196 protein-coding genes, 6 tRNA genes and 5 pseudogenes (2 of these 207 cut by a window edge) are annotated in these 224,433 nt (G+C 64.1%); 110 read left to right on the plus strand and 97 right to left on the minus strand.

Going from position 1 to position 224,433, the window contains the following annotated elements:
* Positions 1-676, minus strand: partial view of a D-alanyl-D-alanine carboxypeptidase/D-alanyl-D-alanine-endopeptidase gene (gene dacB / locus ACIP21_RS02015; RefSeq protein WP_400683352.1) — the start only. It extends 791 nt beyond the left edge of the window; 676 of the gene's 1,467 nt are visible here — the first part of the coding sequence; its start codon is at positions 674-676; its stop codon lies beyond the left edge, outside the window.
* Positions 677-863: 187 nt separating this feature from the next.
* Here dacB and ACIP21_RS02020 point away from each other — a divergent pair, with 187 nt between their 5' ends.
* Positions 864-1,208, plus strand: a complete 345-nt coding sequence (locus ACIP21_RS02020) for a YggL family protein (RefSeq protein ID WP_046856427.1) — start codon at positions 864-866, stop codon at positions 1,206-1,208.
* A gap of 33 nt (positions 1,209-1,241) precedes the next feature.
* On the opposite strand, the gene ACIP21_RS02025 is transcribed toward ACIP21_RS02020, so the two are convergent.
* The 6 genes from ACIP21_RS02025 to ACIP21_RS02050 all read right to left on the minus strand — a co-directional run bounded on the left by ACIP21_RS02025 (position 1,242) and on the right by ACIP21_RS02050 (position 8,194).
* Positions 1,242-4,844, minus strand: a complete 3,603-nt coding sequence (locus ACIP21_RS02025; protein ID WP_400683356.1) for an ATP-binding protein — start codon at positions 4,842-4,844, stop codon at positions 1,242-1,244.
* Positions 4,845-4,853: 9 nt separating this feature from the next.
* Positions 4,854-5,474, minus strand: a complete 621-nt coding sequence (locus ACIP21_RS02030; protein WP_400683357.1) for a response regulator — start codon at positions 5,472-5,474, stop codon at positions 4,854-4,856.
* A gap of 282 nt (positions 5,475-5,756) precedes the next feature.
* Positions 5,757-7,088 (minus strand): deoxyguanosinetriphosphate triphosphohydrolase, encoded by a 1,332-nt coding sequence (locus tag ACIP21_RS02035; RefSeq protein ID WP_400683360.1) that lies wholly within the window; start codon positions 7,086-7,088, stop codon positions 5,757-5,759.
* An 81-nt stretch (positions 7,089-7,169) separates the two neighbouring features.
* A complete protein-coding gene (locus tag ACIP21_RS02040) occupies positions 7,170-7,499 on the minus strand; it encodes a hypothetical protein (RefSeq protein WP_400683362.1) in 330 nt (109 codons plus the stop codon).
* A complete protein-coding gene (locus ACIP21_RS02045) occupies positions 7,496-7,870 on the minus strand; it encodes a phage holin family protein (RefSeq protein ID WP_400683365.1) in 375 nt (124 codons plus the stop codon). The genes ACIP21_RS02040 and ACIP21_RS02045 overlap by 4 nt, the downstream gene beginning before the upstream one ends.
* Positions 7,871-7,879: 9 nt before the next feature.
* On the minus strand, positions 7,880-8,194 hold the full coding sequence (locus tag ACIP21_RS02050; RefSeq protein WP_400683367.1) for a YqjD family protein: 315 nt from the start codon (positions 8,192-8,194) through the stop codon (positions 7,880-7,882).
* Positions 8,195-8,507: 313 nt separating this feature from the next.
* On the opposite strand from ACIP21_RS02050, the gene ACIP21_RS02055 reads away from it, so the two are divergent.
* The 4 genes from ACIP21_RS02055 to ACIP21_RS02070 all read left to right on the plus strand — a co-directional run bounded on the left by ACIP21_RS02055 (position 8,508) and on the right by ACIP21_RS02070 (position 11,345).
* On the plus strand, positions 8,508-9,716 hold the full coding sequence (locus ACIP21_RS02055) for an ammonium transporter (RefSeq protein WP_400683369.1): 1,209 nt from the start codon (positions 8,508-8,510) through the stop codon (positions 9,714-9,716).
* 74 nt (positions 9,717-9,790) lie between these two features.
* Positions 9,791-10,030, plus strand: a complete 240-nt coding sequence (locus tag ACIP21_RS02060; protein WP_400683372.1) for a glutaredoxin family protein — start codon at positions 9,791-9,793, stop codon at positions 10,028-10,030.
* A gap of 70 nt (positions 10,031-10,100) precedes the next feature.
* Positions 10,101-10,409, plus strand: a complete 309-nt coding sequence (locus ACIP21_RS02065; protein WP_400683375.1) for a transcriptional regulator — start codon at positions 10,101-10,103, stop codon at positions 10,407-10,409.
* Positions 10,410-10,460: 51 nt separating this feature from the next.
* Entirely contained in the window at positions 10,461-11,345 is an 885-nt protein-coding gene (locus tag ACIP21_RS02070; RefSeq protein WP_400683378.1) for a pseudouridine synthase, read from the plus strand.
* A gap of 146 nt (positions 11,346-11,491) precedes the next feature.
* On the opposite strand, the gene ACIP21_RS02075 is transcribed toward ACIP21_RS02070, so the two are convergent.
* The 3 genes from ACIP21_RS02075 to acnA all read right to left on the minus strand — a co-directional run bounded on the left by ACIP21_RS02075 (position 11,492) and on the right by acnA (position 16,741).
* Positions 11,492-13,057 (minus strand): methyl-accepting chemotaxis protein, encoded by a 1,566-nt coding sequence (locus ACIP21_RS02075; RefSeq protein WP_400683381.1) that lies wholly within the window; start codon positions 13,055-13,057, stop codon positions 11,492-11,494.
* A 98-nt stretch (positions 13,058-13,155) separates the two neighbouring features.
* A complete protein-coding gene (locus ACIP21_RS02080; protein WP_400683384.1) occupies positions 13,156-13,932 on the minus strand; it encodes a lysostaphin resistance A-like protein in 777 nt (258 codons plus the stop codon).
* 67 nt (positions 13,933-13,999) lie between these two features.
* On the minus strand, positions 14,000-16,741 hold the full coding sequence (acnA, locus tag ACIP21_RS02085; protein ID WP_400683387.1) for an aconitate hydratase AcnA: 2,742 nt from the start codon (positions 16,739-16,741) through the stop codon (positions 14,000-14,002).
* Between the two features lie 221 nt (positions 16,742-16,962).
* Here acnA and rlmM point away from each other — a divergent pair, with 221 nt between their 5' ends.
* The 3 genes from rlmM (at position 16,963) to pdxB (ending at position 19,549) form a co-directional block, all read left to right on the plus strand.
* Positions 16,963-18,027: a 23S rRNA (cytidine(2498)-2'-O)-methyltransferase RlmM gene (gene rlmM, locus ACIP21_RS02090; RefSeq protein WP_400683389.1), complete on the plus strand. Its 1,065-nt coding sequence runs from the start codon at positions 16,963-16,965 to the stop codon at positions 18,025-18,027.
* A 76-nt stretch (positions 18,028-18,103) separates the two neighbouring features.
* Positions 18,104-18,346: a sulfurtransferase TusA gene (gene tusA / locus ACIP21_RS02095; RefSeq protein ID WP_198748295.1), complete on the plus strand. Its 243-nt coding sequence runs from the start codon at positions 18,104-18,106 to the stop codon at positions 18,344-18,346.
* Between the two features lie 60 nt (positions 18,347-18,406).
* Complete coding sequence (gene pdxB / locus ACIP21_RS02100; RefSeq protein WP_400683393.1) at positions 18,407-19,549, plus strand: 4-phosphoerythronate dehydrogenase PdxB; 1,143 nt, start codon at positions 18,407-18,409, stop codon at positions 19,547-19,549.
* A gap of 170 nt (positions 19,550-19,719) precedes the next feature.
* Here the strand turns inward: pdxB and ACIP21_RS02105 are convergent, their stop codons facing one another.
* The gene (locus ACIP21_RS02105; protein ID WP_400683395.1) at positions 19,720-19,893 is read right to left on the minus strand and encodes a PA1571 family protein; all 174 of its coding nucleotides are present in this window, start codon (positions 19,891-19,893) and stop codon (positions 19,720-19,722) included.
* A gap of 157 nt (positions 19,894-20,050) precedes the next feature.
* Between ACIP21_RS02105 and ACIP21_RS02110 the strand changes: the two genes are divergently transcribed.
* The 3 genes and pseudogenes from ACIP21_RS02110 (at position 20,051) to ACIP21_RS02120 (ending at position 23,621) form a co-directional block, all read left to right on the plus strand.
* A complete protein-coding gene (locus tag ACIP21_RS02110) occupies positions 20,051-21,814 on the plus strand; it encodes an ABC transporter transmembrane domain-containing protein (RefSeq protein ID WP_400683398.1) in 1,764 nt (587 codons plus the stop codon).
* 763 nt (positions 21,815-22,577) lie between these two features.
* Positions 22,578-22,688, plus strand: a pseudogene (locus tag ACIP21_RS02115) (hypothetical protein); the annotation flags it as partial.
* Positions 22,689-22,916: 228 nt separating this feature from the next.
* The gene (locus tag ACIP21_RS02120) at positions 22,917-23,621 is read left to right on the plus strand and encodes a methyl-accepting chemotaxis protein (RefSeq protein WP_400684281.1); all 705 of its coding nucleotides are present in this window, start codon (positions 22,917-22,919) and stop codon (positions 23,619-23,621) included.
* A 56-nt stretch (positions 23,622-23,677) separates the two neighbouring features.
* Here ACIP21_RS02120 and ACIP21_RS02125 read toward each other — a convergent pair.
* A tRNA-Pro gene (locus tag ACIP21_RS02125) sits at positions 23,678-23,754 on the minus strand.
* A 79-nt stretch (positions 23,755-23,833) separates the two neighbouring features.
* Complete coding sequence (locus ACIP21_RS02130) at positions 23,834-24,055, minus strand: YgdI/YgdR family lipoprotein (protein WP_110631211.1); 222 nt, start codon at positions 24,053-24,055, stop codon at positions 23,834-23,836.
* Between the two features lie 188 nt (positions 24,056-24,243).
* On the opposite strand from ACIP21_RS02130, the gene moaB reads away from it, so the two are divergent.
* Together moaB and glp are read left to right on the plus strand one after the other, a co-directional pair.
* The gene (moaB, locus tag ACIP21_RS02135; protein WP_400683404.1) at positions 24,244-24,783 is read left to right on the plus strand and encodes a molybdenum cofactor biosynthesis protein B; all 540 of its coding nucleotides are present in this window, start codon (positions 24,244-24,246) and stop codon (positions 24,781-24,783) included.
* Positions 24,784-24,805: 22 nt separating this feature from the next.
* The gene (glp, locus tag ACIP21_RS02140) at positions 24,806-25,993 is read left to right on the plus strand and encodes a gephyrin-like molybdotransferase Glp (protein ID WP_400684284.1); all 1,188 of its coding nucleotides are present in this window, start codon (positions 24,806-24,808) and stop codon (positions 25,991-25,993) included.
* Here the strand turns inward: glp and ACIP21_RS02145 are convergent.
* Complete coding sequence (locus ACIP21_RS02145) at positions 25,982-27,229, minus strand: glycosyltransferase family 4 protein (protein WP_400683406.1); 1,248 nt, start codon at positions 27,227-27,229, stop codon at positions 25,982-25,984. The genes glp and ACIP21_RS02145 overlap by 12 nt on opposite strands.
* Positions 27,230-27,449: 220 nt before the next feature.
* Between ACIP21_RS02145 and yegS the strand changes: the two genes are divergently transcribed.
* Positions 27,450-28,337, plus strand: coding sequence for a lipid kinase YegS (gene yegS, locus ACIP21_RS02150; protein ID WP_400683409.1), 888 nt, complete (start codon positions 27,450-27,452; stop codon positions 28,335-28,337).
* Here yegS and ACIP21_RS02155 read toward each other — a convergent pair.
* The 3 genes from ACIP21_RS02155 to ACIP21_RS02165 form a co-directional block, all read right to left on the minus strand.
* Positions 28,321-28,980, minus strand: coding sequence for a response regulator (locus ACIP21_RS02155; protein ID WP_400683411.1), 660 nt, complete (start codon positions 28,978-28,980; stop codon positions 28,321-28,323). The genes yegS and ACIP21_RS02155 overlap by 17 nt on opposite strands.
* Positions 28,970-29,866, minus strand: coding sequence for a sensor histidine kinase (locus tag ACIP21_RS02160; RefSeq protein ID WP_400684286.1), 897 nt, complete (start codon positions 29,864-29,866; stop codon positions 28,970-28,972). The genes ACIP21_RS02155 and ACIP21_RS02160 overlap by 11 nt, the downstream gene beginning before the upstream one ends.
* Positions 29,867-30,233: 367 nt before the next feature.
* Positions 30,234-30,743 (minus strand): histidine kinase, encoded by a 510-nt coding sequence (locus ACIP21_RS02165; protein ID WP_400683414.1) that lies wholly within the window; start codon positions 30,741-30,743, stop codon positions 30,234-30,236.
* 350 nt (positions 30,744-31,093) lie between these two features.
* On the opposite strand from ACIP21_RS02165, the gene ACIP21_RS02170 reads away from it, so the two are divergent.
* Positions 31,094-32,029, plus strand: a complete 936-nt coding sequence (locus tag ACIP21_RS02170; protein WP_400683417.1) for a chemotaxis protein CheV — start codon at positions 31,094-31,096, stop codon at positions 32,027-32,029.
* Positions 32,030-32,085: 56 nt separating this feature from the next.
* Positions 32,086-32,889 carry an MOSC domain-containing protein gene (locus tag ACIP21_RS02175; protein WP_400683420.1) on the plus strand — a complete coding sequence of 268 codons (804 nt, stop codon included), beginning with the start codon at positions 32,086-32,088 and terminating at the stop codon, positions 32,887-32,889.
* Positions 32,890-32,972: 83 nt separating this feature from the next.
* Here ACIP21_RS02175 and ACIP21_RS02180 read toward each other — a convergent pair whose 3' ends face one another.
* A complete protein-coding gene (locus ACIP21_RS02180) occupies positions 32,973-34,901 on the minus strand; it encodes a transglycosylase SLT domain-containing protein (protein ID WP_400683423.1) in 1,929 nt (642 codons plus the stop codon).
* 222 nt (positions 34,902-35,123) lie between these two features.
* Here ACIP21_RS02180 and ACIP21_RS02185 point away from each other — a divergent pair, with 222 nt between their 5' ends.
* On the plus strand, positions 35,124-37,052 hold the full coding sequence (locus tag ACIP21_RS02185; protein ID WP_400683425.1) for an ATP-binding cassette domain-containing protein: 1,929 nt from the start codon (positions 35,124-35,126) through the stop codon (positions 37,050-37,052).
* Positions 37,053-37,153: 101 nt separating this feature from the next.
* Here ACIP21_RS02185 and ACIP21_RS02190 read toward each other — a convergent pair whose 3' ends face one another.
* Positions 37,154-37,594, minus strand: a complete 441-nt coding sequence (locus ACIP21_RS02190; RefSeq protein ID WP_400683427.1) for a universal stress protein — start codon at positions 37,592-37,594, stop codon at positions 37,154-37,156.
* Between the two features lie 110 nt (positions 37,595-37,704).
* On the opposite strand from ACIP21_RS02190, the gene ACIP21_RS02195 reads away from it, so the two are divergent.
* Positions 37,705-38,142: a hypothetical protein gene (locus ACIP21_RS02195; protein ID WP_400683430.1), complete on the plus strand. Its 438-nt coding sequence runs from the start codon at positions 37,705-37,707 to the stop codon at positions 38,140-38,142.
* Here the strand turns inward: ACIP21_RS02195 and ACIP21_RS02200 are convergent.
* Positions 38,118-38,597 (minus strand): hypothetical protein, encoded by a 480-nt coding sequence (locus ACIP21_RS02200; RefSeq protein ID WP_400683433.1) that lies wholly within the window; start codon positions 38,595-38,597, stop codon positions 38,118-38,120. The genes ACIP21_RS02195 and ACIP21_RS02200 overlap by 25 nt on opposite strands.
* A 17-nt stretch (positions 38,598-38,614) precedes the next feature.
* On the opposite strand from ACIP21_RS02200, the gene fadB reads away from it, so the two are divergent.
* From fadB to ACIP21_RS02230, 6 genes are all read left to right on the plus strand, one after another.
* Positions 38,615-40,762 (plus strand): fatty acid oxidation complex subunit alpha FadB, encoded by a 2,148-nt coding sequence (fadB, locus tag ACIP21_RS02205; RefSeq protein ID WP_400683436.1) that lies wholly within the window; start codon positions 38,615-38,617, stop codon positions 40,760-40,762.
* A gap of 31 nt (positions 40,763-40,793) precedes the next feature.
* Positions 40,794-41,969 carry an acetyl-CoA C-acyltransferase FadA gene (gene fadA, locus ACIP21_RS02210; protein ID WP_400683438.1) on the plus strand — a complete coding sequence of 392 codons (1,176 nt, stop codon included), beginning with the start codon at positions 40,794-40,796 and terminating at the stop codon, positions 41,967-41,969.
* 79 nt (positions 41,970-42,048) lie between these two features.
* Positions 42,049-42,300, plus strand: coding sequence for a DUF1653 domain-containing protein (locus ACIP21_RS02215; protein ID WP_400683440.1), 252 nt, complete (start codon positions 42,049-42,051; stop codon positions 42,298-42,300).
* Between the two features lie 100 nt (positions 42,301-42,400).
* Entirely contained in the window at positions 42,401-45,013 is a 2,613-nt protein-coding gene (gene topA / locus ACIP21_RS02220; protein WP_400683442.1) for a type I DNA topoisomerase, read from the plus strand.
* Between the two features lie 170 nt (positions 45,014-45,183).
* Complete coding sequence (locus ACIP21_RS02225; RefSeq protein WP_400683445.1) at positions 45,184-45,699, plus strand: DUF6586 family protein; 516 nt, start codon at positions 45,184-45,186, stop codon at positions 45,697-45,699.
* A gap of 50 nt (positions 45,700-45,749) precedes the next feature.
* The gene (locus ACIP21_RS02230) at positions 45,750-45,983 is read left to right on the plus strand and encodes a hypothetical protein (RefSeq protein ID WP_004376430.1); all 234 of its coding nucleotides are present in this window, start codon (positions 45,750-45,752) and stop codon (positions 45,981-45,983) included.
* Positions 45,984-46,035: 52 nt separating this feature from the next.
* Here ACIP21_RS02230 and sulA read toward each other — a convergent pair whose 3' ends face one another.
* Complete coding sequence (gene sulA / locus ACIP21_RS02235) at positions 46,036-46,515, minus strand: SOS-induced cell division inhibitor SulA (protein WP_400683447.1); 480 nt, start codon at positions 46,513-46,515, stop codon at positions 46,036-46,038.
* 13 nt (positions 46,516-46,528) lie between these two features.
* Positions 46,529-47,140 (minus strand): transcriptional repressor LexA, encoded by a 612-nt coding sequence (lexA, locus tag ACIP21_RS02240; protein ID WP_400683450.1) that lies wholly within the window; start codon positions 47,138-47,140, stop codon positions 46,529-46,531.
* A 258-nt stretch (positions 47,141-47,398) separates the two neighbouring features.
* On the opposite strand from lexA, the gene ACIP21_RS02245 reads away from it, so the two are divergent.
* Both ACIP21_RS02245 and nagZ read left to right on the plus strand, forming a co-directional pair.
* Positions 47,399-48,103, plus strand: coding sequence for a TetR/AcrR family transcriptional regulator (locus ACIP21_RS02245; RefSeq protein ID WP_400683452.1), 705 nt, complete (start codon positions 47,399-47,401; stop codon positions 48,101-48,103).
* Between the two features lie 173 nt (positions 48,104-48,276).
* On the plus strand, positions 48,277-49,275 hold the full coding sequence (gene nagZ, locus ACIP21_RS02250) for a beta-N-acetylhexosaminidase (RefSeq protein WP_400684288.1): 999 nt from the start codon (positions 48,277-48,279) through the stop codon (positions 49,273-49,275).
* A gap of 109 nt (positions 49,276-49,384) precedes the next feature.
* On the opposite strand, the gene ACIP21_RS02255 is transcribed toward nagZ, so the two are convergent.
* Genes ACIP21_RS02255 through mfd form a run of 3 tightly spaced genes read right to left on the minus strand, consistent with a single transcriptional unit; the run spans position 49,385 to position 56,729 of the window.
* Positions 49,385-52,693 carry an SNF2-related protein gene (locus tag ACIP21_RS02255; RefSeq protein ID WP_400683455.1) on the minus strand — a complete coding sequence of 1,103 codons (3,309 nt, stop codon included), beginning with the start codon at positions 52,691-52,693 and terminating at the stop codon, positions 49,385-49,387.
* A 4-nt stretch (positions 52,694-52,697) separates the two neighbouring features.
* The gene (locus ACIP21_RS02260) at positions 52,698-53,270 is read right to left on the minus strand and encodes a CsiV family protein (RefSeq protein ID WP_400683458.1); all 573 of its coding nucleotides are present in this window, start codon (positions 53,268-53,270) and stop codon (positions 52,698-52,700) included.
* Between the two features lie 9 nt (positions 53,271-53,279).
* Positions 53,280-56,729: a transcription-repair coupling factor gene (gene mfd, locus ACIP21_RS02265; protein WP_400683460.1), complete on the minus strand. Its 3,450-nt coding sequence runs from the start codon at positions 56,727-56,729 to the stop codon at positions 53,280-53,282.
* Between the two features lie 168 nt (positions 56,730-56,897).
* On the opposite strand from mfd, the gene ACIP21_RS02270 reads away from it, so the two are divergent.
* The 3 genes from ACIP21_RS02270 to sthA all read left to right on the plus strand — a co-directional run bounded on the left by ACIP21_RS02270 (position 56,898) and on the right by sthA (position 61,170).
* Positions 56,898-58,361 (plus strand): glyceraldehyde-3-phosphate dehydrogenase, encoded by a 1,464-nt coding sequence (locus ACIP21_RS02270; RefSeq protein ID WP_400683462.1) that lies wholly within the window; start codon positions 56,898-56,900, stop codon positions 58,359-58,361.
* A 238-nt stretch (positions 58,362-58,599) separates the two neighbouring features.
* Complete coding sequence (locus ACIP21_RS02275) at positions 58,600-59,571, plus strand: FAD:protein FMN transferase (RefSeq protein ID WP_400683464.1); 972 nt, start codon at positions 58,600-58,602, stop codon at positions 59,569-59,571.
* A gap of 204 nt (positions 59,572-59,775) precedes the next feature.
* Positions 59,776-61,170 (plus strand): Si-specific NAD(P)(+) transhydrogenase, encoded by a 1,395-nt coding sequence (gene sthA, locus ACIP21_RS02280; protein WP_167069180.1) that lies wholly within the window; start codon positions 59,776-59,778, stop codon positions 61,168-61,170.
* Between the two features lie 48 nt (positions 61,171-61,218).
* Here the strand turns inward: sthA and ACIP21_RS02285 are convergent, their stop codons facing one another.
* Both ACIP21_RS02285 and ACIP21_RS02290 read right to left on the minus strand, forming a co-directional pair.
* Entirely contained in the window at positions 61,219-61,935 is a 717-nt protein-coding gene (locus ACIP21_RS02285; RefSeq protein WP_400683467.1) for a glycerophosphodiester phosphodiesterase, read from the minus strand.
* Positions 61,936-61,964: 29 nt separating this feature from the next.
* Entirely contained in the window at positions 61,965-62,549 is a 585-nt protein-coding gene (locus ACIP21_RS02290) for a PilZ domain-containing protein (RefSeq protein WP_400683469.1), read from the minus strand.
* 93 nt (positions 62,550-62,642) lie between these two features.
* On the opposite strand from ACIP21_RS02290, the gene ACIP21_RS02295 reads away from it, so the two are divergent.
* The 3 genes from ACIP21_RS02295 to ACIP21_RS02305 are packed head-to-tail and all read left to right on the plus strand — an operon-like array spanning position 62,643 to position 65,885.
* A complete protein-coding gene (locus ACIP21_RS02295; protein ID WP_400683472.1) occupies positions 62,643-63,893 on the plus strand; it encodes a lipoprotein-releasing ABC transporter permease subunit in 1,251 nt (416 codons plus the stop codon).
* Positions 63,894-63,900: 7 nt separating this feature from the next.
* A complete protein-coding gene (gene lolD / locus ACIP21_RS02300) occupies positions 63,901-64,584 on the plus strand; it encodes a lipoprotein-releasing ABC transporter ATP-binding protein LolD (RefSeq protein ID WP_400683475.1) in 684 nt (227 codons plus the stop codon).
* 59 nt (positions 64,585-64,643) lie between these two features.
* Complete coding sequence (locus ACIP21_RS02305) at positions 64,644-65,885, plus strand: lipoprotein-releasing ABC transporter permease subunit (protein ID WP_400683476.1); 1,242 nt, start codon at positions 64,644-64,646, stop codon at positions 65,883-65,885.
* Positions 65,886-65,944: 59 nt separating this feature from the next.
* Here ACIP21_RS02305 and ACIP21_RS02310 read toward each other — a convergent pair whose 3' ends face one another.
* Both ACIP21_RS02310 and cinR read right to left on the minus strand, forming a co-directional pair.
* The gene (locus ACIP21_RS02310) at positions 65,945-67,288 is read right to left on the minus strand and encodes a heavy metal sensor histidine kinase (RefSeq protein WP_400683479.1); all 1,344 of its coding nucleotides are present in this window, start codon (positions 67,286-67,288) and stop codon (positions 65,945-65,947) included.
* A complete protein-coding gene (gene cinR, locus ACIP21_RS02315; RefSeq protein WP_400683482.1) occupies positions 67,288-67,968 on the minus strand; it encodes a two-component system response regulator CinR in 681 nt (226 codons plus the stop codon). Before cinR ends, ACIP21_RS02310 begins: the two co-directional genes overlap by 1 nt.
* A gap of 247 nt (positions 67,969-68,215) precedes the next feature.
* Here cinR and ACIP21_RS02320 point away from each other — a divergent pair, with 247 nt between their 5' ends.
* Both ACIP21_RS02320 and queF read left to right on the plus strand, forming a co-directional pair.
* Positions 68,216-68,743, plus strand: a complete 528-nt coding sequence (locus ACIP21_RS02320; protein WP_400683485.1) for a plastocyanin/azurin family copper-binding protein — start codon at positions 68,216-68,218, stop codon at positions 68,741-68,743.
* A gap of 68 nt (positions 68,744-68,811) precedes the next feature.
* Positions 68,812-69,642 (plus strand): NADPH-dependent 7-cyano-7-deazaguanine reductase QueF, encoded by an 831-nt coding sequence (queF, locus tag ACIP21_RS02325; RefSeq protein ID WP_400683488.1) that lies wholly within the window; start codon positions 68,812-68,814, stop codon positions 69,640-69,642.
* 103 nt (positions 69,643-69,745) lie between these two features.
* On the opposite strand, the gene ACIP21_RS02330 is transcribed toward queF, so the two are convergent.
* Together ACIP21_RS02330 and ACIP21_RS02335 are read right to left on the minus strand one after the other, a co-directional pair.
* A complete protein-coding gene (locus ACIP21_RS02330) occupies positions 69,746-70,009 on the minus strand; it encodes a DUF4404 family protein (protein WP_103449838.1) in 264 nt (87 codons plus the stop codon).
* A 123-nt stretch (positions 70,010-70,132) separates the two neighbouring features.
* Entirely contained in the window at positions 70,133-70,696 is a 564-nt protein-coding gene (locus ACIP21_RS02335) for a phosphonoacetaldehyde phosphonohydrolase-related protein (RefSeq protein WP_400683490.1), read from the minus strand.
* 188 nt (positions 70,697-70,884) lie between these two features.
* On the opposite strand from ACIP21_RS02335, the gene ACIP21_RS02340 reads away from it, so the two are divergent.
* From ACIP21_RS02340 to rssC, 3 genes are all read left to right on the plus strand, one after another.
* A complete protein-coding gene (locus tag ACIP21_RS02340) occupies positions 70,885-71,592 on the plus strand; it encodes a VacJ family lipoprotein (RefSeq protein WP_400683493.1) in 708 nt (235 codons plus the stop codon).
* Positions 71,593-71,952: 360 nt separating this feature from the next.
* On the plus strand, positions 71,953-73,137 hold the full coding sequence (gene rssB / locus ACIP21_RS02345) for a two-component system response regulator RssB (RefSeq protein WP_400684290.1): 1,185 nt from the start codon (positions 71,953-71,955) through the stop codon (positions 73,135-73,137).
* Positions 73,134-73,616, plus strand: coding sequence for an anti-sigma factor antagonist RssC (gene rssC, locus ACIP21_RS02350; RefSeq protein WP_008099230.1), 483 nt, complete (start codon positions 73,134-73,136; stop codon positions 73,614-73,616). The genes rssB and rssC overlap by 4 nt, the downstream gene beginning before the upstream one ends.
* A 122-nt stretch (positions 73,617-73,738) precedes the next feature.
* Here rssC and ACIP21_RS02355 read toward each other — a convergent pair whose 3' ends face one another.
* From ACIP21_RS02355 to dusA, 3 genes are all read right to left on the minus strand, one after another.
* Entirely contained in the window at positions 73,739-75,583 is a 1,845-nt protein-coding gene (locus ACIP21_RS02355) for an alkaline phosphatase D family protein (protein WP_400683496.1), read from the minus strand.
* Between the two features lie 208 nt (positions 75,584-75,791).
* Positions 75,792-76,718 carry a transaldolase gene (tal, locus tag ACIP21_RS02360; RefSeq protein ID WP_400683499.1) on the minus strand — a complete coding sequence of 309 codons (927 nt, stop codon included), beginning with the start codon at positions 76,716-76,718 and terminating at the stop codon, positions 75,792-75,794.
* 334 nt (positions 76,719-77,052) lie between these two features.
* Positions 77,053-78,072 carry a tRNA dihydrouridine(20/20a) synthase DusA gene (gene dusA, locus ACIP21_RS02365; RefSeq protein ID WP_400683502.1) on the minus strand — a complete coding sequence of 340 codons (1,020 nt, stop codon included), beginning with the start codon at positions 78,070-78,072 and terminating at the stop codon, positions 77,053-77,055.
* Positions 78,073-78,163: 91 nt separating this feature from the next.
* Here dusA and ACIP21_RS02370 point away from each other — a divergent pair.
* From ACIP21_RS02370 to umuC, 9 genes and pseudogenes are all read left to right on the plus strand, one after another.
* A pseudogene (locus ACIP21_RS02370) lies at positions 78,164-78,541 on the plus strand (site-specific integrase); the annotation flags it as partial.
* A gap of 480 nt (positions 78,542-79,021) precedes the next feature.
* A pseudogene (locus ACIP21_RS02375) lies at positions 79,022-79,309 on the plus strand (phage holin family protein).
* A 201-nt stretch (positions 79,310-79,510) separates the two neighbouring features.
* Entirely contained in the window at positions 79,511-79,744 is a 234-nt protein-coding gene (locus tag ACIP21_RS02380; protein ID WP_400683505.1) for a hypothetical protein, read from the plus strand.
* Between the two features lie 77 nt (positions 79,745-79,821).
* Positions 79,822-80,659: pseudogene (locus ACIP21_RS02385) on the plus strand (phage late control D family protein); the annotation flags it as partial.
* Between the two features lie 22 nt (positions 80,660-80,681).
* A complete protein-coding gene (locus ACIP21_RS02390) occupies positions 80,682-81,233 on the plus strand; it encodes a glycoside hydrolase family 19 protein (protein ID WP_400683508.1) in 552 nt (183 codons plus the stop codon).
* Entirely contained in the window at positions 81,230-81,790 is a 561-nt protein-coding gene (locus ACIP21_RS02395; protein ID WP_400683509.1) for a lysis protein, read from the plus strand. The genes ACIP21_RS02390 and ACIP21_RS02395 overlap by 4 nt, the downstream gene beginning before the upstream one ends.
* 152 nt (positions 81,791-81,942) lie before the next feature.
* Complete coding sequence (locus ACIP21_RS02400; protein ID WP_400683512.1) at positions 81,943-82,725, plus strand: DNA adenine methylase; 783 nt, start codon at positions 81,943-81,945, stop codon at positions 82,723-82,725.
* Between the two features lie 805 nt (positions 82,726-83,530).
* Positions 83,531-83,959, plus strand: a complete 429-nt coding sequence (locus ACIP21_RS02405; RefSeq protein WP_400683515.1) for a LexA family protein — start codon at positions 83,531-83,533, stop codon at positions 83,957-83,959.
* Positions 83,949-85,226 carry a translesion error-prone DNA polymerase V subunit UmuC gene (gene umuC, locus ACIP21_RS02410; protein WP_400683517.1) on the plus strand — a complete coding sequence of 426 codons (1,278 nt, stop codon included), beginning with the start codon at positions 83,949-83,951 and terminating at the stop codon, positions 85,224-85,226. Before ACIP21_RS02405 ends, umuC begins: the two co-directional genes overlap by 11 nt.
* Positions 85,227-85,361: 135 nt before the next feature.
* Here the strand turns inward: umuC and ACIP21_RS02415 are convergent, their stop codons facing one another.
* Positions 85,362-86,654 (minus strand): hypothetical protein, encoded by a 1,293-nt coding sequence (locus ACIP21_RS02415; protein ID WP_400683520.1) that lies wholly within the window; start codon positions 86,652-86,654, stop codon positions 85,362-85,364.
* 375 nt (positions 86,655-87,029) lie between these two features.
* Positions 87,030-87,893, minus strand: a complete 864-nt coding sequence (locus tag ACIP21_RS02420; RefSeq protein WP_400683523.1) for a hypothetical protein — start codon at positions 87,891-87,893, stop codon at positions 87,030-87,032.
* 513 nt (positions 87,894-88,406) lie between these two features.
* On the opposite strand from ACIP21_RS02420, the gene ACIP21_RS02425 reads away from it, so the two are divergent.
* Positions 88,407-89,066 carry a hypothetical protein gene (locus tag ACIP21_RS02425; RefSeq protein WP_400683526.1) on the plus strand — a complete coding sequence of 220 codons (660 nt, stop codon included), beginning with the start codon at positions 88,407-88,409 and terminating at the stop codon, positions 89,064-89,066.
* Positions 89,067-89,145: 79 nt separating this feature from the next.
* Here ACIP21_RS02425 and ACIP21_RS02430 read toward each other — a convergent pair whose 3' ends face one another.
* Positions 89,146-89,748 (minus strand): phosphatase PAP2 family protein, encoded by a 603-nt coding sequence (locus ACIP21_RS02430; RefSeq protein WP_400683528.1) that lies wholly within the window; start codon positions 89,746-89,748, stop codon positions 89,146-89,148.
* A gap of 149 nt (positions 89,749-89,897) precedes the next feature.
* Positions 89,898-91,655, minus strand: coding sequence for a phosphoethanolamine transferase CptA (locus tag ACIP21_RS02435; RefSeq protein WP_400683531.1), 1,758 nt, complete (start codon positions 91,653-91,655; stop codon positions 89,898-89,900).
* Positions 91,656-92,130: 475 nt separating this feature from the next.
* On the opposite strand from ACIP21_RS02435, the gene sfnG reads away from it, so the two are divergent.
* The 10 genes from sfnG to ACIP21_RS02485 all read left to right on the plus strand — a co-directional run bounded on the left by sfnG (position 92,131) and on the right by ACIP21_RS02485 (position 103,785).
* Entirely contained in the window at positions 92,131-93,225 is a 1,095-nt protein-coding gene (gene sfnG / locus ACIP21_RS02440) for a dimethylsulfone monooxygenase SfnG (RefSeq protein ID WP_400683534.1), read from the plus strand.
* Between the two features lie 176 nt (positions 93,226-93,401).
* On the plus strand, positions 93,402-94,001 hold the full coding sequence (locus ACIP21_RS02445; RefSeq protein WP_400683536.1) for a DUF2491 family protein: 600 nt from the start codon (positions 93,402-93,404) through the stop codon (positions 93,999-94,001).
* Positions 94,002-94,013: 12 nt separating this feature from the next.
* On the plus strand, positions 94,014-94,439 hold the full coding sequence (locus ACIP21_RS02450) for a DUF350 domain-containing protein (RefSeq protein WP_400683539.1): 426 nt from the start codon (positions 94,014-94,016) through the stop codon (positions 94,437-94,439).
* A 16-nt stretch (positions 94,440-94,455) separates the two neighbouring features.
* Positions 94,456-95,172 carry a DUF1190 domain-containing protein gene (locus ACIP21_RS02455; protein ID WP_400683542.1) on the plus strand — a complete coding sequence of 239 codons (717 nt, stop codon included), beginning with the start codon at positions 94,456-94,458 and terminating at the stop codon, positions 95,170-95,172.
* Between the two features lie 2 nt (positions 95,173-95,174).
* A complete protein-coding gene (locus ACIP21_RS02460) occupies positions 95,175-96,332 on the plus strand; it encodes a glutathionylspermidine synthase family protein (RefSeq protein WP_400683544.1) in 1,158 nt (385 codons plus the stop codon).
* 344 nt (positions 96,333-96,676) lie between these two features.
* Positions 96,677-97,159 carry a formate dehydrogenase subunit gamma gene (locus ACIP21_RS02465; RefSeq protein WP_400683547.1) on the plus strand — a complete coding sequence of 161 codons (483 nt, stop codon included), beginning with the start codon at positions 96,677-96,679 and terminating at the stop codon, positions 97,157-97,159.
* Entirely contained in the window at positions 97,153-98,712 is a 1,560-nt protein-coding gene (locus ACIP21_RS02470; RefSeq protein WP_400683550.1) for a formate dehydrogenase beta subunit, read from the plus strand. The genes ACIP21_RS02465 and ACIP21_RS02470 overlap by 7 nt, the downstream gene beginning before the upstream one ends.
* Positions 98,709-101,579 carry a formate dehydrogenase subunit alpha gene (gene fdhF / locus ACIP21_RS02475; protein WP_400683553.1) on the plus strand — a complete coding sequence of 957 codons (2,871 nt, stop codon included), beginning with the start codon at positions 98,709-98,711 and terminating at the stop codon, positions 101,577-101,579. The genes ACIP21_RS02470 and fdhF overlap by 4 nt, the downstream gene beginning before the upstream one ends.
* A complete protein-coding gene (locus tag ACIP21_RS02480; protein WP_400683556.1) occupies positions 101,576-101,779 on the plus strand; it encodes a formate dehydrogenase subunit delta in 204 nt (67 codons plus the stop codon). The genes fdhF and ACIP21_RS02480 overlap by 4 nt, the downstream gene beginning before the upstream one ends.
* 200 nt (positions 101,780-101,979) lie before the next feature.
* Entirely contained in the window at positions 101,980-103,785 is a 1,806-nt protein-coding gene (locus ACIP21_RS02485) for an ABC transporter ATP-binding protein/permease (RefSeq protein WP_400683559.1), read from the plus strand.
* A gap of 116 nt (positions 103,786-103,901) precedes the next feature.
* Here ACIP21_RS02485 and ACIP21_RS02490 read toward each other — a convergent pair whose 3' ends face one another.
* The 6 genes from ACIP21_RS02490 to ACIP21_RS02515 all read right to left on the minus strand — a co-directional run bounded on the left by ACIP21_RS02490 (position 103,902) and on the right by ACIP21_RS02515 (position 108,899).
* A complete protein-coding gene (locus ACIP21_RS02490) occupies positions 103,902-104,165 on the minus strand; it encodes a hypothetical protein (protein ID WP_400683562.1) in 264 nt (87 codons plus the stop codon).
* Complete coding sequence (locus ACIP21_RS02495) at positions 104,129-104,320, minus strand: hypothetical protein (RefSeq protein WP_400683565.1); 192 nt, start codon at positions 104,318-104,320, stop codon at positions 104,129-104,131. The genes ACIP21_RS02490 and ACIP21_RS02495 overlap by 37 nt, the downstream gene beginning before the upstream one ends.
* A gap of 306 nt (positions 104,321-104,626) precedes the next feature.
* A complete protein-coding gene (locus tag ACIP21_RS02500) occupies positions 104,627-105,955 on the minus strand; it encodes an MFS transporter (RefSeq protein WP_400683568.1) in 1,329 nt (442 codons plus the stop codon).
* Complete coding sequence (locus ACIP21_RS02505; protein ID WP_400683571.1) at positions 105,952-106,845, minus strand: glycine betaine ABC transporter substrate-binding protein; 894 nt, start codon at positions 106,843-106,845, stop codon at positions 105,952-105,954. The genes ACIP21_RS02500 and ACIP21_RS02505 overlap by 4 nt, the downstream gene beginning before the upstream one ends.
* A gap of 100 nt (positions 106,846-106,945) precedes the next feature.
* A complete protein-coding gene (locus tag ACIP21_RS02510; RefSeq protein ID WP_400683574.1) occupies positions 106,946-107,215 on the minus strand; it encodes a cupin domain-containing protein in 270 nt (89 codons plus the stop codon).
* Positions 107,216-107,234: 19 nt separating this feature from the next.
* Entirely contained in the window at positions 107,235-108,899 is a 1,665-nt protein-coding gene (locus ACIP21_RS02515; protein WP_400683577.1) for a choline dehydrogenase, read from the minus strand.
* A gap of 224 nt (positions 108,900-109,123) precedes the next feature.
* On the opposite strand from ACIP21_RS02515, the gene ACIP21_RS02520 reads away from it, so the two are divergent.
* Positions 109,124-109,981, plus strand: coding sequence for a LysR substrate-binding domain-containing protein (locus ACIP21_RS02520; RefSeq protein ID WP_400683579.1), 858 nt, complete (start codon positions 109,124-109,126; stop codon positions 109,979-109,981).
* A 49-nt stretch (positions 109,982-110,030) separates the two neighbouring features.
* Here ACIP21_RS02520 and ACIP21_RS02525 read toward each other — a convergent pair whose 3' ends face one another.
* Both ACIP21_RS02525 and ACIP21_RS02530 read right to left on the minus strand, forming a co-directional pair.
* Positions 110,031-111,314, minus strand: coding sequence for an arsenic transporter (locus ACIP21_RS02525; protein ID WP_400683581.1), 1,284 nt, complete (start codon positions 111,312-111,314; stop codon positions 110,031-110,033).
* 86 nt (positions 111,315-111,400) lie between these two features.
* Positions 111,401-111,988 (minus strand): biliverdin-producing heme oxygenase, encoded by a 588-nt coding sequence (locus ACIP21_RS02530; RefSeq protein ID WP_400683584.1) that lies wholly within the window; start codon positions 111,986-111,988, stop codon positions 111,401-111,403.
* Between the two features lie 140 nt (positions 111,989-112,128).
* Here ACIP21_RS02530 and ACIP21_RS02535 point away from each other — a divergent pair, with 140 nt between their 5' ends.
* Positions 112,129-112,668, plus strand: a complete 540-nt coding sequence (locus tag ACIP21_RS02535) for a histidine phosphatase family protein (RefSeq protein ID WP_400683586.1) — start codon at positions 112,129-112,131, stop codon at positions 112,666-112,668.
* An 18-nt stretch (positions 112,669-112,686) separates the two neighbouring features.
* Here the strand turns inward: ACIP21_RS02535 and ACIP21_RS02540 are convergent, their stop codons facing one another.
* The 4 genes and pseudogenes from ACIP21_RS02540 to ACIP21_RS02555 form a co-directional block, all read right to left on the minus strand.
* Positions 112,687-113,472, minus strand: a complete 786-nt coding sequence (locus ACIP21_RS02540) for a sulfite exporter TauE/SafE family protein (protein WP_400683588.1) — start codon at positions 113,470-113,472, stop codon at positions 112,687-112,689.
* 244 nt (positions 113,473-113,716) lie between these two features.
* Entirely contained in the window at positions 113,717-114,457 is a 741-nt protein-coding gene (locus ACIP21_RS02545) for a methyl-accepting chemotaxis protein (protein ID WP_371856883.1), read from the minus strand.
* A gap of 117 nt (positions 114,458-114,574) precedes the next feature.
* Positions 114,575-115,603: pseudogene (gene mcpA, locus ACIP21_RS02550) on the minus strand (methyl-accepting chemotaxis protein McpA); the annotation flags it as partial.
* Positions 115,604-115,744: 141 nt separating this feature from the next.
* The gene (locus ACIP21_RS02555; protein WP_400683591.1) at positions 115,745-116,623 is read right to left on the minus strand and encodes a LysR family transcriptional regulator; all 879 of its coding nucleotides are present in this window, start codon (positions 116,621-116,623) and stop codon (positions 115,745-115,747) included.
* 103 nt (positions 116,624-116,726) lie between these two features.
* Here ACIP21_RS02555 and ACIP21_RS02560 point away from each other — a divergent pair, with 103 nt between their 5' ends.
* A complete protein-coding gene (locus tag ACIP21_RS02560; protein WP_400683593.1) occupies positions 116,727-117,155 on the plus strand; it encodes a PACE efflux transporter in 429 nt (142 codons plus the stop codon).
* A 115-nt stretch (positions 117,156-117,270) separates the two neighbouring features.
* Here ACIP21_RS02560 and ACIP21_RS02565 read toward each other — a convergent pair whose 3' ends face one another.
* The 5 genes from ACIP21_RS02565 to folD all read right to left on the minus strand — a co-directional run bounded on the left by ACIP21_RS02565 (position 117,271) and on the right by folD (position 122,365).
* The gene (locus ACIP21_RS02565) at positions 117,271-118,314 is read right to left on the minus strand and encodes a hypothetical protein (protein ID WP_400683595.1); all 1,044 of its coding nucleotides are present in this window, start codon (positions 118,312-118,314) and stop codon (positions 117,271-117,273) included.
* Positions 118,315-118,392: 78 nt separating this feature from the next.
* Positions 118,393-119,073, minus strand: a complete 681-nt coding sequence (locus ACIP21_RS02570; RefSeq protein ID WP_400683597.1) for a GntR family transcriptional regulator — start codon at positions 119,071-119,073, stop codon at positions 118,393-118,395.
* Between the two features lie 16 nt (positions 119,074-119,089).
* The gene (locus ACIP21_RS02575) at positions 119,090-119,794 is read right to left on the minus strand and encodes a FadR/GntR family transcriptional regulator (protein WP_400683599.1); all 705 of its coding nucleotides are present in this window, start codon (positions 119,792-119,794) and stop codon (positions 119,090-119,092) included.
* A 45-nt stretch (positions 119,795-119,839) separates the two neighbouring features.
* Positions 119,840-121,150 (minus strand): C4-dicarboxylate transporter DctA, encoded by a 1,311-nt coding sequence (locus ACIP21_RS02580; protein ID WP_400683601.1) that lies wholly within the window; start codon positions 121,148-121,150, stop codon positions 119,840-119,842.
* Positions 121,151-121,510: 360 nt separating this feature from the next.
* Positions 121,511-122,365 (minus strand): bifunctional methylenetetrahydrofolate dehydrogenase/methenyltetrahydrofolate cyclohydrolase FolD, encoded by an 855-nt coding sequence (gene folD / locus ACIP21_RS02585; RefSeq protein ID WP_400683604.1) that lies wholly within the window; start codon positions 122,363-122,365, stop codon positions 121,511-121,513.
* A gap of 271 nt (positions 122,366-122,636) precedes the next feature.
* Here folD and ACIP21_RS02590 point away from each other — a divergent pair.
* The 4 genes from ACIP21_RS02590 (at position 122,637) to ACIP21_RS02605 (ending at position 123,086) form a co-directional block, all read left to right on the plus strand.
* Positions 122,637-122,713 (plus strand) — tRNA-Arg (locus ACIP21_RS02590).
* 42 nt (positions 122,714-122,755) lie between these two features.
* Positions 122,756-122,831 (plus strand) — tRNA-His (locus ACIP21_RS02595).
* Positions 122,832-122,887: 56 nt separating this feature from the next.
* Positions 122,888-122,972 (plus strand) — tRNA-Leu (locus tag ACIP21_RS02600).
* 38 nt (positions 122,973-123,010) lie between these two features.
* Positions 123,011-123,086, plus strand: a tRNA-His gene (locus tag ACIP21_RS02605).
* 91 nt (positions 123,087-123,177) lie between these two features.
* Here ACIP21_RS02605 and ACIP21_RS02610 read toward each other — a convergent pair.
* Positions 123,178-123,477, minus strand: a complete 300-nt coding sequence (locus tag ACIP21_RS02610) for an XRE family transcriptional regulator (protein ID WP_400683606.1) — start codon at positions 123,475-123,477, stop codon at positions 123,178-123,180.
* Positions 123,474-123,827 (minus strand): type II toxin-antitoxin system RelE/ParE family toxin, encoded by a 354-nt coding sequence (locus ACIP21_RS02615; protein ID WP_400683608.1) that lies wholly within the window; start codon positions 123,825-123,827, stop codon positions 123,474-123,476. Before ACIP21_RS02615 ends, ACIP21_RS02610 begins: the two co-directional genes overlap by 4 nt.
* A gap of 200 nt (positions 123,828-124,027) precedes the next feature.
* Here ACIP21_RS02615 and ACIP21_RS02620 point away from each other — a divergent pair, with 200 nt between their 5' ends.
* The 7 genes from ACIP21_RS02620 to ACIP21_RS02650 all read left to right on the plus strand — a co-directional run bounded on the left by ACIP21_RS02620 (position 124,028) and on the right by ACIP21_RS02650 (position 133,057).
* On the plus strand, positions 124,028-124,327 hold the full coding sequence (locus ACIP21_RS02620) for a DUF6388 family protein (RefSeq protein WP_400683609.1): 300 nt from the start codon (positions 124,028-124,030) through the stop codon (positions 124,325-124,327).
* Between the two features lie 252 nt (positions 124,328-124,579).
* Complete coding sequence (gene tig, locus ACIP21_RS02625) at positions 124,580-125,893, plus strand: trigger factor (RefSeq protein ID WP_400683611.1); 1,314 nt, start codon at positions 124,580-124,582, stop codon at positions 125,891-125,893.
* 91 nt (positions 125,894-125,984) lie between these two features.
* A complete protein-coding gene (gene clpP / locus ACIP21_RS02630) occupies positions 125,985-126,626 on the plus strand; it encodes an ATP-dependent Clp endopeptidase proteolytic subunit ClpP (protein WP_012271562.1) in 642 nt (213 codons plus the stop codon).
* 108 nt (positions 126,627-126,734) lie between these two features.
* Positions 126,735-128,018: an ATP-dependent Clp protease ATP-binding subunit ClpX gene (clpX, locus tag ACIP21_RS02635; RefSeq protein ID WP_110744985.1), complete on the plus strand. Its 1,284-nt coding sequence runs from the start codon at positions 126,735-126,737 to the stop codon at positions 128,016-128,018.
* A 164-nt stretch (positions 128,019-128,182) separates the two neighbouring features.
* Entirely contained in the window at positions 128,183-130,579 is a 2,397-nt protein-coding gene (gene lon, locus ACIP21_RS02640; protein ID WP_400683613.1) for an endopeptidase La, read from the plus strand.
* Positions 130,580-130,731: 152 nt separating this feature from the next.
* The gene (locus ACIP21_RS02645; RefSeq protein WP_400683615.1) at positions 130,732-131,004 is read left to right on the plus strand and encodes an HU family DNA-binding protein; all 273 of its coding nucleotides are present in this window, start codon (positions 130,732-130,734) and stop codon (positions 131,002-131,004) included.
* Positions 131,005-131,185: 181 nt separating this feature from the next.
* Positions 131,186-133,057 (plus strand): SurA N-terminal domain-containing protein, encoded by a 1,872-nt coding sequence (locus ACIP21_RS02650; protein ID WP_400683617.1) that lies wholly within the window; start codon positions 131,186-131,188, stop codon positions 133,055-133,057.
* A gap of 499 nt (positions 133,058-133,556) precedes the next feature.
* Here the strand turns inward: ACIP21_RS02650 and ACIP21_RS02655 are convergent, their stop codons facing one another.
* Positions 133,557-134,597, minus strand: coding sequence for a patatin-like phospholipase family protein (locus tag ACIP21_RS02655; RefSeq protein WP_400683619.1), 1,041 nt, complete (start codon positions 134,595-134,597; stop codon positions 133,557-133,559).
* Positions 134,598-134,772: 175 nt separating this feature from the next.
* On the opposite strand from ACIP21_RS02655, the gene ACIP21_RS02660 reads away from it, so the two are divergent.
* The 3 genes from ACIP21_RS02660 to ACIP21_RS02670 all read left to right on the plus strand — a co-directional run bounded on the left by ACIP21_RS02660 (position 134,773) and on the right by ACIP21_RS02670 (position 136,720).
* The gene (locus ACIP21_RS02660) at positions 134,773-135,051 is read left to right on the plus strand and encodes a hypothetical protein (protein WP_400683621.1); all 279 of its coding nucleotides are present in this window, start codon (positions 134,773-134,775) and stop codon (positions 135,049-135,051) included.
* Positions 135,052-135,065: 14 nt separating this feature from the next.
* Entirely contained in the window at positions 135,066-135,845 is a 780-nt protein-coding gene (locus ACIP21_RS02665; RefSeq protein WP_400683623.1) for a CHAD domain-containing protein, read from the plus strand.
* A 77-nt stretch (positions 135,846-135,922) separates the two neighbouring features.
* On the plus strand, positions 135,923-136,720 hold the full coding sequence (locus tag ACIP21_RS02670) for an acyl-CoA thioesterase (protein WP_400683625.1): 798 nt from the start codon (positions 135,923-135,925) through the stop codon (positions 136,718-136,720).
* A 23-nt stretch (positions 136,721-136,743) separates the two neighbouring features.
* Here ACIP21_RS02670 and ACIP21_RS02675 read toward each other — a convergent pair whose 3' ends face one another.
* The 3 genes from ACIP21_RS02675 to ACIP21_RS02685 form a co-directional block, all read right to left on the minus strand.
* Positions 136,744-137,112 (minus strand): Mpo1-like protein, encoded by a 369-nt coding sequence (locus tag ACIP21_RS02675; RefSeq protein WP_400683628.1) that lies wholly within the window; start codon positions 137,110-137,112, stop codon positions 136,744-136,746.
* A 99-nt stretch (positions 137,113-137,211) separates the two neighbouring features.
* Complete coding sequence (locus ACIP21_RS02680; RefSeq protein ID WP_400683631.1) at positions 137,212-138,690, minus strand: methyl-accepting chemotaxis protein; 1,479 nt, start codon at positions 138,688-138,690, stop codon at positions 137,212-137,214.
* Between the two features lie 88 nt (positions 138,691-138,778).
* Complete coding sequence (locus tag ACIP21_RS02685; protein ID WP_400683633.1) at positions 138,779-139,576, minus strand: TatD family hydrolase; 798 nt, start codon at positions 139,574-139,576, stop codon at positions 138,779-138,781.
* A 157-nt stretch (positions 139,577-139,733) separates the two neighbouring features.
* Between ACIP21_RS02685 and ACIP21_RS02690 the strand changes: the two genes are divergently transcribed.
* From ACIP21_RS02690 to greB, 3 genes are all read left to right on the plus strand, one after another.
* A complete protein-coding gene (locus ACIP21_RS02690) occupies positions 139,734-141,140 on the plus strand; it encodes a transglycosylase SLT domain-containing protein (RefSeq protein ID WP_400683635.1) in 1,407 nt (468 codons plus the stop codon).
* A 199-nt stretch (positions 141,141-141,339) separates the two neighbouring features.
* Positions 141,340-141,648: a hypothetical protein gene (locus tag ACIP21_RS02695; protein ID WP_400683638.1), complete on the plus strand. Its 309-nt coding sequence runs from the start codon at positions 141,340-141,342 to the stop codon at positions 141,646-141,648.
* A gap of 11 nt (positions 141,649-141,659) precedes the next feature.
* The gene (gene greB, locus ACIP21_RS02700) at positions 141,660-142,133 is read left to right on the plus strand and encodes a transcription elongation factor GreB (RefSeq protein ID WP_400683640.1); all 474 of its coding nucleotides are present in this window, start codon (positions 141,660-141,662) and stop codon (positions 142,131-142,133) included.
* A gap of 127 nt (positions 142,134-142,260) precedes the next feature.
* On the opposite strand, the gene ACIP21_RS02705 is transcribed toward greB, so the two are convergent.
* Both ACIP21_RS02705 and ACIP21_RS02710 read right to left on the minus strand, forming a co-directional pair.
* Complete coding sequence (locus ACIP21_RS02705) at positions 142,261-144,771, minus strand: ABC transporter permease (protein WP_400683643.1); 2,511 nt, start codon at positions 144,769-144,771, stop codon at positions 142,261-142,263.
* Positions 144,771-145,454 carry an ABC transporter ATP-binding protein gene (locus tag ACIP21_RS02710; protein ID WP_400683645.1) on the minus strand — a complete coding sequence of 228 codons (684 nt, stop codon included), beginning with the start codon at positions 145,452-145,454 and terminating at the stop codon, positions 144,771-144,773. The genes ACIP21_RS02705 and ACIP21_RS02710 overlap by 1 nt, the downstream gene beginning before the upstream one ends.
* Positions 145,455-145,464: 10 nt before the next feature.
* On the opposite strand from ACIP21_RS02710, the gene ACIP21_RS02715 reads away from it, so the two are divergent.
* The 3 genes from ACIP21_RS02715 to ACIP21_RS02725 all read left to right on the plus strand — a co-directional run bounded on the left by ACIP21_RS02715 (position 145,465) and on the right by ACIP21_RS02725 (position 147,520).
* Positions 145,465-146,070 (plus strand): arylesterase, encoded by a 606-nt coding sequence (locus ACIP21_RS02715; RefSeq protein WP_400683648.1) that lies wholly within the window; start codon positions 145,465-145,467, stop codon positions 146,068-146,070.
* A 58-nt stretch (positions 146,071-146,128) separates the two neighbouring features.
* Positions 146,129-146,410 carry a hypothetical protein gene (locus ACIP21_RS02720; RefSeq protein WP_400683650.1) on the plus strand — a complete coding sequence of 94 codons (282 nt, stop codon included), beginning with the start codon at positions 146,129-146,131 and terminating at the stop codon, positions 146,408-146,410.
* 132 nt (positions 146,411-146,542) lie between these two features.
* The gene (locus ACIP21_RS02725; RefSeq protein WP_400683653.1) at positions 146,543-147,520 is read left to right on the plus strand and encodes a L,D-transpeptidase family protein; all 978 of its coding nucleotides are present in this window, start codon (positions 146,543-146,545) and stop codon (positions 147,518-147,520) included.
* A 136-nt stretch (positions 147,521-147,656) separates the two neighbouring features.
* Here the strand turns inward: ACIP21_RS02725 and oprI are convergent, their stop codons facing one another.
* Complete coding sequence (oprI, locus tag ACIP21_RS02730; RefSeq protein ID WP_003259780.1) at positions 147,657-147,908, minus strand: outer membrane lipoprotei OprI; 252 nt, start codon at positions 147,906-147,908, stop codon at positions 147,657-147,659.
* A 509-nt stretch (positions 147,909-148,417) separates the two neighbouring features.
* Between oprI and ACIP21_RS02735 the strand changes: the two genes are divergently transcribed.
* Positions 148,418-148,699, plus strand: coding sequence for a GNAT family N-acetyltransferase (locus tag ACIP21_RS02735; protein ID WP_084854752.1), 282 nt, complete (start codon positions 148,418-148,420; stop codon positions 148,697-148,699).
* A 68-nt stretch (positions 148,700-148,767) separates the two neighbouring features.
* Here ACIP21_RS02735 and ACIP21_RS02740 read toward each other — a convergent pair whose 3' ends face one another.
* Positions 148,768-149,844 (minus strand): 3-deoxy-7-phosphoheptulonate synthase, encoded by a 1,077-nt coding sequence (locus tag ACIP21_RS02740; protein WP_400683656.1) that lies wholly within the window; start codon positions 149,842-149,844, stop codon positions 148,768-148,770.
* 235 nt (positions 149,845-150,079) lie between these two features.
* Between ACIP21_RS02740 and ACIP21_RS02745 the strand changes: the two genes are divergently transcribed.
* From ACIP21_RS02745 to cysB, 3 genes are all read left to right on the plus strand, one after another.
* The gene (locus tag ACIP21_RS02745) at positions 150,080-151,027 is read left to right on the plus strand and encodes a putative 2-dehydropantoate 2-reductase (protein ID WP_400683658.1); all 948 of its coding nucleotides are present in this window, start codon (positions 150,080-150,082) and stop codon (positions 151,025-151,027) included.
* Positions 151,028-151,131: 104 nt separating this feature from the next.
* Complete coding sequence (locus tag ACIP21_RS02750) at positions 151,132-151,629, plus strand: universal stress protein (protein WP_400683660.1); 498 nt, start codon at positions 151,132-151,134, stop codon at positions 151,627-151,629.
* A gap of 129 nt (positions 151,630-151,758) precedes the next feature.
* Entirely contained in the window at positions 151,759-152,733 is a 975-nt protein-coding gene (gene cysB, locus ACIP21_RS02755; protein ID WP_400683662.1) for an HTH-type transcriptional regulator CysB, read from the plus strand.
* 67 nt (positions 152,734-152,800) lie between these two features.
* Here the strand turns inward: cysB and ACIP21_RS02760 are convergent, their stop codons facing one another.
* The 5 genes from ACIP21_RS02760 to ACIP21_RS02780 form a co-directional block, all read right to left on the minus strand.
* Positions 152,801-153,535: a phosphoadenylyl-sulfate reductase gene (locus ACIP21_RS02760; RefSeq protein ID WP_400683664.1), complete on the minus strand. Its 735-nt coding sequence runs from the start codon at positions 153,533-153,535 to the stop codon at positions 152,801-152,803.
* 194 nt (positions 153,536-153,729) lie between these two features.
* The gene (gene pabB / locus ACIP21_RS02765) at positions 153,730-155,073 is read right to left on the minus strand and encodes an aminodeoxychorismate synthase component I (RefSeq protein ID WP_400683667.1); all 1,344 of its coding nucleotides are present in this window, start codon (positions 155,071-155,073) and stop codon (positions 153,730-153,732) included.
* Between the two features lie 236 nt (positions 155,074-155,309).
* Positions 155,310-156,290 (minus strand): alpha-L-glutamate ligase-like protein, encoded by a 981-nt coding sequence (locus ACIP21_RS02770; protein ID WP_400683669.1) that lies wholly within the window; start codon positions 156,288-156,290, stop codon positions 155,310-155,312.
* Positions 156,290-157,825, minus strand: coding sequence for an inactive transglutaminase family protein (locus ACIP21_RS02775; RefSeq protein ID WP_400683671.1), 1,536 nt, complete (start codon positions 157,823-157,825; stop codon positions 156,290-156,292). Before ACIP21_RS02775 ends, ACIP21_RS02770 begins: the two co-directional genes overlap by 1 nt.
* 5 nt (positions 157,826-157,830) lie before the next feature.
* Positions 157,831-158,367: an ATP-dependent zinc protease gene (locus tag ACIP21_RS02780; RefSeq protein WP_054901718.1), complete on the minus strand. Its 537-nt coding sequence runs from the start codon at positions 158,365-158,367 to the stop codon at positions 157,831-157,833.
* Between the two features lie 293 nt (positions 158,368-158,660).
* On the opposite strand from ACIP21_RS02780, the gene ACIP21_RS02785 reads away from it, so the two are divergent.
* The 6 genes from ACIP21_RS02785 to prpD all read left to right on the plus strand — a co-directional run bounded on the left by ACIP21_RS02785 (position 158,661) and on the right by prpD (position 167,052).
* The gene (locus ACIP21_RS02785) at positions 158,661-159,377 is read left to right on the plus strand and encodes a GntR family transcriptional regulator (protein ID WP_400683673.1); all 717 of its coding nucleotides are present in this window, start codon (positions 158,661-158,663) and stop codon (positions 159,375-159,377) included.
* Positions 159,374-160,264, plus strand: a complete 891-nt coding sequence (prpB, locus tag ACIP21_RS02790; protein ID WP_400683676.1) for a methylisocitrate lyase — start codon at positions 159,374-159,376, stop codon at positions 160,262-160,264. Before ACIP21_RS02785 ends, prpB begins: the two co-directional genes overlap by 4 nt.
* A 104-nt stretch (positions 160,265-160,368) precedes the next feature.
* Positions 160,369-161,496 (plus strand): 2-methylcitrate synthase, encoded by a 1,128-nt coding sequence (prpC, locus tag ACIP21_RS02795; protein WP_400683678.1) that lies wholly within the window; start codon positions 160,369-160,371, stop codon positions 161,494-161,496.
* Positions 161,497-161,619: 123 nt separating this feature from the next.
* Positions 161,620-164,208, plus strand: coding sequence for a Fe/S-dependent 2-methylisocitrate dehydratase AcnD (gene acnD, locus ACIP21_RS02800; RefSeq protein ID WP_400683680.1), 2,589 nt, complete (start codon positions 161,620-161,622; stop codon positions 164,206-164,208).
* A gap of 13 nt (positions 164,209-164,221) precedes the next feature.
* The gene (gene prpF / locus ACIP21_RS02805) at positions 164,222-165,412 is read left to right on the plus strand and encodes a 2-methylaconitate cis-trans isomerase PrpF (protein WP_400683682.1); all 1,191 of its coding nucleotides are present in this window, start codon (positions 164,222-164,224) and stop codon (positions 165,410-165,412) included.
* Positions 165,413-165,567: 155 nt separating this feature from the next.
* Positions 165,568-167,052: a 2-methylcitrate dehydratase gene (gene prpD, locus ACIP21_RS02810; RefSeq protein ID WP_400683684.1), complete on the plus strand. Its 1,485-nt coding sequence runs from the start codon at positions 165,568-165,570 to the stop codon at positions 167,050-167,052.
* 174 nt (positions 167,053-167,226) lie between these two features.
* Here the strand turns inward: prpD and acnB are convergent, their stop codons facing one another.
* Positions 167,227-169,836 carry a bifunctional aconitate hydratase 2/2-methylisocitrate dehydratase gene (gene acnB, locus ACIP21_RS02815; RefSeq protein ID WP_400684292.1) on the minus strand — a complete coding sequence of 870 codons (2,610 nt, stop codon included), beginning with the start codon at positions 169,834-169,836 and terminating at the stop codon, positions 167,227-167,229.
* Positions 169,837-170,242: 406 nt separating this feature from the next.
* On the opposite strand from acnB, the gene ACIP21_RS02820 reads away from it, so the two are divergent.
* Positions 170,243-170,725, plus strand: coding sequence for a DUF1289 domain-containing protein (locus ACIP21_RS02820; protein ID WP_400683686.1), 483 nt, complete (start codon positions 170,243-170,245; stop codon positions 170,723-170,725).
* A 10-nt stretch (positions 170,726-170,735) separates the two neighbouring features.
* On the opposite strand, the gene queD is transcribed toward ACIP21_RS02820, so the two are convergent.
* Both queD and ACIP21_RS02830 read right to left on the minus strand, forming a co-directional pair.
* Positions 170,736-171,092: a 6-carboxytetrahydropterin synthase QueD gene (gene queD, locus ACIP21_RS02825; RefSeq protein WP_043202104.1), complete on the minus strand. Its 357-nt coding sequence runs from the start codon at positions 171,090-171,092 to the stop codon at positions 170,736-170,738.
* Between the two features lie 51 nt (positions 171,093-171,143).
* The gene (locus tag ACIP21_RS02830; RefSeq protein ID WP_400683689.1) at positions 171,144-172,223 is read right to left on the minus strand and encodes a patatin-like phospholipase family protein; all 1,080 of its coding nucleotides are present in this window, start codon (positions 172,221-172,223) and stop codon (positions 171,144-171,146) included.
* A gap of 153 nt (positions 172,224-172,376) precedes the next feature.
* On the opposite strand from ACIP21_RS02830, the gene ACIP21_RS02835 reads away from it, so the two are divergent.
* The 5 genes from ACIP21_RS02835 (at position 172,377) to ACIP21_RS02855 (ending at position 176,537) form a co-directional block, all read left to right on the plus strand.
* Positions 172,377-172,685, plus strand: a complete 309-nt coding sequence (locus ACIP21_RS02835) for a PepSY domain-containing protein (protein ID WP_400683692.1) — start codon at positions 172,377-172,379, stop codon at positions 172,683-172,685.
* A complete protein-coding gene (locus ACIP21_RS02840; RefSeq protein ID WP_400683695.1) occupies positions 172,685-172,999 on the plus strand; it encodes a PepSY domain-containing protein in 315 nt (104 codons plus the stop codon). The genes ACIP21_RS02835 and ACIP21_RS02840 overlap by 1 nt, the downstream gene beginning before the upstream one ends.
* 1 nt (position 173,000) lies before the next feature.
* Entirely contained in the window at positions 173,001-173,669 is a 669-nt protein-coding gene (locus ACIP21_RS02845; RefSeq protein WP_400683697.1) for a response regulator transcription factor, read from the plus strand.
* Complete coding sequence (locus ACIP21_RS02850; protein WP_400683700.1) at positions 173,666-174,985, plus strand: sensor histidine kinase; 1,320 nt, start codon at positions 173,666-173,668, stop codon at positions 174,983-174,985. The genes ACIP21_RS02845 and ACIP21_RS02850 overlap by 4 nt, the downstream gene beginning before the upstream one ends.
* 403 nt (positions 174,986-175,388) lie before the next feature.
* Positions 175,389-176,537, plus strand: a complete 1,149-nt coding sequence (locus ACIP21_RS02855; protein ID WP_400683702.1) for an HPP family protein — start codon at positions 175,389-175,391, stop codon at positions 176,535-176,537.
* On the opposite strand, the gene ACIP21_RS02860 is transcribed toward ACIP21_RS02855, so the two are convergent.
* Positions 176,511-177,377, minus strand: coding sequence for a LysR family transcriptional regulator (locus ACIP21_RS02860; protein WP_400683705.1), 867 nt, complete (start codon positions 177,375-177,377; stop codon positions 176,511-176,513). The two genes, ACIP21_RS02855 and ACIP21_RS02860, sit on opposite strands and share 27 nt — an antisense overlap.
* A 180-nt stretch (positions 177,378-177,557) precedes the next feature.
* Here ACIP21_RS02860 and ACIP21_RS02865 point away from each other — a divergent pair, with 180 nt between their 5' ends.
* Complete coding sequence (locus tag ACIP21_RS02865) at positions 177,558-179,447, plus strand: propionyl-CoA synthetase (RefSeq protein WP_400683707.1); 1,890 nt, start codon at positions 177,558-177,560, stop codon at positions 179,445-179,447.
* Between the two features lie 26 nt (positions 179,448-179,473).
* On the opposite strand, the gene zapE is transcribed toward ACIP21_RS02865, so the two are convergent.
* Positions 179,474-180,559: a cell division protein ZapE gene (gene zapE, locus ACIP21_RS02870; RefSeq protein ID WP_400683710.1), complete on the minus strand. Its 1,086-nt coding sequence runs from the start codon at positions 180,557-180,559 to the stop codon at positions 179,474-179,476.
* Positions 180,560-180,664: 105 nt separating this feature from the next.
* Entirely contained in the window at positions 180,665-180,907 is a 243-nt protein-coding gene (locus ACIP21_RS02875; protein ID WP_400683712.1) for a hypothetical protein, read from the minus strand.
* A gap of 270 nt (positions 180,908-181,177) precedes the next feature.
* Between ACIP21_RS02875 and ACIP21_RS02880 the strand changes: the two genes are divergently transcribed.
* A tRNA-Gln gene (locus tag ACIP21_RS02880) sits at positions 181,178-181,252 on the plus strand.
* A gap of 145 nt (positions 181,253-181,397) precedes the next feature.
* Here the strand turns inward: ACIP21_RS02880 and ACIP21_RS02885 are convergent.
* The 3 genes from ACIP21_RS02885 to ACIP21_RS02895 are packed head-to-tail and all read right to left on the minus strand — an operon-like array spanning position 181,398 to position 186,567.
* Entirely contained in the window at positions 181,398-183,785 is a 2,388-nt protein-coding gene (locus ACIP21_RS02885; protein WP_400683714.1) for a response regulator, read from the minus strand.
* Between the two features lie 13 nt (positions 183,786-183,798).
* The gene (locus ACIP21_RS02890; RefSeq protein WP_400683717.1) at positions 183,799-184,260 is read right to left on the minus strand and encodes a response regulator; all 462 of its coding nucleotides are present in this window, start codon (positions 184,258-184,260) and stop codon (positions 183,799-183,801) included.
* A 15-nt stretch (positions 184,261-184,275) separates the two neighbouring features.
* Positions 184,276-186,567 carry an ATP-binding protein gene (locus ACIP21_RS02895; RefSeq protein WP_400683720.1) on the minus strand — a complete coding sequence of 764 codons (2,292 nt, stop codon included), beginning with the start codon at positions 186,565-186,567 and terminating at the stop codon, positions 184,276-184,278.
* 214 nt (positions 186,568-186,781) lie between these two features.
* On the opposite strand from ACIP21_RS02895, the gene ACIP21_RS02900 reads away from it, so the two are divergent.
* From ACIP21_RS02900 to ACIP21_RS02930, 7 genes are read left to right on the plus strand one after another with little or no spacing between them, the layout of a single operon-like run.
* Positions 186,782-187,309: a spore coat U domain-containing protein gene (locus tag ACIP21_RS02900; RefSeq protein ID WP_400683723.1), complete on the plus strand. Its 528-nt coding sequence runs from the start codon at positions 186,782-186,784 to the stop codon at positions 187,307-187,309.
* 30 nt (positions 187,310-187,339) lie between these two features.
* Positions 187,340-187,873, plus strand: a complete 534-nt coding sequence (locus ACIP21_RS02905; RefSeq protein ID WP_400683726.1) for a spore coat U domain-containing protein — start codon at positions 187,340-187,342, stop codon at positions 187,871-187,873.
* Positions 187,874-187,892: 19 nt separating this feature from the next.
* The gene (locus ACIP21_RS02910; RefSeq protein WP_400683729.1) at positions 187,893-188,426 is read left to right on the plus strand and encodes a spore coat U domain-containing protein; all 534 of its coding nucleotides are present in this window, start codon (positions 187,893-187,895) and stop codon (positions 188,424-188,426) included.
* A 3-nt stretch (positions 188,427-188,429) separates the two neighbouring features.
* The gene (locus ACIP21_RS02915) at positions 188,430-188,945 is read left to right on the plus strand and encodes a spore coat U domain-containing protein (protein WP_400683732.1); all 516 of its coding nucleotides are present in this window, start codon (positions 188,430-188,432) and stop codon (positions 188,943-188,945) included.
* Positions 188,946-188,985: 40 nt separating this feature from the next.
* Positions 188,986-189,762, plus strand: coding sequence for a molecular chaperone (locus ACIP21_RS02920; protein ID WP_400683735.1), 777 nt, complete (start codon positions 188,986-188,988; stop codon positions 189,760-189,762).
* Between the two features lie 12 nt (positions 189,763-189,774).
* Complete coding sequence (locus tag ACIP21_RS02925; RefSeq protein ID WP_400683738.1) at positions 189,775-192,168, plus strand: fimbria/pilus outer membrane usher protein; 2,394 nt, start codon at positions 189,775-189,777, stop codon at positions 192,166-192,168.
* Positions 192,165-193,130 (plus strand): spore coat protein U domain-containing protein, encoded by a 966-nt coding sequence (locus ACIP21_RS02930; protein WP_400683741.1) that lies wholly within the window; start codon positions 192,165-192,167, stop codon positions 193,128-193,130. Before ACIP21_RS02925 ends, ACIP21_RS02930 begins: the two co-directional genes overlap by 4 nt.
* Positions 193,131-193,249: 119 nt before the next feature.
* Here ACIP21_RS02930 and ACIP21_RS02935 read toward each other — a convergent pair whose 3' ends face one another.
* The 10 genes from ACIP21_RS02935 to icmH form a co-directional block, all read right to left on the minus strand.
* Positions 193,250-194,398 (minus strand): M14-type cytosolic carboxypeptidase, encoded by a 1,149-nt coding sequence (locus tag ACIP21_RS02935; RefSeq protein ID WP_400683744.1) that lies wholly within the window; start codon positions 194,396-194,398, stop codon positions 193,250-193,252.
* A gap of 68 nt (positions 194,399-194,466) precedes the next feature.
* Complete coding sequence (locus tag ACIP21_RS02940) at positions 194,467-194,724, minus strand: PAAR domain-containing protein (RefSeq protein ID WP_400683747.1); 258 nt, start codon at positions 194,722-194,724, stop codon at positions 194,467-194,469.
* Positions 194,721-195,545, minus strand: a complete 825-nt coding sequence (locus ACIP21_RS02945; protein ID WP_400683750.1) for a DUF6708 domain-containing protein — start codon at positions 195,543-195,545, stop codon at positions 194,721-194,723. The genes ACIP21_RS02940 and ACIP21_RS02945 overlap by 4 nt, the downstream gene beginning before the upstream one ends.
* 110 nt (positions 195,546-195,655) lie before the next feature.
* Positions 195,656-196,423 carry a DUF6708 domain-containing protein gene (locus ACIP21_RS02950; RefSeq protein ID WP_400683753.1) on the minus strand — a complete coding sequence of 256 codons (768 nt, stop codon included), beginning with the start codon at positions 196,421-196,423 and terminating at the stop codon, positions 195,656-195,658.
* A gap of 110 nt (positions 196,424-196,533) precedes the next feature.
* Entirely contained in the window at positions 196,534-197,289 is a 756-nt protein-coding gene (locus tag ACIP21_RS02955; protein WP_400683756.1) for a DUF6708 domain-containing protein, read from the minus strand.
* A 111-nt stretch (positions 197,290-197,400) separates the two neighbouring features.
* Positions 197,401-198,153: a DUF6708 domain-containing protein gene (locus ACIP21_RS02960; RefSeq protein WP_400683758.1), complete on the minus strand. Its 753-nt coding sequence runs from the start codon at positions 198,151-198,153 to the stop codon at positions 197,401-197,403.
* Between the two features lie 2 nt (positions 198,154-198,155).
* Positions 198,156-201,314, minus strand: a complete 3,159-nt coding sequence (locus ACIP21_RS02965; protein ID WP_400683761.1) for a T6SS effector BTH_I2691 family protein — start codon at positions 201,312-201,314, stop codon at positions 198,156-198,158.
* Entirely contained in the window at positions 201,311-202,249 is a 939-nt protein-coding gene (locus ACIP21_RS02970) for a hypothetical protein (RefSeq protein ID WP_400683764.1), read from the minus strand. The genes ACIP21_RS02965 and ACIP21_RS02970 overlap by 4 nt, the downstream gene beginning before the upstream one ends.
* Positions 202,250-202,254: 5 nt before the next feature.
* Entirely contained in the window at positions 202,255-204,363 is a 2,109-nt protein-coding gene (locus ACIP21_RS02975; protein WP_400683766.1) for a type VI secretion system Vgr family protein, read from the minus strand.
* Positions 204,364-204,415: 52 nt separating this feature from the next.
* Positions 204,416-205,231, minus strand: a complete 816-nt coding sequence (icmH, locus tag ACIP21_RS02980) for a type IVB secretion system protein IcmH/DotU (RefSeq protein WP_400683768.1) — start codon at positions 205,229-205,231, stop codon at positions 204,416-204,418.
* Positions 205,232-205,593: 362 nt separating this feature from the next.
* Here icmH and tssM point away from each other — a divergent pair, with 362 nt between their 5' ends.
* Positions 205,594-209,199, plus strand: coding sequence for a type VI secretion system membrane subunit TssM (gene tssM, locus ACIP21_RS02985; RefSeq protein WP_400683771.1), 3,606 nt, complete (start codon positions 205,594-205,596; stop codon positions 209,197-209,199).
* Here the strand turns inward: tssM and ACIP21_RS02990 are convergent.
* Complete coding sequence (locus ACIP21_RS02990; RefSeq protein WP_400683774.1) at positions 209,187-209,702, minus strand: DUF4880 domain-containing protein; 516 nt, start codon at positions 209,700-209,702, stop codon at positions 209,187-209,189. The genes tssM and ACIP21_RS02990 overlap by 13 nt on opposite strands.
* A 448-nt stretch (positions 209,703-210,150) precedes the next feature.
* Positions 210,151-210,462, minus strand: coding sequence for a DUF6124 family protein (locus tag ACIP21_RS02995; RefSeq protein ID WP_400683777.1), 312 nt, complete (start codon positions 210,460-210,462; stop codon positions 210,151-210,153).
* A gap of 89 nt (positions 210,463-210,551) precedes the next feature.
* On the opposite strand from ACIP21_RS02995, the gene ACIP21_RS03000 reads away from it, so the two are divergent.
* Positions 210,552-211,253 (plus strand): LexA family protein, encoded by a 702-nt coding sequence (locus ACIP21_RS03000; protein WP_400683780.1) that lies wholly within the window; start codon positions 210,552-210,554, stop codon positions 211,251-211,253.
* Between the two features lie 31 nt (positions 211,254-211,284).
* On the opposite strand, the gene ACIP21_RS03005 is transcribed toward ACIP21_RS03000, so the two are convergent.
* From ACIP21_RS03005 to ACIP21_RS03020, 4 genes are read right to left on the minus strand one after another with little or no spacing between them, the layout of a single operon-like run.
* Positions 211,285-213,237, minus strand: coding sequence for an acetyl/propionyl/methylcrotonyl-CoA carboxylase subunit alpha (locus tag ACIP21_RS03005; RefSeq protein WP_400683783.1), 1,953 nt, complete (start codon positions 213,235-213,237; stop codon positions 211,285-211,287).
* On the minus strand, positions 213,234-214,049 hold the full coding sequence (locus tag ACIP21_RS03010; RefSeq protein ID WP_400683785.1) for a gamma-carboxygeranoyl-CoA hydratase: 816 nt from the start codon (positions 214,047-214,049) through the stop codon (positions 213,234-213,236). Before ACIP21_RS03010 ends, ACIP21_RS03005 begins: the two co-directional genes overlap by 4 nt.
* Before the next feature lie 3 nt (positions 214,050-214,052).
* A complete protein-coding gene (locus ACIP21_RS03015; RefSeq protein ID WP_400683788.1) occupies positions 214,053-215,660 on the minus strand; it encodes a carboxyl transferase domain-containing protein in 1,608 nt (535 codons plus the stop codon).
* A gap of 19 nt (positions 215,661-215,679) precedes the next feature.
* Positions 215,680-216,843: an isovaleryl-CoA dehydrogenase gene (locus tag ACIP21_RS03020; RefSeq protein WP_400683790.1), complete on the minus strand. Its 1,164-nt coding sequence runs from the start codon at positions 216,841-216,843 to the stop codon at positions 215,680-215,682.
* A 219-nt stretch (positions 216,844-217,062) separates the two neighbouring features.
* On the opposite strand from ACIP21_RS03020, the gene ACIP21_RS03025 reads away from it, so the two are divergent.
* Positions 217,063-218,745, plus strand: a complete 1,683-nt coding sequence (locus ACIP21_RS03025; RefSeq protein WP_400683793.1) for an AMP-binding protein — start codon at positions 217,063-217,065, stop codon at positions 218,743-218,745.
* Between the two features lie 48 nt (positions 218,746-218,793).
* Here ACIP21_RS03025 and ACIP21_RS03030 read toward each other — a convergent pair whose 3' ends face one another.
* Both ACIP21_RS03030 and ACIP21_RS03035 read right to left on the minus strand, forming a co-directional pair.
* The gene (locus ACIP21_RS03030; protein ID WP_400683795.1) at positions 218,794-219,021 is read right to left on the minus strand and encodes a hypothetical protein; all 228 of its coding nucleotides are present in this window, start codon (positions 219,019-219,021) and stop codon (positions 218,794-218,796) included.
* A 114-nt stretch (positions 219,022-219,135) separates the two neighbouring features.
* On the minus strand, positions 219,136-219,297 hold the full coding sequence (locus ACIP21_RS03035; protein WP_400683798.1) for a hypothetical protein: 162 nt from the start codon (positions 219,295-219,297) through the stop codon (positions 219,136-219,138).
* 141 nt (positions 219,298-219,438) lie between these two features.
* Between ACIP21_RS03035 and ACIP21_RS03040 the strand changes: the two genes are divergently transcribed.
* Together ACIP21_RS03040 and treS are read left to right on the plus strand one after the other, a co-directional pair.
* The gene (locus ACIP21_RS03040) at positions 219,439-221,457 is read left to right on the plus strand and encodes an alpha-1,4-glucan--maltose-1-phosphate maltosyltransferase (RefSeq protein WP_400683800.1); all 2,019 of its coding nucleotides are present in this window, start codon (positions 219,439-219,441) and stop codon (positions 221,455-221,457) included.
* Between the two features lie 169 nt (positions 221,458-221,626).
* On the plus strand, positions 221,627-224,433 hold the 5' portion of the coding sequence (treS, locus tag ACIP21_RS03045) for a maltose alpha-D-glucosyltransferase (RefSeq protein ID WP_400683802.1). It continues 511 nt past the right edge of the window; 2,807 of the gene's 3,318 nt are visible here — the first part of the coding sequence; the start codon lies at positions 221,627-221,629; its stop codon lies off the right edge, out of view.

The following is a 224,433-nucleotide window of genomic DNA, read 5'->3' on the forward strand; positions in this document are numbered from 1 at the left end:
CGCCACTGCACTGCTTGCTGGCCACGGCCTTGACCTGGTTGTCGATGTGGATGCTGGCGATCGGCGGCTCGACCGCCACGCTGACCTTGCCGCCGTCGTTGCGGGCGACGAAGCGCAGGGCCTTGAGGTTGATCATCAGCGAGTCGGGCTTGACCAGGAACGGCTTGTTGACGTCGCCGCCATCGTCGTCGAACTGCGGCAGGTTGGGCTGCACGAAGTGGCTGCGGTCCAGCACCAGGTCACCGGTGACGGTGCGCACGCCGTTGGCGCGCAGGTCACGCATCAGCAGCCAGAGCTTTTCCATGTTCAGCTTGGGGTCGCCGCCGCCCTTGAGGTACAGGTTGCCGTTGAGCACGCCGTTGCTCAGGGTGCCGTCGGTGTAGAACTCGGTCTTCCACTGGAAGGTCGGGCCGAGCAGCTCGAGGGCGGCATAGGTGGTCACCAGCTTCATGGTCGAGGCCGGGTTCACCGACACGTCGGCGTTGAACACGGTGGGGGTGCCTGGGCCGTTGAGCGGCAGCATCACCAGCGACAGCGCGCTGTCCTGCAGCTTGTTGGCCTTGAGCGCCTGCTGCACTTTTGCGGGCAGGGTGGTGTTGACGGCGGCGGCCTGGCTGGGCAGTGCGAACGGCAACAGCAGGCCGGCGAGAACGAGGGGACGGAGCGCTTTGATCATCTGAAGTAAATACCCTGCGGACGAGGGAGAAAGATATCGGGGCTATAAGAAATGGTGGCCCCACGACGAAATATAGCGGGCATTATGCCCCAAGCGCAGCGCCGATGCGCCACGTTCGACGGAAAAGCGCCTTTGTAGCGTGGAAACTGGTAAAGTGCCGCGCGTTATTACTCAAGAGGATTGTTTCATGGCTACCAACCGTTCCCGTCGTCTGCGCAAGAAGCTGTGCGTCGATGAATTCCAGGAGCTGGGTTTCGAACTGAACCTGGGTTTCAAGGAAGACCTGTCCGACGAAGCCATCGATGCCTTCCTCGACGCCTTCCTGGCAGACGCCATGGATGCCAACGGCCTGGACTACGTCGGCGGTGACGACTTCGGCCTGGTCTGCTCGGTCAAGCGTGGCTCGGTCAGCGAAGAGCAGCGCGCTGCTGTCGAAGCCTGGCTCAAGGGCCGCAGCGAACTGACCAGCATCGAAGTCAGCCCGCTGCTGGACGCCTGGTATCCGGAAAAGCCGATCAACCCGGCTTCCTGATCCGCGCCTGAGGCCGCCCGCCCGGGCATCGCTTCAGCCAGCCCTGGCCCGATACCGGGCCAGGGCTTTCTCCACGCGGCGCATATGCCGCGCCAATGCCTGCCGCTGCTGTTTCTGGCGTGCCACAGGCAACTCTTCTTCCAGCAGGGCCTCGCAGGCCATGATCACGTTCCGCGCTTGCAGCATGCGCGCCGCGCTGAGGATCTTGTGCGCCTGTTCGCCAAGGGCCGAGGGGTCGCTGGCCGGGTCGATGGCCATGAGGGCTGCCAGGTCATCGTGCAGGCTGCGGTGCAGGGCCTCGACAAAACGGGCGCGCCCGCTGCTGCTGTCACCGACGATGCTGGCCAGGTTGCTCAGATCGAACAGCGTGCGCTCCGGCGGCTGTGGGCGCGGCACGATGCTCGCCAGCCGCGCGCCGAGGCTGCGCAGGCTGATGGGTTTGAGCAGGCAGTCGTCCATGCCGGCCGCCAGGCAGCGCTGCCTGACCTCTGGCTGGGCATTGGCGGTGTAGCCGAAGATCACGCAGGGGGCGCGCCTGTGCTGGTGTTCTTCGGCGCGAATGGCCGCTGCCACCTGATAGCCACTCAGGTGCGGCATGTTGCAGTCGAGGATCAGCAGGTCGCACCAGCGTTCGCGCCATTTGCCCAGGCCCTCGTGGCCATTGCCGGCGCTGCGCGGCGTGAGCCCCAGGTACTCCAGTTGTTGCGTCAGCAGCAGCAGGTTGGCCGGGTGGTCGTCGACCACCAGCACGTTCAGCAATGGGTCGGGTGTTTCGATGAGTTCGGTTTGCGGTGCCGAGGGCAGCTGTGCCTCGATGCGTTGCAGCGGTACGTGCAGGTGCACCTGGGTACCGACGTCCGGCAGGCTGGTGATGCTCAGCTCACCGCCCATCATTTCGCACAGGTTGCGGCAGATCGCCAGGCCCAGGCCGGTCCCGGCACGGGCTTCCTGGCTGTGCGGGTTGGCCTGGACGAACGGGCTGAACAGGCGCTGCAGGTCGTCGTCGTGGATACCGATGCCGCTGTCCCGAACTTCGAGCTCCAGGCGCGGCGGCATGGACGGGCCGTTCTCGCGCAGGCTCAGGCTGATACCCACATGGCCCTGTTCGGTGAACTTGATCGCATTGCTGATCAGGTTGGACAGGATCTGCTTGAAGCGCAGCGGGTCGAGCAGGGCATGGCAGCGGGCGGCTGGGCTGATGTCGAGCTCCAGGGCCAGGCCCTTCTGTCGGGCCTGGCCTTCGAACACCCGCACCACCGATTCGACCAGGGCTGCCGGGTCGACGGGCTCGGGGATCAGGGACAGGTGGCCGGACTCGATGCGCACGATGTCCAGGATGTCACCGATCAGGCCCAGCAAGTCGTTGGCCGAATGGTGGGCCACCTCCAGCGCCGTGCTGTCCACCAGCCCCTGGCGGGCGCGCTTGACGGCCAGTTCGAGCATGCCGATCACGGCATTCATGGGCGTGCGGATCTCGTGGCTGATGGTGGCCAGGAAGGTGCTTTTGGCACGGTTGGCCTCGTCGGCCAGGCGCTTCGACTCGCGCAGCTCCTGGACCAGCTTGCGGCGCTCGCTGATGTCGATCCAGCCACCGATGATGCCTTGCACTTCGCCCAGGGAATCGCGGTAGGGCAGGATCCAGTGGTAGATGGTGATGTCCCGCGCCCTGACGCGCAGGGGGCGATCGAGGATCAACGGGACGCCAGCAGCCATGACCTGCAAGTAGTCGGCCTGGATCTGCCGGGTGTGTTGCGCATCGGCGAACAGGCTGTCCTCCAGGCGTTTGCCGATGACCTCTTCGCGGCGGGCATCGACGGCCTCCAGGTAGCTGGCATTGCAGCTTTGCAGGTGGCCTTCGCGGTCGCGCACATACATGGGGTGGGGCGTGCCGTTGAGCAGGGCGCCCATGAACTCCAACTGGTCGCCAAGCGCCCGCTCGGCCCGCTGGCGCTGCTTGATCTGGCGGCGCAGGCGCGCATTCCAGGCCAGCGCCAGCAACAGCAGCAGGCCGGTAGCCAGCAGCACTTGCAGGATCAGGCGCCGCACCCCATGCCAGACGCTGTCGTCATGCTCGCCATAACCGCGCCAACGGTTGTTGATCACCCCCAGTTCTTCCGGCGAGATGCTCATCAGGGCTTTGTCGAGGATCGAGGCCAGCGCCGTGGCTTCGGCGTTGGTGGCCATGGCAAAGGTGCTGGGCTCGGTGCCGACTGCGCTGCGGATGATCAGCTCGGGGTTGCCCGCCACGGCGTGGTTGGCATCGAGCAGGGTGGTGATCACGGCGTCGACGGCGCCGCTGCTCAACAAGGCCATGGAATAGTAGGGGCTTTCGGTTTCGATCCAGCCCGTCTGCCGGTAGCGGCGGCTGAGCCATTCGGCCATGGTGCTGTAGCGGGTGATGGCGACACGGCGGCCGTGCAGTTGTTCGAGGGAGGTGTAGTGAGGGGGGCTGGCGCGGGTTACCAGCACATGGGCGCTGTCCAGGTAGGGGCGGCTCAGGCGCACGTGCTGTTCACGCATGCCGTCGACGGCGACGGCGGCCAGTACGTTGACCCGGCCGTCTTCGAGCCGGGCCAGCATGTCGGCGATGCCGTTGGCCCGCTGCACTTCGAAGCGCAGGCCGGTACGCAGGCGAATCAGGTCCAGCAGGTCGGCCGTTATTCCGCGGAACTGGCCGCTGCCGTCGAAGTACGACAAGGGGGCCGCGGTTTCGTCGACGGCTACCTGCATGATCGGGTGTGCTTGCAACCATTGCTCTTCGCTGGGCGTCAGCTGCAGCTTGCGCTCGTTGAGCAGCAGGTCGCCGCCGGCACTCCAGCGCTTGAAGATCGCCGTGCGCACCGTGGCGGGCAGGCGCAGGAGAATCTGGTCCACCAGCGCTTTGAGGTGGATGTCCTCGGCCCGCATGGCGAAGCCGAAGCCGACGTTTTCATGCTGGCCGAAGCTGGCCATGCGCAGCCGCGGCAAGTGGCCACGGTTGAGTTGGTAGTGGGTCGAGAGGGTATCGCCGATGAACACGTCGGCCTGGCCAAACGCCACGGCGTTGAGTGCCTCGGTGGAGGAGGCGAAGGCCAGCAGTTCGGCCTTGGGGTAGGCCGAGCGCATTTCCTGTCGCGGCAGATAATGGTAGAGCATGCCCAGGCGCATGCCTTCCAGGCCGCGGTTGAGCGCGCGTTTTTCGTTCTCGCGGGTGACCAGCACAGGTTGGTCGATGGCGTAGGGGCGCGAGAGTACCAGGCCATCGCTGGCTGCCTCGTAGCCATTGGCACTGCCGAGCAGGTCGATTTCGCCACGTTTGAGAGCCTGTACCGCGGCGTCGCGGTCAGGGTAGCGCAGCACCTTTACCGGCAGCTGCAAGGCCTTGCCGAGCAGGTTCGCGTACTCGGCCGTGAGGCCCTGGTAGTCGCGCCCGCCGCTGGTGATGTCGAAGGGCGGGTAGTCCGGGGCCGAAGTCCCCAGGCGCAAGGCTTCGCGGCCGGCCAGCCAGTCGCGCTGCCGGGGGCTGAGGAGGGGTTGCTCCGTGGTCGGGGAGGAGCGGGCGAGCAGGGTGTAGGAGGTGACGCCGGGCTGCGCGGCCCAGGCTCCGGGGCTGACCAGCATCAGGCTGAGGAGCAGGAGGGCTAGCAGGCTTGCCATCATCGCCCCTCAGACCAATGCATTGCGTTTGGCAATCTCGATCAGGTCGACCAGGGTGTCGACCTGAAGTTTCTGCATCAGGCGCTTCTTGTAGGTGCTGACGGTCTTGTTGCTGAGAAACATGCCCTTGGCGATTTCCTTGTTGCTACGCCCCTGGGCGAACAGTTGCAGGACCATGAGTTCACGGTCATTGACCAGGCGGAACAACCTGAGGTCGGCGTCGGCGGTTTCGTGGTCGCCATGGATGGCCTGGCTGGGGAAATAGTTGTAGCCGGCCAGCACTGCCTTGATCGCGCTGAGCAGTTCGCCCAGGTCTTCGGCCTTGCACACATACCCTGCCGCCCCCGAATGCATGCAGCGCACGGCGAACAATGCCGGCGACTGCGCGGTCAGGATCAGCACCTTCAGCGGCAGGGCCATGGCTTGAAAGCGCGAAAGCACTTCAAGGCCATCGAGCTTGGGAATGCTGATGTCGAGAATGACCAGGTCGGGCTCGGTTTCACGAATCATCTGCATGGCGTCCACGCCGTTGTCCGATTCGCCGACAACCTTGTAATGCTGGTTTTCGAGAAGCATACGGACGGCCAGACGAATGACGGGATGGTCATCGACAATAAATACGGATTGCATATTCAACTTCCCTGCGACGGGTGACGGAGGCAGGCTGCACCTTAACTCAGTTATTTCTCGTCGGGGACGCGAGGAATGGCGATTAACCGTATATGGGAAACGACTTACAACGGAATGCAACGAGGACTACGAGGTGTAAGAATTTAATTCGTTTTAATGCCATTTATTTCGAACTAACCGGCAGGTTTTCGAGGCGTGTTTAATGGTCGAGTTAGTTATGTAGGAAATTTCCTTCAAGTTGTGGCGCCGCACTGTGCACTACCGGCGGCGTCACCCCCGGTGTCATGTCGGGCTGGAGCGCCCGGTCATTTCCCGGGCCATCTCGCTGGCGTAGCTGTCGGTCATGCCGGCGATGAAGTCGATCATGCGCAGGAAGGCCTGGTGCAGGGAGTCATGCGGGTGGGGCGCGTTGTTGCCGATCAGGTCGAGCACGCGGCGGCTCTTGAATGACGGCGTGCGTCCGCCATGCTGCTCGAGGGCGGCGCCGCAGAAGGTGTTGAGGAGGATTTCCAGGGTGGTGTAGGCGCCGATTTCGTGCAGTGTCTTGCGCTTGTCCTGGAAGATCTTCTTGCGCGCCATGTCCTTGGCCTGCAACACGCAGTGCTGGGCGGGGCCGTGCATGTGTTCGACCAGGTCGCCGCTCAACTGGCCGGCGAGCAGCGCCTGCTGCTGTTCGACGAAGGCGTGGGCGGCGGCGTTGGTCAGGTGTTCGATGGCCTTGCCGCGCAGGATCGCCAGCTTGCGCCGGCGCGAATCCCCAGGGCCGAGCTGGCGGTAGGTTTCCGGCAGGTCGTCGCCGACCAGGTCGAGCAGCAGCGCCTCGACCTCGGCGTAGTGCAGCAACTCCATCTCCAGGCCGTCTTCCAGGTCGATCAGCGCGTAGCAGATGTCGTCCGCCGCCTCCATCAGGTAGACCAGCGGGTGGCGTGCCCAGCGCTGGTCTTCGAGTTGCGGCAGGCCGAGCTTGCGGGCGATCTGCTCGAGCAGCGGCAGTTCGCTCTGGTAGCAACCGAACTTGTGCTTCTTGTAGCCCAGGGCATCGGCGTGGCGGGCGCTCCAGGGGTACTTGAGGTAAGTGCCGAGGGTGGCGTAGGTCAGCCGGGTACCGCCATCGAACTGGTGGTATTCGAGCTGGGTGAGTACCCGAAAGCCCTGGGCGTTGCCTTCGAAATTGAGGAAGTCGGCGCGTTCGTCGTCGCTCATGTCGTCCAGCCAGCCACGTCCGGCAGCCTGCTGGAACCAGTGGCGGATGGCGTCCTCGCCGGAGTGGCCGAACGGTGGGTTGCCGATATCGTGGGCCAGGCAGGCGGACTGCACGATCATCCCCAGGTCGCTCGGCTCGCACCAGTCGGGCAGACTGTGGCGCAGGGTTTCGCCGACGCGCATGCCGAGCGAGCGGCCGACGCAGCTGACTTCAAGGGAGTGGGTCAGGCGGGTGTGGATATGGTCGTTGCTGGAGACGGGGTGAACCTGGGTCTTGCGCCCCAGGCGGCGGAACGCGCCTGAGAAGATGATCCGGTCGTGGTCCTTGTGGAAGGGGCTGCGCCCCAGTTCATCGGCGCTGTAGAGGGCTTTGCCGAGGCGTTCGCGGGTGAGCAGGGTGTGCCAATCCAAGGCGCTGTCTCCTGTCGATCGAGGGGTATCGCTTCCGGTGTCCCGGCAGGTTGCACAAGCGGGGTTGCCGCTGCCAGCGCACTAGGGGCGCCGGCTGCCTTGCATGAACAGTTTTACCAGCGGCAGCAGGCTGCTGCCAAGGCGTACCAGGCGCGAAAGATTGCCACTGCGCACGCCCTTGCCGGTCAGGAAGCCCAGCGCCACCACCGCGCCGATGCCCCACAACGGCGCATGCTTGATGCCCAGCCCTTCATGCAGTGAGCCACCCATCCCGCGCAGGCGCTCCAGTGGCTGCAGCAGCTGCCCGGATTCGTGGCGGATCTGCTGGCGGTGCATCTCCATGCGCAGGCGCAACAGCGCCTTGCGCAGTTCACGCGGGTTTCGCGTGTTCGGCAGTTCAGGCAGGTTCATGGCAACAGGCGCTCCCGGTCCTTGGCAAGTTCTTCGAGGGTGGCGCCGAAGGGTGAGGACTCATCGAACACGGCGGCCTTCAGGCGCAACCCGCAAAACACTGCGGCGGCGCTGTAGAACACACAAAGCCCGATGATCCCGGCCAGGCGATAACTGTCCCACAGCAACACCAGCAGCAGGCCCGAGAGCGCGGTCAACAGCAGCAGTGCGAACACCAGTGCCAGGCCTGCGAACAACAGCAGGCGCAGGGTGCGCCCTTTCTGCTCCTGCAACTCGATGCCGAACAGTTCGATGTGGCTGTGCAGCAGCCCCAGCAGCGCCGCGCCCAGGCGCCTGCCGGAGGCGCTGGTGCCAATGGCGTCATTCTCCATGGGGGCTCCTCAGTGGCGGTTGGCCAGCAGGCCGATCAGCAGGCCGACGCCGGCGGCGATGCCGATGGCCTGCCAGGGGTTTTCCTGGACGTACTGCTCGGCGCTGCCCAGGGCCGCCTGGCCGCGCTGGCGCACCGAGTCCTGGGTCAGTTGCAGGGTTTCACGGGCCTGGGTCAGGCGGTCGTGGATCTGTTCGCGCAGCTCGTCGGCCTGGTCGCCCGCCAGGTTGGCGGTGTCGGCCAGCAGCTTCTCGGTGTCGCGAACCAAGGCCTGGAAGTCAGCCATCAATATGTCTTGTGCAGTCTTTGCCGATTTGCTGGCCATGGGGCTCTCCCTGTGCAGGTGTGTTGGTCTTTCGAGTTGGCGGCTACGTGGAAGGTTCAGTCTACGCTGGTATGCGCCTTGCTACGGTTTGTTGCCACAACGCGGGGCATAGCCCGGGACGCTGCGCCGATAAAGGGCGCCGAACCCGGCGGATACCGATAAACCTTAACCCAATCCACGACAAACCCAAGAAAAAACCACGCAGGCCTGGCCCCCTTCACCGCGACGGGGCAACGGGCTGGCACCGATTCGGTGCAGGGATGCAGGTTCTTGAACTGTCCTGGTGCCTTTTTCAGCAGGTCTGCCATCCCCTATGGAAAACACGCTCAGCGCGATGGACTCCCTTGTCCACGGTTCCAACACCCTGTTCATCCTCATGGGCGCCATTCTGGTGCTGGCCATGCACGCCGGCTTCGCTTTTCTCGAAGTCGGTACCGTGCGCCACAAGAACCAGGTCAATGCCTTGTCGAAGATCCTCAGCGATTTCGCCATCTCGGCCCTGGTGTACTTCTTCGTCGGCTACTGGATCGCCTATGGCGTGAACTTCCTGCACCCGGCGGCGCAGTTGGCGGCGGATCATGGCTATGCGCTGGTCAAGTGCTTCTTCCTGCTGACCTTCGCCGCGGCGATCCCGGCGATCATTTCCGGTGGCATCGCCGAGCGTGCCCGCTTCGTGCCGCAGTTGTGCGCGACGGCGTTGATCGTGGCGTTCATCTATCCGTTCTTCGAAGGCGTGGTGTGGAATGGCAACTTCGCGCTGCAGGCCTGGCTGCAGGCCCGTTTCGGCGCACCGTTCCATGACTTCGCCGGCTCCGTGGTGGTGCACGCCATGGGCGGCTGGCTGGCGCTGGCGGCGGTCCTGCTGCTGGGCGCGCGGCGCGGGCGCTACCGCGATGGCCGCCTGGTGGCCTTCGCGCCATCGAGCATTCCGTTCCTGGCGCTGGGTTCGTGGATCCTGATCATCGGCTGGTTCGGCTTCAACGTGATGAGCGCACAGACCCTGCAGGGCGTGAGCGGCCTGGTGGCGATCAACTCGCTGATGGCCATGGTCGGCGGCACCCTGGCCGCCTTGTGCGCCGGGCGCAACGACCCGGGCTTCCTGCACAACGGCCCATTGGCCGGGCTGGTGGCGATCTGCGCCGGCTCCGACCTGATGCACCCGATCGGTGCGCTGGCCACCGGGCTGGTGGCGGGCGTGCTGTTCGTCTGGAGCTTCACCGCCGCGCAGAACCGCTGGAAGATCGACGACGTGCTCGGCGTATGGCCGCTGCACGGCCTGTGCGGGGCGTGGGGCGGGATCGCCTGCGGTATCTTCGGCCAGGCCGCGTTGGGTGGCATGGGTGGCGTCAGCCTGGTCAGCCAGCTGCTCGGCACCCTGGGCGGCATCGTGGTGGCGCTGCTGGGGGGCTTTGCGGTGTACGGGCTGATCCGTCAGGTGCATGGCCTGCGCCTGAGCCACGAGCAGGAGTTCCAGGGCGCGGACCTTTCGCTGCACCGTATCGGTGCCACCAGCCAGGATTGAGCCATGCCAGGTGCGCGCAGGGCAGGGCGGGCCTAGAATAGGCTTCCATCCACCGCCAGATCGAGCCCTGCGCCATGCTGCCTGAATGCCAACTCTTCGGTACCATCGGGTGCCACTTGTGCGAAGTGGCCGAGTCGGTGCTGATGCCCTTCGCCGACCATGGCCTGCTGATCGAACTGATCGACATCGCCGAAGACGAGGCGCTGTTCGAGCGCTACGGGTTGATCATCCCGGTGCTGCGGCGCTGCGACACGTCGGCCGAGCTGCACTGGCCGTTCGACGCCGAGCAGGTGGTGGCCTTTCTCGGCCAGTGACGGCGTGCCGATTTGACGGCGGTGCCCGGGGCTTCGTATGCTGTATATAAATACAGTATCGAGGTAACCCATGCACAACGTCGAGCAACTCAAGTACAGCGTCAACCGCATGCCGGTCGAGCGGGTGTGCGACGCCGTGCTGGAACTGCGCCTCGAAGGCCTGGTGCTCGACGAGCGCACGCCGTTCGGCAAGGTCCATTTCAACACCTGTTTCGCCGAGATCGAGGCACTGTTCCAGCGCGCCGGTTACCACCGCGGCCTGGACGTGGTGGGTTACCAGGGCCTGGTCTATGCGCTGTACGACCCAGGCCGATGGGAGGCGGTGCACGTGCTGCGCTGGCTGAAGGAGCGCAGCGAGGGCACGGTCGAGGCTGGTTGAGCCTGCGGGCTTGGGGGATAATGCGCGGCCTTGACCGCACCGAGCCTCGCCATGACCACGCCATTCGACCCCGCCCGCCAGCAAGCCAGCACAGTCTGCCTGCCCCCCGGCAACTGGGCCACGGTGCTCGATTGTCTGTGCGACCACTTCAAGGCCATCGACCGGGAGCAGTGGCTCGACCGTTTTGCGCGTGGCCGGGTGCTGGGCGCCGATGGCCAGGCGATCGCCGCCGACCTGCCGTATCGCCGCGGCATGCGCCTGCACTATTTCCGTGAGGTGCCCAACGAGAAGCCGATCCCGGTGCAGGAAACCGTCCTGCATGTGGACGAGCACCTGGTGGTGGCCGACAAGCCGCATTTCCTCCCGGTGACGCCGACCGGCGAGTACGTCGAGCAGACCTTGCTGCGGCGCCTGATCCGGCGGCTGGACAACCCGCACCTGGTGCCGCTGCACCGCATCGACCGGCACACGGCCGGGCTGGTGCTGTTCTCGGCCAACCCGCAGACCCGCAGCGTCTACCAGCGCCTGTTCCCCGAGCGGCGCATCGACAAGCGCTACCAGGCGATCGCTGCGGCCATGCCGCAACACCAATACCCCCTTGTGCACAAAAGCCGGCTGGTGCATGGCGAACCGTTCTTCCGCATGCACGAGGTCGAGGGCGAGAGCAACAGTGAGACCCTGGCCGAGGTGTTGGAATGCAACGGTGAGCTGTGGCGCTATGGGCTGTCGCCGGTGACCGGCAAGACCCATCAGTTGCGGGTGCACATGGCGGCGCTGGGGGCGGGGATCTGCAACGACCCGTTCTATCCGCAGCTGCTGCAGGAAGAGGATGACTACCAGCGGCCGCTGAAGCTGCTGGCGCAGAGCTTGCGCTTCAGCGATCCGCTGACGGGGGAGGAGCGCTACTTCGAGAGTCGCCTGACCCTGGACTGGTAGGGTATTGCCACAGGTACAGCATCAGCTTTGCAGCCGCACCGTACCTGTGGGAGCGGGTTTACCCGCGAAGCGGTCAACGCGGTGGATGGCACGGGCTTCGCCCGTGTTCGCGGGTAAACCCGCTCCCACAGAGGTTGTGCCAGGCGTTAGCGGTTGAAGCGCTCAACCAGCGAGTACTGGGTGCCGGCCGTGGTGGTCAGCTCTTCACTGAGTTGGGCCGAATGCTGCGCCTGTTCGGCGGTCTGGTCGGCGAGGTCGGCGATGGTGCTGATGTTGCGGCTGATCTCGTCGGCCACGGCGGTCTGCTCTTCGGTGGCGGCGGCGATCTGCGTGGCCATGTCGGTGATGTTGGCCACCGCTTCGCTGATCCCGATCAGTGCCTGGTCGGCCTGCATCACCCGCTCGACACCTTCCTGGGCCTGGCGGTGGCCGGTCTCCATGGTCAGCACGGCATTGTTGGCGGTCTGCTGCAACTTGGCGATCAGGCCGTGGATCTGCCCGGTCGATTCGGCAGTGCGCTGGGCCAGCTGGCGGACTTCGTCGGCGACCACGGCAAAGCCGCGGCCCATCTCGCCGGCGCGGGCCGCTTCGATGGCGGCGTTGAGCGCCAGCAGGTTGGTCTGGTCGGCGATGCCCTTGATCACATCGACCACACCGCCGATCTCGTCGCTGTCCTTGGCCAGCTGGGTCACGGTGGCACCGGTTTCGCCCACGGCCGTCGACAGGCGCTCGATGGCGTCACGGGTTTCCCCGGCGATCTGCCGACCTTCGTGGGTCAGGCGGTTGGCTTCCTGGGTGGCATCGGCGGTGCGCTGCACGTGGTTGGCCACTTCCTGGGTGGTGGCGGCCATCTGGTTGACCGCGGCGGCCACCTGTTCGGTTTCCACCCGCTGGCGCTCCAGGCCCGACGAGCTCTTGTGCGCCAGGGCATCGGACTGGCGTGCCTGTTCGCTGAGGTGCTCGGCGCTGTCCTGCAGGCGGGTCAGGCAGGTCTTCATGCGCGCGTCCTGGCTGAGCATGGCCATCTCCAGGCGTGCCTGCACGCCGCGGCTGTCGGTGTACATCTGCGCGATCAGCGGGTCGGAAGTGGTCTGTTCGGCGAGGCGCAGCAGGCGCTTGAGGCCGCGTTGCTGCCAGGACAGGCCGAGCAGGCCGAGCGGTACCGAGAGGCCGGCGGCCAGGGCGAAGCCCCAGGAATGGCCAAGCCAGTTGCCGATCAGGAAGCCGACCTGGCTGACCAGGATGAACGGCAGCCAGTCCTGTACCACGGGCAGCCATCGGTCACGGCGCGGCACGGCGGTCTTTCCCTGGTTGAGGCGCTGGTACAGCGCTTCGGCGCGGCGGATCTGCTCGGCGCTGGGTTTGACCCGCACCGACTCGAAGCCGACCACCTGGTTGTTGTCGAAGACGGGCGTGACGTAGGCGTTGACCCAGTAGTGGTCGCCGGATTTGCAGCGGTTCTTGACGATGCCCATCCAGGGCTGGCCTTGCTTGAGGGTCTGCCACATGTGCGCGAACACCGCCGACGGCACATCGGGGTGGCGCACCAGGTTGTGCGGCGCGCCGGTCAGTTCTTCGCGGGTGAAGCCGCTGATGTCGATGAACGCGTCGTTGCAGTAGGTGATCACACCCTTGGCGTTGGTCGTGGAGATCAACCGCTGTTGAGCAGGGAAAGTCCGTTCTCTCTGGGTAATCGGTTGGTTGTTACGCATGGGTCGAGTAATCCGCAAGGCTTTCGACAGATATCGGCAAGCCACTGGTTTTATTGAACGAATATTTAATCAACTGATCAGGCAGCAATGCCTGTTGGCTAGCCAACAGCCAGCATCGGGTAACTGAACAGGACGAAGTGCGCCAGGTTGAGGCCGAAATGGCACAGCACTGCGGCCGCCAGTCCGCCCATTCGATAAGCCAGGCCATAGCCGATGCCCGCCAGCGTGGCCAGGCCCACCCATTGCCAGCCAGCGCCCAGGTGCGCCAGGCCGAACAGCACCGCGGCGACGATCAGCGCCAGGCCCTGGTGCCGCAGCAGGCGCTGCAGGCCGCCCTGCAAGTAGCCGCGGAACAGCAGTTCCTCGGCAAGGCAGACCAGCAGCAGGTTGTTCAGCAGCCACAGCCAGCCCTGGTCTGGCCATTTCGGTGCCCAGGCCAGCCAGTTCATGGCCCAGGCGCCGCCCAGGCAGGCGATCGAGGTCAATGGCAGGACCAGCAACACGCTGCCGGCCATGCCGCGGGCACGCAGGATCAGCAACCACGGGCAGGCCAGCAGCAGCCAGGCGCCGATCAGCGGCTTGTCGAGGTTGAGGTACAGGGTGAAAGGCAGGGCGCCTTCGCTGAACACCGCCTTGTCGATGACCTTGGCGTTGTTGAAACCGGGTAGCCAGTGCAGGGCCAGGGCGATCGCGAGCACGATGAACATGCCGTTGCCGAGCAACTGCTGCCAGCGTAACGGGCGTCGGGCGAGCCAGGCTGTGACGATCAGGGCCGTGAAGGTGGGCAGGCTGGCGAGGGTGAGGCTGCCGTAGCTCAGGGCCAGGGCATAGCCCATGGCGAGCAGGAGCAGGACCATCCAGTTGATACGGGGCATTGGCATTCCTTGTCACGGGGCGATCGTGTGTCGACCCACCCCGTGATGATGCCATTCCCCCGTCTGCTCAGGGCGTAATCAATTGCCGCAGGACATAGTGCAAAATCCCACCGGACTTGAAGTACTCCACTTCATTGAGCGTATCGATCCGGCACAACACCTCGATCTCCTGCTGCTGCCCGTCCTCGCGGGTGATGCGCAGAGGCAGGCTCATGCCCGGCGTCAGCGCCGCGCCGCCGAGTCCCAGCACGTCGATGCGCTCCTTGCCGGTCAGCCCGAGCTGCTTGCGGTCATGCCCGGCCTTGAACTGCAAGGGCAGCACGCCCATGCCCACCAGGTTGGAGCGGTGGATGCGCTCGAAGCTTTCCGCCAGCACCGCCTTGACCCCCAGCAGGTTGGTGCCCTTGGCCGCCCAGTCGCGGCTGGAGCCGGTGCCGTATTCCTGGCCGGCGATCACCACCAGCGGCGTGCCTTCGGCCTGGTAGCGCATGGCGGCGTCGTAGATCGACAGCTTCTCGCCGCTGGGCACGTGCAGGGTATTGCCGCCTTCCTCGCCGCCGAGCATTTCGTTGCGGATGCGGATGTTGGCGAAGGTGCCGCGCATCATCACTTCATGATTGCCGCGCCGCGAGCCATAGGAGTTGAAGTCCCGTGGCTCCACGCCCTTGTCGCGCAGGTAGCGCCCGGCGGGGCTGTCGGCCTTGATGTTGCCGGCCGGGGAGATGTGGTCGGTGGTCACCGAGTCGCCGAGCAGGGCGAGGATGCGCGCGCCGTGGATGTCTTCGATGTCCGGCAGCGGCCCGCCGATGTCGTCGAAGAACGGTGGGTGCTGGATGTAGGTGGAGGCATCCTGCCAGACATAAGTGGCTGCCTGGGGCACCTCGATGGCCTGCCACTGGGCATCGCCGGCGAAGACTTCGGCGTATTCCTTGTGGAACATCGCCGTGTCCACCTTGGCCACCGCCTCGGCGATTTCCTGCTGGCTCGGCCAGATATCGCGCAAGTACACCGGCTGGCCATCCGTGCCGATGCCCAGCGCATCACGGGTCAGGTCGACCCGCACGCTGCCGGCCAGGGCATAGGCCACCACCAGCGGCGGCGATGCCAGCCAGTTGGTCTTCACCAGCGGGTGCACGCGGCCTTCGAAGTTGCGGTTGCCCGACAGCACCGAGGCGACGGTGAGGTCGGCGCTGCCGATGGCGTGCTCGATGGCCTCGTCCAGCGGCCCGGAGTTGCCGATGCAGGTGGTGCAGCCATAACCGACCAGGTCGAAGCCGAGCTGGTCGAGGTAGGGCGTGAGGCCGGCGGCCTTGTAATAGTCGGTGACCACCTTGGACCCAGGCGCCAGCGAGCTCTTGACCCAGGGTTTGCGCTGCAGGCCTTTTTCCAGGGCCTTTTTCGCCACCAGGCCGGCAGCCATCATCACGCTGGGGTTGGAGGTGTTGGTGCACGAGGTGATCGCAGCGATCACCACCGCGCCGTCGCGCAGGGTGTGGGTCTGGCCGCCATGGCTGTAGTCGATTTCGCCGGCCTGGTCGGCATTGCCCACCGCCACGCCACCGCCGCCTTCGCTTTCCAGGCGGCCGACTTCCTTGGCCAGGGGTTTGGGCTGCAGTTCGATGAAATGGTCGAAGGCCTGGCTGACCTGGCCCAGGGCGACCCGGTCCTGGGGCCGCTTGGGCCCGGCCAGGCTGGCCTCGACCTCGTGCATGTCGAGGGCCAGGGTGTCGCTGAACAGCGGTTCCTGGCCTGGGTTGCGCCACAGGCCCTGGGCCTTGCAGTACTGCTCCACCAGCTCCACGGCCGCGCTCGGGCGCCCGGAGAGACGCAAGTAGTCGAGGGTCACCTGGTCGACCGGGAAGAAGCCGCAGGTGGCGCCATACTCCGGCGCCATGTTGGCCAGGGTGGCACGGTCGGCCAAGGGCAGGTCGGCCAGGCCGTCGCCGTAGAACTCGACGAACTTGCCGACCACGCCTTTCTTGCGCAGCATCTGCGTCACCGTCAGCACCAGGTCGGTGGCGGTGATGCCTTCGCGCAGCTTGCCGGTGAGCTTGAAACCGATCACTTCGGGGATCAGCATCGACACCGGCTGGCCGAGCATGGCCGCCTCCGCCTCGATGCCGCCGACGCCCCAGCCGAGCACGCCGAGGCCGTTGATCATGGTGGTGTGCGAATCAGTGCCGACCAGGGTGTCGGGGAAGGCGTAGGTGCGGCCGTCGACTTCGCCGGTCCACACGGTGCGGCCCAGGTATTCGAGGTTGACCTGGTGACAGATGCCGGTGCCCGGCGGTACCACGCGGAAGTTGTCGAAGGCGCTCTGGCCCCAGCGCAGGAAGGCGTAGCGTTCGCCGTTGCGCTGCATTTCGATGTCGACGTTCTGTTCGAAGGCCTGGGGCGTGGCGTAGCGGTCGACCATCACCGAGTGGTCGATCACCAGGTCCACCGGCGACAGCGGGTTGATCCGCTGTGGGTCGCGGCCGGCCTTGGCCACGGCGGCGCGCATGGCGGCCAGGTCGACCACCGCGGGCACCCCGGTGAAGTCCTGCATCAGTACCCGCGCCGGGCGGTACTGGATCTCGCGGTCGGAGCGGCGCTCCTGCAGCCAGGCGGCGAGGGCGCCCAGGTCGTCGCGGGTGACGGTCTTGCCATCCTCCCAGCGCAGCAGGTTTTCCAGCAGTACCTTGAGCGACATGGGCAGGCGTTGCAGGTCGCCGAGCTGGCCGGCGGCCTCCTGGAGGCTGTAGTAGTGGTAGGTGTGGTCAGCCACCTGGAGGGTCTTGAGGGTGTTCAGGCTATCGAGCGAGGGCATTGCCGACTCCTTGTGCAGCGGGGCCCGGCTTTTGCTGGGTGAGGCCGGTGCCCCCGCGCTGTTTCGGTCCGCACGGCACGGACCTGGCTGAATGGTCAGGTTAGCGCTGTTTGGCGCCCCTGGCTCTTTTCTGGACCGGCGGGGCATGTCGCAGGTTCCGAACTTCCTTTATCATCGCCGCCCTGCCGGCGCCTGTGGCGCCCGCCGTAGTGGAGTGAGAAATGAATACCCTGTTCATGCATTGCCGGCCCGGTTTCGAGGGCGAGGTCTGCGCCGAGATCAGCGAACACGCCGCCCTGCTGGGTGTGGCCGGCTATGCCAAGGGCAAGCCGCAGAGCGCTTGCGCCGAGTTCGTCTGCGCCGAAGCCGAAGGTGCCGAACGCCTGATGGCCCAGCTGCGCTTCGCGCAACTGATCTTCCCGCGCCAATGGGCGCGGGGCACCTACATCGAGCTGCCGGAAAGCGACCGCATCAGCGTGTTGCTCGAGCATCTGGCCGACCTGCCCGTCTTCGGCAGCCTGTGGCTGGAAGTGCTGGACAGCAACGACGGCAAGGAGCTGTCGACCTTCTGCCGCAAGTTCGAGGTGCCGTTGCGCAAGGCCCTGGAAAAGGCCGGTCGCCTGGTCGACAACGCCAGCCTGCCGCGCCTGCTGCTGACCTTCATCAGCGGCCGCCGGGTGTTCGTCGGGGTGGCCGAGGCGAACAACAGCGCGCTGTGGCCGATGGGCATCCCGCGCCTGAAGTTCCCGCGCGAGGCGCCGAGCCGTTCGACCCTCAAGCTCGAAGAGGCCTGGCACCAGTTCATCCCGCGCGAGCACTGGGAGCAGCGCCTGAACGACGACATGACCGGTGTCGACCTGGGCGCCTCGCCGGGTGGCTGGACCTACCAGCTGGTACGTCGCGGCATGCTGGTGACCGCCATCGACAACGGCCCGATGGCCGAAAGCCTGATGGATACCGGCCTGGTGCAGCACTTGATGGCCGATGGTTTCACCTGGCAGCCGAAGCAGCCGGTGGACTGGATGGTCTGCGACATCGTCGAGAAGCCGGCGCGTACCGCCTCGCTGATCGAGACCTGGCTGGGCGAAGGGCTGTGCCGCGAAGCGGTGGTCAACCTGAAGCTGCCGATGAAGCAGCGCTATGCCGAGGTGCGGCGCCTGCTCGAGCGCATGGAGGCGACGTTCAAGGCGCGCAAGGTCAAGGTGTCGATCGTCTGCAAGCAGCTGTATCACGACCGTGAGGAAGTGACCTGCCACCTGCGCCGGCTCGATCTGAAACCGCGTTGATTTCGGGGCCGCGCAGCGGTCCCCTTCATCCACACGAACGGATAAGCCACAATAACGATCATTTGCGGAGCCCCCCATGACTGATTTCACCCCCGACGCGATCCTCGATGCCACCGGCCTGAACTGCCCGGAGCCGGTGATGATGCTGCACCAGCACGTGCGCAACCTGGCTGCCGGCGGCCTGCTCAAGGTCATCGCCACCGATCCGTCGACCCGCCGCGACATCCCCAAGTTCTGCAACTTCCTCGGCCACGAGTTGCTGCAGCAGCAGGAAGACGCCGGCACCTACCTGTACTGGATCCGCAAGAAAGCCGACTGAACCGCGCTGGAACCGGCCTCGCGTAGCGCCTACACTGCGCTCCCCAGACAGGAGAGCGCCATGCTGATAGTTGCCGACGAGAATATCCCGCTGCTCGATGCCTTCTTCCAAGGCTTCGGCGAGATCCGCCGTTACCCCGGCCGCAGCCTCGACGCTGCCAGCGTCAAGGACGCCGATGTGCTGCTGGTGCGCTCGGTGACCCAGGTCGATCGGCAGTTGCTGGCCGGCAGCAAGGTGCGCTTCGTCGGCACTTGCACCATCGGCACCGACCACCTGGACCTCGACTATTTCGCCGAAGCGGGCATTCACTGGAGCAGTGCGCCGGGCTGCAACGCCCGTGGCGTGGTCGACTACGTGCTGGGCAGCCTGTTGACCCTGGCCGAACTGGACGGCGTGGCACTGGCGCAGCGCACCTATGGTGTGGTCGGCGCCGGTGAGGTCGGTGGGCGCCTGGTGCGGGTGCTGCATGGCCTGGGTTGGAAGGTCCTGGTCTGCGACCCGCTGCGCCAGGCCGCCGAGGCTGGCGACTACGTCAGCCTCGAAACCCTCCTCGAACAATGCGATGTGATCAGCCTGCACACCCCGCTGGAGCGCGGCGGCGAGCATCCGACCTGGCACCTGCTGGGCGAAGCGCAGCTGGCACGCCTGCGCCCCGGCGCCTGGCTGCTCAACGCCAGCCGCGGGCCGGTGGTGGACAACGCTGCGCTGCGCGAGCTGCTGCTGGACCGTGAAGACGTGCACGCGGTGCTCGATGTGTGGGAAGGCGAGCCGCAGGTCGACCTGCCACTGGCCGACCTGTGCACCCTGGCCACGCCGCACATTGCCGGCTACAGCCTGGACGGCCGCCAGCGCGGCACGGCGCAGGTCTACCAGGCCCTGTGTCGCTTCCTTGGCGAGGCCGAGCGGGTACAACTGGCCGAGCTGCTGCCGCAGCCGCCGTTGGCGCAGATCGAGCTCGATGCAGGTGCCGACCTCGCCTGGTCCCTCGCGGCGCTGTGCCGTGCCGTGTATGACCCGCGGCGTGACGATGCGGATTTTCGTCGTAGCCTCAGCGATGACGTGGCGCAGCAGCGGGCGGCGTTCGACCAGTTGCGCAAGCAGTATCCGCCGCGGCGCGAGGTCGAAGGGCTGGCGGTACGGATCCGCGGGGAGGCGCCGCAGCTGGCGCAGATGGTCAGCGCCTTGGGTGGCGTGCTGGTTTGATTGCCAGGTAAGCCTGTGCCTGCCTCTTCGCGGGTGAACCCGCTCCCACAGGTACTGCATCGTCTGCAAGGGCTGTGCGATTCCTGTGGGAGCGGGTTTACCCGCGAAGAGGCCGGCACAGGCTGAAAAGTAAAAACCCGGCACATGGCCGGGTTGTAAAAATCTGCATTTCAGCCTTTGTGCACTTTCTTGACCCGGCTTTTTTCCAGGTCTTCGCAGGCCTTCTGGATCATCTCTTCAGTGATCTCGACCTCGCGGCCCTGGGCGTCGATGACCGTGCCACACGCCTTGGGTTGCGGTTTGCTCTGCGGTTTCACGGTGTCACTACCCTGTTGCAAGCTCATCGATGGTCTCCTTCTCAGGTTCAACGTCATGGCATTCTCAGTCCACCAGAAACGCTGAAAAAGCTCCAGAGGCTTGTTAGAACGTTGGGCTATTAATCATTGCCCGTGACGAGGAGTGATAGGCTTCAGGCTACTTCGTGTCTTTCTGGTCCGCGCCATGCCTGATCCGGTCTCTTCCCGTCAACGCCGAGCCTTGCAGCTCGCCTGGCAGTTCATGCGCCCCTATCGCCAGCAGGCGCTGCTGGCCTTGCTGGCGCTGGTGGTCACCGCCGCCATCACCTTGTCCATGGGCCAGGGCATCCGCCTGTTGGTCGACCAGGGCTTCATGACCGGCTCGGCGCACCAGCTCAACCAGACCATCGGTCTGTTCCTGGTGCTGGTGCTGGCCCTGGCGGTCGGCACGTTCAGCCGCTTCTACCTGGTGTCCTGGATCGGTGAGCGCGTCGTGGCGGATATCCGCCGCGCGGTGTTCGACCACCTGATCGGGCTGCACCCGGGCTTTTTCGAGGACAACCGCAGCTCCGAGATCCAGTCGCGGCTGACCACCGACACCACCTTGCTGCAAACGGTGATCGGTTCGTCGCTGTCGCTGTTCCTGCGCAACGCCCTGATGGTGCTTGGCGGCGTGGTGCTGCTGTTCATCACCAACCCCAAGCTCACCAGTATCGTGGTGATCGCCCTGCCGCTGGTGCTGGCACCGATCCTGCTGTTCGGCCGGCGTGTGCGCAGCCTGTCGCGGCAGAGCCAGGACCGGGTGGCGGACGTCGGCAGCTACGTGGCCGAAACCCTGGGGCAGATCAAGACCGTGCAGGCCTACAACCACCAGGGGCGTGATCGCGAACTGTTCGCCGGCACGGTCGAGGCGGCATTTGCCGTGGCCCGCCAGCGCATTGCCCAGCGCGCCTGGCTGATCACCCTGGTGATCGTGCTGGTACTGGGCGCGGTCGGGGTGATGCTGTGGGTCGGCGGCATGGACGTGATCGATGGGCGTATCTCGGCAGGCGAACTGGCGGCGTTCGTGTTCTACAGCCTGATCGTCGGCAGCGCCTCCGGCACCCTCAGCGAGGTGATCGGCGAGCTGCAACGCGCTGCCGGCGCTGCCGAACGCATTGCCGAGCTGCTGGCGGCACAGAGCACCATCCTCGCCCCGGATGCGCCGCTGCCCCTGCGGCGCCAGCCGGGTGGCGGGCGCATCGAGCTGCAGCAGGTGGCCTTCGCCTATCCTTCGCGGCCCTCGGTCGCGGCCATCGATCAGCTCAGCCTGAACATCGAGCCGGGCCAGACCGTGGCGCTGGTCGGGCCGTCCGGCGCGGGCAAGTCGACCTTGTTCGACCTGCTGCTGCGCTTCTACGACCCGCAGCAGGGCCGCATCCTGCTCGATGGCCAAGCGATCAGCGCGCTGGATCCGGCCGACCTGCGCCGCCAGTTCGCCCTGGTGGCGCAGAACCCGTCGCTGTTCCGCGGCACGGTCGAGGCCAACATCCGCTATGGCCGCCCCGAGGCGACCCAGGCCGAAGTCGAGGCCGCGGCTCGCGGCGCCCACGCCGATGAGTTCATCCGGCAACTGCCCCAGGGCTACCAGACGCCTTTGGGGGAGGGTGGCGTCGGCCTCTCCGGCGGGCAGAAGCAACGCCTGGCGATTGCCCGCGCGTTGCTGGTGGATGCGCCGATTCTGCTGCTCGACGAGGCCACCAGCGCCCTCGACGCGCAGAGCGAGCACCTGATCCAGCAAGCGCTACCCGGGCTGATGGCCGGGCGTACCACGCTGGTCATCGCCCATCGCCTGGCCACGGTGCAGCACGCCGACCGCATCGCGGTCATCGACCAGGGGCGGCTGGTGGCGGTGGGGACGCATCGGCAACTGGTCGAGGAAAGTCCGTTGTATGCGCGCCTGGCGCAGCTGCAGTTCACCACGGGCTGAGGGTCGTGGAAATGTAATATTTCTGTAGCAATTGCCTGAGAGTATGGCGTTCAACTGTTGTGTAAGTGCTCGACCTGGCTGCTATCGATCGATGGCAGCTTTTTTTTGCCCAGCGTACGAGGACAAGGATGTCTGTCGCGGCGCTGCCAACCACGCGCCATTCCCTTTTATCCTTGTTCCGAGATCCGCGATGCTGCGTAAATCCCTCCGCACACAAATCCTCACCCTGCTTGGCGGCAGCTTGGCGGCGATGCTGCTGATCGCCCTGGTGTGCTTCCAGTTCCTGTCCTCCAGCGTGCGCGGCTACGCCGAGCTGGTCGATGGGACGCTACGGGCATCGCAGTTGATCGACGAGGCCAACCTGCAGTTCAAGATCCAGGTGCAGGAGTGGAAGAACGTGCTCCTGCGCGGCCGCCAGCCAGCCGAGCTGGACAAGTACTGGCAGCAGTTTCAGGCCCGTGAGCAGCAGGTGCAGCAGTTGCTCGGGCAACTGATCGACAGCAGCGACGCCACCCTCAAGGCACCGCTGCAGCAACTGCGTGACAGCCACCGGCAGCTTGGCCTGGCCTACGAGCAGGGGCGACAGGCGTTCCTCGCCGCAGGCGCTGATCCGGTGGCCGGTGACCAGGCCGTGAAAGGCGTGGACCGTGCCGCCAGCGAGCAGATGAGTGCGCTGGTCGAGCAGTTGCGCGCCGACTCCCGGGCCCGTGCCGCCGACATCAGCGCCAGTGCCGAGCGTACCGTGTGGCTGGGTGTACTGGTGATGCTGGGGTCGGCGGTGCTGGTCGGCCTGTTCAGTCTCTGGTTGGTCAACCGCAGCCTGATCGAGCCGATTCGCCAACTGATCGAATACGTCGCGCAGCTCAGCCATGGCCGCTTCGCCGCGCGCGTCGACAGCCGCCGCGAAGACGAGCTGGGGCGGCTTGCCCGGGCGGCCAATACCCTGCGTGACTTCCTTGCCGAAACCGTCGGCCGCCTCAAGGACAACGCCCAGGAACTCGATGGCGCCAGCGGCCAGTTGCGCAACATCGCCGGGGACATGGCCCGCGGCACCCAGGACCAGTTCCAGCGCACCGACCAGGTGGCCACGGCCATGCACGAGATGTCCGCCACCGCCCAGGAAGTCGCGCGGCATGCCGCCGAGGCGGCGCGGGCCGCAGACGATGCCGACCACAGCGCCCAGGCCGGTGAGCAGGTCATGCAGCAGACCATCGACATCATCGGCGTGGTCAACCGCGAGATCGCCGGCACCGCTGCCGTGATCCGTGACCTGGAAAGCGACAGCTCGCGCATCGGCAAGGTGCTGGAAGTGATCCGTGGCATTGCCGAGCAGACCAACCTGCTGGCGCTCAACGCCGCCATCGAGGCAGCCCGCGCCGGCGAGGCCGGGCGCGGTTTTGCCGTGGTCGCCGACGAGGTGCGCAGCCTGGCCCAGCGCACGGCGGCGTCGATCGCCGAGATCCATCAGATCATCGAGGCGGTGCAGTCGGGCGCGGTGGAGGCGGTCAAGGCCATCGAAAGTGGCCAGCAACGCAGCGAGGAAGGCGCCGAGCAGGTGCAGCAGGCCGGCCAGATGCTGCAGCGCATCACCACGGCGGTGGAGGCGATTCGCGACATGAATCGGCAGATCGCCACCGCGGCCGAGGAGCAGACCAGCGTGGCCGAGGACATCTCGCGCAACCTGATCGAGATCACCCGCATCGCCACGGCCAACCAGCAGGCGGTGCAGCAGACGGAGGAGGCGGGGCATCGCCTGCACGGGTTGTCGGGGCAGTTGGGTGAGGTCACTTCACGGCTGACCGCCTGACCGACGTTTGCAAGACGACAAAAAGCCCGCACAAGGCGGGCTTCTCGGGGAGGATCTGGTCGGAGAGACAGGATTCGAACCTGCGGCCTTCTCGTCCCGAACGAGACGCGCTACCTGGCTGCGCTACACTCCGATGAACAAAATCCTACTGCATCCATTTTTCGCGCGCAAGCCCTCGCAAAGGCGAGGGCCAAGGCTCGAAAAAGGCTCTGTTACAGCTCTTTGACGGTACGGATCTGGTCCTTGTTCAGGCGCGTGCGCTTGCCGTCGAGTTGTTCGAATTCGTAGAAGCCGGAGTCCTCGTCATAGGAGGGGGTATCCACAGCCTGGATCTCGCGGCCGTCGTTCAGGGTGATCACGGTCGGCGAGGCGCAGCCGGCGAGGGCGCCCAGGCCCAGAGCGAGCAGGAAGGCGGGAAGGGTCCGTTGAATCATCGTGTTTCTCCAGTGCGATGGTGCTAGATGACTTTTATGACGCAGCACGTTCGTGCAAAGTTCCTTTCGAATACCTTTGCAGTGCAGCATAGCGGCATTTACCGGATATTGACCTGGATCGGCCGGCGCTGGCGCAATGGCGGGCTGTGATATAAATGCCGCATCCCTTTTCCCTGCGACGGACACACATGAAAGCCAAGGCAGATACCCCCTTCGTGGCGCTGAACATTGCCGTGCTGACGGTCAGCGATACCCGCACCTTCGACACCGATACCTCCGGCCAGACCTTCGTCGACCGCCTCGGCGCCGCCGGCCATAACCTGGCTGCGCGGGTGCTGCTCAAGGATGACCTGTACAAGATTCGCGCCCAGGTCGCCACGTGGATCGCCGACGACAGCGTGCAGGTGGTGCTGATCACCGGTGGCACCGGCTTCACCGGCCGTGACAGCACCCCGGAAGCGGTCGCCTGCCTGCTGGACAAGCAGGTGGAAGGTTTCGGCGAGCTGTTCCGGCAGATCTCCGTGGCCGACATCGGCACCTCCACCGTGCAGTCGCGCGCCCTGGCGGGCCTGGCCAATGGCACCCTGGTGTGCTGCCTGCCGGGGTCGACCAATGCCGTGCGCACCGGTTGGGACGGCATCCTCGCCGAGCAACTGGACGCCCGCCACCGGCCGTGCAACTTCGTTGCGCACCTGAAGCAGGCGCCGGCCTGTGAAACCCGTGGCTGAGGCGCCGCAAGCCCGGCCGCTGATGCCGGTGGAAGAGGCCCTGGAGCGCCTGCTGGCGCTGGCCGAGGCCGCGCCGATCAAGGAAACCGAACGGGTTTCCCTGGCTGACGCCGAGGGCCGGGTGCTGGCCACCGACCTGGTCGCCAGCCTTGATTTGCCGCCCTGGCCGAACAGTGCCATGGATGGCTATGCCCTGCGTCTGGCCGACCTGCAGGCAGAGCCTTTGGCGGTAAGCCAGCGGATCTTCGCCGGCCATGCGCCGCAGCCTTTGCAGCCGGGCACCTGCGCGCGGATCTTCACCGGTGCCCCCATGCCGGCCGGTGCCGATTGTGTCGAAATGCAGGAAAATACCGAGGTGCTGGCCGATGGCCGGGTGCGCTTCCTCGAGCCGCTGCGGCTCGACCAGAATGTCCGCCCCCAAGGCCAGGAGACTCGCCAGGGCGAACAGGTGATGGTGGCGGGCACGCGGCTGGGGCCGATCGAACTGGGGTTGGCAGCCACCTTGGGCTACGGCGAGCTGACGGTGGTGCGGCGCGTGCGGGTGGCGGTGCTGTCTACCGGTGACGAACTGGTCGAGCCGGGCCTGCCACTGGGGCCGGGGCAGATCTACAACAGCAACCGGCGCCTGCTGGTCAGCTGGCTGCAACGCCTGGGCTGCGAAGTGCGCGACATGGGCATCCTTGCCGATGACCTGCAGCGCACCCGTGACTGCCTGGGAGGGCTGGGCGATGTCGACCTGATCCTGTCCACCGGCGGGGTGTCCGTGGGCGAGGCCGACTACCTCGGTGCAGCCCTGCGCGAAGCGGGCGAGCTGGCCTTGTGGAAGCTGGCGATCAAGCCGGGCAAGCCGCTGACCTTCGGCCATTATCGCGGCGTGCCGGTGATCGGGCTGCCCGGCAACCCGGCCTCGACCCTGGTTACCTTCGGCCTGCTCACACGCCCTTACCTGCTGCGCCGCCAGGGCGTGGGCGAGGTCACGCCGCTGCGCTTCGACGTGCCGGCCGGCTTCGACTGGCCCAAGGCCGGGACCCGCCGCGAATACCTGCGTGCGCGCATCGACAACGGTCAGGTGCGCATCTACAAGAACCAGAGCTCTGGTGTGCTGCGCAGCGCGGCCTGGGCCGAGGGGTTGGTGGAAGTGCGTGAAGGCAGCACACCGCAGGTCGGTGACAGCGTGCCGTTCATTCCGCTGAGCGAACTACTCGGCTGAGCGGCCAAGCCAGGTGCTGGCGGGGGGCCTGGCGCCGGCCGTGGCCGACTGGGTCAGGCGCATGTGCACGGTCTCCAGTTGCTGGGCGGCCACGCTCCAGTCGTGACGCTGGCGGGCGAACTGGCGGCCGGCGGCGCTCAGCTGGCACAGGCGCCAGGGCTGGTTGAGCAACTGGGTGACCAGCAGTGCCAGCTGGTCGCCGTCATCGCTGCCCAGGTACTGCTCGCCATTGTTCACCGCCAGGCCTGAAACACCCTTGCCGGTACTGATGACCGGCAAGCCGGCGGCCATGGCTTCGAGAATCTTCACCTTGGAGCCGCCGGCGTAGCGCAGCGGCGCGAAGAACAGCGCCGAACGCTGCTGCAGTTCGCGCAGGTCGGGGCGGTAGCCGACCCATTCGATACGCGGGTCGTTCCAGTGCAGCTTCCAGGTCGCTGGCAACGCATGCCCGGCGATCGCCAGGCGCACGGCCGGGTTGCTCATCCACACCTGGGGCATGATTTCTTCCAGCGCCCATTCCACGGCTTCCAGGTTGGCCGCGCACTCGAAGTTGCCGACGAACAGCAGGCGCTGGCTGTGCAGGGCGGGTTGCACCTGCTGGTAGTAGTCGCAATCCACGCCGTTGACCACCACGTTGACCGGGCGCCCGCTGACCTGGCTGATCAGTTCGGCATCGTGCGGGCTCACCGCCACCACTTCGTTGGGTTCGCGCAGCACGCGCTGCTCCCAGCGCCGGTAGCGCCAGCGATCGAAGGCGTTGAGCGGACGCAGCCACAGCGGCAGGCGGTCATGGCAGGCGGCGCCGGTGACCGACTCCAGGTTGTGCTCGCTGAGCATGTAGGGCAGGCCGCGCGCCTGCAGGGCCTTCTCGAAAGGCTGGAAGCTGTAGCTGTGTTCGATCTGGATGACGTCCCAGGGTTCGTCCAGCAACTGTTCGAAGCGGTGCCGCAGGGTGGGGGCCAGGCCATTGATGATGGCTCGCATGGGGTAGTCGATGATCGGCGAGGCGAGCAGGTTGAGCGGGTTGTTCAGGGCGCGCCGGGGCAGCACGATCAGGCGCTCGACCCAAGGCTCCAGGGCTTCGCGGATGGCATCGCTCAAGGGGATCTTCGACTGCACCAGCAAGGTGATCCGGTGGCCCTGCTGCGCCAGGGCGCGCAGCAGGTGGTATTGCCGGGTCTTGCAGCCGCTGGTGGTCGGCCAGGGCAGGTAGGGCAGTGTCCAGAGGATGCGCATGGGCCGGAAACCTCGCTGAAGGCCGCGGACGAAAAACGCGCCTGGGCAACCTTCAATCGATGGCTGCCGCCGCGGCGCGTCCGTAGTTATCAGTAAAGCGCACGATAGCGCATTCGCCCAGCTGTTCGCCGCCCTGCGATCTCTTTGATGAGTGACATGCAGCATTTTGCCAGCGGCCATGGTCGAGATCTGCACGGCCCATCATTCACGGAGAAGCGCGATGCAAGAGCGCAAGGCTATGTTGATCCTGCATGGCAAGCAGGCGATGAACGACGACGTGCGTCAGGCGGTGCTGGCCCAGCGCGAGCGGGGCTGGTGGCTCGATGTGCGGGTGACCTGGGAGGCCGGGGATGCCGGGCGCCTGGTCGACGAGGCACTGGCGGCGGGTTATACCCATGTGATCGCAGGTGGCGGCGACGGTACCTTGCGTGACGTGGCCGAGGCCATGGGCCAGGCCGCCACCGAGGCCAGCCTGGTGTTGCTGCCATTGGGGACGGCCAACGACTTTGCCAGGGCCGCAGGGGTTTCCCTGGTGCCGGCCGAGGCGCTGGCCTTGCTGGACCTGCCGGCCCGGCCGGTCGACCTCGGCCGGGTGGGTGACCAGCTGTTTCTGAACATGGCCACGGGCGGTTTCGGTAGCCAGGTGACCGCCAACACCTCCGAAGACCTGAAGAAAATGCTCGGCGCGGCGGCCTACCTGTTCACCGGGCTGTCGCGCTTCAGTGAGCTGCAAGCGGCTTCGGTTGCGCTCAAGGGGCCCGGTTTCGAGTGGCAGGGTGAGTTGCTGGCGCTGGGGATCGGCAACGGTCGCCAGGCGGGTGGCGGGCAGGTGCTGTGCCCTGAGGCACGGGTCGATGATGGTTTGCTCGACATCGCTATCCTGCCGGCACCGCAGGAAATGGTCGGGGCGCTGCGTGATTTGCTGGCGGGGGAGGGCTTGTTCGTGCGTGAACGCCTGCCGTGGGTCGAGATCCATTGCTCGCAGGGTCTGGACATCAACCTCGATGGCGAGCCACTGCAAGCCGACAGCCTGCGCTTCGAGGCGGTGCCGGCGGCGCTGCACCTGCACCTGCCGCCCAATTCACCGCTGCTCAGTCGTCCAGGCTGATGATCTTCTCGCGCACGGCGAACAGCACCAGGCCGGCCACGTCGTAGATCTGCAGGCGTTTCATGATCTGCGAGCGGTGGGTTTCGACGGTCTTGATCGACAGGCCCAGGCCGCTGGCCATTTCGCGGGTGGATTTACCCCGTACGATCAGGCGCAGGATCTCCAGTTGCCGCGCGGTGAGGTTGTGCGGGTCGGCCCCTGCTTGCTTGCCGCTCTGCGCGCGCATCAGCGCCTGGTTGATCACCGTGTGGGCGATGGCCGGGCTGAGGTAGCGTTCGCCATTGCACAGGGCGGCCAGGGCCTGCTCCAGCTCGGTGGCGGTGGCATCCTTGAGCAGGTAGCCATGTGCGCCACTTTCCAGCGCGCGCATGATCAGGTCCGGGTCGGTGTGCATGGACAGGATCAGGACCTTGCAGGCGTTGCCGCTGGCGCGCAGCCGGGTGAGGGCGTCGAGGCCGCTGGTCGAGCGCATGGAGATATCCAGCAGGACGATGTCGGGCGATGCCTTCTGCACCTGTTCGAGCAACTGGTCGCCATCGTCGGCTTCGCCGACCACGGTATAGCCGGGGATATCGGATACCAGGGCGCGGACCCCGGCGCGGATCAGCGAGTGGTCATCCACCAGCAGCAATCTACAGGTCATGGGCAACGGGCGTCCTGGCGCGTTCATGGGTGCGCGGTGGCCATGGGAACACGACTTCGATCAGTGTACCCAGGCCGAGCTGGCTGGTGATCTCGAGGCTGCCGTTGAGCGCGGTGGCACGTTCCTGCATGCCGGCCATGCCGCGTTGGCCGGCCTCGGCCGGGTTGGCGGCCGGAATGAAACCCACGCCGTCGTCCTTGATCGACAGGGTCAGGCCGTCGGGGCCGCGTTGCAGGCGGATGGTCAGGTTGTTCGCCTGGGCATGGCGCAGCATGTTGGTGACGGCTTCCTGGGTGATGCGGAAGGCAGCCATGGCCACTTCCTCGGTGATGCCGCCCAGGCGCTGCTGGCACTCCAGGCTCCAGTGCACCTCGCTGGTCGCCAGGGTGCGAACCAGGTGCGCGCGCAGGCTGGCTTCGAGGCCGAGGCTGGCCAGCTGGCGGGGGTTGAGGATGGCGGAGACGTCGCGCACCTTGCTCAAAGTGTCGTCCAGGGTGCCGCGCAGGGTGCTGCAGGGCGCCTGCAGGTCTTCCGGCAGGCGGCGCTGCAACCACTGCAGTTGCAGCTTGGCGGCCGTGAGCAGTTGGCCGATGTCGTCATGCAGTTCGCGCGACAGGTGCTGGCGCTCGCCTTCCTGGACCTTGAGCATGCGATCGGCAAGCTCTGCCGGGCGCAGGCTGATCGACCTGGCGCCGCGCCGCAGGTGCCAGCCGACGCCGAGGGTGGCCAGCAGTTGCAGGAGTACAAGGGCAGCGGGTAGGGGTTTCCCTGCCACAAACAGCAGCAGGTTGGCAATCAGGGAAACCACGCACAACGATGCGGTCGCCCAGCACAGCAAGGTGGCGCGGGAACGGCAGCGCAGAGGAATCTTCAAGCGTGGGAACATAGATTGGGAAGCCACTGAAGTCTTGCTGATGGAGACGGTGCACATGTTTTACCAAGGGCTTCGGTGTCGTGTTTTCAACAAGCGTCGAAGCGATTCTCATGCGGCCGGTCGGCATTTGTTTGCGCGCATGTTAACACTTCGGGCCGATTTGGTCGCGGCTGGGTAATGCTTTGAAACCTCAGGGTTTCCGGGGTTATGACGAAGGCGGGAAGCCGATCGTTAGTATCAAAGTGCTACCGATCAATCTGACTTTGCGACCCCTCGTTCGAACGCGGTCAATATCCGCTTTGCAAGCGGGCAACTGAACTTGTGAATACCCACAAGATCGGCCTGGAAATAGCCAGGCAAACAGGCGTTTAGTTGTCCGTTAGTGCGTCTGAGTTGGCTGGCTGGAAGATGCAGCGGCTTGGCTCCATGCAGGCGGATGGGCACATTCGCGGTCGGCCTCCTGGCAGGACGCACACGTTTGCGGCAGCGGTTGTTTCAGGGCGGCGGCCAGCTCCCTGAGCAGTGCGGCTTGTTCGCAGGTGTCGAGGGCGAGCTGGCCGGTGCGTACGTCTACCAGTTCCAGCTGCCAGGCGAGCAAGGTCAGGCAGGCATCCAGGACCGGCAGGGCTTGGTTGTTCAGGCAGCGGTCATGGCAGGCCGGTGCGAGCAGCTGCTGCAGACCGCTGGCGTAGTGGGCGACTTCGCGCAGGCCCAGTTGGCTCGCACGGCTGGCGAGGGTGTCGAGGCTGTGGCTGAGGCAGTGGCAGGCGTCGGGGTCGTTGGCGATCAGTTCCAGGTGCTGCAGGCATTCCTGGGACTGGGTCAGCAACACCTGCGCATCCAGCAGAAAATCCTGCAGGGCGCTGTTGATTGAGACTGTGCTGTCCATCATGACACTCCGGCGCGTAGGGCTGGAGCAGGGGATGGCCACGCCTTGTCGATCGCTAGCAAAAGCCTGACTCCATTCATGCAGTGAGAATGGCGTCACATTAATGGCTAAAGGATAGCGCGAACATCAGGTTGCACCCGATTGCCACTAGGGGTTTCCCTGATGGTGGCCTAGGGTGCGACAGGTTGCCCTGTGTGGGCTGCAGGAGGTGACACCCGCAGTAAAGCATGATGGTAATGTGATATCAATCGTCGGCAAGGCATTTTCGCGCAAGGGTCAAGCTGGGCGTGAAGGCGCCGATATAAGGTGAATCATTTCAACATTTTCGACTCAAGCCTGGGGGCTTTCCAATGGCTGGCATTCTCGACACGGTAGACCAACGCACGCAACTGGTGGGTGAGAACCGCCTGGAAATCCTCATGTTCCGCCTGGCCGGTCGCCAGCTGTTCGCGATCAACGTGTTCAAGGTGCAGGAGGTGCTGCAGCTGCCCAAGCTGACCCTGATGCCACAGCGCCATGCCTTTGTCTGTGGCGTGGTCAACCTGCGCGGGCAGACCTTGCCGGTGATCGACCTGTCCCAGGCGATCGGCATGCGCCCGCTGCAGCCGGGGCCGGACAGCACCATCATCGTCACCGAGTACAACCGTTCGGTGCAGGCGTTTCTGGTCGGTGGCGTCGACCGTATCGTCAACATGAACTGGGAAGCCATCATGCCGCCGCCTTCCAGCGCCGGCCGCCAGCATTACCTGACCGCCATCACCAAGGTCGAGGAACAGCTGGTGGAAGTGATCGACGTGGAGAAGGTGCTGGCCGAGATCGTGCCGTACAACGCCCGGGTATCCAACGAAAAGCTGGCTGACCCGGTATTGGCCCGCGCCCGCGGGCGCGAGGTGCTGCTGGTGGACGACTCCAGCGTGGCGCTGGCGCAGCTGCGCGATACCTTGTCGCAACTGGGGGTCAAGCTGCATGTGGCCAGCGATGGCCTGAAGGCGCTGCGCATGCTCAAGGGCTGGGCCGATGCGGGCGAGGATGTGTGCGAGAAGTTGCTGATGGTGTTCACCGATGCGGAAATGCCCGAAATGGACGGCTACCGGCTGACCACCGAAATCCGCAGCGATGCGCGCCTGCGCAAGCTCTACGTGGTGCTGCACACTTCGCTGTCGGGGAGCTTCAACGAGTCGATGGTGAAGAAGGTCGGTTGCGACAATTTCCTCTCCAAGTTCCAGCCTGATCGCTTGGTCGAGGTGGTCAAGCAGCGTCTGCTGCTGGATACCGCTGGCGCGTGATCTGCTTGCCTGCCAGGTATAAGCTTGGTTTTTGACCAGCAATGAGGCGGGCAGGGATGTTTCTCAGTGAGTTGTATCGGTACCCGGTGAAGTCGGGGCAGGCGCAAGGCCTGCAACGCTCGCCGGTGGGCCTGTTGGGGCTGCTGGGTGACCGGCGCTGGATGGTGGTGGAAGAAGACAATGGACGCTTTCTCACCCAGCGTGCCTGGCCCCAGCTTGGTCAGCTCAAGGCCAGCGAAAGCGAGGCGGGCGGGTTGCTGCTGGAACTGCCAGGGCAAGCGCCGCTGCAGGTGGCAGTGCCGGCGGCCGACGAGGCCTTGCGTGGTGTGACTATCTGGCGTGACACCCTGCGCGTTCCGGATGCCGGCGATGAGGCCGCGGCCTGGTTGTCCCAGTGGCTCGGCAAGGCGGTGCGCCTGGTGCATTGCCCGGAGCAACGGGCGCGTTATCTGCCCAATGGTTATGGCCTGAACACTGATCGGGCGGCGTTTCCCGATGGTTTTCCGTTGTTGCTGATTGGTCAGGGCTCGCTGGACGCGTTGAGCCGGCGGGTAGGGCGACCCATGGAGATGCTGCGTTTTCGGCCCAACCTGGTGGTGCAGGGTAGCGAGGCGTTTGCCGAGGATGGCTGGACGCGGATTCGCATTGGCCAGCTGACGTTGCGGGTGCTCAAGCCGAGCGTACGGTGCATTTTCACCACGCTCGATCCGGCCACTGGGGAGCGCAGCCCGGACCGGGAACCATTGACGACCTTGAAGACCTTCCGCGAGCGGGAGGGAGACATCCTGTTCGGGCAGAACCTGGCCGTGGATGGCAGTGGTTGGCTGGAGGTGGGGATGGACGTCGAAGTGCTCGAATAACCTGTGTCGGCCCTTTCGCGGGTAAACCCGCTCCCACAGCTATGCTTTGCTGTGGGAGCGGGGCTGTGCAGGCTTGGCCAAATTCACATGTCGTCGAAATACCGCTCATGCCAGTCCACCAGCGGCTGCGGCACATTGAGTTTCTGCCCGTAGATCACCGAATACGACAGCACGTTCTGCACATATTGGCGTGTCTCGTCGAACGGGATCGATTCCACCCACACGTCGAAACTCAGGTGCTTGGCCCCCTTGAGCCATTGCCTCACGCGCCCGGGGCCTGCGTTGTAGGCAGCCGAAGCCAGCACCCGGTTGCCGTTGAACTGTCCATGTACCTGGCTCAGGTAGGCTGCGCCGACCTGAATGTTCTTTTCCGGGTTGAACATCTGCTGTGGCGAGGCCAGCGGGATACTGAACTTGCGCGCGGTCTCCTTGGCGGTGGCCGGCATCACCTGCATCAGGCCGCTCGCGCCAACGCTTGAGCGGGCGTCTTCCATGAACGCGCTTTCCTGGCGAGTGATGGCGAACACCCAGCTCGAATGCAGCCCGCGCACCTTGGCTTCGCGCACCAGGGTATCGCGGTAGGCCATCGGGAAACGGATATCCAGGTCGTCCCAGTACTGGGCCTGGCTAATGGTGCGGATGGCCGGGAAGTACCAGCGCATGTCGTAGGCCAGGCGGGCCTGGGCAACCATTTCGTCGCGGGTGAAGTGGCGGCTGACGTGGTACCACTCGCGGCGGCCCTCGACGACCTGGCCGCGGGCGTGGAACTCCAGGGCTCGCTGGATGCCCGGGGTGCTGCGCACCTTGCTGACCAGTTGCGGGCTCAGCACCAGCGGCCGGTTGTTCAGCTGGTAGGGGGTCTTCGCCCGGTCGGCGGCGAGGAAACCGTAGAAATCGCGCTCGCGCGCCACATTCTTGTACAGCAGCGGGATCTGCGGGTTGTTCGGCTGGGCCAGTTCCAGGCTGCGTGCCTGCCAGTACTTCCAGCGGTTGCTGGTGGCTAGGTCCTGGGGCAGGCGCCGGGTCAGCTCATAGGCGTCTTCCCAGCGGCCCAGGCGCAGCAGCAGGCGCAGGCGCCATTCACTGACGGTGTTGTCGCGCAGTTCAGGGTCGTAGCGGGTCATCAGGTCGAGGGCGCGCGGGTCGTAGCGGCGCGCCAGGGTCAGGCCGATCTCGCGGGCGATGGCGACCTTCTCGTCACGGGAGAAATGCATGCGCTGGGCATAGTCGTCGAGCAACGCCATGGCCCGCTCGGGGTCCTGCCGTGCCAGGCGGCGCAGGCCCAGGCTGACCACGTCGGACATGGCTTCGTTGACCGGGGTGAAGCGCGAGGGCTGGTTGAGCAGTTCCGGTTTCTGCGCCACGTCGATCAGCAGCCGGCCCTGCGGGCCGAGGGTGGTCAGGCCCTGCACCAGGCTGTTGGCCAGGCTGTAGTTGCGCGCCTGGGCAGCCAGCTTGACACGGTTCCAGCGCTTGGCTTCGGTCAGCTGGCCTTCGGCGGCCCACATGCCGAACAGGGTGTCGCAGGCAGCTGGCTGGGTCTTGCCGACGTTCCACAGCTGCTCTGCGTTGGCGAAGCCTTCGGCACGCTTGCCGTGGCTCAGTTGGTACTGGCCGTTGAGGCAGTCCAGTTCGGTGAAGTTGAGTTTGCGGTCGTAGTACTTGGCAAAGGTGTCCCACTCGCCACGCTCGGCCAGCCAGCGCAGCCAGCGCAGTTTCATCCAGTTGGCCTGGGGCAGGTCGCCGTGCTTGGCCAGGAAGCCTTCGATTTCCGCGTTGCTGGCGGTCTTCAGGCGTGCGGTGAGCTCGTCGTAGGCCAGGTAGGGGGTCAGCGGGTAGTCGCTCAAGGCCTGGGCATAGCGCAGGTATGGGCCTTTGTCGCCCTTGGCCAGTGCGCGCTTGGCCTCGTCGTAGTACTGACGTTGCTGGGTGAGGTCGGTTGCCTGCGCCGCACCGACGGTGGCAGCGGTGAGCAGCAGGCAGGAAGCAATCTGTAACAGGCGGCTGCGCATGATACGTCCGGGCAGTAGAACCAGTGGGGAGTGACGGCGGAGCCAGCACTGTGGAAATCCTTTTGCGTTAGCTTAGCCGTTTGCCGCCAGCCGGTGAAAGCGTTGTGCTTGTATCGAAACGTTAAGTTCGACCGAATGTCACAAAGCCCCTGCGCGGTGGTCAACTTAATGCCGCGAGGGGCCAAGTCAGGTAGAATGCGCGCCCGCTTTCTGGAGACGAACATGACCCTGCTCAAATTCAGCGATGTGTCCCTCGCATTCGGCGCGATGCCGCTGCTGGACAAAGTGTCCTGGCAGATCGCCCGTGGCGAGCGGGTGTGCATCATCGGCCGCAACGGCACTGGCAAGTCGAGCATGCTGCGCCTGGTCAAGGGCGAGCAGAAGGGCGACGACGGCGATGTCTGGCGCGCCCCGGGCCTGAAGATCGGCGAGCTGCCGCAGGAACTGCCGGTGGCCGACGAGCGCACCGTGTTCGACGTGGTTGCCGCAGGCCTGGATGGCGTCGGCGAACTGCTGGCCGAGTTCCACCACCTGAGCCAGAACATCCAGGGTGATGACGACCTGGAAAAACTCATGCACGTCCAGCACGAGCTGGAAGTGCGTGATGGCTGGCGCCTGCAGCAGGTGGTGGAAAGCACCCTGAGCCGCCTGCAGCTGCCGGCCGACAAGACCCTGGCCGAGCTTTCCGGTGGCTGGCGCCGCCGCGTGCTGCTGGCCCAGGCGCTGGTGTCCGAGCCGGACCTGCTGCTGCTCGACGAACCGACCAACCACCTGGACATCGGTGCCATCGCCTGGCTCGAAGAGGCCCTGAACGGCTTCAATGGCGCGGTGCTGTTCATTACCCACGACCGCTCCTTCCTGCAGAACCTGGCCACCCGCATCCTCGAACTGGACCGCGGTGGGCTGATCGACTGGAACGGCGACTACGCCAGCTTCCTGGTGCACAAGGAGGCCGCACTGGCCGCCGAGGAAACCGCCAACGCGCTGTTCGACAAGCGCCTGGCCCAGGAAGAAGTGTGGATCCGCCAGGGCATCAAGGCCCGCCGTACCCGTAACGAAGGCCGTGTGCGAGCGCTCAAGGCCTTGCGTGTGGAGCGTGGCGAGCGCCGCGAGCGTCAGGGCAAGGCCAACATCCAGATCGAATCGGCGGAGAAGTCCGGCAAGCAGGTGATGGTGCTGGAGAACGTCAGCTTCGCCCACCCGGGTGGCCCGTTGCTGGTCAAGGACTTCTCGATGGTCCTGCAGCGCGAGGATCGCATCGGCCTGCTCGGCGCCAACGGTACCGGCAAGACCACATTGCTGAAGATGATGCTCGGCGACCTCGAGCCGACCGCCGGCAAGGTCGAGCGCGGCACCAAGCTGGAAGTGGCCTACTTCGACCAGATGCGTCACCAGCTGGAGCTGGAAAAGACCGTCATCGACAACCTCGCCGAAGGCCGTGACTTCATCGAGATCGATGGCCAGAACCGCCACGTGCTGAGCTACCTCGGCGACTTCCTGTTCAGCCCGCAACGTGCCCGCACGCCGGTCAAGGCGCTGTCCGGCGGCGAGCGTGCGCGCCTGCTGCTGGCCAAGCTGTTCAGCAAGCCGGCCAACCTGCTGGTGCTCGACGAGCCGACCAACGACCTCGACGTGGAAACCCTCGAGCTGCTCGAGGAGGTGCTGTGCAACTACAAGGGCACGGTGCTGATGGTCAGCCACGACCGGGCCTTCCTCGACAACGTGGTCACCAGCACCCTGGTCTTCGAAGGGCAGGGCAAGGTGCGCGAGTACGTCGGTGGTTACGAGGACTGGATCCGCCAGGGCGGTTCGCCGAAGCTGCTGGGCGTGGCCGAGAGCAAGGGCGGCAAGTCCGAACTCAACAGCGCGGTGGTCGAGAAGGTCGCGGAGCCAGCGGCACCTGCGCCTGTAGCCGCAGTGCCCGACGCGTCGAAGAAGAAGCTCAGCTACAAGCTTCAGCGTGAGCTGGAGATGCTGCCAGGGCAGATCGACGAGGTGGAGCAGCGCATGGCCGAGGCCCAGGAAGAAGTGAACGCTGCGGGCTTCTATCAGCGGCCTATCGCCGAGACCTCGGCGGTGCTGGCCAAGATCGAGAAGCTGCAGGGCGAACTGGATGCGCTGGTCGAGCGCTGGGCTGAGCTGGAAGGCTGATTGACCTGTCCCGGCCTCTTCGCGGGTACTGCGCAGCCCTCGGGCTTTGCGCGATCCCAGTGGGAGCGGGTTTACCCGCGAAGAGGCCGGTACTTTTTACATCACTCTTTCTTCAGCAATCGCACCGCCAGCACATCGCACGGCGCCCCGTGCAGCACATCATTTGCCGTGGAGCCCAGCAGCAACGCCAAACCATGCCGGCCATGGCTGCCGACCACGATCAGGTCGCACTTCTGGTCCTTGGCCAGCTGGTGGATTTCCTGGCGCGGCTGGCCGTAGGTCAGGTGCGAGTCGCCGCGGTTGATGTCGGGGTACTTGTTGAACAGGCGGTCCATGCGCTCCTTGGCCTGGTCGAACTGCTGCTGCTGCAGTTGCGACAGGTCCATCGGCACATCGCCGCCAAAGGCCATGGCCATCGGTTCGACGATGTGCACCAGCGAAACCTTGGCACCCGAGGGTTCGGCGAGCTTCATGGCACGCTTGATCACCGGGTCGCATTCTTCGGTAAGGTCGACGGCGACCAGAAGATGTTCGTAGGGCATGAGCTGTACTCCTGACAATCGCGATAGTAGAAGTATGGTCGCTTTCCGGCAGGTCATCCGTGAAACCTGAGTAACCCGCTCATTTGCAACGCTTTATGGAATCTACAGATATGACGGTATGGCTGGTGGTGTCAATCCTTGCGCTGGTACTCAGTCCGTTTGCCTGGTTGCGCCAGTCGCGCAAACAGAGTGAGCAGATGAGCCTGCGCCTGGAGGCGCGACGCATGGGGCTGGCCATGCAACTGGCGCCGCAGCAGTGGCCGCACTGGCTGGAGCAACAGCCGCCGAGCCCGTGCCCGCAGTACCACCGCGGGCGCCGTCGGGGCTGTGACGACAGCTGGTGCTACTGGCAGGTCAGCCCGGGCATCTGGTGGAACCAGTGGAAGGAAGTGTGCGAGGACCCGCGCCTGAACGAGGTGTTCGCACGCCTGCCGGCAACGGTCTACAAGGTCGAGGCCGACCCGCGCATGCTCGCCCTGTACTGGAGCGAGCGCGGCGAGAAATCTGTATTGCAGGATATTGCTCACGTCTTCGACACCCTCGCTTGACCGTCCACAACGACAAAGCGGCAACCCGGGAAAACCAGGTTGCCGCTTTGTCGTTTCTGCTGGGCAGAAAAAGGCCAGGCAGGCCGGGAAATACTTGAAGTCTGTCGCAGTGTAGCCATTCCCTCGGCGCGTGCATGAAAAGTTTGCAGCGCCGCCGTTTGATCTGTGGTCAATCGCTGACATGAATGATCGGCGATCACTGTCATCATGTTTTGCCTGTCGGCGATACAAAATGACCGGAAAGTCGCGTTTTCACCTCCCTCGGGAGCATTTGACAACGCCGATCTTTTCGGAGAATGTGTGCATACCCAAATCAAACGGGCGTATGAATTGAGCGTTTGTATGTCATCTCGCTCATACAGAATCCCGACTAGCGCGCTGACGGGTGTGCCTGGGGCAAGGGCGGCAAGGCCGGCTTGTTCACCAGCGATCGGCGTGTACAGTTCAGCTTCCATATCGTGGAGATCAGTTGATGATTTACGAAGGTAAAGCCATCACGGTTAAGGCTCTTGAAAGCGGCATCGTCGAACTGAAGTTCGACCTCAAGGGTGAGTCCGTCAACAAGTTCAATCGCCTGACCCTGGACGAGCTGCGCCAGGCCGTCGACGCCATCAAGGCCGACGCCTCGGTGAAAGGTGTGATCGTCAGCAGTGGCAAGGACGTGTTCATCGTCGGCGCCGACATCACCGAGTTCGTCGACAACTTCAAGCTGCCCGAAGCCGAACTGGTCGCCGGCAACCTGGAAGCCAACCGCATCTTCAATGCCTTCGAAGACCTTGAAGTGCCGACCGTCGCCGCCATCAACGGCATCGCCCTGGGTGGCGGCCTGGAAATGTGCCTGGCGGCCGATTACCGGGTGATGTCCAGCAGCGCCAAGATCGGCCTGCCGGAAGTCAAGCTGGGCATCTACCCAGGCTTCGGCGGCACCGTGCGCCTGCCGCGCCTGATCGGCTCGGACAATGCCATCGAGTGGATCGCCGCCGGCAAGGAAAACCGCGCCGAAGACGCCCTCAAGGTGGGTGCCGTGGATGCCGTGGTCGCCCCCGAGCTGCTGCAGGCCGGTGCCCTGGACCTGATCAAGCGCGCCATCAGCGGCGAGCTGGACTACAAGGCCAAGCGCCAGCCCAAGCTCGAGAAGCTCAAGCTCAACGCCATCGAGCAGATGATGGCCTTCGAGACCGCCAAGGGCTTCGTCGCCGGCCAGGCCGGCCCGAACTACCCGGCCCCGGTCGAAGCCATCAAGAGCATCCAGAAGGCCGCCAATTTCGGCCGCGACAAGGCCCTGGAAGTGGAAGCCGCCGGCTTCGCCAAGCTGGCCAAGACCTCGGTCGCCGAAAGCCTCATCGGCCTGTTCCTCAACGACCAGGAACTCAAGCGCAAGGCCAAGGCCCATGACGAAATCGCCCATGACGTGAAGCAGGCCGCCGTGCTCGGCGCCGGCATCATGGGCGGCGGCATCGCCTACCAGTCGGCGGTCAAGGGCACTCCGATCCTGATGAAGGACATTCGCGAGGAAGCCATCCAGCTGGGCCTGAACGAGGCCTCCAAGCTGCTCGGCAACCGCGTCGAGAAGGGCCGCCTGACCCCGGCCAAGATGGCCGAGGCACTCAACGCCATTCGCCCGACCCTGTCCTACGGCGACTTCGCCAACGTCGACATCGTCGTCGAGGCCGTGGTCGAGAACCCGAAGGTCAAGCAGGCCGTGCTGGCGGAAGTGGAAGGCCAGGTGAAGGACGACGCGATTCTCGCCTCCAACACCTCGACCATTTCCATCAACCTGCTGGCCAAGGCGCTCAAGCGCCCGGAAAACTTCGTCGGCATGCACTTCTTCAACCCGGTGCACATGATGCCGCTGGTGGAAGTGATCCGTGGCGAGAAGTCAAGTGAAGTGGCCGTGGCCACCACCGTGGCCTACGCCAAGAAGATGGGCAAGAACCCGATCGTGGTCAACGACTGCCCGGGCTTCCTGGTCAACCGCGTGCTGTTCCCGTATTTCGGCGGCTTCGCCAGGCTGGTCAGCGCCGGTGTCGACTTCGTGCGCATCGACAAGGTCATGGAAAAGTTCGGCTGGCCGATGGGCCCGGCCTACCTGATGGACGTGGTCGGTATCGACACCGGCCACCACGGCCGCGACGTGATGGCCGAAGGCTTCCCGGACCGCATGAAGGATGAGCGCCGCTCGGCCGTCGACGCCCTGTACGAGGCCAACCGCCTGGGTCAGAAGAACGGCAAGGGCTTCTACGCCTACGAGACCGACAAGCGCGGAAAGCCGAAGAAGGTCTTCGACGCCACCGTACTCGACGTGCTCAAGCCGATCGTCTTCGAACAGCGTGAAGTGAGCGACGAAGACATCATCAACTGGATGATGGTGCCGCTGTGCCTGGAGACCGTGCGCTGCCTGGAAGACGGTATCGTCGAAACCGCCGCCGAAGCCGACATGGGCCTGGTCTACGGCATCGGTTTCCCTCCGTTCCGTGGCGGTGCGCTGCGCTACATCGACTCGATCGGGGTGGCTGAATTCGTTGCCCTGGCCGACCAGTACGCCGACCTGGGCCCGCTGTACCACCCGACCGCGAAGCTGCGTGAAATGGCCAAGAACGGCCAGCGCTTCTTCAACTGAGTGGTCAACGAGCTAGAGCGAGAGATTTGATATGAGCCTGAATCCAAGAGACGTGGTGATCGTCGACTTCGGTCGCACCCCGATGGGCCGCTCCAAGGGTGGCATGCACCGCAACACCCGCGCCGAAGACATGTCCGCGCACCTGATCAGCAAGCTGCTGGAGCGCAACGACAAGGTCGACCCGAAAGAAGTCGAGGACGTGATCTGGGGCTGCGTCAACCAGACCCTCGAGCAGGGCTGGAACATCGCGCGCATGGCGTCGCTGATGACCCCGATCCCGCACACCTCCGCCGCGCAGACCGTCAGCCGCCTGTGCGGCTCGTCGATGAGCGCGCTGCACACCGCCGCCCAGGCGATCATGACCGGCAACGGCGACGTGTTCGTGGTCGGTGGCGTGGAGCACATGGGCCACGTCAGCATGATGCATGGCGTCGACCCCAACCCGCACCTGTCCTTGCACGCCGCCAAGGCATCCGGGATGATGGGCCTGACTGCCGAGATGCTGGGCAAGATGCACGGCATCACCCGTGAGCAGCAGGACCTGTTCGGCCTGCGTTCGCACCAGCTCGCCCACAAGGCGACGGTCGAAGGCAAGTTCAAGGACGAAATCATCCCGATGCAGGGCTATGACGAGAACGGCTTCCTGAAGGTCTTCGATTTCGACGAGACCATTCGCCCGGAAACCACCCTCGAAGGCCTGGCGTCGCTCAAGCCTGCGTTCAACCCCAAGGGCGGCACCGTGACTGCCGGTACCTCGTCGCAGATCACCGACGGCGCTTCGTGCATGATCGTCATGTCCGGCCAGCGCGCCATGGACCTGGGCATCCAGCCACTGGCGGTGATCCGCTCGATGGCGGTGGCCGGTGTCGACCCGGCGATCATGGGCTATGGCCCGGTGCCGTCGACGCAGAAAGCCCTCAAGCGCGCCGGCCTGAGCATGGCCGACATCGACTTCATCGAGCTCAACGAAGCCTTCGCCGCACAGGCCCTGCCGGTGCTGAAAGACTTGAAAGTGCTCGACAAGATGGATGAGAAGGTTAACCTGCACGGCGGCGCCATTGCTTTGGGCCACCCGTTCGGTTGCTCCGGTGCACGCATTTCCGGCACCCTGCTCAACGTCATGAAGCAGAACGGCGGTACCCTGGGTGTGGCGACCATGTGTGTCGGCCTCGGCCAAGGTATCACCACTGTCTTCGAACGCGTCTGATCGCGTTGCGGGACAGCAGCCGGGGCCTTGTGCCCCGGTTTTTGTTTTTTACAGAATTTGTTTCAAGAGGACAGGCAACATGCAGATACAGCCAGGCGTATACCGGCATTACAAAGGGCCTGAGTACCGTGTCTTCAGCGTTGCACGGCACTCCGAGAACGAAGAGTGGATGGTCTTCTACCAATGCCTGTATGGTGATTACAGCTTTTGGGTGAGGCCGCTTTCCATGTTCCAGGAGTCCGTCGAGGTTGACGGCGAGCAGGTGCCACGCTTTGCTTTGGTCAAGGCCGAAGAAGGCTTGCCCGAGCTGTCCGGCAAGTCGCCCGAGTGAACGACTGCGCTTGACCTCACTCTGTTGCCACTATATATAGCGGTGCCGCGTCCGGCACCTGACGCGTTTTTCATCTTCAGATTCAGGAATACTCCGATCCATGGGCAAATCGCTGGTCATTGTGGAATCCCCGGCCAAGGCCAAGACCATCAACAAGTACCTGGGCAACCAGTACGTGGTGAAGTCGAGTATCGGCCATATCCGAGACCTCCCCACCAGCGGTTCGGCCAGCGCGAGCAAAGAGCCGGCCGCCAAGCGGGGCAAGGCTGCCGCGGGTGAGGCTCCGGCCCTGTCGCCGAAAGAAAAGGCCAAGCGCCAGCTGGTGGCGCGCATGGGCGTCGACCCCGAGCACGGCTGGAAGGCCAAGTACGAGATCCTGCCCGGCAAGGAAAAGGTGATCGAAGAGCTGCGCCGCCTGGCCAAGGATGCCGACACCATCTATCTCGCAACCGACTTGGACCGCGAAGGGGAAGCCATTGCCTGGCACCTGCGCGAGGCCATCGGTGGCGACGACACCCGCTACAAGCGCGTGGTGTTCAACGAAATCACCAAGAAGGCGATCCAGGAGGCGTTCTCGCAGCCCGGCGAGCTGGACATCGACCGGGTCAACGCCCAGCAGGCGCGGCGCTTCCTCGATCGCGTGGTGGGCTACATGGTCTCGCCGCTGCTGTGGTCGAAGATCGCCCGTGGCCTGTCCGCCGGCCGGGTACAGTCGGTGGCGGTGAAGCTGGTGGTCGAGCGTGAGCGCGAGATCCGTGCCTTCGTCCCGGAAGAATACTGGGAAGTGCACGCCGACCTCGGCACTGCCAAGAACGCCAAGGTGCGCTTCGAAGTGGCGCGCGAGAAGGGCGAAGCCTTCAAGCCGCTGAACGAAGCCCACGCCATGGCCGCGCTGGAGAAGCTCAAGGCTTCCAGCTACAGCGTGGTCAAGCGCGAAGACCGGCCGACCAGCAGCAAGCCGTCGGCGCCGTTCATCACTTCCACCCTGCAGCAGGCCGCGAGCAACCGCCTGGGCTTCGGGGTGAAGAAGACCATGATGATGGCCCAGCGTCTGTACGAAGCCGGCTACATCACCTACATGCGTACCGACTCGACCAACCTGTCGGCCGATGCCCTGGACATGGCGCGCAGCTACATCGAGCGCGAGTTCGGCAAGCAGTACCTGCCGGAAAGCCCACTGGTGTACGGCAGCAAGGAAGGCGCCCAGGAGGCGCACGAAGCGATTCGCCCGTCCGACGTCAACACGCACCCGACCAAGCTCAGCGGCATGGAGCGTGATGCCGAGCGCCTGTACGAGCTGATCTGGCGCCAGTTCCTGGCTTGCCAGATGCCACCGGCGCAGTACCTGTCCACCAGCGTCACCGTGGCGGCAGGCGATTTCGAGCTGCGCGCCAAGGGCCGTATCCTCAAGTTCGACGGTTACACCCGCGTGCTGCCGCAACAGAGCAAGCCGGGCGAAGACGACGTGCTGCCGGACATGGCCCAGGGTGAAGCGTTGAAGCTGATCCAGATCGACCCGAGCCAGCACTTCACCAAGCCGCCGGCGCGCTTCACCGAAGCCAGCCTGGTCAAGGAAATGGAAAAACGCGGCATTGGCCGCCCGTCGACCTATGCGGCGATCATTTCCACCATCCAGGACCGCGGCTACGTGACCCTGCACAACCGTCGTTTCTACTCCGAGAAGATGGGCGATATCGTCACCGAGCGCCTGGCGGAGAGCTTCTCCAACCTGATGGACTACGGCTTCACCGCCGGCATGGAAGAGAACCTCGACGACGTCGCCCAGGGCGAGCGTGACTGGAAGAACGTGCTCGACGAGTTCTATGGCGACTTCAGCAAGAAGCTGCAGACCGCCGAGTCCGCCGAAGGCGGCATGCGCGCCAACCAGCCGACCATGACCAGCATTGCCTGCAAGGAATGTGGCCGGCCGATGATGATCCGCACCGCTTCCACCGGTGTGTTCCTGGGTTGCTCGGGCTACAGCCTGCCACCGAAAGAACGCTGCAAGGCCACGGTCAACCTGGTGCCGGGCGATGAAATCGCCGCGGACGACGAGGGCGAATCGGAATCCCGCGTGCTGCTGGGCAAGCACCGCTGCCCGATCTGCGCCACGGCGATGGATGCCTACCTGCTCGACGAGAAGCACAAGCTGCACATCTGCGGTAACAACCCGGATTGCGTGGGCTACGAGATCGAAGAGGGCAGCTACCGCATCAAGGGCTACGAAGGGCCGAGCCTGGAGTGCGACAAGTGCGGCAGCGAGATGCAGCTCAAGACCGGCCGCTTCGGCAAGTTCTTCGGTTGTACCAACCCGGCGTGCAAGAACACCCGCAAGCTGCTCAAGAGCGGCGAGGCGGCGCCACCGAAGATGGACAAGGTGGAGATGCCGGAGCTCAAGTGCGAGAAGGTCGACGACACCTACGTGCTGCGCGATGGCGCCTCGGGGTTGTTCCTGGCCGCCAGCCAGTTCCCAAAAAACCGCGAGACCCGGGCGCCGCTGGTGCTGGAGATCGTGCCGCACAAGCACGAGATCGATCCGAAGTACCACTTCCTCTGCGATGCGCCGCAAAAGGACCCGGATGGCCGTCCGGCGGTGATTCGCTATAGCCGCAAGACCAAGGAGCAGTACGTGCAGTCCGAGGTGGATGGCAAGCCGACGGGCTGGAAGGCGTTCTACGATGGTGGTGCGTGGAAGGTTGAAGACAAGCGCTGATTCGTCAGTGCAGTAATTGGGGCCGCTTTGCGCCCCTTCGCGGGTAAACCCGCTCCCACAGGAGATCGCATTGTTCTGTGGGAGCGGGTTTACCCGCGAAGGGGCGCAAAGCGGCCCCAATCATTTATGATGCAGCTATCAGCCTTGCAGCCCATGGGAGGTCATCCGAAATGGCCCAGGAACTCTACACCCGCACCAACCAGAAACTGTTCTTCGCCGGCCTGGCCCTCGAGTCCATGGCCAAGGCCGAACAAAGTCAGGCCATGAATGCCCAGGGCCTGGTCCAGGCCGAGCGCGAGTCGGCGCTGTTCCATCTGCATGGTGCGTTGCTGGGGCTGTGCCATGAGATCGGCGGCTTCTATCGTCTGCCGGCGGTGGCCACGGTCGAGCAGGCGCTCGCTGACGAGACCCTGAACACCATCGCCATCCCGGAAGTGGCCGAGATGCTCGAGCTGGTGCGTCAGCGTGAAACCTGGTTGGCACAATTGCTCAGCGCTTATGCCGATCTGTTCCGACCACCGGTCGTGAAAAAGGCGCCGAAAACCGATGTCACCCAGCCATTGATCCAGGCCGTCAATCTCGACCAACCCGAGCATCCAGCGCTGTCGCGAGAGGAGCTGGAAAGCTGGCGCAACAACCTCAAGGGCTTGGTGAGACGTTTCCGCGACGCGTTGAGTGAGTGCTGATAGCGGCGTTGGCTGGTACACTGACGGCCTTTCGTGGAGAACAGCCCTTTATGTCTACGTCGTTTCTGGAAATTGTCGAGTTGCCTGATGGCCGAATCGAGCTGCGTCGCGCCGAGGACGAAGGCTCCCTGGTAACCCTGGATTTCTCGGAAGACGCCAAGGCGTTCCTGCAGGGCCAACATGTCGAAGTCGCCAAGGCGATGTTGAGCGTAGGCGTGCAGATGGCAGGTCGCCTGATGGATGGCGAGCTGGAGCGCGACGAAGGGCCGCGCGTGCTGCACTGATCGTTCAGATCCAGGCGTTCAAATCTTCCGATTCACAGGCAAAGCCTGAACATCAGCCGAGGCGGATGTTCAGGCTTTGTGCGTTTCCGGCATCGGCGGCGCGTATCAGCTTCTGCCGTGCCGTGGCGTTGACGTTGCCCAGCCAGCTGACCACGGTGTGGCTGCGGCCCAGGCGCAGGGCCTCGCAGGCCAGTTGCAAGGGGCTCTGGTTGCCGCGCGGTTGCAGCAGCAGGATGCGTTCACGGTTGAGGCCGGCGTCGCGCAGCCAGGCCTGGGTCAGGCTGGCGGGTGGGGCGATCAGCGTCAGCCAGCGGGCTTCCTCTTCTTCGCTCAGGTCGCGCAATACCGGCGCCAGCAGGCTCTGACAGTGCTCCGGGGCGCCACGCAGGGACAGTTCACTGAACAGCTCTGGGTGGCTGTTGTGCTTGCGGGCCTGCTCGCTGGCCTTCAGGCCAGGCAGTACCGGTTGGGCCAGAAAGGCTTCGAAAAGGGGCAACTGGACCTGCTGCTGTGCTGTGATGAACTGTTGCATGACGCCTCCTGGATCAGCGGCGAATGACGCCGACACTCAAACCCTCGATCATCAGTTCCTGCTCTTTCAGGTCGACTTCGATGGGGGCGAACTCGGGGTTTTCAGCGATCAGCCAGACCTTGCTGCCTTCACGCTTGAAGCGCTTGACGGTCACTTCGTCGCCGATGCGCGCGACCACCACCTGGCCGTTGCGCGCCTCGCGGGTGGTGTGCACGGCCAGCAGGTCGCCGTCGAAGATGCCGATGTCCTTCATGCTCATCCCGTGTACGCGCAGCAGGTAATCGGCGCGAGGGTGGAAGAAGGCCGGGTTGATGTTGCAGGACTGCTCAATGTGCTGCTCGGCGAGAATCGGCGCACCGGCGGCGACCCGGCCGATGATCGGCAGGCTGTTTTCATCGGGCTTGGCGGTTTCGAAGCCGGGAATGCGGATGCCACGGGAAGCGCCCGGGGTCATTTCGATCGCGCCTTTGCGGGCGAGGGCCTTGAGGTGCTCCTCGGCCGCGTTGGGTGACTTGAAGCCCAGTTCCTGAGCGATTTCCGCGCGGGTCGGCGGGAAGCCGTTGTCTTCGAGGCAGCGTTTGATGAAGGCCAGGATCTCGGCTTGGCGTGGCGTCAGTTTCAACATGGCGGGCGCTCTGGCTTTTTATACAGTGACTGGAATTATATACAGTGGATGGCCCACTGCAAGCACTGATCGCCCGGAAAAACCGCCGCGGTTCCCGCCAATACGCTGGGCATGGCGAGTTTCGTGGCGTGCAGCGCACAGGCCCGAGCTGTGATTTAATGGCGACCAGCCAGTCATGAAGGGCCATCGAGCCTTGACATCGGCAGGGCTGAAACGTATGTTTCAAACACCTGTTTGCACCAGCCTGCCGGAGTCGTCATGGCCCAATCCGAAACCGTTGAACGCATTCTCGATGCCGCCGAGCAGCTGTTCGCGGAAAGGGGGTTCGCAGAAACCTCGCTGCGCCTGATCACCAGCAAGGCCGGGGTCAACCTGGCGGCGGTCAACTACCACTTCGGTTCGAAGAAGGCGCTGATCCAGGCAGTGTTCTCGCGTTTCCTCGGCCCGTTCTGCGCCAGCCTCGAGCGCGAGCTGGAGCGGCGCCAGGCCAAGCCTGAGCAGAAGCCCAGCCTCGAAGAACTGCTGGAGATGCTGGTCGAGCAGGCCCTGGCCGTGCAGCCGCGCAGCAACAACGACCTGTCGATCTTCATGCGCCTGCTGGGCCTGGCGTTCAGCCAGAGCCAGGGCCACTTGCGGCGTTACCTCGAAGACATGTACGGCAAGGTGTTCCGCCGCTACATGCTGCTGGTCCACGAAGCCGCCCCGCGTATTCCGCCGCTCGAGCTGTTCTGGCGGGTGCACTTCATGCTCGGCGCTGCGGCGTTCAGCATGTCCGGCATCAAGGCGCTGCGTGCCATCGCCGAAACCGACTTCGGCATCGATACCTCGATCGAGCAGGTCATGCGCCTGATGGTGCCGTTCCTGGCCGCGGGCATGCGCGCCGACAGCGGCGTCACCGATGGCGCCATGGCCAGCGCCCAGCTGCGCCCGCGCAGCAAGACCGCCAGCACCGCCAAGGCCTGAAGGCTGGGCGGGGCAGGGCGCTTCGGATAAGCTAGCGCCCATGCCTGACCTCGATTTCCCGCACATTCCCTTCGTGATCCGTGGCTCTGCGGCATTGCCGCGGGGCGCTTGTGCGTGCGCAATCGGGATGTACTCCCTGAATCTGCAATGAAGGATTGTCTATGAGTGCCAGCCTGCAAGGCTCCCTGATGGTGGATATCGCCGGTAAATGGCTGACCGCCGAGGATCGCCAGCTCCTGCGTCAGCCTGAAGTGGCCGGCCTGATCATTTTCGCCCGCAACATCGACAGCCCGCGCCAGGTGCGCGAGCTGTGCGCCTCGATCCGCGCCATCCGCCCTGACCTGATCCTCGCGGTCGACCAGGAAGGCGGGCGGGTGCAGCGCCTGCGGCAGGGCTTCGTGCGCCTGCCGGCGATGCGCGCGATCGCCGACAACGGCAACGCCGAGTACCTGGCCGAGCAGTGCGGCTGGCTGATGGCGACCGAAGTGCTGGCTGTCGGCCTGGACCTGAGCTTCGCCCCGGTGCTGGACCTGGATCACCAGCGCAGCGCGGTGGTCGGCAGCCGGGCCTTCGAGGGCAGCCCCGAGCGCGCCACGCAGTTGGCCGGTGCCTTCATCCGTGGCATGAACGCGGCCGGCATGGCAGCCTGCGGCAAGCATTTCCCGGGGCATGGCTGGGCCGAGGCGGATTCGCACGTGGCCATCCCCACCGACGAGCGTAGCCTCGAGCAGTTGCGCCAGGCCGACCTGGTGCCGTTCACCCGCCTCAGTGGCCAGTTGGCGGCGGTGATGCCGGCGCATGTCATCTATCCGCAAATCGACAACCAGCCTGCCGGCTTCTCGCGGCGCTGGCTGCAGGACATCCTGCGTGGCGAGCTGGGCTTTGACGGGGTGATCTTCAGTGACGACCTGTCGATGGCCGGCGCGCACGTGGTGGGGGATGCGGCGAACCGCATCGAAGCGGCGCTGAGTGCCGGTTGCGACATGGGCCTGGTGTGCAATGACCGGGCGGCGGCGGAGCTGGCGCTGAGTGCGGCGCAGCGTTTGAAGGTCACGCCGTCGCCGCGGATCGCGCGGATGCGCGGGCGTGGTTTTGCTCGCACCGATTACCGTCAGCAGCCGCGCTGGCTGGAGGCCCTGGGGGCGTTGAAGGACGCGCAGCTGGTCGATTGACCATGCCGGCCTCTTCGCGGGCAAGCCCGCTCCCACAGGAATGATTTTGGCCCTCGGGCCTGTGCAAATCCTGTGGGAGCGGGTTTACCCGCGAAAAGGCCGGTGCAGGCTAACGAGCGCGCTTGCCTGGCAACGGCGCAAACAGCGCCTCGATCTCCTCATCGCCCAATCGCCACTGCCCCGCCTGCCCGCCATCGAGCAGGCTCGCGGCCAACGCCGCCTTCTCCTGCTGCAGCCCCTGGATCTTCTCTTCCACCGTCCCGCGGGTAATCAGCTTGAACACGAACACCGGCTTGTCCTGGCCAATCCGGTAGGCACGGTCGGTCGCCTGGTTTTCGCTGGCCGGGTTCCACCAGGGGTCGAAGTGGATCACGGTATCGGCCGCAGTCAGGTTCAGCCCCACGCCGCCGGCCTTCAGGCTGATCAGGAACACCTCGCTGTCACCCTGCTGGAACTGTTGCACCGGCGTGCGCCGGTCGCGGGTGTCGCCGGTGAGCATGCTGTAGCGGACCTTGCGTTTTGCCAGCTCCTGCTCGATCAGTGCCAGCATCGAGGTGAACTGCGAGAACAGCAGCACCCGCCGGCCTTCGCTGAGCAGTTCTTCGAGCATCTCCAGCAATGCTCCGAGCTTGCCCTTGTCGGCCTGGTTGCCCTTGGTCTCGACGCCTTTGACCAGGCGCAGGTCGCAGCACACCTGACGCAGCTTGAGCAGCGCATCGAGGATCACGATCTGGCTGCGCGCCGCGCCGTTGCGGGCGATCTCGTCACGGACCTTCTTGTCCATGGCCACCCGCACCGCCTCGTAGGTGTCGCGCTGGGCGTCGCTGAGCTCGACCCAGTGCACCACCTCGGTCTTGGCCGGCAGCTCGGTGGCCACCTGCTCCTTGGTGCGGCGCAGCAGGAACGGGCGCACGCGGCTGGCCAGGTGGGCCAGGCGTTCGCTGTCGCCGTGGCGTTCGATGGGCGTGCGGTAGTCCTGGTTGAAGCGCTTGATGTCGCCGAGCCAGCCAGGCATCAGGAAGTGGAAGATCGACCACAGCTCGCCCAGGTTGTTTTCCATCGGCGTGCCGGTCAGGCACAGGCGCTGGCCGGCCTGCAGCTCGCAGACGGCGAGGGCGGCCTTGCTGGTGCTGCTCTTGATGTTCTGCGCTTCGTCCAGCACCAGCAGGTGCCAGGGCTGGGCACGCAGGTGGTCGAGATCGCGCGGAGCGAGGGCGTAGGTCGTGAGTACCAGGTCGTATTCGTGCAGCGTAGCGAAGTGCTTGCTGCGGCCTGGCCCGTGCAGGGCCAGCACCCGCAGGCCAGGAGCGAAGCGCTGGGCCTCGTCGAGCCAGTTGGGCACCAGGCTGGTCGGCATCACTGCCAGTGCAGGTGCGGTGAGGCGCCCGGATTGCTTTTCCAGCAGCAGGTGGGCCAGGGCCTGCAAGGTCTTGCCCAGGCCCATGTCGTCGCCGAGGATGCCGCCGGTGCCCATCTCGCGCAGCGCCTGCAGCCAGTTCAGGCCCTGTTGCTGGTAGGGACGCAGGGTGGCGTTGAGCCCGCTCGGCGGCTCGACCTGCAAATCGCGGGCGTCGCGCAGGCGGCGGCCGAGATCGCGCACGTGGGAGCCGCCTTCCCAGTGCAGCGGCAGGTGGGCGATATCGTTCAGGCGCGCGGCGTCGGCACGCTCCATGCGCAGGGCCGGGCCGCTGGCGTCCTCGTGCAGGTACAGCTCACCCAGGGTACCCATCACCGCCTTGATTCGCCCGTAGGGCAGGGCGACGCGCAATGCCGGGCTGTCCAGGCGGCCGCGGTTGAGGTCGATCAGCAGGTGCTCGTCGTCGCTGCGCCGCGCCAGTTCGCTGGGACGCAGCAGCTCGGGGTTGCTGCGCAGCAGTTGCAGCACGATCGGCAGCAGGCTGTGGCGCTGGCCGTCGACCACGATGCCCAGTTCCAGGTCGAACCACTCGTGGCCCGGGGCTTCGTCGATGGTCGCGTACCAGTCGTCCACCTCCTGCAGGTTGAAGGCGAAGTCGCGGTGGATGTCGATCTCCCAGCCGGCCTCGCGCAGGCGTGGCAGGCCGTCGCGGGCGAAGCGCAGCCAGGCTTCGTCGTCGGGTAGCTGGAGCATCTCGCCGGCGCTGTCGGGCAGGGCCTTGCTTTGCCGGGTGGCGGCCTTGAAGCCCAGGTCGCGCAGCACCTTGCGCAGCGCCTGCTCGGCCTGGGGCTGGCGGCGGATGCGCTGGCTGGTGGCGTTCACCAGGCGGGTCAGTGGCTTGTCGTCCGTACCACTGGCACGCAGGCCGTCGTAGTCGAACGCCAGCGCGGCGCGGTGCTGCATCTGCCGTTGCATGCGCCCGGTCTTGGGCATGTAGGCGCTGAATTCGAGGCTGCCGAGGGTCAGGTGCGGCCTGGGCTGTAGATCGTCGATGAGCTGCTCGTCCAGGGTTGTCGGCGTAGGAAGTTGGTGGTTCAAGGCGTTGAGCTTGTGGCTGAGGGGCACGACCAGGTGTTCCGGAACATCGGGGGCGATTGTCAGTTGCTGGGCAATATGTGGTTCGAGGGTATGCTCGACCTTGCCCACTTCGCCGGTGAGAAAATCGAAGTAGTACAGCGGTAACAGAGGAATGACGCAGCGCAGGCGTTCGTCGCCGTGATACCAGAGCCCGCGGTAGTGGCCATTGTCCTGCCGTACCCAGCGAAACTCGGCTTGGCGCGCGGCGCCTTCGCGCAGCAATGGCATGCCTTCGTCGTAATAGAGGCGGCCGGTATCCAGCACGCGCTGGAGCAGTTCGCCGCCTTCGCGGCCTTTGAGCTGGTAGCCGCGGTCCTGGCTGGCACCCTGGTTCAGCGCCGAAAGCAGGCGCAGGATGCGAATGTCCTCTTCCTTCACGAAGCGCGGCGGGTCGTAAAGGAACTCATACAGCGACTGCACGCGACTGTAGCGGTTGCCGTGCTCTTCGCGGGTGCCTTTGCGTACCAGCAAGGCGCAGCCGGGGTCTTCGCTCAGCCTGAGCTGGTAGCAGACCATGCGGCCGCGTTTGTCCTGCGCGTCGGCGGGCTCCTGCGCGGGCGGTTCCAGCCCCTTGAGCCAGCGCTGCAGGTCGGCGGTGAGCGGGTCGCCGTTGCTCGTCGTGGTGGCTTGCGACTCACTCAGGACGAACAGCACGGCTGCGCAGTGCTTGCAGTTCTGGCCCACCGGGCAGCTGCATTGGCCGCGCACGTGGCAGCGCCCCGCCATGCGGGTCAGGGTGATGCGCTGGCGGTAGGGGCTGTCTTCGCTGCCACGACAGATGGCTTCGATCAGCGCTCCCTGGCAGTGCTCGATCTCGACCCTGCCTTCCTTGGCGTACCGCTCACCCCGCTGCAGAACCGGGCCGGTGAACGACTGGGTCCAGTTCGGGTATTCGCGCAGCAGCTGGAGAGCGTCGCTGCTCATTGCATTACTGCTCCATCATCTCCGGGTCCATCACCGGCATCTTCGGCGTGCCCGGTGGCGTGACCTTCAGCAGCAAGGCCAGGTGCCCGCCATCGAGGAAGGTCAGCTGGCCGCCTTTCATGTTCTTGTTGCTCTGCTTGAACTGCTCGCTCTGCTGCACGCTGCCGTTGCCATCGAGCTGGTTGACCCAGAAGTTGGCCTCCACGCCGATGAAGCGCCCGGCGGTGATGCTCAGGTTGCCTTCGATGGGGAAGTGGCCGAACTGCTCGCTGCCGGCGCCCAGGGCGATTCGGCTGGCGTCGCTGCTGACCGGCTGTTGCCAGGCCTTGTGCAGCAGCACGGTATAGTTCGGCGTGGCTTCCAGGCGGGTGGCCTCGTCCTGCAGCGCCAGCGGCCGTTCGTCGTTCTTGCTCAGGCGCGGGGCGCCGGCGCTCCAGTCTTCGGGCGCGAACGGGCTGGTGAAGGCAGGCACGCTGTTCTGCCGCACCAGGATCATTTCCACCTGATACATCCCTTCGGCGAAGGCGGCTGGCGCGAACAACGCCAGCAGCAGGGTCAGGCAACGGATGGCACGCATGGATCTTCCTTAGGCAGGCTGTGGGGTCAGGCGCTCGAACAGCGCCTCCAGGGTGTTGAAGCGTTCTTCGGGGCGTTCCATCGGTACCAGGAAGCGGAACTGCGTGGCGCCTTCGAACTTGTAGCGTTTGGGCTGGCCCTGGATCAGCTTGATCAGGGTCAGCGGGTCGACCGGGGTCTCGGCCTCGAACTCCAGTTTGCCGCCGTTGGGGCCGGCGTCGACCTTCTTGATGCCGAGCTTTTCCGCCTGCAGCTTGAGCAGGGTCAGGCGCATCAGGTTCTTGCTCGGTTCGGGCAGCAGGCCGAAGCGGTCGATCATCTCCACCTGCAGGTCCTTGAGGCCTTCTTCGTCGGCCGCCGAGGCGATGCGCTTGTAGAGGATCAGGCGGGCGTGCACGTCGGGCAGGTAGTCCTCGGGGATCAGCGCCGGCAGGCGCAGGTTGATTTCCGGGCCGCCGCCCAGGGGTTGTTCGAGATTTGGCTGGGCGCCCTTGCGGATGGCCTTGACCGCGCGCTCGAGCATTTCCATGTACAGGGTGAAGCCCACCGCCTGGATCTGCCCGCTCTGGCCTTCGCCGAGCAGTTCGCCGGCGCCGCGGATCTCCAGGTCATTGGTGGCCAGCACGAAGCCGGCACCGAGGTCCTGGGTGTTGGCGATGGCTTCCAGGCGCTTTTCGGCGTCCGGGCTGATCTTCTGCCGCTGGGGCGTGAGCAGGTAGGCGTAGGCCTGGTGGTGGCTGCGGCCGACGCGCCCGCGCAGCTGGTGCAGCTGGGCCAGGCCGAACTTGTCGGCGCGCTCGATGACGATGGTGTTGGCGCTGGGCACGTCGATGCCGGTCTCGATGATGGTCGAGGCGATCAGCACGTTGAAGCGCTTGTGGTAGAAGTCGCTCATCACCTGTTCCAGCTCGCGCTCGCGCATCTGCCCGTGGCCGATGCCGATGCGTGCTTCGGGCACCAGTTCGGCCAGTTCGGCGGCGCACTTCTCGATGGTCTTCACATCGTTGTGCAGGTAGTACACCTGGCCGCCGCGCAGTAGTTCGCGCAGCAGCGCTTCCTTGACCGTGCTCTTGTTCTGCTCCATGACGAAGGTGCGCACCGACAGGCGGCGCGCCGGCGGGGTGGCGATGATCGACAGGTCGCGCATGCCCGCCACCGCCATGTTCAGCGTGCGCGGGATCGGCGTGGCGGTCAGGGTGAGGATGTCCACCTCGCTGCGCAGGGCCTTGAGCTGCTCCTTCTGGCGCACGCCGAAACGGTGTTCCTCGTCGATGATGGCCAGGCCCAGGTCCTTGAAGCGCACGTCATCCTGCAGCAGCTTGTGGGTGCCGATGAGGATGTCGATCTTGCCCTCGGCCAGGTCCGCGGCAGCGGCGGCGACTTCCTTGGCCGACTTGAAGCGGCTCATCACCTCGACCTTCACCGGCCATTCGGCGAAGCGGTCGCGGAAGCTGTTGTAGTGCTGCTGGGCGAGCAGGGTGGTCGGCACCAGCACCGCCACCTGGCGGCCGCTGTGCACGGCGATGAACGCGGCGCGCATGGCCACTTCGGTCTTGCCGAAGCCGACGTCGCCGCACACCAGGCGGTCCATCGGCTTGGGCGCCAGCATGTCGACCCGCACCGCTTCGATGGCGGCCTGCTGGTCGGGGGTTTCCTCGAATGGGAAGCCGGCGCTGAAGGTGGCGTAGTCGGCGGCCGGGTCGGCGAAGGCATAGCCTTTGCGCGCGGCGCGGCGGGCGTAGATGTCGAGCAGTTCGGCGGCGACGTCGCGGACCTGTTCGGCAGCCTTGCGCTTGGCCTTCTGCCAGGCCTCGGAGCCAAGCCGGTGCAGCGGCGCCAGGGCGTCATCGCTGCCGGTGTAGCGGGCGATCAGGTGCAGGTTGGCCACCGGCACGTAGAGCTTGGCGGCCTCGGCGTATTCCAGGGTGAGGAATTCGGCGGCCTGGCCGTCGATTTCCAGGGTCGCCAGGCCCAGGTAGCGGCCCACGCCATGGTCGATATGCACCACCGGCGCGCCTTCGCGCAGCTCGGTGAGGTTCTTGATCACCGCGTCGTTGGCGGCCTCGCCGCGTTTTTCGCGGCGCCGGCGCTGCATCACGCGCTGGCCGAACAGCGGGCTTTCGGCGATCAGGGCCAGGCCCGGGTCGTCCAGCAGCAGGCCTTCGTCGAGCGGTGCGATGGTGATCGCCAGGCGTTCGCGGCCGGTGATGAAGTCGGCCCAGCTGTCGACGGTCTGCGGGCGCAGCTTGAGGCGTTCGAGCAGTTCCAGCAGCACCTCGCGGCGGCCCGCCGACTCGGCGGTGAACAGCACGCGGCCGCTGAACTGGTCGAGGAACTCGGCCAGCGCCGCCAGCGGCTGGTTGGCCTTGGCCTCGATGGCCAGGTTGGGCAGGGCGCGGGCCGGGAAGCGCTCGCGGCCGGCTCCGGCTTCGATTTCGTCGGCGCTGACCACCACCCGCGGCCACTGCTTGAGCTGGGCGAAGCAGTCTTCCACCGGCAGGAACAGTTCGGCCGGCGGCAGCAGCGGGCGGCTCAGGTCGCCACGGCGCTCTTCATAGCGCCCACGCACGTCGTTCCAGAAGTGCTCGGCGGCCTGTTCCACGCCCGGCAGCGAGAACACCTGGGTGTCGGCCGGCAGGTAGTCGAACAGGCTTGCGGTGTCTTCGAAGAACAGCGGCAGGTAGTACTCGATGCCGGCGGGGATGATGCCGCTGGCCAGGTCCTGGAAGATCGCGCTGCGGCGGAAGTCGACGTCGAAGCGCTCGCGGAAGCGCGCCTTGAAGCGGGTGACTTCTTCCTTCTGCATCGGGAATTCGCGCGCCGGCAGCAGGCGGATCGAGTCGACCTTGTCGATCGAGCGCTGGGTCTCCGGGTCGAAGGTGCGCAGCGTTTCGATCTCGTCATCGAACAGGTCGATGCGATACGGCAGCTTGCTGCCCATCGGGAACAGGTCGATCAGCGCGCCGCGCACGGCGAACTCGCCATGCTCGTAGACCGTGTCGACGCAGCGGTAGCCGCTGGCTTCCAGGCGCGTGCGCATCTGCTCGACGTCGAGGGTCTGGCCGATGTCCAGCACCAGGCTGCTGCCCAGCAGGAAGCGGGTCGGCGCCAGGCGGTGCAGGGCGGTGGTGATCGGCACCACGAGGATGCCGTGGCTCAGCTCCGGCAGCCGGTACAGGCTGGCGATGCGCTGCGAGATGATGTCCTGGTGCGGCGAGAACAGGTCGTAGGGCAGGGTTTCCCAATCGGGGAACGGCAGCACCGGCAGTTCCGGGGCGAAGAAGCGAAGCTCCTGTTCCAGACGGTCGGCGGCCTGGCTGTCGGCGGTCAGCAGCAGGGTGAAGCGGCCGGCGCTGCTGGCAGCCTCGGCGATGGCCAGGCTGAGGGCGGCACCGGGCAGGTTGCCCCAGGTTTGTTTGCCGGCCGTGGCCGACATGTGCGGAAGGCGCAGAACTGACACGGGAGATTGCACTCCAAGCGTTGCGGCAAAGAGACCGATTGTACCGGTGAGCGTGCCTGCTGTCAGGCTTCACAGGCCATGAACAGCGGGCTTGGCCATCGGCGACAGGCGCTCATTGCCGGTTACGCGTTGGGGCGTCATAATGTAGCCCCTTTTTTCTGTCCCTACATGTGGAAGGTTCCCGTGACTCAGAAGCCCGACCAGTGTCTTGGTGAGTGGATCGATCGTGAAGCCCTGGCTGAAGCGATGATCCCGCTTATCGGTCAGCTCTACCGCAACAACAACGTGGTGAGCTCGATTTATGGCCGTAGCCTGATCAACCGTTCGGTTATCTCGATCCTCAAAGCCCATCGCTTTGCGCGTCACCGTCAAGCCGACGAGACCGAACTGTCCGTACACGAGACATTCCCCCTGCTCAAGGCGATGAGCGAGCTGAAACTGGGCGCCGCTTCGGTCGACCTGGGCAAGCTGGCCAACAAGTTCAAGCAAGAAGGCAACGGCCGCAACGCCGAGCAGTTCGTCCGTGAAGAACTGGCCGACGTGGTTGGCCAGCAGAACGTTTCGGCGCGCAAGGGCACCGACGTCGTCCTGTACGGCTTCGGCCGCATCGGCCGCCTGCTGGCGCGCATCCTGATCGAGAAGACCGGTGGTGGCGACGGCCTGCGCCTGCGCGCCATCGTCGTGCGCAAGGGCGCCGAGAACGACCTGGTCAAGCGTGCCAGCCTGCTGCGCCGTGACTCGGTGCACGGCCCGTTCGATGGCACCATCACCATCGACGAAGCCAACAACACCATCACCGCCAACGGCAACCTGATCCAGATCATCTATGCCAAGAGCCCGAGCGAAGTCGACTACACCCAGTACGGCATCGACAACGCGCTGATCGTCGACAACACCGGCGTATGGCGTGACGCCGACGGCCTGGGCCAGCACCTGGCCTGCCCGGGCGCTGCCCGCGTGATTCTCACCGCACCTGGCAAGGGCGCGCTGAAGAACATCGTGCACGGCATCAACCACGGTGACATCGCCGCCGATGACAAGATCATCTCGGCCGCTTCCTGCACCACCAACGCCATCGTGCCGGTGCTCAAGGCCATCAACGACCAGTACGGCATCGTCAACGGCCACGTCGAAACCGTTCACTCGTTCACCAACGACCAGAACCTGATCGACAACTTCCACAAGGGCAGCCGCCGTGGCCGTGCCGCGCCGCTGAACATGGTCATCACCGAAACCGGCGCCGCCACCGCTGCCGCCAAGGCACTGCCGGTGCTCAAGGGCAAGCTGACCGGCAACGCCATTCGCGTGCCGACGCCGAACGTTTCGATGGCCATCCTCAACCTGAACCTCGAGAAGCCGACCAGCCGCGACGAGATCAACGAGTACCTGCGCCAGACCGCCATGCACTCGGAACTGCACAAGCAGATCGACTACGTCAGCTCCCAGGAAGTGGTGTCCACCGACTTCGTCGGTTCCCGCCACGCCGGTGTGGTGGATGCCGAGGCGACCATCGCCAACGACAACCGCGTTGTCCTGTACGTCTGGTACGACAACGAGTTCGGTTACAGCTGCCAGGTGGTTCGCGTGATGGAAGAGATGTCGGGTGTGAACCCGCCAGCGTTTCCACGTTGATCCGCTTGTAAGCGCATGAAAAAACGGGAACCTTCGGGTTCCCGTTTTTTTGCCTGAAATTTGCTGTTGTCTGTACCGGCCTCTTCGCGGCGGTTCGACGCCTCGATAAACCCGCTCCCACAGGAATATCACTGCTTTCGAGGGTTGTGATATCCCTGTGGGAGCGGGTTTACCCGCGAAGAGGCCCGAACAGGCAATCGAGATCTCAATATTGCGCGCAATACTTTCACTCTTGCTGATGCTCCTCACCGCTTGCAACCAGGGCCCCACCCTGGAACGCCTGGGCGGCCCGACCATGGGCAGCAGCTACAGCATCCAGTACGTGCGCGAACCCGGTGGCCCGGCGCCGGCCCAGGTCCAGGCCGCAGTCGAGGCCATCCTCCACGACATCGACCAGCACTACTCGACCTACCGTGGCGACTCCACCGTCAGCCAGTTCAACCAGCTCGCCGCCAACCAGTGCATGGCCCTGCCCGCCGACATGCTCGAACTGGTCGCCCTCGGCCAGCATCTGGCCGAACTGAGCGGCGGCGCCTACGACCTTACCGTCGAGCCGCTGCTCGACCTCTGGGGTTTCGGCCCCCAGGCCCGCCAGGAGCACGTCCCAGACCCCCAGGCCCTCGCCCAGGCCCGTCAGCGCGTCGGCTATCGCCACCTGCGCATCGACGGCCAGGCACTGTGCAAGGACGCCCCGGTGCAACTGGACTTCAACAGCATCGCCGCCGGCCACGCCGTCGATCTCATCGCCGAGCGCCTGCGTGCCATGGGCGTGGCCAGTTTCATCGCCGAAGCCACCGGTGAACTCAAGGCCGTGGGCCGCAAGCCCGATGGCAGCCCCTGGCGCATCGCCCTGGAACTGCCCCGCGAAGACCGCCAGATCGCCCGGCAGATCTTTGCGCTCGACGGCCTGGGCGTTTCGACCTCGGGTGACTATCGTCACTATTTCGAGGAGAATGGCCGGCGCTATTCGCACACCTTCGATGCCCGCCTCGGGCGCCCGGTCGATCACGACCTGGCCGCCGTCACCGTGCTCGATGCCTCGGCCTTGCAGGCCGACGGCTATTCGACCCTGCTGCTGATCCTGGGGCCGGAGCGCGGCTGGGACTTCGCCGTCGCCCACGATCTGGCGGCGGTGTTGGTGACTCGGGCCGAGGGTGGCTTCGTCTCCCGAGCTACGCCCGCGTTCGAGCGGGCAGTGAAAGGCGATTGAAAGCGTTGGCAGGGATGATCGCCACCAGGGAGCCGGTGAACGACATGTAGTGCAGGCAAAATTGGCCTACGACGCGACCAAGGGTTAATGTGCGCGCCGTTCACGCTTGATTAGACTGCACCCGAATTTTCTCATGACGCCCCTGGCGGCATGATCGTGCCCCGCGGGTAACCGTAACCCCGGGCCAGTTCTGAAGGAGTACGCATGGCTGTCTACAACTACGACGTAGTGGTGCTGGGTTCCGGCCCGGCCGGTGAAGGCGCGGCAATGAACGCCGCCAAAGCGGGGCGCAAGGTGGCGATGGTCGACAGCCGTCGCCAGGTCGGGGGCAACTGCACCCACCTGGGCACCATCCCGTCCAAGGCACTGCGTCACTCGGTGCGGCAGATCATGCAGTTCAACACCAACCCGATGTTCCGCGCCATCGGCGAGCCGCGCTGGTTCTCCTTCCCCGACGTGCTCAAGAGCGCCGAGAAGGTGATCGCCAAGCAGGTCGCCTCGCGCACCGGCTACTACGCCCGTAACCGCGTCGATGTGTTCTTCGGCACCGGCAGCTTCGCCGACGAGCAGACCGTCGAAGTGGTCTGCCCCAACGGCGTGGTCGAGAAGCTCAACGCCAAGCACATCATCATCGCCACCGGCTCGCGCCCGTACCGCCCGGCCGACATCGACTTCCACCACCCGCGCGTCTACGACAGCGACACCATCCTCAGCCTCAGCCACACCCCACGCAAGCTGATCGTCTACGGCGCCGGGGTGATCGGTTGCGAGTACGCCTCGATCTTCAGCGGCCTGGGTGTGCTGGTGGAGCTGGTCGACAACCGTGGCCAGCTGCTGAGCTTCCTGGATTCGGAAATTTCCCAGGCGCTGAGCTACCACTTCAGCAACAACAACATCACCGTGCGCCACAACGAAGAGTACGAGCGCGTCGAAGGCCTGGACAACGGGGTGATCCTGCACCTGAAATCGGGCAAGAAGATCAAGGCCGACGCCTTGCTGTGGTGCAACGGCCGTACCGGCAACACCGACAAGCTGGGCCTGGAGAACATCGGCATCAAGGTCAACAGCCGTGGTCAGATCGAAGTCGACGAGGCCTACCGCACCAGCGTGCCGAACATCTACGGCGCCGGTGACGTGATCGGCTGGCCGAGCCTGGCCAGCGCCGCCCACGACCAGGGCCGTTCGGCCGCCGGCAGCATCGTCGACAACGGCAGCTGGCGCTTCGTCAACGACGTGCCGACCGGCATCTACACCATCCCGGAGATCAGCTCGATCGGCAAGAACGAGCAGGAGCTGACCCAGGCCAAGGTGCCGTACGAAGTGGGCAAGGCGTTCTTCAAGAGCATGGCGCGGGCGCAGATCGCCGGCGAGCCGCAGGGCATGCTGAAGATCCTGTTCCACCGCGAAACCCTGGAAATCCTCGGCGTGCACTGCTTCGGCTACCAGGCTTCGGAAATCGTCCACATCGGCCAGGCGGTCATGAACCAGCCGGGTGAGCAGAACAACCTGAAGTACTTCGTCAACACCACGTTCAACTACCCGACCATGGCCGAAGCCTATCGGGTAGCTGCCTACGACGGCCTGAACCGGCTTTTTTGAGCGGCTCCGGCCGGTGGCCTGAGCCGGTCGGGGAGACCGATTTCAGCCCTACCCGAGGGTGGTCTTGGCCAAACCGGGAAAGTCTGTAATCAGGCTGTCCACGCCAAAATCAGCGAGCCGGCGCATCAGTGCCGGTTCGTTGACCGTCCACACCGACACGTGCAACCCCTGGCCCTGGGCCTTGAGCAGGCGCTCCGGGGTGCACAGCGTCCAGTTCAACGCCAGCAACTCGCAGCCGTAGTTCTGCGCGACCTTCAGCGGGTCGAGCCAGGCGTACTCGGCGACCAGCCCGCGTTTCACGTCCGGTACCAGTTCCTGCGCCGCGCTCAGTACTTCGCGCGAGCTGGAGGTGATGGTGACCTTGTCCAGCAGGCCGTATTGCTGGGCCAGTTCGCGGATCGCCAGCACGGTGGTGGCGGCACGGGTGCGCGAGGCGCTCTTGACCTCCAGCTGCCAGTGCTCGAACGGGCACTTCTCGAACAACTCTTGCAGTTTCGGAATCGGGCAGGGCTGCACATGGCCCGGGCCACCCTTGCGCGCATCGATCCTGACCAGGTCGGCGGCCGGGTGTTCGACCACCTTGCCGCGCCGGCCAGTGGTGCGCTTGAGGGTCGGGTCGTGGATCACCATCAGCTCGTTGTCGGCCGACAGGTGCAGGTCCAGCTCGCAGCGGTTGACGCCGTGGGCCAGGCATTGCTGGAAGCTTTTCAGGGTGTTTTCGGGGGCTTCGCCCTTGGCGCCGCGGTGGCCGTAGATCAGGGTCACGTTCGTTCCTTCAAATCAGGGGGATGGGCTCAGGAGGCGGGGCCGTCTTGTTCCAGTTGCTGGCGCCGTTGCTGCTGCTGACGCTGCAGGATGTAGCGGGCCAGCAGTTGCCGTTGGGCATCGGTCATGTCGGTGAATTCCGTACCGACCTCGAAATCGCCGTCCGCGCGCGGGTCGCAGTGGGTGACCTGGCCACGCAGGAGCAGGCCGTGGGCGCGGGGCATCAGCACCATCTTCACCTTGACCCGGGTGCCGGGGGTGATCGGCTGGCTTTGCGCGAACTCGATGCCGCCTTCGGAAATGATCACCGGCTGCGGCTGGCCGACTTCGCCAAGCAGCGTGTGGGCAACTACCGAACTGAGCAAATCGAGGCGTTTGTTCTGGGCGCGCAGAAACGCGGCCAGGGTGCGGTCCTTGTCGCTCAGCTGGCGCAGCAGGTGCTGCGACTCGAAGTCGGACAGGTGCAGCTCGCTGAGCAGGTTGAACAGTGGTGAATCATCCTGCAACAGTTCTGCCTCAAGGGCTTCGGCCGCGGTGAGCGGGCTGATTTCCAGTGCGATCCGATCTTCGATGCGGTAGTATTCGCGGCGATCTTCTTCGTCTAATGTCGTCATGGCGAACCCATGGTTGCGGCGGTGGTCCGAGTGTAAAGCCGCCGTAGGCGCCTCGCCACAAGGACGTTCCCTTTCATCCGAACAAGCCCCGACATGTTCAGACCTCTTTTCGCATTCATCGGTACGCGTTACACCCGTGCCAAGCGCCGTAACCACTTCGTCTCGTTCATTTCCCTGACCTCGATGATCGGCCTCGCCCTGGGCGTGGTGGTGATGATCGTGGTGCTCTCGGTGATGAACGGTTTCGACCACGAGATGCGTACCCGCGTGCTCGGCATGATCCCGCATGCCACGCTGGAGAGCGGTCAGCCGATCAACGACTGGCCCGCCCTTGCCCAACAAGTAAAGCAGAATCCGCAGGTGCTGGCGGTGGCCCCGTACACGCAGATGCAGGGCCTGCTGACCCATGACGGCAAGGTGCAGAAGGTGTTGCTCAACGGCATCGACCCGGCGCGCGAGCGCGAGGTGTCGATCATCGACAACTTCATCCTGCAGGGCCGGCTCGACCAGCTGGCGCCGGGCGAGTGGGGCATCATGATCGGCGACAAGGCCGCAGCCAAGCTGGGCGTGGCGGTCGGCGACAAGCTGACCTTCGTCGCCCCCGAGGTCAGCGTGACCCCCGCCGGCATGTTCCCGCGCATGAAGCGCTTCACCGTGGTCGGCACCTTCCACGTCGGCGCCGGCGAGATCGACGGCTACCTCGGCCTGACCAACCTCACTGACCTGTCCCGCCTGCACCGCTGGAAGCCGGACCAGGTGCAGGGCCTGCGCCTGAAGTTCGACGACCTGTTCCAGGCCCCGCGCGTAGCCTGGAGCATCGCCCAGCAGCTGGGCGACCAGGAGTACTACAGCCGCGACTGGACCCGCACCCACGGCAACCTGTACCAGGCCATCCGCATGGAAAAGGCCATGATCGGCCTGCTGTTGCTGCTGATCGTCGCGGTGGCGGCGTTCAACATCATTTCCACCCTGGTGATGGTGGTCAACGACAAGCGCGGCGACATCGCCATCCTGCGCACACTGGGCGCCACGCCCGGGCAGGTCATGCTGATCTTCATGGTCCAGGGCACGGTGATCGGGGTGATCGGCACCCTGATCGGCGCCGTGGTCGGGATCGTCGCCGCGCTCAACGTCAGCGCGGTGATCGCCGGCATCGAGAAACTGATCGGGCACAAGTTCCTCAATGCCGACGTCTACTTCATCGATTACCTGCCGTCGCAGATCCAGGCCCAGGACGTTTACATGGTCTGCGGCGCGGCATTGGTCCTGAGTTTCTTCGCCACCCTGTACCCGGCCTGGCGCGCGGCGCGCACCCAGCCGGCAGAGGCGCTACGTTATGAGTGAGTCGCGCATGAGTGATAAAGCCGTTCTGAGTTGCCGCAACCTGGGCAAGTCCTACGACGAGGGCCCGGCGTCGGTGCAGGTGCTGGCCGGCCTCAATCTCGAGCTGCACGCCGGTGAGCGGGTGGCCATCGTCGGCAGCTCGGGTTCGGGCAAGAGTACCTTGCTCAACCTGCTCGGCGGCCTCGACCGGCCGAGCCAGGGCAGCGTGTGGCTGGCCGGCGAGGAGCTGTCGGCGCTCGGCGAGCGTGCCCGTGGCCTGCTGCGCAACCGTGAGCTGGGCTTCGTCTACCAGTTCCACCACCTGCTGCCCGAGTTCACTGCCATGGAGAACGTGTGCATGCCGTTGCTGATCGGCCGCACCGCCATCCCTGAAGCGCGCGAGCGGGCGCAAGCACTGCTCAAGCGCGTCGGCCTCGGTCACCGCCTGCACCACAAGCCGGCCGAGCTGTCCGGCGGTGAACGCCAGCGCGTGGCCATCGCCCGCGCGCTGGTCAACCGCCCGGGGCTGGTGATGCTCGACGAGCCGACCGGCAACCTCGACCACCACACCGGCCAGGGCATCCAGGAATTGATGCGGGAGCTGTCCAGTGCTTCGCGTACCGCGTTCCTGGTGGTCACCCACGACCTCAACCTGGCGCGCCAGATGGACCGCGTACTGAAGCTCGAAGACGGCCACCTGGTGGCGATCTGAGGCTTGCACGGGGTGGCGAGTGCCGCCCCGTTTCAATGTTTTCATTGGGTATTCCCTACATGTTCAGACCCTTGCCCATCTTCATCGGCGCGCGCTACACCCGGGCCAAGCGCCGCAACCACTTCATCTCGTTCATTTCGATGACCTCGATGATCGGCCTGTCGCTGGGCGTGCTGGCGATGATCGTGGTGCTGTCGGTGATGAACGGCTTCCAGCGCGAAATGAGCTCGCGCATCCTCGGCCTGGTGCCCCATGCCGCGATCCTCGGCGTGCAGCCGCTGGACGACTGGCACAAGGTGGCCGATGCCGCGTTGCAGAACCCGGCGGTGATGGCCGCGGCGCCGATCACCGAGATGGAAGGCATGCTCTCGTACAAGGGCGCCATGCAGCCGATCCAGGTCAGCGGCATCGACCCGGCCGAGGAAGGCAAGGTTTCGATCGTCGGCCAGCATATCGTCCAGGGCCGCCTGCAGGACCTGCAGCCGGGTGAGTACGGTGTGGTGATCGGCGAGATGACCGCGAGACGTTTCCGTCTCAACAGCGGCGACAAGCTGACCTTGATCGTTCCGGAAATCAGCAAGGAGCCGGGCGGCATCACCCCGCGTATGCAGCGCCTGACCGTGGTCGGCATCTTCAAGGTCGGCGCCGAACTGGATGGCTCCCAGGCCTACATGCATGTGGCCGATGCCGGCGAGATGCAGCACTGGGCCCAGGGCCAGGTGCAGGGCGTGCGCCTGAAGCTGCATGACCTGTATGCCGCACCGCAGGTGTCCAAGGCGATTGCCGCGGGCCTGGGCGATGCCTACCGCGCCGATGACTGGTCGCACACCCAGGGCAGCCTGTTCAGCGCGATGAAGATGGAAAAGACCATGATCGGCCTGTTGCTGCTGATGATCATCGCGGTGGCGGCGTTCAACATCATCGCCACCCTGGTGATGGTGGTGAACGACAAGGGGCCGGACATCGCCATCCTGCGTACCCTGGGCGCCACGCCGGCGCAGATCATGGGCACGTTCATGGTCCAGGGCAGCCTGATCGGCATCGTCGGCACCTTGATCGGCGGCGTATTCGGGGTGATTGCCGCGCTCAATGTCAGCCAGATCGTGGGTTGGCTGGAGCGGGTGAGCGGGCAGCATATCTTCACCTCCGACGTGTACTTCATCAGCAGCCTGCCGTCCGAGTTGCAGGGCGGGGATGTGCTGATGATCTGTGCGGCGGGGCTGGTGATGAGCTTCCTGGCGACCATCTATCCGGCGTATCGCGCTTCCCAGGTGCAGCCTGCCATTGGCCTGGCGGTCTGAGTAGCCTGTACGTGCCTCTTCGCGGGCTTGCCCGCGAAGGGCTGCGAAGCAGCCCCACTTCACCGAGTACCGGGCAACTCGATCACAAACCGGGTCCAGCCATCCTGGCACTGCGCCCGAATGCTCCCCCCATGGGCCTGCACGATCGATCGGGTAATCGCCAGCCCCAATCCAGCATGCTCACTGCTGCCTGACCGCCGCGCCGGGTCCACCCGATAGAAGCGATCGAACAGGCGCGGTAGCGCCGCCGCTTCGATCGCCGCCCCGGTATTGGCCACGCAGATCCTCGACCCCGGCTCCAGCGTCACCCGTATCTGCCCGCCCGCCGGGGTGAAGCGCAAGGCATTGTCGAGCAGGTTGGACAGTGCCCGCCGCAGCATCTGCCGGTCGCCTTGCAGCAACGCCTCGCCTTCGCGCACCAGCCGCACTTCGCCGTCCTCGGCCAACGGCGCGTAATACTCCAGCAACGCATCCACTTCGTCATGCAGGGCCAGCGTCGTCTGCCCCGGCACCAGCAAGCCATGGTCGGCCTTGGCCAGGTACAGCATGTCGTTGATCATCTGCGCCATCCCCTGCAACTCCTCGAGGTTGCCGTGCAGCGCCTCGCGGTATTCTTCCAGGCTGCGCGGCCGGGTGAGGGTGACCTGGGTATGGGTCAGCAGGTTGGACAGCGGCGTGCGCAGTTCATGGGCGATATCCGCGGAAAACGCCGACAGCCGCTGGAAAGCATCGTCCAGGCGCTGCAGCATGGCGTTCACCGTGTCGGCCAGCTCCGCCAGTTCGTCGGGCATCTGCTTCGCCGGCAGGCGGGTGGTCAGCGAGCGTGCCGACACACTGGCGGCGACCTTGCCCATCTGCCGCAGCGGGCGCAGGCCACGGCGTGCGGCCCAGGCGCCGAGCAGGGCGGTGGCCAGGGCGGACAGGCCGACGGTGAGCCAGATCAGGCGTTGCATGCCCTGCAGGAAATGCTGGTGGTGGGTGATGTCGAGGAACAGGGTCAGCCGTGCCGGGGTTTGCGCGTCCGGCTGCGCCGCCAGGCTGCGGTAATCGATGCCGTCTGCATGCAGGGTCGATAGCCCGGGCGTCGAGGGTGCAGGTGGCAGCCTGGCGCGGCTGGTGAACCAGGTACTGCCGTCCCGACCGTCGATGCGCAGCGCCAGGTCGGCCTGGTGGCGGAGCTCGTTGCGCAAGGCTGGCAGGCGGTTTTGCAGGCCCTCGGGGCTGTCCAGGCCGGCGAGCTGGCTGCGCAGCAGCGACAGGCGCGATTCCAGCAGTTGCTGGTCAAGTTCGATGAAGTGCTGCGCGCTGGCGTGGCTGAACAGCAGCCCGGCACCCAGCGAGACGGCGGCGGTGCAGGCGGCGAACAGCAGCGCCAGGCGTGTGCCGAGGGAAAGCCTGCGCATCAGTCGTGGCGCTCTTCGAGCACGTAGCCCATGCCGCGCACGGTGTGGATCAGCTTGTTGGTGTGCGGGTCGTCGAGCTTCAGGCGCAGGCGGCGAATGGCGACCTCGATCACGTTGGTGTCGCTGTCGAAGTTCATGTCCCACACCTGCGAGGCGATCAGCGACTTGGGCAGCACCTCGCCCTGGCGGCGCAGCAGCAGTTCCAGCAGGGCGAATTCCTTGGCGGTCAGGTCGATGCGTTGGCCGGCACGTTCGGCGCGGCGGCGGATCAGGTCCAGGCGCAGGTCGGCCAGGGTCAGGGTGGTGTCCTGGCTGGGGCTGGCGCCGCGCCGCAGCAGGCTGCGCACCCGGGCCAGCAGCTCGGAGAAGGCGAAGGGCTTGACCAGGTAGTCGTCGGCGCCCAGCTCCAGGCCATGGACCCGGTCTTCGACGGCGTCGCGGGCAGTGAGGAACAGCACCGGGGTATCCAGCCCGGCGCCGCGCACGGCCTGGAGGATCTGCCAGCCGTCACGGCCGGGCAGCATCACGTCGAGGATCAGCAGGTCATGGTCGCCGCTCAGGGCCAGGTGCAGGCCGGTGTCGCCATCGGCAGCCAGTTCGGTGGCGAAGCCGGCCTCGCTCAGGCCCTGGCTCAGGTACTGGCCGGTGCGGGCCTGGTCTTCGACGATCAGCAGTTTCATGCTCAGTCCACAGTCTGGCGGGTTACGCGGATCCCTGTGGGAGCGGGTTTACCCGCGAATGCGTCGGTGAATTCACTGCAGCATTCGCGGGTAAACCCGCTCCCACAGGGGGCGATGTGATGGCTGAAATGATACGTGACGATGTCCCGGTTCGCCCAAGCTGACAAAGTTGTAATCTTCCCGTCAGCCAGTCGCCAGCCACAGCGCAATAGAGTGGTCTCATCCCGCTGTAATCTTCGGAGTCACCATGAAACACCTGTTCATCGCCGCCGCCCTGGCCCTGGTCAGCCTGCCGACCCTGGCAGATGAGGCGAAAACCTTCGCTTTCGGCGAGCCGGCGCCGGCGGCCAAGGCCACCCGCACCGTCGAAGTGCTGCTCAAGGACATCGCCTTCGAACCCAGGAGCCTGCAAGTGAAGGCCGGCGAGACCGTGCGCTTCGTGCTGATCAACCAAGGCAAGCTGCCCCATGAGTTCAACCTGGGCGACAAGGCCATGCATGCCGAGCATCAGAAGGAAATGATCGCCATGCAGGGCAAGCTGTTCAACACCGCCATGCAGCACGAGGGCATGGACCACGCGCAGATGGGCCACACGCCCGCGCAACCCATGGAACATGGCGCCCACGGCCACGACGGCGGCAACACCGTGCTGGTGCAACCCGGTCAGCGCGCCGAGTTGACCTGGACCTTCCGCCAGTCGGCGCCGATCGAATTCGCCTGCAACGTACCGGGGCATTACCAGGCTGGCATGGTCGGGGTGCTGACCATCGAGTAGGCGGGCCTCCAAGGCGGGGTGCAAAACCGGTAGACTAAGGGCAATTTCGAACCCTCAGGTCAGTTTCCATGCATCCCGCCGCCGAACATTCCCCGCTGGGCAAGTCCAGCGAATACATCGCCACCTACACGCCCTCGCTGCTGTTCCCGATCCCGCGTACGGCCAAGTGGGCCGAGCTGGGCGTAACTGCCCAGACCCTGCCATGGCAGGGCGTGGATTACTGGAACTGCTTCGAGCTGTCGTGGCTGCTGCCTTCGGGCAAGCCAGTGGTGGCCATCGGCGAGTTCGCCATCCCGGCCGACTCGCCGAACATCATCGAGTCGAAGTCGTTCAAGCTCTACCTCAACTCCCTGAACCAAACCGTGTTCGCTTCGATCGCCGAGCTGCAGGCGTGCCTGGTCAAAGACCTGTCGGCCGCCGCCGGCAAGCCGGTGGGGGTGCAGGTGCGGACCCTGGCTGACGTGGAGGCCCAGGGTGTGGTGGCCTTGCCGGGGCAGTGCATCGATGCGCTGGATGTGGCGATCGACAACTACGAGCAACCACAACCGGAACTACTGAGCTGCAACCCGGAGCGTGTCGTCGAGGAAACCCTGCACAGCCACCTGCTCAAATCCAACTGCCCGGTGACCGGCCAGCCGGACTGGGGCAGCGTGGTGGTGGAGTACAAGGGCAGGGCGCTGGACCATGCCAGCCTGCTGACCTACCTGATCAGCTTCCGCCAGCATGCCGACTTCCACGAGCAGTGCGTGGAGCGGATCTACCTGGACCTGAAGAACCTGCTGCAGCCGGAGCACCTGACCGTGTACGCACGCTATGTGCGCCGGGGTGGGCTGGATATCAACCCGTACCGCAGCACCGGGGCGATCAGCCCGGTGAACCAGCGACTGGTTCGTCAGTGATGCTCGAATGAGGTACCTGTGGGAGCGGGTTTACCCGCGAATGCGTCGTCGGCATCACCATCGCATTCGCGGGTAAACCCGCTCCCACATGGGGCTTGTTAGTTCAGATCCCCATGCTGTGCAGCGAGTTGGCGATGCTGCGCAGGGTGGCGGTCAGGTCCGGGTGGTCGGCCTCGAAGCGTTCGATGGCCAGGTTCACCCCGTCGACCACGTTGTTGTCCGGCGTGGCTTCCTCGAGCTTCAACTGCGCTTCGATCTGCCTGGCCTCCTCATGGAGGGCGGCCAGTTCTTCATCGGTAAGCGGTACGTTGCGGTCCAGTTGCTCGCGCAGGCTGTTCAAGCGCTCTTGCAATTCGCGGGCAGGCATTGGCTGTTCTCCATCAATGGCTTGGCAAGGCATGGACCTCAGCGAAGCGGCAAAGGTTCTCGCCTGTCCCCAAGCGTAATCCACCCGCCGCTGCTTTGCATGATCCGCATCATTGATGCTGTGTCAGGGTTTTTCGCCTTTGCTGCGGCGCAGGGCGATGTCCGCCAGGCAGGTGTCCAGCTCTTCGAGATGGTCGATCACCGAATGCACGCCAAGGCGGAACAGCGCCAGCGTAGCCTTGCCGCGGGCCAGGTCCTGCTCCTGCTGGGTCATGGCCTGCCATTGCGCGGAGGCGAGGTCGCACGAGGGGCCGCAACCCGCCAGGCCCACGGTCCACAGGCCGGCATTGAGCCCCGATTGCAGGAGTTTCGGCTCGCCGCTGACCAGCACGCTGCCTTCGAGGCGTTCGCTGCCCAGGCTCATCAGGGCCTGCCAGCAGGCATTCGGCGCCGGCCAGCCTACGCCGTTGGCCGATTGGCCGGGCAGCCACTCGGGCAGCACGCTGGCCAGGCGCTTGCTGTGTAAGGTTTCCAGGTCGTCAAGCCAGATGCACGGAATCTGTGCCTGGCGCAGGCTGGCGAGGGTCTCGAGGGCCCCGGGCGCGGGCAGGGGGCTGCCGTTGGCCGATTGGACCAGGCAACCGCGCAGGCCGAACAGCACAGCGGTAATGTCGAGTGCAGCGAACATGGCGAGGTCCCCAAATAGTCCGCAGGCTATTGGAGAATTGTTACCGCCCGGTGACGCGCAACACTTGTTCACAAAATATTCAGCATGAATGTGTAAAGCTGTTTCTCAACGTGCAAGCCTCTATAATGCCGCCGTACAGCAGCGCATCCGTTGCGTCTGCGGCCAAGAAATTCGATGGAGATACATCTATGCGTAGGATCGGTGCCGGTGTGATCGAGCGAGTCACCCAGGCCTGTGTCTGCGCCAGCTTGCTGCTGGCGCCTGTGGCAGCCACCCATGCCGCCACTGAGGAAGATCCCTGGGAAGCGGTCAACCGCCCGATCTTCCGCTTCAACGACACGATCGACACCTATGGCCTCAAGCCATTGGCCAAGGGTTACCAGTGGATCACCCCGCAGTTCCTGCAGGACGGCGTGCATAACGTCTTCAGCAACCTGGGCGATGTCACCAACCTGGCCAACGACGTGCTGCAATTCAAGCCCCATGCGGCAGGCGTGGACACCGCGCGGCTGATCGTCAACACCGTGTTCGGTATTGGCGGCTTCTTCGACGTCGGCACCAAGATGGGCCTGCAGCGCAACGACGAAGACTTCGGCCAGACCCTAGGCCACTGGGGCGTGCCCAGCGGTCCCTACGTGGTCATCCCGCTGCTTGGCCCGAGCACCGTGCGTGATGGCCTGGCCAAATACCCGGATTCCTACACCGAACCCTACCGCTACATCGACCACGTGCCGACGCGTAACTCGATCTTCGCCCTGGACGTGATCGACACCCGTGCCAGCCTGCTGCCGGCCGAGAAACTGATCCAGGGTGACAAGTACATCTTCATCCGCAATGCCTACCTGCAGAACCGCGAATTCAAGGTCAAGGACGGCGAAGTCGAAGACGACTTCTGATCCCGGCAGGCATGGACAAGGCGACCCTGAGGTCGCCTTTTTTGCGTATGCAGCCGCGTTTGTCGCTGTGCCCGGCGGGTGGGCAGGGCATCCAGCGTCCTTCGAAAGTGGTTGTAGTGCCTGGCGTTTTTATAACGCTCGGTGATTTGCCCGCGAAAGAGCGGCGTACTCGACCGATGTATGCTTGAAACGCCCGGCGGATGGGAGTACCGTCTGCGCCTGATGAGGTGCCTCTGTCGGTTGCCTGGGCCGGGTTCTTGGCCTACAACTCAAGTAGAGCGTTACTACAAGTATTCCAGCAGTCGGATGTCAGCCTTGCAGACGCCCCTGCACCAACCCAAATCGGCGCCGTTCGCCCACATGCAGAAAATCAGTGCAACGCTGCTGATCATCGATGATGACGACGTGGTCCGTGCGAGCCTCGCCGCCTATCTGGAAGACAGTGGCTTCAGCGTCCTCCAGGCCGGTAACGGCCAGCAGGGGCTTCAGGTCTTCGAAGAACACCAGCCCGACCTCGTGATCTGCGATCTGCGCATGCCGCAGATGGGCGGCCTCGAACTGATCCGCCAGATCAGCGAGCGCGCGCCGCAGTTGCCGGTGATCGTGGTGTCGGGTGCCGGCGTGATGAGCGACGCGGTCGAGGCCTTGCGCCTGGGTGCCGCCGACTACCTGATCAAGCCGCTGGAAGACCTCGCCGTGCTCGAACACTCGGTGCGCCGGGCCCTCGACCGCTCGCGCCTGGTGCTGGAAAACCAGCGCTACCGCGACAAGCTCGAGGCAGCCAACCGCGAACTGGAAGCCAGCCTGCACCTGTTGCAGGAGGACCAGACCGCCGGTCGCCAGGTGCAGATGAACATGCTGCCGGAAAGCCCCTGGAAGGCCGGCGAATTCGCCTTCGAGCACCAGATCATCCCATCGCTGTACCTGTCGGGCGATTTCACCGACTACTTCCGCGTGGATGAGCGGCGCATTGCCTTCTACCTGGCCGATGTGTCCGGGCATGGCGCGTCGTCGGCGTTCGTCACCGTGCTGCTGAAGTTCATGACCACGCGGCTGATGTTCGAATTCAAGCGCAACAGTAAGCTGCGCGAGTTCAAGCCTTCGGAAGTGCTCAGCCACATCAACCGTGGGCTGATCAACTGCAAGCTGGGCAAGCACGTGACCATGGTCGGCGGGGTGATCGACGAAGAAACCGGCCTGCTGACCTACGCCGTGGGCGGCCATCTGCCGCTGCCGGTGCTGTACACCCCGGGCCAGGCCCGCTACCTGGAAGGCCGCGGCCTGCCGGTGGGGCTGTTCGATGAAGCCACCTACCAGGACCTGGTGATCGAGCTGCCGCCGCAATTCAGCCTGAGCCTGATGTCCGATGGCATTCTGGACCTTTTGCCGGGTGACACGCTCAAAGATAAAGAAGCTGCCTTGCCGGAAATCGTCAAGGCGGCAGGCGGTAGCCTGGATGGGCTGCGGCAACGATTCGGATTGGCTACGCTTGGGGAGATGCCGGATGATATCGCCCTATTGGTGTTGAGCAGGAACCTTCAATGAGTACCGGTAGAATCCAGTTCGCCGAGCAGAGCGGTACCTTCGTACTGAAATTCGTCGGTGAAGTGCGCCTGACCCTGTGTTCGGCATTGGATGCGACGATCGAGAAGATTTTCACCGCGCTGAACTTCTCGGCCATCGTCATCGACCTGACCGAAACCGAAAGCATCGACAGCACCACGCTGGGCCTGCTGGCCAAGCTGTCGATCCTGTCGCGGCAGAAGGTTGGCCTGTTGCCGACCGTGGTCACCACCAACCCGGACATTTCGCGGCTGTTGCAGTCCATGGGCTTCGACCAGGTGTTCAACATCGTCGACCGCCCGGTACCGTGCCCGGAATGCCTGACCGACCTGCCATCCCAGGACCAGAACGAAGATGTGGTGCGCTCCAAGGTGCTGGAGGCGCACAAGATCCTGATGGGGCTCAACGACTCCAACCGCGAAGCCTTCCATGACCTGGTGAGTGCGCTGGAGCGGACCTGATCTGTAGCCTGTTCCGGCCCTTTCGCGGGTAAACCCGCTCCCACAGGGCCTGTAGATGTCCCTGTAGGAGCGGGTTTACCCGCGAAAGGGCCAGCAAGGCCCACCACAAGCTCACCTGCAAATCACACCCGCTGTGCAAACTCGGTAGCCTCACTTCCGCCAGCGCTCAGTTGAAGCACCCGCGTCGGTCGCCCTTGCTCATCGAAGTACACCTGCCCCAGCCCCGCACCATTCCATAACCGCTCGCCGGCCTTGCTGCGGCTGGGCGTGCGTGGCACCACTTCCATCTGCCGCCGCTTGGTAAACCAGTTCAGCGGCGAGCGTGGCGAATAAAGCCAGCGGTTGAGCCGATCCAGCACATCCAGCAGGCGCCGGGGGAACTCGTTCTTGATCCCGCTGCTGGTCACCTGCCACAGGTGTGGACTGCGCTGGCGGTGGCGGATCAGCACCTCGTAGACGAACGAGTAATGCACATCGCCCGACAGGATCACGTAATGCCCGGGCGTGCGCGAATGACGGAAGATGTTCAGGATCACCTGCGCCGCGCCGCGGTGGGCCATCCAGTTCTCGGCGTCCACCAGCAGTGGGTAGCCGAGCCAGCTGAACACCTTCTGCACCGTCTCGATCAGCTTCACGCCAAAGATCGGCGCCGGTGACACGATCACCGCTGAAGGATGATCCAGCAGCGCCTGCTGCAGCTCGCACAACGCTTCCCAGTCGAGCAGGCCGGACGGCTTGCCCAGGTCGCTTTCGCTGCGCCAGCGGCGGGTGCGGGTGTCCAGCACCCGCAGCGGTGGCTCGCTGGGCAGGTCGAACTGCCAGCCCTGGAAGCGCAGCAGTTCGCCGATCAGCGCGTCCTGCTGCTGGGTCAGCGTCAGGCACTGTGCGACCAGCGTGTTGCAGCCATCCGGGTCGTTGCCCCAGGCCTGGCAAAGCAAGTAGCCGAGCAGGGCATTGCCGATGATCCGCCGCGAGAAGGGGTGGCCATAGGCGGTTTCTTCCCATTGCGCCGAAAGGTTCCAGTCGTCGGTGATATCGTGGTCGTCGAAGATCATCAGGCAGGGCAGGTGGGCCATCACCCGCGCCACGTCGCCCAGGTTCGCGGCGAAAGCCTCGATCAGCGGCAGTTCCTCGCAGTAGCGGGCCTGGTACTGCTCGCCAAGGCCCGCAGGCATGTCCAGGTTCACCAGGCGCCACGGCACGGGCGACCACGCCAGCAGGTACATGGCCACGACTTCGGCGAAGGTCACCAGGTGGTTGTCGGCGTTGCTGGAAGAGAAGATCGGTTTGCGCTTGCCGCCGAAGAAGCGTTCGCGCAGGGTTTCGTTGCCTTCCTGGGTAGGCAGCAGGTCGGCACGGCGGTAATAGCTGGCCGGGTGGCGGTAGAGCGCCTGGCTGTCGGCAACCACTGCGCCGTCCAGTGGCTCGTCGAACAGGCCCAGGCGTTCGATCAGCACGTGGATGGCGCGCAGCATGGGGCCGGCGACGTCGTCGGCATAGACCTGGTCGCCGGTCATCAGCAGCACGGCGGGGCGCTGCTCCGGGCGTTGGCAGGCCTGCAGCAGGCGGTCGGCGCAGAGCAGGCCGTCGGCGGCCGGGTGGTGCGGCTTGCGGCAGGAGCCGTGGAGCAGATGGTCGAGGCGCTCGCGCAACACGAAGCTTGGGCGTTGAGCGCCGGGGTAGAGCAGGTGTGGGGCCCAGTCGGCGATGCCCTGGCCGTCGACCAGCAGGTCGTAGGCGTGGGCGACGTTGTGCGGCAGGGGCTCGGCGAAGTGGATGTCCAGCAGGTGGATGAAGGCGTGCTGGCCGACCGGGATCACCTGGCAATCGGTTGTGGAGGTGCCTTCGAGGATGAACTCGGGTTGCAAAGGCTTGCTGCCGACCAGCCAGATGGCCACGCGCTGGGGTTCCAGGCGGCGCAGTACCGGGCCGGCAAGTACGAGGGGCAATGGGGGCGTGGAGGTCATCGACAGCTCGGGAGGCTATGCGGGCCTCTTCGCGGGTAAACCCGCTCCCACAGGTGCTCTGCTGTTTCCAGGCACTGTGGAGATCCCCTGTGGGAGCGGGCTCACCCGCGAAGAGGCCCGAGAATTCAGCACACGACAACGCATGCACAAAACAAAACGGGCGGAAAATGCTGAACATTTCCCGCCCGTCTGGCAAACCCGATATGTATCAGGCTTTTTCAGCCATCAGCTTCTCAAGCTTCTCCTGGTCCCGGGCAAACTGGCGAATGCCCTCGGCCAGCTTTTCGGTGCCCATGGCGTCTTCGTTCATCGCCCAGCGGAACTGGCTTTCGTTCAGCACCTGCTTGGCCTCGCCGGCATTGCCCGGCTTGAGGATGCGCGGCAGCTCGCCCTGGTCGCTGCCCAGCTTGTCCAGCAGGTCGGGGCTGATGGTCAGGCGGTCGCAGCCGGCCAGTTGCTCGATCTGGCCGATGTTGCGGAAGCTGGCGCCCATGACCACGGTGTCGTAGCCATTGGCCTTGTAGTAGTTGTAGATGCGCGTGACCGACTGCACGCCCGGGTCTTCGGCGCCGACATAATCCTGCCCGGTGCTCTTCTTGTACCAGTCGTAGATGCGGCCCACGAACGGCGAGATCAGGAACACCCCGGCATCGGCGCAGGCCTGGGCCTGGGCGAAGGAGAACAGCAGGGTCAGATTGGTCTGGATGCCTTCCTTTTCCAGCTTCTCGGCGGCGCGGATGCCTTCCCAGGTGGAGGCCAGCTTGATCAGTACGCGGTCCTTGGAAATGCCGGCGGCTTCGTACAGGCCGATCAGCTGGCGCGCCTTGTTCAACAGCGCCGGCTCATCGAACGACAGGCGCGCATCCACCTCGGTGGAGATGCGCCCCGGGATGACCTTGAGAATGCCCGCGCCCACGGCCACGGCGAACTTGTCGCAGGCCAGGTCGACATTGCCCTTGGCGTCGGCCTTCACCTGCTTGAGCAGCTCGGCGTAGCCCGGGATGGCGGCGGCCTTGAGCAGCAGCGACGGGTTGGTGGTGGCATCGACCGGCTTGAGGCGGGTGATGGCGTCCAGGTCCCCGGTGTCGGCGACCACGGTGGTGAAATGCTTGAGTTGTTCCAGCTTGGAGGTCATGGCGTGCTCTGTCCTGTGCATTTACTCGACATTACCCGAGGCCTGGCGGGCGCTCAAGAGGCCCGTGGGGCAGGGGGGAATTGCCGAAGGTGATGATTCGAGTCGGCAGCAGGCGCGAGGTTCCCTGGGTCCGTCTTGAGTGTTGTGGCGCCTGTGAGATCGAGCGATCTTGCTCAGTTTCCAAAAGCTGGCGCGATCCCTGTAGGAGCGGGTTCACCCGCGAACACGGGCAAAGCCCGTGCCAGCCACCGCGGTGCCTGCTTCGCGGGTAAACCCGCTCCCACAGGGATCTGCAGGGTATTCGAAATCTATGCCAATCTTGTGATCGCCGACCTCACCGCCCCTGCATGATCTCCGCCGCCTGATCGAACACCACCAACGGCTCCGCCGCCTTGTGAATATCCGCCGACAGCAGCTGCCGGAACCGCCGCGCCCCTGGGAACCCTTGCCCCAGCCCCAGAATATGCCGGGTGATGTGATGCATCGCCCCGCCACTTTCCATATGCGCGACGATATAAGGCCGCAACCGCTCCAGCGCTTCACTGCGGCTCACCACCGGCGCCTCGCTGCCAAACAACTGCTGATCCACCTCGGCCAACAGGTACGGGTTGTGATACGCCTCACGCCCCAACATCACCCCATCGAAGGTCTCAAGGTGCCCCTGGCATTCCGCCAAGGTCTTGATCCCGCCATTGAGCACGATCTCCAGGTCCGGGAAGTCCGCCTTCAGCTGCGCCGCCACGTCATAGCGCAGCGGTGGAACCTCACGGTTCTCCTTCGGCGACAGCCCTTCGAGAATCGCGATCCGCGCATGCACGGTAAAGCTCCGGCACCCGGCCTCACGCACCTGGCCGACGAAGTCGCACAGCTCGGCATAGCTGTCGCGGCCATTGATGCCAATGCGGTGCTTCACCGTCACCGGCGTCGACACCGCATCCTGCATGGCCTTCACGCAATCGGCCACCAGCGCCGGGTGGGCCATCAGGCAGGCGCCGATCATGTTGTTCTGCACCCGGTCGCTTGGGCAGCCGACGTTGAGATTGACCTCATCGTAGCCCGCTTCCTCGGCCAGTTTGGCGCAGGCGGCCAGGTCCGCCGGCACACTGCCGCCCAGCTGCAGGGCCAGGGGGTGTTCGGAGACATCGTGGCGCAGGAAACGGTGGGCGTCGTTGTGGAGCAGGGCGCCGGTGGTGACCATTTCGGTGTACAGCAGGGTGTGCTTGGAGAGCAGGCGCAGGAAGAACCGGCAATGGCGGTCAGTCCAGTCCATCATGGGGGCCACGCTGAAGCGGCGGGACGGCTCAGGGCGCGTGGTTTCTGGATTAGCGTCTGATTTTGCGGTGTATTCGTTCAACGTGTTTCGTACCGAATTTCGAGGGTTTTGGGGCGTTTTACTAAGCGCTTGGTGCAATGTACCAAGCGAATCAGGACGTGTACCCATTCTCATGGCAACGATCGGACCCCACAAGAAGGCCGACGGCACCATCAGCTACACAGGTCAGATCCGCATCTACCGCGATAAGGTGACAGTCTACCAAGAGAGCCAGACGTTCGCCCGCAAACAGGCCGCGGTGGCCTGGGCGAAGCGACGGGAACCCGAGTTGGCAGAACCTGGTGCAATCGAGCGGGCAAGGCGGGTAGGGCACACGGTCAAGCAGATGATCGACCGCTACCTGGTTGAGGCCGAGAAAGCCCGGCCGCTGGGTGAGACGAAGCGGCGCACGTTGAACGCCATCAAGAACAGCTACCTGGGCGAGAAGGTGGATTCCGACATCACCCAGCAGGTGCTGGTGGACTATGCCCTGTGGCGTATGGGCCCTGAAGTGCTGTGCAGCCGCCCCGATCTGTCGGTGTATCGAGAACCCGCCTTCTGGCGGGGTTTTTACGACGAGTTCATTCCGTCCTGTCAACATTCCGCCAGTGCAAGAAGAGGATTGGAAGAATCATGGCAAAAGAGATCAGGCCGAACATCAGGCCGTGTCCAACCACAATCGTTTCTAGGTTCACCGGCTGACCTGGTTGGACCATCTTGTACAGGTCACGAGCATACGCTTGTGTCAGAAACGCCAGCGAAACCAGCACCCAGCCGCGGAAGAGGATTCGCTGAAATCGTTTTACCTCTCGTTTGTCCAGTTTGATGTACCCCATCAACACGCCGAGTGCAGCCAGGATAAGTCCTACGAGCGAGATGATTTTCATATCCATTGCGTTACTCCGATTGGGAAAGCAACAGCTTATGGCTGCTATTGAATTGCCTCAACTCAAAACACCCTCTCCAAAATCACGCCCAAAGGTGAAACCGAATGCCCAGTGAACAGCACGCGCTTGCTGAAATGCCGATATGGATGGTGATAGTGCTGTCGTTAGTCGGGGAAGTTTCCGGTGAGGTGTGGCAAGCCGATAAAGCAGGCGCTCGCGGATGAGGGCTTGTGCGTCGGCTAGCTCTTCGTTCTGGTGCCTGCGTCACATGTGGGCTGTCGACCAACATGTTGCTCTACGCTCTCGGCGTTTCAATTTGGGCATCCGCTGCTGTCGGCTGTTTGACCGCTATGGCTGCTGCCGATGTTGCGATCAGTCTCTATGAGCGTTGAGCCGCCAAGCGGCTGGGCCTCGAACAGGTGCCGCCCCCAGGCCGGCGAGCCTGGGCAGTGACTCGCCCGGCGGGGCCGGGGATCCTGGGGATACGGGACCGGGATCCCGCGGTTCTTTGCTAGCGGGAGGTTCACCAGCTTAGTGAGCTGCTGTGAACTGGTTAGCCCCCTGAATTCATTGGGTGGACTGGACGTTTCGACATGACGCACCTGACGAAGTCGGAGTTCGCCGCCCGGCACGTATGGTCGAAATCCTACGTTTCCAAACTGGCCAGGCAGGAACGCCTTATGCTGACCGACGACGGCAAGGTCGACGTCGAAGCGACGGAGCTGCTGCTGGCCGACTCCGCCGATCCAAGCAAGGCAGAGGTCGCTGCCCGGCATGAGGAGAACCGCGTCAAGCGCGATGTCCGAGCCAGCTCCAGCCCGGCCTAGGCCCACCGGCGGTGCCTCAACCGGATCCGACTGCCGGTGGGGCTCACAACTTCCAGACAGCGAAGGTACACCGCGAGTATCACCTTGCCCAACTGGGGCGCTATACCGTGGACGAGATTGAGGTTTCTAGCCCGCCCCGGACGATTGTGATCCGTGGCAAGGCCAGTGACATACGCGGTAGCGGCCGAACAACGCGCAACGGTAGCTGGGAAGGGGTTTCGCTTTCGCAGATCAAGCCCCCAACGGCTGGTCGCCGGCCTGCTAGGTGCAAACCAAGGTGCGCGCGTCGACCAGCGCAACGAGTCGGACTTCAACTTCATTACCCGCCTGGCCAAGCAGTATGACTGCACCGCCAAGGTGGGTGACGGCAAGCTGCTGGTGCTGCCCCGCCAGGGTGGCCAGAGTACAAGCGGAAAGGCCTTCGGGGCGATCACACTGACCCCGGCAGACGTCAGCCGGTGGCAGTTTCGCCTCGGGGACCGCAACTCACAGAAGGCGGTAAAGACCCAGCACCAGGACAAGAAAACCGGCGATTTGAAGGTGGTGGAGTTGGGCAACGAAGACGCCCCAAGCAATCTGCCTGCGGTCCACACCGACCGGCACATCTACCCGAACAAGACTGCGGCAGAGCAGGCCGCCAAAGCCAAGCTGGCCGCGTTCAACCGTAGCACGGCCGGGGTTCGGTTGCAGATGGTCGGGCGCACCGATCTGTTCGCTGAGCGCCTGATCAATGCCCAGGGTTTCAAAGTCTGCCTGGATGGACAGTACCTGGTCGACAGCGTCGAGCAGACCTTCGACGCCTCCGGCTGGTCGACCGCAGTCGAGTGCAACGGCGGCAAGAAGGGTAAGGCGAAGGCCAAGGGCAAGAAGAAAGTCAATCAGCCACTGAAGGTGGTCGATGTTCAACCGGTCTGAAGGACCGCGTCAGGAGTCACACATGCCAATAAACGAAAAACAGCTGCTCCAGATCCTCCCCAACGCCGGCCGCAAAGCCGGCGTTTTTGTTCCTGGCCTCAACGCCACCATGGGCAAGTTCGCCGTGATCACCCGGCTGCGCATGGCGGCGTTCCTCGCCCAGGTGGGACACGAGTCGGGTCAGTTGCTGTACGTGCGTGAGCTGGGCAACGACAAGTACCTGTCGAGGTACGACACCGGCCGTCTCGCGCAGCGCCTGGGCAATACGCCTGAAGCCGATGGTGACGGCCAGCTCTACTGTGGTCGTGGGCTGATCCAGGTCACGGGCCGGTTCAACTACCAGGCCTGCAGCGAGGCCCTGTTCGGTGACAGCCGGCTGCTCAACACCCCAGAGCTGCTCGAGCAGCCGGTCTATGCCGCGATGTCGGCCGGCTGGTTCTGGCAGAAGGAGGGCCTGAACAGCCTGGCAGACAAGGGCGACATGCTGGCCATCACGAAGCGGATCAACGGTGGTACCAACGGCCTGGATGACCGCTTGGCCATCTACAAACGAGCCCTTGAGGTACTGCAGTGAGCGCGTGGGGCGGTCGCCTGATCGCCCTTACGGCCCTGGTGCTCGCGTGCTCCGTAGGCGCCGGGGCAGCCTGGGTGTGGCAGGCGAATGCCTATGGCGCGCAGCTCGCCAAGCAGGCTGACGACTTCGGCAAGCGGTTGGCGGAGAAGGACCGCGTGTACGCCCGTGAGCGTGAGGAGGCTGCTGCAGCTGCGCTTGACCAACTGGCAGAGCAGCAGGATGCGCGCCGCGCCCTGGAGGCTCGCCTGCAGGATCAGACCAAAACGCACTGGAAGGAATTGAACGATGCTCAACAAGCTCAGGCTCGCCTGCGCGATAGGCTTGCTACCGCTGATCTGCGGCTGTCAGTCCTTGTCGACGCCGGAACCCTTGCCGCCCAGGGTTGTGACGGTGGGGTGCGAGAAGCCACCGGCACCGGAGGCGTGGTACATGGACCCGTACGCGCCCAACTTGACCCAGCGCATGCTCAACGAATTGTCGCCATCACCGACGAAGGCGACCGGGGACTGATTGCGCTGCAGGCCTGCCAGGCCTACGTCCGCGAAATCACCCAGTAGAAAAGAGGCGAGCCGGGAGGATGCGTCAACATCCAGCCCGGCCCGCCGAACCCGCAGACCCTTCCTGCAAGTCCAGCCGTGGCCTCTGCCTTGTGCACAAAGCGCGGCGAGCCTAATACCTGTTTATCCATACAGTAAAGACTTGCATACTTATGACCTCTCCAATCATTCCCTGGATGGGTGGCAAACGCCGCCTGGCCGACCGCTTGATCCCCCTCTTTCCCCCTCATGAATGCTATGTCGAAGTCTTCGCAGGCGGTGCCGCGTTGTACTTCATGCGTCCCCAGCCCGCCCCCGTGGAGGTGCTGAACGATTTGAACGGTGACCTGGTCACCCTCTACCGCGTTGTGCAGAACCACCTGGAGGAGTTCAAATGGGCGCTCAGCTCCCGGCAGATCTTCGAGTGGCAGAAGATGACTCGGCCCGAGACCCTCACCGACATCCAGCGCGCCGCCCGGTTCTTCTACCTGCAGCAGCATGCCTTCGGCGGCAAGGTCACCGGGCAGACGTTCGGTACCGCCACCACCGGGCCGGCCATCAACCTGCTACGCATTGAGGAGAACCTCTCTGCTGCGTGGCAGCGCCTCGCCGGCACCTACGTCGAGAACCTCTCCTGGCTCGCCTGCGCGGAGCGCTACGATCGAGCGCACACCTTCTTCTACATGGACCCGCCTTACTGGCAGACCGCCGGCTATGGCGTGGACTTTCCCTTTGAGGAATATGAGCGCATGGCCAACTTCATGCGCCGCTGCAAGGGCAGGGTGATGGTCAGCATCAACGACCACCCGGAAATCCGGCGCGCCTTCGACGGCTTCCACTTCGAGTGCCTGGATATCCGCTACACCAACACGAACCAGCGCCAGAGCAAGGCGGAGGTGACCGGCGAGCTTGTCATCATGAACTGGCAGCCGTCAGAGCTGCAGCAGCTTTTCTAATTGCATGAATTGGAGCAAGCGCACAATTTCAATGAAAAGGGTGATGATCAGATTGATGGTGAGCACAACTTTCTCCAGGGTGAGTTTGCCCGCTCGGCTTGAATGCGAGTGCAGGGGGGAACAGATGGAGGAGATTTAAACGGCGAATTTTAATTTCGTCAATACTTGTTTGAAGTTGTGCGCGCGCTCTGAGGTGGACAGGCTAGGGCGCAACGCGTTGCGATGCTGAAGCGCCTGAGTGCGGTGCTTTTGCGTTAATTCGTTAATTCGTTAATGCGCAAACGCGCGAAAGCGTCTTTGCGCTTTTGAACCTGTGAACATGCGAGGTTAAGTGTGGCACTATTGAATTGTTGATGTGTTGAATTGTTGATGTGTTCGGTGATTGGTTTGTTTGTTTGTTTGTTTGTTTGTTTGTTTGTTCTTCCGATGAGTTTGTTCGTGGCGGCTTCGATGGGCACTACGATGAATCATTCGGTTTCGGTCTCAGTTAGGGATTCTGTTTTGAGAACTGTTTTGTCCATTCGGTGATGCGACCGTGGCGTTGATCCCATGTGCTTCGAGCCGCCGAAGCCTCGGCCGCTCGATACGGTTATGGAGGTGGATTGTCGTCAGCTAGCTAAGGGAAGAGGCAAGGTGAAGGAAGCCCACAGACTGATAGTCATGGATTGGCAGCCTGCTGGCTTGGGGTAGCTGTCGTGGGGTTGAGCGCTGAGGGCGCCCGTCAGTTACTTGGCAGGTGCTCATTGACGTAGGAAGAATCTCGCAGTTAACTGTACGCATATACAGTTAATTTGGATCGTTCCTCATGACCATCTCCTTCATCGGTACGCCGACGGGCGGACCCACGTTGCTGCCGGTGTACTCGTTCCAAGTGCCGGCCGGCTTTCCGTCGCCGGCTGCGGATCATTTGGAGCGACACATCTCCCTCGACGAGCTCTTTGACTTGAGGGCTCCCCATGTCTACCTGGTGAAGGTGGAGGGCGACAGCATGCAGGGCGCGGGCATCTACTCCGGCGATCTACTGATCGTCGACCGAAGCAACGAAGCTGTGCACGGCGATATCGTGATTGCTGCCATTAACGCGGAGCCCGTGTGCAAGCGCCTGTTCCGGCGTAACGGGGTGGTGATCCTGCAGTCGGAAAATCCCGCCTACCCGCCGCGACACGTTATGGAGGGCGACGACCTGATCATCTGGGGTGTAGTTCGCTACAGCGTGCGCGATCATGCCCAGTGACCAGGTATTCGCGCTGATCGACTGTAACTCTTTCTATGCGAGATGCGAGCGAGTGTTCCGGCCGGATCTGGCCAAGACCCCCATCGTGGTGCTGAGCAACAACGATGGCTGCGTGATTGCCCGGTCGTACGATGCAAAGCCGTTCGTGAAGATGGGGGAGCCATACTTCCAGGCCAAGGAGAAGCTGCGCCGGCATGGCATCGTGGCGTTCTCCTTGAATTACGCGCTGTATGGCGACATGAGTGAGCGGGTCATGTCGCTCATTGAGTCGATGGTGCCAGCGGCCGAGGTCTATTCGATCGATGAGTGCTTCGCTGATATCACCGGCATGACGGGCAGCCTCACCCAGTTCGGCCGGGATATACGCGCCAAGGTGCTGCGTTGTACAGGTATCCCAGTTGGTGTTGGGATTGCCCGCACCAAGACCCTGGCGAAGCTCGCCAATCACACCGCGAAGCGTTTGCAGGCGCAGACGGGCGGTGTCGTCGACATCACTGACGACTTCAAGCGCGACTGGGTGCTGCGCAACACCGAGGTGAAGGAAGTGTGGGGCATTGGCCGGCGGATGACGGTATACCTGGAGTCCATGGGGATCCACACGGCAATGGAGCTGGCCAAGGCAGATCCGAGGATGTTGCGCGACAAGTTCAGCGTGGTGGTGGAGAAGACCGCTCGTGAGCTCGCCGGCACGCCATGCCTCGAACTGGATGAGGCTGATCCACCGAAGCAGGAGATCTGCTGCAGCCGGATGTTCGGCAAGCGCCTGACGGAGCTGATACCGATCAAGCAGGCTGTGGCCACCTACGCGGGGCGGGCAGCCGAGAAGCTGCGCGTCCAGGGCTCGGTGTGCAAGCGCATGCGGGTATCGATTCGCACCGGCATGTTCAACCCCAACGAGCTGCACTTTGCGAAAGGTGTCCTGGTCGACCTGCCGTACCCCACCAATGACACCTTGCTGCTCACTAGGGCTGCCACTGAGGCCGTAGAGCGGGTCTACCAGGCCGGCTATCGGTACAGCAAAGCCGAGGTACTATTGCTCGATCTGCGGCAGCCCGGCGAGTTCACTGACGATTTGTTCGCGGTGACGCAACCTGTGGCCAGTGGACGGCTGATGTCAGCGCTTGATGAGATCAACGACCGGTATGGTAGAGGAACGGTGCGGGCCGGTAGCGTCCCCCGCATCCCCGATTGGGGGATGCGCCGGGAAATGATGAGTCAGTCCTATACCACGCGGGTCGACCAGCTGTGGACTGTATCCGCGACCTGAAGTGGCGCAGTCGTAGACCATACTAAGCCTACATTAACCTTTGAGGTGCGGTACCAGCATATACAAAACCGTTCATCCCAATGTATATGGAGTTTGGGCGAATTTCAGACGATACTCCGGAGGAGTATTGTAATTTTATGGTACACCAATATCGCTGAGGAGTTCGCTCAAATCCTGGTGCTGCAACCAGATAAGAAAGCCCTTATCGACAACGTGAAGATTTTTGCTGGATTGGTCGTAGTCGATAATAATTGGCATAATATTTTTCTTTACCTGAAGTGACGCACTTGATTGCAAAGCCTGTATGATATTGCCAGCGTTGAGGTCCGCTTTGCGAGGGTGTTTTTCCGAGAGGATTGTTTTAATGTCCCTGTAGCGCAAACCGCTTTCAAGTTTTTCTACAGGAGTAGACAGGATTGTATAGAGGAGCCATCTATACATTTGTAGGTCAGTGTCCTGGAAGCCATCCGCGAAATTGGTTAAGAAACTGTCGTAGCGCGCGGACTGTTGATCTACGATACTTTTAACTAAGGCGTCAACATCTAAACCGGCGCCTATTGCAGTAGGGGATTGCTGCGTCTCGTTAATATTTGCTGCAAGGCATGCTCTACGGCACCCCTCTTGAACCACGTAGACGCTTTCTCTCGCCAATCCGATGAGTTGACTTGAAAAGCTATCTTCAAAGGTGACTCCTAATAAAACTCCACCGTCTGTTATGACACTCTGCAGTTCAGCGTTGCTCCAGTGGTCTGCGTTGACTGAAATAACGCGACCGGTTAGGTCGCCATTGTAAACGATCAATCTATTGTCTTCGAGCCAGACACCAACAACGATGAATGTAATGGTTGAGAATTCGTGGAATGCTTTGAGCTCTATCGAGAAGTCTTTTTGTGTTTCGTAGGGAAGGTAGTGGAAATCTTCCAGGACAATTAATTTATCAAAATTGATTGATTTAAGTGCTGCAATAACGTCGTTTACATCGTCAATGTCAATTTCCAGTGGGGCAGTGATGATTTCCTCAGTAGTGCCGGTCTCACCTTCGGCTCCACCGCTTGCTTCAGCAGAGCCGCCAATTCCAAAAATCGCTCCTTTGACTCCGGTCTTGACACTTGCAATAACTTTGTGTTTGCCGGATGAGCTTCTTTTTGAAGACTGAGTTATTTCAAAGCCTGCTCGCTTTAAGATGTTTGCGTGCAGATCTGCCATGTCGCTCTTGTTGGAGCATTGTACTAAGATATAACTATCATCTGTAAGGCAGTGCTTTCTTACTGAGGTTTTCCCCTGTTTTGAGCTTCCGTAAATTACGATGTGATGCTTTGCGCGCAGCTCTTTTTGCAGTTTCTGATCAACCGCCTCCCGTTCAACATAGTTAAGCGGGAGGTTTCTAGTGATTCCAAATACTTCGTCAGTGGTGTATGAAATACTCACGGTACCATCCTTGTGTTGGGGTTGAGGGAAGCTATGTAGGTGTAATAATCACCATAATCAAGTGGGTTGGCAATGCCTGTGTCAGTGTGGGGCCACCTCATAGGGGCACCAGCAGAGCGTGGCCGCGTAACTCTTGGAGGAGTCCCTTAGGGGCGAAATTTTAAGTAAGCCTGTGGTTGTCTTAGGCTTGCTCAGACCAGCCAGCTTTGCCGAGGTAGCCGGTTTTTTTGCTTAATTAGCTTATTGGTCACTCCGGCAGGCATCCAGTTCGCAATGCCAGGTGAATTTTTTCTCAGAAGCAGAGCGTGTCAGCTATTTTAAATAGCACCTATGATCTTAGGGTGTGATCCTCGATCATAGGTGCTGACGATCCAATCAGAAAGGAATTCCAGTGATTCTACGAAATGAGGGGTCACTAAAGCTTATGGCTTCAATTGTGCCGTTATTTTCTACTAAAATCCCACTGCTCTCGATGTCATGCATACGTCCTATGCTATTGCCATTGATGAAAAGCTCGTCGCCCTTTGCAAAGTATTCATCATTAAATGAAAACCTTTTTCCCGGCGGAATCGCAGGAATGGCTCGCATCCTTGGTGTTTTAGAATTGGATTCTAGCCTTGATATGCGGCTCGATATATCACTAAGTGAGGATAGAATGAGGCTCGTGTCTTCTGATACCTCTATCTTATGAGGTAGCTGAGCAGGTTGCGTGCCTAGTAGCTGTATCATGGAGTTTATGTCGTTCGGTGCGGCAGCAGTTTCGGAGATCGCTAGGGCAATCTTTGAGATATCTTCCTGCACGTCGTCAATTCGCAGAGTGTGGCTGTACTCTGTTGTGCGGAGTCCTTGAATGTCGAAAATTCTTGCGGTAATTGAGTCTTTAATTAAGACTGTAGGCAAGTTGAAGGCTTGACGTACCCCTAGTTCATATAATACGTTCGGATTTCGCCCGCTTAAGTCGCATATGACTATGTCGCTTTCTATGATTTTTTTAAGGATGTCAATAATAATGTAGTTGCTTGCTGCGACAAAGTCTGCTCGCTGGGCGGTATACCCTGCGGCCGTGCACGCTGGCTTTATAAGATACTCGTAAACTCTTCTGAAATGCCCTGCGTCGTACCCATCCATGTCTGCTATAGGCATCATAACAAAGCAGGTTTTTTCGGGTTCCACACCCTCTCCTTTGGATTCGGATTTAATTAGGCTGGCTGCGTTTGAGTTTTTAGCTTTTGCGGTCATCCAGACCTTCCTGTGAGTCAATGAGAATTTGAGAAAAGAAATATTTAGGTGGCTGGATATATCCGCGTAACACTATCAGTTTCATAATCACATGACACATGCTTGCCATGTGATGGTCGACCGGGATCCAAATCCATCTCTATTGATATCAAATAGCCATAGCCCTTTGTCAACAGAAATCTTACTGAACTCAGTGGTGATTGGTACAAAATTGGTACTGATGAAGATTTAACTGTCTGAGAGCAAGGAAATCTGCGGCCTTCAGGAAATGTCAGCCCAATCCATCATCGGCGCGACGGAAAAACGCCGGGAGAGTGAGGCGGGCGTGGTGGAGGTTGGAGGCATCGGGGTACGGAATCGGTATGGCTGGGAGGTGGGATAGTTTATCAGGAATGTCCGTTCGGGCTCAGTGGCATCCGCTCGTGCAGTCTCATCAGGTATGGGATTGAGCAAGACAGCCATGACACGGGCTGATAGCATCTGGCTATCAGCCAGAGTAAGGAAGGGACCCTCATGCTCAAGAAAATTGCATCATCCATCCTCGTTGCCGGCGCCTTGCTTGCCTCCGCGCAAGGGGCTTTCGCCGAAGAAAAGCTGTTCAAGAACTACGTCTACCAGACCCCACTCGCAAAATTCACTGAAGCCGCCGGTTACTACGACTGCTCCGAAGACGTCGGTGGGACCGCGAGGTGTATCGACGATGTGGCTTTCCTGGAAGAGAAATTCACCGCCGCGCTGATCTTCTCCGGTGGCAAGCTGATGATGGTTTCACTGATCAGCCCGTTTGATCAGAACGCGTATGCCAAAGCTATCGCAGGGCTCTCCAACTCGTTCACGCTGGTTTCCATGAACGATGAAAAATCCATCCTGGATGTGTTTGATACTGCGAGAAAGTCGAGAAGCGAAGACGAGCTGACGGCGAAGATTTCCAATTTTGAGCAGGTCGGTCTGGCGTCTGGGAGCCTGACTTACACCTTCCTCGAAGGGCTGAGCGCTGAAGGGCAAACCAATGCTGTCAGTGCGTTGGCTGCTGCACCGGAGAATATCCGGTCCGCTGAGTTGGTGATGACTGGGCAAGGTGCGGATGCGGGGATGGTTATTCGGTTTACATTTCCTCGGTTAGAGGCGAACAAGATGGTGGCTGAGTCCAAGAAGCCTGTTGAGTCGTTTTGATGAGTTGATGGCTGCGTAGGTGTTCAGTCCCAGAGAGTCATGGCTTTCTGGGACTGAATACCGGGACGTCGTTATGAACTCAGCCTCGCACCCATCCTGCCCGAATGGGCGTCGCCATCAGCCTGCGGTAAAGCCGCTCCGTGGTGTTGGTGATACGCAGTCCGAATCGCCTCCAGATCGGCGAAAACCCAGAATAAACCAGGAACGAAACAACCACCGCCCCCACCATATCGAGCGGAAAGTGCACCCCCAGAAACACCCGTGCCCAGGCCACGCTCAACCCGGTCACCAAAATGACCACGCCCCACCCGGACAACCCATCCAGCAGCAAGGTCAAGCCCATGCACGCAAACACGGTCATATGATCGCTCGGGAACGAAGAATCCGGCGCATGCAGCATCCAGTTATGCCCCAACCCGATCATGAACGGCCGTGGATGCGGCCAGACCGCCCAGATGACCTGATTGACGACCAACGCAATCACGGTAATCAAGGTCGCCTTGAGCACCAGCCTGCGTTCCCCACGGTGCCCCCACAGCCAGAACCCCAGCATCAACGCGGGCAGCAGAAAAATCAGCCCCTTGGCAATCACGATGGCGAGCAGGACCAGCCAGTGCGGCGTATCAGCGCCGCCGTTGATCAGCAGGAAGAGGGAGCGGTTGAGTGTTTCGAGTTCGCCCATGGTGTATGTCCCCGCCGTGCGTTCAGACGCTGTTTCAATTTCAATTAAAGCCGCTTGTGCGTATTGCACCGCAGCCGACAAGCAAAAAAGCCGAGGGCGCGATCAGAGATATCGCCATCGGCCTTCAGACGTTCGTATCCGTCAGCAAGCTACTTACGGTCGTTGGCCGCCGTCTGCTGAGCCTGCTGCGCCCTGTCCTGCGGCAGCCGGTCGAACTCATGCAGCCCATCCTTGCGGTACGGGTCGCCGATCCAGCGTGGCGCTTGCGCGAATTGCGCGTTCACCAGGCTCTTGGCCGGCTCGTACTGGTCGTAGCTCAAGCCCGCCAGGTCCGACAGCGTGTGAATCAGGTGCGCGCTGCTGTAGGAGCGGTTGGCCATGCTCTGCAGGTCGCGCGGGTGCGCCGCTTGCCAGCTCGGGGAGGTCCACAGGAGGAACGGCACGGTGTACATCGGCCGGGTCGGAGCGCCCTCGTTGCGGCCCAGGCGGTCGTGGTTGCCGGAGGTGTACACGTCTTCGCCGTGGTCGGACAGGTACACCAGGAAGCCGTTCGGCGTGGTGGCCGCGTACTGCTTGATCAGGCTCGACACCACGAAGTCGTTGTAGCGCACGGCGTTGTCGTAGAAGTTGTAGGTTTCCACCTGGTCATCGCTCAGCGCGGCAGGTGCGCCGTTGCGGTCGGTGAAGTGCCGGTAGGCATCCGGATACCGGTAGCGGTAGTCCATGTGCGTGCCCAGCAGATGGACGATGATCAGCTTCTTCGGCGCCGGGTCTTTCAGGGCCTTCTCGAACGGCGGCAGCACCACTTCGTCGTACTGGCTGGCGTTCTGGTTGCGCTGGTTGTTCAGGTACACCTGCTCGTCGGTCTGCTGGGAGAAGGTGGTGAGCATGGTGTTGCGCTTGGTCATGGTCTGCTGGTTGGTGATCCAGAAGGTCTTGTAGCCCGCCTGTTTCATCAGGTTCATCAGCGACGGCTCGGTGAGGAAGCGGTCGGGGTGTTCTTCGTCGCCGAAGGTGAGGATCTGTTGCATCACCTCGATGGTGTAGGGGCGTGGGGTGACCACGTTGCGGAACACGGTCAGGCTGTTGTCGGCGGCGGCCAGGGCGTCGAGGTTCGGCGTGGTGTCGCGGTTGTAGCCGTACAGGTGCATGTGTTCGCGGGTGGTCGACTCACCCAGTACCAGCACCAGGGTGCGCGGGGCATCGCCGCTGCTGTCCTGGAGATTCTGCAGCGGCGGCAGGGCCGCGTTCTGCGCCAGCAGGTTCTGCATGTTGTTTAGCTGCTGGCGGTATTGGCGGTAGCCGACCACCAGTTGCCATGGCACGGCAGGTTCCATGCGTTGCTGCACTTTTTCGGCCGCATCGGCGAAGTTGCGCTCCTGGGTGACCATCTGCTTGTAGAACGGCAGCACCAGGTTGGCGGCCAGCAACAGCACGGCCAGCGGGATGCGGCTGCGCAGGCGCAGGGTGACCGGGCGGATGCGGGTCCACAGCAACACGGCGCCGGCGGTGTAGGCCAGCAGGCCGAGCATCAGGCCGATGCTGAAGTACTGGCTGAAGTATTCCCCGGCTTCGGCGGTGTTCGACTCGAACATCACGAAGATGACGCTTTGCGAGAACTCCTGGCGGTAGATGCCGAAGTAGCTCAGGCCTACCAGCGAGGCGCCCCACAGCACCAGGCCGATGACGGCGGCGGTGGCGCGGGTGAAGCGGGGTACCAGCAGGACTGGGACCAGCCACAGGGTGCTGAGGAAGAAGGCATCGCGGAAACCGGCGAAGCCGGTGGTGCCGCTGAACAGCAGAAGCGCCTGGGTGACGCCGGAGAAATACCAGAAGAACAGCAGGAGCCAGCCCAGGCCGGCCCAGTCCACGCGCTTGGGCGCGGATGGGGATGCGGTGTTTGCCACGTGTGCCTCGTTGAACCATGGCGGCAGCTTGAAAGGGGGGCTGCCGGAAAGGCTGTGACGCTAGAGGGCGAGTGGTGAAAATAGTGTTAACGAATTATGCATAAAGTCTTAACACATCATTTGTGTCGCCTGTGCCGACGCATTCGCGGGTAAACCCGCTCCCACAGGGATCGCACAAATCTCAAGCCCTGCACAGTACCTGTAGGAGCGGGTTCACCCGCGAAGAGGCCATCAGCCCTGGCAAAGGTAGGGGATTGAGTATGGAACATCGTGACGTGCCCTTGAAGGGCATCCTGGTGGTACGGAGCCAAGGCGCTGTTCGAGATCCAACAATACTTCAGCAGGTTGTTGAATGAAAAACAGCGCTTGGTCGCTGGCTTGCTCAGCATCTCATTGAATTGGAAATACTTTCTGCTCTGGCACGGTTGCTGCTCCGCTCCCTGGACCCTCTCTCGTCCTGCCAAGGAGCCCCTCCATGAGCCAGCAACCGATCAAATTCGCCTATTGGGTCCCCAACGTCAGCGGTGGCCTGGTGGTCAGCACCATCGAGCAGCGCACCAGCTGGGATATCAACTACAACCGCAAGCTGGCGCAAATCGCCGAACAGGCCGGCTTCGACTACGCCCTGTCGCAGATTCGCTTCACCGCCGGCTACGGCGCCGACAACCAGCATGAGTCGGTCACCATCAGCCACGCGCTGCTGGCGGCCACCGAGAAGCTCAAGGTCATCGCCGCGATTCTGCCCGGCCCGTGGAACCCGGCGCTGGCGGCCAAGCAGCTGGCGAGCATCGACCAGTTCACCAACGGGCGCGTCGCCATCAACGTGGTGTCGGGCTGGTTCAAGGGCGAGTTCCATGCCATCGGCGAGCCGTGGCTGGACCATGACGAGCGCTACCGCCGATCCGAGGAGTTCATCCGCGCGTTGAAGGGCATCTGGACCGAGGACAACTTCACCTTCAATGGCGACTTCTATCGCTTTCGCAACTACACCCTAAAGCCCAAGCCGCTGCAGCAACCGCATCCGGAAATCTTCCAGGGCGGCAGCTCGCGGGCCGCGCGGGACATGGCGGCGCGGGTGTCGGACTGGTATTTCACCAACGGCAACACGGTGGAGGGGATCAAGGCACAGGTCGACGATATCCGCGCCAAGGCCGCCGCCAACGGGCATGCGGTGAAGGTTGGGGTGAATGCCTTCATCATCGCCCGCGACACGGAGCAAGAGGCGCGGGCGGTGTTGCAGGAGATCATCGACAAGGCCAACCCAGAGGCGGTGAAGGCCTTTGGGCATGAGGTGAAGCATGCAGGGTCCGCCAGCCCGGAAGGCGAGGGCAACTGGGCCAAATCCAGCTTCGAGGACCTGGTGCAGTACAACGATGGCTTCAAGACCAACCTGATCGGCACGCCGCGGCAGATTGCCGAGCGCATCGTGGCGTTGAAGGCAGCGGGGGTGGATTTGATCCTGTCCGGGTTCCTGCATTTTCAGGAGGAGGTGGCTTACTTTGGTGAGCGGGTGTTGCCGTTGGTGAGGGAGTTGGAGGCAGGGACGGTGCAGGCTCAAGCTGTCGCCTGACTGACTGCATACTCTGTGGGTTCAGGTTTGCGCGGTCTGTGTAGGCGCGAGCGTTGGGGGTAGTAACAGGGTATTACCCGCGACAAGAATGCTCACACCGTCGCCATTGGCCGTGGCGGTGAAACCCGTTAAGGTGTCGCCCCAGCAAGGAAAGCCGCGACCCCAGGGAGTATTCGATGTCGCCTCTACACCGGGCCAGCCCGCCTTTCGGCCTGCGCAATGGCAGCACTTTCACGCCTGCCCCCTCATTGAAATCACGGCTCGACGGTTACGCTGAGCTGCAGGTCCCCGGTCGCGAAACGGTGTGGGCCAGCGGCGAGGTCGACCTCGGCGACGCAGTGCGCCTGCTGCGCTTTTACCTGGACAACGAGGACTACTGGCTGCAAGTGCTGATGAACGGCAACCAGCCCGGCGACATCGTGCTGTTCGGCTACCACAGCGCCACTCCCGTGCGCGACCAGGTGCACCTGGAGCGCCTGGCCGGCAGCCAGTCCAAGGTCGGCCAACCGATCTACGAGCACGAGGGCTACCTCTATTCCCGCCAATGGGGCCAGGCGCCAGGGCAGGCCGAACTGGTCGGGTTCCACGAGCGGGTGGCCAACCCGCAAGACCGCTATGTCATCCGCCACCGGTCGATGCTGTACGCCCGCGACACCGGCCTGCTCGACCGCCGCGAATTCCTGCTGTTCTCGCTCGAGGAAGATGACGAAGGCGCGCTCGCCTTCACCACCTCCCTGGGTGTCACCCTGTTCCCCACGGACTTCAACGTAAGCTGACAAGGACTTTCCATGCTCGACGCCCTGCGCCTGTCACTCAACGCCTCGGCAGTGACCGGCTTCATCCTCTACATCAGTGTGGCCCTGCTGCTGTTCTGGCTGTTCCAGTTCATCTACACACGCCTCACCCCGCACCGTGAATTCGCCCTGATCCGCGACAACAACCCGGCGGCGGCCATCGCCCTGGGCGGTTCGCTGATCGGCTTCTCGCTGCCGGCCAGCAACATCATCGCCTACAGCGTCAGCATCCTCGACTTCGTCGCCTGGGTGGTGATCGCCGCCGTGGTGCAATTGCTGGCCTTCGGCCTCACCAGCCTGGTGCTGCGCGGCCTGTCCAAGCGTATCGCCAAGGGTGAGCTGGCTGCAGCCATCTACGCCGCCAGCGTGGCGATCAGCGTGGGCTTCCTCAATTCGGCCTGCATGACCCCGTCGGCCTGACGCGCGAGGAACGCCCATGAAATCCCCTATCAGACGCAGCTCCGTCAAGCTGGTGCTGGCGGGTTCGCTACCGCTGGCGCTGACCGCCTGCGGCCCGCAGGAAGAGGTGTACACGGTCACCCAGCAGACCAATTACGACAGCGTCGCCGCGTGCGTTGCCGACAAGGTGCCCGAGGCGGCCTGCAACGATGCCTACCAGCGCGCATCGGTCGAGTTCCAGCGCAACGCGCCGACCTTCTTCTCGATGCGCGAATGTGAAGCGCAGTTCACCCCTGGCAGCTGCGAGATCACCATCGGCGGGCGCTACATGCCGCGCATGGCTGGCTTCGAGCTGCAGACCAGCGGTGAAGTGAGCCAGTCCCAGCTCGACGCCGGTTATGCCCAGGGTGGTGGCTATGGCCACGTCGCCACGGCGGCTGTCGCCGGCATGCTGCTGGCGCAGATGAGCAGCGGCGCCGAGCGGCGCTATCGCTCCGCGCCGCTGTATGCCTATCGGGACGGCAGCCGCCAGCGCTATGGCGCGGTTGCGGGTATCCAGCAAGCGAAGAAGGATGAAGAGAACAGCAGCGGCAGCAGCTCTAGTGGCGGTGGCGGCGGCGGCGGTTACGGAGGTTCGAGCCGTAAGGAATCGGCCTCGGCCAAGTCGGCCACGATCACCCGCGGCGGCTTCGGCGGCGAAGCCACGGCCCGCAGCGGCTGGGGCGGACGCTCTGGCAGTTTCTTCGGGGGCTAGGCATGCGCAAGGTCGAACTGGCCGAGCGCCCCGACTGGCGCGCGACGGCGGAGCGCGAGGGTTTTGCCTTTCATACCATCGACGGCGAGCGTTACTGGGACGAGCGCGGTTATTACCAGTTCAACGAAGCCCAGGTGGTGAAGGACCTGCTGGCGCCGACCGAGGAACTGCACGCGATGTGCCTGGACGCGGTCGGGCGCATCGTCGACAGCGAAGCCTTGATGACGCGCCTGGCGATTCCGCCCGCCTTTCATGACCTGGTGCGCCGTGCCTGGCTGGAGGGCCAGCCGCACCTCTACGGGCGTTTCGATTTCAGCTACGACGGCAGCGGCCCGGCGAAGCTGATCGAGGCCAACTACGACACGCCGACCTCGTTGTACGAGGCGGCGGCGTTCCAGTTGATCTGGCTGGAAGAGCAGATCCAGCGTGGCGTCCTGCCAGCCGACGCCAGCCAGTTCAACACCCTGGCCGAGGATCTGGTGCAGGCCTTCGCCGCGCTGCCGGGGCAGGGCGCGTTCTACTTCTCGACCATCTCCGGCTCGCTGGAGGACCGCGGCACCACCGACTTCCTGCGCAAGATGGCCGAACATGCGGGCACCCGCACCCGGCACATCGACCTGGAGGACATCGGCCTGAGCGACGATGGCCGCTTCGTCGATGTGCAGGGGCGGCCGATTCCACGGTTGTTCAAGCTGCATGCCTGGGAGCACATGTTCCACGAGGATTTCGGCCGGGCGATTGCCGGTAGCGGCACGCAGTTCATCGAGCCGCCGTGGAAGGCGTTGATATCCAACAAGGGCATCCTGCCGTTGCTGTGGGAGTGGCATGAGGGCCACCCGAACCTGTTGCCGGCGTTCGTCGACGGCAACCCGCAGGCGCCGGTGCCCAAGGGCTGGGTGCGCAAGCCGTACTTCTCGCGGGAGGGGGCCAACGTGGAGATCCGTACCGATGAAGGGGAGCGGGTGTTCGAGGATGGGCCTTACGACGATGCGCCTTACATCCTGCAAGCGTTTGCGCCGCTGCCCAGGTTTGGCGACAGCTATACCTTGATTGGGTCCTGGGTGGTGGGGGACCGGGCATCGGGGATTGGCATTCGTGAGGATGATTCGTTGATCACCAAGGACAGTTCCAGGTTTTTGCCGCATGTGGTGCTTGGCTGAAGGGCCCTTTCGCGGGTAAACCCGCTCCCACAGGTACTGCACAACACTTGAGACCCGTGAGGTCCCTGTGGGAGCGGGTTTACCCGCGAAAGGGCCCGTAAATTCAACGCAAATCCCCAGGTCGGTTTCAGAATGCGCTTGGTCGCTCGCACACTACCGTTTGCCGCCACAAGTGCCATGCTTAGGAGATGCCATGAGCCCAGTGCGCGCAGACGCACGGCCATCGGCAAGGAGGCCTCCGCGCCCACGCCAGCCGTGACGTGGCCGGTACGCCACAGCAGAACACGCCGGTTACCTGCCTCCACAATAATTCTGGCAGGGGCCGTGATGCCGAGGTCCGCTGTATGCCTGATGAACTGCTTCACCTGCCCGTAATCCAGAGCATCCTCGCCCGCGAAAAGGACACCCCCGGCGCGCTGTTACCGATTCTTCACGCCCTGCAGGACGCCATCGGCTTCATCCCGCAAGCCGCCGTCGACGAAATCGCCCACGCCCTGAACTTGAGCCTCGCCGAGGTGCGCGGGGTGATCAGCTTCTACCACGACTTCCGCACCTCGCCGCCAGCCCGCCACACCCTGCGCCTGTGCCGCGCCGAGTCGTGCCAGAGCCGTGGCAGCGAGGCCCTGGCCGCGCAGTTGCGCGAGCAGCTGGCGCTGGACGATCACGGCACCAGCGCCGACGGTGCCATCAGCCTGCGCCCGGTGTACTGCCTGGGCGCCTGTGCCTGCTCGCCCGCCCTGGAGCTGGACGGCCAGTTGCACGCACGCCTCACCCCCGAGCGCCTGCGGGCGCTGGTGAACGGTTGCCTGGAGGATCAAGCATGCTGAAGGTGTTCATCCCGGCAGATTCGGTGGCCCGCGCGGTGGGTGCCGAGCAGGTGGCGGAGGCCTTGCAGCGGGAGGCCGAGCGCCGCCAGCTGCCGATCGAAATCCAACGCACCAGCTCGCGCGGCCTGTACTGGCTGGAGCCGCTGGTGGAATGCGACAGCGGCCAAGGGCGCCAGGGCTTCGGCCCGGTCAGCGCGCAAGACGTGCCGTCGCTGCTCGACGCCCTGGCCGGCGAGCCCGGCGGCCACTCGCTGGCGCTCGGTGCGGTCGAGCAGATCCCTTACCTGAAGACCCAGCAACGCCTGCTGTTCGCCCGCGCCGGCATTACCCGGCCACTGTCGCTGGACGACTACCGCGCCCATGGCGGCTTCAAGGGCCTGGAGAGCGCGGTGGCGATGGACGGTGCTGCCGTGGTCGCTGCGGTACTCGATTCCGGCTTGCGTGGCCGTGGCGGCGCTGCGTTCCCGGCGGGGATCAAGTGGCGCACCGTGCGTGACGCCGGGGCAGGGCAGAAGTACGTGGTGTGCAACGCCGACGAAGGCGACTCCGGCACCTTCGCCGACCGCATGCTGATGGAAGGCGACCCCTTCCTGCTGATCGAAGGCATGATCATTGCCGGCCTCGCCGTGGGCGCCGACAAAGGCTACATCTATGTGCGCTCGGAGTACCCCGACGCGATCCGTGTGCTCGACCAGGCATTCGCCATCGCCCGGGTCGCCGGCTACCTCGGCCGCGATGTGGCCGGCAGCGGCCGGCCCTTCGACCTGGAAGTGCGGGTCGGCGCCGGCGCCTATATCTGCGGCGAGGAAACCGCGCTGCTCGAATCCCTCGAAGGCAAGCGCGGCATCGTCCGCGCCAAGCCGCCGCTGCCGGCCCTGCAAGGCCTGTTCGGCCTGCCGACGCTGGTGCACAACGTGCTCACCCTGGCCTCGGTGCCGATCATCCTGGCCCGCGGCGCGGCGTTTTACCGCGACTTCGGCATGGGCCGCTCGCTGGGCACCATGCCGTTCCAGCTGGCCGGCAACATCCGCCACGGTGGCCTGGTCGAACGCGCTTTCGGCCTGACCCTGCGCGAGCTGGTGGAGGAGTACGGCGGCGGCACCGCCAGCGGTCGGCCGCTCAAGGCCGCCCAGGTCGGCGGGCCGCTCGGTGCCTGGGTGCCGCCCAGCCACTTCGACACGCCGCTGGACTACGAGGCCTTCGCCGCCATGGGCGCGATGCTTGGCCACGGCGGCGTGGTGGTGGCCGACGACACCCTGAACATGGCCAGCATGGCGCGTTTCGCCCTGCAGTTCTGCGCCGAGGAATCCTGCGGCAAGTGCACCCCGTGCCGGATCGGCTCGACCCGCGGCATGGAGGTGGTCGACCGGCTGATCGCCAGCAGCGACTTCACCGAGCGCCACGACCAGGCGCTGCTGCTGCGCGACCTGTGCGACACCATGCAGTACGGCTCGCTGTGCGCCATGGGCGGCATGACCGCCTACCCGGTGGCCAGCGCCCTCAAGTACTTCCCCGCCGATTTCGGGCTGACCACTGCGGAGGCCGCCAAGTGATCAATTACTTCGACCCTGAAACAGACCTGGGCACGCCAGCCCGTGACAGCGACGTGCAGGTCAGCCTGAGCATCGATGGCCGCAGCATCAGCGTGCCGGCCGGCACTTCGGTGATGCGCGCCGCCGCCATGCTCGGCACCAGCATCCCCAAACTCTGCGCCACCGACAGCCTGGAAGCCTTCGGCTCGTGCCGCATGTGCATGGTCGAGATCGACGGCATGCGCGGTTATCCGGCCTCCTGCACCACGCCGGTCAGCGAAGGCATGGTGGTGCGCACGCAGACCCCGCGCCTGGCCGACCTGCGGCGCAACGTGATGGAACTGTACATCTCCGACCACCCGCTGGACTGCCTGACCTGCTCGGCCAACGGCAATTGCGAGCTGCAGACCGTCGCCGGCCAGGTCGGCCTGCGCGAGGTGCGCTACGGCTATGACGGTGCCAACCACCTGGCCGAGAAGAAGGACACCTCCAACCCGTACTTCGACTACGAGCCGAGCAAGTGCATCGTCTGCAGCCGCTGCGTGCGCGCCTGCGAAGACATCCAGGGCACCTTTGCCCTGACCATCACCGGGCGTGGCTTCGACTCGCGGGTGGCGGCGGCGGGGGGCGACAACTTCCTCGCCTCCGAATGCGTGTCGTGCGGCGCCTGCGTGCAGGCCTGCCCGACCGCGACCCTGACCGAGAAGAGCCTGGTCCAGCTGGGCCAACCCGAGCGTGCGGTGATCACCACCTGCGCCTACTGCGGCGTCGGCTGCTCGTTCCGCGCCGAGATGAAGGGCGACCAGCTGGTGCGCATGGTCCCGGACAAGAACGGCGGCGCCAACCACGGCCACGCCTGCGTCAAGGGCCGCTTCGCCTGGGGCTACGCGACGCACCCGGACCGCATCACCAAACCGATGATCCGCAAACGCCTGGAAGACCCGTGGCAGGAAGTCAGCTGGGACGAGGCGGTGGCCTATGCCGCCAGCGAGTTCCGGCGCATCCAGCTCAAGTACGGGCGCGATTCCATCGGCGGCATCACCTCCAGCCGCTGCACCAACGAAGAAGCCTACCTGGTGCAGAAACTGGTGCGCACGGCGTTCGGCAACAACAACGTCGACACCTGCGCGCGGGTCTGCCATTCGCCCACCGGCTATGGCCTGAAGCAGACCCTGGGCGAGTCCGCCGGCACCCAGAGCTTCGATTCGGTGATGCAGGCCGACGTGGTCCTGGTGATCGGTGCCAACCCCACCGACGCCCACCCGGTGTTCGGCTCGCAGCTCAAGCGCCGCCTGCGCCAGGGCGCGCGGCTGATCGTCATCGACCCGCGGCGCATCGACCTGGTCGACTCGCCCCACGCCCGCGCCGAACTGCACCTGCAACTGCGCCCGGGCACCAACGTGGCCATGCTCAATGCCCTGGCCCATGTGATCGTCAGCGAGGGCCTGCTGGCCCAGCGCTTCATCGACGCCCGCTGCGAAACCGAGGACTTCGCCCGCTGGCGCGAATTCGTCAGCCTGCCGGAAAACGCTCCGGAACAGCTGGGGCCTGTCTGCGGCGTGCCCGCCGAGCAGATCCGCGAGGCCGCCCGGCTGTATGCCACCGGCGGCAACGCGGCCATCTACTACGGCCTGGGGGTGACCGAGCACAGCCAGGGCAGCACCGCGGTGATGGGCATCGCCAACCTGGCCATGGCCACCGGCAACATCGGCCGCGAAGGGGTCGGGGTGAACCCGCTGCGCGGGCAGAACAACGTGCAGGGTTCGTGCGACATGGGCTCGTTCCCCCACGAACTGCCCGGCTACCGGCACATTTCCAACGAAGGGGTGCGCGCCGAGTTCGAGCAGGCCTGGGGCGTGACCCTGCAGCCCGACCCGGGCCTGCGGATCCCCAACATGTTCGAGGCCGCGCTGGACGGCAGTTTCAAGGCGCTGTACTGCCAGGGCGAGGACATCGCCCAGAGCGACCCCAACACCCAGCACGTCACCGCCGCCCTGCGGGCGATGGAGTGCGTGGTGGTGCAGGACATCTTCCTCAACGAAACCGCCAAGTTCGCCCACGTGTTCCTGCCGGGCAGCTCGTTCCTCGAGAAGGACGGTACCTTCACCAACGCCGAGCGGCGCATTTCGCGGGTGCGCAAGGTCATGGAACCGCTGGCCGGCAAGGCCGACTGGGAGGCCACCGTGGCCCTGGCCAATGCCCTTGGCTACCCGATGAACTACCGCCACCCCGGCGAGATCATGGACGAGATCGCCCGCCTGACACCGACCTTCCGCCGGGTCAGCTACGCCGAGATCGACCGCCACGGCAGCCTGCAGTGGCCGTGCAACGACGCAGCTCCCGATGGTACGCCGACCATGCACATCGAGCAGTTCGTGCGCGGCAAGGGGCGCTTCATGCTCACCGGCTACGTGCCCACCGACGAGAAGGTCAACAGCCGCTTCCCGTTGCTGCTGACCACCGGGCGCATCCTCAGCCAGTACAACGTCGGCGCCCAGACCCGGCGCACCGGCAACACCGCCTGGCACGACGCCGACCGCCTGGAAATCCACCCCAGCGACGCCGAAAGCCGTGGCATCCGCGAGGGCGACTGGGTCGGCATCGGCAGCCGCGCCGGGCAGACCGTGCTGCGCGCCAAGGTCAGCGCGCGGGTGGCACCGGGGGTGGTGTACACCACCTTCCACTTCCCCGAGTCGGGCGCCAACGTGATCACCACCGACAATTCCGACTGGGCCACCAACTGCCCGGAATACAAGGTCACGGCGGTGGAGGTGGTGAAGGTTTTCCACCCCTCGGAATGGCAGAAGCGCTACCAGGACTTCAGTGATCAACAGCGGCGCCTGCTCAAGGAGCGCCGCACAACGGAAAAAGCCGAGGTGCGCCGATGAGCAGCGACAACCTGGTCAAGATGGCCAACCAGATCGCCCACTACTTCGACAGCGAGCCGGACCGGGCGCTGGCGGTGCAGGGGGTGCGCCAGCACCTGAACAGCTTCTGGACCCCGGCGATGCGCCGGCAGCTGGGGGAGTGGGTGCAGGCCCATGGGCGGGAGGGGCTGGATGCCAAGGTGATTGAAGCCTTGGCTTAGGGATCTCCTGAACCGGCCTCTTCGCGGGTAAACCCGCTCCCACAGGTACCTCACAGCTTTCAAGGCATGTGGCGGACCCTGTGGGAGCGGGTTTACCCGCGAAAGGGCCGGCCCAGGAAAAATGAAATGTCCGTCATGTATGCAAGACCATCCCCACCGCAATGCTACGCTCGCGGAAACACTCGTCACGGACAATCCCCATGGACATGAACTGGCACCAGGCCCTGCAAGAGAGCCTGAGCTGGCTTGCAATCGCCTCGTTCATCACCCTCATCGGCTTCACCGCCGCTGCCTCGCTGGCCGTGCGCTGCACGCGCTGGGGCCGGCAGTTCTGGCAGCTGGCCGGCCCGTACTTCACCTTCCGCCGCAGCTGGCGGCCGTTGCTGGTGTTCGGCGTGCTGCTGGTGCTGACGCTGTTCTCGGTGCGCATGAACGTGCTGTTCTCGTTCTGGTACAACGGCTTCTACAGCGCCCTGCAGGCCCTCGACCAGACGGCGTTCTGGTACCTGCTCGGGGTGTTCGGTGTGCTGGCAACCATCCACGTACTGCGCGCGCTGCTGACCTCCTATGTGACCCAGGCCTTCAGCATCCACTGGCGGGTCTGGCTGACCGAGCGCTTGACCGGCGACTGGATGAAGGGCGATGCCTACTACCGCGGGCGCTTCATCGCCGAGCCCGTGGACAACCCTGACCAGCGTATCGAGCTGGACATCAGCGCCTTCGTCAGCAATTCGGTGGGCCTGGCGCTCGGTACGGTCAGTTCGCTGGTGTCGCTGGTGGCGTTCACCGGCATCCTCTGGGGGCTGTCGGCACCCTTGAGCGTGGCCGGCCTTGAAATCCCCAGGGCCATGGTGTTCGCGGTCTACGTGTATGTGCTGATCGCCACCTGGATCGCCTTCCGCATCGGCCGGCCGCTGATCCGCCTGAGCTTCCTCAACGAAAAACTCACGGCGAACTTCCGTTACGCGCTGATGCGCCTGCGCGAGAACGCCGAGAACATCGCCTTCTACCAGGGCGCCCAGGTCGAGCGCACGACCTTGCTCGGGCGTTTCGGCGCGCTGATCGTCAACGTCTGGGCGCTGGTGTTCCGGAACCTCAAGTTCAGCGGTTTCAACCTTGGCGTCAGCCAGGTGGCCGTGGTGTTCCCGTTCATCCTCCAGGCGCCGCGTTTCTTCAGCGGGGCGATCAAGCTGGGCGACGTGATGCAGACATCCCAGGCGTTCGGCCAGGTGCAGGATGCGCTGTCGTTCTTCCGTGAGTCGTACGATACGTTCGCCCAGTACCGCGCCACCCTCGACCGTCTGACCGGCTTCCTGGATGCCAACGAGCAGGCCAGCAGCCTGCCCCAGGTGACCACCCGGCAGCAGGCCCATGCCCTGGACATCAGCGGCCTGCAGGTGCTGCGCCCGGATGGCCACGCGTTGATCGCCGACCTCGACCTGCGCCTGCACAGCGGCCAGGCGCTGCTGATCAAGGGCCCTTCGGGCAGCGGCAAGACCACCTTGCTGCGTGCGCTCGCAGGTCTGTGGCCGTATGCCGAGGGCGAGGTCCGGCGGCCACTGGGCACCCAGGCGCTGTTCCTCTCGCAGCGGCCATACCTGCCGCTGGGCGACCTGCGCACGGCGATTGCCTACCCGGCGGACGGCAAGCCCGAGGACGCGGGGCGCATGCAGCAGGTGCTGCGCCAGGTCAACCTGGCGCACCTGGCCGAACGGCTGGAGGTGAGCGGGGATTGGGCCAACATCCTGTCGGTGGGCGAGCAGCAGCGCCTGGCGTTTGCCCGGGTACTGTTCAACCGGCCGCAGGTGGTGTTTCTCGATGAGTCGACCTCGGCGATGGACGAAGGGCTGGAGCATGCGATGTATGCGCTGCTGCGCCGGGAAATGGCCGATACCTTGCTGGTGAGCGTGGGGCATCGCAGTACCTTGGGCGACTTCCATACCCATCGGCTGGAAGTGGACGGGCAGGGTGGGTGGTCGCTGCTGGCGCAGGAGGTGCTGGCCTAGGTTCTGCAGGACCGGCCTCTTCGCGGGCAAGCCCGCTCCCACAGGTATCGCGCAAGCCTCGGGTCTTGCATAAAACCCTGTGGGAGCGGGTTTACCCGCGAAGAGGCCGGCCCTGCTCACACAGGTTCAGGCCCCATCATCACGATCAGCTCAGCCCCTTCATTACGCACATTCCCCACCGCCTTGCCCACCGAAAACCATTCGAACGCCTCCACCGGCAGGCACTGCAGGCTGAGCGGGTGATGGGGGTGATCGATGATATCCACGAGCGCTGGGGCAGGGGCGATGCGCAGGGAATTGATGAGTGCCGGGTTTACCACGCAGGTGGAGGGATTGTGGCGGATTACAGCTTGAAGCCCGTGGCCTGAGGGACTGTCCACGCTATCCTGCTGCGAGTCTCGACCACTTCGCTCGCATCGACCTGGCGTATCGCGCCATGGCGGCCCGCTTTCACATCGCGGATGGATTCCAGCAACTCTTCGCCGATGTTGCGGCTGGCATCGCGCAGCATCAGTTCTTTTTCAGTCAGGGGCATGGGTGAGCTCCTTGGCAATCTTGCGCAGCGCGTGCTGCGTCTTTGGCGTAGGTATTTTGCTTGGCGGGTCTTTGATCTGGAAGCGGGAGGTTGTATCGAGGGGTTGCTGAGGCAGGGGTGGGGTTTGAGGACGCCGGGGCTGCTTTGCAGCCCATCGCGAGCAACGCTCGCTCCTACAGGGGTAGCGCAGATCTTGAGACCGGCGGTGGACCTGTGGGAGCGGGTTTACCCGCGAAGAAGGCAACGCGGTGCATGGCACCGGCTTTGCCGGTGTTCGCGGGTAAACCCGCTCCCACAGGGGCCGCGTCAATCCAGCGCAGCGGCTTCACGCAGGCTCAGGGCGTTGGTCTCGGGCGCGCAGAACCACGACACCACCAGGCCGACGAGGGTAATCACCGCCGCCACATACATCGTGTTGGCCACCCCGATTCCGCTGAGCGAAGCCGGCACCAGGTAGGTCCCGGCCGCTGCGCCCACCCGGGAGAACGACGTCCCGATGCCCACCGCCATCGAGCGCATCTCCGTAGGAAAGATTTCGTTCGGGTAGACCAGCGTCAGTACCTGTGCTCCGCCGATGAACAGCGCATACAGCGAGAAGAACAGCAGGATCAACCCGCCCGAACTGCTGTTGTAGACACCCAGGCCCAGCAACGCCAGCCCGGAGAACAGAAAGCTGCAGATCAGCATGTTGCGCCGCCCCACGGTATTGATCAGGCGGGTGGCGATCAGGCAGCCGATGACGAAGAACAGGGTAATCGCCACCGAACTGAGCGAGCCGAAGTCGCCGGTCAGCTTCAGCGCCGCCAGCACCTTGGGCGCAAAGGCGTAGACCGCGAACACCGGCACGATCGAGCAGGTCCAGAACACCACCACGAACAGCATCCGCTTGCCGTACCCGGAATGCAGCAGGGCCCGCAGCGGCAGCTTGCGCGCCTGCGCCTGTTCCGGCAGGTTGGCAAGGGAAAAGTCGCGGCCATAGACCTGCTTGATGACCGCTTCGGCTTCAAGCGTGCGCCCCTTGCTCAGCAGCCAGCGCGGCGATTCGGGCGTACCCAGGCGCACCAGCAACAGCAGCGCGCCGAGCACCGCGCCACTGGCCAGCGCCCAGCGCCAGGCCTGTTCGGCGCCGCTGCGCAGGATCAGCTCACCTGCCACGTAGGCACAGGCTGCGCCGACGAACCAGAGCAACGCCAGTGCTGCCAGCCGAGGGCCGCGGTATTGCCTGGGGAGGAACTCGACGAGCATGGCCGTGGCCACGGGGTACTCGATGCCCACCGCCACGCCGATCAGCAAGCGCAGCAGGAACAGCGCCAGCGCAGTGTCCGCCCAGCACTGGGCGAGCGATGCCAGCACGAAGATGACCGGGCCGACCAGGAACAGGCGCTTGCGGCCGAACACGTCGGTCAGCCAGCCGCCGATGAACCCGCCGCAAAAGATGCCCAGCAGCGCCGAGGCGGCGATCATGCCTTCCCAGAAGCCATCGAGCTGCAGCGCCGAGGACAGGTGCAGCATCACCACGCCGATGATGCTCAGCACGTAACCGTCTACGAACGAGCCACCTCCCGAACGCAGGGTAAGGCGTTGGTGAAAGGGGTTCAGGGGGACGTCTTCAATGGACGTTTGCGCGTGCCTCATGGTGCACTCGCCGCCGGCTGGAACATGGCGGTGAAGGTCGGTTTGTGCGCGGCGTAGTAAGCGGCGACGACCTGGTCGGCAGATGTTTCCCGCGCCTGCTTCATCATGCCTTCGAGGTCCTTGAGCGGAATGCTGTAGTGGGCGAAGAAGCTCGCCACCTGGGGGAAATCCTTGCTGAAACCCTGGCGCGCGACGGCGTGGATCTGCTCGGCCTTGCCATACACCTGCTTGGGGTCATCCAGGTAGCGCAGCGGCCAGGTGGAGAACATCCAGTGCGGGCTCCAGGCGTTGAGCAGGGCCCACTGGCCGCGTTTGAGCTCGCGGTCGAACTGGTTGAGCATGCCGGTCTCGGAGGAGGCCACCAGCTTGTAGCCGTCGAGCTGGTAGTCGGCGATGGCCCGGGTCGCGGTCTTGTACTGGCCGTTGTCGACCTCCGAGGTGAGGATCTTGCCGGCGAATCTGGCGCGCACTTGCGGCTTGTTCAGGTCCTCGATGCTTTTGACTTCACGCTCCGGAATGCTGGCCGGCACGGCCAGGCCCAGGCGGCCTTCGTACAGCACGCCAAGGTCTTCGAGCCTGTCCTTGTATTTGTCCCAGAACGGCTTGTGACTGTAGGTGAGCCAGGCCATGGGGATCATGTCGACCTTGCCGGCGGCCAGGGCCTGGAACTGGATGCCGATGTCGGCCATCACCAGTTTCACCGGTTGCTGCAGTTGGTCTTCCAGGGCCAGCTTGGCCAGCTTGGTAGTGATTTCGGCGTCGGCCCAGTTGACCCAGCCGACCACCACGGGTTGCTTGTCCTCGGCCTGGCCCAGGGTGGCCAGCGAGGCTAACGCAAGGCCCACGGCCCATCGGCCCGCGGTGCGCTTGTTGACGAGATTCAGGATCATCGGGCATCTCCATTTCTTGTAATAGTCGGGTTTGGCAGATTGATGATTGGCGCTGTCCCTTGTTGTTGTTCGCTACAGCCATCCCATGGCTGGCAAGCTTTCAGAGGTACTGGTAGCGGTTCACCACCGGCGCGCTGATGGCCCACAGGCCGTCGAGCCCTTTGCGGATGGTCACGTGGTCGCCGGCGGCGATGGCCACCGGTGGGTTGCCGGGGCTATGGATCACGGCTTCGCCGCATTGCACGACGAACTGCACGTCCTGGTCGTACTGGTAGGCGAAGCGGTCGGTGTCGCCGCTTTCCCACAGCGCCCAGGCCTGACAGCCTTGCTGCTCCTCGGGCGTGGCCTGGCGTTTGCTGATGGTGGTCATTGGGCTTCTCCTGTCGCGCTCACGCCGACGCCTTGTGCGCAGCACCTGAGGTGAGCTGGCTGTGGTAGGGCAGGGCCTCGGGCTGCAGGGCCGGGCGGCCCAGTACCAGGTCGCTGGCCTTTTCCGCGAGCATGATGGTGGCGGCGTTGATGTTGGCGCTGGGCACGTTGGGGAACACCGACGCATCGATCACCCGCAAGCCTTGGATGCCGCGTACGCGCAGCTGGCTGTCGAGCACCGCCATGGGGTCGTCGTCGCTGCCCATCTTGCAGGTGCCGCAGGGGTGGTAGGCGCTGGCGGCGTCTTCGCGGATGAAGGCGTCCAGCGCCTTGCCCGAACGGATGTGCTTGCCCGGGGTGTCCTCGCGGTAGTTGTAGCGTTTGAAGGCGGCTTGCTCGGAGAACGCGATGCCCAGGCGCATCGCTTCGCGCATCACCCGCCAGTCTTCTTCGCTGGCCATGTAGTTGGGGTCGATGCGCAGCGGGTCGGACACCTTGGCGCTGCGCAGGCGCACGTTGCCGCGGCTGGTCGGGCGCATGGGGCCGACGCCGATGCGGTAGCCGTAGGTGGTGCTGAGCGGGATCCAGTGCTTGTCGAAGAACACCGGGAAGAAGTGGAACTGGATATCCGGGTGCGGCGTGCCGGGCGAGCTGTTCAGGAACGCGCCGACATGGCACTGGTTGACCGCGGCCACGCCCTTCTTGAAGCCGAACCACTGCATGCCCGCCCACAGCATGCGGTGCGGTTGCAGCTCCTTGTTCAGCGAGACGGGCTCCTTGGTTTCGATCTGGATGTGGCACTCCAGATGATCCTGCAGGTTTTCGCCAACCCCTGGCAGGTCGACCTTTGTCGCAATGCCGTGCTCGCGCAGGTGGTCGGCGGGGCCGATGCCCGACAGCATCAGCAGTTGCGCGGAGCCGAACACGCCGCAGCTGACGATGCTCTCGCGCCGGGCGCGAACCTCGATCACGCGGTTCTGCCGGGTGACCCGAAAGCCCGTCGCCTGGCGGCCTTCGAGGTTGATCTGCTGCACCTCGCAACCCAGCCAGATCGTCAGGTTGGGGTGCTCGCCCAGGGCATGGAGATAACCGTAGGCCGCGCTGTTGCGGATGCCATCGCGCACGCTCATTTCAAAGCGCGAGACGCCTTCCTGGCAGTAGCCGTTCACATCGTCGGTCAGGGTGAAACCGGCCTGCTGACCCGCTTGCAGGAACGCGGCATTGAGCGGGCTGAGGTGTTCCTGGCGCTGGGCGCGGATAGGGCCCTGGTCGCCTCGGTGGCTGCCGCCGATGGCGCTGGATTCGATCTTCTTGAAGTACGGCGCGCAGTCTGCCCAGCTCCAGCCACTCGCGCCGGCCGCCTGCCAACCGTCGTAGTCCAGCGGATGGCCACGCAGCCAGGTCATGCCGTTGATCGACGACGAGCCGCCCAGCACGCGGCCGCGCGGCTGCTGGATCTGCCGGTTGTCGAGGTGCTTCTGGGCTTCGGTGTAGTACCACCAGTTGTACTTCGAGGTCGGCTTGAACGCCGAGCGCAGGCCGGCGGGCATGCGGATGATCCACGACTGGTCGGAAGGGCCCACTTCCAGCAGCAGGACCTGGTGGCCCGCATCGGAAAGCCGACGCGCCAGCACGCAGCCTGCCGATCCAGCGCCGGCAATCACATAATCGAATTCGGCTTTCATTGTTGTTCTCCAGCACACACGGCCAAGCCCGTCAGGGCCAATCTAGCGAGGGCAGTGGTTGCCGGGTATCGAATAAAAAATAAGCCGGGCATAAATAACATTTATGCCCTCAGGTCGCGTCGTTACTGGGCAGGCGCAGGGCGCAGGCGGGTTTGACAGGGCTTTTCAATGGTCGGCCTAATGCCCTTCAAAGCGGTTCAGGCCCATCTGCCGAGGTGCGTTTCGTGCGTCTTCTTGACCTTGCCTTGCTCCACAGTTTCAAGACAATCGCCGAATCCAAAAACCTCTCGGTGGCCTCCCAGCGGCTGCATAAAACCCAGGCGGCGGTGAGCATCCAGCTGAAAAAGCTCGAAGCGCTGGTGGGCGAACGGCTGGTCGAGCGCGGGCATCAGAGCACGGTGCTCACCGCCCATGGCGAGCGCCTGCTGGAATACGCGCGCAAGATGCTGGCGCTGAGTGACGAGGCCATGGCCCATTTCACCAAGGGCGAAGTGTGCGGCACCGTGCGCTTCGGCATCCCGGACGACTATGCCGGCGCGTTCCTGCCGCCGGTGATCCGGCAATTCACCCGGCGCTACCCCAAGGTCAGCCTGAAAATCCGCAACGACATCAGCCAGAACCTGTTCACGGCGCTTGAGGATGGTGAACTGGACCTGGCGCTGGTGACCCAGCGGGCGGCGGATGGCAAGGGCGAGGTATTGCGCTGCGATCCGTTGCGCTGGGTGGGCGCGGCCGGCTTTACCCTGGATCGCAGCGTGCCGATTCCCTTGGCGCTGTATCCCCATGGCTGCGGGTATCGGCGGCATATTCTCGCGGCGCTGAGCGCGAGCCTGATCGACTATGAAGTGGCCTTCGAGTGCACGGGGGTGACCGGGGTGCAGTTGGCGGTGGAGAGCGGGCTGGCCATCGCGGCGACGTCGACACCCTTGATTCAGCCGGGTTGGCAGCTTCTGGAAGTCGGCGAGGCGGGGTTGCCGGTGTTGGGCAATGTGATCATCGAGCTGCGCCAGGGCATGCGTGAGCCCTCTGCCGCGGTCAGCTTCTTTGCCGACGAACTGCGCAGGCATGTCACTGCCCGTTAGCTCGCTGTTCCCGAATGGTTGCTGGAGCTTATCCCCTGTGGAACCCCATTCAGATGCTCAGGCGCAATGCCAGCGCCGCCAAGGTCACCAGCAACACCGGCACCGTCAGCAACACCCCGACCTTGAAGTAATACCCCCAGCCGATCGTCACCCCCTTGCGCGCCAGCACATGCAACCACAGCAAGGTCGCCAGGCTGCCGATCGGGGTGATCTTCGGCCCCAGGTCGCAGCCGATCACGTTGGCGTAGACCATCGCCTCGCGCACCACGCCCTGGGCCTCGCTGGCGTGGATCGACAGCGCGCCGATCAACACGCTGGGCAGGTTGTTCATGATCGACGACAACAGCGCCGCGATCAGCCCGGTGCCCAGCGCAGCGGCCCAGACGCCATGCTCGGCCAAGCCGTTCAGCAGGTGGGTCAGCGAGTCGGTCAGGCCGGCGTTGCGTAACCCGTACACCACCAGGTACATCCCCAGGGAAAACACCACGATGTGCCACGGCGCCTCACGCAGCACGCGGCGGGTGCTGATCACATGTCCGCGCGCCGCCACCGCGAACAGCACCAGCGCGCCAGCGGCGGACACGGCGCTGACCGGGATGCCCAGCGGCTCCAGCACGAACAGCCCGGCCAGCAACCCCACCAGCACCACCCAGCCGACGCGGAAGGTGGCGCGGTCACGGATGGCCAGGGCCGGCAGCTTGAGGTCGTCGACGGCGTAAGCGGCGGGGATGTCGCGGCGAAAGTACAGCCACAGCACCAGCAGGGTCGCCGCCACCGCCACCAAGTTCACCGGCACCATCACCGCCGCGTAGGCGTTGAATCCCAGGCCGAAGTAGTCCGCCGAGACGATGTTCACCAGGTTCGACACCACCAGCGGCAGGCTGGCGGTGTCGGCGACGAAGCCCGCGCCCATGACGAAGGCCAGGGTCGCGGCGGGGGAGAAACGCAGCGCCAGCAGCATCGACATGACGATCGGGGTGAGGATCAGCGCCGCGCCATCATTGGCGAACAGCGCTGACACTGCCGCACCCAGCAGCACCATGAAGGCGAACAGCCGACGCCCGTCGCCACGCGCCCAGCGCGCCACATGCAGCGCTGCCCATTCGAAGAACCCGGCCTCGTCCAGCAGCAGGCTGATGACGATCAGGGCGATGAAGGTGGCGGTGGCGTTCCAGATGATCGCCCAGACCGTGGGGATATCGTGCAGCGAGACCACACCGAACAGCAGCGCCAACAGGGCGCCGAGGCTGGCGCTCCAGCCAACGCCGAGGCCTCTGGGCTGCCAGATGACCAAGGTCAGGGTGAACAGGAAGATCAATGCGGCTGGGAGCATGGGCGAGGGCTGCCGAGGTCGGTGAACGGGGGTACCGGCTTTGGACATCCGTGGGTCCTGCATGAAGTTGCAAACCTCGACAGCCTCTAGCTCAGGACGTCGCGTTGGCCAAGCCATTGTTCGAAGCATGCGAAAGTCGCGACCGCGGCTTGCACGGTGGCGGCCTGGGCCGCCGGTGCAGCAGGCGCCTGGCCGAGCCGTTCGAGAAAACTGCGCCAGTAGCTGCCGGTCAGCTCGCCATACACGTCGAAGAAGCTGGCGCCATTGCCTGGGCCGAAATCGAAGCGTTCGGCCATGGCTTTCTTCAGCACCTGGCCACCCAGGGTAGAACCTTCGAGCACATACATCACGCCCAGGGCGCTGGCTTCGTCTTCGATGGCCGGAAGGGCCTGGCACAGGGGCAGGGCATCGATGTCGGCGCTGCTGAGGTTCAGTGCCTGCAGGTCCAGGCTCAAGGCCGGCGTCTTGGCGCGGCGGGCTTCCTGGTAGCTGCCGAGGCGGGCTTCCAGGGGGGCATGAAAGCCGTAGTAGGCCTGCAGCAGGCGGCGGTAGGCGGTGCTGTCGAACGCGGGGCTGAAGAACGGCAGGCGGGCTTCCAGTGCCTTGTGGCAATCACGGGTGCCTTCGCGCAGGGCGAGCAGCAAGGGGCTGGGGGCGGTAGTGCGGGTGGGCATCGTTCGGACTCTGCTGGCAATTTGCCTAGGTTGGAGTGACGATGCTAACCCGGCGTTCCACCTTGGCGTGACATTGTTGCGGTAAAAAATCCGCCAGCGTGATAAACCGTTGGGCCCGACCCGACAGCAAGCGCCTACCGGTGAAAGCCATCCGCCTGACCCTGATCTGCCACGCCCTGACCCAGGCCCAGAAGTCCGGCTGCCTGGCCCACGCCGACGACGGCATACTTGCGCTGGCGCACTCGCCCCAGGGGCTCGCCGCCGAGGTACGGGTGCTGACGGCACCGGAACGGCGGGCCTGTGAAACGGCTGCAGGTTTCTCGGCCCAGGTGCAGGTCGAGCCGGCGCTGGCCGACTGTTGCCTGGGCCGCTGGCAGGGCATGCCGCTCAAGCGCTTGCAGGCCGAGGAGCCGGAGGCCTTGGCGCGCTGGTTGGGCGACCCGCACAGCGCACCCCATGGCGGTGAATCGTTCGCCCGGTTGTGCGAGCGGGTAGGGGCGTGGCTTGCGGCCTTCGACAGGCCGGGAGCATGGTTGGCGGTCACGCACCCGTGGGTGATGCGTGCCGTGCTGATGACGCTGCTGGAGTGTCCGCTGGGCGCCGCCGGGCGCATCGATGTGTTGCCGCTGTCACGGCTGGAACTGAGCTATGCCGGGCAGTGGCGCTTGCGTCTGGGCTGACGAGCGCCGCAGCGCGGGTCAGAACGCCAGCTTGTAGCCGATCAGCAGCAGCATGCCGGCCAGGCACGGGCGCAGCACGCGGTCGGAAATGCGCCCGGTGAGGTGGCTGCCCAGGTAGATGCCCGGCAGCGAACCCAGCAGCAGGTAGCCCAGAAGCGACCAGTCCATGTTGCCCATGCCGGCATGGCCGATGCCGGCGACCAGGGTCAGCGGCACGGCGTGGGCGATCTCGGTGCCGACCAGCCGGCGGGTGGCCAGGAACGGGTAGAGCAGGAACAGCGCCACGGTACCCAGCGCGCCGGCACCGATCGAGGTCAGGGTGACCATCACCCCCAGCAGCACGCCGGTGAGTACGGTCAGGGTCTTCAGGCTGCGATCGCTGAGGTGGTAGTGGTCGCCGGCATGGCGGTTGGCGAAGGCTTGCAGGCGCGACTTGAACAGGATCGCCAGGGCAGTGAGGATCAGCACCACCGCCAGGCCTTGCTTGATGATGCCGTTGAGCGCCGAGGTGTCGGTGTGCAGGGTGCTGAGGAACCACAGGGTCAGCGCCGCTGCCGGCACGCTGCCGAGGCTCAGCAGGCCGGTGATCTTCCAGTCGATGTTCTTGTTGCGGGCATGCACGAAGACGCCACTGCCCTTGGTGATGGCTGCATAGAGCAGGTCGGTGCCGACTGCAGTGGCCGGGTTGATGCCGAACCACAAGAGGATTGGTGTCATCAGCGAGCCGCCACCGACGCCGGTCATGCCGACGATGAAGCCCACCACCAGTCCGGCAATGGTGAAACCGAAAGAACCTACATCCATACGCTACTCGACTGCCCAGCTTTGCCCGTTATCGGATGGGTGCCAGCATATAGGGAGTTTTTTATAGCCAAATAGACTTGTTCGTTATTAGGTTATAACCACAGCGGCTCTGCCTTTACGCGATCCCTGTAGGAGCGGGTTTACCCGCGAAGGCGTCACCGCGGTGGTTGGCACGGGCTACGCCCGTGTTCGCGGGTGAACCCGCTCCCACAGGTGCAGCGTGGCTGTGCCTGTGGGATATGACCTAGATCCTGAAGCTGCCCACCAACTGCTTCAGCCGCCCGGCCTGCTGGGCCAGTGCATCGCAGTGCTGCAGCGTCTGGTTGAGGTTCTGCACCCCTTGCTGGTTGAGCGCGTTGATCTGGGTGATGTCCAGGTTCAGGCTCTCGACCACGGCGGTCTGTTCTTCGGTGGCGGTGGCCACCGACTGGTTCATGCCGTCGATCTCGCCAATGCGCTGGGTCACGCTGGCCAAGCGTTCGCCGGCCTGGTTGGCCACCTGCACGGTCTGCTCGCTCGACACCTGGCTGGTGTTCATGGTGTGCACCGCCTCGCGCGAGCCCACCTGCAGGCTGGTGATCATGCGGTGGATTTCCTCGGCCGACTCCTGGGTGCGGTGCGCCAGGTTGCGCACTTCGTCCGCGACCACGGCGAACCCGCGCCCGGCCTCACCGGCACGTGCCGCCTCGATGGCGGCGTTGAGCGCCAGCAGGTTGGTCTGCTGGGAAATGCCCTTGATCACGTCGAGAATCTTGCCGATCTCGTCGGTGCTGGCGTTGAGCGTCTCGATCTGCTCGCACGATTCGCTGATGCGCTGGGACAACGCGGTCATGGCGCTGATCGCTTGTTCGACCACTTCGCGGCCACCGTGGGCCTGTTCGCTGGCGCCGCTGGCGTGTTGCGAGGCATCGGCGGCGTTGCGGGCGATTTCCTGGGTGGCGGCGCCCAGCTGGTTGATCGCCGCCGCCACGCTGTTGGTGCGCATGCTCTGCTCTTCGGAGCCGCTGATCGAGGCATTGGACGCATTGACCACTTGCTCCGACAGGTCGTGCACCAGGCGGGTGGCCGAGGACACTTCGGCGATCGAGGTGTGGATGCGCTCGACGAAACGGTTGAACGAGCTGGCCAGTTCGCCGAACTCGTCCTGCTGCTGCACGTCCAGGCGCCGGGTCAGGTCGCCTTCGCCCTCGGCGATGTCGCGCATGGCACGGCCCATGGTGGTCAACGGGCGCATCAGCACGGGGATCAGCAGGCCCAGCAGGCCGGCGATGGCGGCCACGGCAATGAGCATGGCGATGATCGCCGAGGTGCGGAACTGGCTGAGGGCGGCGTAGGCCTTGTCCTTGTCGATCGACAGGCCGATGTACCACTGCGCCGACGGCAGGCCGCTGACCGGGGCGAACGAGATCAGCCGCTGCTGGCCGTTGAGGGTCACGTCCTGCAGGCCGGTGGTCACGCGCAGGCCGCTGCCGGGGTAGATGTCCTTGAGGTTTTTCATCACCTGGTCTTTGGCCGGGCTGACGATCACCTGGCCGTTGCTGTCCGCGAGGAAGGCATGGCCCAGGCCGCCGAAGTCCACCGAGTTGATGATCTCGACCAGGGTGTCGAGGGTCAGGTCGCCGCCGACCACGCCGATCAGCTCGCCATTACCGCGGCTTTTCACCGGCGTGGCGATGGTTACCATCAAGCCGCCGACAGCGCCCTGGTAGGGCTCGGTGAGCACGGTCTGGCCGGCGCTGGCGGCGCTGCCGTACCAAGGGCGCTGGCGCGGGTCGTAGCCGGCGGGCATCTGCGTGTCGGGGCGCTGGGTGAACACGCCGTTGGCCTGGCCCAGGTAGGTGAAGAGGAAATTTCGCGTGTAGGAAGGTTGCTCGATCAGCCCGGTCAGGGTTTCGCCGGCGCCCTGCTGGGCAATGTCCTGGGCCAGGTTTTCCAGCACCAGGATGCGCCCGCTCATCCAGTTCGACACACTGCTGGCAGTCAGCGCGCCGGACTGCTGCATGGACGACTCGATGTTCTGGCGGAGGGTGTTGCGTTGCAGGTAGTCGTTGTAGAGCGTGAACAGGGCAAACGCCAGCACCACGACACCGCAGGCGCTGAGGAGGATCTTGTGGCGAAATTTCAGGTTCATGTTTCGAGACCTTGGGCCAGGGAGGGGAGGCGCCGCGCGCTTGTGACGCGGTGGCGGCCTGTCAGCTGGGATATCGGCTCAAGGGGTAAAAGATTGAAGCACTTGCGGCATTCTCCTGAGCCCATTTCGACGGACGGTGGGCTAGCGTGCAGCGAGCAGTTCGATCAGCAATCGGGCGGCCTGGCGCAGCGGTTGCTGTTTGCGCCACAAGGCGTGGACCGGCAGCTCGAGTGCGTTGCGGGTGTTGCCGAATTGCAGGCGCACCAGCCGCCCGGCGGCCATCAACGGCGCGACCCTGGCCAGGGGCAGGTCGCCCCAGCCGAGCCCGGCCTCGACCATCTGCAAGGCCAGGTCGAAGCTGTCGGTGCACCAGTGGCTGGCGCCGATCAGGGCGCGTGGGTCGCTCAGGGGCAGGTCGCGGCTGCGCACCAGGATCTGGCGCACGTTGATCAGGTCCTCCAGGTTGTGGATACGGCCGCTGCGCAGGGCCGGGTGGGCAGGTGACAGGGTGGCCACCAGCGACTCCGTGCCGATGTGCTGGAAGCCGCGGCGGGCATCGACTTGAAGGCCGGCGAAGGCCAGGCACAGGTCGGCGCGGCCGCTGTCGAGCAGGTGCAAGGCTTCTTCCTGGGGCGCGCTGAGCAACTGGATGTCGAGCAGCGGATAGCGCTCGCCAAGCCGGGCGATGGCAGCCAGCAATGGGCGGTGGTCGATGTCGGGGACCACGGCAATCGCCAGGCTGCTTTCCAGGCCCTGGGACAGTTCCAGCGCATGCACCTGCAGCAGCCCCAGCTGCTCGGCGATCAGGCGGGCATGGGGTTCGAGCGCCAGCGCCTGGGCTGTGGCGCGGACTTCGCGAGAGCCGCGTTCGAACAGGGTATAGCCCAGTTCTGCCTCGAGGTTGCCAATGGCCATGCTGACCGCCGATGGCACGCGGCCGAGTGTGCGTGCCGCAGCGGAAAAGGAGCCGCGATCGAGCACGGCAAGAAACAGCTGGATGTTGTCGCTGGAAAAGTTCATGGCAGCCTCCTGTCAGCCAATCTGAAAGCTGCTGACTTTTCCTGTCAAGAACATTGAATCATCCTCGCGCCCCATCACTACTCGCCACATGAGGTAATCCCGGGTGCAGGGCATGAAACGCAAACTGGTCTACGTGACCTTCTACGAACTGATCGGCCTGTGCATGTCGACCCTGGGGCTGGCCTACCTGTCCGACACCCAGGCTTCGCATACCGGGCCGCTGGCGGTGATGATCACCACCATCGCCATGCTCTGGAACCTGATCTACAACAGCCTGTTCGAGTGCTGGGAAAGCCGCCAGGCCACACGCGGGCGCAGCGTGGCGCGGCGGGTGGCGCATGCCATCGGTTTCCAGCTGACTTTGGTGGTGTACCTGATTCCGCTGATTGCCTGGTGGTTGGGCATGAGCCTGGTGGAGGCGTTTTTGGTGGACCTGGCGTTCATCATCCTGGTGCCGTGCTACACCTTTGCCTACAACTGGGCGTTCGACCGGATCTTCGGCTTGCCCACTTCGGCCGTGGCCACCGCCTGAGCACAGCAGGCCTGGCCTCTTCGCGGGTAAACCCGCTCCCACAGGTACTGCGCGGCCCTCGGGCTGGACGCTATCCCTGTGGGAGCGGGCTTGCCCGCGAAGAGGCCAGTGCAGGTCAAGGCGGCAGGCGAATCAACAAGGGTTCTTGCGGCGCTTGCTCCACTTGCGGTTGAGGGGCGGTGGCCAGCAAGCTGTCCTCCACCTGCCCCGACAGGTAATACACGCCCGCCATGGCCCCGCTCTGGCGATTGTCCATCAGCTCCTGCCATTCCTGGTTCAGCGCCACGTTGAGGATGACCCGCAGTTGCTCGACCATCTGCGGCTGTTCGTGGCTGTGGCTGATCATGCCATAGCCGGTCGCCACGACCGAAATCATGGCCCCGGCCACCTTGCCCACGGCGCTTGCCACGGCACTGGCAACCCCGCGCGGGGCGAGGGTGGCGGCGAGCTTTTCGCTGGCATCGGTGGCGACCGATGACAGCCCCGCGTCGGTTCTGCCCGGGCCCTTGGCGGCCAGCTGGCGCAGATGCTCGCGCAAGGCCAGCCAGGCCGGTTGCTGTTCCAGTGGCTTGGCGCGCAGCAGTTGGTACAGCGAGGCATCGCGCGCCGGCGGTGGCCCGAGGTTGATCGCCGGGATGCGGTTCAGGCGCTGGCTGACCTGGTCGGGCGGGGCGTTGTAGCGCTGGATGATGACCGGCAACTGCTGGCCAAGCAGTTGCAGGTAGATTTCGCTGGCGCGGTCGCGAATGCCTTCGGGGTTGATCTGCTCGGCCACCGGCTCGATCACCCGTTCGTGGTACTGCTCCTGCAGGTACAGCGCCAGGCGCTTCTCCGCGGGTTCACGGCCTTCACCGCTGTCGAGCTTGTACCAGGCCACCTTCATGGTCAGCCATTGCTGGGTCCAGTAGCCGGTGAACCAGGGGATGAAGTCGCGCTCGGTGCGCTGCTGCACCTGCTCCTTCCAGACCCGCATCGAACGCCGCGCATAGTCGTTGGCCGAGCCTGCGGCGCCGACCGACGCTTCGAGCAGTTCCTGGTCGATGCGCTGCCAGGTGGCAGGGGTGAGCACGGCCGCCGGCGGCGGCGCGGGCGGGCGCTTGCCGGCGCAGCCGGCGAGGGCCAGCAGGAGGCAGGGCAGGATCAGCGATCGTGGGCTCACTCGGCTGCCTCCCGGAGTAGAGGCGGGGTTTCTTCCGAGTATAGGGTGGCGCCAGGGGGGCTGCAGCGCCGCCCCGGCCTATTCGAGGTCGAGCTTGTCTTCCAGGCGGTCCAGGTGCTCATGCATCAATGCCAGCGCCGCGTTCGCATCCCCGGCCTCCACGGCATCGATGATCAACGCATGCTCTTCCCAGGCGCAGTGGTCGCAGCAGGGCGATTCATAACGGGCGATGATCAGCGACGTCATCGGCACCAGGCCGTTGAGAAAGCGCGCCAGCGGCGCATTGGCTGCCACCTGGGCGAGCTTGAGGTGGAACTCGCCGCCCAGGCGGATCGCCGCGCAGCGTTCGCCACGCTCGTGGTGCTGGCGCTCGCGTTCCACCAGTTGGCGCAGCTGGCGAATCTGCGCCGGCCGGGCGCGCTGCGCGGCCAGGCTGATCAAGGTGGTTTCGGCCAGGCGCCGGGCACTGAGCACCTGGCGCGCCTGCTGCGGATCTGGCGCGGCCAGGTGTGCGGTGTGGCTCGGGCGCTGGACCACTACCTGCTGGTCCGACAGGCGGCCCAGCACCCGGCGGATCACCGTGCGGCTGACACCAAAGGCATTGCCCAGGGCCTGCTCCGGCAGCAGGCTGCCGGGCGCCAGGCGCTGCTCGAGGATGGCGTCGAACAGGCGCGGGTAGATCTGTTCGGCCGACAGGCGGGTTTCGCCGGCGGCGAGCAGGGCAGGCAAGCCGGGGACGGTGTGGGCGCAGGCGGTCATGGTCGCTCTCCTGGGGTCATGGGCCGGGCTGTTCGTCCGGAATGTTGAGTGGGATGCCCATGCGCTGCCCCTCGGCGAGGATGTGCTGGCGCATCTGGGCACTGGCCTGGGCGCTGTTGCGCTCGCGGATGGCGCGCACCACGGCCTGGTTTTCTTCGAGCCGCGCGGCCAGGTGCTCGGGCGAGTTGCGCAGCATGTCGGCGCTCTGCTTGAGGGCATTGCCGGTCTGCTGCACCACGCTCTGGAAGATCGGGTTGGTGGTCAGGGCGAACAGTGCCTCATGGAAGGCGATGTAGGCCCTGGCGCCGGCTTCGCTGTCCTCGGCGTCGAGGGCTTCGCGCATGTCCATCAGGGTCAGGCGCAACTGACCGATGTCCTGGCTGTTGGCCGATTGCGCCACCAGGCCGACGATGAAGGGTTCGAGGGTGTAGCGCAGTTCCAGCACGTCGGCCAGGCTGGCCGACGCCGTGCTTTCGCGGAGCGGTTCCTGGGTGGCGGCATCGGCGTCCAGCACCAGCACCCCCTTGCCTGGCAGCGAGCGCACCAGGCCCAGGGTTTCCAGCACGGTCACCGCTTCGCGCAGGCTCGGGCGGCTGATGCCCAGTTGTTCGGCCAGTTCGCGCTGGCCCGGCAGCATGTCGCCGCTGCGCCACTGGCCGCGGGCCAGGGCCTTGCGCAGTTTGTCCACCACGGAGGTGACGACGGTCGATGAGCTGATCACGGTTCGCTCCTGAAAGGGCCGGCGTCGACGCCGGCCACAGGGTATTCAGATTTCCTGTTGATGAGCGCTGGCCTGCTTGCGCGTGGCCGGGGCGAAGCCAGGCTTGCCGTCGAGCACGTTCTGCGCGCGTTCCAGGTCGATGTCCTTTTCCCAGCGGGCGATGGCCACGGTGGCCACGCAGTTGCCGATGAGGTTGGTCAGGGCCCGGCCGATACCCATGAACCAGTCCACCGCCAACACCAGCACCAGGCCCACCACCGGAATCGCCGGCACGGCGGTCAGGGTGGCGGCGAGGATCACCAGCGCCGAGCCTGGGATGCCGTGAGCACCCTTGGAAGTCACCAGCGACACCAGCAGGATGGTCAGCAGGTCGGTCATTTCCAGCGGCGTGCCGGTGGCGTTGGCGATGAACACGATGGCCAGGGTCAGGTAGATCGAGAAGCCGTCGAGGTTGAACGAGTAACCGGTGGGGATCACCAGGCCCACGGTGGAGCTGCCGATGCCCAGGTGTTCGAGCTTGCGCATGATCTGCGGCAGCACGGCGTCGGAGGAGGCGGTGCCGAGGACGATGGTCAGTTCTTCACGCAGGTACTTGATGAACGGCAGCAGCTTCAGGCCCGACAGGCGCATCACCGTGCCCAGCACGATCAGCACGAAGCCGGCGCAGGTCAGGTAGAACAGCGCCACCAGGCCGCCCAGGTGCTGCAGCGATTCAATGCCGTACTTGCTGGTGGTGAAGGCGATGGCGCCGAACACGCCGATCGGCGCCAGGCGCACGATCATGCCCATGATGCGAAACACCACATGGCTCAGTTCGTTGATCAGCCGCGAGATGCCGGCGGCCGAGTCGCCCACCAGGTTCAGGGCACTGCCGAACAGCACCGCGAACAGCAGCACCTGGAGGATGTTGTTGTCGGCGAAGGCACCGATCACCGAGGTCGGGATCAGGTCCATGAAGAACGCCGTGGCGCCGTGGATGTGCTGGCCGCGTTCGGCCAGGCTGCTGGCGTCGGCGCTGGAAAGCTGGTCGAGGTGGATGTTGGCGCCGCTGCCGATGCCGCTGCTGAAGGCGAACACCAGGCCGATGAGCAGGGCTATGGTGGTCAGCACTTCGAAGTAGATCACCGATTTCAGGCCGATCCGCCCGACCTTCTTGAGGTCGCCGGCACCGGAAATGCCACTGACCACCACGCAGAACACGATCAGGCCGATGAGCATCTTGATCAGCTTGATGAAGCCGTCGCCCAGGGGCTTGAGCTGCAGGGAAAGGTCGGGGAAGCTGAGGCCGCAGGCGATGCCGAGGGCAAGGCCGAGCACGACTTGAAGGAAGATCGAACGCGAGCACCATTTGAGCATGGGAGGGATCTCTTGATCGGTGTCCTTGCTTCGGTAGCCGCACGGGGCGAAAGAGCGCAGGACTTAATTATTGTGGTCTTACCGGTTTGTTCAGCGCGGGATCATAAAAGCGCGAAAAAAACCACTTTGCAAGGGATTTTGGCCTTACCGGTCTGACCAGTTATGGCGCATTGGCGGCGGTCCGGCTCTAGTTCGGTGCATGGCGGCGCGGCGGGGTGCGCTGCCAGTTGGTGAAGGAACCAGGCCATGCTCAATGCCGGGTTCACTGCTGCAATCAGCTTGCCAAGATGCCTTTGACAAAACGTGCAGGCAAAAAAAACGGCACCTGCCAGAGGTGCCGTTCTCATTGTTCGCGCTGCGTTACTTATGCAGTTCTTCGGCTGCGTACAGCGTGTTCTCCAGCAGGCAGGCGCGGGTCATCGGGCCGACGCCGCCCGGTACCGGCGTGATCCAGCCGGCGCGGGGCAGGGCGGTCTCGTAGACCACGTCGCCGACCAGCTTGCCGTCGTCCTGACGGTTGATGCCGACGTCGATGACGATCGCGCCTTCCTTGACCCACTCGCCCTTGACCAGGCCGGGCTTGCCGGCGGCCACGACCACCAGGTCGGCACGGCCGACATGGCCGGCCAGGTCCTTGGTGAAGCGGTGGCAGACGGTCACGGTGCAGCCGGCCAGCAGCAGTTCCATGGCCATCGGGCGACCGACGATGTTGGAGGCGCCGACGATGACCGCGTTCATGCCGTACAGGTCCTGGCCGGTGCTTTCCAGCAGGGTCATGATGCCTTTCGGCGTGCACGGGCGCAGCAGCGGGATGCGCTGGGCCAGGCGGCCGATGTTGTACGGGTGGAAGCCGTCGACGTCCTTGTCCGGGCGGATGCGCTCAAGCAGCAGCGAGGCGTCCAGGTGCGCCGGCAGCGGCAGTTGCAGCAGAATGCCGTCGACGGCCGGGTCGTCATTGAGGCGGTCGATCAGCTCGGTCAGGGCTTGCTGCGTGGTATCGCTGGGCAGGTCGAAAGCCTGGGAGATGAAGCCGACCTCTTCGCAGTCCTTGCGCTTGTGCGAGACATAGACTTGGGAGGCGGGGTCGGTGCCGACCAGGATCACCGCCAGGCCCGGCGTGCGCAGGCCTTGCTGGCGACGCTCCTCGACACGTTGAGCGATCTGCTTGCGCAGGTTGGCGGCGATCGCCTTGCCATCGATTAGGTGTGCAGTCATAGACGCGTGATTAACCATCGAGAAAGGAACAATAAAGAGGGCGCATTCTCGCACGACACAGCCCGAGGGCAAAGGCGGGTGGTCGGGCAAATCCCCTAACCCCTTAAATAATTTAAATTTTTTTGAAAAAGGTGTTGACGACCTGGGGGCTCGCCTATAAGATTCGCCGCACTTGTCGGGCACAGCCTAGCACTGGTTGGCTTAGTCGGGCAGAATGAGTGGTTTGACAGTTCGCTGTTAAGTTCTTGTTCAGTTAGGCTTTGAAGCTTAAGCGCCCGTAGCTCAGCTGGATAGAGCATCCGCCTTCTAAGCGGATGGTCGCAGGTTCGAGTCCTGCCGGGTGCGCCATTAGGCAGCTTGGGCAAGCAAGTAAGGCTGTAATGCAATATGGTGGGCGTAGCTCAGTTGGTAGAGCGCTGGATTGTGATTCCAGTTGTCGTGGGTTCGATTCCCATCGTCCACCCCATATTCGACGAAGGCGCCTTGGATTGAACGATCTGGCGCCTTTGTTTTAAGCGTTACGCGGACGTGGTGAAATTGGTAGACACACTGGATTTAGGTTCCAGCGGCGCAAGCTGTAAGAGTTCGAGTCTCTTCGTCCGCACCATGCTTCTGTAGGGTTGTACCGCAACACACCGCATTATGGTGGGCGTAGCTCAGTTGGTAGAGCGCTGGATTGTGATTCCAGTTGTCGTGGGTTCGATTCCCATCGTCCACCCCATATTTTTCGAAGGCGCCTTGATCGTGAGATCGGGCGCCTTTGTTGTTTTTGGGTCTTGAAGGGTTGCGATGTCGGTCTGTGTGCAGCCTGCTCAGGTGGTGGTGCAGCCGGGCACCAGGCGTACTTCCACTCGTTGTCCCAAGGCGCGAGCGGCGCTGGCCAGGGTGGCCAGGGTCATGCTGGAGTCATTCTGGTCCAGTGCGCGATCTACGGCAGTTCGGCTGGTGTGCATGCGTTCGGCCAGGGCTTTCTTGGTCATGTTCTGGTGCTTCATGGTTTCGGCAATTTGCCAGGCAATCACGCGCTTGAGGGCTGCGGCGGTCACTTCTTCTGCCAGTTCCTGTTCGCACAGAAAGTCATCGAAGTCGGAGCCGATGTGTGGGTTGGTCATATGTATTGCTCCAGGGCTGCTTGGCGTCGTCTGGCGGTTTCGAGTTCGACAGTCGGTGTTTTCTGGCTTTTCTTGATAAAGCCATGAAGCAGGACCGTCGTGTTTCCTTTGGCGGTAAAGAGTACGCGTGCGGTGGTGTCTTCCAGGTTGATCCTGGTTTCCCAGAGCGCCTTTTCCAGCTTCCTGGCCAGAGGCATGCCGACCGGCCATCCGATCTGGACGGTCATGATGTGCGTGCCAATCAGTCGCTTCTGTTCTCGGGGTAGGGATGCGAGCCAGTCGCGGACTGGTTCGCTGCCTGCTCCTGTGCGGTAAAAGCAGACCGTCAGGGTGGGGGCTTCGTTGTTCATGAGAGCGTACCAAAAAAGGTACTTCATTCAAGCGATGTTGCGATTTGCGGGGTATCGGTGCAGTCCTTCGGGTTTGTGGGAAAGTTCTTTCGCAAAGATCCTAGGCGCCCCTTGTAATCCTCTGGTGGCACCCCAATAAAAGCTGTTAGATTTCAGCCGGTTGAAACACCGGCCCAATTGGCCGGCAGAGGAACACCCCAATGATTGCAAAAGAAGCCCGCCAGGCCCTGGCATTGCAGCGTTTTGCCGAAGCCAACCCGCAGCTGCTCGAAGAGATTCGCGAGCTGGATGCGCGTGAGCAGGCCCAGCAGATCGAGTGGGCGTTCGAGGATGCTGCCGACGAGCAGGGGCTTCAGCCCTGGGAGCTGGCGTTGCAGTTGATCGCCGAAAGCCCGGAAGAACTCAAGGCCATGCGCCTGGAAACCCATCGTGAGGTGGCCGAGGCGCTGGGGCTGGAATGGGAAGAATACTGCCAGTTCAACGAGATCGATCCCGAGTAAAGCGGGGTTGCGCTCGGTCAGGCAGTTGTTTGACAGCGTTTTACGGTTGCGTGCTGCCTCCAGGGTGGAGCGCGACCTTCTATATAGAGAGGCCCGGCACTTCAGGTGTGCCGGCCTTGCAAGCCAATCGACCGGCGTGGGCTACCGTCGTTCCGGGTGGGGTGACTTCTGGTGCGTGACTCACTAGAATGTTTGCCCTTGATTCTGGAGTCGGGCTATCGCCGGCTAACGTCTGTGCAACGAGGAATATCCATGCAAGTTTCTGTTGAAAACACTTCCGCTCTCGAGCGCCGCATGACCATCGCCGTTCCGGCCGAGCGCGTCGAGAACGAAGTCAACAAGCGTCTGCAGCAGACTGCCAAGCGCGCCAAGGTCGCGGGCTTCCGCCCAGGCAAGGTGCCGATGAGCGTGATCCGTCAGCGTTTCGAAGCCGATGCCCGTCAAGAGGCTTTCGGTGATCTGGTCCAGGCTTCCTTCTACGAAGCCATCGTCGAGCAGAAGCTGAACCCGGCCGGTGCTCCAGCCGTTGAGCCCAAGTCCTTCGAAAAGGGCAAGGACCTGGAATTCGTCGCCATCTTCGAAGTGTTCCCTGAGTTCACCGTTGCCGGTTTCGACTCGATCAACGTCGAGCGCCTGAGCGCCGAAGTGGCCGACGCCGACCTGGACAACATGCTGGAAGTGCTGCGCAAGCAGAACACCCGCTTCGAGGCTGTCGAGCGCGCCGCGCAGACCGACGACCAGGTCAACATCGACTTCGTCGGCAAGGTCGACGGTGAAGTGTTCGCCGGTGGTTCGGCCAAGGGCACCCAGCTGGTACTGGGCTCCAATCGCATGATCCCAGGCTTCGAAGACGGCCTGGTAGGCGCCAAGGCGGGCGAAGAGCGCGTTGTCAACGTGACCTTCCCCGAGGACTACCAGAACCTGGACCTGGCTGGCAAAGCCGCCGAGTTCACCATCACCGTCAACAGCGTATCGGCCCCTGCGCTGCCAGAGCTGAACGAAGAATTCTTCGCCCAGTTCGGCATCAAGGAATCGACCCTGGAAGGCTTCCGCACCGAAGTTCGCAAGAACATGGAGCGTGAACTGCGCCAGGCCATCAAGACCAAGGTGAAGAACCAGGTCATGGACGGTCTGCTGGCCGCCAACCCGATCGAAGTGCCGAAAGCCCTGCTGGAAAACGAAGTCAACCGCCTGCGCGTCCAGGCTGTTCAGCAGTTCGGTGGCAACATCAAGCCTGAGCAACTGCCGGCCGAGCTGTTCGAAGAGCAAGCCAAGCGCCGCGTGGTGCTGGGCCTGATCGTTGCCGAAGTGGTCAAGCAGTTCGAGCTGAAGCCTGACGAAGGCAAGGTTCGCGAAATGATCGAAGAAATGGCTTCGGCTTACCAAGAGCCTGAGCAGGTCATCTCCTGGTACTACAAGAACGACCAGCAACTGAACGAAGTGCGTTCGGTTGTGCTGGAAGAACAAGTTGTAGATACTGTTCTGCAGAAAGCGACTGTGACCGACAAGTCGGTCTCGTACGAAGATGCCGTTAAGCCAGCCCAGGCCCAAGCCGACGCTGAGTAACAGGCTACTCTCGTAGGAAACCCCCACAAGCCAGCCTTCGAGCTGGCTTGTGCGTATTCAAGCCATGACTATTTGGGAGTGAGCGCAGGACATGTCCCGCAATTCTTATATTCAGCAGAGCTCTGACATCCAGGCCGCAGGCGGCTTGGTCCCGATGGTTATCGAGCAGTCCGCCCGCGGCGAACGTGCCTACGACATCTACTCGCGCCTGTTGAAGGAGCGAGTGATTTTCCTGGTCGGCCCAGTAGAGGATTACATGGCCAACCTGGTAGTGGCACAGATGCTGTTCCTCGAGGCGGAAAACCCGGACAAGGATATCCATCTCTACATCAACTCCCCAGGCGGCTCGGTCACTGCTGGCATGTCGATCTACGACACCATGCAGTTCATCAAGCCGGATGTCTCGACCATCTGCATCGGCCAGGCCTGCAGCATGGGCGCCTTCCTGTTGACCGCGGGTGCCAAGGGCAAGCGTCACTGCCTGCCGAACTCGCGCGTCATGATTCACCAGCCGCTCGGCGGCTTCCAGGGCCAGGCTACCGACATCCAGATCCACGCCCAGGAAATCCTCAGCATCAAGGCGCGTCTGAACGAGTTGCTGGCCTACCACACGGGCCAGGATCTCGAGACCATTCAGCGTGATACTGAGCGTGACAACTTCATGAGCGCCTCGCGCGCGGCCGAGTACGGCCTGATCGACTCGGTTTACGACAAGCGGCAACTGGCCTCCTGAACCCAGGTGTCAGAGCAGGTAGGTGCCGAAAGCGCCTACCTGCGGACTTGAAAAAGCCCGCAATTGCCTTCATCTTGTGTTGCAAGCCTACCGGATTGGATCGATCGAATGACTGACACCCGTAACGGCGAGGACAGCGGCAAATTGCTTTATTGCTCCTTCTGCGGCAAAAGCCAGCACGAAGTGCGCAAACTGATTGCCGGGCCCTCGGTATTTATCTGCGACGAGTGCGTCGACCTGTGCAACGACATCATCCGTGAGGAGGTGCAGGAAGCCCAGGCCGAGAGCAGCGCGCACAAATTGCCTTCGCCGAAAGAAATCAGCGGCATCCTGGACCAGTACGTGATTGGTCAGGAGCGCGCGAAAAAGGTGCTGGCCGTAGCGGTGTACAACCACTACAAGCGCCTGAACCAGCGTGACAAGAAGGGCGACGAAGTCGAGCTCGGCAAGAGCAACATCCTGCTCATCGGGCCTACCGGCTCGGGCAAGACCCTGCTCGCCGAAACCTTGGCACGCCTGTTGAACGTACCGTTCACCATTGCTGACGCCACCACCCTGACCGAAGCCGGTTATGTGGGTGAGGACGTCGAGAACATCATTCAGAAACTGCTGCAGAAGTGCGACTACGACGTGGAAAAGGCCCAGATGGGCATTGTCTACATCGACGAGATCGACAAGATCTCGCGCAAGTCGGACAACCCGTCCATCACCCGTGACGTATCGGGCGAAGGCGTGCAGCAGGCGCTGTTGAAACTGATCGAAGGCACCGTCGCTTCGGTACCGCCGCAAGGTGGCCGCAAGCACCCGCAACAGGAATTCCTGCAGGTCGATACCCGCAATATCCTGTTCATCTGCGGTGGCGCCTTCTCCGGCCTGGAAAAGGTCATCCAGAACCGCTCCACCAAGGGTGGCATCGGCTTTGGCGCCGAAGTACGCAGCAAGGAAGAAGGCAAGAAGGTCGGCGAATCGCTGCGCGAAGTCGAGCCGGACGATCTGGTCAAGTTTGGCCTGATCCCCGAGTTCGTCGGCCGTCTGCCGGTGCTGGCGACCCTCGACGAGCTGGATGAGGCTGCGCTGATGCAGATCCTCACCGAGCCGAAGAACGCCCTGACCAAGCAGTACGCCAAGCTGTTCGAGATGGAAAGCGTGGACCTCGAGTTCCGCAGCGACGCCCTCAAGGCGGTCGCTCGCAAGGCCCTGGAGCGCAAGACTGGCGCCCGTGGCCTGCGTTCGATCCTCGAAGGCGTGCTGCTCGACACCATGTACGAGATTCCTTCGCAGAAGGATGTCAGCAAGGTGGTGATCGACGAGAGCGTCATCGAAGGCACTTCGCAGCCGCTGATGATCTACGAGAACAGTGAGCCGCAAGCCAAGGCCGCGCCCGACGCCTGATTCAGGCGGTTGCCGGGTGCTGGCAGCAAGCAAGAAAGGGGCCTACGGGCCCCTTTCTGCTTTTCCTGTACAAGCGCTTGTAATTTCCAGGGCGTGCCCCCACATTAGGTCCAAGCATCATTTCCACCGGTTTCCGGCCATAAGGCCGCTGTAGAGGCGAAATCATGAAGACCACCCTCGACTTGCCTCTTTTGCCATTGCGCGATGTCGTCGTCTATCCGCACATGGTCATCCCACTGTTCGTGGGGCGTGAGAAGTCCATCGAAGCCCTCGAGGCCGCGATGACGGGCGAGAAGCAGATCCTGCTGCTGGCCCAGAAGAACCCGGCCGACGACGATCCGGGCGAAGACGCCCTGTATCGCGTGGGCACCGTCGCCACCGTGCTGCAACTGCTGAAGCTGCCCGATGGCACCGTCAAGGTGCTGGTCGAGGGCGAGCAGCGCGGCGCCGTGGAGCGCTTTACCGAAGTCGAAGGGCACGTCCGTGCCGAAGTTTCCCTGATCGATGAAACCGACGCCGCCGAGCGCGAGTCGGAAGTGTTCGTGCGCACGCTGCTGTCGCAGTTCGAGCAGTATGTCCAGCTGGGCAAGAAAGTCCCTGCCGAAGTGCTCTCGTCGCTCAACAGCATCGAAGAGCCTGGCCGCCTGGTCGACACCATGGCGGCGCACATGGCGCTGAAGATCGAGCAGAAGCAGGAAATCCTCGAGATCGTCGACCTGACGGCGCGGGTCGAGCATGTGCTGGCCCTGCTGGACGCGGAAATCGACCTGCTGCAGGTCGAGAAGCGCATTCGTGGCCGGGTCAAGAAGCAGATGGAGCGCAGCCAGCGCGAGTACTACCTGAATGAGCAGATGAAGGCCATTCAGAAGGAGCTCGGCGATGGCGACGAAGGCCACAACGAAGTCGAAGAGCTGAAAAAGCGCATCGAAGCCGCTGGCCTGCCGAAAGACGCCCTGGCCAAGGCCCAGGCCGAGCTGAACAAGCTCAAGCAGATGTCGCCGATGTCGGCCGAGGCCACCGTGGTGCGGTCCTACCTCGACTGGCTCGTGCAGGTGCCGTGGAAGGCCCAGAGCAAGGTGCGCCTGGACCTGACCAAGGCCGAGGAAATCCTCGATGCCGACCACTATGGCCTGGAAGAGGTCAAGGAACGCATCCTCGAGTACCTCGCCGTGCAGAAGCGGGTGAAGAAGATCCGTGGCCCGGTGCTGTGCCTGGTCGGCCCGCCTGGCGTGGGCAAGACCTCGCTGGCCGAGTCGATCGCTGCCGCGACCAACCGCAAGTTCGTGCGCATGGCCCTGGGTGGCGTGCGTGACGAGGCCGAGATCCGCGGCCACCGCCGCACCTACATCGGCTCCATGCCAGGCCGCCTGATCCAGAAGATGACCAAGGTGGGTGTGCGCAACCCGCTGTTCCTGCTCGACGAGATCGACAAGATGGGCAGCGACATGCGTGGCGACCCGGCCTCGGCGCTGCTGGAGGTGCTCGACCCCGAGCAGAACCACAACTTCAACGACCATTACCTGGAGGTCGACTACGACCTCTCGGACGTGATGTTCCTGTGCACCTCGAACTCGATGAACATCCCGCCGGCGCTGCTCGACCGCATGGAAGTCATCCGCCTGCCGGGCTACACCGAGGACGAGAAGATCAACATCGCGGTCAAGTACCTGACGCCCAAGCAGGTCAAGGCCAACGGCTTGAAGAAGGAAGAGCTGGAGATCGACGTCTCGGCGATTCGCGACATCATCCGTTACTACACCCGCGAAGCCGGTGTACGTGGCCTGGAGCGGCAGATCGCCAAGGTCTGCCGCAAGGTGGTCAAGGAACACACCGGGCAGAAGCAGGTCAAGGTCAAGGTCGCCAGCGAGCAGCTCGAGCACTTGCTCGGCGTGCGCAAGTTCCGCTACGGCCTGGCCGAACAGCAGGACCAGATCGGCCAGGTCACCGGCCTTGCCTGGACCCAGGTGGGCGGCGAGCTGCTGACCATCGAGTCGGTGGTCATCCCCGGCAAGGGCCAACTGATCAAGACCGGCTCGCTGGGCGATGTCATGGTCGAATCGATCACTGCCGCGCAAACCGTGGTCCGCAGCCGTGCCCGCAGCCTGGGGATCGCCGCCGACTTCCACGAGAAGCACGACGTGCACATCCACATGCCGGAAGGCGCCACGCCGAAGGACGGCCCGAGTGCCGGTATCGGCATGTGCACCGCGCTGGTGTCGGCGTTGACGCAGATTCCGGTACGTGCCGACGTGGCCATGACCGGTGAAATCACCTTGCGTGGCCAGGTGTTGGCCATTGGCGGGCTGAAGGAAAAACTGCTGGCGGCACACCGGGGCGGGATCAAGACCGTGATCATTCCGGAGGAGAATGTTCGCGATCTGAAAGAGATTCCGGAAAATATCAAACAGGATCTGCAGATCAAGCCGGTCAAATGGATTGACGAAGTCCTGCAAATTGCGCTGCAATACGCCCCGGAGCCCTTGCCAGATGTGGCTCCTGAGATTGTCGCGAAAGATGAAAAGCGCGACGGCGATGCTAAGGAAAGAATCAGCACGCATTAGTAGTTTTTGGCTGGGGGGCTTTCCTTGACAGTTTTTTCGGGGCCTTGCTATAAAGCGGCACGCTATTGTCGACAGGCCACCCAGCGCACGTTTGATAAGCTTTTCATTACATACTTAGAAACAAACTCAATAGAGAAATAAGGGGACTTAGAGTGAACAAGTCGGAACTGATTGACGCTATCGCTGTATCGGCTGACATTTCCAAAGCTGCCGCCGGCAAGGCTCTGGACGCTGTGATCGACTCCGTGACTGGCGCCCTGAAAGCAGGCGACGACGTCGTTCTGGTTGGCTTCGGCACCTTCTCGGTCAAAGAGCGCGCCGAGCGCGCTGGCCGTAACCCGCAAACCGGCAAGGCGATCAAGATCGCTGCTGCCAAGGTTCCAGGTTTCAAGGCAGGCAAAGGCCTGAAAGACGCCGTCAACTAAGTCGTCTTTCAGCCGGACCCGGCCTGGCCTGGTCCGAGCACGGTGAAGGCGGGGCGCAAACGTTCCCGCCTGACACGTTTGCTAAGCAAAGGCGCATCCTTGGATGCGCCTTTCTTTTATCAGGTTTCTACCCACGCTCCGCGGTTGTCGACGCAGTGGTACAGCCGTTTCTGGGGGACGCATGCTGCAAAATATCAGGGACAATTCACAAGGTTGGATTGCCAAGACCATCATCGGCCTCATCGTCGTATTGATGGCGTTGACCGGCTTCGATGCCATTTTCAAGGCCGCCACCCACAGCCAGGACGCGGCCAAGGTGAACGGCGAGACCATCAGCCAGAATGAGCTCGGCCAGGCCGCCGACATGCAGCGCCGCCAGCTGATGCAACAGCTGGGCAAGGACTTCGACCCGGCGCTGCTGGACGAGAAGCTGCTGCGCGATGCCGCGCTCAAAGGCCTGATCGATCGCAAGTTGCTGCTGGAAGGGGCCAAGGACGCCAAGTTCGCCTTCTCCGAGGCCGCGCTGGATCAGGTGATCCTGCAGACGCCGGAATTCCAGGTGGACGGCAAGTTCAACGCCGAACGTTTCGACCAGGTCATTCGCCAGATGGGCTATGGCCGCATGCAGTTCCGCGACATGCTCGCCGAGGAAATGCTGATCGGCCAGCTGCGTACCGGCATCGCCGGCAGCAGCTTCGTCACCGACAAGCAGGTCGACGCCTTCGCCCGCCTGGAAAACCAGACCCGCGATTTCGCCGCCCTGACCTTCAAGGCCAACCCGGCCGCCGTCAAGGTCAGCGATGACGAGATCAAGGCGCACTACGACCAGCACGCCAAGGAGTTCATGACGCCGGACCAGGTGGTCATCGACTACATCGAGCTGAAGAAGTCGGCCTTCTTCGACCAGGTCAAGGTCAGCGAAGACGAGCTCAAGGCGCAGTACGAGAAGGACATCGCCAACCTCGCCGAGCAGCGCCACGCCGCGCATATCCTCATCGAGGTCAACGACAAGGTCACCGACGCCCAGGCCAAGGCCCGCGCCGAAGAGATCGAACAGCGCCTGACCAAGGGCGAAGATTTCGCCAAGCTGGCCAAGGAGTTCTCCCAGGACCCAGGTTCGGCCAGCAATGGCGGTGACCTCGGCTTCGCCGGCCCGGGGGTGTATGACCCGGCGTTCGAAACCGCCCTGTACAAGCTTGGCGATGGCCAGGTGTCGGCACCGGTGCGCACCGAGTTCGGTTACCACCTGATCAAGCTGCTGGGCAAGCAGGCGCCGGAAGTGCCGAGCTTCGCCAGCCTGAAGGACAAGCTGACCCGTGACCTGAAGACCCCGCTGGTCGAACAGCGCTACGTCGATGCTGCCAAGCAGCTGCAGGACGCTGCCTACGAGGCTTCCGACCTGGCCCAGCCGGCCCAGGACCTGAACCTCAAGGTGCAGACCTCCAAGCCGTTCGGCCGTGAAGGCGGTGAGGGCATCACCGCCAACCGTGGCGTGATCCAGGCGGCGTTCTCCGAGGAAGTGATGGATGAAGGTGCCAACAGCACCGCCATCGAACTCGACCCGGAAACCACCGTGGTGCTGCGCGTCAAGGAGCACCGCAAGCCGGAGCAGATGCCGCTCGAAGCCGTGGCCAAGAACATCAGCGAGCACCTGGCCAAGGAGAAGGCGACTGCCGAGCTCAAGGCCAAGGCCGACAAGCTGATCGCCGGCCTGCGCGACGGTTCGATCGCCGCTGCAGGTGCCCACGACGGCCAGGCCTGGCAGGCTCACGAAGCGGTGACCCGCGGTCAGGACGGTATCGACCCGGCCGAACTGCAGGCGCTGTTCCGCCTGGCCAAGCCACAAGCCAAGGACAAGCCGGTATATGGCAGCGTGGTCCTGGCCGATGGCAGCCTGGTCGTGCTGCAGCTCAAGGGTGTCAACGAAGGTGCCGCCGCCAGCGACGACGAGAAGCAGCAGATCCGCCGCTACCTCGCCTCGCGTGCAGGCCAGCAGGACTTTGCGGCGTACCGCAAGCAGCTGGAAGGCACTGCCGACATCACTCGCTACTGAGTGTTGGATGCACGATGAAACAGGCCGCTCTCAGCGGCCTGTTTCATTTCTGTCGTCCTGTACCGGCCCCTTCGCGGGTAAACCCGCTCCCACAGGTACGGCAGCGCTCTTGAAGGTTGTGCCATACCTGTGCTGCCACAGATATTGCAGCGCTCTTGAAGGTTGTGCCTTACCTGTGCTGCCACAGATATTGCAGCGCTCTTGAAGGTTGTGCCTTACCTGTGCTGCCACAGATATTGCAGCGCCCTTGAAGGCTGTGCCGTACCTGTGCTGCCACAGATATTGCAGCGCTCTTGAAGGCTGTGCCGTACCTGTGCTGCCACAGGTACTGCAGCGCCCTTGAAGGCTGTGCCGTACCTGTGCTGCCACAGATATTGCAGCGCTCTTGAAGGCTGTGCCGTACCTGTGATGCCACAGGTACTGCAGCGCTCTTGAAGGCTGTGCCGTACCTGTGGGAGCGGGTTTACCCGCGAAGGGGCCCGCACAGGCAACACCAGGCCTAGCGCTTGACCCCTTCGTAGTTGTCCAGTGTATCCCGCGCAATCTCCCGCCCCAGGGCGATCAGCTCCGGCGCCTTGTAGAATTCGAAAAACCGGCACACCCGCTTCGGTACGTTGATCAGCACGTCCGGCGGATACCCGGCGATCTTGTACTGCGCCAGCGAGGTCTGCATCACTTCGAAGCTCTGGTTGATCAAGTCTAGCAGCGACGCCGGCCCGACATTGTCGATGATGAACGACCCGGTCGCCGACTTCGGTGCGCCCTCGCGTTCAGGTGCCGCCGCCGGTTGCTGAGCCTCCGGCGCAGCGGCATCGGCGAGCCACGGGTTGGGCGGCGCCAGCCCCTCTGCGACGATCTCCTGCTCGATGCGAATCAGCTCCTCGGCCGGCTTGCGTCGAAACGGCAGACGCGACCCCAGCGAACTGAGCAAGGCGTCGAAGCGCATCCGGAACGCTGCCGGCCGCTCGATTACTGGCAACTGGTACTGCTTCTGGTTGGTGGCGTTGAGGTTGACCGCGATGATCAGGTCACAGTGGCTCGACACCACCGGCACGATCGGCAGCGGGTTGAGAATGCCGCCATCGACCAGCATGCGGTTGCCCTGCATGACCGGGGTGAACAGGCTTGGAATCGCCGCCGAGGCACGCATCGCCTGGTGCAGGCAGCCTTCCTGGAACCAGATTTCCTGCTGGTTGGTGAGGTCGGTCGCCACCGCCGTATAGGGGATGCGCAGCTGCTCGATGTTGATGTCGCCGACGATCTTGCGAATCTGCCCGAACACCTTGTCGCCGCGGATGGCCCCCAGGCGGAAGCTGACGTCGACCAGGCGCAGCACGTCCAGATAGTCCAGGCTCTCGATCCAGTTGCGGTAGTCCTTGAGCTTGCCGGCGGCGTAGATTCCGCCGATCACCGCGCCCATGGAGCAGCCGGCGATGCAGGCGATGTCATAACCGCGCCGTTCGATTTCCTCGATCACGCCGATATGGGCGTAGCCCCGGGCGCCCCCCGACCCCAACACCAGTGCCACGCGTTTGCTCATGAGCATTTCCTCAAGTCGTGCAACCATCGTCCTACAATGCACGCATCGTTGCCTGTGCTTCAATGTAGACCGCGCTGAACTAAGCTGAGAGCATCCACGCCCAGCATCGCTGGCAGGGCACTTTTGCCGTGCCGGCGCGTCGAACAGCCACTCTTTATTCTTTGAGGTATTACCGATGAAAGCCTGGATCTGCCTTCCACTGATTGCCCTGGCGCTGGCCGGCTGCGCGGCCAAGACAGCCTACCGTGACAGCTGCGCGTCCCAGCTGGATGCTGCGTGGAAGGAACTGGACCTGGCCAAGGCCGAAGGCTTTGCCGGCACCGTCAGCTATTCCAAGGCGTTGTCGCTGCTGACCGGGGCCAAGACCCAGCAACAGTTCGAGGGCTATGAAGGCTGCACCAGGAAGTCCGAAAAGGCGCGCTTCTACATTCGTGAGTCGCGCGCGGGCCGTTGACCAGAGGGCACCCTATGTCTGCCATGCTCGATCATGTGGTTGCCCAGATGCTGACCGTGCAGGTGCGCCTGCTGGCCTGTCGCGAGCGCCTGGCGGCCGATACCGACAGCGAGGCCCTGCACGACCTGCGCATCTGTGTGCGGCGCCTGCGCAGCCTGTTGCGCCCCTTGCGCGGCATGCCGGGGGCGGAGCAGCTGGAACATGCGGCCCAGTCGCTGGGCACGCTGACCACGCCGCTGCGCGACCGAGAGGTGCTGGCGGCCGAACTGATCGGGCGTGGTCTTGCCGAGGCCGGGCAACGGCGCCTGCAAGGGCGGGCCGGCACCTTCGCCAGCGTTGCCGCCAGCCCTCAACTGACCCGGGTGTTGGCAATAGTCGATGCATTTCCGCTGTTCTTGCGGGCAGCTGATCGCGAAGGCCTGGCCGAGTCACTGGAAAAGCGCATCGACAAACGCCTGGTCAAGCAATGGAAAAAACTGGGTGAGGCACTCAAGGACCCGGCTCATGACCGTCATCGCCTGCGTCTGCTGATCAAGCGGGCGCGTTACGGCGACGAGGCCTACCCGCAGCTCGACCATGCCGGCAGGAAACTTCGCCGGCTGCTCAAGGCCGCCCAGGGCGACCTGGGCGACTGGCACGACCGCCTGCAGTGGTTGCTGCAGGCTCGCGACCATACCGATCTTGCTCCCTGCAAGATCGACTGGGAGCAGGAGCTGCATGAGGCGGAGCGCAAGTCCGACGTCACGCTGGAAGCCTTGCACGCTGCGCTGGAGCACCGCCAGCCCGGCAAATGACCGATATGCGGGCTGTTAGCTTGGGCGTTGCTGGCTAGTATGGGCAGACATCCATCGCTGCCCGCAGGAGCTGGCCCATGAATTTCAACCAACTGCTCGACGCCGTGCGGGCCAATCCCGAGGCGGTCAGTATCCCGCCCAGTTGGGCCCAGGGGCGCGCGGTCTTTGGTGGCCTGATGGCCGCCATGGTCTTCGAGGCCATGCGCCTGAAGCTCGCCGACAACCGTCCCGTGCGTTCGCTGGCGATCAGCTTTGTAGCGCCGGCTGCCGCCGATGTGCCGACGCGCTTCGAGGTCGAAGTGCTGCGCGAAGGCAAGGCAGTCAGCACGCTGCTTGGGCGTGCCGTGCAGGATGGCCAGGTGGTGACCCTGGTGCAGGGTAACTTCGGCGCGGGCCGGCCGTCGGTGGTCGACGTGCCGGCGTTGCCGGCCATGGACATGAAAGCGCTGGAAGAATCCGCCCCGGAGCTGCCCCATATCCCCGGCGTCACGCCGGAATTCATGCGTCATGTGGCGTTGCGCTGGGCGATAGGCGGGTTGCCGTTCAGTGGTAATCCGTCGCGCAGGATGGGCGGCTGGGTGCGTTTGCGTGATGTGGCGCAGGAGCCGGTCAACGAGGCGCACCTGCTGGCCCTGGTCGATGCCTGGCCGCCCAGCCTGATGCCGTTTCTCAAGCAGCCTGCCGCCGGCAGCACACTGACCTGGACCATCGAGTTCATCCAGCCGGTGGTGCAGCTGTCGACCCTGGACTGGTGCCGCTATTGCGTGGAGACCGAGCATGCCCGGGACGGTTACGGCCATGCGGCGGCGACGCTGTGGACAGCTGAAGGCGAGTTGCTGGCCCTCAGCCGCCAGACCGTGACCGTGTTCGCCTAGCCGGGGCTATCAGTCCGGGGCTATCAGTGGCGATGCCTGTGCCGCTCGCGCCAGGCTTTCCACCAGGCCCCGCTCAATACGAAGCGCGGAAAGGTGACGAACTGCTCGGTCAGCAGCCGCTGCACGGCATCCTTGCGGTTGGCGAACGGTTCCGGCTGTTCGGCCTCCAGACGATGCCCCTGGCGCTGCAGGCCGAGGCCGGCGATCAGGGCAATGACGCCCACGGCGATCTGCCCCAGGTCCAGCGCCAACAGGCCCGACAGCACCAGCAGTGCGCCGACGATGAACAGCGGCACGGCGATCAGGTGCAGGACCAGATTGGTCGGGTGCCGGTGGTTGTGGTGGTAGCCGCGCCATTGCCAGGCGGGCAGGTTGGGCAGTCGTTTGCTCATGGGCGTTTCCTCGCGCTGTGCAACGCGCTCTTCAGCGAAATCATGCCCAAAGCTTAGTGCGGCCCCGCAATCGGGGCCAATCGAGGCTGGCTATGGCAATTATAGCTTGAGCTGGCCTATCGCCTTGTTCAGCGCGCCGGCCAGGGTCGCAAGCTCGTTGCTGGTGGTGGCCGAGCCGACGGTCTGCTGCACGGTTTCTTCGGTGACATCGCGGATGCTCACCACCGCACGATTCATCTCTTCGGCCACCTGGCTCTGCTGCTCGGCGGCCACGGCGATCTGGGTGTTGCTCTCGCGCATCTGCGCCACCGCGTCGGTGATCTCGGCCAGCGCCGCGCCGGCCTCCTGGGCCTGCTTGACGCAATCATCGGCCTTGTACGAGCTCTCCTGCATGAACTCCACCGCATCGCGGGTGCCGGCCTGCAGGTCGGCGACCATGTGGGTGATCTCGTCGGTGGAGGTCTGCACGCGCTTGGCCAGGTTGCGCACCTCGTCGGCGACCACGGCGAAGCCACGGCCCAGGTCGCCGGCACGGGCGGCTTCGATGGCGGCGTTAAGGGCCAGCAGGTTGGTCTGCTCGGCGATGCTGTGAATGACCCCGACCACGCTGTTGATCTTCTGGCTGTCCTCGGCCAGCTGGCGGATCATGTCGGCGGTCTGCTGAACGCCGCTGGACAGCCCGGCGATCGAGTCCTGCACGCGGCTGACTACCACCTTGCCGCCGCCGGCAAGGGTGTCGGCAGTCTGCGACAGGTCGCGGGTGGCACCGGCGTGCTGGGCGATATGGTGCACCGTGGCGGTCATCTCGTTGATCGCAGTAGCGGCCTGGTCGGTTTCGCTCTGCTGGCCGAGCATGCCGTGGCGCACCTCGTTCATGCTCGCGGCCAGGCGCGCGGCGCCCGAGTCCAGTTGTGCGGCGGTGTGGGCAACGGTGCTGACCACGCGGTGATAGGTGGCCTGCATGGCATTGAAGGCGCCGGCCATCTGGCCGACTTCGTCACCGCAGGCCAGCGGCACCCGGGCCGACAGGTCGCCGGTCTTTTCCACGTGCAGCATCACGTCCTTGAGGGTGTTGAGCTGGCTGAGCAGGAAGCGGATCAGCAGTTGCGAGGCGCCGAGCATGGCCAGCATCAGGATCAGCACGCAGGCTGCGTAGTTGCTGAAGCGTTCGAGGAATACCTGGCGCAGGCTCGGTGCCTGGGCCAGCACGGCCAACTGCTGGTCGCCGTGGCGCAGCACCTGGGCGCCGAGCAGCGGGTTGTCGCCGAGCAGGCTGTTGGCCGGCAGCGCGACCCAGCCTTGTGCATCGCCCAGGGCCTCCAGCGTCTCACCGGCAAGGCTCGGAGTCTGGCCAGGCTGCCAGGCGATCACGTTGGCCGGGCGGGGCAGGGGCTGCCCGGCAGGCCAGGCGGCCAGCAGCGCGGCCTGGGCTTGTGCCTGGGCCTGGGCGCTGTCGGCGCGGGCGCGCTGCTCCAGGTGCACGGCATAGAGCACCAGCAACAGGGTGGTGACGAAGGCCACCGCGTTGACGGCCCAGAATTTGTACTTCAAGGAAATGTTGCTAAGCCAGGCACCCATGGGTAGGTCTTCTCTGAGTTGAGCGGAAACAATATTGGCAAGGTGCCATCATTGTGTCCGCCCTTCCGAGAAACTGTCATGACATGGGTCAAGGAAGCTGGAAGAACGCCTTGGCGGTCGCCGTCGTGTGCTGGGCGCAATGCTCCGGGCGCTCGCCGCGGTGCAGGGCCACTTCACGCAGGACCTCCGGCAGGTACGCCGGCTCGTTGCGCCCGTTCTTCGGCTTTGGCCGCAGGCTGCGCGGCAGCAGGTAGGGGGCGTCGCTTTCCAGCATCAGCCGGCCCTCGGCGATGTTGCCCACCAGCGGATGCAGGTGCGTGCCGCGGCGTTCGTCGCAGATCCAGCCGGTGATGCCGATGTGCAGGTCCATGTCCAGGTAGGCGAACAGTGCTTCGCGCTCGCCGGTGAAGCAATGCACCACGGCGGCGGGCAGGTGGTCGCGGTAATCCTTGAGGATGGCCAGCAGGCGTTCGCTGGCGTCGCGCTCATGCAGGAACACCGGCAGGCGCAACTCGGCGGCCAGTGCCAGCTGGGCTTCCAGCGCCTTTTCCTGGAGTGGGCGAGGGGAGAAGTCGCGGTTGAAGTCCAGCCCGCATTCGCCCACGGCGCGCACGCGCGCTTCATTCAACAACTGGCGCAGTTGTCGCTCGCTGTTGCCGTCCCATGACTTGGCGTCGTGGGGGTGAACCCCGGCGGTGGCGAACAGGTGCCGGCCTTCGCCATCGAGCTGTTGGCACAGTTCCAGGGCCTGTTCGCTGACCTCCAGGCTGGTGCCGGTCAGTACCATCTGCACCACGCCGGCCTCGAGGGCGCGCTCGACGATGCCCGCCTGCTGGCCGTGGAAACTGCTGTTGGTCAGGTTGACGCCGATATCGATCAGTTGCATGGTGCTATCTCGTGCCGCGGGGCGGCCAGTCTAGCAAAGTCCGTGAAATTCGGAAAAAACCTAGAACTTCAAACGTTTGCCGTGGTCTTTTGCCGTCACTTCTGAAGATGGCGCCAGCGCCATGGATGCCGCCTACCGACCACGGATACGATTTCGCATGCTGCGATACCTGCTGACCTTGTTGCTGATGCTCGGGCTCTGCGCCGCCGGCCCGGCCTGCGCGCGCCTGCCTGGGCCGCAGCAGCAGGTGCCGACGAGCAAGGCCCGCGACCTGGAGCAGATCCGCAGCAGCAAGGTGCTGCGCGTGCTGGTCAACCAGAGCCGCAACAGTTCCGGCGAGATCAAGGGCGAACCGGTGGGTATCGAGTACTACCGGCTGCGCGGCCTCGAGCATTACCTCAATGCCCGCGCCGGTGATAACCAGCAGATTCGCCTGAAGATCATCCCGCGGGCCAAGGAACAGTTGCTCGGTGCCCTGCAGCGCGGCGAGGGCGACCTGGCCGTGCCCGGCGAGCTGCTCGACCCGGGCCTGGTGGGCGGGGTCAACGGCAGCGCACCGGTGCTCGACCAGGTGCCGCTGCTGCTGGTCGGGCGCAAGGGCGGGCGCGGCTATACCCGCATCGACCAACTGTCCGGGCGCACCGTGGCGCTGACCAGTGCCAGCGCCGCAGGGGCGGTGATCCAGCAGCTCAACCAGCAGTTGGCACTGCGCAAGCGGCCGCCGATCAAGATCGAATGGGTCGATTCGACCCTGGCGGTGGAAGATGTGCTGGAGATGGTCCAGGCCGGGATCTACCCGTTGACCATGGTGGAGCGGCCAATCGCCCAGCGCTGGGCCAGGGTGATGCCGAAGCTGCGCGTGGAAACCCGCTTGCCGCTGGGCCAGCCCCAGGCCCTGCGCTGGTACGTACGGCGCGACGCGAGCATGCTGCTGGCGAGCGTCGACCGCTTCCTGCAGGGCTACCGTGCCCCCGAGAACCAGGATGCCGCGTTCGAGCGCATCTACCGCCGCCAGTACCGCGTGCACAACCCGCTGGCGCGCAAGGACCGGCAACGCCTGACCGCGCTGCGCCCGGTGCTGCAGAAGCATGGCCAGGCGCAGCAGATCGACTGGCTGAACCTGGCAGCGCTGGCGTTCAAGGAGTCGACCCTCGATCCAAAGGCGCGAGGCAGCGGCGGGGCCCATGGCCTGATGCAGATCACCCCGTCCGCGGCTCAACGCGTGGGGGTCAGCAACACCGCGACGGTCGATGGCAACGTCCAGGCCAGCGCACGCTACCTGGCGCTGATCCGCCGCAAGTTCTTCGCCAGCCCGCAGATCAACGAGCGTGAGCGCATGGCGTTCGTGCTGGCCGCCTACAACCTCGGCCCCGAGCGGGTCCAGGCCATGCGCGCCGAGGCGCGCAAGCGTGGGCTCAACGGCAACCAGTGGTTCTTCCAGACCGAACGGGTGGCCATGGAGCAGGTGGGCATGGGGCCGGTCAACTTCGTCAACAGTGTCAACAAGTACTTCCTGGCCTTCAACCGCGAGCGTCCCTCGCTGGAGCGGGTGGTCAGCCGCTGACAGGCGGCACGCTGCGATGAAGGTCTACTTGCAGCTTGCCGCGTCAGGCTCTAGGATACCGCCTGCGCCGATTTAAACAGCTACTTGCGGGGCGCGGGACGGCCCCCTTGCGTGGACCCTCCGAAATACCGCTAAAGCGCTGGTTCGGTGACGCCTCCCACCGCTGCCCAGCGGGATTCGCGAGGCGGAGAGAGACTCCATGAGTTGCCCACGTACCAGTGTCTGTTTGAGCCCCCTGCCTGCCCACCAGGCCTCCCGCACACCGCGCATCCTGCTCGGTGGCCAGCATCAGCCCACCCTCCTGCGTCATCTCGAAGGCTTGTCGCGCCGCAAGGGCCAGGCCCGCGCCTTTCTCATCCAGTTCGCCGAAACCGCCTGCGCCCTGGGGCAGTATGGCAACGACCGGTTCGACCTGGCCGTGATCCAGGCGCCGGCGCCGGAAGACGCCGCCGAGGTGATCGGGCACCTGACCCGCATCGCACGCCAGGGCCTGATCACCCGACGCTGAGGAGCGCGCCGTTGAGCACCAACATCATCACCCAGGAAGGCCACGAAGCCCTGAAGAAGGAGCTGGACCACCTGTGGCGGGTGTATCGCCCGGAAATCACCCAGAAGGTCACCTGGGCCGCGTCGCTGGGCGACCGCAGCGAGAATGCCGACTACCAGTACAACAAGAAGCTGCTGCGCGAGATCGACCGCCGGGTCCGCTACCTGCGCAAGCGCCTCGAGGACGTCAAGGTGGTGGCCTACTCGCCGCAGCAGGAGGGCAAGGTGTTCTTCGGTGCCTGGGTCGAGATCGAGAACGATGACGGCGAGACCCTGAAGTTCCGCATCGTCGGCTATGACGAGATCTATGGCCGCAACGACTACATCTCGATCGACTCGCCCATGGCGCGGGCCCTGCTCAAGAAGGAGGAGGGGGATGAGGTGGTGGTGCGCACACCGACCGGGGAAGCGACGTGGTATGTGAACAGCATCCATTACGGTCAATGAATTGATGTTGGCTGTACCGGCCTCTTCGCGGCTAAAGCCGCTCCCACAGGTACAGTGCCAGCCTTGAATCCTGTGGTGACCTCTGTGGGAGCGGCTTCAGCCGCGAAGAGGCCGGCACAGACAACCATCATCCTTCGCGCAACACCGCCAACGGGCTGGCATTCAGCGCCCGCCGCGTCCCCAGCACGCCAGCCCCGCCCACCAGCATCGCCCCCACCACTGGCAACACCAGCAACCACGGATGCGGGCTCCACTGCAGGTCGAACGCATAGCGGTACAGCACCAGGGTAATCAGCTCGCACCCCAACGCCGCCAATGCGCCACTGGCCGCACCCAGCAAACCGAACTCGATGCGCCGTGCCTTCACCAGCAACGGCCGCGCCGCCCCCAGCGCACGCAGCAGCGCGCCTTGGCGAACGCGCTCGTCGAGCGTCGCCTGCAGCCCGGCGAACAGCACTGCCAACCCTGCCGCCAGCACGAACAGCAGCACGTATTCGACGGCCAGGGTGACCTGGGCGAGGATGCCGCGCAGCTGGTCGAGCAGGGCATCGACCTGGAGGATGGTCACTGCCGGAAATGCCCGCGACAGCGCCACGACGTCGAGGTCATGCCCCGGCGCCAGGTAGAAGCTGGTCAGGTAGGTGGTCGGCAGCCCCTGCAGGGTGCCGGGCTGGAAGATCATGTAGAAGTTCGGCTGGAAGCTGTCCCAGTGCACGCTGCGCAGGCTGGTGACCCGTGCCTGGCGCTGCTCGCCGCCGATGTCGAAGGTCAACAGGTCGCCCAACTGCACGTTCAGGCTGCCGGCCAGTTGCGCCTCCACTGACACCCCGGGGACTTCGGCGTCCGAGGGCAGCGCCTGCCACCAGGTCCCGGCCACAAGCTGGTTACCAGCGGGCAACTCGCCTGCCCAGGTCAGGCTGAGGTCGCGTTGCACGGCGCGCTCGCCGGCGGAGTCCTTGCTGACGATCTGCTGCACCGGCTTGTCGTTGATCTGGGTCAGCCGGCCAGGCGTCACCGGATACAGGGGCGCCGAACTGGCATTGACCTCGCGCAGGCGCTGGGCGAACGGATCGCGCTCTTCGGGCAGGATGTTCAGGGCGAAATGGTTGGGGGCGTCCTTGGGCAGTTGCGCTTGCCAGGTGTCCAGCAGTTCGGCGCGCAGCAGGGCGACCAGGGCCATGGCCAGCAGGATCAGGCCGAAGGCCAGGGCCTGCCCGGCGGCGGCCGTGGGGTGACGCAGCAGTTGGCCGAGCCCCAGGCGCCAGGCCAGCGGTGCGCCGGCCAGCGCCTTGCGCAGGCTCTGCAAGCCGAGCAGGAGCAGGCCGCCCAACAGCAGGGCGGCGACCAGGCCGCCGCCGAGCAGGGCAAAGGTCAATAGCAGGTCGAGGCTCAGGCGCCACATGATCAGGCCCAGGGCGAGCAGGGCGGCGCCATACACCAGCCAGCTGCTCGGCGGGACCGGCAGCAGGTCGCGGCGCAATACCCGCAATGGCGGGACCTGGCCCAGGGCGGCCAGGGGCGGCAGGGCGAACCCGGCCAGGGCGACCAGCCCGGTGGCGATGCCGGCCAGGGCCGGCACCACGCCGCCGCCCGGCACTTCGTTCGGCAGCAGGCCTTGCAGCAGGCGGAACAGGCCCAGCTGCGCCAGCCAGCCGAGCAGGGCGCCCGCCGCGGCAGCGACCACCCCGAGCATGGCCAGTTGCAGGCAATACAGGCCCAGTGCCTGGTGCCGCGACAGCCCCAGGCAGCGCAGCAGGGCGCTGGCATCCAGGCGGCGGGCGGCGTAGCGGCTGGCCGACAGGGCCACGGCCACGCCCGCCAGCAGCACGGCCACCAGGCTGGCCATGTTCAGGTAACGTTCGGCCTTGCCCAGGGCGCCGCCGATCTGCCGGTTGCCGTCGCGGGTGTCGAGCAGGCGCTGGTTGGCCGCCAGGGTGCCTTCCAGGCCTTGGCGATACTGGGCCAGGGCAGGCGTGTCGCCGCGCCACAGGTCGCGGTAGCTGACCCGGCTGCCGGGCTGGATCACGCCGGTGGCCGGCAGGTCGGCCAGGTTCATCATCACCCGCGGGGTCAGGCTGTAGAAGTTGTTGGCGCGGTCCGGTTCGTAGGTCAGCACCCGGCTCATGCGCAGGGTCTTCATGCCGACGTCGATGCTGTCGCCGACCTTGAGCCCGAGGGCGGCCAGCAGGCGTGGCTCGACCCAGGCTTCGCCGGGCGCCGGGCCGCCACCGGGTGTCTCTTGCGCAGCATAGGGCGCGGCGGCGCTGCGTACCTGGCCGCGCAGCGGGTAGGCGGCGTCCGCGGCCTTGATGCTCGACAACTGGATGCCGTTGTCGCCGCCCACCACGCTGGTGAACTCAACCACCTGGGCATGGCGCAAGCCGAGTGCCTTGCCTGCGCTGATCTGTTGCTCGCGGGCCGGCGCGCTGCCTTGCAGCACCAGGTCGGCACCGAGGAATTCGCTGGCGCGCAATTGCATGGCGCCGTTGAGGCGGGCGCCGAAGTAGCCGATGGCGGTGCTGGCGGCGACCGCCACCAACAGGGCGAAGAACAGCACGCGCACTTCACTGGCGCGCAGGTCGCGCAGCAGCTGGCGCAGGCCCAGGCCGCAGAGGCGGGACAGCGGCATGTGTTTCATCAGGCCTCCACCGGCGCCACCAGGCGGCCCGCATCCAGGCGAATCTGGCGCCGACAGCGACGGGCCAGGCGTTCATCGTGGGTCACCAGCACCAGGGTGGTGCCGCGCTCCTTGTTCAGTTCGAACAACAGGTCGCTGATGCGCTCGCCGGTGTGGCTGTCGAGGTTGCCGGTGGGCTCGTCGGCGAACAGTACCGCCGGTTGCGCGGCAAAGGCGCGAGCGATCGCCACCCGTTGCTGCTCGCCACCGGACAGCTGCCGGGGCGTGTGGGTCAGGCGCTGGCCCAGGCCGACCCGTCCGAGCAGGGTGCGGGCATGTTCACGGGCATCGCGGCGGCCGTCGAGCTCCAGCGGCAGCATGACGTTTTCCAGGGCGTTGAGGCTGTCGAGCAACTGGAACGACTGGAACACGAAACCGACGTGTTCGGCACGTACCCGGGCGCGCTGGTCCTCGTCCAGCGGGCCAAGGTCATGCCCGGCGAGCACCACCCGGCCGGCGCTGGGGCGGTCGAGGCCGGCCAGCAGCCCGAGCAGGGTCGACTTGCCCGAACCCGAAGCGCCGACGATGGCCAGGCTGTCGCCCTGGGCGAGGTCCAGGGAGAGGGCGTGCAGGATGGTCAGGTCACCTTCCGCGCTGGGGACCACTTTGCTAAGGTTCTGCGCAACGAGAATGCTGGGGCCCATGGAGAATCCGATGCGAGTGTGGTGGTTGAGTGCCGGCCTGGCCCTGTATTGCCTGGCCCAGAGCGCGGCGGCGGGAACATTGCTGGTGGTTGGCGATAGTATCAGCGCCGGTTTTGGCCTGGATACCCGTCAGGGCTGGGTCTCTCTGTTGCAGACCCGGCTCAGGGACGAAGGTTTCGACGATCGCGTGGTCAATGCCTCGATCAGTGGCGACACCAGTGCCGGAGGCCGGGCGCGGCTGCCGGCGCTGCTTGCAGCGCACACGCCGAGCCTGGTGGTGCTGGAGTTGGGGGGCAACGATGGCCTGCGCGGGCAGCCGCCACAGCAATTGCAACAAAATCTTGCCTCGATGATCGAGGCCGCGCGCCGCTCGGGGGCCAAGGTGCTGTTGCTGGGCATGCGCCTGCCGCCCAATTATGGCGTGCGATACACCACGGCGTTCGCCAAGGTCTATGAGCAGCTGGCGGCCGATCAGAAGGTGCCGCTGGTGCCGTTCTTCCTCGAAGGGGTCGGTGGTGTGCCGGCGATGATGCAGGCTGACGGCATCCACCCGGCCCAGGGAGCCCAGCAGCGTTTGCTGGAAAATGCCTGGCCGGCGATAAAACCCTTGCTCTGACGCTTTAAACGGAGCGGGCTTTCGGCTAAGGTTGCGCCCCCCGTTTCGAGAGCCCCCGATGCCGCGCCCTGCCTGGTCCTTGTATGCCTACCAACTGATCGAGCCCGATGAGCAGCTCGACCTGTTCGCCTGCCAGGAAATCCGCGTCCACCTGGTGGCCCGTCAGCTCGAACTCGGCGTGCCGGTCGACCGCACCTTGTGCGGTGGCCTGCTGCCTGCGCAACCACGCTGGTCCGGCGTGCCTCGTGGTATCTATCGTGACAACCGACTGTGCGACCTGTGCCGGGCGATCCTCGATGCCCAGCGCCGTGGCATGCGGCCGATCTGGCCGGAGCTCTGAGCCGGCGCCCTGACGCGCAACGGCGCTCACCTTTCATCATCTGAAACGCATGTAACCCGCCAATGCCTCCCGCTTGCAGCGAGGCGGGTGTACAATCGTGCCTCTTGACTCACCTTTCGAAGGATTTACCGGATGTTGCCGCGCTTTCCCGCCGTCACCCGTTGCCTGACCCTGGCCGCCCTGCTGGCCACGGGCCCCGCCGTTGCGCTGGAGTTGCCGCTGCCGCCTCCCGGTGAAGACGTCGTTGGCCAGGTCCACACGATCAAGGCCAAGTACGAAGACACCTTCGCCGACATCGGCACCGCCAACGACCTCGGCTACCTGGAAATGATCGCCGCCAACCCTGGCGTCGACCCTTGGCTGCCGGGTGCCGGCACCGAGATCGTCCTGCCGACCCGCTACATCCTGCCGCCGGGCCCGCGGGAAGGGGTGGTGATCAACCTCGCCGAGTACCGCCTGTACTACTACCCGAAAGGGCAGAACGTGGTGTACACCTTCCCGCTGGGTATCGGCCGCGAAGGCTGGGGTTCGCCGATCGCGCAGACCAAGATCACCGCCAAGACGCCAAACCCGACCTGGACGCCGCCGGCCTCGATCCGTGCCGAGCACGCCGCCGACGGTGACATCCTGCCGACCGTGGTACCTGCCGGCCCGGACAACCCGCTGGGCCCGTTCAAGTTCACCCTCGGTGTGCCGGGCTACCTGATCCACGGTTCGAACAAGAAGTTCGGTATTGGCATGCGCACCAGCCATGGCTGTTTCCGCATGCTCAACAACAACGTGCTCGAACTCTCCAAGCTGGTGCCGGTCGGTACGCCGGTGCGCATCATGAATGAGCCTTACAAGTTCGGTATCAGTGGTGGCAAGGTTTATCTCGAGGCCCATACGCCGCTGGATGATCATGGCAACCCATCGGTGGTCGACAAGCACACTGCCGTTATCAATGCCTTGCTCAAGCGCGAAGACCTGGCCAACAACCTGCGCATGAACTGGGATACGGTTCGCGATGTGGTGGCGGCGGAAGATGGCCTGCCGGTGGAAATTGCCGTACCGGTCGGTAACCAGGGCGCCGCACCGGTGGTTTCGAGCATTCCGCTCGAACTGCAGTAACCTTGTTGCAACACCTCGGGGCCCGCTCAGGTTAACCGCCTGCTGCGGGCTTTTTCGTTTCCGCGCCGGGCTTTTCGGCGGCAATAAAAAAGCCGACCCACAAGTGGGTCGGCTTCTCAACAATCCGTGAGGATTATTACTTGCGGCTGGCTTTGTCCAGCATACGCAGAGCGCGCTCGTTGGCTTCGTCAGCGGTCTGCTGAGCCTTCTGAGCGGCGGCCAGAGCGTCGTCAGCCTTGCGGTAGGCTTCGTCAGCACGGGCTTGAGCGCGAGCAGCTGCGTCTTCAGTCGCAGTCAGACGGGCTTCGGTTTCTTTGGAGACGCTGCTGCAACCGGTAGCCAGAACTGCGGCCAGGGCCAGAGCAGAGAATTTCAGAACGTTGTTCATCGTGTTCCCCTTCAAGGACTTTCTATTAAATAGCCATCTCTCGGAAAAGAGAAACTGGCCGGCGTACATAGTACCCATTACTTGTAGTAAGTAAACTGACTGAGCGCAAGAACTGCAAAAAAATATGTTGCAAGCCGGCTAGCCGACAAGAATTGTAGGGGATTTGTGAAAAACCTGTGCAGCGCTCGCAAGCGCCTGTAGTAGCGTAACTTTTTTGTTGAACTAACGGTGACTTTAACTGTCTTTGGGCGTCTTAAGCCCAGTACATCCGGCTGATGTTGTGGGCGCTGTCAGGGCTCAGGCCCGACGCGGCGTCTGGCGACTTTTTAAGCGCCCCACCTTGAGCAATCCGGCTTGCCGCGCCTACTATTTGGGAGTGCCCGGCCAGGTCGAACCAATACCGTCGACCCGGGGTCGAAGGGCCAAGAGGTGGCGTAGAGGTTCCTCCGCCGGATAAACCACTTTCGGTTAAGGTTAGGGTCTGCCAAGAAGACCTGCGAGGAGTAGTGATGAGTGAAGCGCTGACCATCCACCATGACCAGGCCGGTCATCAGTTCGAGACCAACGTGGACGGTCATCGTGCCTACCTGACGTACATGGACCTTGGCAAGCAGACGCTGGACATCTATCGCACCTTCGTACCCAACGCCCTGCGTGGCCGCGGCATTGCGGCGGCGTTGACCGAAAAGGCCCTGGAATACGCCGAACAGATGGGATACACGGTAATCCCGTCCTGCTCGTACGTTGAGCGCTACATGGAGCGCCAACAGCGCCACTCGAGCAAGGCCTGAACACGCGGCGCCAGTCGCCAGATGCGAAAACGCCGGGCAATGCCCGGCGTTTTCTTTTGCCGCAAGGGTCAGCCGCGCTTGCGCTGCGGCAGCACGTCCTTGAGCTTGGTGCGCATGCTGCGCAGGGTCTTTTCGGTCGCCGACCAGTCGATGCAGGCATCGGTGACCGAGACGCCGTACTGCAACTCGTCGAGGTTCTTCGGAATCGACTGGCAGCCCCAGTTCAGGTGGCTTTCGACCATCAGGCCGATGATCGACTGGTTGCCTTCGAGGATCTGGTTGGCGACGTTCTCCATGACCAGCGGTTGCAGGGCCGGGTCCTTGTTGGAGTTGGCGTGGCTGCAGTCGACCATGATGTTGGCCTTGATCTTGGCCTTGGCCAGGTCCTGCTCGCACAGGGCGACGCTGACCGAGTCATAGTTCGGCTTGCCGTTGCCGCCACGCAGCACCACGTGCCCGTAGGGGTTGCCCTTGGTGGTGACGATCGACACGCCGCCTTCCTGGTTGATACCGAGGAAACGGTGCGGCTTGGAGACCGACTGCAGGGCGTTGATGGCCACGGTCAGGCCGCCATCGGTGCCGTTCTTGAAGCCGACCGCCGAGGACAGGCCCGAGGCCATTTCGCGGTGGGTCTGCGATTCGGTGGTGCGGGCGCCGATGGCCGACCAGCTGATCAGGTCCTGCAGGTACTGCGGGGAAATCGGGTCGAGCGCTTCGGTGGCGGTCGGCAGGCCCATCTCGGCCAGGTCCAGCAGCAGCTGGCGGCCAATGTGCAAGCCATCCTGGATCTTGAACGAGTCATCCAGGTACGGGTCGTTGATCAGGCCTTTCCAGCCGACGGTGGTGCGTGGCTTCTCGAAGTACACGCGCATCACCAGGTACAGGGTGTCGGAGACTTCCTCGGCCAGCACCTTGAGGCGTTCGGCGTATTCGTGGGCGGCCTTGATGTCGTGGATGGAGCAGGGGCCGACCACCACGAACAGGCGATGGTCCTTGCCGTCGAGAATATTGCGCACCACTTCGCGGCCGGCAGTCACGGTCTGCAGGGCCTTGGCGCTGAGGGGGATTTCCTTCTTGAGCTGATCGGGGGTGATCAAGGTCTCGTTGGAGGCAACGTTAAGGTCGTCGATCGGTAAATCAGCCATCGTGTTACTCGTCAGGTCACGGGTGCCGGCCGCCAACTTTCCCCGTGCGGCCCAGCAGCAAGAATGTTCGCAGCGGGGAGCCGAACCTTAGCGCGTTACAGGGGGCGCGACAATGGCTTGAGCCCTGCGCTTGCAGGGTTTTTCCCTGGTGCGTGGGGTTGATGGCGCGACTGGGGTGCGCAGAACAGCCCAAACGGTGTAAAAAAGCGCACTGAAAACCTCCCGGGAGCACAGCATGGACCTTCGCAAACCTCGCATCGGCATCATCGGCAGCGGTGCCATTGGTGGCTTTTACGGGCTGATGCTGGCGCGGGCCGGCTTCGATGTGCATTTCCTCCTGCGCAGTGAATATGACGTGGTTCGCGCTCACGGGCTGACGCTGGACAGTGCCGTGCACGGGGCCGTGCAGATGCCGGTGCAGGCCTACGCCAGCGCGGCCGACATGCCGCCGTGCGACTGGCTGCTGGTGGGGGCCAAGGCCACCAGCAATGCCGAGCTGGCGCCCCTGATCGTCCAGGCCGCGGCACCTGGCGCCAACGTCGTGCTGCTGCAGAACGGTCTGGGTGTCGAAGAGCAGTTGCGCCCGAGCCTGCGCGATGACCTGCATTTGCTTGGCGGACTGTGCTTCATCTGTGTCAATCGCCAGGCTCCGGGCGTGATTCGCCACCAGGCGCTGGGCGCCGTCAACCTGGGTTATCACAGTGGCCCTGGCGAGGGTGGCGGCGGGGCCATTGCCGAGGCCGGGGCGGGGCTGTTCCGTGCCGCGGGCATCGACTCCCAGGCCATGGACGACCTCGGCCAGGCGCGCTGGCAGAAGCTGGTGTGGAACGTGCCCTACAACGGTCTGTCGGTGTTGCTGGGTGCCAGCACCACGGCGCTGATGGCCGATGCCGATAGCCGCGAGCTGATCCAGGCGCTGATGGCCGAAGTGGTGCAGGGCGCCGCCGCGTGTGGCCATGCGTTGCCCGAAGGTTATGCCGAGCACTTGTTGCGCATCACCGAGCAGATGCCCGACTACTGGCCGAGCATGTACCACGACCATGCCCAGCAACGCCCGCTGGAGTTGCAGGCGATCTACGCCGAGCCGCTGGCCCGGGCGCAGGCGGCCGGTTGCAGCTTGCCGCGCATGCAGATGTTGCACCAGGCCCTGGCCTTCATCGAACGCGCCAATCGCGCCGGCTGAATCCTCTGCAGCCCGCGGCAGCAGTACGCCGGACGGCCAGGCGTGGGCCCGGCGCACTGCTAAGCTGAAGCTTGCTCTGCCGCAGCGGCAGTCGAGGAGGTCGAATGATCCGCTCCATGCTGTATGCCACCGACCTCGGTGTCTACGCCCCTTTTGTCATGCAGCACGCCCTGACCCTGGCCCGTACCTTCAATGCCGAGCTCTATGTGATCCACGCGGTGGAGCCCATGGGGCAGTTCGCCGAGTCCCTGTTGCAGAGCTACCTCGACGAGCAGACGCTGGACGCATTGCACAGCGAGGGCGTCAACACGGTGATGGCCAACATCGAGCAACGCGTGCTGGAAAACTTCCGCGACGAACTGGGCGAGGATGCCGACCTGGCCTTGATCAAGGCGGTGCGGGTGCGCCAGGGTGATCCGGCCCAGGTCATCCTCGACCAGGCGCAGCGGCTGAGTGTCGACCTGTTGATCTTCGGCAGCCACAGTGCGGGCGCCGGGGTGGATGTGCCGCTTGGCCGCACGGCGGTGCGGTTGCTGCAGCTGGCACCGGTGCCGGTGTACATGGTGCCGCTCTCGCAGCACCTGGGGCGCAGGAAATCGTGAAGCTGTATGTAGGATTTTTCAGAAACGCATGTAACAAAATAGTTCTAGTTTTATTTCCGGAACCACTAATATAGTTATATCCCGTCGCTGCCTGCTGCCGCTGACCTACCGCCGATTCGAGGGAAACCTATGAAGCTTCAACAACTGCGCTACATCTGGGAAGTGGCGCACCATGACCTCAACGTCTCCGCGACGGCGCAGAGCCTGTATACCTCGCAGCCGGGGATCAGCAAGCAGATCCGCTTGCTCGAGGACGAACTGGGTGTTGAAGTCTTTGCCCGCAGTGGCAAGCATCTGACCCGCGTGACCCCGGCCGGTGAGCGCATCATCAACACCGCTGGCGAGATCCTGCGCAAGGTCGAGAGCATCAAGCAGATCGCCCAGGAGTTCTCCAACGAGAAGAAGGGCACGCTGTCCATCGCCACCACCCACACCCAGGCGCGCTATGCGCTGCCGCCGGTGATCAGCAGCTTCATCAAGCAGTACCCGGAAGTGGCCCTGCACATGCACCAGGGCTCGCCGATGCAGATCGCCGAGATGGCCGCCGACGGCACCGTCGACTTCGCCATCGCCACCGAGGCGCTGGAGCTGTTCGGCGACCTGATCATGATGCCGTGCTACAAGTGGAACCGCTGCGTGGTGGTGCCCCAGGGGCACCCGTTGGCCAAGCTGCCGAAGCTGACCCTGGAAGCGGTCGCCGAATACCCGATCGTCACCTACGTGTTCGGTTTCACCGGCCGCTCGAAGCTGGACGAAGCCTTCAACCACCGTGGCCTGACGCCGAAGGTGGTGTTCACCGCGGCTGACGCCGACGTGATCAAGACCTACGTGCGCCTGGGCCTGGGCGTCGGCATCGTCGCCGGCATGGCGGTGGACGCCAAGCTCGACAATGACCTGGTGGCACTGGACGCCAGCGAGCTGTTCGAAGCCAGCATCACCAAGATCGGCTTCCGCCGTGGCACCTTCCTGCGTGGGTTCATGTGCGACTTCATCGAGAAGTTCGCCCCGCACCTGACCCGCGAAGTGATGGCCAAGGCCATCCAGTGCCACAACAAGCAGGAGCTCGAAGAGCTGTTCGAAGGCGTCGAGCTGCCGGTGCACTGAGTCTGCCAGGCCTGATCAGGCGGCATGAAAAAACCGGCCCGAGGGCCGGTTTTTCTTTGCCTGTGAATCAGGCCTTGCTGATCAGGTTGCCGGCGTGCAGCCCGCATTCCTTCTGGGTCGACTCTTCCCACCACCAGCGGCCTTCACGCTCGTGCTGGTTCGGCAGTACCGGGCGCGTGCACGGCTCGCAGCCGATACTGATGAAGCCGCGTTCGTGCAGGCTGTTGTATGGCAGCTCGAGCATGCGGATGTAGCCCCAGACTTCCTCGCTGCTCATCTGCGCCAGCGGGTTGAACTTGTACAGGGTGCGCTCGGGGGTGGAGAAGGCGCCGTCGATTTCCAGCGCCGCCACCTGGCTGCGGGTGCCCGGGCTCTGGTCACGTCGCTGGCCGGTGGCCCAGGCGCTGACCGTGGCGAGCTTGCGCCGCAGCGGCTCGATCTTGCGGATGCCGCAGCACTCGCCGTGGCCGTCCTTGTAGAAGCTGAACAGGCCCTTGTCCTTGACGAACGGGTCGAGCTTGGCGCGGTCCGGGCTGAGGATCTCGATCGGCAAGTTGTATTGCTCGCGCACCTGGTCGATGAACCGGTAGGTCTCCGGGTGCAGGCGGCCGGTGTCGAGGCTGAACACCTTGACCTGCTTGTTCAGTTTCCAGGCCATGTCGACCAGCACCACATCCTCGGCGCCGCTGAAGGAGATCCACAAGTCATCGCCGAAGTGCTCGAAGGCGAGCTTGAGGATGTCCTGCGGGGACTTGTTGGCATAGGTCGCGGCGAGGGCGGCGACGTCGAAGGGTTGGCTCATCAGGCGGTTTCCATCTTGGCTGTGGCGCTGTGCGCTCGTAATGGGGTGATGGTAACAAAAAATGGCGGGGTAGACGGACCGAGATCGGTGTCGCCTGCTTCGCGGGCAAGCCCGCTCCCACAGGTACAGCGCAGGCTTTCAGCGATGCGCGCTAGCTGTGGGGGCGGGCTTGCCCGCGAAGAGGGCGGCGCCACTCACAAGCCCTGCAAGGTCTCCATCAGCACCCGTACCTTGGCGATCGATTCTTCGTATTCCGCCTGCCAGTCCGAGTCGGCCACCACCGCGCCACCGCCCCAGCAACTGACTTGGCCGTCCCTGACCAGCAGGCTGCGGATGGCGATGGAGCTGTCCATTTCGCCGCGCACGTCCAGGTACAGCAGCGACCCGCAGTACAGCGCGCGGCGGGCGGGCTCCAGCTCGTCGATGATCTGCATGGCGCGGATCTTCGGCGCGCCGGTGATCGAGCCGCCGGGGAAGCTGTCGCCGATCAGGTCCAGGGCGTCCTTGTCGCGGGCCAGCTGGCCGGTGATGCTGCTGACCAGGTGGTGGACATTGGGGTAGCTCTCCAGGCTGAACAGTTCCGGCACCTTGACCGAGCCGATCTCGCAGGTGCGCCCCAGGTCGTTGCGCAGCAGGTCGACGATCATCAGGTTTTCCGAGCGGTCCTTGGGGCTGTGGCGCAGCGCTTCGGCGTTGCGCGCATCTTCTGCCGGATCGGCCGAGCGTGGGCGGGTGCCCTTGATCGGGCGGGTCTCCACCTGGCCCTGGCTGACGCGGATGAAGCGCTCAGGGGAAAAACTCAGCAGCGCGCTGCCGTCGGCCAGTTGCTGGTAGCCGGAGAACGGTGTCGGGCAGGCTTCGCGCAGGGCCTGGTAAGCGTGCCAGGGGTCGCCCTGGCAGGGTGCGCGAAAGCGCTGGGTGAGGTTGATCTGGTAGCAGTCGCCGGCCTGGATGTAGCGCTGCACCTGGTCGAAGGCCGCCTTGTACTGCGCCGGTTGCAGGTCGCCCCGCATGGGCGCCAGCAGCTCGAAGTCGCCACGGGGCGAACTGTCGACAGCTTCGAACAAGGTGACCAGGCGTGTCCGCTCTTCAGGGGCGAGGCTGGGGTGGAACACCAGTTGGCTGGTGCCCAGCCGATGGTCGCTGACCATGGCCCAGGCGTACAGGCCCAGTTGCGCATCGGGCAGGCCGAGGTCGTCGACGGCCAGGCTCGGCAGCTGTTCCAGGCGACGCCCGAAGTCGTAGCTCAGGTAGCCGATCAGGCCGCCTGCGAAGGGCAGTTCGAGGCCGGCGGGCAGTTGCGCCTCGCCCAGTTGCTGCAAACCGGCGCGCAGGCGTTGGAGGAAGGCGCGGCCGTCCTCGTCGGGCTGGGCTTGCAGGTGTTGCACCGGCCAGGCGCTGAGCAGGTCGAAGCGGCCACGCTCGGCACCGGGGCGGGCGCTGTCGAGCAGGATCGCGCCGGGGGCCTGGCGCAGGCGGGCGAAATAGGCGGCGGGGTCGGGCTGGTAGGGCAGGGGGTGGAGCGTACAGGTCGGCATCAGTGTGGACGGCGATGTAAAAAGCGAGGAGGGCGATTGTAGACCTGTGCGGGAAATGCGCCTAGCCCTGTGGGAGCGGGTTTACCCGCGAACACCGGCGCAGCCGGTGCCATACACCGCGTCGTATTCTTCGCGGGTAAACCCGCTCCCACAGGGGAATGCAGGCCTTGAGAGCAGTGCGATACCTGTGGGAGTGGGCTTGCCCGCGAATGGGCTGCAAGGCAGCCCCGGTGATATCAGCGCGGGTGCACGTGCCCGAACAGGTTCTGGGCCACCCGCACTCGCTGCTCGGCGTCCTCGGTGATGCCGTCCCTGGCCAGCGCCTCGATGTGCGCCTCGATGGCATGGGTGCGTTGAGTCAGCCCGGTGTCGTTGGCGATCTGGATGTTCAGGCCCGGGCGGGCGTTGAGTTCCAGGATCAACGGCCCCTTGTCCTGGTCCAGGACCATGTCCACGCCGATGTAGCCCAGCCCGCACAGCTCGTAGCAGCCGGCCGCCAGCTTCATGAACCCGTCCCAGTTCGGCAGTTGCACGCCGTCCACCGCGTTGGTGGTGTCCGGGTGCTTGCTGATGATGTTGTTCAGCCAGGTGCCGCGCAGGGTCACGCCGGTGGCCAGGTCCACGCCCACGCCGATGGCGCCCTGGTGCAGGTTGGCCTTGCCGCCGGACTGGCGGGTCGGCAGGCGCAGCATGGCCATCACCGGGTAGCCCATCAGCACGATGATGCGGATGTCGGGCACGCCTTCGTAGCTGATGCTCTTGAAGATCTGGTCCGGGGTCACCCGGTACTCGATCAGCGCACGGTCGCGATGCCCGCCCAGCGAATACAGGCCGGTGAGGATGCTCGACACCTGGTGCTCGATTTCCTCGTGGCTGATGATCTTGCCCGACACCGTGCGGTAACGGTCCTCGAAGCGGTCGGCGATCACCAGGATGCCATCACCGCCAGCGCCTTGCGCCGGCTTGATGACGAAGTCGTTGCGCCCGCCGATGATCTCGTGAAGCGTTTCGATCTGCTTCTCGGTCTCGATGATGCCGTACATCTCCGGCACATGGATGCCGGCGGCCAGGGCGCGCTCCTTGGTGATGATCTTGTCGTCGACGATCGGGTACAGGCTGCGCTTGTTGTACTTCAGCACATAGTCCGCGTTGCGCCGGTTGATCCCCATGATGCCCCGGGCCTCCAGGGCTTTCCACGTCTTGATCAGGCCGAACATCAGGCGTCCGCCTTCTTCACGAATGCCTTGAAGCGCATCAGCTCGGTCAGACGGTAGCCGCGGTAGCGACCCATCGCCAGCATGAAGCCCACCAGCACCAGCAGCACCGCCGGGAAGGTGAAGACGAAGTACACCAGCTCCGGCACCATCATCAGCAGGTGCGCCAGGGAGGCGGCGAACAGGGTGCCGATGGCCACTTTCATGGCATGGCCACCACCGCGTTCCTCCCAGGTGATCGACAGGCGTTCGATGGTCATGGTCAGGATCACCATCGGGAACAGCGCCACCGACAGGCCGCGCTCGAGGCCCAGCTTGTGGCTGAACAGGCTGATGGCGGCAATCAATACCACGACGAAGGTCAGCACCACCGACAGCCGCGGCAGCATCTGCAGCTTCAGGTGTTCGAGATACGAGCGCAGCGACAGGCCCAGCGCGGTGATCACCGTGAACAGCACGATGCCGAAGCCCAGCTGCGTCTCGCGGAAGGCCAGGGCGATCAGCACCGGGGTGAAGGTACCCAGGGTCTGGATGCCGATCAGGTTGCGCAGGATCAGGATCACCAGCACGCCGATCGGGATCATCACCATGATCATGAAGGTCTGCTGGGTCTGCAGCGGCAGGCCGTACAGCGAGTACTCGAGGAAGTCGGCGTCGGTGTTCTCGTCGGTCAGCTTGGCCAGGCGGATGGCGTTCATCTCGCTGTTGTTCATGCTGAAGGTGACGTTGGCCTTCTTGCCGCCATCGACGGTGATCAGGTTGTCGTCACCGGTCCACCACAGCAGGCGATCGGCCGGCAGGCCCTGCTCGCCGGTGTCCGGGTTGAAGTACAGCCAGTCGTTGCCGTTGAAGCTGCGCAGCCACAGTTCAGGCGTTTGTGGGGTGTCGGCAACCAGGCGGATGGTGTGGACTTTTTCCATCGGTACATGGGCGATCGACAGCAGCAGGTCGATGACCTGGGCCTTCTTCATCGGCGAGGTGTCGCCGGCCAGCAGCAACTTGACGTTGTCGTCGTTGAGGTTGTTGACCCGCTTGATGGTCTCGCTGACGAAGGTCTCGACGTCGGCCGAGTGCTGGCGGATCGGCGCCATCAGGGCTTCGGCGGCGATCTTCTCGGGCCCTTCGATGGCCAGGCTGTCACGGAAGGTCGGGCCCTTGATGGTGGTCTTTTCGTTGCTGTAGCGCTTGGTCAGCACCAGGCGGTAATACAGGGTCTGGTTGCCGCTGGCGCGGCGCGCCGACCAGGTCACCTTGCGGTTGCCATCGGCGCGGTTGACGCTGACCCCATAGTTGTTGGAGATGAAGCTCTCGTTGAGGCTGACGTAGTCGCGGTTCAGCGGCGGCACGAACATCTGGATCTTGACCGGATCCTTGGTGCTGGCGACGAACTCGACCTTGGCGTCGATGTTCCACAGGTCGTCGGTTTCATCCTCGGTCACCGGGATGCCGAGCACGAAGATCTGATAAGCCGTGACCGCCACGCCGAGCAGCACCAGCACGGTGATCAGGACTTTCAGATGGAGGGTAAGAGAGCGCATCGGGATTACTCTGCTTTGGGAGCGTCGGTGGCACAGGCAGGTTTGCCGGCCGCGTATTTAAGGCTTGGGTCGACCAGCGCGTCGAAGTGCTTGAGCGCCTCGGAGCCGATCAGCAGCGGGAACTGGAACGCGCTGCGGTCGGTGAGGTTGACTTCGATGGTGCGCCGGGCCTGGCCCATGCAGATTTCGAGTTCGATGACCGGACGGGCAGTATAGGCCTTGCCCGACTCCGCATCGTAGTCGCCGGCGCGGCGCTTGATCTTGCTCACGCGCGCCAGGGGCCGTTCGATGGGGTGCGAATGGGCGGCGTCGATGGCCAGGTAGAAGCGCACCCAGCTCTCGCCATTGCGCTTGAAGCGCTTGATGTCGCGGGCGCTGAGCGAAGCGGTCTTGGCGCCGGTGTCGAGCTTGGCGGCTACCTCCAGGTCGAGGTCGCCAAGCCGGGCGTATTCGTTCAGACCGTACACGGTCTTGCCGGCCGCCTGGCCAAGGGCCGGCAGCAGAGAAAGGCATAGCAGCAATAAAACGGGTGTAAGTCTCATAGTCCTGGCGCGGTGCTGTGCAGGGATCGGGGCAAGGTGACTGGCAACGGCTGCGCAAGCTTCCTCGTAAATCTGTCAACAACCTCAATTGAAGACGGACACACTTCCATACTCCATTGGAAAGCGCGGCATTCTATCACGCCGATGCCTTGACGCCAGCGCGTCGCGATCTGACAACGCCATCATCGGGTAAGTTCGTTCTTAGACGATTGTCGACAATATTGATTTTGTCTTTGACTGGATTCATCTGATTCGCTAGTTTCTGCTCAAGCGATCAGTAAGGTGTCGACAATATGCTGGACCTCTCCACGCCAAGCCCGGCAACCTCCGACGAAACGGAAACCTTGTCCGAGCATGTGTTCCGGCGCATCCAGGCGGCGATCGTCAAGGGCGAGATCGCCCCGGGGAGCAAGATCTCCGAGCCAGAACTGGCGCGCACCTATGGCATCAGCCGCGGCCCGCTGCGCGAAGCCATCCACCGTCTGGAGGGCCAGCGCCTGCTGGTGCGGGTGCCACATGTCGGCGCACGGGTGGTGTCGCTCAACCATGCCGAGCTGATCGAACTGTACGAAATCCGCGAATCCCTGGAAGGCATGGCCTGCCGCCTGGCCGCCGAGCGCATGAGCCAGGCCGACATCGACGAGCTGCGCCGGGTGCTCGACACCCATGAGCGCGATGCCGCGTTCCAGGCTGGGGTGGGCTACTACCAGCAGGAAGGCGACTACGACTTCCATTACCGGATCATCCAGGGCAGCGGCAACCAGACCCTGGTGAAGATGCTCTGCGGCGAGCTGTACCAGTTGGTGCGCATGTACCGCATCCAGTTCTCCGCCACGCCCAACCGGCCGCGCCAGGCCTTTGCCGAACACCACCGCATTCTCGATGCCATCGCCGAGCGTGACGGCGAGCTGGCCGAACTCCTGATGCGCCGCCACATCGGCGCCTCCAAGCGCAATATCGAGCGTCACTACCTGGACGCCCACAACAACAGCCCACGAGGTGAGAAATGACTGTGAAGAGCACCCCCGGTCAGCGTTTTCGCGATGCCGTTGCCGCCGAGCACCCCTTGCAGGTGGTTGGCGCGATCAATGCCAACCATGCGCTGCTGGCCAAGCGCGCCGGCTTCAAGGCCATCTACCTGTCCGGTGGCGGCGTGGCCGCGGGCTCCCTGGGCCTGCCTGACCTGGGCATCAGCAACCTGGACGACGTGCTCACCGACGTGCGCCGCATCACCGACGTCTGCGACCTGCCCTTGCTGGTGGATGTCGACACCGGCTTCGGCGCCTCGGCCTTCAACGTCGCCCGCACCGTGCGCTCGATGAGCAAGTTCGGCGCCGCCGCGATCCACATCGAGGACCAGGTCGGCGCCAAGCGCTGCGGCCATCGGCCGAACAAGGAGATCGTCTCGCAGCAGGAAATGGTCGACCGCATCAAGGCTGCGGTGGATGCCCGTACCGACGACAGCTTCGTGATCATGGCGCGCACCGACGCCCTGGCTGTGGAAGGCCTGAATGCCGCGCTGGACCGCGCCGCAGCCTGCATCGAAGCCGGCGCCGACATGATCTTCCCGGAAGCCATCACCGAATTGCAGATGTACAAGACCTTCGCCGACCGGGTGCAGGCGCCGATCCTGGCCAACATCACCGAGTTCGGTGCAACGCCGCTGTACACCACCGAAGAGCTGGCCTCGGTCGACGTGTCGCTGGTGCTGTACCCGCTGTCGGCGTTCCGCGCCATGAACAAGGCGGCCGACAACGTCTACACCGCGCTGCGCCGCGACGGCACGCAGAAGAACGTGATCGACACCATGCAGACCCGCATGGAGCTCTACGATGCCATCGGTTACCACGCCTTCGAGCAGAGCCTCGATGCATTGTTTGCCCAGAAGAAGAGTTGAAAACGTGCCGGCCTCTTCGCGGGCTTGCCCGCGAAGAGGCCGGCACAGGCAAAGCCGATCAGCCAGAAAGATTCCTATAACAAGTTCAAGAAAGGAGAAACACCATGGCCGAAGCAAAAGTACTCAGTGGCGCAGGCCTGCGCGGCCAGGTGGCCGGCCAGACCGCGCTGTCCACCGTCGGCCAGGCCGGTGCCGGCCTGACCTACCGGGGTTACGACGTCCGTGACCTGGCCGCCGACGCCGAATTCGAGGAAGTCGCCTACCTGTTGCTGTACGGCGAGCTGCCGAGCAAGGCCGAACTTGCCGACTACAAAACCAGGCTCAAAGGCCTGCGCGACCTGCCCCAGGCGCTGAAGGAAGTGCTCGAGCGCATTCCGCGCGATGCCCATCCGATGGATGTGATGCGCACCGGCTGCTCGGTGCTCGGCACCCTCGAGCCCGAACTGACCTTCGAGCAGCAGCGCGACAAGACCGACCGCCTGCTGGCGCTGTTCCCGGCGGTGATGTGCTACTGGTACCGCTTCACCCACCATGGCGTGCGCATCGATTGCAGCAGCGACGAAGACACCCTCGGCGGCCATTTCCTGCAGCTGCTGCACGGCAAGAAACCGAGCGAACTGCACGTCAAGGTGATGAACGTCTCGCTGATCCTCTACGCCGAGCACGAATTCAATGCCTCGACCTTCACCGCGCGGGTCTGCGCCTCGACCTTGTCCGACCTGTATTCCTGCGTCACCGCCGCCATCGGTTCGCTGCGCGGCCCGCTGCACGGCGGCGCCAACGAGGCGGCGATGGAGCTGATCGAGCGCTTCCAGAGCCCGCAGGAGGCCACCGCCGAGCTGCTGCGCATGCTCGAGCGCAAGGACAAGATCATGGGCTTCGGCCATGCCATCTACAAAGAGTCCGATCCGCGCAACGAGGTGATCAAGGGCTGGTCGAAGCAGCTCGCCGACGCGGTCGGTGACACACTGCTGTACCCGGTCTCCGAAGCCATCGACAAGACCATGTGGGAGCAGAAGCGGCTGTTCCCCAACGCCGACTTCTACCATGCCTCGGCGTACCACTTCATGGGCATCCCGACCAAGCTGTTCACCCCGATCTTCGTCTGCTCGCGCCTGACCGGCTGGGCTGCGCACGTATTCGAGCAGCGTGCCAACAACCGCATCATCCGCCCGAGCGCCGAGTATGTCGGCGTCGAACAGCGCCAGTTCGTGCCGATCGAGCAACGTTGAGTCATAGATCGCCGGGGCTGCTGCGCAGCCCCTGTAGGAGCGGCCTTGCGTCGCGAAAGGGGCGCGCAGCGCCCCCAAGGGCCAGACCTGCTTACCGAATACCGTGCCGAGCCTGATAACGATATGAACACTGCCTACCGCAAGAACCTGCCAGGCACCGCCCTGGACTACTTCGATGCCCGCGCCGCCGTCGAGGCGATCAAGCCCGGTGCTTACGATGGCCTGCCGTACACCTCCCGCGTGCTCGCCGAAAACCTCGTGCGCCGCTGCGACCCGGCCACCCTCGACGCCTCGCTGGGCCAACTGATCGAGCGCAAGCGCGACCTCGACTTCCCGTGGTTCCCGGCCCGGGTGGTGTGCCACGACATCCTCGGCCAGACCGCCCTGGTCGACCTGGCCGGCCTGCGCGACGCCATCGCCGACAAGGGCGGGGACCCGGCCCAGGTCAACCCGGTGGTGCCGGTGCAGCTGATCGTCGACCATTCCCTGGCCGTGGAATGCGGCGGTTTCGATCCGCAGGCGTTCGACAAGAACCGCGCCATCGAAGACCGGCGCAACGAGGACCGCTTCCATTTCATCAACTGGACCAAGAAGGCGTTCAAGAACGTCGACGTGATCCAGCCGGGCAACGGCATCATGCACCAGATCAACCTGGAGAAGATGTCGCCGGTGATCCACAACGACCGCGGCGTGGCATACCCGGACACCTGCGTCGGCACCGACAGCCACACTCCGCATGTCGACGCCCTGGGCGTGATCGCCATCGGTGTCGGGGGGCTGGAAGCCGAGAACGTCATGCTCGGCCGCGCCTCGTGGATGCGCTTGCCGGAGATCGTCGGCGTCGAGCTGACCGGCCGCCTGGCGCCGAACATCACCGCCACCGACCTGGTGCTGGCCCTGACCGAGTTCCTGCGCAAGCAGAAGGTGGTCGGCGCCTACCTCGAATTCCATGGCCAAGGGGCGCGCGCGCTGACCCTGGGCGATCGCGCCACCATTTCCAACATGGCCCCGGAATACGGTGCCACGGCAGCGATGTTCGCCATCGACCAGCAGACCATCGACTACCTCAAGCTGACCGGCCGCGACGACCAGCAGGTACAGCTGGTGGAAACCTACGCCAAGGTCGCCGGCCTCTGGGCCGACAGCCTGGCCAAGGCCGAATACGAGCGCACCCTGAGCTTCGACCTGTCGAGCGTGGTGCGCAACATGGCCGGCCCGTCCAACCCGCACGCCCGGGTCGCCACCAGCGAGCTGGCGGCCAAGGGCATCGCCGGGGCCTGGGAAGAAGTACCGGGGCAGATGCCCGACGGTGCGGTGATCATCGCCGCCATCACCAGCTGCACCAATACCAGCAACCCACGCAATGTGATCGCCGCAGGCCTCCTGGCGCGCAACGCCAACCGGCTTGGCCTGGCGCGCAAGCCGTGGGTCAAGTCGTCCCTGGCGCCGGGCTCCAAGGCCGTGCAGCTGTACCTGGAAGAGGCGGGGCTGGAAAAGGAGCTCGAGCAACTGGGCTTCGGCATCGTCGCCTTTGCCTGCACCACCTGCAACGGCATGTCCGGCGCGCTGGACCCGGTGATCCAGCAGGAGATCATCGACCGCGACCTTTACGCCACGGCCGTGCTGTCGGGCAACCGTAACTTCGACGGGCGCATTCACCCCTATGCCAAGCAGGCATTCCTCGCTTCGCCGCCGCTGGTGGTGGCCTACGCCATCGCCGGCACCATCCGCTTCGACATCGAGAAGGATGTGCTGGGCGTGGTCGACGGCCGGGAAATCCGCCTCAAGGACATCTGGCCGAGCGATGCGGAAATCGACGAAGTGGTGCGCGCGGCGGTCAAGCCCGAGCAGTTCCGCAAGGTCTACATTCCGATGTTCGCCATCGAGGAAGACCGCGGGCCGAAGGTGGCGCCGCTGTACCAATGGCGCCCGATGAGTACCTACATCCGTCGCCCGCCCTACTGGGAAGGTGCCCTGGCCGGCGAGCGCACCCTGCGCGGCATGCGCCCGCTGGCGGTGCTGCCGGACAACATCACCACCGACCACCTGTCGCCGTCCAACGCCATCCTGCTCGACAGCGCCGCCGGCGAATACCTGGCGAAGATGGGCCTGCCGGAAGAGGACTTCAACTCCTACGCCACCCACCGTGGCGACCACCTGACCGCCCAGCGCGCCACCTTCGCCAACCCCAAGCTGTTCAACGAGATGGTGCGCAAGGACGACGGCAGCGTGCGCCAGGGTTCGCTGGCGCGCATCGAGCCGGAGGGCAGGGTGACCCGCATGTGGGAGGCCATCGAGACCTACATGGCGCGCAAGCAGCCACTGATCATCGTTGCCGGTGGCGACTATGGCCAGGGCTCGTCCCGTGACTGGGCGGCCAAGGGCGTGCGCCTGGCCGGGGTCGAGGCGATCGTCGCCGAAGGCTTCGAGCGCATTCACCGCACCAACCTGGTGGGGATGGGCGTGCTGCCGCTGGAATTCAAGCCGGGCACCGACCGCAAGACCCTGGGCCTGGACGGCAGCGAGACCTATGACGTGCTCGGCGAGCGCAAGCCGCGGGCGACCTTGACCCTGGTGGTCACCCGGCGCAGTGGCGAACGCCTTGAAGTGCCGGTGACCTGCCGCCTGGACACTGCCGAGGAAGTGTCGATCTACGAAGCGGGCGGGGTGCTGCAGCGCTTCGCCCAGGACTTCCTCGAAGCGACCGCTTGAACAGGACTTGAACATGGCACATGCAGCGCAAGTAAAGATTCCCGCCACCTTTATCCGTGGCGGCACCAGCAAGGGCGTGTTCTTCCGCCTGCAGGACCTGCCGGAACCGGCCCAGGTCCCCGGCCCGGTCCGCGACGCCTTGTTGCTGCGGGTAATCGGCAGCCCCGACCCCTACGCCAAGCAGATCGATGGCATGGGCGGCGCCACCTCCAGCACCAGCAAGACCGTGATCCTGTCGAAAAGCCTCAGCCCCGACCACGATGTCGACTACCTGTTCGGCCAGGTCGCCATCGACAAGGCCTTCGTCGACTGGAGCGGCAACTGCGGCAACCTCTCCGCCGCCGTGGGGGCGTTCGCCATCGGCAACGGCCTGGTCGACCCGGCGCGCATCCCGCGCAATGGCATGGCCGCCGTGCGCATCTGGCAGGCGAACATCGGCAAGACCATCATCGCCCATGTGCCGATCAGTGCAGGCGAGGTGCAGGAAACCGGTGACTTCGAACTGGACGGCGTGACCTTTCCGGCCGCCGAGGTGCAGCTCGAATTCCTCGATCCGGCTGCCGACGAGGAGGGTGCTGGCGGCGCGATGTTCCCCACCGGTAACCTGGTGGATGACCTGGAAGTGCCGGGCATCGGCACCTTCAAGGCGACCATGATCAACGCCGGTATCCCGACCGTGTTCGTCAACGCTGCCGACATTGGCTACACCGGCACCGAATTGCAGGATGCGATCAACGGCGACCCCCAGGCGTTGCAGCGCTTCGAGACGATCCGCGCCCATGGCGCCGTGCGCATGGGCCTGATCGAACACGTCGACCAGGCCGCCGGGCGTCAGCACACGCCGAAAGTGGCGTTCGTCGCGCCGCCGAGCGCCTACACTGCCTCCAGTGGCAAAGCCGTCGCGGTGGCCGACATCGACCTGCTGGTGCGTGCGCTGTCCATGGGCAAGCTGCACCACGCGATGATGGGCACCGCAGCCGTGGCGATCGGTACTGCCGCGGCCATTCCGGGGACGCTGGTCAACCTCGCCGCGGGCGGGGGCGAGCGCAGCGCGGTGCGCTTCGGGCATCCGTCCGGCACCTTGCGGGTCGGTGCCGAGGCGCGTCAGGTGGATGGCGAATGGACGGTGACCAAGGCAATCATGAGCCGCAGTGCTCGCGTGCTGATGGAAGGCTGGGTTCGCGTGCCTGGCGACAGCTTCTGACGCACCCCTGGCGCTCGGCTTTAGTTGGTCGGGGCTGCTTTGCAGCCCTTTCGCGACACAAGGCCGCTCCTACAAGGCATGTGATCTCCTGTAGGAGCGGCCTTGTGTCGCGAAAGGGGCGCAAAGCGCCCCCAGCAATCCCAAAGGGAGTGAATATGAGCGCCAACGTGGACCTGAACGACCGCCCGGACTACGACCGGGTGCTGCAAACCCTCGCCGACTACGCCCTCACCTACCAGGTCGAATCCCCCGAGGCCCTGGACACCGCGCGCAACTGCCTGATGGACACCCTCGGCTGCGGCCTGCTGGCGCTGCGCTTCCCCGAATGCACCAAGCTCCTCGGCCCGCTGGTCGAAGGCACCCTGGTGCCCAACGGCGCCCGTGTCCCCGGCACGTCCTACCGCCTCGACCCGGTCAAGGCTGCCTGGGACATCGGCTGCACGGTGCGCTGGCTGGACTACAACGACACCTGGCTGGCCGCCGAATGGGCGCACCCGTCGGACAACCTGGGCGGTATCCTGGCGGTGGCCGATCACCTGTCGCAGAAGCGTGTGGCGGCGGGCGAGGCGCCGCTGCTGATGCGCGATGTGCTCGAAGCCATGGTCATGGCCCACGAGATCCAGGGCGTGCTGGCGCTGGAGAACGCTTTCAACCGGGTCGGCCTCGATCACGTGATCCTGGTCAAGGTTGCCTCGACGGCCGTGTGTGCCCGGTTGATGGGCGCCAACCGCGAGCAGATGCTGTCGGCGTTGTCCCACGCCTTCGTCGATGGCCAGGCGCTGCGCACCTACCGCCATGCGCCCAATGCCGGCTCGCGCAAATCCTGGGCAGCGGGCGATGCGTCGAGCCGCGGCGTGCGCCTGGCCGACATCGCCCTGCGTGGCGAGATGGGCGTGCCGAGCGTGCTGACCGCGCCGCAGTGGGGCTTCTACGAGGTGTCGTTCAGCCATACCAACAAGGACCTCGCCCTCAAGCCTGCCGGCCAGTACGAGCTGCGCCTGCCCCAGGCGCTGGCCAGCTACGTGATGGAAAACGTGCTGTTCAAGGTCAGCTTCCCTGCCGAGTTCCATGCCCAGACCGCCTGCGAAGCGGCCGTGACCTTGCATCCGCTGGTGCGCAACCGCTTGCATGAGATCGACCGTATCGTCATCACCACCCAGGAGTCGGCGATCCGCATCATTTCCAAAAGCGGCCCGCTGGCCAACGCCGCCGACCGCGACCACTGCCTGCAGTACATGGTGGCGGTGCCGCTGATTTTCGGGCACCTGGTGGCCGAGCATTATGAAGATGCCTTCCATGCCAACCACCCCAGCATCGACCGCCTGCGCGAGAAGATGGAGGTGGTCGAGGAGCCGCGTTTCAGTCGCGAATACCTGGAGGCGGACAAGCGCTCGATCGCCAATGCCGTGCAGGTGTTCTTCAAGGATGGCAGCAGCACCGAACAGGTGCTGGTGGAGTACCCGGTCGGCCATCGGCGCCGGCGCGGGGAAGGGATACCGTTGCTGGAGGCCAAGTTCAGGGAGAACCTGGCGACACGGTTCGCGCGGCAGCGGTGCCAGCGGATATTCGACTTGTGCAAGGACCAGCAGGCGCTGGAGCAGATGGCGGTGCACAGCTTTGTGGAGCTGTTCGTGATCTGAGGATGCCTGTGCCGGCCTCTTCGCGGGTAAACCCGCTCCCACAGGTGCTGCACAGATCTTCAAGTTTGTGATCAACCTGTGGGAGCGGGTTTACCCGCGAAGAGGCCAGTACAGGAGAAACAAAAAGCCCCGGCATTTCTGCCGGGGCTTTGTTTTACAGCCTACAACCGATGCTTACGCCTGAACCACCGGGATCTTGGCGTTGGCTGCCGCTTCGCGGAACTCGGCGATCTGGTCGAAGCTCAGGTAGCGGTAGACGTCGGCAGCCATGCTGTCGATGTCTTTGGCGTACTGCATGTACTCTTCGACGGTCGGCAGCTTGCCGATGATCGAAGCGACCGCCGCCAGCTCGGCCGAGGCCAGGTACACGTTGGTGGCGTCGCCCAGACGGTTCGGGAAGTTGCGGGTCGAGGTGGAGACCACGGTCGAACCGGTCTGCACACGTGCCTGGTTACCCATGCACAGCGAGCAGCCTGGCATTTCCATGCGCGCACCGGCCTTGCCGTAGATGCCGTAGTAGCCTTCTTCGGTCAGCTGGTGGGCGTCCATCTTGGTTGGCGGGGCCAGCCACAGGCGGGTCGGGATGCCGCCCTTGACCTTGTCCAGCAGCTTGCCGGCAGCGCGGAAGTGACCGATGTTGGTCATGCACGAACCGATGAACACTTCGTCGATCTTCTCGCCCTGTACCGAGGACAGCAGGCGGGCATCGTCCGGGTCGTTCGGCGCGCAGAGCACAGGCTCCTTGACGTCGGCCAGGTCGATCTCGATGATTTCGGCGTATTCGGCATCGGCATCGGCCGACAGCAGCTCAGGCTTGGCCAGCCAGGCTTCCATGGCCTGGGCGCGACGCTCCAGGGTGCGGGCATCGCCGTAGCCTTCGCCGATCATCCAGCGCAGCAGGGTGATGTTGGACTGCAGGTACTCGGCGATGGCCTTCTCTGGCAGCTTGATGGTGCAACCGGCAGCGGAGCGTTCGGCCGAGGCGTCGGACAGCTCGAAAGCTTGCTCGACGGTCAGGTCGTTGAGGCCTTCGATTTCCAGGATGCGGCCGGAGAAGGCGTTCTTCTTGCCCTTCTTCTCGACGGTCAGCAGGCCCTTCTGGATGGCGTAGTAAGGGATGGCGTGCACCAGGTCACGCAGGGTGATGCCTGGTTGCAGCTTGCCCTTGAAGCGCACCAGGATCGACTCTGGCATGTCCAGCGGCATGACGCCGGTGGCGGCGGCGAAAGCCACCAGGCCGGAGCCGGCCGGGAACGAGATGCCGATCGGGAAGCGGGTGTGCGAGTCGCCACCGGTGCCCACGGTGTCAGGCATCAGCATGCGGTTCAGCCAGCTGTGGATGATGCCGTCGCCCGGACGCAGCGACACGCCGCCACGGGTGCGGATGAAGTCTGGCAGGGTGTGGTGGGTGGTGACGTCGATCGGCTTCGGATAGGCCGCGGTGTGGCAGAACGACTGCATCACCAGGTCAGCGGAGAAGCCCAGGCACGCCAGGTCTTTCAGCTCGTCGCGGGTCATCGGGCCAGTGGTGTCCTGGGAGCCGACGGTGGTCATCTTCGGCTCGCAGTAGGCACCTGGGCGCACGCCCTGGCCTTCCGGCAGACCGCAGGCGCGGCCGACCATCTTCTGCGCCAGGGTGAAGCCCTTGCCGGAGTCGGCAGGCTGCTCTGGCTTCTTGAACAGGTCGGAAGCACCCAGGCCCAGTTCGGCACGGGCCTTTTCGGTCAGGCCACGGCCGACGATCAGCGGGATACGGCCGCCAGCGCGGACTTCGTCGAGCAGCACTTCGGTCTTCAGCGCGAAGCTGGTGACCAGGTCGTCGCTGCCGTGACGGCGTACTTCACCCTTGAACGGGTAGACGTCGATGACGTCGCCCATGGCCAGGTCGGTGCAGTCGAATTCGATCGGCAGGGCGCCGGCGTCTTCCATGGTGTTGTAGAAGATCGGGGCGATCTTGGTGCCGAAGCAGAAGCCACCGGCGCGCTTGTTCGGCACGTTCGGGATGTCGTCGCCGAAGAACCACAGCACCGAGTTGGTGGCGGATTTACGCGAGGAGCCGGTACCGACCACGTCACCGACGTAGGCAACCGGGAAGCCCTTGGCCTTGACCGCTTCGATCTGCGCCAGCGGGCCGACCGAACCTGGCTGCGACGGCTCGATGCCGTCACGGGCCATTTTCAGCATGGCCAGGGCGTGCAGCGGGATGTCAGGGCGCGACCAGGCGTCCGGGGCAGGGGACAGGTCGTCGGTGTTGGTTTCGCCTGGCACCTTGAACACGGTCAGGGTGTACTTGTCGGCGATCGCCGGGCGCGAGGTGAACCACTCGCCGGCAGCCCAGGATTCCAGCACGGCCTTGGCGTGAACGTTGCCGGCCTTGGCCTTTTCGGCCACGTCGTGGAAGGCGTCGAACATCAGCAGGGTGTGCTTGAGCTGTTCGGCCGCGACGGCGCCCAGTTCGGCGTCGTCCAGCAGCGCGACCAGCGTCTCGATGTTGTAGCCGCCCTGCATGGTGCCCAGCAGCTCGGTGGCGTGCTTGCGGTCGAGCAGTGGCGACTTGGCTTCGCCCTTGGCGATGGCGGAGAGGAAAGCGGCCTTGACGTAGGCAGCTTCGTCGACCCCTGGCGGAACGCGGTTGGTGATCAGGTCTACGAGGAAGGCTTCTTCGCCGGCCGGCGGGTTTTTCAGCAGCTCGACCAGGCCTGCAGTTTGTTCGGCGTTCAGCGGCTGGGGCACGATACCCAGGGCGGCACGCTCTTCGATGTGTTTGCGGTAGGCTTCAAGCACAGTTATTACCCTCATCAGTGGTCCCTAAAGGGAGTCCGGGACGCTCATCCAGCATTCGATGCACCCATGCGCGGTCACGGCTTTTTGGGCCGCCCAGCCAGGGTCGCAAAGAATCCTTACAGAAGCTGCTTTCAAAGTTTTACGCCTGCAGAACGGAAACTGATGAGGGCTGGCGCGGGCATGCGAGGGGTGCATGGCCCGGGCCAACGCCGTTCTACCGGATGAACTGTGCTCGTGACGCTTTGAAAACAGCTTCCAACGGACATTGTTGCCTTTGAAAAGGCGGGATGATTCTACGGCAAAAAAATCCCGAAGGTAAGGCGCTGAACATGACTTTAACGGGTGACCCTGGTTAGACAAAGGGCTAACATGACCCCGTGTTCCACCGCCAAGCCGTTGTTTTCCAATGTCCAACCAGTCCATCAAGACCCCTTGCGTCGGCCTCTGCTCCACCGTCTACGGAGACACGGTGTGCCGTGGCTGCAAGCGTTTCCACCACGAAGTGATCAACTGGAACGGTTACGACGACGAGCAGAAGCGCGCGGTGTGGCTGCGCCTGGAGCAACTGCTGGTGCAGGTGATGATGGCCAAGCTGGAAGTGTTCGACAAAGGCCTGCTGCGCCAGCAGCTGCAGCAGCGCTCGATCCGCTACGTCGAGCAACAGTCGGAATATTGCTGGGCCTATCAGCTGATAGCCCGCGGAGCGCGGATGATTCGCGACCTGGAGGCCTACGGCATGGCGCTGCTGCCGGAGTTTCGCGACTGGGAGTTGCCGCAGTTGCGCGACGCCATCGACCGCGAATTCTTCCTGCTCTCCGAGGCCCACTACCAGCGTTACATCGCCCCCAGCTTCCTGCGCGACGCCATGGGCAGCGCGCAGGGCCAGTGAGCGCAGCGCCTCAGTCGCCGGTGTATTCGCAGCCGCTGGTGCAGGTTTCGTGGATGCGCACCTTCGACAGTTCCGGCATCAGCGGCTTGACCTGCTCCCAGATCCACTTGGCGATCACTTCGCTGGTGGGGTTTTCCAGGCCCGGGATGTCGTTCAGGTAGTTGTGGTCCAGCTGCTCGTAGATCGGCTTGAAGATCGCCTTGACCTCGGCGAAGTCACGGATCCAGCCGGTGTGCGGGTCGAGCGGGCCGGTCAGGTGCAGGCCGACCTTGAACGAGTGGCCATGCAGGCGGCCACACTTGTGGCCTTCCGGCACGTGGGGCAGGCGGTGGGCCGATTCGAATGTAAATTCCTTGAAGATTTCCACTGTCGTAACTCTGCATGAATCAATAATGCGCGCAGTCTACCAGCATGGCCGCTACAAGGCTTGCAGGCGTTCGTGCAGCCGCCCGGTGGCAATCAGCTCCAGCAACTCGTCGCCCAGCCGCCGGCTTTCGGCGATCGCCTGGTACCAGTAGCGCTTGCGCGCCGGTGCATCGCCCATGAAGCGCTTGAAGTCGTTGCGGTCTGGCAGCTTGCCGTAGGGCAGGGCAGCCAGGTACTGCGGCGACGGGGTCAGCAGCAGCACGTTCTGCAGGCGCGTGGCATCGCCCTTGCGCCAGGGCAGGGCCTTGTCGAACCAGCCGGGGACCACCTTGTCGGTGAAGTGCGGGTACAGCACCAGGTCGTCACCGCGGTAGGGCAGATCCAGGTGGTAGTCGAGCAGGCCGCCGTCGCGGTAGGTGCCGGAACCGGCGCCGGGGATGTCGCGCACGCCCTCCATCACCATCGGAATCGAGCCCGAGGCGAGCAGGGCGTGGCGCAGGTTGGCCAGGTCCAGCGGCAGGCAGCGCGAAGGGAAGTCGGTGAGCGCATCGAGGGGTGGCGCGCTGCGCGCATCGTGCAGGATGACGCGCTCGAAGTGCCGCCCCAGGCGTGCGCGGCCCAACAGGTTGCTGGCGATCACCGAACCCAGGCCCATGCCCAGGCGGCCGCGGTGGTCGTGGGCGAGCTGGCCGTGGCTCTTCACCACCAGGATGTTCAGGCGGTAAAGCGGGTTGGCGAGGATTTGCCCGTCGCAGCCTTGCAGCAGGTCGTCGAGCATGCGCTGGCAGCTGCGGCTGATCTCGGCCGGGGTGGCGCCCTTGGCAAAGTCCTGCTCGGTGTACAGCTCGCCCAGGCGGCGGATGCTGGCGAGCGGGTCATCGAGGCAGGCACTGGCGAAGCGCCAGGAGCCGATCGACGCACCGATCAGCGCGCGCTGGCGCGGCGCGGACGGCAGCCATTCACCGAACAGCGCCAGGTCCAGCCCCTGGATCCCCAATGGCTTGGGGCCGCCCGCCGCGCCGGGCAGCACCCCCACATCGGCTGCCTGCAGGCCCTTTTCGCGAATCTGGCGCAAGGCCCGCTGGCCCGCCTTGAAGGTGAGGGCAGGGAATTTGATGTGGATGGCGCTCATGACGGATCTCGTGGACAACGTGCAGGTCATTATAAGGGCTTGATGCAGCTCGGGCTGCGCTATCATGCGGCCAGCTGTTTTCAGGTTGAATTAAGGACCGCCGAGTAATCTTGAGCCCGTAGACAACTTGCACGTCTCTTGTGGAGAGAACCTATGAAAACCTTGACTGCCCTGTTCACCGCCGCCGCCCTTGCCCTGGGCGCCAATGCCGCCTTCGCCAAGGACGTCCAGCCTGACGAAGTGGTCAAGCTGGTCAACGCCAAGACCATCAAGTCGCTGGATGAGCTCAAGGCTGCCGCCGTGGCCAAGCACCCGGGTTCCACCGTGAAGGACTCGGAGCTTGAGAACGAGTACGGCCGCTACATCTACAAGGTCGAGCTGCGCGATACTCAGAATGTCGAGTGGGACGTCGACCTGGACGCCAAGACTGGCGAAGTGCTCAAGGACGAACAGGACCGCTGATGATTCACGTACCTCGGCCGGCACGCTATCTGGCATTGTCGCTGCTGGCCGTCTGCTCCCTGGCCGCGGCCCGCGATCTGGACCAGGATGAAGCGCTCAAGCTGCGCCAGAAGGGCGTCATCCTGCCGCTCGAGCAACTGCTGGACACCGCCCTGGGGCGTTACCCCGGGGCGCGCCTGCTGGAGGCCGAGCTGGAAGAGGACGACGACCGCTACGAATATGAAGTCGAGCTGTTGACCACGGACGGCGTGGTGCGCGAGATCAAGCTCGATGCCAGCACCGGGGCCCTGCTCAAAGACGAGGAAGACGACTGACATGCGCCTGTTGCTGGTCGAAGACAATGTGCCCCTGGCCGATGAACTGACCGCCGGCCTGCAGCGCCAGGGCTACGCCGTGGACTGGCTGGCCGATGGCCGCGATGCGGTGTACCAGGGGCAGACCGAACCCTATGACCTGATCATCCTCGACCTCGGCCTGCCGGGGTTGCCGGGGCTCGAGGTGCTGGCGCAATGGCGTGCCGGCGGCCTGGCCACGCCGGTGCTGATCCTCACCGCGCGGGGCTCATGGGCCGAGCGCATCGAGGGCTTGAAGGCCGGGGCCGACGATTACCTGAGCAAGCCGTTCCACCCCGAGGAGTTGCAGCTGCGCATCCAGGCCCTGCTGCGCCGCGCGCGTGGCCTGGCCAACCAGCCGACGCTGGAGGCCGCCGGCCTGCACCTGGACGAGAGCCGCCAGTGCGTGAGCCGCGAGGGTGTCGACATCCAGCTCACCGCCGCCGAGTTCCGCCTGTTGCGCTACTTCATGCTGCACCCGCAGCAGATCCTGTCCAAGAGCCACCTGGCCGAGCACCTGTACGACGGCGAAACCGAGCGCGACTCCAACGTGCTGGAAGTCCACGTCAACCACCTGCGCCGCAAGCTCGGCCGCAGCGTCATCGAGACTCGCCGCGGCCAGGGTTACCTGTACGCCGGGAGCACCGGGTGAAGTCGATCCAGGCGCGCCTGAGCCTCGGCCTCGTCGCCGTGCTGGTGGTGGTCGGCGTGGTGCTCGCGCAACTCACGCTGTGGCTGTTCGAGGCAGGGTTGCAGCGCTATCTGGAAAATGGCCTGCGCAAGGAGAGCGAGAACCTGCTGGTGGCGCTGGTGCGCGGCCCGTCCGGCTTGCAGCTGGACGAGCGGCGCATTTCCGCGGCCTATCAACGGCCGTTCTCGGGGTACTACTTCCGCATCGATTTCGACCAGGGCACCTGGCGCTCGCGCTCGCTGTGGGACCTGGACATGCCCAAGCCCGCCACGCCGGGGCTCTCCGACAGCCATGAGCTGGGCCCGGAGGGGCAGCAACTGCTGGCTTTGCGGGCCGATTACCGGCGCCTGGGGCAGGACATCTCGATCAGCGTGGCGCAGGATTACTCGCCGGTGCGTGACGGCTTCCGCCGCCTGCAGCAAATCGGCCTGGGCATGGGCCTGGTGGCGTTGATCCTCGTGCTGGTGCTGCAGCGCATCACCGTCACCCGCTCGCTGCGCCCGCTGGAGCGTGCCCGTCGGCAGGTCGCCCAGTTACAGCAGGGGCAGCGCTCCCAGCTCGATGACGAGGTGCCCAGCGAACTGGCGCCGTTGGTGGGCCAGATCAACCATTTGCTCAGCCACACCGAAGACAGCCTGCGCCGTTCGCGCAATGCCCTGGGCAATCTCGGTCACGCCCTGAAGACGCCGTTGGCGGTGCTGCTCAGCCTGGCCTCCAGCGAGCGCCTGAAGGGCCTGCCCGAGGTGCAGGTGCAGATGCGCGAACAGTTGCAGCAGATCCAGCAACGCCTGACCCGCGAGCTGAACCGGGCACGCCTGGCCGGGGATGCGTTGCCGGGGGCGCAGTTCGACTGTGATGCCGAGTTGCCCGGTTTGCTCGAAACCTTGGCCATGATCCATGGCGAAGGCTTGCTGCTGCAGCGCGATGTGCCGCCGGGGTTGCTGCTGCCGTGGGATCGGGAGGATTTCCTGGAGCTGCTCGGCAACCTGCTGGACAACGCTTGCAAGTGGGCGGACAGCGAGGTGCGGCTGGGGATTGCGCCGACGGTCGACGGTTATCGGCTGTGGGTCGACGATGACGGTCCTGGAATTCCTGAAGGGCAGCGGCTGCAGGTGCTCGAGCGTGGCTCGCGGCTGGATGAGCAGGTCGATGGGCACGGCCTGGGGCTGGGCATCGTGCGCGATATCGTCGAGGCCTGGGGCGGGCGGCTGGCGCTGCTGGAAAGCACCCTGGGCGGGCTGCGGGTAAGCATCGAGTTGCCCCGCAAGGTTCGATGACGCCGGGACGGGCTGTGGCAGAGGGCCCAGTGGGAGCAACTGTGTTGCTCAATTTCTGAAAGCTGGCGCGATCCCTGTGGGAGCGGGTTTACCCGCGAAGAAGACACCGCGGTGCATGGCACGGGCTTCGCCCGTGTTCGCGGGTAAACCCGCTCCCACAGGGATTGCACCGGCTTCGGGTTCTGCGCACGGATCAGCACTGCAAAAAAATTGCAGTACAGGCGCATTTTTTTGAATTAGCCCTATCGCCCCCCGCCCGGCACAATCCTTCTCACGAAACCGAACGGTTTCCATCTCTCCATGGACGGAGCCCCTTGTGCTATTGCATCCGCAATACGAGGCCCAGGCCTTTTCGGCTGGGCTTTCTTTTTAAACAAGAAAACTACAGATCCTGATTATTCAAATGTCTGCCTCGCGTTCCGAAAGTCGTCTGCAGCGGTTGTTGCCGGCGTCGCTCAATATTCCCCCCAAGCAATGGTTGCGTGCCGGTATCGGCGCCTTGCTCGGCCTGTTCCTCGCCGGTTGGCTGACCAGCCTGGCCTACGGCCCGAGCATCGCCCTGCACCTGCTCGGCCCGCTGGCCGCCTCGGCGGTGCTGGTGTTCGCCGTGCATTCCGGCCCGCTCGCGCAACCCTGGCCGGTGCTGGGCAGCTATGCCCTGGCCGGCGCGGTCGGCCTGGCCATGCGCCAGGGCTTCGGCGCCGAGCTGTGGGTGGCCGCCGCGGCCCTGGGCCTGTCGATCCTGGTGATGTGCCTGCTGCGCTGCCTGCACCCGCCCGGTGGCGGGGTGGCGGTGAGCGCGGTGCTGGCCGACCCGGGGCTGACCGCCATGGGCGATCACCTGCTGGAGCCGGTGCTGCTCAACGCGCTGATCCTGGTGGCGGTGGCGATCGTCTACAACCGCCTGACCGGCGTGCGCTATGCGCAACGCGCCGTGCCGCGCAAGGACCTGCACCACACCCACGACCCGCTGCCCAGCGAGCGTGTGGGTATCCGTGGCGCCGACCTGGACCAGGCCCTGGAAGAGCTCGGCGAGTTCGTCGATGTCACCCGCGACGAGCTGGAACGGATCATCCTCGCCACCGAGCAGCATGCATTGCAGCGCAGCCTTGGCGGGATTACCGCAGCCTCGGTGATGTCCCGCGACGTGCAGTTCGCCTCGCCCGACACCACCTTGGAGCAAGCCTGGAAGATGCTCGCCAGCCACCACCTGAAAACCCTGCCGGTGCTGCAACAGGGCAAGCTGGTGGGCATCGTCAGCCTCAGCGACCTGGTCGGCCCGGCCATGCAGCGCGGGCGCTTCAGCTGGCGTGGCCTGTTCGGCCGCAAGGCCGTGCGCATGGAGCAGGTGATGAGCCGGCGGGTCGTCAGCGTCAGCAGCCAGCACCCGCTGGAGCGCCTGTTGCCGCTGTTGAGCGAGCAGGGCCTGCACTGCCTGCCGGTGCTCGAGGGTGAGCAGTTGGTGGGGGTGGTCACCCAGACCGACCTGGTGGCCGGCCTCAAGCGCCAGTTGCTCAGCGCTGCTTCAGATCACCGGGTCCCAGCGTTGTGACCAGTCGCTGGCGCCGGCGGCCACCAGCCGGCGCAGCACCGCGAAGGCCTGCTGCAAGGCCTCGCTGTCGCGCTTGCGAGGGTATACCAGGTAGGTCGGGTAGGTGAACTCCGGCGCCTGCGGCACCCGCTCGAACACCCCGCTATCCAGGTAGGCCTGTACCACGCGGGTGCGGAAATAGCCGCTGCCTCCCTGGTCGAGGATGAACTGCAGCGCCAGCGGCCCGAGGTTGAAGCTCAGCGCCGGGCGCGCGCAGTCGGGCAGGGCGGCGTCGTGCTGGCGGCGGAACGCCTCGCCCCAGTCGATGTAGATGTACGGCTCGGGCAGGTCGACCCGGCGCACGCGGATCAGCTTCTCCTCCATCAACTGCTCCACCTGCAACCCCGGGCCGTAGGTCGGCTGGTACACCAGCGCGGCGTCCAGCAGGCCCATCTCCACCTTGCGCAGCAACGATTCGCCATCGCTCACCTCGTTGCGGATGGCGTGGCTGGGCAGTTCGCGGTGCAGGGCGCTGACCCAGTCGAGCAGCATCGGGTTGCCCAGGCTCACCTCCGCCCCCACGTGCAGCACCTGCTGACAGCCCTCGGGCAGCGGCAGGTCGCGGCGCGCCGCTTCCCAGGTCTGCACCAGCTGGTTGGCATAGCTGACGAAGGCCTCGCCATCGCTGGTCAGGCTGGCACCGTTGCGGCTGCGCACGAACAGCTGGCAGCCCAGTTGCTGCTCCAGGCGTTGCACCCGCGCGGTGATGGCGGTCTGCGACACGAACAGGCGTTCGGCGGCGGCGACCAGGCTGCCGCAGCGGACGATTTCCAGGAAGGTTCGGGCCTGATCGATGTCCATGAGCTGCTCTGTGACGAAGAGGGGCGCCTATTCTAGAGGCTTTGCACCGTTCTGGGGCGGTTTTGCCAAGCATGCAAATTTGCAGGTCGGTTGTGACTTTAGTCCCCTGGCAGCCCCGGTGTGGCGGGCCATACTCAGGGTTCGCCCTTCAATAACAACAAATACCGGGTTTTCAAGCACATGACCTACCAGCATAGCTACGCCCAATCGATTGCCGACCCTGCCGCCTTCTGGGCCGATCAGGCCCAGGCCCTGGCCTGGTACCGCAAGCCCTTGCTGACCCTGCAGGAAAACGCCGACGGTACCCACCGCTGGTTCTCCGATGGCCGCCTGAACAGCTGCTACCTGGCCCTGGACCGGCAGATCGAACTGGGCCGTGGCGAGCAGCTGGCGCTGATCTACGACTCGCCGGTGACCGGCGTGCAGCAATCGTTTACCTACAACCAGCTGCGCGATGAGGTGGCGCGCCTGGCCGGGTTATTGCGCCAACTGGGTGTCGGCAAGGGCGACGGGGTGATCATCTACATGCCCATGGTGCCCCAGGCGGCCATGGCCATGCTGGCCTGTGCGCGGATCGGCGCGGTGCATTCGGTGGTGTTCGGCGGCTTTGCCGCCAGCGAGCTGGCCCTGCGCATCGACGATGCCCGGCCGACGCTGTTGCTCACCGCTTCCTGCGGGCTGGAGTTCGACCGCGTGATCGAATACAAGCCGCTGGTCGATCGCGCCTTGCAGGCCGCCCGCCACCAGCCGCGCCATGTGCTGGTGCTGCAACGGCCCCAGGCCCGCGCCGCGCTACAGCCCGGGCGTGACCTGGACTGGCAGCAGGCAATCGCCAGTGCCGAGCCGGTGCCGCCCGTGGCGCTGGAGGCGACGGACCCGCTGTACATCATGTACACCTCCGGCACCACCGGCAAACCCAAGGGCATCGTCCGCGAGAACGGCGGCAATGCCGTGGCGCTGTGCTACGCCATGCGGGATGTCTACGGTATGCAGGCGGGCGATGTGTGGTGGGGCATTTCCGACGTCGGCTGGGTGGTCGGCCATTCGCTGATCGTCTACGGCCCGTTGATGAGTGGTTGCACCACGGTGTTCTATGAAGGCAAGCCGATCCGCACGCCGGACGCTGCGGCGTACTGGCGGGTGGTCGAGCAGTACCGGGTCAATGCCTTGTTCTGCGCCCCGACCGCCATGCGCGCGATCCGCAAGGAGGACCCGCAGGGCGAGCTGATCCGCCAGCATGACCTGAGCTCGCTGCGCCAACTGTTCCTGGCCGGGGAAAAACTCGACTCCAGCACCCATGAATGGCTGCAGCAAGCCACCGGCAAGCCGGTGCATGACCACTGGTGGCAGACCGAGACCGGCTGGCCGGTGACCGCGCCCTGTGTCGGCCTGGAAGGCAGCGCGGCGCGGCCCGGGTCGAGCAACCGTGCGGTGCCCGGTTATCACGTGCGCGTGCTGGATGACGACGGGCACCTGCTGGGGCCCAACCAGCAGGGCGCCATCGTCATCGCGCTGCCGCTGCCGCCGGGGTGCAGCCAGACCTTGTGGGGCGATCACCAGCGCTACCTGCAGGCCTACCTGCACACCTATCCGGGCTACTACCACACCGGTGACGGCGGCTTCCTCGACGATGACGGGTTCGTCTACATCATGGGCCGCACCGACGATGTGATAAACGTCTCGGGCCATCGCCTGTCCACCGGCGAGATGGAAGACCTGGTGGCCAGCCACCCGGCGGTGGCCGAGTGTGCGGTGATCGGCGTGCACGACGAGATCAAGGGCCAGGTGCCGCTGGCGCTGGTGGTGCTCAAGGATGGCGAGGCGATTGCCGAGGCGCAGTTGCGCACCGAGCTGACAGGCCACGTGCGTGAGGCGATTGGCGCGCTGGCGTGCTTCAACCAGGTGCGGCGGGTGAAGCGGCTGCCGAAGACGCGTTCCGGGAAGATCCTGCGGGCGGTGTTGCGCAAGATGGCCGATGGGCAGGCCTACGTGCCGCCCTCGACCCTGGATGACCCGGCGGTGCTGGCGGAGATCGAGGCGGTGCTGGCGGACTTGCCCAGGGCTGGGTGACAACCTGGCCCCGCGAAGAGGCCGGATCAGGCAACAGGGGACGTGGGCCCGACCTGATGCAACTGCCCCAACCGGCTGCGGGTGCGCATCAGGTCGGCCAATGGTCCACCCAGGCTTTGCTCCAGCGGCCGTTTGCCGATCAGCGTGACCTGCCGATCCTGGTCATACAGCACATCCACCAGGTTGACGAAGCGCTGCTGCGCCGCCAGCGAACATTCCGACAGGTCATCCAGCCCCTCGATGATCCACGCGTCGTATTGCTTGGCCAGCGCCAGGTAGTCGATCACCGCGGTAGCCTTCTCGCACAGGTCATCGAACGCCAGCACGATCCGCTGGCCGTCGATGGCCAGGGCGCGCAGCGGGCGCTTGTTCACGTCCAGCGTCACCGGCTGTTCGACAGGCAGGTTCAACGCCTGGCGCTGCGCCGCATCCCCCGGCCACACATAGTGCCCCTGGGTGAAGCGCTGGTGCTCGCGGTTGGCCGGCAGGCTGCGAAAATCCGTGTCGCCACCGACTTCCAGCACTTCCATCGAACTGTTGATCAGGCGGATCACCGGCAGGAAGCGCTCGTGGTACAGCGGGTTGGGCAGCAACCCTTCAGGCGCGTAGTTGGACGTCACCAGCAGGAAGATGCCACGGGAGAACAGGGCGTTGAACAGCCGCGTCAGCAGCATGGCGTCGCCGATGTCGTGGACGTGGAATTCGTCGAAACACAACACCTGGCAGTCGCCCAGCAGTTCATCGAGGGTCGCGCCCAGGGCGTCGTCCAGCAGGCGGTGCTGGTGCATGCCCTGGTGCAGGCGGGCGAAGAAGTCGTGGAAATGCAGGCGCCGTTTGGCTTCGACCGGCACGGCCTGGAAGAAGCCATCGAGCAGCCAGCTCTTGCCGCGGCCCACCGAACCATGCAGGTAGAGGCAGCGTGGCTGGCCACTCTCGAGTAGCGCGAGCTGCACGGCCATGCTGTGGATGACCCGGCGCTGGCCATCGCTGAGCGTGTAGCCACGGCTTCGCGCCTTGTCTTCGAACCAGGCGAGCAGTTCGCATTGCGCGGGCGCGGCGGTGCGCAGGCGCTGGCCGAGCTGGCGCAGCGGGGCAGGGATCCAGGCGGACAAGGCAAAGCCTCCTTGGGCGATGGCAGGGCTGCGCGCAGCTTGCCCGAGGCGAGCGGATTTGACCAATACAAAAAGTGCCAGGTATCTATCGCCCGGCACGATGATTCAGGCCTTGCGCTCCAGCTGGCGCTCGATCATGTACTTGACCGTCAGCCGGCGTTCCTTGAGGTGGCGCAGGTCCTCGTCCACGAAATTGCCGGCCGAGATCGATTCGGCGGCCAGCACCTGGTTGTCGATGTCCATGTACTCGTCGAGCAGGCGGTCAAGGGCCGGGTCCTGCTGGCGGCGCTGCTGGACGATTTCCCGTGGGTAGTGCAGGTCCTGGTAGAGGTCGTGGGAGACAGGCATGGAGTCCTCCTTGGTCAATGCAGTTTGCTTACCTGATTGGAAGGGAGGAATGCGATTGTGTTGAAGCGGAGCGGGAGAAAAACGACGGGCGGTTGCCTGACGACCGATGAAAATCGATCTGGAACACTAACTTGCTGTTTTAAAGCATTTTTTTTCACATGGGGGGTTCACAGACTGAAACTTTGTTGTTAAAGTGCCGCGCATTCCAAGACAACAACCCAGTTGTCACTCAGTTGGAATTGTCAGAGCAGCATCAGCTGCATCCGATACAGGGGCGTCGCCAAGCGGTAAGGCAGCAGGTTTTGATCCTGCCATGCGTTGGTTCGAATCCAGCCGCCCCTGCCATTTTTTCAAATACCCATTTCCTGATTCAGTGCAGATGAACATCGGCGCTGGGTTTTGCCGTTTCCGTTCATCTGTACCGGCCCTTTCGCGCTGTACTTGTGGGAGCGGGTTCACCCGCGAAAGGGCCGGTACGGGCGAAGCAACCCTATCCGGCAACCCGCAACAGCTCATCCAGCACCCGCGCCAGCTCATCGGCCTGCACCGGCTTCTGAATCACCAGGCTCCCCGGCACCTGCAAGCCCTCCAGTTCCGCATACCCGGTCAGGAACACCACCGGCAACTGCGGGTAGCGATCCCGCGCGGCCAGCGCCAACTGGCCACCGTTGAACGCCGGCATGGCGAAGTCGGTCAGCAGCAGATCGATGCTATCGTCCAGCAGCGCCAGCGCCTGCTCGCCACTGTGGGCCTGGTGCACCTGGTAGCCGTACTGGCGCAGCACGTCGCCCAGCATGTCGCGCACCAGGTGGTCGTCGTCCACCAGCAGCACGGTGCGGTTGTGGCCACTGTCGGCGATCGACTGCCGCACCAGCGCAGCCGCCGGGACGCTGTGCGGTGCCTGCTTGACCGCTGGCAGGTACACGGCCACCTGGGTGCCATGCCCCGGCTCGGTGTCGATGCGCACGCCACCGCCGGACTGCTTGGCGAAGCCGAATACCTGGGCCAGGCCCAGGCCCGAACCTTTGCCGATGTCCTTGGTGGTGAAGAACGGCTCGAACACCTTGGCCAGCACGTCTTCGCTCATGCCGCAGCCGGTGTCGCGGATGCTCAGCATCACGTACTCGCCTGGCTCCGGGTCTTCCGGGCGCTGTGGGCGGGCCTTGACCCACATGTTGCGGGTGGCCAGGGTCAGTTGGCCGCCGTCAGGCATGGCATCGCGGGCATTGATCGCCAGGTTGAGGATGATCATCTCGGTCTGGGTCGGGTCGGTCAGCGCCTGCCACAGGCTGTGGTCGAGGTCCAGGCGCACGGCGATGCTGCCGCCCAGGGTGCGGCTGAGCAGTTCCTCGAGGCCGGTGAGGGTGCGGTTGAGGTTCAGCGCCACCGGCTCCAGGCGCTGGCGGCGGGAGAACGCCAGCAGTTGCGAGGTCAGCTTGGCGCCGCGCTCGCCGGCCTCGCGAATGTGCGTCAGGCGGCTGCGGGCCTTGTACAGGTCGCCTTTTTCCAGGTCGCTTTCGAGAAAGCTGGCGCCGGCGAGGATCACCGTCAGCAGGTTGTTGAAGTCGTGGGCGACGCCGGCGGTGAGCTGGCCGACCGCTTCCAGTCGCTGCATCTGCTGCAGCGCCGCCTCGACGCGCTCGCGTTCGGTGATCTGCTCGCGCAGGCGGGTGTTGGCCTCGGCGAGGCCCAGGGCGGTTTCCCGTTCGCTGGTGATGTCGCGCGCCACCACGTACAGCAGGGTGTCTTCCGGCACCACCACCCACGACAGCCAGCGCAACTGGCCACTGGCATGCTGGATGCGGCCGACGAAGCGTGCGCTGGTGCGGCCATGGGCGAGGGCGGCGAGTTCGGTCAGCAGCGACTCCTGGTCGGCTTCGGGCAGCAGGTGCAGCAGCGAGGCCTGGCTCAGGCGCTCGCGGGAGAAGCCCAGGCTGGCCTCCCAGGCCGGGTTGAGCGCGACCGGGGTGAGGTCTTTGTTGAGCACCGCCAGCAGGTCCTGGGAGAGTTCCCAGGCGCGGTCGCGTTCACGGGTGCGCCGTTCCACCCGTTCGCCGAGCATCTCGTTGAGCTGCTTGAGCGCCTGGGTGGCCTGGCGCTGGGTGTGGATGTCCTGCAGCACGCCGGTGAACCGGGTGCATCGGCCCTCGACGAATTGGCACTGGCCGCTGCTGAGCAGCCAGCGGGGCTCGAGGCCACCGGGCTGGCTGATGCGGAATTCGACCCGGTACAAGCCGTCGCTGTCCGGGCGCATGGCCTGGTCCACGGCCTCGCGCACTTTGCTGCGGTCATCCGGATAGATGCCGGCATAGAACAGGTCGAGGTTCATCTCGGTCTCGACCGGCACGCCGAACAGACGCTTGCAGCGATCGTCCCAGACCAGGGTGCCTTGCACCGGTCGGAAGTCCCAGGTGCCCATGCCGGCGGCATCGATGGCAATCCGCGCACGTGCCTCGACGTCGGCCAGTGCCTCTTCGGCGTGGCGCCGGCGCTGGCGCTCCTGCACCTCCGTCAGGGCCCGGCGCACAGCCTTGGGTAGCAGCGGCAGGTTTTTCTTGAGCAAGTAGTCGGTGGCGCCGAGGCGGATCATTTCCACCGCATGCTCTTCGCCATAGATACCAGAGAGGAAGATGAACGGTGTGTCCGGTGCCAGGCGCTGGGCGATGGCCAGCACGTCGGGGCCAGAGGAGCCAGGCAGCACACAATCGCAGAGGATCAGGTCGTAGTGACCGGTGAGCAGGGCGTGCTCGACGCCGACATGGTCGAACACCACCTGCGGCTGCACCTGCAACCCGCTGCGCTCGAGGCGCATCAAGGTCAGCTCGGCGTCCATCGAGCTGTCTTCGACCATCAGCAGTTTCAGAGGAGTTGGCAACATCTTCGCGTTGGCCTCAGTGGTTGCCACGGCGGTTCAGGCGCAGCGAACCGGGTGGCGGCTCGTTGAGCACCGCCCAGAACATGCCGAGGTCGGAGATGGCGGAAACGAACTCCTTGAACTCCACCGGCTTGACCACATAGGCATTGACCCCCAGTTCGTAGGCCCGCAGCAGGTCGGGTTCCTCGCGCGAAGAGGTCAGCATCACCGTCGGGATGCTGCGCAGTTCCGCAGTGGCGCGCACCACCTTGAGCACTTCCAGGCCATCGACCTTGGGCAGCTTCAGGTCCAGCAGCAGGACTGCCGGGTTGCCATCGTCGCGCGCGGCATAGGCATTGCGGCGCAGCAGGTAGTCCAGGGCGTCGGCGCCGTCACGCAGGACGATGACTTCGTTGGCCAACTGGCTGCGCTCCAGGGCCAGCAATGTCAGTTCCAGGTCCCTGGGGTTGTCTTCGACCAGCAATATGGGCTTGAGCATGATGGTACGGGGGCCTCAGGAAAGCGCTGGATGACGTGGAAGGGTGAAGTGGAAGCTGGCGCCCTGGTCGACCTGGCCCTCGGCCCAGACCCGGCCATCGTGGCGTTCGATGATGCGCCGCACGCTGGCCAGGCCGATACCGGTGCCTTCGAAGTCCTCCATGCGGTGCAGCCGCTGGAACACCCCGAACAGTTTGTTGGCGTAGGCCATGTCGAAGCCGACGCCATTGTCCTGGATGCACACCTCGGTTTCGTTGGCACGCTGGCGCGCGCGTATCTCGATGCGTGCGCAGGCGCGACCGCGGGTGTACTTGATGGCGTTGGCGATGAGGTTGTGCAGGGCCAGGTTGATGAAGGCAGGGTCGGCGATCACTTTCGGCAGTGCGGCGATGTCCCAGGTGATTTCACGGCCTTCATAGTCGGGCGCCAGGTCCTGGCGAATGGCCTCGATCAGGGTATTGAGGTCGACGTCCGACAGGCGCAGCGCCGAGCGGCCCATCTGCGAGAAGTTGAGCAGGTTGTCGACCAGGCTGCCGGCGAACCGTGCGGCCTCCTCGATGTGCTGGAGGAAGCGCCTGCCACGCTCGCTGAAGGCCTGGCCTTCGATTTCGCCGATCAGCTCGGTATAGCCGGCGATGTGGCGCAGCGGTGCGCGCAGGTCGTGGGACACACTGTAGGAAAAGGCCTCGAGCTCCTTGTTCGAGCGGCGCAATTCGTTGGCCAGCTGTGCCAGCTCCTCGGCCTTGCGCAGGACGATGCCAAGTACCGCGCTGCGCAGTTCTAGCACGGCTTCGAGCAGCAGCGGGTCCCAGGGCTCGCAGTAGCCGCTGACCTGTTCCTGCCAGCGCTCGAAGCTGTGGCGCGGGTTGAGCACACCCTGGGCGCCGATGGCCTTGTCCGGGCGGCCGGCCCAGTCGACCCTGCGCACGTGCTCGGGGCGGAACCACAACAGGTAGTGCGAGTGGATCTGCGAGATTGCCACGGCCAGCACGCCACCGGCATGGGCGGCGAGTTCGGGCAGTTCGTCGATGTCGCGGCCAAGGTTGTCGCTGTGGAACACGGCGCTGTCGCCGCGCTGGGAAAGCCAGTGCACCAGGGCATTGACCTGGGCGCTGGGTGGGGTCTGGCCGATCAGCTCGCAGCGCTCGGCGGAAATCACCGCGGCGCCTGTGGCGCTGGCGAAGTCCAGCAGCACCTCGGGCAGGTCGCGCAGGCCTTCGCTGACACTGTCATGGTCGGCCATCGACGAGATCATGCGCACGATGTGCTGGCGCAGGTCGAGCAACTGGCGGGTCTTGGCGTGGGACTGGCGTGATTCGATCTGCAGCGACAGCACGCTGGCCAGCAGCTCGCAGGCGGTGCGGGTGCGCAGCTCGACCGCGCGTGGCTGGGCGTGGTGGCAGGAGATCAGGCCCCATAGCTGGCCATCGACCACGATCGACAGCGACATGGACGCCAGGGTGCCCATGTTGCGCATGTACTGCAGGTGCACCGGAGATACGCTGCGCAGGGCGGCGTAACTCAGGTCCAGCGGCTGGCCCGTGCGCGGGTTGTTGACCGGCAACAGCGGCGAGGGCTGGTAGCCGGCGTCCTCGATCACACGGATGCGGTTGACCCGATACAGCTCCCGGGCCTGGCGCGGGATGTCCGAGGCCGGGAAGTGCAGGCCCAGGTAGCGCGGGTAGCCGGCATCGGCCACCTCTGCGAGCACCTGGCCGTGGCCCTCGGCGTCGAAGCGGTAGGCCTTGACCCGGCCGAAGCCGGTGATCTGCTTGATCTGCTCCACGCACTGCTGGAGCAGGGCTTCGAGGCTGTCGGCGTTGTGCAGGCTGCCGATGAAGCTGCGCACCAACGGGTAGTAGTCGCCCTGGTCGTCAAGGCCCGGCGCCTGGCGCGAAGGTTCGAACTCGGCGATCAGCACCTGGTCGTGGCGATGAGCGAGCAGGCGCAGGGTGCCGCCGAAGGGCGCACCTTGGCGCAGGCCTACGTCGCCTATGTGGAAGGGGAAGGCTTCCTCGGCGGGCATGCGCTGGAGTTGCCGGCGCAGGTCGAAACCTTCGCTGACCATTTCGCTGAAGGTGCAGCCGAGCAGCTCCCTGGCTGGCATGCCCAGCCACTGTTCGGCGTTGGCACTGGCCTGGAGGATGCGCAGGTCCTGTTCGTCCAGCACCAGCAGGAAACCGTGCGGCTGGATGCTGCCGGGTATCTGGATCGGTTCCTGGGCGCAGCGTTCCAAGGCTGCGGCCAGTGTCTCGTCTGCTGTCGTCAATGGAAACGCTCCTGTCCTGTTCTTCCATGCGTGCCGCATGCGCAGGGCTTGCCGGCCACTCGTACCCCTGCACCGTAACAGAATGCAGGCCGTTTTGCCGGCCCGTGAACCCCGGCGGCCCGGGCTGCCGGAGCGATCGTCGGGGTCAGGTCTAGCGCTTTTTGGCTAACACAAAAGTATGGCTCCCTGCCATCACGGCCTGGCTGCTGGCTGCTACGCTCAAATGCAGAATAGAGGAACAAAGGAACATCCTGTGACGGAACGCTTGTTGGCCGCGTTGTTAGGCCTGTTGTTCAGCGGCGGTGCCGTGGCGGCGGACTTCCTGGTCGAAGTGCGGGTACTGGTGCAGCGAGGCTGCATGCTGGTCGCCCAGCAACGCGATGCCGGTGCCCAGGCCCTGGGTCGGATCGACCTGGGCGTCGCTTCGCGCCTGGATGGCCCGGATGCGCCCTTGAGCGGCGTGATGATGACCCGCCACCCGCCCAGGCTGGAATGCAACCCCGACACCACTTACCAGGTGCGCATCGACGGCGGCCAGCACGGAGGTGTGGGCGAACTGCGCTTTCTCGCCAGCGACACTGCCAGGGGCCGTCCGATTCCTTATCGCCTGTACCGCGATGCTGCCTGGCGCGAGCCGGTGGTGGTCAATGAAACCCATGCCGAGCGAGTGCCCGACAGCGGCACCGTGGAGCTGCCGTTGTACGCGCGTATCGACCGCCTGGCCTGGGTGCCCCGCGCCGGGCAGTACGCCGACCTGCTCAAAGTCACGGTCACCTGGTAGCGAGGCCGCCATGGACAAGGACGTCACGCCATGAACCGCACATCGATCCTGCTGCTCACCCTTGGCCCGCTGCTGTTGCCCAGTGGTGCCCATGGCAGCACCAGCGGTTTCATCCAGGCGCGCCTGGTGATCAGCGCCGCCTGCCAGATCAACAGCGGCGACCAGCCGCCCGCGACCCTGGGCAACCCTGGCCTGATGGACTTCGGCCAGCGTGGCCCGAACTGGGACCAGCCACTGCGCACCCGGGTCGACGAGGCGGGCGGCGAAGGCAGCCTGCAGATCAGCTGCACCCCCGAAGTGCGCGCCTTCAACGTGCGCATCAACGGCGGCCAGAACGGCAGCGACGGCGTGCGTCGGCTCAGCAACGGCCGCGAGATGATCCCCTATCAACTGGCGATCGACCCCGGCGGCAACAGCCGCTACGACATCGGCCAGGCCCGCGCCTTCACCATCAGCACCAGCGCGCAGATCCCGATCCCCATCTACGGCGTGGTGGTGGCGCAACCGCGCGCACTGCCGGCCGGGCTGTACCGCGACACCCTGAGAGTGACCCTGGACTGGTAAACGACGCAAGGAGACTCCGATGCGAACGACTTTCACCCGCTGCATGCTCGCCGGCCTCGGACTGGCCTTGGCTTCCCAGGCCCAGGCCGCCACCGTGACCGGGACCATCAGCTCGACCCTGATCCTGACCTCTGCCTGCCAGGTCAACGGCGCTGGCGGCACCTCGGGGCTGAACTTCGGTACCTTGAACTTCGGCACCCAGGAGGCCCTGTTCACCACCGCCAACGCCCAGGTGCTGGGCGGTGGCGGCGGTGCCATGAGCATTCTGTGCTCGGCCGGGACGGTGCCGGCGATCCGCGTTCGCGCCGGGGCCCATGATGGCCAGTCCGCTGGCGGCACCCGCGCGCTGGCCGACGGCGCCGGCAACTTCGTGCCCTACGACTTCTACACCGATGCCGGGCGCACCACGCTGCTGGCCATCGACGGCACCATCACCCTGCCGACCAGCACCGGCGTGGCGCAGACCGTCAACCTGTATGGCCAGGCGCGTGGCAAGGCGGGCCTGCCGGCCGGGACCTATACCGACACGGTGGCGGTCGAGCTGTCGTTCTGAGCCATGCGCAACGGCCCGCGTACCTGGCTCGGCAGCTGCCTGACAGGGTTCGGCCTGCTGCTGGCCGCACCCCTGGATGCGGCGACCACCAGTACCTTCCAGGTCAGCGCGCAGATCGTCGCCGGCTGCCTGGTGGTGGGCGGGGTGACCAGCTATGGCGTGCTCAATTTCGGCACCCAGTCGGCGCTGTCCACCGGCATCCTCAGCACCGCCCTGGGCGGTACCACGGTGACCTTCCAGTGCACCCCGGGCGTGGCCCTGAGCATGAGCCTGGACGGTGGCCAGAACAGCGCCAGCGGCACGCGCAACCTCAAGCGCACGGGCGGCACCCAGGTGCTGGCCTACCAGTTGTACCGGGACGCGGCCTACAGCCAGGCCCTGGGCATCGGCCAGAGCGTGACGGTGAGCTACACCGACGCCACGGCCATCAAATTGCCGGTGTATGGCCGTACCCAGTTGCCCGGCACCTTGCCGGCCGGGACCTACACCGATGTGGTGCAAGTATCGGTGACCTGGTGAACCCACCGGCACCCAAGAAAAAGAGCGAAAGGAGAGTGGCATGCGGGTAGGCGCGAAGTGGGCGCAAGGTGTGATCGGTCTGTTGCTGATGGCGAGCCTGCCGGCGGGGGCGGCAACCTCGGTACTGATCTGGCCGATCGACCCGGTGCTCGAGGCCGACCAGAAGGCCGGCGCGCTGTGGCTGGAAAACCGCGGTTCGGCCCCGGCCAGCCTGCAGGTGCGGGTGTTCGCCTGGCGTCAGGGGGACTACCAGGAACAGTTCCAGGCCCAGCGCGAGATCATTGGCAGCCCGCCGGTGGCCAACATCCCCCCGGGGCAGAAGCAACTGATCCGCCTGACCCGCACCGGCAGCTCGCCGGCCGGCCAGGAGCAGGCCTACCGCATCATCATCGATGAAATTCCCTCGCCATTGCCGACCGATGCCGGCGGCCAGGGCACCACGGCGGCGATCCGCCTGCAGATGCGCTATTCGGTGCCGCTGTTCGTCTACGGCGAAGGGTTGTGGGGCAAGGCCGATCCGGAGGGCCGTCGCGACGCTGCCGGGGTCGGCAAGCCGCAACTGAGCTGGCGCCCGGTGATGGTGCAGGGCAAGCCCTACGTGGAAATGCGCAACACCGGCCCGGTGCACGCACGCCTGACCGACGTGGTGGTGCAGCAGGGCGGCCAGGCCAGGCCGCTGGCCGAAGGCCTGCTCGGCTATGTGTTGCCTGGCGCCAGCATGCGCTGGCCTGCACCGCTGGCAGCCAATGCCGCCAGCGTGATCAAGGGCAGGGTGAACGGCCAGGAAACGGCCGAAGCGATCCGGCAAGGGCAATGAGTGCGCCACTGAATGAGAGTCAGGGGCCAGGGAGGACCCGGCGATGGTCGGAATCCGTGTGTGAAAGGGCTGTGGCGGGTGTCGCGCCGCTGGTGCCTGGGGCTGGCCGTGTTCGGCCCCTGCCTGGCCGTGGCCGACGACCTGCCGCCACCACCCACGGAAGCCGCCGCCGTGGCCGACGCCACGCTGTATCTCGACCTGTTGGTGAACCAGGTGCCCAGGGCTGAGCTGGTGCCGGTGCAACAGCGCGCCGGGTACCTGTACCTGGACAGCGAGGTGTTGCGCGCGGCGGGCATCGCCTTGCCAGGCAACCCCCAGGGCGAAGTGGCGCTCGAGCAGATTGCAGGCCTGCACAGCGATTACGACAGCCAGAACCAGCGGCTGCTGCTGCAGGTGCCGCCGGCCTGGCTGCCGGACCAGCAACTGGGCGATCGCAACCTGTACCCGCCCAGCGAGGCCCGCAGCAGTTTCGGTGCCTTGTTCAACTATGACATCTACCTCAACGACACCGACGACGGCGGTACCTACCTCGCCGCCTGGAACGAGCTGCGGCTGTTCGACAGCTGGGGCACCTTGTCCAGTACTGGCCAGTGGCGCCAGCGCTTGAACGGCGTGCAGAACGATGCCAACCGCCAGGGCTTTTTGCGCTACGACACCACCTGGCGCTTCACCGACGAGCAGCGCCTGCTGACGCTCGAAGCCGGCGACTTCGTCACCGGCGCCTTGCCCTGGACCAGCTCGGTGCGGGTCGGGGGCCTGCAACTGTCGCGCGACTTCGGCGCCCGTCCCGACCTGGTCACCTACCCGCTACCCGCCTTCGCCGGCGAGGCGGCGGTGCCGACCTCGCTGGACCTGTTCATCAATGGCTACAAGTCCAGCACCACCGAGCTGCAGCCCGGTCCCTACACCCTGACCAATGTGCCGTTCATCAACGGCGCCGGCGAAGCGGTGGTGGTGACCACCGACGCCCTTGGCCGGCAGGTGTCCACCACCTTGCCGTTCTACGTCACCAGCAGCCTGCTGCAGAAGGGCCTGTCGGACTACTCGGTGGCCGCCGGCAGCTTGCGCCGTGACTATGCCGTGAAGGACTTCAGCTACGGTCCTGGCGTCGCCTCGGCCAGCCTGCGCCATGGCGTCAGCGACAGTTTCACCCTGGAGAGCCATGTCGAAACCGCCGAATCGCTGCTGCTCGGCGGCCTGGGCGGCAACCTGCGCCTGGGCACCTTCGGCGTGCTCAATGCCGCCCTGGCACAGAGCCAGTTCGAGGGTGAAAAGGGCCATCAGGTCGCCCTCGGCTACCAGTACAACAGCCAGCGCATCGGTTTCAGCTACCAGCGCCTGCAACGTCATGGCGACTACGCCGACCTGACCCGGGTCGACATCCCCGACATGCAGCTGAGCCAGCGCAGCGAGCAGGTGACCCTGAGCCTCAACCTCAACCAGTACGGCAGCCTCGGCGCCGGCTACTTCGATGTGCGCGCCGGCGACAGTACCCGCACCCGGCTCATCAACCTGAGCTGGAGCAAGCCGCTGTGGGGCAACAGCAGCCTGTACCTGTCGGCCAACCGCGAGGTCGGCGACAGCCACTGGGCGGTGCAGGCCCAGGTGGTGATCCCGTTCGACTTCGGCAGCACCCTGGCGCTGAGTACCGAACGCAGCAAGGACGGCGAAAGCCTGCAACGGGTCAACTACAGCCGCGCCGTGCCGATGGGGGGGGGCGTGGGCTACAACCTCGGCTATGCCAGCGGCAGCAACCGCGATGCCTATCGCCAGGCCGACGTCACCTGGCGCCTGCAGTCGGTGCAATTGCAGGCCGGCGTATACGGCAGCAGTGGCGAGATGACCCGTTGGGCCGACGCCAGCGGTTCGCTGGTGTGGATGGATGGCGGCGTGTACGCCGCCAACCGCATCGACGATGCCTTCGTGGTGGTCAGCACCAGCGGCTATGCCGATGTGCCGGTGCGCTACGAGAACCAGGAAATCGGCCGCACCGACCGCAGCGGTCACCTGCTGGTGCCCTACAGCAGCGGCTACTACCGCGGCAAGTACGAGATCGACCCGATGAACCTGCCGCCCGACGTGCTGGCTGCCGAGGTCGAGCAGCGTGTCGCGGTGCGCCGCGGCAGTGGCTACCTGCTGGAATTCCCGCTCAAGCGCGTGCTTGCGGCCAGTATCGAACTGGTCGACGCCAACCAGCAGCCGCTGAAGCTTGGCAGCAAGGTCGTCCACCAGGAGAGCGGTGGCCAGGCGGTGGTGGGCTGGGATGGCCTGGTGTACCTGGAGAACCTGGCACCGCACAACCGCCTGCAGGTGACGCTGGAAGGAGGAGGGCAGTGCCAGGTCGAATTCGTGTTGCCCGATGCGCAAGGCACCGTCCCATTGATCGGCCCGCTGGTGTGCCGATGAAGTGGCTAGGGTGTGCGCTGCTGATGCTGCCGGCCGGCTCCGCCTGGGCCTTGTGTTCGTCCGTGGCGACCTTGCCGGCGGCGTTCGGCACGATCAACTCGACCCTGGTGCGCACCAACGTGCAGACCGCGTCATCGACCAACTCGGGGCTGCAGTGCACCGGTTCGCTGCTGAGCCTGCTCAGCTCCGGCGACCATTTCTACGCCACCATCACCTCGGCCACGGGCACCACCGGCCTGGTCGGCCCCAGCGGCGATGTCATCGGCTACACCCTGTACGCCGACAACAGCACCAGCTACCCGATCACCCGCGGCGTGGCTTTCGACTTTGCCCGCAATGGCATCCTCGACCTGCTCGGGCTGCTCAACGGCACCACCCCAAAAGCCGTGCCGCTGTACTTGCGCACCCAAGTCGGCAGCAACGTTGCGGCCGGCCTGTACCAGGAAAACCTCACCGTCGCCTGGAGCTGGAACTACTGCTCAGGCATCGGCATCGGCAGCATCTGCCTGGGGCGCGACATCGGCTCCGGGACCCAGACGCTGAACGTCAGCCTGACCGTCAGCAACGACTGCCAGATCACCACGCCCAACATCAGCTTCGGCAGTGCGCCGGTGGTGGCCGGGTTCGGCACGGTGAGCCAGAGCGTGAGCCTGTCGTGCACCAAGGGCAGTGCCTTCACAGTGGGCCTGAATGACGGCGAGAACGTCTCGGGCGGGCGGCGGCGGATGAAGTCCACCGCGGGCAACTACCTGGCCTATGACATCTTCAAGAGCGCCGGCACCACGCGCTGGGGCTCGCTGACCACGGCCCGGCGTTCGAGCAGCGATGCCGACGTGAACCCCGGCAACGGCACCGGGACGGGGAGCCAGGTGTTCAACTACAACGCCAAGGTCTACACCGACCAGACGACGCCGCCGGCGGCGAGTTATCTCGACAATGTGATTCTGGATGTGGCGTTCTGATCGGGGATTTCTGTACCGGCCCTTTCGCGGGTAAACCCGCTCCCACAGAGACTGCATTGCCCTCAAGTGCGGCGCGATTCCTGTGGGAGCGGGTTTACCCGCGAAGAGGCCGGACCTGCTCAGCGCAAATCGCCAACCATTTTCAACAGCGTGTCCAGAACCGCCCCTGCCAATGCCTTGGACCGCGCTCCCGACCACTCGGCCACCGGCTCCGGCGCATCGTCATGGTCCTTGAACGGCATCTCCAGCGTCAGCGACAGGCAGTCATAGGCCATTCCCACCGCATTGCACGCCAGCGTGGTATTGGCCTGCCCTGGCGCGTCGCGGGTGTAGCCATGCACCGTCTGGAAATCCCGGGTCACACTGCACAACGTGGTGCGGAACTGTTCTTCGAGCTTGGCCAGCCGCGGCGTATATCCCGGGTTGCCCTCGCAGGCCGCGGTGAACACATGGGGGATCTCCTCATCGCCATGCACATCGATGAACGCATCCACCCCATACTGCTTCATCTGCGCCTGGGCGAAGAACACCTCCGGGCTCAGCTCGACGCTCGCATCCTGCCACGCCCGGTTCAGGTCCTTGCCCTTGAAGTTGGTACGCAGGTGGCCGAGGAACGCGCCATCCGGGTTCATGTTCGGGATCAGGTACAGGTCGGCCTTCGCCAGTAACTGCTGCACGGTCGCATCGTTGGCCTGCAACCGGTCGATCACCCCCTCCATGAACCATTCGGCCATGTGCTCGCCGGGGTGCTGCTGGGCTATCAGCCACAGCTTGCGCTTGCTCGTGGCGCCGTCACCGGCGCGCAGCAACGGAATATCCCGGCCCTGGACGCTGCGCCCGTGGGCCAGCAGCTCCACGCCGGCAATCTGCTGGGCACGCTCGACCAGCTGGTTGTGGCGCGCGCGCGGGTAGGGTTCGAAGTAGGCGAACCAGATCTGCGCCTGCTCGGCCTCGACCTCGAACGACAGCGCCTTGCCATCGAACTGGCTCGGTACACGGAACCAGTTCTGCTGGTCGTAGGACGCCACGGCGTTGTAGCCGGCCCAGGCGTTCTTGTAGGAAGACTCACTGGCGTTGTCCAAACTGAAGCGATGGACCTGCCCCGGCGTGAGGCCGCTGACCTTGAAGTGGAACCACTGGAAGTGGCCGCTGTGGGTATCCGGGCGAATGGCCAGGCGCACCTGGGCCGGGTTGCTGGCATCCAGGACCTGGATGTTGCCGGAATCGAAGTCACAGTCGATCTGCAGGGGGGACAGCGTCACGGTCATGGGCGGGCTCCTTGGGATTTGTTGTGGGGGTACTGTACACCGCTTGGGCGCTCAGTGAGTGCGCCGGGTCACTCCACCAGCCAGCTGGGGTCGCCTTCGATCAGCGTACCGCCGTGGTTGGTGGTGTCGCCGACCCGGGCGGCGGGCTGGCCTTCGATGATCAGGTGCGCGGCACCGGTTTCGATGATGGCGCCGCAGGAAGTGAGGTCGCCGACGCGGGCGATGGCAGCGCCGTTGACGGTGGCGGAGGCGGCGCCGGTGGTGACGGTGGATTGGCCGTGGAGGGGGCAGTCGTGGCGGTGGCCGACTAGGACGATGGGGTTCATTGGGGCTCCTGAAGGGTTGGATCTTGAAGAAGCGCTTGGGTTGTTGATTGGTTTTCGGGGGCTGTGCGTGATTCCAGATCCATTTCAGGCGGCCATTCAACTTTCGGTGCCAGGCGAGAAGCTATTTCACACCAGAGGATATCGTTGTGATCCTTAGGCTCGCCAGGTGGTGGGAGGGCAGAGGGGCCTTCTTGCATGTAGGCGCAGACATATGCCCAGGCGTATTGATCTGCGCCCATGGCAGTGAGGCTGAAGCGGTCTATTACTGTGTTGGTTCCCGGTTCGACAATGGAAAGCATCACACCAGTTTTGAAGATTATTCCTCCATTAGGCATCACTCCTCTCTTTTCCCAGCGTTCGGCGCGAACTTGAAGCCAGTCGTAGCTTATTGGGGTGATGCGCCCTTTATCCAGTGGATGCCACCATCTGCATTTAAAGTTGTAGGCGTATATTTTCTGACGTGCTCTATTGAAGCGGATGGGTTCGTCTCTTGGAGGGTTGGTGCTGAGTCTAAATAATAGACTGATTGTCCATGTGCAGCTCACTAAGCCAATAATTTCTGTGCAGAGTGTTGCGAGCGAAGTGGGTGCGTCGTTTGTTGTGGAGAATAGCAGGTTTAATATAAATGCTGTGCATGCGATATTCGCCAGGAATAATGTATTTCGGAAGGCAACGGTTTTTCTTGGTGTTTCTAGGTATATTTCATCCATGTGATTGGGAGTGTCATTACCTAACCCTTTGTGCTCCATGGGAGGCGCATCAGGGAGCGGCAAGTCTTCCTTCCAGCCAGAGCATGGAGGATTTAATAATGGTTGGATCATGGTTGAATGTGCTCAGCAGCTGTGATTTATCCGAGGGCTATGGGTTTCATTCGAGTTCTGTAGGCTTGTTAGTTATCAGTATTAGAAAAGGCAGTGAGGTTGCGATTCTTTCAAGGGGCTGTGCGTGATTCCAGGTCCATTTCAGTCGGCCATTCAACTTTCGGTGCCAGGCGAGAAGCGATTTCACACCAGAGGATATCGTTGTGATCTTTTGGCTCGTCGGGTGGCGGCAAAGCGGAAGGTCCTTCTTGCATATAAGTGCAGACATACGCCCACGCGTATTCGTCTGCACCCATGGCCGTGAGGCTAAAGCGATCTATGACGGTATTGGTTCCCGGTTCGACAATGGACAGCATGACTCCAGTTTTAAAAATTATTCCCCCATTAGACATCGCTCCAGTCTTTGACCAGCGTTCGGCGCGCACTTGAGACCAGTCGTAGCTTACTGGGGTGATGCGGCCTTTTTCCAATGGATTCAACCATCCGAGTTTGAAGTTGTAGGCGTAGATTTTTTGGCGAGCTCTATTGAAACGAATTGGTTCGTCTCTTGGTGTGTTGGTGCTGACATTAAATCCGTAGCAGATGAGCCAAGTGCTGCTGGGATAAAGTATCAATGCGGCGAGGAAGGTTGCAGGGCTGTCGTGCATATAGTTTGTTTCAATAAATAGCATAACTAATGAGAATGCGGTGTACGCGATCATCAATAAGAAGAATGCGTTCCGGAAAAAAATGGTTCGTCTGGGTATTTCAAGATAAACTTCATCAATGTGGTTTGGGGTATCTTTACCCAACCCTTTGTTCTCCAAAGGAGACGCATCAGGGAGAGGCAAGTCTTCTTTCCAGCCAGAGCATGGAGGATTTAATAATGGTCGGGTCATGATTGAATGTGCTCAGCAGCTGTGATTTAACCGAGGAATATGGATTTCATTTGAGCTCTGTAGGCTTGTTCGTTATCGGGACTAGAAGAGGCAGTGAGGCTGCGATTCTTTCAAGGTGCTGTGCGTGATTCCAGATCCATTTCAGGGGGCCACATTACCTTAGGGGCCAAGCGTAATGCGAATTCATACCACAGCACATCATTGTGGTCCTTGGGTATGCCGGGTGGCGGTAAGGCAGAGGGGCCTTCTTGCATATAGGTACAGATGTAGGCCCAGGCGTATTGATCTGATCCCATGCAAGTAAGAGGAAATCGATCAATCACTTTATTTGATCTCGGATCCACTATTGAGAGCACTACACCCTGCTTTGTCATGGAGCCGACCCGCTGTAACCATCTTTCGGCGCGTGCCTGTGACCACTCATAGGAAACATGTGAAACTTTCCAGTTGCCCAGAGGGTTCCACCAGCAGTGGATAAAATTGTAAGCGTATACTCTTTGGCGGATACGATTGAAGCGAATTGGCTGGTCTCGGGGAGGGCATAGGTCCATGCGCAAGCCGATTAGTATTAACCAAGTCAGGAAGAGGTAGCTTACTATTGCTAGTGGTAAGATTGTAAGCTCTCTGGTTGATATTATGTCAATGATTAATCTTGGGGCGCCGAGGAGTAGGTAAAAGGCTGGAATTAACGTTAATGAAACAGCCCCCCTCCATGTTGATGATGAGCGTGGAAATTCTAGGTATACGGTGTCAATATGGTTGGGTGTCTGTCTGCCTGTGAATTTTTTATTATTGGGCTTGGCATGAGGGTCCGGTAGGTCCTCTTTCCAGTTTGGGCATGGGGGGTTTAATAATGGTCGGGTCATGATTGAATGTACTAGTTGGCAGTGTTTTATTCGGGTGTGATGGGTTTCATTTGAGCTCTGGCAGCTTTGGTCATGATCGGGGTTAGAAGAGGGACTTAGGTTGGGTGTTTTTCAAGGAGCTGTGCGTGATTCCAGATCCATTTCAGGGGGCCACATTACCTTTGGGGCGAAGCGTAATGCGAATTCATACCACAGCACATCATTGTGGTCCTTGGGTATGCCGGGTGGCGGTAAGGCAGAGGGGCCTTCTTGCATATAGGTACAGATGTAGGCCCAGGCGTATTGATCTGATCCCATGCAAGTAAGAGGAAATCGATCAATCACTTTATTTGATCTCGGATCCACTATTGAGAGCACTACACCCTGCTTCATCATCGAACCGACCCGCTGTAACCATCTTTCGGCGCGTACCTGTGACCAGTCATAGGAAACATGTAGAACCTTCCAATCGCCCAGTGGATTCCACCAGCAATGGACGAAATTGTAGGCGTAAATTTTCTGCCGGGCACGATTGAAGCGAATGGGTTGATCTCGAGGAGGGCAAAGATCAATGCGTAAGCCGACCAGCGTGATCCATGAACTGGAAAATGCTGCGAACAGTACAGCTGGCAAGATTGAAAAATCTCGAGTTTGAATGACTTCAAGTACTAGCAGCGGAGCGATCAACGTAAACAAAGCAGTTGGGATTATAGCTATTGAGATAGCTCCTCTCCATTTTGATGTTGTGCGAGGTATTTCTAGGTATATCGCATCTGAATGGTTAGGTACTTGATTTCCTGTGTTTTTGATGGTGTTGGGTGTCTCATAGGGGTTAGGTAGATCTTCTTTCCAATCTGGGCATGGTGGGTCTAGCTTTGGTTGCATCGTTAATAACCTATTTTTTGTGGCTTGATTTTGTCTTCTCGGGTGATTAGCTTTGCAAAGCCTTTCTCGTCAGCCGTGTCAGGCCAGTAGGTTAGAGCAAGTTCTATTGCTTGAATTGAATGATTTTCCGAAAGAATAAGCTCCCCTTGAATTGTAAGGCTATTGCTCTCCGTTTCTAACTTGACTGTGGGTTGGGCTAGTATTGCGTCAGGGAAGAAATTTTTTATCTGTGATGGAGGTGAAATGTACAAGCCCGAGGCAGAACTGTCGCTTGAAGAAAGAGTAAGTCCTCTATTTTCGCCTGCTCCGTAGATATTGAGTGACCACTCGTAACGCGAAGTACCAAACTCATAATTTGGTAGGCAGAGGAAGTAGCTCAAAACGAATGCAGCGGGAACCGCCGAGGGGTCGCTGAATACTATGCCGGTCGACGCCTGGGTGCTATATCCCAAACGGATTGCTATAGAGACGTCAGCGGTAACTCCGAGAGCCGCCGCATTCAGGGCACCTATTGATACATCTAGATCTCTTGCGAGAAGCCAGTTCTGAGAGTCGTAGGGGATTCCCCATTTGCTACGGCGAGCCCACAGCTCTAGCAGATTTGATTCTTCACGCTTCGCTGATGATGCCATGCCATAGGCAATCAACCCGGCGAGAATAGCAAAGCCTAGTGGGCCGAGTAGCGTTGTAAACGTAATTCCCATAATTCCAGCTACAGCACTGCTTGCAGCAAGTCCACTGGCAGTTATATATCTCAATGAAGCTGATTTATCTCCTTGCTTCATTGTTCTCAAGGCTGCGTGAGCATATTGTGTTGCATCGAAGGCACCCGCAAGTGCTGCTACGGCAGTGCCGTAGTTTGAAATTCTGGCCCCCAGTGAAAGAGCATTGCTTGCCTCCGGCAAAATGCGCTCAGGCCTCAAGATTTTTACGGCAAATCCCGCGCCTTCAATGCTTGCGCCCAGCACACCAAATGACGATGATCCAATTGCTGCAAGCGCTTCCGGATTAGTGTTTGAGGTTTTGAGTAGCGCTTGATAGTTTGTGTCCAGGCTGTCTTTGTTGAACCAGAGACTGCCTAAGGCTAGCATCAATAAAAATCCATTCTGTCCAGCCCCAGTTGCCGCGCCACGTATGCTCTGAAATGCTTCACTAGCTAAATGTCTTGCCGCTTCCGCACTCACTTTCACACTCTGTGTCGTAAGCTTTGTGCCTATGGCAATATCTCGGACTAGTTCACTGACGCTGCCAGATCCACTTTCACGCAATTTCAATATTCGAGACTGCAGGTTCTCAGTACTTTCAAAAGTCCAGAGCATTACCTCGATTAACTGATGGCGATTGCCGGGCGCCGCTAGGTTTATGGCGCCGCTGAGCACCATGGCCCGTATCTTGCGTGCAGCGGGTTTGCGGAACTGTTCATCGAGCTTGCTGAGGTAGGCATTGGTCCGCTCTTGCAAACTTTCATTGAGCAGGCTCATGTATTCGCCGAGGGTCAGCGAAAGTCTGATTTGAGTCACTGACTGTCCGGCAAAAAGCAGAAACGCTGCGCGGTGTACGTGACCGATCAATGCTTTGGTCTGTGCAGTGATGTGTTGACCAATTGTATTACTTGCACTGTTGGCCGCGGCGAGCAGTTGGCCGATGGCGTCCTGCACCGGCTGGATCATGAATCGTTTGCCTTCACTGGTGGCGATGATCCCCTTGATCGAGTCATGCAGCTTGTACAGGTCATCGCCGGTGAGGCCATGCACAATCTGTGGCATCAGGTCCTGATGCTTGGCCATCAGCGCCTGGTAAAGCAGGCTGTTGGGGTCTTCGAGCAGTTGCTGCCAGAGTTCCTGGGTAGGTTCTAGCTCCGCATCCTTATGGACGGGTAACTCGGTTGGGCCACCTGCAAGACAGGCCGACATCATGCCGATGAAATATTCTGCCGAGAGGCGACTGGTGGCGCTGTAGTCCAGGTGACCGATGCGTTGAAAGGCCCGTTGGACGTAAAAGTGTGTGTAGAGCGCTCCGACCTGATCGACCATTGATTGCCAAAGTTTCAGTTCACGGTCATAGGCTGCCTGGAACTTGGCCCGGGCCTTTTCGTCATAACGGTCTTCCAGACGTTCACGGGCTTCCTGTTGTTTACGCTCAATGTTGCGTGGTGCTTTGGCTTCGATGTCCACAGGCGGCAGGTAGGCCTTGAAGCCAATCGGATTTTCGTTCCATTCCTGGGTGTACTTGGCTTCATTCTCGGTGTCTTTCACCGCTTGTATTGCCGCCCTGGCCTCGTTCAGCTCGCGAATACCCAACAGTGCCTGTGAGGTGAACAATTCGAAGTGACGCTGGGGTTCGGCACGCCATTCCTGCATGCTGCGGAACCAGGTGGTGCGCTGGGCGTTGGCTTCCATGACCAGGCCGACCGGATCGGGCAGGGTCAGGGCCAGCACGCCATTCGGCAGCTGCTCCTTCTGGATGGTGGTGCGCACATGGGTGAGGGTGGCGAACAGCCGGCTCAGGCGGGGATAGTAGCCATGGCAACTGACGAACTTGCCGGGGGAGTAGGTGCTGTACTCCAGCACGTCGTCCAGGCCGAGTTCGGCGTCGGTCATGGCGATGCCGAGGCTGGCCGGGTCGTTGCGAACGGTGTTCAGGTCCAGTTCGACAAAGCGTTCGAGGTATTTTGGCGTGCCGGCGGCAATCCCGTCGCGATAGCGGTCCAGCACGTCACGCGGCCAAGGGTCGTTGGCGAAGGCGATCCACGCCTTGCTGAACAGCTGGGTGTGGATGTTGATGAAGGAGGCGATGACATCGTGATCCTTGGTTTCGCAGTGTTTGTGCAGCGACGCCCCCGGCGCCATCGGCATCTGTGAAACGGGAAAGCGCCGCAGGGCACCTTCGGGGGTGACCTGGTAGGCGTGCCAGATTTCCTGGTCGAGCAGCACGTAGACATAACCCTGGCGCAGGACGCGCAACTGGTTCGGGTGCAGCGGGGTGTGGGTGATCTCGCTGTCGTAGGCGACGAGGTAGGACTGGGTGTCGCGCGGGCGCGGGGCATAGGCCTCGCGCAGCAGCAGGATGGGCAAGCCTGAACGCTCGCAGGCATTGCAGGTGCCATATGGGTTGGGGATTTCTTCCTGCATGGCGATGCTGATGGCTTTGCTGATGCTCATGAATGGCTCCTTGCGGGGGGCAGTGCGGCGACGATCTGCTGCCATGCGTAGTCGTCGTAAGTGGCGAAACGCGAGACGAGTTGCTGTTTGCCAGCGACGGCTTGGGCGACATCGTTTTGGATGGTGGGATGAAGGAGGAGGTGGGGGTGGATCATGGCCATGTGTAGGCACAGGCATTGAACGTCGGCGCTATCACGGAGCCCTTGTTGATGGACCTCATGGATAAAATTGAATGCATAGGAGGGTGCTTGCTCGGGGAGCCCCCGACTGCCTGTATAGCAGTCAGGCGCATAGGCATGCTTTGAGGAATTCAGACGACGCCAGGCTGCGAGCAGTTGGATGACGTGAGGCGTGAAGATCTGGACGTCTCGCACGATAGCCGGAATGACCCGTTGATCGGGCGGTGGTAGTCCCACGATCTGTATCGCATCTCCCCTCGCGTCGGGATATAGCCAACTGCGGATGGGGCCGAGTGCCTCGCCTGCTTTTTTTGTTGCCGAATGCAGCAGGGCAAGGCGGGCAGGTTCGAACCATGGCGCAAATGTCTCTTTGCACGCTGGCCGCAAGGTCTGGCATTCCTGAGCAATGTGACTGGCGATCACCTCGGATGATTGCTCGCTCAACAGCCAGCCGCACACATAGCGCCTGTTTTCTGCGCTTTCCATCGCGGCATGTTCTCCACTGAAACTTGCCTGCTCTGGCATATCCTCTTCAGGTCTGGCCAGACAGACCAAGGCGGGCCAAAGCTCTGGGGTATTGACCATGTCGGCACGTGCAACGCGTACCACCGCTTCGTTGCCAAGGGCTTTTGTGAGTGATGGAATGCTCAAGGGATGCCGCGCATTGCAGCTGACGACTGGGTCCAGCAACAGGTAGACATTTTCTTGATCCACACGGTGCTGGTTGATTAGGTCGCAAACTCGCTCCAGGCTCATGTCGTTCAGCCCTCGCAGCGTTGACGCGTCTGTAAGGGTAGGCTGCTGGCAGATAACGAGTTTCCGGAGCCAGACTCCAGCTTGTCCATCTGCCCCTTGAGCCGCAGAGTTGTTCCATCCAGCGTGATGCCATCTGCATCGATACAAAGGGTGCCGCCCGGAGCTTTCAACGTGATGCTTTGCGCGGCATTGATCTCGAACGTCTGAGTGTGATGCCGGATCGCTTCTCCCGCAGTGACATTAATCTGGCCCTCGACCTGTTGCTGGAACATGCCCCCCACCTGCACCGTATGATTGACCTTGATGGTGTCCTCGCGGTTGTTGTGAATGGTTTCGACGCGGTCCTTGCCAATGCTGATGTATTGGTTTTCGCCAATGTTTAGCGTGGCATGCTGACCAATGGTGACCTTTTCGTTGTTACCTACCGTTTCCACGCGGTCGCAACCGACGGTGATCGTCTCGTTGTGGTCGACCTGCTCGGTGCGGTTACGCCCGACCTGCGTGGTCTCATCGTGCTTGACCACGTTGTTCTGGTCGCGCTCGGCATGGATGAACACCTCCTGGCGCCCCAGTTCATCCTCGAAGCGCAGCTCGTTGAAGCCATCGCCCTTGTGGGTCTGGCTCTTGATGGTCATGCGCGTCTTGTGTTCGGGCAGGTCGTACGGCGGCAGCTGGTCGCCGCAGTAGGTGCGCCCGGTGATCATCGGCTGGTCGGGGTCGGCGTTGACGTACTGGATGATCACGTCCTGGCCAATGCGCGGGATGGCCATCGAGCCCCAGCTGCCGCCGGCCCAGCCTTGCGACACGCGCACCCAGCAGGAGCTGAATTCGTTGCTGTTGCTTTCCCGGTCCCAAGGGAAGCTGACCTTGACCCGGCCCCACTGGTCGCAAAAGATTTCCTCGCCGGGCGGGCCGACCACGGTGGCCATGTGCGGGCCGTCGACGCGCGGGCGGGGCAGGGGGGCGGGGCGCCATTCGGCCATGCCCGGGACCAGCACCGCGCTCTGCTCGTAGTGGGTGCCTTGCTTGGCGTCGGCGCAGGCGTCCTGCAGGCTGGTGAACTGGCTGCCCTCGTGCCTGACCCGGGTCACCCGCCAGAGCACGTTGCGGTCCTCGCGCGGGTGGCCGGTGAGGGTAAAGGCCTGGCCGGGCTGCAGGCGCACGTCGTCACCGGTCACTTCGGCGATGCGCGCATCGTGGCGCAGGCCGGTGAGGCGGGTTTCGGTGAAGGGGATGCCGACCGCCTCGCGCTTGTAGCGCCCGGGGTAGTCGAAGCGCTCGTAGTCCTTGGATTGGTGCACCTCGCCCATGACGTCGGCGCGCTGGTCGAGGCGATAGGCGGGGTGGGTGAAGGTGTAGTCGCGCTGGGCCTGGCGGGCGGTGCGCACGTTCTCGCTGTAGTGCAGGCGCCACAGGCAGGGCCTGGCCTGGTCGCCGCCGCTGTTGTGGTGGTACAGCACGTGGTTGCGGCCGATGTCGTCTTCGGCTTCGGCCTCGAAGAAACCTTCGTCCTCGTCTTCGTGCTCGATCGTGCCGCGGCTGATCAGCCCGAGCGACAGCAGGCGGTCGGTGATCAGCAGCTTGTGTTCCTTGGCGCTGTGCTCGAAGCCGTAGACGAAGCCTTCCTCCCCGGCGAGGCGGGCGATGAAGGCGAGGTCGGTTTCGCCGGCCTGGACGCAGAATTCGCGGACTTGGTGATCGAAACTGCTGCCCAGTTCGTAGCGCAGGATGCCCTGGCGCTCGAGCATCAGTTCGAGGATCTGCGGGACGGTTTTCTGCTGGAAGATGCGCCAGTTCGAACGCAGCCCCGCGCGGGCCAGCTGGGGCTCGACCACGGCGTGGTAATGGGTGCGGTGAAAGCCGCTGTCGCCCTGGCGGAAGCTGCTGACCAGGCCGTGCACGTAGCGCACCGGGTGATCGCCGTTGTAGATCGTGAACAGGGCGGGTTTGTCGAGCAGTTGGCCGAAATCGATGTCGTCGTCGAAGCTGATGAGCTCCAGTTTCAGCTGGAAGGGTTCGCTCAGGGCTTCCAGCAGTTCGAACGATACCACCTCGAGGTCGATGCGCGCGGCCAGGGGTTCGAAGCTGTAACGCAGATCGGACTGTCTAGGCATGTTGACTCCAGTAACGATGTGCTAAGGCAGGGCATTTCAGGCAAGCGCAGAGTTACTGCTGCAAGATGCGGTTGAGCGAATCCAGCACTTCGCCAGTGATCAGTTGCAGGCGCCAACTGTAATAGCCGTACAGCGCTGCAATAATGCCGGCGGCAATCAATACCGGGCTCCACCATGGCCACGAACGACGCATGCGGAATTTGTGCGGCGCCACATTGTTCGACGCATCCTGAAATAGCGCCGGCAAGGGGCCGCGCAACTCGCGGATGCTTTTGTGCAATCGGGTGATGTGGGCTTGCAGCGCGGTGTCGCCATCGGGTGCGAGTGCGTACTTGCCCTTCAGGCCCATGCACAAGACCAGGTAAATGAACTCCAGCACATCCTTGAATCGTTTGGGCTCTTGTTCCATGCGGGCAAGGAGGGTGAAAATTTTTTCGCCGCCATGGGTGTCGCCATGAAACTCCCCCAACATCGATCGATGGCTCCACAGTGAATGCTTGCCCCATGGTCTGCGCATCACGGTTTCATCGAGGAACAGACACAGCGCGTACGAGTAGGCAGAAACCTGCGCGGGCTCGTAGCGAAGCTGGTTCATTTCCGCCACGAGGTTATCGATGCTGATGTGCACCTGGCGATGCAGTTCAGCCATGTCGTCGAGCTTGTCCAGCGTGTCCAGGCGCATCGCCAGCCCGATCAGAGGCATGGCTGCGCCACACATGGGGTTCATGAATTTGCTACGCAGCTGGAAATCTGGATCGGTCGGGCAATCCGAAGCACAGCCGGGAGGGTAGGCGGCGTCATTGAATGACTCAATCCGACTGTTGAGGCCTTGGCGGGCTGCTACTGACTCCCTGTCTAGAGATGACATCTTGTTGTTCGCTCCGGATGGCAATGATGCAAGTTAATGTTTCGGCTAGTGGGTGTTTCAACTGTTTTTGTAGGAAATTTACATGCTATTAAAAAATTGCGGCGACGTTTGTAGGAATAGTCTTTGTGAGTTGTGTTTTATTGTTTCGATAATCTTGTTTTTTTGTGGTTGACATAAAAACCATGCGCGTAGAAGTGTGCGCTGGTCGAGTGGAAAAGTGTAAATTTATATTTGATTGTGCGATGCGGTCGATTGTCCTAGTCTTTCCCGTACTATTTGGTATGTCTGGATTATGAGTACGTCAAGTCGGCGTCATTTCTGATGCCGTTATTGGTGTGTGTCAATATTGAGCAGGAGCCCCAATGAACGAATTATGGAAGCCCTTGAAACGCTGGGGCTTGGTATTGGCCGCACGTATGAATCTGTTCATGCCCCTCTTGCTGGTGATGGCGACTGCCCTGCTGTTGATGGCGATCTGGTGGTCAGGCCCACAGTGGACCTGGCGCGGACATCGTCCACTGGCCAGTGTGGAGTGGCGCGGTCTCGCAAGTGTATTGCTGGTCGTGCTGCCGTTGCTGTGCTGGTCGATGGTGCTGCGTTCGCGTTTTCGACGGCTTGCATGCGAACGTGAGCAAGCGGTGGCTGCCGAGTCTGACCCCAGCTTGTCGTTTGTGCAGGGGCAGGAGCACGCGCTGAACAGGCAACTTGCCAACTACCTGGACAAAGCAGGTGGACTGTACCGATTGCCGTTCTATCTGGTTCTGGGGGCCGGAAACGCTGGTAAAAGCAGGCTTGTCGAACACTCCGGCCAGCGTTTTTCCTTGACCTGCATCGACAAGGCCCAGGCTTCTGGGCTGAAAGGGGAAACGCCCGCCTATGGCGTGAGCTGGTGGATCAGCGATGATGCCGTGTTCATCGACCCGCCGGGCGACTTCATCACCCAAGGAGCCAATCCTGCCGTCCGACAGAATACCGACAACCTGAAAAGGCCGAAGCTGCCGACGGGCACGCAGGCCAAGCTGTGGATGCACCTGCTGGGCTGGCTTGTGCGCTGCCGCAGTCGTAGGCCGCTTAACGGCATGTTGCTGGTGGTCGACCTCGCGGCACTGTTGCATGCCTCGCGAGAGGAGCGTATGGCCCTGGCGCACCAGCTGCGTACCCGGCTCCATGAAGTGAGCAGCCAGCTGGGCATGCAATTGCCGGTGTACGTGGCGTTGAGCAAGGTTGATTTGCTGGATGGCTTCGACCGGTTTTTCGGCCAGCTTCCTCGGAGCCTGCGAAGTCAGCTGCTTGGTTTCACCTTCGAGGTGAAGGCGAGCGTTCAGCGAAATGCGTGGCTGAGCGAATTCATCAGTCATTATGCGCAGCTGATCGAGCGGATTCAGGAGCATGCGGTGAGTGGGCTCGCTACATCAATGACGACCGAGGAGCGAAAGCGACTGCTGTCGTTCCAGGCTCAGCTGGAGGGTCTGCAACCGATCTTGCAGGTTTTTCTGCAAGAAGCTTTGGCCAGTGACCGTTTCACCACCCCGGCATTGGTGCGGGGCCTGTACTGGTCATCCGCCGAGCAGCACGGCGAAATTGAAAATGCCTTCGTCCGCGAAAGCGCGCTGGGTTTCAAGACCTTGCGCCCCTTGCGCGAGGGCAGGCGCCCCGCCCCAAACGCTTCCCCCTTTTTCACCCAGCAGATCTTCCAGCATATTCTCTACCCCGAAGCCGGCCTGGCAGGCGACAACATCAAGGTCTCCCAGCAGAAGCGCCGCGCCCTCTGGCTAGGCTCCGGCGTCAGCCTGCTGGCCATCGTGGTCGCCGGCACCAGCCTGCACCACTATTCCACGCTCAACCAGGCCAACGCCGGTAGCGTCCTGGTCAAGAGCCGGGCGTTCAGTGCCGGCGAAGTGGATGACCATCTCGACCCGACCGGTCGCAACCTGCTGGCGCCGTTGCAGCAGATCCGCGATGCCGTTTCGGTGTTCGGCGACTATCGCTCGGCCTGGCCCGGGGTGGCCGATGCGGGCCTCTATCAAGGCCGGGCCATTGGCCCGATGGTCGACGAGGCCTATCTGAGCCTGCTGTCACGGCGCTTTCTGCCGGCGCTGGCCAGCGGCCTGGTGGATGCCATGGAAGCGGCGCCCGCGGGCAGCGAGCAGCAGATGGCGGCACTGCGGATCTATCGCATGATCGAGGACCGGCAGAACCGGCGGGCATCCTGGGTGGAGGCCTGGATGGCCGATCGCTGGCAGCTGGCCTTCCCTGGTGAAGGCCAGGTGCAGCGGGACCTGATGCGGCACCTGCAATATGCCATGGCCTATGCCGATGCGGATCTGCAACCGTTCACGCAACGGGTCGCTGCGGTCCAGCAGGCGCTGCGCAAGGTGCCGCTGCAACAGCGGCTGTATGCCAGCCTCAAGCGCGATGCAGAACACAGGTTGCAGGCAGGCGTGGATCTGCGTCATCAGGTCGGGCCGGCATTCGATGTCATCTACCTGACTGCCGAGCACACACGCCTGGCCCCGTTGCTGACGGCGAAGGGTTTCAGTACGTTTTTCGCGCCGCGCAGCCAGCAACTCGGCGAGATGGCCATGATCGACCGTTGGGCCCTGGGTGAGCGCCAGCAACCGGATCATTCGGACGCTGACCGAGCCGCGCTGGCCGAACAGTTGCACAACCTGTACAGCGCCGACTACATCGACAGCTGGCAACAAGCGTTGTACCAGCTGCAGGTGACCGACTTCCATGACCTTGGCCATGCCGTTGCGGTACTGGCACAGCTGACCGGGCCGGCGGCGCCGCTGCGTCGGCTATTGGAGACCGTGCGCGACAACACAACCGTCCAGCCCGCGACCCCGACTGACTCAGCTGAAGGGCCATTGCTCGCAGCCCAGGGCTTGCCCGCCATTTCCCATCGCCTCAACCAGATGGCAGATATTCGCCTGGCCTTTGCCGGTTTGAACGAGACCCTGGAGCCCAAGGGCGAGCGCCCCAGTTATTACGAGGAAACCCTCAACGCCCTCAAAGCCGTGCACGATTATGCCAGGGCTGTGCAGAACAGCCCGGACCGGGGCAGGGCGGCGCTTGATGCCGTGCTCGAGCAGTTTGCGGCGAAGGGCGCCGACCCGATCGCCACCTTGCAGCGGGTTGCGATCGGCCTGCCTGAGCCGATCCGGCAACAGGTCACGACGGTGGCCGAGCAAACGGCCCAGGTGCTGATGATCGAAGCATTGCAGGAGCTGGAGCGGCGCTGGCAGGCCGAGGTGTACAGTTTCTTCGAGCAACGCCTGGCGGGGCGCTATCCCTTCCGGGTACGGGCGGAGGATGCCGCGTTGGATGATTTCGAGGCGTTCTTCGGCCCCAGGGGGCGGCTGCAGCAGTTTCAGGACAAATACCTGGACACCTTCCTGGCAGAAAACCTCAGCGCGCTGCAGGCCGATAACCGCAGTGGCGCCCTGATTCACCCAGGCGTGATCGAGCAACTGGAAAGCGCGTCACGTATTCGCGAAAGCTTTTTCGACAGTCGCGGCAACCTCAGCGTGCAGTTCAGCATCGAACCCCTTGGGCTCAGTGCCAATCAGCGCGTCAGCTTGCTGGAACTGGCCGGCCAGCAGGTCCATTACACCCATGCACCTCGACAGATGATCGGGGTCATCTGGCCCAACCCGGAACACATGCGCAGCACGCTGACCTTGCTGCGACAGAACGGCAACAGCAGCAGCCTGGAGTATCGCGGGCCTTGGTCGATGTTCCGTCTGCTCAGCAGGGGAGGGTTGAATGGGCGCACCGATACCACGGTGGACCTGACCTTCAGGGCGGGGGACGGCGCGATGCGTTACAAGCTGCGCTCGGAAAAGACCTTCAATCCGATCACCCAGCAGCCCTTCAAGGGGTTCAAGTTGCCCCGTACCTTGCTGGATCAGCCGTTGCAGGTGAGTGCAGCCCGGCAGCAAGACGCGCTCGCTCAGGCCCAGTAGCCAAACAGCAGCAACGCCGCCACACCCAAGCCCACCGCGACCGAACACCCACCCAACGAAATCGCCGCGCGCCCTTGCCGGTACCAGCCATCCTGCCCCAGCTCCCGCGCCGGGGCGAGCAGGCTGCGCCAGCGCAGTTCGGTGTCATGGAAAGCCTGAAGGTGTGCCGGGTCTGCATCCAGCCAGCGACGGAAGTCGATGCGCTCGCATGAGGTCACCTCGGGGCTCTGCAAGCGCACGTACCATTGGCCGGCCATGCTGGCCACGGCATCCCCGCGTGGGCGTGTGGTCTGCAGGGCCTGGTTCATGTTGCGTTCGATGCTCAGCAGCGGCAGGTCGAGGCGTTTGGCGATGCTGGCGAAATCCAGCTGGTCAAGGCGGTTGAGCAGGAACACTTGCTGGACGCGACGGGGCAAGCGTTTGAGCCCATGCAGCAGTACGTCGTCAGCAGCCTGCTCGCGAGAAGGCGTGGGGTGGTCAAGGGGCAGCAGCAGACGGGTCATGAACAGCTCCTTGCTCAAGGGTGGGATGGGGGCATCATCCGTGATGCGAAACCAGACTAAGCGAAACGAGATTGATTCTCAAGTGCTGATTCCGCAAAGTTTTGTAATGAGCGTTCACGCTCTGACACACATTTGCTATCATGGCGGCCATCAACGATCTTCATTAGCCTGAAGAGCCAAAAAAAATGACCCGGCAAAAAGCCGGGTCAAAAACCGTGATTAGCCTGATGAGGAGATAATCTGAGAGCGACCTAAGCTTTCAGGTTATCCAGCAGATCTCGCGATCCGCTGAGTGCAATAATAATCGTTATCATTTGCCAGTCAAATGATTTTTCTGTCATCCGGTAAAAAAGTTTTACCGGAGCACTTCCTTGTCCCGGCAAATGGAGCCTTTTGCAGGCTGCCATCCTCCCTTGCGGGCCATCACGCCTCTCCCTCCCTGTTCTGTCTAGAGCCCTTTGTGCACGGCGCGGTTGTGCTCGAGCAGGGCTCTGGCCATGTCCATCATGTGCATCAGCGCGAAGGTCAGCTCCCGGGTGCTGCCGTCCTGATGAACGGCGGTTTCCTGGGCGGTGGCGGCGGCGCAGCGTAGCAGGGCGATGGCGTGGTCCTGGGCCTGCTCGGCGGTGACGCCCTTGTGCAAGGTCCAGATCGGATGATGCTGGCCGGCGCTCGGCGGGTTGGGGTTGAGGTAGTAGTCGAGGGCGCGGCGGGCTGCATCGCTGTCGAGATCTGTTACGTCGTTTTTCGGTGGTTTCATCCTGATACCTGCTCATGGCCAGTAGGGAAAAGGTTCAGCTCGAGTTTAATACTTAAAGTAGCGATGCGCTTTTTTACAAATAATACTGAATGTTTATTGAGCGGCAGAAGGCAGTCCGTATCGTGCCAGCGATGAATATGGATAAATGGATTGCCCTCGTCCGTGACCGGATCGAGGAACTCGATATCTCCCAGGAGCAGCTCGCCGAACGTGTCGGGGTGTCCCAGGGCAGTGTGGGCCATTGGCTGGGCAAGCGGCGCCAGCCGCGGGTCGACTCGATGAACAAGGTGTTTGTCGAGCTGGGCATGCCCCATTACCACGTCAGCCTGCAACTGCGTGTGCTCGGCCAGGTGGGCGAGGACAGTGGCCGTTACCTGCTGGATGACGAAGATGACGGTGTCGACCTGATGCAGTACATCGTCAGCTTCCGCTACCCGGTACGCGGCTGGGACGAGCTGGAGGTGACCGAGCAGGGCACGGTGTTCGAACAGACCGATTACTTCGCCCAGGGCAGGGCGTTCTGGCTGACCGTGGAAAACGACGCCATGAGCTCCGCCAGCGGTCGCAGCGTGCCACAGGGCATGCGGATTCTGGTGGATTGCGGCCTGGAGGCGGTGCCAGGCCGCCTGGTGATTGCCCGCCAGCCGGGGAAAACGGCAATTTTGCGGGAGCTGGCCGAGGAAGGCGGGCAGCGCTACCTCAAGGCGCTGAACAGCACGTACCCAGCGCTGGTGTGTGAAGAGGGGTGCGAGTTTCTCGGGGTGGTCGTGCAGGTGCACGGCAGCGTCTAGATTGTCGGGGCCGCCAGGCGGCCCCATGCCCTCATTCCACCAGTTCGACCAGCACCGTCCCTTCGCTGACCATATCCCCCTCCTGACAGAACAGCGCCTGCACCGTCCCGCCATGGGGGGCGCGGATGCTGTGCTCCATCTTCATCGCCTCCAGCACCACCAGCGCGGTGCCGGCTTCGACCACTTGCCCGGGCTCCACCAGCACCCGCACGATGCTGCCGTTCATCGGCGCCCCCAACCCGCCCTGGTGGCTGTGGCTGGCTTCGGCCTCGGCGATCGGATCGAAGGCCTCGATCGCCAGCATTTCGCCGTCCCAGCGCAGATACAGCGTGCCACCCCGGCGTGCCGCCAGGTAACGGCGGCGAATGCCTTGGTCATCGTGCTGCAGTTGCTCGCCGTGCAGTTGCCAGGCCGGTTCTGCCGAACGCTCCAGCGCCACCGCCTGGCGTTCTCCACCACTCACCAGGTGCAGGCTGCTACGCGCCGGCAACCCCAGGCGCAAGCCATTGCGCACTGCCCAGGGCGAACAGGCATCGTCACCGCGCTGGTGCGCTGCCTGGCCTTGCAGCCAGGCCTCGGCCGCCGCCTCCCAGAAGCCGGCTGGCAGCGGCTGGGGGGCTGGCAGCAACTGCGCCTGATGCCGGGGAATGAACCCGGTATCCAGCTCGGCCTCGGCAAATGCCGGATGCGCAAGGATGCGCCGCAGGAAGGCGATATTGGTCTTCACCCCGCCAATGGCGAACTCGTCGAGCATCGCCAGCAGGCGCAGGCGCGCCTGTTCGCGGTCCTGGCCCCAGGCGATCAGCTTGCCCAGCATCGGGTCGTAGAACGGCGACACCACGTCACCCTCGCTGACCCCACTGTCGACCCGCCGCCCATCGCCCGGCGCCGACTCGCGGTACAGCGCCAGGGTGCCGGTGGCGGGCAGGAACTCGTTGCCCGGGTCTTCGGCATACAGCCGCACTTCGATGGCATGGCCGATCAGCGGCACCTGCTGCTGGCTGATCGGCAGCGCTTCGCCGCAGGCCACGCGGATCTGCCAGGCCACCAGGTCAAGGCCGGTGATAGCCTCGGTGACCGGGTGCTCCACCTGCAGGCGGGTGTTCATCTCCATGAAGAAGAACTCGCCACGGGCATCGAGCAGGAATTCCACGGTGCCGGCACCGACATAGCCGATGGCCTGGGCCGCGCGTACCGCCGCCTCGCCCATGGCCTGGCGCAGTGCAGGGGAAAGGCCCGGTGCCGGCGCTTCCTCGACCACCTTCTGGTGGCGGCGCTGGATCGAGCAATCGCGCTCGTTGAGGTACAGGCAGTTGCCGTGCTGGTCGGCGAACACCTGGATCTCCACATGGCGCGGCTTGAGCACGTACTTTTCCACCAGCATGCGCGCGTCGCCGAACGACGACTGCGCCTCGCGCTGGGCCGAGGCCAGGGCGTCGGCCAGCTGGCTTTGCTCCTCGACCACCTTCATGCCCTTGCCGCCGCCACCGGCGCTGGCCTTGAGCAACACCGGGTAGCCGATGCGCTCGGCGGCGACGCGGAAGGTGTCGAGGTCCTGGGCCTCGCCGTGGTAGCCGGGTACCAGCGGCACCCCGGCGTCTTCCATCAGCGCCTTGGCCGCAGACTTGCTGCCCATGGCGTCGATGGCGCTGGCCGGCGGGCCGAGGAAGATCAGCCCGGCCTCCTCGATGGCGCGGGCGAAGCCGGCGTTCTCGGAGAGAAAGCCGTAGCCCGGGTGAATGGCCTGGGCGCCGCTGGCCTTGGCAGCGGCCAGGATCTTGTCGACCACCAGGTAGCTGTCGGCGGCCTTGCTGCCGCCCAGGTCGACACGGATGTCGGCTTCGCGGCTGTGGCGGGCGTCACGGTCGGTGGCGCTGTGCACGGCGACGGTGGTCAGGCCCATGGCCTTGGCGGTGCGCATCACCCGGCAGGCGATTTCGCCGCGGTTGGCGACCAGCAGGGTGGTCAGTACGGGGCGGCTCATGGGCGCGGCTCCTTCTTGTCGTCGGTTTGCCAGGCAGGGCGGCGTTTTTCCAGGAAGGCGCGCAGGCCCTCCTGGCCTTCGGCGCTGACGCGGATGCGGGCGATGGTGTTTTCGCAGTAGCGGCGCAGGGCCGGGCTGAGCTCGCCATCGTCCACTTCGCGCAGCAGGTCCTTGGTGGCGCGCAGGGCCTGCGGGCTGTTGTGCAGCAGATTGTCGACCCAGGTCTCGACCTGGGCGTCCAGTTCGCTGGCCGGGTAGACCTCGGCCAGCAGGCCCAGCTCGCGGGCCCGCACGCCGCTGAAACGCTCGGCGGTGAGGGCGTAGCGGCGTGCGGCGCGTTCGCCGATGGCCTTGACCACGAACGGGCTGATCACTGCCGGGGCCAGGCCGATGCGCACTTCCGACAGGCACAGCTGGGCGTCTTCGGCGCCAATGGCCATGTCGCAGCAGCTGATCAGCCCCAGCGCGCCGCCGAAGGCCGCCCCTTGCACCACGGCCAGGGTCGGCGCCTTGAGGCGGTGCAGGGCGTACATCAGCTCGCCGAGTTCGCGGGCGTCATCGAGGTTGGTGTTGAAGTCCAGCTGCGCCGACTGCTGCATCCAGGCCAGGTCGGCACCGGCGCTGAAGTGCCGGCCACGGCCGCGCAGCAACAGGAAGCGCAGGCTAGTGTCTTCGGCCAGTTGGTCGAGGGCATTGATCAGCTCGCGGATCATCAGTGCATTGAAGGCGTTGTTCTTGTCCTCGCGGCTCAGCCACAGGGTGGCGAAGCCGCGTGGGTCGCGGGTCACTTCGAGGGTGCTGAAATCGCTCATGGGTCACATCCGGAAAATGCCGAAGCGGCTCTGTTCGATGGGCGCGTTCAGTGCGGCGGACAACGCCAGGCCCAGCACGTCGCGGGTCTGCGCCGGGTCGATGACACCGTCGTCCCACAGCCGGGCGCTGGAGTAGTAGGGGTGGCCCTGGTGCTCGTACTGGTCGAGGATCGGCTGCTTGAGCCGGGCTTCGTCCTCGGCGCTGAAGGCCTGGCCGCTGCGTTCGCTCTGCTCGCGCTTGACCTGCGCCAGCACCCCGGCGGCCTGCTCGGCGCCCATCACGCCGATCCGCGCGTTGGGCCACATCCACAGGAAGCGCGGGTCGTAGGCTCGGCCGCACATGCCGTAGTTGCCGGCACCGAAGCTGCCACCGATGATCACCGTGAACTTCGGCACCTGGGCGCAGGCCACGGCGGTCACCAGCTTGGCGCCGTGCTTGGCGATGCCGCCTTCTTCGTACTTCTTGCCGACCATGAAGCCGGTGATGTTCTGCAGGAACAGCAGCGGGATGCCGCGCTGGCAGGCCAGTTCGATGAAGTGCGCGCCTTTTTGCGCAGCTTCGGCGAAGAGGATGCCGTTGTTGGCCAGGATCGCCACCGGGTAGCCGTGCAGGTGGGCGAAGCCGCACACCAGGGTGGTGCCGAACAGCGCCTTGAATTCATCGAACACCGAGCCGTCGACCAGCCGTGCGATCACCTCGCGCACATCGAACGGCTGCTTGGCATCGGCCGGCACCACGCCATACAGCTCTTCGGCATTGTACAGCGGTGCCAGCGGTGCCTGGCGCTGCAGCTTGCCGAGCTTGTGCCAGTTGAGGTTGGCGACGCTGCGCCGGGCGATGGCCAGGGCGTGCTCGTCGTTGTCGGCATAGTGGTCGGCGACCCCGCTGGTGCGGCAGTGCACGTCGGCGCCGCCAAGGTCCTCGGCGCTGACCACTTCACCGGTGGCGGCTTTCACCAGCGGCGGGCCGGCGAGGAAGATGGTCGCCTGCTGGCGCACCATGATCGCTTCGTCGGCCATGGCCGGCACGTAGGCGCCACCGGCGGTGCATGAGCCCATCACCACGGCGATCTGCGGGATCCCCAGGGCGCTCATGTTGGCCTGGTTGAAGAAGATCCGCCCGAAGTGCTCGCGGTCGGGGAACACTTCGTCCTGGCGCGGCAGGTTGGCGCCGCCGGAATCCACCAGGTAGATGCACGGCAGGCGGTTCTGCAGGGCAATGGTCTGCGCGCGCAGGTGCTTCTTCACCGTCAGCGGGTAGTAGGAGCCGCCTTTGACCGTGGCGTCGTTGGCCACGATCATGCATTCCACGCCTTCGACGCGGCCGATGCCGGCGATCACCCCGGCGGCCGGCACGTCTTCGCCGTACACCTCATGGGCGGCCAGCTGGCCGATCTCGAGGAACGGCGAGCCTGGGTCGAGCAGGCGGTCGATGCGCTCGCGCGGCAGCAGCTTGCCGCGCGAGGTGTGCCGCTCCTGGGCCTTGGGCCCGCCGCCCTGGGCCACCTGGGCGAGCAAGCTGCGCAGTGCCTGGACCTGTTCGAGCATGGCCGCGCTGTTGCCGGCGAACTCTGCCGAACGCGGGTTGATCTGGGTGTGCAAGGTAGCCATGTGCGCCCGTCCCCTGTGTTCAGCGGGTTTCGTTGAACAATTCGCGGCCGATCAGCATCCGGCGGATTTCGCTGGTGCCGGCACCGATTTCGTACAGCTTGGCGTCGCGCAGCAGGCGGCCAGCCGGGAATTCGTTGATGTAGCCGTTGCCGCCGAGGATCTGGATCGCTTCCAGGGCCATCTGCGTGGCGCGTTCGGCGCTGTAGAGGATCACCCCGGCGGCGTCCTTGCGGGTGGTCTCGCCGCGGTCGCAGGCCTGGGCCACGGCATACAGGTAGGCGCGGCTGGCGTTGAGCTGGGTGTACATGTCGGCGATCTTGCCCTGGATCAGCTGGAATTCGCCGATGCTCTGGCCGAACTGCTTGCGGTCGTGGATGTACGGCACCACCAGGTCCATGCAGCTTTGCATGATGCCGGTCGGCCCGCCGGAGAGCACCACGCGCTCGTAGTCCAGGCCGCTCATCAGCACCCGCACGCCGCCGTTGAGCTGGCCGAGGATGTTTTCTTCCGGCACTTCGACGCCGTCGAAGAACAGCTCGCAGGTGTTGGAGCCGCGCATGCCCAGCTTGTCGAACTTGTTGCTGCGGCTGAAGCCTTGCCAGTCGCGCTCGACGATGAAGGCGGTGATGCCGTGCGCGCCCTTGTCCAGGTCGGTCTTGGCGTAGATCACATAGGTGTTGGCGTCGGGGCCGTTGGTGATCCAGGTCTTGCTGCCGTTGAGCACGTAGCGGTCGCCGCGTTTTTCGGCGCGCAGCTTCATCGACACCACGTCGGAGCCGGCGTTGGGCTCGCTCATGGCCAGGGCGCCGATGTGCTCGCCGCTGATCAGCTTGGGCAGGTACTTCTGCTTCTGTTCATGGGTGCCGTTGCGGTTGATCTGGTTGACGCAGAGGTTGGAGTGGGCGCCATAGGACAAGGCGACCGAGGCCGAGCCGCGGCTGATCTCTTCCATCGACACCACGTGGGCCAGGTAACCCAGGCCGGCACCGCCGTATTCCTCGGGCACGGTGATGCCGAGCAGGCCCATGTCGCCGAACTTGCGCCACATGTCGGCGGGGAACAGGTTGTCGTGGTCGATCTGCTGGGCGCGCGGCGCCAGTTCCGCGGCGACGAAGGTGCGTACCTGGTCGCGGAGCATGTCGATGGTCTCGCCCAGGGCGAAGTTCAGGGTGGGGTAATGCATGCGGGGGCACCTTGTTGTTCTTGAAATATGGGTAACACCGTAGCTCAAGGGGCGGGGGCCGAATCCTGTGGCCGGTGTCGTTCATCACCTTTACGTTAACGTAAACCTGCCTCTGGTGACTGTCAATCTACTCATCACCTTTACGTAAACGTAAATCTGCGCCAGAGTATCCGCAGCTCGCTTCAGCCGTGCCCAGAACAACCACAAGAAGGGACACCCATGAGTCAACCAAGCTACACCCGCGGTCGCCAGGACCAACCGCTGCTGACCCTGACCATCGGCCAGGCCTTCGATGCCACCGTCGCCCGTTGCGCCGACGCGCAAGCCCTGGTGGTTCGCCACCAGGGCCTGCGCTACAGCTGGCGGCAGCTGGCCGAGCAGGTCGAGATACATGCCCGGGCCCTGATGGCTCTGGGGCTGAACACCGGCGACCGGGTCGGCATCTGGTCGCCCAACTGCGCCCAGTGGTGCATCCTGCAGCTGGCCAGCGCCAAGGTCGGCGCGGTCCTGGTCAACATCAACCCGGCGTACCGCGTGGGCGAACTGGAGTACGTGCTACGCCAGTCCGGCTGCCGCTGGCTGGTATGCGCCGAAGCCTTCAAGACCTCTGATTACCAGGCCATGGTGCAGGAACTGGTGCCGGAGCTGGCGACCGCCAGTCTCGGCGAGCTGGCCAGCCAACGCCTGCCCGAACTGCGCGGGGTGATCAGCCTGGCGGCCAGCCCGCCCAGTGGCTTCCTGCCCTGGCAGGCACTGGCCGAGCGGGCAGGGCAGACCTCGGCCGAAGCCTGCTCGGCACGCCAGCGGGCCCTGCAGTTCGACCAGCCGGTGAACATCCAGTACACCTCCGGCACCACCGGCGCGCCCAAGGGCGCCACCCTCAGCCACTACAACATCCTCAACAACGGCTTCATGGTCGGCCAGAGCCTGGGCCTCAGCGAGCGCGACCGCATGGTGATCCCGGTGCCGCTGTACCACTGCTTCGGCATGGTCATGGCCAACCTCGGCTGCATCACCCATGGCAGTACCATGATCTACCCGAATGATGCCTTCGACGCCGAGCTCACCCTGCGCGCCGTGGCCGAGGAGCGCGCCAGCATCCTCTATGGCGTGCCGACCATGTTCATCGCCATGCTCGACCACCCGTCGCGCCGGCAGCTCGACCTGTCGACCTTGCGCAGCGGCATCATGGCCGGTGCCACCTGCCCGATCGAGGTGATGCGCCGGGTCATCGAGCAGATGCACATGGCCGAAGTGCAGATTGCCTACGGCATGACCGAAACCAGCCCGGTGTCGCTGCAGACCGGCCCGGACGACGAGCTGGAGCTGCGCGTGACCACCGTCGGCCGCACCCAGCCACAGCTGGAAAACAAACTGGTTGACGCCGACGGCTGCATCGTCGCCCGTGGCGAGATCGGCGAGCTGTGCACCCGTGGCTACAGCGTGATGCTCGGCTACTGGGACAACCCCCAGGCCACGGCAGATGCCATCGACCCGGCCGGGTGGATGCACACCGGCGACCTGGCGGTGATGGACGAGCAGGGGCATGTGCGTATTGTCGGGCGCAACAAGGACATGATCATTCGCGGGGGCGAGAACATTTACCCGCGTGAACTGGAAGAGTTCTTCTACACCCACCCGGCGGTGGCCGATGCCCAGGTGATCGGCATTCCGTGCAGCCGCTATGGCGAGGAAATCGTCGCCTGGATCAAGCTGCACCCGGGCCACAGCGCCACGGTGGAGGAGCTGCAGGGCTGGTGCAAGGCGCGTATCGCGCACTTCAAGGTGCCGCGGCATTTTCGCTTCGTCGACGAGTTCCCGATGACCGTGACCGGGAAGGTGCAGAAGTTTCGGATGCGCGAGATCAGTGTGGCGGAGCTATCGGCTGCAATGGCCGGTTGATCTACTGGCTTGTCCGGCCCCGTGGGAGCGGGTTTACCCGCGAAGGGGTCAGCACAGACGCTTCGTCGTGCAGATATCGCCCGCGACGTCGGCAAGGGTCTGGTAATCACGGCTGAGGGACAGGCCATATCGCTGTGCCAGCGCGCTCAATGCCGACTGGCATTTGGCCTGGTCCACATACTTCAAGCGGGTATGCAGCGACGGGTCGACCACGCCTGCATTCTGGAAGGTATCGACCACCTGACGCTCGCACACCTCACGCTTTTCGCTCGCCACGATAAATAGGGCTCCAGGTCCTGAATGGGGAGCCCTCATCTTCAGCGCTACCGACAAACGCGGCTACTGGCAAAAATATCAGTTGGCAAAAGAATCAGTTGCCATCGTCTACCCTTAAGCCTTCACCGGGGGCTCTTCATTGGGCGGATCGCCCACCGTCGGCGGCATGGTCGGCTTGATCGGCAGCTCGTCCGGATCTTCCTCCGGCACGGGCGGCGGCAGGCTCGGGTCGTCGATATTGGGGTCGGGTGTCTCCGGTGGAATGGGAATGTTCATTGCCTGACCTCGCAGGGGTGGTGTGAAGAGGTACTGCAGGCTCTGACCGCTGGCAGCTGCCGTTCGCTCCATTTTTTTGAACCCCACGCTGGTGCCCGGCTCTGAACCCTTACCGCCAATCAGCCTGAGGGAGCAAGGTCGATGTCACGAAACGAGCCCTTTGAAAGCGTGCCCATGGCGAACGATCACCCGGACCAGGCCATCAGCCTGTCCCAGGCGCTGCTGGCGCCGCGCATCGTGATCGAGGACAGCCAACCCGTGCTCGATGCCGGTACGTTCGCCGCCAAGGCCATCAGCGGCCAGCCGGTCGCGGTCAGCAGCAAGGTCTACAGCGACGGCCACGACCGCCTGGCGGTGACGCTCAACTGGCGCCAGGCCCACAGCCGCCGCTGGCATTGCGTGCCGATGCACTCGCCGGGCAACGATGTGTGGCTGGCCGAGTTCACCCCCAGCGAACTCGGCCCGCACCTGTTCAGCATCGAAGCCTGGATCGACCCGTTCGCCACCTACTGCCACGACCTGGAGAAGAAGTACCACGCCGGGGTCGAGGTCAAGCTGGAACTCGAGGAAGGGCGGTTGCTGCTCGGCAAGGGCGTGGACCTCAGCGCAGGCGCGCTGCGCGAGGAAATCCAAGCCCTGTGCGACAAGCTCGCGTCGCTGTCGCCCGACGACCAGGTGGCACTGTTGCTGCACCCCGATACCGCAGGCCTGATGGCCGACGCCGAGCACCGCAGCTACCTGACCCGCAGCCGCGAGTTCCCCGTCGACGTCGACCGCCCGGCGGCGCAGTTCGCCAGCTGGTACGAGCTGTTCCCACGCTCGATCACCGACAGCCGCGAGCGCCACGGCACCTTCAACGACGTCCACGAACGCCTGCCGATGATCCGCGACATGGGCTTCGACGTGCTGTACTTCCCGCCGATCCACCCGATCGGCACCCAGCACCGCAAGGGCCGCAACAATGCCCTGCGCGCCGAGCCCGGCGACCCCGGCAGCCCCTACGCGATCGGCAGCCCCGAGGGCGGCCACGAGGCCATCCACCCGCAGCTGGGCACGCGCGAGGACTTCCGCCGCCTGGTCGCCGCCGCCGCCGAGCACGGCCTGGAAATCGCCCTGGACTTCGCCATCCAGTGCTCCCAGGACCACCCCTGGCTCAAGCAGCACCCTGGCTGGTTCAGCTGGCGACCGGACGGCACCATCCGCTACGCCGAAAACCCGCCGAAGAAGTACCAGGACATCGTCAACGTCGATTTCTACGCCGCCGAGGCGGTGCCCAGCCTGTGGCTGGCGCTGCGCGACGTGGTGGTCGGCTGGGTCGAGGAGGGCGTGAAGACCTTTCGCGTCGACAACCCGCACACCAAGCCGCTGCCGTTCTGGCAATGGCTGATCGCCAATGTGCGCAGCCAGTACCCCGAGGTGATCTTCCTCGCCGAAGCCTTCACCAAGCCTGCGATGATGGCGCGCCTGGGCAAGGTCGGGTATGCGCAGAGCTACACCTACTTCACCTGGCGCAACAGCAAGCAGGAACTGCGCGAGTACTTCGAGCAGCTCAACCAGCCGCCGTGGCGCGATTGCTACCGGCCGAACTTCTTCGTCAACACGCCGGACATCAACCCGTTCTTCCTGCACACCAGCGGCCGCGCCGGCTTCCTCATCCGTGCCGCGCTGGCGACCATGGGCTCGGGCCTGTGGGGCATGTACTCGGGTTTCGAGCTGTGCGAAGCGACGCCGCTGCCAGGCAAGGAGGAGTACCTGGACTCGGAGAAGTACGAGATCCGCCCGCGCGACTTCAACCAGCCCGGCAACATCATCGCCGAGATCGCCCAGCTCAACCGCATCCGCCGGCATAACCGGGCGTTGCAGACGCACCTGGGGGTGGCCTTCTTCAACTGCTGGAACGACAACATTCTGTACTTCGCCAAGCGCACGCCCGAGCGCGACAACTACATCCTGGTGGCGATCAGCCTCGACCCGCACAACGCCCAGGAAGCCAGCTTCGAGCTGCCACTGTGGGAGCTGGGGCTGGACGACGATGCCGACACCTTGGGCGAGGACCTGATGAACGGCCACCGCTGGACCTGGCACGGCAAGACCCAGTGGATGCGCATCGAGCCCTGGCATCAGCCGTTCGGCATCTGGCGCATCGAAAAGGCCCGGTAATGCAACGTGAATCCCTGTAGGAGCGGCCTCGTGTCGCGAAAGGGCCGCACAGCGGCCCCGGCAACCTTGAGTGATGCGCCTGTTCCGGGGCCGCTTCGCAGCCCTTTCGCGACCCAAGGCCGCTCCTACAGGGATCGTGCAAGCCCAAGAAATCTGAAAGGAGTCACCCATGGCCAAGCGTTCCCGCCCGGCAGCCTTCATCGATGACCCGCTGTGGTACAAGGACGCCGTGATCTACCAGCTGCACATCAAGTCGTTCTTCGATGCCAACAACGACGGCATCGGCGATTTCGCCGGCCTGATCGGCAAGCTCGACTACATCGCCGAGCTTGGCGTCAACACCCTCTGGCTGCTGCCGTTCTACCCCTCGCCACGGCGTGACGACGGCTACGACATTGCCGAGTACAAGGCCGTGCACCCCGACTACGGCAGCCTGGCCGATGCCCGCCGGTTCATCGCCGAGGCGCACAAGCGCGGCCTGCGGGTGATTACCGAGCTGGTCATCAACCACACCTCCGACCAGCACCCCTGGTTCCAGCGTGCCCGCCACGCCAAGCGCGGCAGCAAGGCACGGGACTTCTACGTGTGGTCCGATGACGACCAGAAGTACGACGGCACGCGGATCATCTTCCTCGACACCGAGACGTCCAACTGGACCTGGGACCCGGTTGCCGGCCAGTACTTCTGGCACCGCTTCTATTCGCACCAGCCGGACCTCAACTTCGACAACCCGCTGGTACTCAAGGCGGTGATCGGGGTGATGCGCTTCTGGCTCGACCTGGGTGTCGACGGCCTGCGCCTGGACGCCATCCCCTACCTGATCGAACGCGACGGCACCAACAACGAGAACCTCGCCGAAACCCACACGGTGCTCAAGGCGATCCGCGCCGAGATCGACGCCAACTACCCCGACCGCATGCTGCTGGCCGAAGCCAACCAATGGCCCGAGGATACCCGCCCGTACTTCGGCGAAGGCGATGGCGACGAATGCCACATGGCCTTCCACTTCCCGCTGATGCCCCGCATGTACATGGCCCTGGCCATGGAGGACCGCTTCCCGATCACCGACATCCTGCGCCAGACCCCGGAGATCCCGGCCAACTGCCAGTGGGCGATCTTCCTGCGCAACCACGATGAGCTGACCCTGGAGATGGTCACCGACCGCGAGCGCGACTACCTGTGGAACCACTACGCCGAAGACCGCCGCGCGCGCATCAACCTCGGCATCCGCCGGCGCCTGGCGCCGCTGCTGCAACGTGACCGGCGGCGCATCGAACTGCTCAACAGCCTGCTGCTGTCGATGCCCGGCACGCCGACCCTGTACTACGGCGACGAACTGGGCATGGGCGACAACATCTACCTCGGCGACCGCGACGGCGTGCGCACGCCGATGCAATGGTCGCCGGACCGCAATGGCGGGTTCTCCCGGGCCGAGCCCCAGCGCCTGGTGCTGCCGCCGATCATGGACCCGCTGTATGGCTACCAGACCGTCAACGTCGAGGCCCAGGCCCACGACCCGCACTCGCTGCTGAACTGGACCCGCCGCCTGCTGGCGGTACGCAGGCAGCAGAAGGCCTTCGGCCGCGGCACCCTGCGCACGCTCACCCCCAGCAACCGGCGCATCCTCGCCTACATCCGCGAATACACCGACGCCGAGGGCAACAGCGAGGTGATCCTCTGCGTCGCCAACGTCTCCCGCGCTGCCCAGGCGGCGGAGCTGGAGCTTTCGCAGTACGCCGATAAAGTGCCGGTGGAGATGCTCGGCGGCAGCGCCTTCCCACCGATCGGCCAACTGCCGTTCCTGCTCACCTTGCCACCCTATGCCTTCTACTGGTTCCTGCTGGCCTCCCATGACCGCATGCCCAGCTGGCACGTCCAGGCCACCGAGGGGTTACCGGAATTGACCACGATCGTGTTGCGCAAACGCATGGAAGAACTGCTCGAATCGCCCTCCAGCGATACCTTGCAGCAGACGGTTCTGCCCCAGTACCTGCCCAAGCGGCGCTGGTTCGCCGGCAAGGAAAGCCCGATCGACCAGGTACGCCTGCGCTACGGCGTGCGTTTTGGCACTGCTACCACGCCGGTGTTGCTCAGCGAGATCGAAGTGCACGCCGATGGCGTCGCCAATCATTACCAGCTGCCGTTCGGTCTGCTGCCCGAAGAGCAGATCAACAGCGCACTGCCGCAGCAGCTGGCGCTGTCGCGGGTACGCCGAGGTCGCCAGGTCGGCCTGATCACCGATGCCTTCGTCCTCGAACCGTTCATACGCGCTGTGTTGCGCGCCTGCCAGGAGGGCATGCGCCTGCCTTGCGGCAATGGCGAGGGTGAGCTGCAATTCGACCGCACCGAGCAACTGGCCGGCCTTGAGCTCAACGAAGAAAGCGCAGTGCGTTACCTGAGCGCCGAGCAGTCCAACAGCTCGGTGGTGATCGCCGACCGCGTGGTGCTCAAGCTGATCCGCCGGGTCAACCCAGGCATTCACCCGGAACTGGAAATGAGCGCCTACCTGACCGCCGCCGGCTTCGCCAACATCTCACCGCTGCTGGCCTGGGTCAGCCGCATCGATGAGCAGGGCGCACCGCACCTGTTGATGATCGCCCAGGGCTACCTGAGCAACCAGGGCGATGCCTGGGCCTGGACCCAGAACACCCTGGAACGGGCCATCCGTGACGAAATGGAACCCTCCAGCGGCGAAGCCGAGGCGCACACCGATGCGCTGGCGGAACTCACCGATTTCGCCGGCCTGCTCGGCCAGCGTCTGGGCGAGATGCACCTGCTGCTGGCCGCGCCAAGCACCGATGCGGCTTTCCAGCCACGCCCCAGCGACGGCGAAGACAGTGCCCGCTGGAGCACCCAGATCAGCGCCGAGCTGAGCCACGCCCTCGACCTGCTGGCCCAGCACCGCGAGCACCTCGACAGCGACAGCCAGGCCCTGGTCGACGACCTGCAGCAGCGCGAGGGCCTGGCCCAGCACAT

The organism is Pseudomonas sp. NPDC089401, from assembly GCF_044749485.1.
In the GTDB taxonomy this organism is placed as follows: Bacteria; Pseudomonadota; Gammaproteobacteria; order Pseudomonadales; family Pseudomonadaceae; genus Aquipseudomonas.

What these genes read in the sequence shown, in the direction of transcription:
- ACIP21_RS02775 (WP_400683671.1), bottom strand. Translation starts at nt 157,825, where the DNA reads ATGCGCTCTCTTACCCTCCATCTGAAAGTCCTGATCACCGTGCTGGTG.
- ACIP21_RS02170 (WP_400683417.1), top strand. Translation starts at nt 31,094, where the DNA reads ATGGCTGGCATTCTCGACACGGTAGACCAACGCACGCAACTGGTGGGT.
- ACIP21_RS02190 (WP_400683427.1), bottom strand. Translation starts at nt 37,594, where the DNA reads ATGCCCTACGAACATCTTCTGGTCGCCGTCGACCTTACCGAAGAATGC.
- ACIP21_RS03005 (WP_400683783.1), bottom strand. Translation starts at nt 213,237, where the DNA reads ATGAGCCGCCCCGTACTGACCACCCTGCTGGTCGCCAACCGCGGCGAA.
- ACIP21_RS02710 (WP_400683645.1), bottom strand. Translation starts at nt 145,454, where the DNA reads ATGGGCCCCAGCATTCTCGTTGCGCAGAACCTTAGCAAAGTGGTCCCC.
- ACIP21_RS02105 (WP_400683395.1), bottom strand. Translation starts at nt 19,893, where the DNA reads ATGAGCTTGCAACAGGGTAGTGACACCGTGAAACCGCAGAGCAAACCG.
- ACIP21_RS02465 (WP_400683547.1), top strand. Translation starts at nt 96,677, where the DNA reads ATGCCTGATGAACTGCTTCACCTGCCCGTAATCCAGAGCATCCTCGCC.
- ACIP21_RS02965 (WP_400683761.1), bottom strand. Translation starts at nt 201,314, where the DNA reads ATGAGCATCAGCAAAGCCATCAGCATCGCCATGCAGGAAGAAATCCCC.
- sthA (WP_167069180.1), top strand. Translation starts at nt 59,776, where the DNA reads ATGGCTGTCTACAACTACGACGTAGTGGTGCTGGGTTCCGGCCCGGCC.
- ACIP21_RS02685 (WP_400683633.1), bottom strand. Translation starts at nt 139,576, where the DNA reads ATGCAACTGATCGATATCGGCGTCAACCTGACCAACAGCAGTTTCCAC.
- ACIP21_RS02030 (WP_400683357.1), bottom strand. Translation starts at nt 5,474, where the DNA reads ATGCAATCCGTATTTATTGTCGATGACCATCCCGTCATTCGTCTGGCC.
- ACIP21_RS02430 (WP_400683528.1), bottom strand. Translation starts at nt 89,748, where the DNA reads ATGGGCGAACTCGAAACACTCAACCGCTCCCTCTTCCTGCTGATCAAC.
- ACIP21_RS03035 (WP_400683798.1), bottom strand. Translation starts at nt 219,297, where the DNA reads ATGAACATTCCCATTCCACCGGAGACACCCGACCCCAATATCGACGAC.
- ACIP21_RS02200 (WP_400683433.1), bottom strand. Translation starts at nt 38,597, where the DNA reads ATGGAAGCTGAACTGTACACGCCGATCGCTGGTGAACAAGCCGGCCTT.
- oprI (WP_003259780.1), bottom strand. Translation starts at nt 147,908, where the DNA reads ATGAACAACGTTCTGAAATTCTCTGCTCTGGCCCTGGCCGCAGTTCTG.
- ACIP21_RS02275 (WP_400683464.1), top strand. Translation starts at nt 58,600, where the DNA reads ATGCTCCTCACCGCTTGCAACCAGGGCCCCACCCTGGAACGCCTGGGC.
- ACIP21_RS02875 (WP_400683712.1), bottom strand. Translation starts at nt 180,907, where the DNA reads ATGCCTGTCTCCCACGACCTCTACCAGGACCTGCACTACCCACGGGAA.
- cinR (WP_400683482.1), bottom strand. Translation starts at nt 67,968, where the DNA reads ATGAAACTGCTGATCGTCGAAGACCAGGCCCGCACCGGCCAGTACCTG.
- ACIP21_RS02295 (WP_400683472.1), top strand. Translation starts at nt 62,643, where the DNA reads ATGTTCAGACCTCTTTTCGCATTCATCGGTACGCGTTACACCCGTGCC.
- ACIP21_RS02770 (WP_400683669.1), bottom strand. Translation starts at nt 156,290, where the DNA reads ATGTTCGGCCTGATCAAGACGTGGAAAGCCCTGGAGGCCCGGGGCATC.
- ACIP21_RS02885 (WP_400683714.1), bottom strand. Translation starts at nt 183,785, where the DNA reads ATGTTGCCAACTCCTCTGAAACTGCTGATGGTCGAAGACAGCTCGATG.
- ACIP21_RS02545 (WP_371856883.1), bottom strand. Translation starts at nt 114,457, where the DNA reads ATGCGCACCAACAGCGTGGCGGCGGCGATCAACCAGCTGGGCGCCGCC.
- ACIP21_RS02930 (WP_400683741.1), top strand. Translation starts at nt 192,165, where the DNA reads ATGAAGTGGCTAGGGTGTGCGCTGCTGATGCTGCCGGCCGGCTCCGCC.
- ACIP21_RS02425 (WP_400683526.1), top strand. Translation starts at nt 88,407, where the DNA reads ATGCTCAAGAAAATTGCATCATCCATCCTCGTTGCCGGCGCCTTGCTT.
- ACIP21_RS02080 (WP_400683384.1), bottom strand. Translation starts at nt 13,932, where the DNA reads ATGCCCCGTATCAACTGGATGGTCCTGCTCCTGCTCGCCATGGGCTAT.
- ACIP21_RS02290 (WP_400683469.1), bottom strand. Translation starts at nt 62,549, where the DNA reads ATGACGACATTAGACGAAGAAGATCGCCGCGAATACTACCGCATCGAA.
- ACIP21_RS02745 (WP_400683658.1), top strand. Translation starts at nt 150,080, where the DNA reads ATGGACCTTCGCAAACCTCGCATCGGCATCATCGGCAGCGGTGCCATT.
- ACIP21_RS02695 (WP_400683638.1), top strand. Translation starts at nt 141,340, where the DNA reads ATGAGTTGCCCACGTACCAGTGTCTGTTTGAGCCCCCTGCCTGCCCAC.
- ACIP21_RS02970 (WP_400683764.1), bottom strand. Translation starts at nt 202,249, where the DNA reads ATGAGCCTGGAGCGAGTTTGCGACCTAATCAACCAGCACCGTGTGGAT.
- ACIP21_RS02255 (WP_400683455.1), bottom strand. Translation starts at nt 52,693, where the DNA reads ATGAGCAGCGACGCTCTCCAGCTGCTGCGCGAATACCCGAACTGGACC.
- ACIP21_RS03010 (WP_400683785.1), bottom strand. Translation starts at nt 214,049, where the DNA reads ATGAGCGATTTCAGCACCCTCGAAGTGACCCGCGACCCACGCGGCTTC.
- ACIP21_RS02420 (WP_400683523.1), bottom strand. Translation starts at nt 87,893, where the DNA reads ATGACCGCAAAAGCTAAAAACTCAAACGCAGCCAGCCTAATTAAATCC.
- ACIP21_RS02355 (WP_400683496.1), bottom strand. Translation starts at nt 75,583, where the DNA reads ATGACCTCCACGCCCCCATTGCCCCTCGTACTTGCCGGCCCGGTACTG.
- umuC (WP_400683517.1), top strand. Translation starts at nt 83,949, where the DNA reads ATGCCCAGTGACCAGGTATTCGCGCTGATCGACTGTAACTCTTTCTAT.
- ACIP21_RS02215 (WP_400683440.1), top strand. Translation starts at nt 42,049, where the DNA reads ATGCAGATACAGCCAGGCGTATACCGGCATTACAAAGGGCCTGAGTAC.
- fadB (WP_400683436.1), top strand. Translation starts at nt 38,615, where the DNA reads ATGATTTACGAAGGTAAAGCCATCACGGTTAAGGCTCTTGAAAGCGGC.
- prpD (WP_400683684.1), top strand. Translation starts at nt 165,568, where the DNA reads ATGAGCGCCAACGTGGACCTGAACGACCGCCCGGACTACGACCGGGTG.
- lexA (WP_400683450.1), bottom strand. Translation starts at nt 47,140, where the DNA reads ATGTTGAAACTGACGCCACGCCAAGCCGAGATCCTGGCCTTCATCAAA.
- ACIP21_RS02260 (WP_400683458.1), bottom strand. Translation starts at nt 53,270, where the DNA reads ATGCGTGCCATCCGTTGCCTGACCCTGCTGCTGGCGTTGTTCGCGCCA.
- ACIP21_RS02050 (WP_400683367.1), bottom strand. Translation starts at nt 8,194, where the DNA reads ATGGCCAGCAAATCGGCAAAGACTGCACAAGACATATTGATGGCTGAC.
- ACIP21_RS02120 (WP_400684281.1), top strand. Translation starts at nt 22,917, where the DNA reads ATGTCCGCCACCGCCCAGGAAGTCGCGCGGCATGCCGCCGAGGCGGCG.
- ACIP21_RS02470 (WP_400683550.1), top strand. Translation starts at nt 97,153, where the DNA reads ATGCTGAAGGTGTTCATCCCGGCAGATTCGGTGGCCCGCGCGGTGGGT.
- ACIP21_RS02530 (WP_400683584.1), bottom strand. Translation starts at nt 111,988, where the DNA reads ATGCCCACCCGCACTACCGCCCCCAGCCCCTTGCTGCTCGCCCTGCGC.
- ACIP21_RS02380 (WP_400683505.1), top strand. Translation starts at nt 79,511, where the DNA reads ATGACGCACCTGACGAAGTCGGAGTTCGCCGCCCGGCACGTATGGTCG.
- ACIP21_RS02515 (WP_400683577.1), bottom strand. Translation starts at nt 108,899, where the DNA reads ATGAAAGCCGAATTCGATTATGTGATTGCCGGCGCTGGATCGGCAGGC.
- ACIP21_RS02040 (WP_400683362.1), bottom strand. Translation starts at nt 7,499, where the DNA reads ATGAACCTGCCTGAACTGCCGAACACGCGAAACCCGCGTGAACTGCGC.
- ACIP21_RS02305 (WP_400683476.1), top strand. Translation starts at nt 64,644, where the DNA reads ATGTTCAGACCCTTGCCCATCTTCATCGGCGCGCGCTACACCCGGGCC.
- prpF (WP_400683682.1), top strand. Translation starts at nt 164,222, where the DNA reads ATGGCACATGCAGCGCAAGTAAAGATTCCCGCCACCTTTATCCGTGGC.
- ACIP21_RS03000 (WP_400683780.1), top strand. Translation starts at nt 210,552, where the DNA reads ATGTTTATTGAGCGGCAGAAGGCAGTCCGTATCGTGCCAGCGATGAAT.
- ACIP21_RS02510 (WP_400683574.1), bottom strand. Translation starts at nt 107,215, where the DNA reads ATGACCACCATCAGCAAACGCCAGGCCACGCCCGAGGAGCAGCAAGGC.
- ACIP21_RS02485 (WP_400683559.1), top strand. Translation starts at nt 101,980, where the DNA reads ATGGACATGAACTGGCACCAGGCCCTGCAAGAGAGCCTGAGCTGGCTT.
- ACIP21_RS02505 (WP_400683571.1), bottom strand. Translation starts at nt 106,845, where the DNA reads ATGATCCTGAATCTCGTCAACAAGCGCACCGCGGGCCGATGGGCCGTG.
- ACIP21_RS02720 (WP_400683650.1), top strand. Translation starts at nt 146,129, where the DNA reads ATGCCGCGCCCTGCCTGGTCCTTGTATGCCTACCAACTGATCGAGCCC.
- ACIP21_RS02785 (WP_400683673.1), top strand. Translation starts at nt 158,661, where the DNA reads ATGCTGGACCTCTCCACGCCAAGCCCGGCAACCTCCGACGAAACGGAA.
- ACIP21_RS02990 (WP_400683774.1), bottom strand. Translation starts at nt 209,702, where the DNA reads ATGACCCGTCTGCTGCTGCCCCTTGACCACCCCACGCCTTCTCGCGAG.
- ACIP21_RS02450 (WP_400683539.1), top strand. Translation starts at nt 94,014, where the DNA reads ATGCTCGACGCCCTGCGCCTGTCACTCAACGCCTCGGCAGTGACCGGC.
- ACIP21_RS02580 (WP_400683601.1), bottom strand. Translation starts at nt 121,150, where the DNA reads ATGCTCAAATGGTGCTCGCGTTCGATCTTCCTTCAAGTCGTGCTCGGC.
- queF (WP_400683488.1), top strand. Translation starts at nt 68,812, where the DNA reads ATGCATCCCGCCGCCGAACATTCCCCGCTGGGCAAGTCCAGCGAATAC.
- prpC (WP_400683678.1), top strand. Translation starts at nt 160,369, where the DNA reads ATGGCCGAAGCAAAAGTACTCAGTGGCGCAGGCCTGCGCGGCCAGGTG.
- ACIP21_RS02390 (WP_400683508.1), top strand. Translation starts at nt 80,682, where the DNA reads ATGCCAATAAACGAAAAACAGCTGCTCCAGATCCTCCCCAACGCCGGC.
- ACIP21_RS02340 (WP_400683493.1), top strand. Translation starts at nt 70,885, where the DNA reads ATGCGTAGGATCGGTGCCGGTGTGATCGAGCGAGTCACCCAGGCCTGT.
- ACIP21_RS02570 (WP_400683597.1), bottom strand. Translation starts at nt 119,073, where the DNA reads ATGACCGCCTGCGCCCACACCGTCCCCGGCTTGCCTGCCCTGCTCGCC.
- folD (WP_400683604.1), bottom strand. Translation starts at nt 122,365, where the DNA reads ATGACTGCACACCTAATCGATGGCAAGGCGATCGCCGCCAACCTGCGC.
- ACIP21_RS02925 (WP_400683738.1), top strand. Translation starts at nt 189,775, where the DNA reads ATGAGAGTCAGGGGCCAGGGAGGACCCGGCGATGGTCGGAATCCGTGT.
- ACIP21_RS02675 (WP_400683628.1), bottom strand. Translation starts at nt 137,112, where the DNA reads ATGAGCAAACGACTGCCCAACCTGCCCGCCTGGCAATGGCGCGGCTAC.
- ACIP21_RS02145 (WP_400683406.1), bottom strand. Translation starts at nt 27,229, where the DNA reads ATGCGCATCCTCTGGACACTGCCCTACCTGCCCTGGCCGACCACCAGC.
- yegS (WP_400683409.1), top strand. Translation starts at nt 27,450, where the DNA reads ATGCAAGAGCGCAAGGCTATGTTGATCCTGCATGGCAAGCAGGCGATG.
- ACIP21_RS02455 (WP_400683542.1), top strand. Translation starts at nt 94,456, where the DNA reads ATGAAATCCCCTATCAGACGCAGCTCCGTCAAGCTGGTGCTGGCGGGT.
- ACIP21_RS02045 (WP_400683365.1), bottom strand. Translation starts at nt 7,870, where the DNA reads ATGGAGAATGACGCCATTGGCACCAGCGCCTCCGGCAGGCGCCTGGGC.
- tal (WP_400683499.1), bottom strand. Translation starts at nt 76,718, where the DNA reads ATGACCTCCAAGCTGGAACAACTCAAGCATTTCACCACCGTGGTCGCC.
- ACIP21_RS02670 (WP_400683625.1), top strand. Translation starts at nt 135,923, where the DNA reads ATGAATTTCAACCAACTGCTCGACGCCGTGCGGGCCAATCCCGAGGCG.
- tssM (WP_400683771.1), top strand. Translation starts at nt 205,594, where the DNA reads ATGAACGAATTATGGAAGCCCTTGAAACGCTGGGGCTTGGTATTGGCC.
- pdxB (WP_400683393.1), top strand. Translation starts at nt 18,407, where the DNA reads ATGCTGATAGTTGCCGACGAGAATATCCCGCTGCTCGATGCCTTCTTC.
- ACIP21_RS02840 (WP_400683695.1), top strand. Translation starts at nt 172,685, where the DNA reads ATGATTCACGTACCTCGGCCGGCACGCTATCTGGCATTGTCGCTGCTG.
- ACIP21_RS02020 (WP_046856427.1), top strand. Translation starts at nt 864, where the DNA reads ATGGCTACCAACCGTTCCCGTCGTCTGCGCAAGAAGCTGTGCGTCGAT.
- ACIP21_RS02160 (WP_400684286.1), bottom strand. Translation starts at nt 29,866, where the DNA reads ATGTTCCCACGCTTGAAGATTCCTCTGCGCTGCCGTTCCCGCGCCACC.
- fadA (WP_400683438.1), top strand. Translation starts at nt 40,794, where the DNA reads ATGAGCCTGAATCCAAGAGACGTGGTGATCGTCGACTTCGGTCGCACC.
- ACIP21_RS02130 (WP_110631211.1), bottom strand. Translation starts at nt 24,055, where the DNA reads ATGATTCAACGGACCCTTCCCGCCTTCCTGCTCGCTCTGGGCCTGGGC.
- ACIP21_RS02705 (WP_400683643.1), bottom strand. Translation starts at nt 144,771, where the DNA reads ATGAAACACATGCCGCTGTCCCGCCTCTGCGGCCTGGGCCTGCGCCAG.
- glp (WP_400684284.1), top strand. Translation starts at nt 24,806, where the DNA reads ATGCCGGTGGAAGAGGCCCTGGAGCGCCTGCTGGCGCTGGCCGAGGCC.
- ACIP21_RS02225 (WP_400683445.1), top strand. Translation starts at nt 45,184, where the DNA reads ATGGCCCAGGAACTCTACACCCGCACCAACCAGAAACTGTTCTTCGCC.
- ACIP21_RS02960 (WP_400683758.1), bottom strand. Translation starts at nt 198,153, where the DNA reads ATGCAACCAAAGCTAGACCCACCATGCCCAGATTGGAAAGAAGATCTA.
- ACIP21_RS02715 (WP_400683648.1), top strand. Translation starts at nt 145,465, where the DNA reads ATGCGAGTGTGGTGGTTGAGTGCCGGCCTGGCCCTGTATTGCCTGGCC.
- ACIP21_RS02060 (WP_400683372.1), top strand. Translation starts at nt 9,791, where the DNA reads ATGCTGCCTGAATGCCAACTCTTCGGTACCATCGGGTGCCACTTGTGC.
- ACIP21_RS02460 (WP_400683544.1), top strand. Translation starts at nt 95,175, where the DNA reads ATGCGCAAGGTCGAACTGGCCGAGCGCCCCGACTGGCGCGCGACGGCG.
- ACIP21_RS02270 (WP_400683462.1), top strand. Translation starts at nt 56,898, where the DNA reads ATGTGGAAGGTTCCCGTGACTCAGAAGCCCGACCAGTGTCTTGGTGAG.
- ACIP21_RS02845 (WP_400683697.1), top strand. Translation starts at nt 173,001, where the DNA reads ATGCGCCTGTTGCTGGTCGAAGACAATGTGCCCCTGGCCGATGAACTG.
- ACIP21_RS02320 (WP_400683485.1), top strand. Translation starts at nt 68,216, where the DNA reads ATGAAACACCTGTTCATCGCCGCCGCCCTGGCCCTGGTCAGCCTGCCG.
- ACIP21_RS02335 (WP_400683490.1), bottom strand. Translation starts at nt 70,696, where the DNA reads ATGTTCGCTGCACTCGACATTACCGCTGTGCTGTTCGGCCTGCGCGGT.
- ACIP21_RS03015 (WP_400683788.1), bottom strand. Translation starts at nt 215,660, where the DNA reads ATGGCTACCTTGCACACCCAGATCAACCCGCGTTCGGCAGAGTTCGCC.
- ACIP21_RS02075 (WP_400683381.1), bottom strand. Translation starts at nt 13,057, where the DNA reads ATGCGTAACAACCAACCGATTACCCAGAGAGAACGGACTTTCCCTGCT.
- ACIP21_RS02655 (WP_400683619.1), bottom strand. Translation starts at nt 134,597, where the DNA reads ATGAGCAAACGCGTGGCACTGGTGTTGGGGTCGGGGGGCGCCCGGGGC.
- ACIP21_RS02865 (WP_400683707.1), top strand. Translation starts at nt 177,558, where the DNA reads ATGACCTACCAGCATAGCTACGCCCAATCGATTGCCGACCCTGCCGCC.
- ACIP21_RS02760 (WP_400683664.1), bottom strand. Translation starts at nt 153,535, where the DNA reads ATGAGCCAACCCTTCGACGTCGCCGCCCTCGCCGCGACCTATGCCAAC.
- clpX (WP_110744985.1), top strand. Translation starts at nt 126,735, where the DNA reads ATGACTGACACCCGTAACGGCGAGGACAGCGGCAAATTGCTTTATTGC.
- ACIP21_RS02615 (WP_400683608.1), bottom strand. Translation starts at nt 123,827, where the DNA reads ATGAACAACGAAGCCCCCACCCTGACGGTCTGCTTTTACCGCACAGGA.
- ACIP21_RS02230 (WP_004376430.1), top strand. Translation starts at nt 45,750, where the DNA reads ATGTCTACGTCGTTTCTGGAAATTGTCGAGTTGCCTGATGGCCGAATC.
- rlmM (WP_400683389.1), top strand. Translation starts at nt 16,963, where the DNA reads ATGAATACCCTGTTCATGCATTGCCGGCCCGGTTTCGAGGGCGAGGTC.
- ACIP21_RS02945 (WP_400683750.1), bottom strand. Translation starts at nt 195,545, where the DNA reads ATGATCCAACCATTATTAAATCCTCCATGCTCTGGCTGGAAGGAAGAC.
- sulA (WP_400683447.1), bottom strand. Translation starts at nt 46,515, where the DNA reads ATGCAACAGTTCATCACAGCACAGCAGCAGGTCCAGTTGCCCCTTTTC.
- ACIP21_RS02680 (WP_400683631.1), bottom strand. Translation starts at nt 138,690, where the DNA reads ATGGGTGCCTGGCTTAGCAACATTTCCTTGAAGTACAAATTCTGGGCC.
- acnD (WP_400683680.1), top strand. Translation starts at nt 161,620, where the DNA reads ATGAACACTGCCTACCGCAAGAACCTGCCAGGCACCGCCCTGGACTAC.
- ACIP21_RS02495 (WP_400683565.1), bottom strand. Translation starts at nt 104,320, where the DNA reads ATGCCCCTGACTGAAAAAGAACTGATGCTGCGCGATGCCAGCCGCAAC.
- ACIP21_RS02525 (WP_400683581.1), bottom strand. Translation starts at nt 111,314, where the DNA reads ATGCTCCCAGCCGCATTGATCTTCCTGTTCACCCTGACCTTGGTCATC.
- ACIP21_RS02860 (WP_400683705.1), bottom strand. Translation starts at nt 177,377, where the DNA reads ATGGACATCGATCAGGCCCGAACCTTCCTGGAAATCGTCCGCTGCGGC.
- ACIP21_RS02500 (WP_400683568.1), bottom strand. Translation starts at nt 105,955, where the DNA reads ATGAGGCACGCGCAAACGTCCATTGAAGACGTCCCCCTGAACCCCTTT.
- ACIP21_RS02740 (WP_400683656.1), bottom strand. Translation starts at nt 149,844, where the DNA reads ATGGCTGATTTACCGATCGACGACCTTAACGTTGCCTCCAACGAGACC.
- ACIP21_RS02650 (WP_400683617.1), top strand. Translation starts at nt 131,186, where the DNA reads ATGCTGCAAAATATCAGGGACAATTCACAAGGTTGGATTGCCAAGACC.
- ACIP21_RS02445 (WP_400683536.1), top strand. Translation starts at nt 93,402, where the DNA reads ATGTCGCCTCTACACCGGGCCAGCCCGCCTTTCGGCCTGCGCAATGGC.
- acnA (WP_400683387.1), bottom strand. Translation starts at nt 16,741, where the DNA reads ATGCCCTCGCTCGATAGCCTGAACACCCTCAAGACCCTCCAGGTGGCT.
- ACIP21_RS02620 (WP_400683609.1), top strand. Translation starts at nt 124,028, where the DNA reads ATGATTGCAAAAGAAGCCCGCCAGGCCCTGGCATTGCAGCGTTTTGCC.
- rssC (WP_008099230.1), top strand. Translation starts at nt 73,134, where the DNA reads ATGAGTACCGGTAGAATCCAGTTCGCCGAGCAGAGCGGTACCTTCGTA.
- clpP (WP_012271562.1), top strand. Translation starts at nt 125,985, where the DNA reads ATGTCCCGCAATTCTTATATTCAGCAGAGCTCTGACATCCAGGCCGCA.
- ACIP21_RS02555 (WP_400683591.1), bottom strand. Translation starts at nt 116,623, where the DNA reads ATGAACTTTTCCAGCGACAACATCCAGCTGTTTCTTGCCGTGCTCGAT.
- ACIP21_RS02890 (WP_400683717.1), bottom strand. Translation starts at nt 184,260, where the DNA reads ATGCTCAAGCCCATATTGCTGGTCGAAGACAACCCCAGGGACCTGGAA.
- ACIP21_RS02735 (WP_084854752.1), top strand. Translation starts at nt 148,418, where the DNA reads ATGAGTGAAGCGCTGACCATCCACCATGACCAGGCCGGTCATCAGTTC.
- tusA (WP_198748295.1), top strand. Translation starts at nt 18,104, where the DNA reads ATGACTGATTTCACCCCCGACGCGATCCTCGATGCCACCGGCCTGAAC.
- ACIP21_RS02920 (WP_400683735.1), top strand. Translation starts at nt 188,986, where the DNA reads ATGCGGGTAGGCGCGAAGTGGGCGCAAGGTGTGATCGGTCTGTTGCTG.
- ACIP21_RS02725 (WP_400683653.1), top strand. Translation starts at nt 146,543, where the DNA reads ATGTTGCCGCGCTTTCCCGCCGTCACCCGTTGCCTGACCCTGGCCGCC.
- lolD (WP_400683475.1), top strand. Translation starts at nt 63,901, where the DNA reads ATGAGTGATAAAGCCGTTCTGAGTTGCCGCAACCTGGGCAAGTCCTAC.
- ACIP21_RS02950 (WP_400683753.1), bottom strand. Translation starts at nt 196,423, where the DNA reads ATGACCCGACCATTATTAAATCCTCCATGCTCTGGCTGGAAAGAAGAC.
- ACIP21_RS02175 (WP_400683420.1), top strand. Translation starts at nt 32,086, where the DNA reads ATGTTTCTCAGTGAGTTGTATCGGTACCCGGTGAAGTCGGGGCAGGCG.
- moaB (WP_400683404.1), top strand. Translation starts at nt 24,244, where the DNA reads ATGAAAGCCAAGGCAGATACCCCCTTCGTGGCGCTGAACATTGCCGTG.
- ACIP21_RS02610 (WP_400683606.1), bottom strand. Translation starts at nt 123,477, where the DNA reads ATGACCAACCCACACATCGGCTCCGACTTCGATGACTTTCTGTGCGAA.
- ACIP21_RS02780 (WP_054901718.1), bottom strand. Translation starts at nt 158,367, where the DNA reads ATGAGACTTACACCCGTTTTATTGCTGCTATGCCTTTCTCTGCTGCCG.
- ACIP21_RS02895 (WP_400683720.1), bottom strand. Translation starts at nt 186,567, where the DNA reads ATGCGGCACGCATGGAAGAACAGGACAGGAGCGTTTCCATTGACGACA.
- ACIP21_RS02975 (WP_400683766.1), bottom strand. Translation starts at nt 204,363, where the DNA reads ATGCCTAGACAGTCCGATCTGCGTTACAGCTTCGAACCCCTGGCCGCG.
- ACIP21_RS02955 (WP_400683756.1), bottom strand. Translation starts at nt 197,289, where the DNA reads ATGACCCGACCATTATTAAACCCCCCATGCCCAAACTGGAAAGAGGAC.
- ACIP21_RS02905 (WP_400683726.1), top strand. Translation starts at nt 187,340, where the DNA reads ATGAACCGCACATCGATCCTGCTGCTCACCCTTGGCCCGCTGCTGTTG.
- ACIP21_RS02110 (WP_400683398.1), top strand. Translation starts at nt 20,051, where the DNA reads ATGCCTGATCCGGTCTCTTCCCGTCAACGCCGAGCCTTGCAGCTCGCC.
- ACIP21_RS02820 (WP_400683686.1), top strand. Translation starts at nt 170,243, where the DNA reads ATGTCCAACCAGTCCATCAAGACCCCTTGCGTCGGCCTCTGCTCCACC.
- ACIP21_RS02155 (WP_400683411.1), bottom strand. Translation starts at nt 28,980, where the DNA reads ATGACCTGTAGATTGCTGCTGGTGGATGACCACTCGCTGATCCGCGCC.
- ACIP21_RS03025 (WP_400683793.1), top strand. Translation starts at nt 217,063, where the DNA reads ATGAGTCAACCAAGCTACACCCGCGGTCGCCAGGACCAACCGCTGCTG.
- ACIP21_RS02665 (WP_400683623.1), top strand. Translation starts at nt 135,066, where the DNA reads ATGTCTGCCATGCTCGATCATGTGGTTGCCCAGATGCTGACCGTGCAG.
- ACIP21_RS02330 (WP_103449838.1), bottom strand. Translation starts at nt 70,009, where the DNA reads ATGCCTGCCCGCGAATTGCAAGAGCGCTTGAACAGCCTGCGCGAGCAA.
- ACIP21_RS02165 (WP_400683414.1), bottom strand. Translation starts at nt 30,743, where the DNA reads ATGGACAGCACAGTCTCAATCAACAGCGCCCTGCAGGATTTTCTGCTG.
- ACIP21_RS02195 (WP_400683430.1), top strand. Translation starts at nt 37,705, where the DNA reads ATGACGGTATGGCTGGTGGTGTCAATCCTTGCGCTGGTACTCAGTCCG.
- icmH (WP_400683768.1), bottom strand. Translation starts at nt 205,231, where the DNA reads ATGTCATCTCTAGACAGGGAGTCAGTAGCAGCCCGCCAAGGCCTCAAC.
- sfnG (WP_400683534.1), top strand. Translation starts at nt 92,131, where the DNA reads ATGAGCCAGCAACCGATCAAATTCGCCTATTGGGTCCCCAACGTCAGC.
- ACIP21_RS02245 (WP_400683452.1), top strand. Translation starts at nt 47,399, where the DNA reads ATGGCCCAATCCGAAACCGTTGAACGCATTCTCGATGCCGCCGAGCAG.
- ACIP21_RS03040 (WP_400683800.1), top strand. Translation starts at nt 219,439, where the DNA reads ATGTCACGAAACGAGCCCTTTGAAAGCGTGCCCATGGCGAACGATCAC.
- rssB (WP_400684290.1), top strand. Translation starts at nt 71,953, where the DNA reads ATGCAGAAAATCAGTGCAACGCTGCTGATCATCGATGATGACGACGTG.
- tig (WP_400683611.1), top strand. Translation starts at nt 124,580, where the DNA reads ATGCAAGTTTCTGTTGAAAACACTTCCGCTCTCGAGCGCCGCATGACC.
- topA (WP_400683442.1), top strand. Translation starts at nt 42,401, where the DNA reads ATGGGCAAATCGCTGGTCATTGTGGAATCCCCGGCCAAGGCCAAGACC.
- ACIP21_RS02025 (WP_400683356.1), bottom strand. Translation starts at nt 4,844, where the DNA reads ATGGCAAGCCTGCTAGCCCTCCTGCTCCTCAGCCTGATGCTGGTCAGC.
- ACIP21_RS02070 (WP_400683378.1), top strand. Translation starts at nt 10,461, where the DNA reads ATGACCACGCCATTCGACCCCGCCCGCCAGCAAGCCAGCACAGTCTGC.
- ACIP21_RS02310 (WP_400683479.1), bottom strand. Translation starts at nt 67,288, where the DNA reads ATGCGCAGGCTTTCCCTCGGCACACGCCTGGCGCTGCTGTTCGCCGCC.
- ACIP21_RS02660 (WP_400683621.1), top strand. Translation starts at nt 134,773, where the DNA reads ATGAAAGCCTGGATCTGCCTTCCACTGATTGCCCTGGCGCTGGCCGGC.
- ACIP21_RS02855 (WP_400683702.1), top strand. Translation starts at nt 175,389, where the DNA reads ATGTCTGCCTCGCGTTCCGAAAGTCGTCTGCAGCGGTTGTTGCCGGCG.
- ACIP21_RS02405 (WP_400683515.1), top strand. Translation starts at nt 83,531, where the DNA reads ATGACCATCTCCTTCATCGGTACGCCGACGGGCGGACCCACGTTGCTG.
- ACIP21_RS02750 (WP_400683660.1), top strand. Translation starts at nt 151,132, where the DNA reads ATGATCCGCTCCATGCTGTATGCCACCGACCTCGGTGTCTACGCCCCT.
- pabB (WP_400683667.1), bottom strand. Translation starts at nt 155,073, where the DNA reads ATGCCGACCTGTACGCTCCACCCCCTGCCCTACCAGCCCGACCCCGCC.
- ACIP21_RS02065 (WP_400683375.1), top strand. Translation starts at nt 10,101, where the DNA reads ATGCACAACGTCGAGCAACTCAAGTACAGCGTCAACCGCATGCCGGTC.
- ACIP21_RS02915 (WP_400683732.1), top strand. Translation starts at nt 188,430, where the DNA reads ATGCGCAACGGCCCGCGTACCTGGCTCGGCAGCTGCCTGACAGGGTTC.
- ACIP21_RS02180 (WP_400683423.1), bottom strand. Translation starts at nt 34,901, where the DNA reads ATGCGCAGCCGCCTGTTACAGATTGCTTCCTGCCTGCTGCTCACCGCT.
- ACIP21_RS02540 (WP_400683588.1), bottom strand. Translation starts at nt 113,472, where the DNA reads ATGGATGTAGGTTCTTTCGGTTTCACCATTGCCGGACTGGTGGTGGGC.
- ACIP21_RS02995 (WP_400683777.1), bottom strand. Translation starts at nt 210,462, where the DNA reads ATGAAACCACCGAAAAACGACGTAACAGATCTCGACAGCGATGCAGCC.
- ACIP21_RS02480 (WP_400683556.1), top strand. Translation starts at nt 101,576, where the DNA reads ATGAGCAGCGACAACCTGGTCAAGATGGCCAACCAGATCGCCCACTAC.
- ACIP21_RS02940 (WP_400683747.1), bottom strand. Translation starts at nt 194,724, where the DNA reads ATGAACCCCATCGTCCTAGTCGGCCACCGCCACGACTGCCCCCTCCAC.
- lon (WP_400683613.1), top strand. Translation starts at nt 128,183, where the DNA reads ATGAAGACCACCCTCGACTTGCCTCTTTTGCCATTGCGCGATGTCGTC.
- cysB (WP_400683662.1), top strand. Translation starts at nt 151,759, where the DNA reads ATGAAGCTTCAACAACTGCGCTACATCTGGGAAGTGGCGCACCATGAC.
- ACIP21_RS02830 (WP_400683689.1), bottom strand. Translation starts at nt 172,223, where the DNA reads ATGAGCGCCATCCACATCAAATTCCCTGCCCTCACCTTCAAGGCGGGC.
- prpB (WP_400683676.1), top strand. Translation starts at nt 159,374, where the DNA reads ATGACTGTGAAGAGCACCCCCGGTCAGCGTTTTCGCGATGCCGTTGCC.
- ACIP21_RS02910 (WP_400683729.1), top strand. Translation starts at nt 187,893, where the DNA reads ATGCGAACGACTTTCACCCGCTGCATGCTCGCCGGCCTCGGACTGGCC.
- ACIP21_RS02055 (WP_400683369.1), top strand. Translation starts at nt 8,508, where the DNA reads ATGGAAAACACGCTCAGCGCGATGGACTCCCTTGTCCACGGTTCCAAC.
- ACIP21_RS02185 (WP_400683425.1), top strand. Translation starts at nt 35,124, where the DNA reads ATGACCCTGCTCAAATTCAGCGATGTGTCCCTCGCATTCGGCGCGATG.
- ACIP21_RS02835 (WP_400683692.1), top strand. Translation starts at nt 172,377, where the DNA reads ATGAAAACCTTGACTGCCCTGTTCACCGCCGCCGCCCTTGCCCTGGGC.
- ACIP21_RS03020 (WP_400683790.1), bottom strand. Translation starts at nt 216,843, where the DNA reads ATGCATTACCCCACCCTGAACTTCGCCCTGGGCGAGACCATCGACATG.
- ACIP21_RS02690 (WP_400683635.1), top strand. Translation starts at nt 139,734, where the DNA reads ATGCTGCGATACCTGCTGACCTTGTTGCTGATGCTCGGGCTCTGCGCC.
- ACIP21_RS02935 (WP_400683744.1), bottom strand. Translation starts at nt 194,398, where the DNA reads ATGACCGTGACGCTGTCCCCCCTGCAGATCGACTGTGACTTCGATTCC.
- ACIP21_RS02400 (WP_400683512.1), top strand. Translation starts at nt 81,943, where the DNA reads ATGACCTCTCCAATCATTCCCTGGATGGGTGGCAAACGCCGCCTGGCC.